Below are 230,686 nucleotides of genomic sequence, written 5' to 3'. Positions count from 1 at the left end.
GGCCTTTTTCAGCCGGACAGGAAAAGTTGGGCCGTCCGTATTCGGCTTCGACCTGGGCAAGAGGGGTTCCCGGCGGGGTATTGGCCATGTTCGCGCAGGCTCCCAGAAGGGCCAGTCCCGCGCCGGCGCCAATCCGCTTTGCGTAATGTATTGCAGTGATGATATTCATGGCTGGCCTGAATATGTGGATGCCGGTCGGCGATTGCCGCCGGCGGGTTGGGAGTGCCGGCAGCGGCGCCACCGGCCATGTGGTCTTTTTCCGGTATAATGCTGACTTCTTTGGGTTTGGCATGGAGACGCATCGTGTCGCAAGCAGGTACTGCGCCCAAAGTAAACGCTTTATTCGATTGTAATTTGTTAATCACTGCACGTCAGGGCACCTCGGCCCTGTCGCTTGTTAAAGAGGCTAAATAATGTCTGTTGCTGACATCAAAAAATCCGACATCGTTGCACAATATCAACGTGCGCAAGGCGATACCGGCTCTCCCGAAGTACAGGTGGCGTTGCTTACGGCACGCATCAACGAACTTACCGGTCACTTCAAAGCGCACATGAAAGACCACCACTCGCGTCGTGGCCTGCTGCGCATGGTAAGCCGTCGTCGCAAACTGCTAGATTACCTGAAGGGCCGCAATCCCGATTCGTATCGTTCGCTTATCGAAAAGCTCGGTCTGCGTAAGTGATACCCGGGGCTGGCTCCCCACGATGCAACCGTGGACACTGCGACCAGAATCGCGGTGTACACGGTTTTTTTTATTGTAAGGATATTCCGTAATGTTTAATAAAGTGAGCAAGTCGTTTCAGTACGGTCAGCACACGGTGGTTTTGGAAACCGGCGAGATTGCTCGTCAGGCCTCCGGCGCCGTACTGGTTTCGATTGACGATACCGTTGTCCTGGCGACCGTTGTGGGGGCCAAGACCGCCAAGTCCGGCCAGGATTTCTTCCCGCTGACCGTCGATTACGTAGAAAAGACCTACGCCGCCGGCCGTATTCCCGGCGGTTTCTTCAAGCGCGAAGGCCGTCCTTCCGAAAAGGAAATCCTTACCTCGCGCTTGATCGATCGCCCATTGCGTCCCTTGTTTCCCGAAGGCTTCTACAACGAAGTCCAGGTCATTCTGCACACTGTTTCGGTCAACCCCGAAATCGATCCCGATATCGCCGCCATGATCGGCGCTTCGGCCGCGCTGGCCATTTCGGGCATTCCCTTCGACGGCCCCATCGGCGCCGCGAGGGTCGGCTACGTCGATGGCCAGTACGTGCTTAACCCTACCTCCAGCCAGATCAAAGTGTCGCAGATGGACCTGGTTGTCGCCGGCACCGAAGCCGCCGTGCTGATGGTGGAATCCGAAGCGCAGAACCTGTCCGAAGAAATCATGCTGGGCGGCGTCATGTTCGGCCACGAGCAAATGCAGGCCGCCATCAACGCCATTCACGAGCTGGTTGCTGAAGCCGGCAAGCCGGAATGGGACTGGAAGCCCGCGCCGAAGAACGAAGCGCTGGCAACCGCCGTGGCATCCGCCGCCCAGGAAAACCTGCAGGCCGCCTATCAGATTCGCGAAAAGCAGGCCCGCACCGCCAAGCTGCGCGAAGTCTATGCCAGCGTCAAGGAAAAACTGGCCGAACACGCCGCCGCCAAGGGCGAAGCCGCCCCCGACAGCGTCGAAGTCGAAAACATGCTGTTCGACCTGGAAGCCAAGATTGTGCGCGGCCAGATACTGAATGGCGAGCCCCGCATCGACGGCCGCGACACGCGCACCGTTCGTCCCATCAGCGTCAGCCTGGGCGTGCTGCCCCGCGCTCACGGCAGCGCCTTGTTCACGCGCGGCGAAACCCAGGCGCTGGTTGTGGCGACGTTGGGCACCAAGCAAGACGAGCAGATCATCGACTCCATCATGGGCGAGCATCGCGACCGCTTCATGCTGCATTACAACTTCCCGCCGTTCGCCACCGGTGAAACCGGCCGCTTCGGCTCGCCCAAGCGGCGCGAAATCGGCCACGGCCGTCTTGCCAAGCGTTCGCTGATTTCGTCCTTGCCGGAAGCGCAGGACTTCCAGTACACCATTCGTGTCGTCTCGGAAATCACCGAGTCCAACGGCTCGTCCTCCATGGCGTCCGTATGCGGCGGCTCCCTGGCCATGATGGACGCCGGCGTGCCGGTCAAAGATCACGTCGCCGGCGTTGCCATGGGCCTGATCAAGGATGGCGGCAAGTTTGCTGTCCTTACCGACATCCTGGGCGACGAGGATCACCTTGGCGATATGGACTTCAAGGTGGCCGGCACCGTGCAGGGCATCACCGCCTTGCAAATGGACATCAAGATCCAGGGCATCACCCGCGAAATCATGCAGGTGGCTTTGGCTCAGGCCAAGGAAGGCCGCTTGCACATCCTGGGCAAGATGAAGGAAGCCATCGAAGGCTCGCGCACCGAATTGTCTGAATTCGCACCGCGCATGCTTAGCGTCAAGATCAATCCCGAAAAAATCCGCGATGTCATCGGCAAGGGCGGCGCCACCATCCGTGCGCTTACCGAAGAAACCGGCACGCAGATCGACATCGGCGACGATGGCACCATCACCATTTCCAGCGCCGACCTGGACAAGGCCCGCGAAGCCGAGCGCCGCATCAAGGAATTGACGGCCGACGTGGAAGTGGGCCAGGAATACGAAGGTCCCGTGCTGCGTTTGCTGGACTTCGGCGCCATCGTCCAGGTCCTGCCCGGCCGCGACGGTTTGCTGCATATTTCCGAGATCGCCAACTATCGCATCGCCAACATCAACGATGTGTTGAAGGTTGGCCAGATGGTTCGCATCAAGGTCATCGAAGCCGACGACAAGGGCCGTTTGCGCTTGTCCATGAAGGCCATCGGCGGCATTGAAGCCCAGGGCGGACCGCAGGCTCCCGTGGCGCAGCCAGAGGCATAACACGGCAAAGCGCGAGGCGGTCCTGATGGACTGCCTTTACGCCTAAGCAGTGCTGACACCGCCTCCAAGCTCGGGTATTCGCCCGGCTTGGGGGCGTTTTCAATGGTAAGGCCTGGTTGGCTTCAATAGATGTCCCGGCGGTAGCCCCGGCGTTCGATCAGGGCCGCATAGCGGCGGCCGCCGAGCGCCTGGCGCAAGACGCCGTCCACATCGGAGGCCATGCCATTCTTGCTGCCGCAAACATAGATGATGGCGTCCCTGGCGACCCATTCCCTTATTTCGGCCTGTGCTTCGGCCAGAACATGATGGACATAGCGCTTTGGCGTCTGGTCGCGTGAAAAGGCCAGGTCAAGCCGGGCCAGCCGTTTTTCAGCGAGCCACCGTTCCAGCTCATCCCGGTAATGGAGGTCGCAGGCGCTCTGCCGTTCGCCGAATATCAGCCAGTTTTCATGATTGCCCTGTTCCAGGCGACGCTTCAGGAGGCTGCGCAGGCCCGCAATGCCTGTACCGTTACCAATGAAAATGGCCGGCACCGCCTGGTCGGGGGCGTGGAACAAGGCGTTTTCGCGCAGGTGTATCCGGACGATGGCGCCGGTCTCCAATTCTTCAGTCAGCCAGCGGCTGCCTATGCCCAGGCGGCCATCGGTGTCGCGGCGCTGGCGCAGCAGCAGCTTCAGCATGCCTTCGCCTGGTGTGGAGGCAATGGAATATTCCCGGTGCAGGCCATATTGGTCGATGGCGACCTCGGCGATGTCGCCTGCCTGCCAGAACGGCAAGGTATCGATTGCGGCTTCGAAGCTCAATTCGTAGCAAGCCCCACCCACACTGCCTGGGTTCATGTGCCGCCGTCTGACCAAACGCCAATCCGTATAAGGCTTTTCTATCGCGGTTGTCGCCTGGAATTGCTGGCTCAAGGCATTGCTCCATGAGCGCAGCGCAGCCGGGTCGCATTTATCGGCCAGCACCGGCTGGAACAGCAGGGTTGCGCCCTGACGCGCCAGCCAGCTTGCCAAGGTCTGTCCAAAACCGCAATAGTGTCGGTAGCTGCTGTCTCCCAGGGCAAGCACCGCTGTTTCAAGATGGTTCAGGGCGGGTGCGTCAACGGCGCAGGCTTGTCGGTAGAATGCTTGTGCCGGATCCGGCGGATCGCCTTCGCCATATGTGCTGACCACGAACAGCACGCGGCGGTGGTTCAGCAATTGGCGGGGCGTAAGCTGCGACATGGGCAACAGTGCGGCGCGTTCGCGCCCCAGCGCCTCGACGCTGCGCTCCGCTATCTCCTTGGCCGTCCCGGTCTGGCTGGCATAGGCGACCATGATTCGGCTTGTGTTCGCCTCTGGCCGCCCGCTAGCGGACCGGGTTTGTCTTATGGTTTTGAAAACGAGTCCAAGCCAGGCGCAGATTGCGCCGGCCGCCAGCAAAACGTTCAAGTTCGATGAGGTCATGGCTTGCCCGGATTGCCGGCCAGCGCCGTGAACTCATCTGTCCATTCCAGCGCTATATCGTCGGGATGGCGGACCATGAAGAGAGCGGGGATGCGACGGCTGCGGGCATATTGCGGGCCATGATCCGGCCCCATGCTAAAGAGCGCGGTTGCAAGCGCGTCCGCCATCATGCATTGTTCATGCAGGACACTGACCGAGGCCAGGGCATGCGCCGCCGGATAGCCTGTGGCCGGATCGAGCGTATGGGCGTAGCGCCGGCCGTCGTGCTTGAAGTAGCGGCGATAGTCGCCCGATGTGGCAACGGATGCATCGACCAGGACAATCGGCAAGGCGGGGGACGGCGACCCGGAGCCGTCGCCGGATGCGGGTATCTCTATGGAAACCCGCCAAGGCTTGCGGTGCTCATTGCTTCCCCGCGCTTTAAGTTCTCCGCCAACTTCGACCAGATAGTGCTCGATCTTGTGCGTATCGAGCACGGCGGCGATTTGGTCCACGCCGTAGCCTTTGGCGATTGAGGACAGATCGAAGGACAGGCCGCCCGGCTGCCAGACGGCCAGATGCTGCTGGTTCAGCCCTGCATGATTCCAGCCGGCCTGCGCCAGCGCTGCGGCGATGTCGCCGGCGCCGGGCAAACTGCCGCATGGGCCGCTTGGACCGAAGCCCCACAGGTCGACCAATTTACCCAAGGTGGGGTCGTAAGCACCCGCGGTATCCCGTGCCAGGTCCAGCGCATGTTTGAGGACGTGGAATAATTCATCGGACACTTCATACCAGCCACGCTCCGCGCGATTCAAAAGACTGATGAAGCTGCTGGGATCCCAGTTGCTCATCTGTCGTGTAATGCGTTCGAGCGCGGCCTGGATGACGGCTTCCAGCGTTTCAAGCGCAATGGCGCGGCCCGGGTCGCAAAGCTTCACAGTCCAGGTCGTGCCCATGGTGGGGCCTTGTAGCGTTTTATAAGGCAGAGGTATTGGGGCCATGTATTGCGTGGACTGAAATACGTGCCGGCGTTGCCGGTTTTCGGATGTGCTCGTCCAGCCCTATTGAGGCAGGACTTCCAGGGTTGCCGAATAGGACATCAGGCGCTTGGTGGTCCCCGCAGGGGCTGTGCTGGTTGCCGGGGTGGACGTTTCCGCGGCCAGCCAGTAGCGGCCGGGGCGAGGCCAGGTGATTTCGATTTTTCCAGCGTCGTCGGCAGTCAGCTCGATGGCGTTCAGTTGGTCGCGATAGCGGCTGCCTTCAGGCACGACGTGCACTTTGATCTGTTTGGCCGGCTGTCCATCCATGGTCATGATGAATTGGGCGGCTTCGCCTGCGAACAGATCGTTGGGATGGGTGACGGGTTTCAGGCTGATGCCTTCCTTGACTTCCGCAATGGCACTGGGCTTGCCCTTGGTGACGAAGGTTTCTATCCGGCTGGAACGTTCTTGTACTTTAAGTTCGCTTGCATCCTGCGGCACTTGCTTGGCGAAGTCGCTTGAAGAGCCGAACCAGCGCTTGGGCTTGCCGTCTTGCCTCCATTGGGCCGAAAGGCCATTGCGCACCAAGGCGATGCGGTAAGAGCCGTCTTCAGTAAGCTGCAGATCGAAGCCGCTGCGCAGCTCACCGCTGAAGGCGTTCTCGGCCTTCAGGCTGGCGCCGCTTGGGCTGGTGATTTGCAGCCCGTTCAGATTCAGCGGGCGATGATTGAAATAGAACTTGTCGTTGCCCGCTGCGGCGTCTACCGTGACCCAGGCCTTTTCGCCCGACAGTGTAGTGGCGGAAGGCAGTATCCATGCGTCATGGGCGCTGGCGGTAGTGGCAAATAGCAGCGAGAAAGCCAGCAAAGGCAAGGCAAGTTTTTTCATCATCAGGTCTATGCTCCAAAGAAATGTTCGGGACTGTTCAGTATCGGGAAATGGATGGGGTCAAGGCTTCAGGCGCAGTTCGATTCTTCCCAGCTCATGCGCTCCGCTGGCTTCCTGCGTAGCGGCATGCGTGGGCGGCCATGCCAGCGGCAGGCGGACAAGTTCGCGTCCGCCTTTTTCACGAGCGGCCTCGACGACAAGCTGGTAATCGCCTGCAGGCAGCTTGGCCAGGCGTTCGTCCTGGCCGGCAAGCTTCAACGTCTGTACACCTACGGCGCGTGTTGCGCCGCTGACGCCATCGGCTGGCTGTTCCTGATTGCGGCCGCTTACACGCCACCATTGGCGCAGGTCCTTGAGCCATTTCCGGCCCTCGTTCTGGGGCTTGTCCTGTTCATACCAGACAGCGATGTCCCGGATGACTTTTCTTTGCCCGTCTTCCAGCCAGATCGCCACATAGGGACGATGGTATTCGGCCGTGTCCATGCGCGGAATGGTGACGGCCAGCGTTATGTCGGCGGCCTGGGCGCGAGTGCCCAGGCCGCTGATCAGAGCAAGTGCCAGCATGGGCTTCAGAAGATGTTTTGTGATGGTCATTAGTGGATGAACAGAAGGATTATTACGAAGGGCAGAACTGCGCCGAGGCTTAGCAGCGGCCAGGAGGCTGGGCGGTTGCCGGCATGAAGCTTGACCAGGAAGAGCCCGGTCAATGCGAAAATCAGGCATGCGCCGGCAAAGAAGTCGATGAACCAGCTCCAGGCCACGCCGGCATGGCGCCCCTTGTGCAAATCGTTGAAGTAGGCGATCCAGCCTCGGCTGCTGTGCTCGTATTCGATATCGCCGCTGGCGGTTTGTATGGAAAGCCATGAATCCGCGCCAGGCTCGGGCAGGGACAAATAGATTTCGTCGGCCGAGAACTCGGCGGGGCGTTCATTGATATGGATGCCCAGCTCGTGGTCCAGCCACGCTTCAATCGGCGCGGCCAGGGCATGTTTGTCCTGGCCGCCGCCCGCGGGGGGGCTAAGCAAGGCAAGCAAATCTTGCGGCAGTGTCAATGTTTTGTTGATGGTTTTTGGAGTGGCTTCGATCCAGGCGGCATTATTCAGGGTGATGCCGGTTGCGGAAAACAGCAGCAGACTTGCCAGACTTATCGCGGCGCTCATCCAATGCCATTGGTGCAGGGTTTTCAGCCAATAGGAACGGCGTTGAGAGGGGGGTGAAATAGCCATGGTTCCGACAAAAGGACATCTATCGCGAGTAATGCAAGAATTGTACATTAATGATGATAATTATTATCATTACGATTGTTGGTGCAAGCGGAGCGCTTTTGGCGCAATCGTGATTGCGCCTGGATCCATCATTTTTCAGCGACTATTTTCATGCTAATCGAGATACCCAACTTGTTTGACCCGCGGGAAGCCCAGGCGATACGGCAGCAACTGGAGCAGTCCAACTGGGTGGACGGCAAGGTGACGGCGGGTTATCAATCGGGGAAGGTCAAGAACAACAGGCAACTGCCTGAAGACCATCCTTTGGGGCGGGAGTTGGGAAATCGGATCATCGAGCGGCTTACTGCCAATAATGTCTTCATGTCGGCCGCCTTGCCGCGAAAGATATTTCCTCCTTTGTTCAATTTATATGAGGGCGGCGAATCGTTCGGGTTTCACATTGATAACGCCATACGCCCAATCAAGGGAACTCAGGAAAGAGTACGCACCGATCTGTCGATGACCCTGTTTTTTTCGGAGCCTGACACTTATACCGGAGGCGAACTGGTCGTCGAGGATACCTTCGGTAGCCATCAGGTCAAACTTCCGGCCGGCAGCGCCGTACTCTATCCCGGCACCAGCTTGCATAAAGTCAACCCGGTCACGGACGGCAGGCGCGTGTCGGCTTTTTTCTGGATACAGAGCCTGGTGCGCGAAGACAGCGAGCGGGCGCTGCTTCTGCAGATGGACGTGGCCATCCAGCGTGTGCTGAAAGACCATCCCCAGCACAAATCTGTCGACGAGCTTACCGGCATCTATCACAACTTGCTGCGCAAGTGGTCGGACGTTTAGCGTCGCGCGCCTGGCGCTCCAGGTCGGGCTTTCAGCCGCATGCGTCTTGCAAGGCATGCGGCTGATCGTTTATAGCCTTTAATAGCGCAGGTTGGCGCTAAGAATGACTTGCCGGCCGGGGCCGAAGTCGGCATGGTGCACGCCGTTCGTGCGTGAATAATATTTCTTGTCGGTCACATTGAGCGCATTCAACTGGAAGGCCAGGTTCTTGTTGACCTGATAGGCGGCCATTGCATCGAAGCGCCAGTAGGCCGGCATATAGACCGCGTTGGCCCCGCCGCCGGCGCCGCCTTGGTTGCCGCCAAACGTTTTGCCCACGTAATAAACGCCCGCGCCTACCGTCAGGGGCGGCAGCACCTTGTAGGTGGACCACAGGCTGAAACTATGCTTGGGCGTATTGGCCAAGGGGTCGCCTTCATTGACGCCGTCGTATGCGCCTTGCACCAGCTTGCTGGCCATATAGGTGTAGCCGCCGTATATATTCCAGCCGGGCAGCACCTCGCCCGATGCGCCTAGTTCCAGGCCTCGCACCCGGGTGTGTCCGGCTTGCGCGAACAAGTCCGGTTCGACCTCGATCTGCGCGTCTCGCCTGTCGTTCTGGAAGATCGCCGCCGTCAGGCTAAGGCGCTCGTCCAGCACATTCCACTTGGTGCCCAGTTCCAGCGTGGCGCTTTTTTCGGGCTTGAGATCGGCCATGCCCACGCTCAAGCCTTCCTGGTCTCCACCGCTGACGCTGGGCGGCGTGGACGCGGTCGCATACGACAGATACACGCTGCCGTTCTTGCTGGGCTTGTAGACCAAGCCCAACTGGTAGTTGAACATATTCCAACTGCCGCTTTCGGAAAGCATCCCGGTTGAGCCGCGCTGCGAGAAGTCGCCCGATATGCGGTAGTTGTCCAGGCGCACGCCGGCGTTGACCAGGAACCGCTCTGAAAGCTCGATCGTGTCGAACAGATAGGCCGCCCGGGTCGTGGAGGTCGAATCCAGGCTTAGCGGCTGACGTGTGATGGTGCCCGACCAGGGATCGCTGGGGTCGGGGCTTAGGTAAGGCGTGCAGTCCAGCTTCCCAGCGCCGAAGATGGCCGGGCATGCCGAGCCCCGATTGGTGCTTACGTCATAGCTGGCGTTCTTATTGGTTTCGCGCGAGAATTCCACGCCCAGATTGAAGCTGTGCTTGATGGCGCCGGTGTCAAGCTTCCCGTAAAGTTCGGTCACGTTGGTGATCATTGTGCTTTTCTGCCAGCGCGACTTGGTTCCGCGCTGCAGCCAGTACTGCTTGGTTCCCGCATCGAACTTGACGGTTCCATCGCCGGGATTCGTTACCACATAGTCGTTGAGTGTTTCGCCATAACGGGTGGCATTGCGCAAGGTAAGCCGGTCGGCCAGATCGTGTTCGATCTCTATTGTTCCTATATCGGCCCTGGTCTTCTGATAGTCGCGATCGTACAAGCCGTAGAAGGTATCGCGGCTGACGTCCACTATGCCGGTGCCGTTGGTATTCAGTTCGGGTGCCTTGCGCGTGGTCGGCACTCCATAGTCGGGCATGCCGTCAGTATCCAGATGGTAATAGCTGAACGTCAGCCGGGTAGGCGTCCCAAGGCCCAGCGACAGCGACGGGGCGATGCCGAATTTTTTGTAGTCGACTTGATTGCGGCCCGGCGTGTTGCCCCTCGCTTCCAGAACGTTCAAGCGGAAGGCCGAGTTGTCGTTGAATTGCCAGTTGCCGTCGGCCGTTCCTCTCAGGTAGCCATCGGTGCCGTAGCCCACGCTGCCTTCGGCAAAGTTGCCCAGCTTGGCGCGCTTGCTTGAAAGATTGATGCTGCCGCCGCCCGAGCCCCGTCCGCCGTATGCCGAATCGGCGCCCTTGATGACCTCGATGCTTTCCAGATTGAAGATTTCACGCGTCTGGCCGCCAGGGTCCCGCAAGCCGTCGACATAGACGTTATTGCCGGAGGCGCTGCCCCGGATGAAAGGACGGTCCGCCAGCGGCTGGCCGCCTTCGCCGGCGCCGAAGGTGATGCCTGGAACATTGCGCAGCACATCCTGCAAGGAAGTCGCCGCGCTGTCCTGGATGACAGCCTGGGGAATCACCTGCACGGTTTTTGGTGTGTCCACAAGGGGCGCGGTAAACTTGGCTTGAGCCGCTTCGGGCGCCTGGTAGCTGCTGTTTCCGGAGCCGGTGACTTTGACCGGCGATAGCATGGCCGCGGCTTCGGGGGTATTCTGGGCATATGCGGGCATGAAGGTGCCCGAGGACGCCAACGCGAGCGCCAGCGAGGATCCCAGCAAAGTGTGGGATGGTAGGTTCTTGATAACCACGGTGTTTCTTCCCTCTCTATGTAAATAATAATGATTATCATTATGATAATCGTAAAATATAGAGATTGGAAAGAAAAACTCGGAAGACGTGTCGTCAATGACTGATGGTGGCCAGCGATTCGAAGCGCTCAAGATAGCCGCTTTGCGCCTTTATGTGACTCCAGTCGTCCATGGCGAAATCGATAATCGCCAGGCCGGCTGTTGGAAATTCGCGTTGCAGCCGCGACAATGCCGCAGGACGGCCGGTGCCGGCCAGGCCTTTGGCAAGCTGTTCGAAGCCTGGATTGTGTCCGATAAGCAGCAAAGTACTCACGGCTGGCGGCGTTTCTCTGACCATTTCAACAAGGCTGTCCAGGGCGGCTTCATAAAGGCGTGGTTCATCGCGCTGGCTGATTTCATGTTGAGCGGCGGCAAGTACGAGCCTCCAGGTTTCCTGTGTGCGCCTTGCGGTTGAGATCAAGGCCAACTGGGGTGTCCATCCCTGCCTGGCCAGGTACTTTCCCATCTCGGCGCCTTGCTTGCGTCCATGAGGCGTAAGAGGCCGATCATGGTCATCGACACTTTCCGGCCTACCGGCCTCGGCATGACGCAGGAGCATGAGACGACGCATAGGGTGTTCCGAGAGAAATAAGGTATGAGTCAAGAAGGGCGATCCGTGTGCACGCTGGAGGCTGTCCCCTACGGTTGCCGAGTGGGTTTGGGCTATGATGACCTGACTATCTCGGTAGCTCCACAGCCATGAACATTCGATCATATCAAACTCAAGATGAATCCGACGTTATCGCACTTTGGGAGACATGCGGCCTGATCAGGCCATGGAATGACCCGCGCCGGGACATCGCTCGCAAGCTGACCGAGCAGCCCGAACTTTTTCTGGTCGGCACCGAAAGCGAAAAATTGATTGCCACCGCCATGGTCGGTTTCGATGGACACCGCGGATGGGTGTATTACCTGGCGGTCGATCCGGGGTTTCGCGGACGGTCTTATGGGAAGGCGCTGATGCGCGAGGCCGAGCGCCTGTTGATGGAGCGCGGCTGCCCCAAGGTGAATCTGCTGGTGCGCAATTCCAACAAGCAGGTCATCGAGTTTTATCGCAGCCTGGGCTATGTTCAGGACGAGGCGATCAGTCTTGGCCGCAGGTTGATTCCGGATCTGCCCGCGTAAATACTTGATGCACCCAGCCGGAATCGAACCGGCACGGCCAGTGGTCGAGAGATTTTGAGTCTGATATAAAAGTGTAGTTTTTATGCGGGTTTCGGGGCAAAACGTTCCGTATTTCATCTCGATTTCCTCGTAGGGAAAGAATGAAAAGCGGAACGTGTTTTACCTGACCGCTTCGATGATCGACGGCACGCCGATTCCCAAAGTTTACGCCGCGTGCGCGAGAGCAGGGCGGCGTATGCGCGGCCAGGCATCGGGAGACTGTCAGAACCTACGTGTCGTTGAGGTGATTCTCCGGCTGGAATGGTTCGAGGCGGCCCACTAGCTGAGTCGTGCGGCGCGAAACGTGCCGCAGTGACATAAGCACTGCTATTATGCGCCTACGTTGGGGAGATGCTAACCAGCCACGCCCCCCGCAACCGGAGAAGCGTCGATGCAAGCACTGTCCGTCCCCATCCCTACCTGCCCTGTGTCCTCCAGCCGGCGGCAATTCCTGGGTTACGGCGCTGCCGGCATGCTGGCAGCGGTCCTGCCTGGCGGCGACGCGGACGGCGGCGTGCGGCACGCCGCCTACTCGCAGACAATAGATTGGGGCCGCAACGAAATCGCGCGCGCCCTGGCCGGCGATCCCGACAACGTGGCCGCAGTCTCGATTGCCCTGCTCAAGAACGACACCGTGGTTTGGCAGCAGGCCTTCGGGCGCGCTTCGGTTCAGGACAACGTCGCTGCCACCATCCGGACGCGCTTCAACATCGGCTCGGTGAGTAAGGTGCTAGCGGCGTTGGCCGCCATGATCCTGCGGGACCGCGGACTGCTGGACCTGGATGTGCCGGTAGCGCGCTACCTGCCCGGCTTCACCATGCTGTCGCTCGAGTATGCGCGGATCACGACCAGGCATCTGCTTTCGCATTCCTCGGGCCTGCCCGGTACCAGCATGCGCAACGCCTTCACCTTCGAACCCATACCGGACTACGCGGTCAACGCCGAAGCGGCATTGGCCGACGAGCACCTGAAGCACCCACCCGGGATGCTGGCTGTCTATTGCAATGACGGCTTCACTATGATCGAACGGGTGGTGGCGACCCTGGCCAAGCAGGACTACGCCTCATTCATCCAGGCTAACGTGCTGGATCCCCTGGGCATGGCCGATTCTGGCTTTCTGACGAAGGAGCCAGCGGGCGGCTCGTTTGCGCTGCCTTATTCTGGCGGCCGGCAATACCCTCAGGAGTTCGTCAGTCCGTTGGCCACCGGAGGCCTGACCGCCACGCCGCGCGACATGATTAAACTGGCGCGTCTGTTCCTCGAGCAAGGCACCTACCAGTCGCGACGCATCGTGTCGGCCGACGGCATCGCGCAGATGGGCACCGACCAGACCACGAGCTTGATCATCAATCCTTCGCCGCAATGGGTGTGGGGGCTTGGCTGGGACAGCGTGCGGCATCCCGGCCTGGCAGCGGCCGGCGTTCAGGCCTGGCAGAAGAACGGCGGCACAGCGTTTTTTTCTAGCGACTTCTACGTACTGCCGGACCAGCGGCTGGCCCTGATGGTGACCGGCAACACGGGCGATTCGCAACGCTCCGACACCTACCGCGCCGGCGCGCTGGCCGAAGGCGTGCTGCTGCGCGCCCTGGTCGAGGAAGGCTCGATACGTACCCTGCCGCCGCTGGTCGCCCATACTGCGCCGCCTATGGCGGCATCACCCGACTTGGCTGACGCCGTGGGCGTTTATGCCAACTATAACCAGCCCATGCGCGTCACCGCCAACCAGGACGGCAGCTTCTCGCTCTCATCCTGGAACGGCTGCGCTTGGCGGCCGATGAACGGCGGCGCCAGTTACAGCTACCGCAGCGACGGCTGGTGGTGGAGCAACGATGCCCCCATCAGCTACCGCTTCGAGGTCGTGTCTGGCACCGACGCGAACGGACAACCCTACCGCTACCGCTACCTGATGCTGCGTGGCCCCCTGTTTGGTGCTGGCTACAACGAGACCGCCCTGCCTATGGGACAGCAACTGCTTTCGCTGGCCCCATTGAGCCCCGCCTGGCAGACACGGATGGGCAAGACCTGGACCGTCACCAACGAATCCCCGGCGACCGTTCCGTCCACCTTGAACGGCACACCCTACGCCACGCTGAGCAGCCTGCCCGAACTGCCCGGCTACATCCTGGTGCGTAACAGCAGCTACGACGACGGCTCGCCTGAGTACCAGCTGCTAGCCCCGCTGACCGACGACCGCGCCGGCATGACAGTCAAGATCCCCGCCAACGCCGGGCGCGACCTGTACGAACTGCACTTCACCATGGTCGGTGGCAAGCAGAGGCTGACCATAGGCAGCTGGGTCTACGAGGCGTCGGAGGGTTGAGGGCGGACAAATAGCCGGACGCGCCCCGCATGCGGAACGTCCCCGATTTTTGCTTTCGCATTGGGCTATAAGTCATTGATTTTATTGGTGCACCCAGCCGGAATCGAACCGGCACGACCAGTGGTCGAGAGATTTTAAGTCTCTTGCGTCTACCAATTCCGCCATGGGTGCGCGGGGCCGCGATATGCGTTCGGTGTGTGCCGATGCCCAGGTAGCTCTTGTAATCTGGCGGAAGCGGTGAGATTCGAACTCACGGATGGGTTGCCCCATCGCTGGTTTTCAAGACCAGTCCATTCAACCGCTCTGGCACGCTTCCGTTTCTGGGGCTTGCAAGGCCCGGATACCGAGAATCCGATTTTATCGTGGATTCGTCAGCCTTTCAGAAGGACGTGAGTTTAGCCCATGTGGGACGGCTTGTGGGCCGCATGGGCATGGCGATCTTAAAAAACCCGGATTAACAGGCGATAATGATTCTTTTGAATAGCTTGGAAGGAGCCGTTATGAAAGCCGTGGAGATATCGAAACCGGGAGGTCCGGAAGTGCTGGTGATGGTGGATCGTCCCATGCCGGAACCCAAGGCCGGGGAAGTGCTTATCAAGGTTTCCGCCGCCGGCATCAACCGGCCCGACGTCTTTCAGCGCAAGGGCAATTATCCGCCGCCTCCCGGCGCGTCCGATCTTCCCGGCCTGGAGGTCGTGGGCGAGATCGTGGCGGGCGATGCCGCCGCGGCGGGGCTGTCCGTGGGCGACAAGGTTTGCGCCTTGCTGGCCGGAGGCGGCTATGCCGAATATTGCACGGCGCCCGCCGCCCAGTGTTTGCCGATACCCAAGGGCCTGTCCGATGTGGAAGCGGCCGGCTTGCCCGAAACCTACTATACGGTATGGAGCAATGTGTTCGACCGCGGGCAGTTGTCGGCTGGCGAGTCCCTGCTGGTCCATGGCGGCGCCAGCGGGATAGGAACCACGGCGGTCCAGTTGGCCACCGCCATGGGGCACAAAGTCTATGCCACGGTGGGCAGCGACGAGCGCGCGCGCGCGGTGGAAGGCCTGGGGGCTGTCCTGGGCATCAACTACCGTACGCAGGATTACGTGGAAGAGGTCAAGAAGGCCACCGGCGGCAAGGGTGTCGACGTGGTGCTGGACATGGTGGCGGGCGAATACATCAATCGTAATATCAACTGCCTGGCCGACGACGGCCGTATCGTCATCATCGCGCTGCTGGGCGGCGCCAAGGCCGACATGGACTGCAGCCAGATCCTGCGCCGCCGATTGACGGTGACCGGTTCGACGCTGCGTCCGCGCCCCGTGGCATTCAAGGCGGAAATCGCCAGGTCGCTGAAGGAGCGTGTATGGCCACTGCTCGAGGCGGGCAAGATCCGTCCCATCGTGCATGCCACCTTTCCTCTGGAAAGGGCTTGCGATGCCCATGCCATGATGGATGCGGGCGAGCAGATCGGCAAGATCGTCCTGACGGTGTAGCGTTGGATCGGACAAGGGCGCTCCGTCCGGGGCATCCTTGTTCGCAGCGATGGATTATGCGGATCAGGCGGTAACACGCTACAATGCCGGGTTATCCAATTTTTTCAATTCAGGCCTTGGGCAGATAGCTAGATGGATACTCAAAGTCGCGAACATAGTCGCAAACGCCTTGTCATGGGCAACTGGAAAATGCATGGCAATCAGGCTGCCAATACCGTGCTGCTTGATGGCTTGTGCGCGGGCGTGACGGCCGTTCCGAACTGCGACGTGGCGGTTTGCGTTCCGTTTCCCTACTTGGGCCAGGCAAATGCCAGCCTGCAGGGCAGCGGCATTTCCTGGGGCGCGCAAGATGTCAGCAGGCATGAGCAAGGCGCCTATACCGGCGAAGTCGCTGCTGCGATGCTGGCCGATTTTGGGTGTGCATGGGTGCTGGCCGGGCATTCCGAGCGGCGGGCCATGCATGGCGAGACCGACCAGTTGGTGGCCGACAAGGCCGCCGCGGCCTTGAGTGCCGGATTGACGCCGGTGGTATGCGTGGGCGAAACGCTGGACGAGCAGGAAGCCGGCCGTACCAAAGATGTCATTTCCCGCCAGTTGGCGCCAGTGCTGGCCCTGGGCGCGTCGTCGCTTGCCCGCATCGTGCTTGCCTACGAACCGGTATGGGCGATTGGCACGGGCCTTACGGCTACGCCCGATCAGGCGCAGGAAGTGCATGCCTTCATTCGTGCGCGCCTGGCCGAGCTGGGTGTGCCCCAGGTCCGGATTCTGTATGGCGGCAGTGTGAAGGCCTCGAACGCCGCCAGTTTGTTTGCCATGCCCGATATCGACGGCGCCCTGGTTGGCGGCGCGTCGCTGGTGGCGGAAGAATTTTTACGTATAGCGGCCGCATAGGCCTCGGAGTTTTTTCATGCAATGGTTGTCACCTGTCCTCCTGGCAATTCAGGTTCTGTCCTCGTTGAGCATTATCGTCCTGGTCCTGCTGCAGCAAGGCAAGGGCGCAGACATGGGTTCGTCGTTCGGCGGCGGTTCCGCGGGTAGCCTTTTTGGCGCTACGGGCGCCGCCAATTTCCTGTCGCGCACCACCAAGTGGGCCGCCATCATCTTCTTCGTTTCGACCGCGGGTCTGGCCTATGTGGCCCATCACCCCAGCGGGAAATCGATTCTTGAAGGCGGTGTGATGCAGGGCTTCCAGGACAAGCCGGCTCCCGCCGCCGGCTCCGACGTGCCATCGGTGCCCGGCGCGCCAACCGGTTCGGCCGTTCCTTCCGCGCCCGCGCCTTCGGCGGCTCCGGCACAACCGGCTCCGGCGGCATCGTCCGATGTGCCGGCCGTTCCGGCCGCACCCGAAAAACCGGCTGAACCGGCTCCTGCCACCAGCAAATAAGGATAGCCCGCCATCCTTGCGGAGCGGGCCGTTGTGACCGGGAATTCGGCGAAATTTTCATGCTAGAATACCGGTCTTTGCAGGCCGACGTGGTGGAATTGGTAGACACGCTATCTTGAGGGGGTAGTGGCGAAAGCTGTACGAGTTCGAGTCTCGTCGTCGGCACCAAGATATTTTCGAAGCAGAAAAAATAGATTCCAAGCCCATGATTCTTAACGGAACATGGGCTTTTTGCTGTCTCGGCGATCTTGTCCTAATGTACTCGCTTCGAGTTCGCGTCGCTGCGGAATAGCAGTGGATGCTCGTAGGGTCGTACGGAATCATGGGCCGCCTGCGCTTGCAGGACAGCATCCCGGACCAGGCCGTGATGCGGCGATTTATCGCATACCGGGTCCGCATTGGCGGCATCGCCGGTCAAGGCGTAAGCCTGGCAGCGGCAGCCGCCGAAGTCTTTGGCTTTTTCGGGGCAATCGCGGCACGGCTCCTTCATCCAGGCATCGCCGCGGTATTGGTTGAATGCATCGCTGTCGTACCAGATATGTCGCAGGCTGTGGTCGAGCACATTGGGGAACTCGATGCCAGGCAGGGTCTTGGCGGCATGGCAGGGCAGGGCTGCGCCATCGGGCGATATTCCCAGAAAAACCGATCCCCAGCCATTCATGCATGCCTTGGGCCGGGTTTCGAAGTAATCGGGAACGACAAACAATATGCGCATGCTGTGACCGAATTCGCGCCGATAGGCGTTGACGGTGGCTTCGGCGCGAGTCAGCTGCTCGCGCGTGGGCATCAGGAGCGCGCGATTGGCCAGGCCCCAGCCGTAATACTGGGTATTGGCCAGCTCCAGGTACTCCACCTTCATGGCGGCGGCCATCTCGATGATGCGGCCGACATGGTCCAGGTTATAGCGGTGCAGCACCACATTCAGGACCATGGGGAAGTCGTATTGCTTGATCAGGCCGGCAACGCGCATCTTCAAGTCGAAGGTCTTGGTGCTGGACAGGAAATCGTTCATTTCCTTGGTCGAGTCCTGGAATGACAGTTGTATGTGATCCAGTCCGGCTTCTTTCATGCGGGCGATGCGCGGCTCGGTCAGTCCGACTCCTGAAGTGATAAGGTTGGTGTAGAAGCCCAGGCGGTGCCCTTCGGCAACCAGAACCTCCAGGTCTTCGCGCTGCAGCGGTTCGCCACCGGAAAATCCCAACTGGGCCGCGCCCAGCGCGCGGGCCTGCCGCAGGACGTCCAGCCATTGATCCGTGGTCAGTTCGCTTTGATTCTGCGCATAATTGGTGGGGTTGTAGCAGAAGGCGCAATGCAGGGGACATTTATAGGTCAGCTCAGCCAGCAGCCATAGCGGGGGCGAAATATTGGGCGGCGCGGAAAGGGCGTTCATGGCCATTGGACCGTTCAGCGTATCCAGCCCCGCGCCAAAGCGGCGAGCAGGAATTCCTCCACGTCGGGGCGCAGCCCGCTTGCCGAGAAGGCGCTTTCAAGATCGGCGACGATGGCGGCGACATCGCGCACCCCGTCGCAGCGCTTCAGGATTTCAGCCGCGCTGGTATTCAATTGCACCATGCCTTCGGGATAGAGCAGGACATAGCTGTCTTGCGCTACCTCCCATTGAAGCCGAAACAGCTTCGACAGTTGCGGGTTGTCTGGCAATTCCTTCATAGGGGCTCCGGCATGGCTAGGGATGGGCCTTTTCAATGGCATCCAGCATGGCCCACAGAATATCGAGCTTGAACTGCAGGATTTCCAGCGCACGCATCTGCTGCTGGCGAGTGGTGAAGTAATCCAGGGTTACATGCAAGCCGTGCTCCACATCGCGCTCGGCCAGGGATATCCGGCTGCGGAAATAATGCAGGCCTTCCGGCTGTATCCACGGGTAATGCTGCGGCCAGTTGGCCAGGCGATCCTTATGGATCTGCGGGGCGAACATCTCGGTCAGCGACGAGCAGACCGCTTCCTGCCACGGCGCCTGGCGCGCGAAGTTGACGTAGGCATCGACAGCGAAACGCACGCCCGGCACCAGAAGTTTCAGGGACAGCAGATCGTCGCGGGGTATGCCTGTGGCTTCGCCCAGCCGGATCCAGGCTTCTATTCCGCCTTCGTGGCCGTCGTACCCGTCGTGATCCAGAATGCGCAGCACCCATTTTCGGCGTGTCCCGCGGTCCGGACAGTTGGCAATGATGGCGGCGTCTTTTTGCGGTATCCGTATCTGATAATAAAAACGGTTGGCCACCCAGGCGCGTATCTGGTCAGGGCGCAACTGGCCTTCGTTCATTCTTACGTTGAAGGGATGATGGATATGGTAGCCAGCCCCTTTCGCGCGTAATTGCGCTTCGAATTCCTGGCGATTCCAGGCAGCGTCCAGGGGCGCTTGCAAGGGTTCAACGGGTTTGTTCACAGGCTTATCTCCATTCCGTCGAAGGCCAGTTCGATGCCGTGGCTTTCCAGTATCGCGGCTTCTTCCGATTTTTCATTGAGTATGGGGTTGCTGTTGTTGATGTGGATGAGGATCTTGCGTCGGGAACCCAAGGCATCCAGCGCGGCTATCATTCCATCGGGGCCCGATTGGGGCAGATGGCCCATCTGGGATGCCGTCTTCCCGGACAGTCCCAACCGTATCATTTCGTCGTCCGCCCAGAGGGTGCCGTCGACCATGACGCAATCGGCCATGCGCATGGCTTGATCGATGTGTGGTTCGATTTCCGCCAGGCCGGGCGCATAGAAGATTTTTTTTCCTGTGCTTCGGTCTTCGATCAACAACCCGATGTTGTCATCGGCCTGCGGCTGGTCGCGATGCGGAGAGTAGGGCGGCGCCTTGCTTTTCAGGCTAAGGGGCGTAAAGCCGATGTTGTCGAACCCGGGAATCCGCACACAAGGCGCATGCGCGTTGCCATGGGCAGGCAGGGGATGCCACAGCAGGCCGCAATAATGAGACAGGACTTTGGCCAGGGGCAGGCTGTGCGACAGATCGTTCCATACCGAGGCTGTGCAGTACAGGGGCAGGGGCTGGCCTTCGCGCAGCATCAGCAGGCCGGTGACATGATCGATTTGCGCATCCATGAGCATGACGGCGCGTATGCCCGTGTCGCGGACACTGCGCCCAGGCTGCAGCGCGGGGTTGGCGCGCAATTGGTACAGGATGTCGGGCGAGGCATTGATAAGCACCCAGTCAATGCCGTCGCTTGAAACGGCGATGGACGATTGGGTACGCGCCCGAGCCTGGATGCCGCCTTCGCGGATTCCGGCGCAGTTCGGGCAGTTGCAGTTCCATTGCGGAAATCCGCCGCCCGCCGCCGACCCGAGTACCAGGATCTTCATCATGAATTACGCGGCGGTAGCTTGCACTAGCGCCGCGTAGTTTGCGGTATGCGGATCACGTTAGCGGTTGGCAATGTACATGGTGATTTCAAAGCCGAAGCGCAGATCGCGAAACGCCGGTTTGGTCCATTTCATAGTATCTCCTGTATAAAAGTTAAATAATATGAACGCGACACCAACTGCGCGAGTTCATTGCACGCGATGCCATAAATCCGCAGTCGATTCATAGTAGCACCAGGCCATCGCAAGTCAAGGATATCCGGCCAAGAATCAATGGCTTGCGCCTGGCGTTGCGTAAGTTTTGTTTAGCAAGTGTTTCCGTCCTTCAGCCTTCCAGCGGATAAGGCCTGGCCCGACAATACGGCGGATCGCCGCGCTCCCGCGTTCAGCCGGCAATCTCCCATATTCTCTTCGGCGGGCAAGCCGTCGATGCCGGGCGTCTGCTGCGGGTCTACCCCGGGCATGGGATTGGGAATGCTGTCCGGCGGATACGGAGCCGGCCGCGCCGGATCGGCGGGCGGTGTTGCGGGCCGGCGCTCCTGCCCCGGATCCCGGTCCGGATCCGTATGGCCGGCCGGCTGTTTCGGCACTGTCGCGCTTCGTTCGGGCGAGACATGATCTTTGTGCATCTTTGTTCTCCTGGGGTGGGGCGTCCACTGAGGGCAGCGCGTCCTAGGGCCGCCGGCCGGACCGGGGCAAACAGCGCAGGGCCGCACATGCGGCAGCCACGCCAGCTCCCATCCAGAACAGGCCGCGCCAGCGCGTATTCAGTTCCGTGTACAAGCTGGACTGGTGCACATGGCGGTGTGCGGACGTGTGCGAATCCGCCATGTCGCCGGCATCCCACAGCGCATCATGGCGCGGCATGGCTGGCCTGGAACTTCGTTGGGCCTTTATCATGGAGCGCCCGAACAGCTTGTCGGCAAGGGACGGCATGCTATTGCCGAACACCGATACGGCTTTCGAGGCGCTGCCCACGAAGACATCCCGGATGGGATGTTCCGCCGCGTACAGGATGGCGTCCGCAACCGCTTTTGGGCTATAGAGCGGGGGTGGCAATCGCGGTTCCACATCCATGTAATTCTTGGCGTGCTCGACGTAGCCGCTATCGACGGAGGCCGGCTTGATCAGGGTTATGGAAACCGGAGCGTTCTCGGCTTCCAGCTCCATGCGCAAGGCGTCGGTATAGCCTTTCACCGCGTGCTTGGACGCCGAATAAGCGCCTTGCAACGGGATGGCGCGATCCGAGACTTCACTTCCCACATTGATGATGGCGCCTCCTGTTAGACGGAGCTGGCTTGCCGCCGTCAGTGAGCCGTAGACCACGCCCCAGAAATTCGTCTCGAACAACTGGCGCTGATCTTCGATTGCGACTTCTTCGAGCTTGCCGAAGATGGACACGCCGGCGTTATTGATCCAGGTCTCTATTCCGCCGAAAGTCGTCATGGCGGCATCAAGAATTTTCCGATGATTCTCGTACACACCCACATCGGCCGGCACCGCGATGGCTTCCGCGCCTCGTTCCTTCAGTTCTTCTATCAGTGTGTCCAGGGCCTGGCGATTCCGGCTTACCAGCACCAGGCGCGCGCCACGGCGCGCCGCTTCGCGGGCCGTGGCCTGCCCAATTCCGCTGCTGGCGCCGGTTATGACTATGACTTGTTCCTTTAGGGGTTTTAGCGATATCTTCACGTAATCTCTCCTTGGGGCGGCGCGGCACGATAAATGAATGGAATTCGTTGCCGATTCTTCCGGCAAGTTTCGGGCCTGGCTGAATTATTCTTCCGGCTTGAATTTCAGGATTTTCATGGCGGGACCCAGCGATCTGGAGGACTTGGCGTAAGCGGCCCATGGTGCATTTCCGGTATCCAGGCGTTCATGGATGTTCTGTACGGCCCATTGGGCGGACCCCTTCAGCTTTTCCACTTCTTCCCATCCGACGGGAACGGATACGCCCATGCCGGGACGAGCCCGTGCGGACCAGGCGCATACGGTGGTGGCGCCGAAGCCATTGCGCAGATAATCAATGAAGATTTTGCCCACCCGATTGCGTGGACCGCTTTTGGCTGCGAAGCGCCGCGGCAGGGTTGCGGCCATGTGCAGCACGACGGCGTGCGAAAAATCCTTGACCGTGTCCCAGCCGTGGCGCCGTTGTATGGGGACCACCACATGCAGGCCCTTGCCGCCGCTGGTTTTTACAAAGGGATGCAGCTCCAGTTCCTGCAGGAAGGCCCTTAGAAGCAGCGCCGCTTCCTGCATGGCGGGCCACTCCACGCCTTTGCCCGGGTCCAGATCGAAGGTCATGCGGTCCGGGCGGTCTATCAAGGTTTTGGTGGCGTTCCAGGTATGGAGTTCAATGACATTCATCTGGGCGGCGGACAATAGCCCTTGCGGCGATGCGATTTCCATAAGCGGGTCGTGGCCGGGATCGAGTTTTTTGGACAATTGCCTGATGCCGGCCATGCTCGCGGTTTCCAGATGCTTCTGAAAGAACAATTGTCCTTGCACGCCTTCAGGCGCGCGCACCAGCGACACGGGCCGGCCTTTGAGGTGTTCCATCATCAAGGGTCCCACCAGGTTGTAGTAGCGGACAAGATCAATTTTCCGGATGCCGGAGGACGATTCAATAATCCGCTCGGGATGGGTAACCTTCAGATTTCCCAGGCCGCCCGCGCTTTTTGGGGCGGCAGCCGCATCAGGCCTGCGGGACTGGCGAATGGCTTCAGAGGGCATGGTGGTCTCCCGGACGATTGCGCTGGCGGGCTTGTCGCTACGCAAGCCGCGAAAAACGGAATGGCGGATGCGGCCTGTCCTGGTCCATTGCCCGAACGATACTTCGGCGACCAGTTCCGGGCGGACCCAATGGGCATTCCGGTCTATGCCGGTGGTTGTGGAGAAGGGATTCCTGCTTGTGTGGAGCTTCTCCAGTTTCTGTTTGACGGCATCCAGCATTTTGCCGTTGAAGCCGCTGCCGACATTGCCTGCATACAGCAGGGCGCCGTCGGCATCATGGACGCCCAGAAGCAAAGATCCTATGCCCGAACGGGAACCCTTGGGATCGGTGTAGCCGCCAATGATGAACTCCTGGCGCTGGCCGCATTTAAGCTTGATCCAGTCGGTCGATCGCCTGGACGTGTAAGGCGAGGTTTTGCGCTTGCCTATGATGCCTTCCAGTCCCATCTTGCATGCCGATGCAACCATATCTTGCGCGTTCTCGTCGAAGCTTGCGCTGTAGCGGACGGCATCGTGCCCGGAGTCCCTGCCGGTTCCGCTCAACAGGGTTTCCAGGCGCTTGCGCCTTTCCAGCAGAGGAAGCTGACGCAGGTCCAGGCCGTCGCAAAATGGAAGATCGAACAAGTAGTACACGATTTTCTCGGTCCGGGCTGTGTCGAATGCGCCTTGCAGGGCCTGGAAGTCGGGCAGTCCGGCCTCATCGAGCACGACAATTTCCCCGTCATACCATCCATCAGGCAGCTTCATGGATCCCAACCGGCGCGCCAAGCCGGCCAGCTTGCCGGTCCAGTCGTTGCCATTGCGCGTAAACAGGCGAATCTTGCCGTCCTGTATTCTGGCAAGCAGCCGGTAGCCGTCGAACTTGATCTCATATATCCATTGGTCGGCATCGGGCGGAGCCGAGTCGACCAGCGTTGCCAACTCGGGCGTGAGGGCGGTCGGCAGCGTTGATTTTTTTCCAGCCCGGGAGGGGGCTGCCGGTGCGGCCGGATCGCCGGGCAGGCGGGAAACGCTGTCGGGCATTTCGTCCACTACGCTGAATTCGGTGGAAGGGCGCACGAACTCGTCCCTCTCTTTTATCAGCAGCCATGGGTCCTGTTTTTCCGACTTGCCTTTCATGCGCAGCAGCACCCATCGGCCTCTCAGTTTGTGGCCGTGCAGTTCGAATTCCAGTTTGCCCTGGCGATAGCCCTTGCGGGCGTCCCCCAGGGGATTCCAACTGCCCTTGTCCCAGACGATGACTTTGCCGGCGCCATACTGCCCGGCTGGAATCTCGCCTTCGAAGTCCTTGTACGAAATAGGGTGGTCTTCCACATGCATGGCCATGCGCTTGTCCGCGGGATCGAAGCTGGGCCCCTTGGGCACCGCCCAACTTTTCATGGAGCCGTCCAATTCCAGGCGGAAATCGTAGTGCAGGCGCGATGCCCAATGCTTCTGAATCACGAAGGAGGGAGCCGTGGCGTTGGCGGCCCCGCCTTCCCGCGGCTCGGCGCTGCGTGTGAAATCGCGTTTGGCCTTGTACCGGGCTAAAGGATCGGATTTAGCCATATATGCATCGGCCTAGGCTGCCTTGCGCCCGGACTTGGCCGTATTTTTTCGGTTGCCGTTCTTTGCGGCCGGTGTTTTCTTGGCGGTGCTCGTTTTGGAGGCGGTTTTCTTCGCGGCGGCAGTCTTCTTGGCGGGCGATTTTCTTGCGGGTGTTTTTCGTTCCGTCCGTGGGGCGTCGCCGGGCGTGTCCTTATTCAGGCTGCGCCGCAGCATTTCGGTCAAGTCCAGTATCTTGGCGCCGCCGCCTTGCTCCTCGGTTTCGGGCTCCATGACGGATTCGATTTCGCCGGCATCCGCCTTCTCTTTCACCAGGCGCAGAATCTGCTCTTTGAACGAATCGGTGAAGTCCTGGGGACGCCATTTCGCGCTCATGTCCTGTACAAGCTGCTCGCCCATGGCCATCTCCTTATCGGTCAGGCCGGTCGATTTAGTGCCTTGCGCCGGCAGATTCAAGTCGTCCCAGGAACGGATTTCGTCGCCCCAGCGCAGCAGGTTGAGAATCAGCGCGGGGCCGCAGGGCATGAGTATGGCCAGATGCTGCTTGGTCTGGATGACCACTTTGGCGATTCCCGCCTTTTTGGTCTTCAGCAGCACTTCGCGCAGCAGGGCGTAAACTTTGGCGCCTTTGTTGATGGGCGATATATAGTAGGGCCGCTCCAGATAAACGAAGGGGATTTCGCTGATGGAGACGAAGGCTTCTATTTCAACCGTCTGCGTCGTCTTGGGATAGGCGGCCGAGATTTCCTCTTGCGACAGGATGACATAGCGGCCATCTTCATACTCGATGCCCTTGACGATGTTTTCCTTGTCGATTTCCTTGCCGGTGGCCTTGTTGATCCGCTTGTAGCCGACCGGATCCATGCTGCGTTTGTCCAGCCAATCGAAATCCAGACCTTGGTCCTGGGTGGCCGAATGCAGGGCGATCGGTATATGCACCAGTCCGAAGGAAATGGCGCCTTTCCACAGCGCCCGCTTGCTTGATGTAGCCATGCCTTTCTCCACGTTCGGAAGAATGCCAGCAAGCGGCATGCCCGAGACGCGTGGGCTTGCGGCGCAAAAGATGCGCCGCGTCCCTGGCACGCAAGCCGGCCTGCGCCGGCCGTTTTGCTGATGGTCTGGCGCAGTTCTATTGCGGACCCAGTTTTTCGATCAATCCGCGCAGCGCTTCGATCTCTGCGTGTTTCAGCTCTGAAAGAGGCGCGCGGACCGGGCCGGCGCTATGTCCCACCAGGGTGGCGCCCGCCTTGACGATGCTGACCGCATATCCTGGTTCGCGATTGCGGATTTCCAGGTAAGGCATGAAGAACTCCTTCAGTATGCGATGCTGAAGGGCAGTGTCGTCCTTGGCCACCGCTTCATAAAAGGTCATGGCTGTCTTCGGAATGAAGTTGAATACGGCCGATGAATACACCGGCGTGCCCAGCGCCTTGTAGGCGGCGGCATAGACTTCGGCTGTCGGCAACCCGCCCAGGTAAGAAAAGCGATCGCCCATGCGCAGGTGGATGGCGGACATCAATTCGATATCGCCCACGCCGTCCTTGAAACCGATCAGGTTGGGGCAGCGCTCGGCCAGCTTTTCCAGGGTATCGGGCGTCAGGCGGCTATTGGCGCGGTTGTAGACGATTACGCCGAACTTCACGCTCTTGCACACTTGTTCGACATGAGCCGCCAGTCCGTCCTGTCCGGCCTCGGTCAGATAGTGCGGCAGGAGCAGCACGCCGTCGGCTCCGGCTTTTTCCGCTGCCTGGGCGCATTCAATGGCGAATCGCGTCGGACCGCCAGCGCCCGCGATGATGGGCACCTTTCCCTTGCAGGAATCGACGGCCGCCTTGATGATCTGCGGATACTCGTGTCCAGTCAGCGAAAAAAACTCGCCGGTTCCGCCGGCCGCGAACAGGGCGGTGGGGCCATAGGGCGTCAGCCATTCCAGCCGCTTGCGATAGCCGGCCTCATGAAAATCGCCGTTCAGGTCGAAATCGGTAAGAGGAAAGGATAACAGGCCCGAGCCCATGACGGCTTTGAGTTCTTGAGGATCCATCTGATGTTCTCCATGTGCGCTGATGCGCGTACGTAACTATGGGGGTTGAGGAAGGCTGAATAGATGTAAAGCATTGCGGTATTAGGTCCGATGCTTTCCAGCTTGTCAGTTATCATACAAGCTATCGGAAATAATTTCTCGCTTCTGATGCTGCGATCAAGGTATTCAAAGGCGATTTTCAAAAAATCCATGCCGCTTGTGCGTTTCGACCCTTCACAGGATCCTGCCGCTCTTTGGTCCAGGGATTTATCAGGAAAGAGAGGTCTGGCGGATTTTTGATTGGTAATGAAAATCGTTTACACTTACATTTCTCTGAAAATAAAATCGCGGGGTCTTGGGGGCGTCGCGGCCAAGGGAGTAATGAAATTATGCGCAAGTTGTTTTTTGGGGTGATCGTGGCGGCATCGATGATCACGGGCGCCCATGCGGCGGTGGAGCCCAAGGCAGTCGTCAAGACGTATGCCGATGTGGCGCAGGCTGGTTATGAGGATGCCTTGTCCACAGCCAGGAATATGCAGAAATCGATCAACGCCTTGTTGGCCCAGCCCTCCGCCCAGACCTTGGCTGCGGCGCGCGAGGCCTGGCTGAAGGCGCGGGTGCCTTATCAGCAGACCGAGGCTTTCCGCTTCGGCAATCCCATCGTCGACGACTGGGAGGGCAGGGTGAATGCCTGGCCGCTGGATGAAGGCATGATCGATTATGTCGATGCATCTTATGGCACCGATTCGGATGCCAACGCCTACTATGTCGTGAACGTCATTGCCAATAAAAAGCTAAGCGTCGGAGGCAAGGCCGTGGATGCGTCCACGATAACGCCGGAGCTCTTGCGCGACGTGTTGCACGAAGCCGACGGCAATGAAGCCAACGTTTCGACCGGCTACCACGCCATCGAGTTCCTGCTATGGGGCCAGGACCTCAACGGTACGGGGCCCGCGCCGGAGGGCCGGACCGGCACGCCCATGGAGCGCCATGCCGGCAATCGCCCGCACACCGATTTCGATCCGGCCAATTGCACCGGCGGCCATTGCGAGCGTCGCGGCCAGTACCTACAGGTCGTCACCGACCTGCTGGTGTCCGATCTGGAAGAGATGGTCGGGCACTGGCAGGCCGACGGCAAGGCGCGGCAGGCCGTGCAGGACGATCCGAAGGCGGGGCTGGTAGCCATGCTGACGGGTCTGGGCAGCCTTTCCTATGGCGAGCTGGCTGGCGAACGAATCAAGCTGGGCCTGATGCTGCACGATCCGGAAGAAGAGCATGATTGCTTTTCCGACAACACGCACAACTCCCATTTCTATAATCAAGTCGGCATGATGAACGTGTATCTGGGCCGGTACGAACGTGTGGGCGGTTCGACCATCAAGGGCGCCAGCCTGTCCGACCTGGTCAAGGAGCGCGACGCGGGACTGGACGCCGAAATGCGTGCCAAGCTGGACGCCACCTTCAAGGCCCTGCAGGCCATGAAAGACCGTGCCGAAAAAGTGGAAACCTACGATCAGATGATTGCGCAGGGCAATACGGCGGGCAACGCCGTGGTGCAGGCCGTCATTGACGGCCTGGTGGCACAGACCCGCAGCATAGAGCGCGTGATCGCAGCCCTGGAGTTGGGCGGCATTGAGCTGGAAGGGTCCGACAGCCTGGATAATCCCAACGCCGTATTCAAATAAGCCGGTGTGCAACCCAAAGTTCTTCTAGCGTGAAATACATAGCTGTATCAATACTTATGGCGGGCGTGCTGGCCATGCCCGCCAGCGCTTCCCCGCCGCGTTCCGACCTGAGCTCGAAAGATCGCAAGCGGGTCCAGGCCATTACCCAGGCGACAACGGATTTCAGCAAGCCCGAGCAGTTCGAAGTCATGCAGGGAGGGGCGGGGACGGTGCAGAAGCTGATCAATCCCGATATTTTTTCGCACCCCGCCGCCAATCTGGATTTTGAAGGGCGCCAGGAATTCATGGTGGGCAACGGCCTGTTCCGCAAGGACTGGGTCTCTTCTCCATCCTCCACCCAGGCATCCGACGGCCTGGGGCCGCTATTCAATGCGCGATCCTGCCAGGGTTGCCATGTGAAGGATGGGCGCGGCACGGTCCCGGGTTTCGACCCGCTGGAGCGCAGCGATGCCGTGGCCCTGCTTGTGCGCCTTTCGCTGCCGGAAAGCGCCGAAGATGCGCGCAGGCGTCTGGATCAGGGCGAGGTCGCCTCATTGCCTGACCCTGTTTACGGACATCAATTGCAGCCCTTCGCGGTGCCGGGCCTGCGGGCCGAAGGACAGATAAAAATCGATTACGCTCAGATTCCGGTTGCGCTGAACGGCGGGGAGACAGCCACTTTGATGGATCCCGTCTACAGCGTCGAGAACCTGGGCTATGGACCCTTGCATCCCGATGTGCGGCTTTCTCCGCGGCTGGCTCCCCCCATGCTGGGCTTGGGCCTGCTTGAGGCCATTCATCAGGACGATATTCTGGCCCATGCCGAACGCGATCATGGCGATGGAATCTCGGGCCGGCCCAACTGGATACGGGACGCCCGCAGCGGCGAGCTCGTATTGGGCCGCTTCAATTGGAAGGCCGGCCAACCCACGGTCGAGCATCAATCCGCCAATGCTTTTTCCGGCGATATGGGCTTGTCCACGCCCATGTTTCCCAGCCACTACGGCGACTGCACGCCGTCCCAGAAGGATTGCCACGCTATGCCGCATGGGGCGCAGCCGCATCTGGGCGAGCATGAAGTCCCTGCGCGCCTGATGGATTTCGTCACCGTCTACTCGCAGAACCTGGCGCTGCCGCAGCGGCGCGATGTCGGCGATGAGCGTGTGCTCGCGGGCAAGAAGCTGTTTTATGAATCCAATTGCATAGCTTGTCATGTACCCAAGTATGTGACTCGGCGCGATGCCGAGCGGCCTGAGCATCGTTTCCAGTTGATCTGGCCTTATACGGACCTGCTGCTGCACGATATGGGGCCCGGTCTGGCCGATGGGCAAGACGAAGGCGGCGCCGGCGGCCGTGAGTGGCGCACGCCGCCCTTGTGGGGCATAGGGCTGACCAAGACAGTGAACCCCAACGCCACCTGGCTGCATGACGGCCGGGCCCGGACCCTGTTGGAAGCCATACTGTGGCACGGCGGAGAAGCGCAGGCGGCCCGTGACCGGGTGGTGGCCATGACGCCGGAGCAGCGTGCCGACTTGATGCGCTTTCTGGAATCTCTATAAGGAGGACGCGATGATGCTCGCAAGAATGTGTGCCGGCAGGGCCGCCCGCGCCGTGGGCGGTGCGCTGGCTGCAATCGGCCTGATGTGCTGTGCCAATGCGGCTGCCGCGGGGCAATTGCCGCCCGACTTGGGCGGGAATCTGGCGCAAGGCTATATTGCGCCAGCGATGCTGCGGTTTCAGCAGTCGGCGGAACAACTGCGTGCGGACCTGGATGCCTGGTGCTCCGCTCCCGCGCCGGCCGGTGCGAAGAAGGCCGAGGCGGGTTTCGCCGACTTGGTTAAAGCGTGGTCGGGCATCGAGTTCCTGCGCTTTGGGCCGCTGGTGGCCGCCAACCGCTACGAACGCATTTACTTCTGGCCCGATCCGCGCGGCATCACTTTACGTCAGGTGCAGGGCATGCTTGGCCAATCGGACGCCATTCCCAATGCCGCCGGGCTGGCAAAGCAAAGCGTCGCCCTGCAGGGCCTGCCCGCTCTGGAATACGTGTTGTATCGGAAGGGTGGCCTGTTTGCAGGCTCCGATGCGCAAGCCGCCGGGGATGTTGAGGAAAAGAATATAAGGGCATGCGCCTATGCCATTGCCATTGCCGGAAACCTTGCGGCGGTGGGTGCCGAGCTTAGCCAGGCCTGGCAGGCCAACGGCGATTACGCCCGTCAATTTTCGGCGCCGTCGCCCACGAACGCCTTGTATCGCAATCAGCAGGAAGTGGCGGGCGAAGCCATCAAGGCCCTGTCCACGGGGCTGCAGTTCGCCCGGGATGTAAAGCTGATGCCCATGCTGGGCGTGGATATAAAGGCGGCCAGGCCCAACAAGGCGCCATTCTGGCGCAGCGGCTTGTCTGCGCAAGCCATGGCGGCCACGCTTGAAGGAATGCGGCGGTTTTATATGGCCGGCTCCTATATATATACCGAAGACGAGGACTGGATAGACACCAGCATTCAGCATGAACTGGCGCAGGCGCGCGATGGCCTTCAAGCGATGCGCGGCGACTTCAATGCCCTGGTGAAGACGGAAGACGGCTATCGACGCCTGGTTCTCGCCTCGCTCATCCTGAAGAATGCCAAAGGCGTAATAGATGAAAACATGGCGCCTGCTTTCGGCGTAAGGATAGGCTTCAATGCGCTCGACGGCGATTGATAGACGCCGTTTCATGGCCTGGGCGACCGCCAGCGCCGTGTCCGCCGCCGCTCCCGCCGCGGCCTCGGGTCTCGCCTCCGATGCCGCGCAGTCACGCTTGTCTGATCACCGTCCCGGCCTGGACGGCGGCGAATCTGCTTTATATATGGCGGCCCGCAAGAATGCCGGCCGCTTTGAAGCGGCGCTGTTCAACGCGCAAGGACGCGATCAGCGGGTGGTTCCCTTGCCGGGGCGCGGACACAGTTTCGCCATCGATGCCGCCCGCGGACGCGTTGTGGCATTCGGCAGGCAGCCAGGCTTCTTTGCCATCGCTTTCGACGTCGCGGGCGATCGTCCGCCTCAAATGCTGGATGTGGCGCCCGGCCGCCATTTTTTCGGCCATGGCGTGTTCTCGCCCGACGGGCGCCTGATGGCGGCCACGGAAAACGATTATGAGGCCGGCCGGGGGGTACTGGGCCTGTACGATGCGGCGGAAGGCGGCGGTTATCGGCGTCTGGGTGAAATATCCACGCAAGGGGTAGGTCCGCATGAAGTGGTGCTGATGCCCGATGGCCGCACGCTATGCGTAGCCAATGGCGGCATTCTTACCCATCCGGATTACGGCAAGCTGCAGCTCAATGCGGACGACATGCGGCCCTCGCTCGCCTATATAAATATGCATAGCGGCGACTTGCTGGAACAGGTGTTCCTGGATGGAGCGCTGAACCGACTGTCCATACGCCATCTTGTGGTCGATGCCGCGGGGGCGGTCTGGTTCGGCTGCCAGCACACCGGCCCGGCGGGCGAGCGCCCACCTTTGGTGGGACGGCATCGGCAAGGCGGCAGGGCGGAATTGTTCGCCGGGCCGGACAGTGTCTTGCGGGGCATGAAGAACTACGTAGGCTCCCTGGCCTGCGATGCGTCGGGGACGCGTATCGCCACGTCCAGTCCTGTGGGCGGGCAGATAATGTATTGGGACGCGGCCAGCGGACGCAATCTGGGTGTCACGCGCATGTTCGATGGCTGCGGCGTGGCCCCGCTGGCCGAAAAGGGCTTCCTGGCCAGCAGCGGCCAGGGCGAGCTGGCCCGATTGCTCCCCCAAAAGCGGGAACGCGAGACGCTGAGCCGGGTGTCCGATCTGGCCTGGGACAACCATCTAAGACGGCTGTGAACTCCCGGTTTTTGACCTGTCTTTGATAGTAAAGCTTTGAAAATAAAACAAAAAATTTCAACGCTTTGCTGACGTAAAACTACTAATAAAAACAAGCTACTGCGATCCTTAGCTAGAATTGATATCAATAAAAAACAGGCCTGAAAAGTGTGGCCGGAAGGCAACGGCAAAGTATCGGGTAATCCCTTGGTTTTTTGGCTGAAAAAGGGCGTTTTGTTGTTTTATGCCTACACCCCGTGCGAAAAACCTCACTTTTGCCAACACGGTCATAGCCATGAGCCCCGAATTTTGATGCAATAGCAGCAACTTCCCATCGCGGAGTTAGAAAGAGCAGCAGCACAGTTTGGTCGTCGCTGCTCTAGTTACTCAAATCTACGGAGATTTCTTACATGAAAAAGACTCTGCTCGCTGCTGCTCTAACCGTCGGTTTCTTCGGCGTTGCTCAAGCAGAAACGTCGGTTACCCTGTACGGTATCCTGGACGGTGGTATCGGTTACCAAAAAGTTAGCGGTAGCTCCAGCCGCACTGGCGCCGCCAATACTGATATTGATGGCAAGCGCGTTGGCATGATCAACGGCATTCAATCCGGCAACCGCTGGGGCCTGAAAGGCGCTGAAGATTTGGGCGACGGCCTGCGCGCCGTGTTCCAATTGGAAAGCGGCTTTGATCTTGGTCGTGGCACTCACGCCCAAAACGATCGCCTGTTTGGTCGTCAGGCCACTCTGGGTCTGGCCAGCGATGCATGGGGTCAATTGGATGTCGGTCGTCAGACCAACATCGGTTCCAAGTACTTCGGTGCCATCGATCCGTTCGCTCTGGGCTTTGATCAAGCCAACATGGGCGCAGCATTCACTGCTGTGAACACGGTTCGCTATGACAACATGGTCATGTATCAAACCCCGAATTTCTCGGGCTTCCAGTTCGGCGTTGGCTATTCGTTCAACGGCGACGGCAGCCAGAGCTGGGATCGTGATGTAGCTTACGTTGACCCAATTTCGGGTGCTTCGACCTACAACACCAAAGATGCCAACAAGAAGGCAATCACTACCGGTCTGCGTTACGCCAATGGTCCTATCGCTGCTGCTTTGAGCTATGACCAGATCAAGTCGGGCAGCGTCCTGACGGCAGGTGCTGGTGGTACTGCTACTGCTAGCAACAACGTAACCATCCGTTCGTGGAACCTGGGTGCTGCATACGACTTCGAAGTCGTCAAGGCTCACTTGGCTTTTGGTCAAACCCGCAATGGTCTTCTTCAAGCTGCCACGTTTGGCGATCGTAAAGACGTCGGCGCGTTCTCGGCTGCTGATGGCCTGAAGGTCAATTCCTACCTGGTTGGCTTGTCCGCTCCTATCGGTAACGGTAAAGTGATGGCATCGTGGACGATGGCTGATCCTACCAGCGAGCCCGACAACAACCCCGTCGGCGCCGAATGGAAGAAGCAGCACATTTACAGCCTGGGCTACACCTACAATCTGTCCAAGCGCACCAACGTGTACGCAATTGGCTCCTATGCCAAGAACGTTCACTTCTTGCCTGATGCCAAGTCGACCCTGGTCGGCCTGGGCCTGCGTCACCAGTTCTAATCGGATTGCATAGCTAGTCTATGCGCCGAGGCGGCCCGGCTTGCCGGGTTGCCGAATGAACTGAAGCAAGCAGTATTTGCTAGCAAAAACCACCCTTCGGGGTGGTTTTTGCGTTTGCGGACGACTGTCGATTACGATTAAGTTGATGGCTTATGGGACTGCGAATCGGTAAGCCTGCCGCCGCGGCGATATCAAGGCTTCAGCGGCTGCGCTGGGTGCATTCATTGCCTTTGCCGGCCAAGCCGCTCAAGCTTCGGGGGCCGCTGTGGGGAAGCAATAATTCACCGTGTTTGGGCGCTGTCGATGGCCTGGAATTTGACCAGGAGAGTGATCTCGATCAAGCCGGTTCACCAACATGTTTCCGAGCAGGGTCATTCAGCAGAATGACGCTCTCAAAATGCTACAATCCTAGAGTTTACTTATCGTGATTGGATGCGCTCGCATGAATCTGGAACAGTACTTCCCCGTTCTGCTGTTTATAGTCGTTGCAACCCTGATCGGTTTCGCGCTGCTATCGGCAGGCCGCCTGCTTGGGCCCCATCGCCCGTACGACGAAAAGCTGTCGCAATACGAGTGCGGTTTCGAGGCCTTTGGCGACTCGCGCATGAAATTCGACGTGCGCTACTACCTGGTTGCGATTCTGTTCATTATGTTCGACCTTGAAATCGCCTTCCTGTTCCCCTGGGCCATGGCCAATGGCACCATAGGCATGGTCGGATTCTGGACGGTTCTGGTGTTTCTGGCCATTCTTACCGTGGGTTTTATCTACGAGTGGAAGAAGGGCGCGCTCGATTGGGAATGATCGGCGCTTGTTGCGGGTTGGCCGGCTTGCGTCAACCTGTTGTTCAAAACTAAGCAGATGCGAATTCAAAGGGATGGGTCAGGCGAGGTTGCAGCCGCAACCCCATGTGCGATGCGCTTGATCGCTGATCCATTCCAGGGCTAAAGGTAAATTATGGCTATCGACGGCATTATGAAAGAAGGTTTTATAACCACCAGCGCGGACAAGTTCCTGAACTGGGCGAAGACGGGTTCCTTGTGGCCCATGACCTTCGGCCTGGCCTGTTGCGCGGTGGAAATGATGCATGCCGGGGCGGCGCGCTACGACCTGGACCAGTTCGGCATTATTTTCCGCCCCAGCCCGCGCCAGTCCGACCTGATGATCGTGGCGGGCACGCTGTGCAACAAGATGGCGCCCGCATTGCGCAAGGTGTACGACCAGATGCCCGAGCCGCGCTGGGTCCTGTCCATGGGTTCCTGTGCGAATGGCGGCGGCTATTACCACTATTCATATTCGGTGGTCCGGGGCTGCGATCGCATCGTGCCGGTCGACGTCTATGTGCCGGGCTGCCCGCCCACGGCGGAAGCCCTGGTCTACGGCCTTCTGCAAATGCAGAACAAGATCCGCCTGACCAACACCATTGCGCGCTAGGCCTCTTCGGCTTTCACCCTTAACGTTGAACTGCTTGAACTATGACTCGGCTCGAAACGCTACACACTAACTTGCTGGCCACGTTTGGCGAATCCGCTGCACTGAAGCTGGCCCTGAACGAGCTTACGCTCGAGATTCCGGCCAAGGACTGGGTCGATGCCTGTACCGCCCTGCGCGACAACGCAACGCTGGGCTTCGATACCTGCATCGACTTGTGCGGAATCGATTACTCCGGATGGGGCGCTCCCACCTACGTGGCCGAGCCCAGCCAGCACCCGCAACGTTTTGCGGTGGTGGTGCATTTGCTGTCGGTCAAGAACAACTGGCGGCTGAGAGTGCGGGCTTATGTGCCCAACGACGAATTCCCCGTGCTGCCCACCCTGGTCGATGTATGGCCCGCGGTCAACTGGTTCGAGCGCGAGGCATTCGACTTGTACGGCATCGTCTTCGAAGGGCACCCCGATCTACGCCGCATACTTACCGACTACGGTTTTATCGGCCATCCCTTCCGCAAAGACTTCCCCTTGTCGGGCAATGTGGAAATGCGCTACGACACTGAACAGAAACGGGTTATCTACCAGCCCGTAACCATAGAGCCGCGTGAAATCACTCCGCGTGTTGTGCGTGAAGAAGGCTACGGAGCAGGGCGCTAGAACATGGCTGAAATCAAAAACTACACACTTAACTTCGGGCCCCAGCATCCGGCCGCGCACGGCGTATTGCGCCTGGTGCTGGAACTGGACGGCGAGGTCATCCAGCGCGCCGATCCGCATATCGGCCTGCTGCACCGCGCCACTGAAAAATTGGCCGAGCACAAGACCTATCTTCAGGCATTGCCTTACATGGATCGCCTGGACTATGTGTCCATGATGTGCAACGAGCACGCCTATGTCATGGCGGTCGAAAATCTGATGGGCATCAAGGTGCCGTTGCGCGCGCAGTACATACGCGTCATGTTCGACGAGATCACGCGCCTGCTCAATCACCTTATGTCGCTGGGTTCGCACGCGCTGGACGTCGGCGCCATGGCGGTGTTCCTGTACGCCTTCCGCGAGCGCGAAGACCTTATGGATTGCTACGAGGCGGTGTCGGGCGCGCGCATGCACGCGGCCTACTATCGCCCGGGCGGCGTCTACCGCGACTTGCCCGATGCCATGCCCCAGTACGGACAGTCCAGCAAGTACCGCGGCGAAAAAGAAATGCGCGCCATGAATGAGGCGCGTTCGGGCTCGCTGCTGGATTTCATCGAGGACTTCACCAACCGCTTTCCCACCTGCGTCGACGAATACGAAACCCTGCTGACCGATAACCGCATCTGGAAGCAGCGGCTGGTGGACGTCGGCGTGGTCAGTCCCGATCGCGCCAAGGCCCTGGGCTTTACCGGCCCCATGCTGCGCGGTTCGGGCATCGAGTGGGACTTGCGACGCATGCAGCCCTACGAGGTCTACGACCGCCTGGAATTCGATATTCCCGTGGGGGTCAATGGCGACTGCTATGACCGCTATTTGGTGCGTATCGCCGAAATGCGCGAAAGCAACCGCATCATTCGCCAGTGCGTGGAATGGCTGCGCAACAACCCGGGTCCCGTCATCGTCGACAACCACAAGGTTGCCCCGCCCAGCCGCGAACGCATGAAAACGGGCATGGAAGACCTTATCCACCACTTCAAGCTCTTTACCGAAGGCATGCACGTGCCTGCCGGCGAAACCTATGCCGCGGTCGAGCATCCCAAGGGCGAGTTCGGCATCTACATGGTGTCGGACGGCGCCAACAAGCCCTATCGCATGAAGATACGCGCGCCGGGCTTTGCGCACCTGCAATCCCTTGATGAGATGTCGCGCGGGCACATGATTGCCGACGCCGTCACCATCATTGGGACGCAAGACATTGTGTTTGGCGAAATCGACCGTTAACCGGCGCTAGCCAAGGTAAAAACCGGATTCAAACTATGCTGCTTTCCGAACAAGCCTATCAGAAAATCGACCGGGAACTGACCAAGTTCCCCGGCGACCAGCAACAGTCCGCCATCATGGCGGCATTGACTATCGCCCAGGAAGAAAAGGGGTGGGTGTCCACCGAAGTCATCGACGACGTCGCCGCCTACCTGCATGTGCCGCCCATCGCCGTGCAGGAAGTCGCCACTTTCTACAACATGTTCAATACGCATCCGGTGGGCCGCTACAAGATCACCGTCTGCACGAACCTGCCCTGTGCCTTGCGCGACGGCGTCAAGGCGGCCGATTACCTTAAGCAGAAGCTGGGCGTCGATTTCCGCGAAACCACGCCCGACGGCCTGTTCACCCTGATGGAAGGCGAATGCATGGGCGCTTGCGGCGATTCGCCGGTCATGCTCATGAACAACAGGCATATGTGTGTACGCATGTCGTCCGAGAAAATCGACGCCATGATCCAGGAACTCAAACAGCACGGGGAATCGGCATGAACGCGCCGGGTCTATTGCATCAGTTTTCTCAAGGTCTTACGCCCAATCCCGGCCCGGATCTTGCCACCAGCATGGTTTTCCACGATCGCCACATCAACCCGCAGATCGTGGCGGGCCTGGACGGCACGAACTGGGGGTTGGAAGACTACGTCAAGCGCGGCGGCTACGAGGCCTTGCGCAAGATTCTGACCACCGGCATGAAGCCGGAGGACGTCATCGCCGAGGTCAAGGCGTCCAGCCTGCGCGGCCGGGGTGGCGCGGGCTTCCCCACCGGCCTGAAATGGAGCTTCATGCCGCGCACCCTGCCGGGGCAGAAGTACCTGGTGTGCAACTCCGACGAAGGCGAGCCGGGCACATTCAAGGATCGCGACATCCTGCGCTTCAATCCGCATATCGTGATCGAGGGCATGGCCATCGCGGCCTACGCCATGGGCATCACGGTAGGCTATAACTACATACACGGCGAGATCTTCGAAATCTACGAGCGCTTCGAAGAAGCGCTGGATCAGGCTCGCGCGGCCGGTTTCCTGGGCGACAAGATCCTGGGTTCCGACTTCAGCTTCCAGCTGCATGCCTTTCACGGCTACGGCGCCTACATCTGCGGCGAAGAAACCGCCTTGCTGGAATCGCTTGAAGGCAAGAAGGGGCAGCCGCGCTTCAAGCCGCCGTTCCCCGCCAGCTTCGGCCTGTACGGCAAGCCCACCACCATCAACAATACCGAGACGTTCGCCGCCGTACCCTGGATATTCCGCCACAGCGCGCAGGAATACCTGGATATCGGCGTGCCCAATGCCGGCGGAACCAAGCTGTTTTCCATTTCCGGCGACGTCGAGCTGCCCGGCAACTACGAGATTCCGCTGGGCACCCCGTTCAGCAAACTGCTGGAGCTGGCCGGCGGCATGCGCGGCGGCCGCAAGCTCAAGGCCGTGATTCCCGGCGGTTCCAGCGCGCCCGTGCTGCCCGCCGACATCATGATGCAGACCAATATGGACTACGATTCCATCGCCAAGGCCGGTTCCATGCTGGGTTCGGGCGCGGTGATCGTCATGGACGAGACCCGCTGCATGGTCAAGTCCCTGCTGCGCCTGTCCTATTTTTACTTCGAGGAAAGCTGCGGCCAGTGCACGCCATGCCGCGAAGGCACAGGCTGGCTTTACCGCATGCTGGCACGCATCGAAAACGGCCAGGGCCGTCCTGAAGACCTGGATGTCCTGGATTCCGTCGCCCACAACATCATGGGCCGCACCATTTGCGCCCTGGGCGACGCCGCCGCCATGCCGGTACGCAGCTTCATCAAGCACTTCCGCGACGAATTCGCACACCACATCGAGCATAAAAGCTGTGTGGTGCCTAAATATTTGTAGGGTCAGGACACGCTAATGGTTGAAATCACCATCGACGGTATCAAAGTAGAAGCTCCCGAAGGCAGCATGGTCATCCAGGCTGCCCACAAGCTGGGGGTCTACGTACCGCATTTCTGCTATCACAAGAAACTATCCGTGGCGGCCAATTGCCGCATGTGCCTGGTCGACGTGGAAAAGGCGCCCAAGGCGCTGCCGGCCTGCGCAACCCCGGTCACCAACGGCATGGTCGTCCATACCCGTTCGGAAAAAGCCATTGCCGCCCAAAAAAGCGTGATGGAATTCCTGCTGATCAACCACCCACTGGATTGTCCCGTGTGCGATCAGGGCGGCGAATGCCAATTGCAGGATCTAGCCGTGGGCTATGGCGCTTCCGCTTCGCGTTACCACGAGGAAAAACGCGTGGTCGCCGCCAAGGAAATGGGGCCTCTTATTTCCACTGAAGGCATGCAGCGCTGCATACACTGTACGCGCTGTGTCCGTTTCGGCCAGGAGATCGGCGGCATCATGGAAATCGGCATGGTCAACCGTGGCGAGCATTCCGAGATCACCACTTTCGTGGGCCAGGCGGTTGAATCCGAACTCTCCGGCAATATGATCGATATCTGCCCGGTGGGCGCGCTGCTGTCCAAGCCTTTCAAGTTCACCGCCCGTACGTGGGAAATGGCGCGGCGCCGGTCGGTCAGCCCCCACGACAGCCTGGGCTCCAACCTGGTCGTGCAGGCCAAGCTGGACCGCGTGCTGCGCGTGGTGCCCTTCGAAAACGAAGACGTCAACGAATGCTGGATCAGCGACCGCGATCGCTTCTCCTACGAAGGCCTGTATACCGAAGACCGGCTGGCGCATCCTATGGTCAAGGGCGAGGACGGCCAATGGCGCGAAGCCTCCTGGACCGACGCCTTGCAGGCCGTGGTGCACGGATTCAATACGGTGCGCGAGCAATTCGGCGCCGAGCAGATTGGCGGCATCGGCAGCCATACCGCCACGACCGAGGAACTGGCCTTGCTGGCCAAGCTGATGCGGGCGCTGGGTTCCGAGAACATCGATTTCCGTCTGCGCAACATCGATCCGGCCTTCGACGAGGCTGTGGCGGGCGTGCCCTGGCTGGGCATGCCGGTCGGCGAGTTCGCTCAGCTTGACCGCGTGCTGGTGGTGGGATCCTTCCTGCGCAAGGATCATCCCCTGATGGCGCAACGCCTGCGTCAGGCGGCCAAGCACGGGACGCAGATATCCTTTATCGATTCGGCCGCCGACGACCCCCTGTTCCCGGTGACCGCCCGCATGACGGTGGCGCCCAGCGCCTTGCCCAATGCCTTGGCGGAAGTGCTGGCGGCGGTGGCCAAGAGCGCCGGCCAAGCCGTGCCTGAGGCCTTTGCGGGAGTGGAACCTTCTGTAGTAGCCGAACAGATTGCCGCCAGCCTGCTGTCCGGTGAACGGGTGGCCGTGCTGTTGGGCAATATGGCGGTGGCATCGAACCAGGCGGCCCTGATTGCCGCCAACGCCTCGGCGCTGGCCCAGGCGGCCAAGGCCCGATTCGGCTTCCTGACACCGGGTGCCAATACGGTGGGCGGCTACCTGGCCGGCGCCACGCCGGGCCGCGGCGGCCTGACGGCCGAGCAGATGCTCGATCGTCCCCTGAAAGCCTACTTGGTGCTGCACGCCGAACCTACTCTGGACAGCGACAATGGCGCCCGCGCGCTCGAAGCGCTGAAATCAGCCGGCTTCGCGGTGGCGCTTACGTCTTTCCGGTCCGCCGCGCAGGACTGGGCGGATGTCATGCTGCCTATTTCGCCCTTTACCGAAACCTCCGGCACATTTGTGAATGCCGAAGGCCGCATCCAGAGCTTCAAGGGCGTGGCCGCGCCGTTTGCCGATACACGGCCAGCCTGGAAGGTCCTGCGTGTGCTGGGCAATTTATTCGAGCTGCAAGGCTTTGACTACGAGACCTCGGAAGCGGTGCGCGACACCGTCATGGCCGGCGGCCTGGACGGGCGCCTGTCCAACGAGATCAAGGCCCGGCCCGGCCTGCTCAAAACGACGGGCGGCCTGGAACGCGTGACCGACGTCCCCATCTATCGCAGCGATGCCCTGGTGCGCCGTTCCGGGCCTTTGCAGGAAACGGCGGATTCGCGGCCGCCCAAGGCGCGCATGGCGGCCGGCACGCTGGCCAAGCTGGGCGTCCAGTCGGGCGATGCGCTGCGTATAAGCAGCCAGCAGGGTCAGATCGTCCTGCCCGCGCTGGAAGACAATACCGTCGCACCCGATTGCGTGCGGATCGCCGCCGCCTTCAATGAAACGGCGGCGCTGGGTAGCGGCTTTGGCCAATTAACGGTGGAGCGTGCCTAAATGGAGTGGCTTACAGTTCTTCAAAACTACGGTACCGAACTCATCGGCCCGACCGCCTGGCTGGTCGCATGGTCGTTGGTGAAGATCGTCGTCATCGCTGTGCCCATCATTCTTTGCGTGGCCTACCTGACTTATTGGGAACGCAAGATGATAGGCGCCATGCACGTGCGCAAGGGGCCGAACCGCGTGGGTTATCGCGGGCTGCTGCAGCCTTTCGCCGACGTGTTCAAGCTGCTGACCAAGGAAATCATCGTTCCCAGCAAGGCCAACAAGGTGCTGTACATACTGGCGCCCGTGGTGACGCTGATGCCTGCGCTGGCGGCATGGGCCGTGATTCCCTTCGGTCCCGAAGTCGTGCTGTCCGACGTCAATGCCGGCCTGCTGTTCATCATGGCCATTACGTCCATAGGCGTTTATGGCGTGATCGTCGCGGGCTGGGCATCGAACTCCAAGTATGCCTTCCTGGGCGCGCTGCGCGCCGCCGCGCAGATGGTGTCCTACGAACTGGCCATCGGCTTCGTGCTGGTGACTGTGCTGCTGGTATCGGGCACGCTGAACCTCAGCGGCATCGTCAACGGCCAGGGCGCCGGCTGGTTCGCCGACAAGGGCATCAATTTCATGTCCTGGAACTGGCTGCCGCTGCTGCCGCTTTTCGTCATCTACGTGGTGTCGGCCGTGGCTGAAACCAACCGCCACCCCTTCGACGTGGTCGAAGGCGAATCGGAGATCGTGGCGGGGCACATGGTGGAATATTCCGGCATGGGCTTTGCGCTGTTCTTCCTGGGCGAATACGCCAACATGATTCTGTTGTCGGCGCTGGCGTCCATCATGTTCCTGGGCGGCTGGATGCCTCCCCTGGAAATCGCGCCGCTGACCTGGATTCCGGGCTGGCTGTGGCTGGGTATCAAGACATTTTTTGTGGTTTCGATGTTTGTGTGGTTCCGTGCGACGTTCCCGCGCTACCGCTACGACCAGATTATGCGCCTGGGCTGGAAGGTATTCATTCCGCTGACCGGCATCTGGTTGCTGGTGGTGGCGATCTGGATGCAAACGCCCTGGAATATTTGGCAATAGGACACAGGGGCTAGATTATGGAAGCTATTAAGGATTTCTTCGGCAGCTTGATGCTGTCCGAGATGTTGAAGGGCATGCGCCTGACCGGCAAGTACTTCTTCAAGCGCAAGGTCACCTTGCGCTACCCTCAGGAAAAAACCCCCGCCTCGCCGCGGTTCCGCGGCCTGCACGCGCTGCGCCGCTATCCCAATGGCGAAGAGCGCTGCATCGCCTGCAAATTGTGCGAGGCGGTTTGTCCCGCGCTGGCCATCAGCATCGAGTCCGAAGAGCGCGATGACGGCACACGCCGTACCACGCGCTACGACATCGACCTGGCCAAATGCATTTTCTGCGGCTTCTGTGAAGAAAGCTGCCCGGTGGACTCCATCGTCGAGACGCATATTTCCGAGTACCACGGAGAAAAGCGCGGCGACCTGTACTACACCAAAGACATGCTGCTTGCCATCGGCGATCGCTACGAGCCTGAAATCGCACGCCGTCGCGCCGAAGACGCCCCTTATCGTTGATGCCGGACCGACACCTATGATTTTTTCTACCGTCCTGTTTTATCTGCTGTCGCTGGTGCTGGTCGTGGCCGCGTTTCGCGTCATCACCGCCACCAGCCCCGTCACCGGTGTGCTGCATCTGATCCTGACCTTCTTTACCGCCTCCATGATATGGATGCTGCTGGGCGCCGAGTTCCTGTCCCTGCTGCTTGTGCTGGTGTATGTGGGCGCGGTCATGGTGCTGTTCCTGTTCGTGGTCATGATGCTGGATGTGCGCATGGAAACCCTGCGTTCGGGGCTCAAGACCTATCTGCCTCTGGGCATGGTCATCGGCTTGATCATGGTGCTGGAAATGGCCTTCGTGCTGGCCAAGACCTGGCTGGGCGCCGGTCCCGCGGCGCCGATCGCCGACGACTACGACAATACCCATGCCCTGGGCGTGGCGATGTACACAGATTACGTGTTCGCCGTGCAGGTGGGCGGAGTGATACTGCTGGTCGGCATGATCGCGGCCATCGCGCTTACCTTGCGCAAACGCAGCGACGTCAAGCGCAACCGGCCCTCCGACCAAGTCAAGGTTCAGGCCAAGGATCGCGTGCGCCTGGTCAGCATCGCCTCGCAGACTGAAGCGCCCACGGCGGCGCCCGATGCAGAACAAGCCCAAGGGGACTCCAAATGACACTGACTCTTGCTCATTACCTGATACTGGGCGCCATTCTGTTCGCCATCGGTATCTTCGGCTTCTTCCTGAACCGCCGCAACCTGATCATCTTGCTGATGTCCATCGAATTGATGCTGCTGGCGGCCAATATGAATTTCGTGGCGTTTTCAACATGGTTCGGCGATACCGCCGGACAGGTCTTCGTCTTTTTTATCTTGACGGTGGCCGCGGCTGAAGCCGCAATCGGCCTGGCGATTTTGGTGTTGCTGTTCCGCAACCTGAATACGATCAACGTTGAAGAACTTGACCAGCTTAAGGGTTGATGGGATTGCACATACTATGAATTCACCCAGTCTTTACCTATTGATTGCATTGGCGCCGCTGGCCGGGGCCATACTGGCCGGCCTGTTCGGCACCGGCTTCCTGGGCCGCTTCGTCGGCCGCCGCGGTTCGCACCTGGTGACCATCGCCTGCGTGCTGGTTTCCTTCATCGGCTCGGTCATGGTGCTGTTCCAGGTGCTGGACGGCCACACCTACGACGGCACGCTGTATACCTGGAGCGTCATCGGCACGACGCCGCTGGAACTGGGCTTCCTGATCGATCCGCTGTCGGCGCTGATGATGGTGGTGGTGACGTCGGTATCGCTGATGGTGCATATCTACACCATAGGCTATATGGCGGACGACCCCGGCTACCAGCGCTTCTTCGCCTACATTTCGCTGTTCACGTTCTCCATGCTGATGCTGGTCATGTCCAACAACATGGTGCAGCTGTTCTTCGGCTGGGAAGCGGTGGGCCTGGTGTCCTATCTGCTGATCGGTTTCTGGTATACGCGTCCGACCGCCATTTTCGCCAACATGAAGGCCTTCCTGGTCAATCGCGTGGGCGACTTCGGCTTCATCCTGGGCATAGGCCTGCTGTTCGCCTACACCGGCAGCATGCATTATGGCGACGTTTTCGCGCAAAGCGACAAGCTGGCCGCCACGGCTTTCCCGGGCACCGACTGGCAGTTGCTGACGGTGGCATGCATTTCGCTGTTCGTGGGCGCCATGGGTAAATCGGCGCAGGTTCCGCTGCATACCTGGCTGCCCGACTCCATGGAAGGCCCGACGCCCATTTCCGCCCTGATTCACGCGGCAACCATGGTGACCGCGGGCATCTTCATGGTGGCGCGCTTTTCGCCGGTGTTCGAACAATCGACCACGGCCCTGTCGGTCATGATCGTGATCGGCGCCATCGGCGCATTGTTCCTGGGCATACTGGGCATCGTCCAGAACGACATCAAGCGCGTCATTGCGTATTCCACGCTGTCGCAACTGGGCTATATGACGGTCGCGCTGGGGGCCTCGGCCTACTCGGCCGCCATTTTCCATCTGATGACGCACGCCTTCTTCAAGGCCCTGCTGTTCCTGGGCGCGGGCTCGGTCATCATCGGCATGCATCATGACCAGGACATCCGCAATATGGGTGGCTTGCGCAAGTACATGCCCATTACCTGGATCACCTTCCTGCTGGGCACCCTGGCCCTGGTCGGCACGCCATTCTTCGCGGGCTTCTATTCCAAGGAGCACATCATCGAAGCGGCGGGCGCGGCCACCGTCTGGGGCGCGGGCTTTGGCTACTACGCCACGCTGATCGGCGTGTTCGTGACCTCGCTGTATTCCTTCCGGGTGTATTTCCTGGTGTTCCATGGCAAAGAGCGTTTCAACACCGACGCGCATGCGGATCATGGGCACGGCCACGACGATCACAGCCATCACGGCGGCGCGCCGCATGAGTCGCCCTGGGTCGTCACCTTGCCGCTGGTCCTGCTGGCCATACCGTCTGTCATCGCCGGCGCCTGGTTTATCGACCCCCTGTTGTTCGACGGCTTCTTCGATGGCGTGATCGCGGTATTGCCGCAGCATCCGGCCATGGCCGAGCTGGCCGAGCATTGGCATGGCTGGGTGGCTTACGCCCTGCATGGTTTCGTCACGCTGCCTTTCTGGCTGATGATTGCCGGTTTTGTGGTGGCCTGGTACTGCTATCTGGTCAATCCCAGCCTGCCGGCCGCCATCCATGCGCGTCTTTCGTTCATCAATCGTGTGCTGGACAACAAGTACTACGCCGATTGGTTCAACGAGCAGATCGTCGCGCGCGGCGCCCGCTGCCTGGGCCACGGCTTCTGGAAAGCGGGTGACCGCGGCCTGATCGACGGCGTGCTGGTCAACGGCAGCGCCCGCCTAGTGGGCTGGGTGGCGGCTGTCAGCCGGCACTTGCAGTCGGGCTATATCTACCACTACGCCTTTGCGATGATCATCGGGATCATGGCTTTACTTTCCTTTTTTGTGCTGACGGTTAACTGATGGCTAGCGATATGGCGTCTTCTACTCTTCCCTGGTTAACGCTTTCGATCTTCGTCCCCATTGTGGCTGGGCTGATCGTGCTGCTGGTGGGCCGCGACGACAGGCCGGGCCTGACTCGCGCGTTGGCATTGGCGGGCTCGGTGGCCGGCTTCCTGGTGACCCTGCCCCTGTATACGGGCTTCAATCCCGATACCGCCGACATGCAGTTCGTCGAGAAAGCGTCCTGGATCGAAACCTTTGCCATCAACTACCATCTGGGCATCGACGGCATTTCCATCTGGTTCGTGCTGCTTACGGCTTTCATTACCGTGATCGTGGTGCTGGCCGGATGGGAAGTCATCACCAGCCGCGTGTCGCAGTACATGGCCTCCTTCCTGATCCTGTCGGGATTGATGGTGGGTGTGTTCGCCTCGCTGGACGGCATGCTGTTTTATGTTTTCTTCGAAGCCACCCTGATACCGATGTATCTGATCATCGGGGTATGGGGCGGCCCCAACCGCGTGTACGCCGCGTTCAAATTCTTCCTGTACACGTTGATGGGTTCCTTGCTGACCCTGATCGCCTTCATCTACCTGTGGCATGCCGCCGACGGTTCCTTCGACATCCTGACCTGGCATCAGCTCAAGCTGGACTACACGCCGCAGATCCTGATCTTTGTGGCCCTGCTGGCGGCGTTTGCCGTCAAGGTGCCCATGTGGCCGGTGCATACATGGTTGCCCGACGCCCACGTCGAAGCGCCCACGGGCGGCTCGGTGGTGCTGGCCGCCATCATGCTCAAGCTGGGCGCCTACGGCTTCCTGCGTTTTTCGCTGCCCATCGTGCCCGACGCCTCGCATAGCCTTGCGGGCATGATGATCGCGCTGTCCCTGATCGCCGTGATTTATATCGGCCTGGTCGCCATCGTTCAGGACGACATGAAGAAGCTGGTTGCCTATTCATCGGTCGCCCACATGGGTTTCGTCACCCTGGGCTTTTTCCTGTTCAACACGGCGGGCCTGGAAGGGGCCATCGTGCAGATGATTTCACACGGTTTCGTGTCAGGCGCCATGTTCTTGTGCATTGGGGTTCTGTACGACCGCCTGCATACGCGCCGCATCGCCGATTACGGCGGCGTGGTCAATGTCATGCCGCGTTTCGTCACGCTGTTCCTGCTGTTCTCCATGGCCAACTCCGGCCTGCCGGCAACCAGCGGTTTCGTGGGCGAATTCACTGTCATCATGGGCGCCGTCCAGTACAACTTCTGGGTCGGCCTGCTGACCGCCTCGGCGCTGATCTGGGGCGCGGCGTATTCCTTGTGGATGTTCAAGCGCGTCGCGCTTGGCGAAATCGCCAACGATCAGGTCCGGGGCATGGTCGACCTGACGCCGCGCGAATTCTTCGTTCTGGGAATCATGGCGATTGCCGTGCTGTACATGGGCATTTATCCGAAACCGTTTACAGATGTCATGCATGTGTCGGTGGAAGCCTTGCTGCAGCACGTCTCTATCTCGAAACTGTAGACCTGAAATATTATGCAAAATCCATTTGACTTCGCCTTGGCTACGCCCGAGATTGCGCTTCTGATTCTGGCTGCGGCGGTCCTGCTTATCGACGCCTTCAACAAGACCGAGTCCCGCCACACGACTTTCACGCTAAGCATAGGCACTTTGCTGCTGCTTACCGTCGTGTCGCTGTGGCAATGGAACGAGGGGGTTCAGGGCAACTCCTTCGGCGGCCTGTATGTGGTCGATTCCCTGTCTCACTTCCTGAAGGTGCTGTCCTATGTTGCGGTTGCCGCCACGCTGATCTACGGCCGCGGCTACGCTGAACAGCGCGACATGCTCAAGCACGGCGGCGAATTCTATTCCCTGACGCTGTTCGCCTTGCTGGGCCAGATGGTCATGATATCCGCCGGCAGCATGCTGACGGTGTACCTGGGCGTCGAGTTGATGTCTTTCGCCTTGTACGCCCTGGTCGCCCTGCGCCGCGACGACGTCAAGTCGACCGAGGCCGCCATGAAATATTTCGTGCTGGGCGCGCTGGCTTCGGGCGTGCTGCTGTATGGCATGTCCATGATCTACGGTGCCACCGGCCAGCTCGACCTGCGCCTGATCGCCCAGGTCATAGGCAGCGGCAATGCCGAGCGCCTGCCCTTGGTGTTCGGTGTGGTGTTCATAGTTGCGGGCCTGGCCTTCAAGCTGGCCGCCGCGCCGTTCCACATGTGGACGCCGGACGTCTATCAGGGCTCGCCCACATCGGTCACCCTGATTCTGAGCGCGGCGCCCAAGCTGGCGGCTTTTGCCATCACCCTGCGGCTGCTGGTCGAGGGCTTGCACGGCATAGCCGTCGATTGGCAGCCCATGCTGCTGATCCTTGCGGTGCTGTCGCTGGCCATCGGAAACATCGCTGCCATTGCGCAGACGAATTTCAAGCGCATGCTGGCCTATTCGACCATTTCACACATGGGTTTTGTTTTTCTGGGCCTGCTTTCGGGCGTTGTCCAGGACCAGACCCTGGCCGGCCAGGCCTACGGCTCGGCGCTGTTCTACGTCATCATCTATGTATTGACCACGCTGGTCACTTTCGGGCTTATTCTTCTGCTTAGCCGCAAGGGTTTCGAGTGCGAGGAAATCACCGACCTGAAGGGCCTGAACCGACGCAACCCCATTCTGGCGGCCATGCTGCTGCTGTCCATGTTCTCGTTGACCGGGATTCCTCCGATGGCGGGCTTCTATGCCAAGCTGGCCGTATTGCAGGCATTGGTCGGAGCGGGGCATGTGGCGATTGCCGTGGTCGCGGTCATTTTTTCCCTGATAGGCGCGTTCTACTATTTGCGCGTGGTCAAGATGGCTTATTTCGACGAACCCGAGGGCGAGCCGGTCGCGATCGACAATGGCGTGGTCACCAACGGCCTTATGTCCGTGAACGGCCTGCTTATTATCGTCCTGGGCATCTTGCCCGGTGGCCTGATGGCGCTTTGCGTGCGGGTCATAGAAGGCTCGCTGAAGTTCTGACGAATGAATCAAACGTTTGCGGTCTGGATCGTTATTGTCTTGTCTCTGGCGAGCGCCAATCTTCCCTTCCTGGCGCAGAGGCCTTTCCTGGCCCTGCCCTGGACCCAGCCTGGCGAAGCGGCGCGTCCCATCTGGCTTAAATGGCTGGAGGCGCTGGCGTTCTTCGCCTTGCTGTGGGGCGTGGGCTATCTGATTCTCGCCTTGATCGGCCAGGCTTTCTTCGTGGCGTCCGATCCCGCTTCGGCCGCGCTGTTCATGGGCAAGCTGCTGGCCGCCGTCGCGCTGGCGGCGCTGGTGCTGGCCTATCCCGGCTGGCGCAATCGCGGGCGCGCCATACATAAGCCGTTTTTCGTGCGACTGCTGGAGCTGTTGGTGTTCTACGGCTTGGTCGGCACGCTGGGATTCGCATTCGAGGCGAATATGGGCAATGTGTTTCCCCAGACCTGGGAGTTCTACGCCGTCACGCTAAGCCTGTTCCTGGTATTGGGCTATCCGGGCTTCGTGTACCGCTATCTGATGCGGCACCGGAAGCCATCGCAGAAGAAGCCGCGGGCTCCCTAAGCACCATCGTCGGCGGGTTGAGCAGGGACAGGTTCTGGTCCCGAAGCCGGCGCAGTATGTCGAACAGCAGCACGCTGCGCACCCGGTAGGCGGCGCGCGGCGAAATCACATGACCTGTGGCATTGAATATCAAGCCGCTGGCATCCACGCCATCCAGCATCACGTCGGCGGCGGGCTCGTCAAGGATGTCGGCATTGTCCCTGAACGCGGCCAGCATCAGGTCGTGGACCTGCTCCGCATTCGTATCCAGGGGCAGGGCCAGCTTGATCTGCACCCGGCCCAGCGGACTGGCGTGAGTGACATTGCGCACGACCTTGGTGATGAATTCCGAGTTCGGGACGATGACGGTGGAATGGTCGCCCATTTGAATTTCCGTGGCGCGCACATTGATGCGGCGGATGTCGCCTTCTATGCCGCCCAGCGATACCCAGTCGCCGACTTTCACAGGTCTTTCCGCCAGCAGGATAAGGCCGGATACGAAATTCTGCACCACGGCCTGCAAGCCGAAACCGATACCCACCGACAGGGCGCTGGCTATCCAGGCCACCCGCTCCAGGCCTATGCCCACAGCGGACAGGGATAGCGAAAAAGCCAGTACATAGCCCGCATAGCCGAACAGGGTCGCCGCCGACAGGCGCATGCCCGGATCCAGGCTGGTGGTGGGCAGGTACTGGCGGGTCAGCCATGCCTGGACCACCTTGACTATCCCAAAGCCCAGCACCAGAACCAACAGCGCCAGCATGACCGAGGCGGGGCGTATCTGGACTTCGCCGATGGCAATGCCGTTGTGCAGGTAGTCCAGGCGCTGCAGCCAGGCCGTGGGCCCGTCGCCGAAGGGCGCGGCCAGCAGCACCAGGGCGAACAGGACAACGGCAAGGCGTGCCAGGCCGGCCAGCAGGACGCTGGCTTGGCTGCGCACACGCGTCATGGGACGGCTGTAGTTTTCGTCGTTGGCATTGCGCCGGATGGCCGCCACGACGCTTTGGCAGGCATCGTCGATCAGGCCATTGAGCAAATAGGCGGCGCCCAGCACGATGGCAAGCCAGGCCGCCTGTCGGACGATGAAGCTGCCCAGCGCGATATAGCCCAGCAGCAGGCTGACCATGCTGGCGCTTACCGCCAGCCAGATCACACCTCGGGCAATGGCGTAGCCCATCGGCGCGGGCTCCGTGCGGCCTTTTTGCTGTTCGCCGCGGGCGTGCCGGCTAAGCCGGGTGGCCCGGCGCATGGCCAGCGCCATGATCGCGCCAAGAACCAGGGACAAGATGCAGTTCTGGGCCACCGTGGCGGTCAGGCTGGCGTTGACCAGGGCGGCCAGCTTTTGCGCGATCCAGCCCATGGTCAGGGCAAGGGCCAGCAGGACGGGAAACCAGCGCAGGCCGGTCGCGACCTCGTCGGGCAGGGAAGCCAGCCGCCAGGTGGGGCGATCGGCGGAAAGCAGCGCCCGGCCCAGGCCGGTGACGAAGCCGCCAAAATACGCCGCGCCCACGGCCAGGCTAAGCAGGGTATCCAGCTCGCTCGACAGCGCCGTGTTCCATTCCGCGCCCAGGCGCAGAATGGCGGCTATCACTCCGGGCGCGATAGTGGCCAGAACAACTTGCGCCGCGGCGTACAGCGAGCGCCGCAAGCGGCCCGGCGCGACGCGGGTGGTGGTCAGGCGCCATAGCAGGCGTCCGCCCAGCATGCGCAGGATAAGGACGGCCAGGACAGCCAGCAGGGCGGCGGCCCATACCGAAGCGCCGGCTTTCCGAACGGACTCCGCCAGTTCGTCCCATAGCGGCTGGATCCGGCGTAGATCCTGCGGCAGTTGGTTGCGCAGTTCCGTCCAAAAAGGGCGGGCCAGGATGGAATCCGTGCGTACCCCCAGCTCGGCCTGGAATTGGGTGCGCCGCAATTTCAGTATCTGGTCGACCGCCTGCTGGGCTTCGACCGCAATCAGGCGCGCCAGCTTGATTTGCGCATCCAGCATGCTGTTGTTCTTGTTCAGTTCCGCGCGTTGCGCGGCAACGTCCGGCGTCTCTTTGATGCCTTCGGCGGGCTGGCCCAGTTCGGCCATGCGGGCCTGCACACTGGTCAATTGGGGCTCCAGGACAGCGGCGGCCGCTTGAGCCTGCTCCTGCGCCTCCTGGGCGGTGTCGCGCAGATCGACCAGGTCGTGATCCTGCAAGGGCTTGTCCGGAGCCGCGCCCAACCTCTTTTGTACCCGGTCTATCTGCGTGCGCGCGGCGTCCAGGGTCTTGTCGATTTCGGCGGCGGCGCTCTTGTTCTGGGCATGGACGGGAGCGGCCGCGGCGGACAGAGCCAGGCAGATGGCCAGCAGGCAGCGGACCAGCAGGCCGCGCAGTGTTCCGGACCGGCGTGCGGCGGATGCGCTTGCGGCCGGGCGGACGGCGTCAGCCAATATGCCGCATGGGGAGCGTAGGCATGGTGTGGAGGTGAGTGCGGCCGGGAGTTCTGACAGTGGCATCGATTTCATTTTGGAAAGAAGGCAGATTACCACCAGGGAAACGGCAAGAAGGATTCCAAGAGTAACGTCGGCCCGGAAAACGATGCAAGAAATTTCAGGTGGCGCGCTTGCCATCATAGCGCCTGTGGCCCGGCCCGCCATTTGGAGCTCCTTCTTGCGGCCGTTCCGGGCGTTCCTTGTAAAATGGCCGCCGTATCTTGATTTCGCCAAGTTTCCTGCTGGCGCACCTTCTTCTTGAACAGGCTTATGACTCACCTAATTCTTCAGGCTCCCAATCTCGCGACGCCCAATATCGAAAAAATCGCCGCCATGGCCAGCGCCGGCGGCGTGCAGGAACTGGGCAGCACCGCCGTGCGCTTGCTGGATGTGGACGCCGGCACGCGCTCCGAGGTGATGGCGTGTTGCGAGGAATTCGGCATGGATTTCGCGTTTTTCGAGCAAATAACGCGCTTGCGCGATTGCCGGATACTGGCCATGGACATGGATTCCACTTTGGTCAATATCGAATGCATAGACGAAATCGCCGATATGGTCGGTCGCAAGGCGCAGGTTGCGGCCATCACCGAAGCCGCCATGCGCGGCGAAATCAAGGATTTCTCCGAAAGCCTGCTGCGTCGCGTCGCCTTGCTGGAAGGCGTGCCCGCCACCGCTTTGGAACAGGTTTACGAAGAGCGCCTGCGCCTCAATCCGGGGGCCGAAAAGCTGATTTCAACCGCCAGGAAAAACGGCCTGAAAACCCTGCTGGTATCGGGCGGATTCACCTTCTTTACCGAGAGGCTCAAGGAAAGGCTGGGCCTGGACGACTGCCATGCCAACGTGCTGGAGGTGGCCGACGGCAAGCTGACTGGCAAGGTGCTGGGCACTATCGTTGATGCCCAGGGGAAAGCGGATCACCTTCAGGCGCTGGCAGGTCGGCTGGGCGCCACAGCGCAGCAGATCATTGCCGTGGGCGATGGCGCCAACGATCTGAAGATGATGGGCCTGGCCCATTTTTCGGTGGCCTATCGCGCCAAGCCGGTGGTGCGCCAGCAAGCCAACTACGCCTTGAATGTCAGCCCGCTGGACGGCATCCTGAATTGGTTCCGTCTAAGTTACTAATTCCGTTTTTGGCGCATTTTCGGTTCAGGTGCTTACCGCTTTATGGCTTGTAAGCGTGTGGCTCTGCTCCAGCTTATGAAATCGGCGCAGCCGGTGGGCCGGGGCTGTGCTCGGATCGCTTCACCCCTTCGGGGTCCCCTTGCCGCCGCTTTGCGCCGGGGGTCGGGCGCGAACTCGCCGGCCATCAGCCGCCTGTGGGCTGATGGCCGGCTCAGACATGCGCGCCCTCTTGCGCCCCCGCCGCAAAGCGGCTGCGGCGGCTTGCTCAAACGTCGCCCATCCCCGGCCCACCGGCTGCGCCTTGACAGCATAGTTGGCGATGAACCCCCTTAGCGACGGACACAGTTGGCGATGGACACCGCTGGGGCGATGAGCACCGTTGACGATGGACCATCCGTCAAGCTCGGAATGTCCCGGCCTCGCGCGGCAGGCGCGCGAGGCCGGGACGGCGCAAGAGCCATTCCAGCAGCACAGAGCGCCGCATAAAAAGGCCAAGCACCCAAACCGCCCCTGCCACCCGGCACGCGTCAGAGCATACCTTGCTCGGATCTTGCACCAGAATTCGCAGCCCGCAGCGGCATCGCCCGCGCGCAAGCGCCCATCAGAGAACACCCCACACGGACATTGAATCACCACTGAATATCGCCCCGGCAGAACCAACAAGCACGTAAGCACCTGAACCGAAAATGCGCTAAATCGATCAAGCGTGAACGCGAAGGCGAAGCGCGAGAACCTGCTCTTGCAAGGGCGGCTAAGTCGACAAAATACACGTTTGATATGAAAAGGGAATCAGACCAGTGCCCTGAGCACGCCACGCACCGCATCGATGCGGGCCTGAACCTGCTGGCCCTGCTTGATTTCGATTTTCAGCTTGTCCTGGCCGGCCAGCCTGACGTCCCGGCGTTTTTGCACCAGTTCGATAATGCGCAAGGGGTCGATATTGGGCTTGGCCGAAAATTGAATCAGGGCCTGCGTATCGCTGGCGTCGATCTTGATGATGCCCAACGGTTCGGCGGCGAGCCGCAGGCGGTGCGTGGCCAGCAGCGTCTGCGCGGCTTCGGGCAATTTTCCGTATCGATCGATCAACTCTTCCTGGATGTGAATCAAGTCGTCCTCATGCCGGGCGTGGGACAGTTTTTTGTACAGTCCCAGGCGCGCGTGGACATCGGGGCAATAATCCGAAGGCAGCAGGGCCGAGGCGTGCAGGTTGACTTCGCATAGCGCCGAGAAGGGCGAATCCAGATCCGGTTCTTCGCCCGACTTCAGGGCGCGCACCGCGGCGTTCAGCATGTCGGAATACATTGAAAAGCCGATCTCATGAATATTGCCGGACTGCGATTCGCCCAGGACCTCGCCCGTGCCGCGGATTTCCAGGTCGTGCATGGCCAGGAAAAATCCCGCGCCCAGCTCTTCCATGGCCTGGATGGCTTCCAGCCGCTTCTTGGCATTGGAGGTCATGGCGTCCTCGCCCGGCGTCAGCAAGTAGGCATAGGCCTGGTGGTGCGATCGTCCGACGCGGCCGCGCAACTGGTGCAGTTGCGCCAGGCCCAGGCGGTCGGCGCGATGTATCACTATGGTATTTGCCGTGGGCACGTCGATGCCGGTTTCGATGATGGTGGTGCAAAGCAGGACGTTGTAGCGCTGCTGATAGAAGCCCTTCATGACTTCCTCAAGTTCGCGCTCCGGCATCTGGCCGTGGGCGACGGCGATACGCGCTTCCGGCACCAGTTCTTCCAGGCGGGCGCGCCGGTTCTGGATGGTGTCCACTTCGTTATGCAGGAAATACACCTGGCCGCCGCGCTTGAGCTCGCGCAGCAGCGCTTCGCGTATGGAGCTGCCGTCTTCGCGCCGCACAAAGGTCTTGATGGCCAGGCGCCTTTGGGGCGCCGTGGCGATCACCGAGAAATCGCGTATGCCTTCCAGCGACATGCCCAGGGTGCGCGGTATGGGAGTGGCGGTCAGCGTCAGCACATCCACTTCGGCGCGCAGGGTCTTCAGGGCCTCTTTCTGGCGAACGCCGAAGCGGTGTTCCTCGTCGATGATGACCAGGCCCAGGTCCTTGAACTTCACATCCTTGGAAAGAATTTTATGCGTGCCGATCACGATATCCACCCGGCCTTCATTCAGCCCTTCGACGGCGGCGGCGACTTCCTTGCCAGATCGGAAGCGCGATAGTTCGGCAACCTTGACCGGCCAGTCGGCGAATCGATCGGAAAAAGTCTGGGCGTGCTGTTCAGCCAGCAAGGTGGTGGGGCACAGCAGGGCAACCTGCTTGCCGTTCATGACCGCAAGGAAGGCGGCGCGCAACGCGACTTCGGTCTTGCCGAAGCCCACGTCGCCGCACACCAGCCTGTCCATGGGCCGGCCCGAAGTCATGTCGCCGATAACGGCTTCAATGGCGGCGGCCTGATCGGCGGTTTCTTCGAAACCGAAGCCCTCGGCGAAAGCCTGGTAGTCGCTGGCCGATAGCTTGTAGCGATAGCCTTCGCGCGCCGCGCGCTGGGCGTACAGGGCCAGGAGCTCGGCGGCGGCGTCGCGCACCTGCTTGGCCGCTTTGCGCCGCGCCTTGTCCCATTGTCCCGAGCCCAACTGGTGCAGGGGGGCATGCTCGGGGTCGGCGCCGCTGTAGCGGGCTATGACATGCAATTGGGCCACGGGCACATACAAGGTGCTGCCATTGGCATATTCCAGGTGCAGGAATTCCATCACCCCTTCGCCCAGATCCATTTCGATCAGGCCGCAGTAGCGGCCTATGCCATGCTGGGCATGCACCACCGGATCGCCCTCGCGCAGCTCCGACAGGTCGCGCACCATGGCTTCGACATCGCTGCCCGCTTCCTGTGCGCGCCGCCCGCGCCGGGTGGGCCTGGCCTGGCTGGGATACAGGTCGTTTTCGGTCAACAGGGTCAGGTTTTGAGCCGCGACACTGAAACCGCTGGACAGCGGGGCGACGGCCAGGGCGAACCGGCTTTCCGATTCCAGGAAATCCTGCAGCGTTTCGGTGCCTGACTCGGGCTCAATGCCGAACTCGGCCAGCATCTGCAGCAGGGTTTCCCGACGCCCCGCCGAGTCGGAGCACAGTACGACGCGGCCCTGGGCCCGACCGAGCAGGCCGCGCAGGTTGGCGACGGGATCCTGGGCCCGCCGAGCCACCGCCACGTTGGGCGCTGGGCGGAAATCCGGATGAGGCTCGGCCGCGTCCAGCACCAGGCGCGCGAACGCTTTCAGGCGGACGAACAGGGCTTCCTCGTCCAGGAAAAGCTGCTCGGGCGGCAAGACGGGCCGCTCGCGGTCGCTTTTTAGAAACTGATAGCGGCTGTGCGTATCCTGGGCGAAGCGCTGCACGGCCTGGTTGACATCGCCAAGCGTCACGGTGAACGACTGCTCCGGCAGATAGTCGAAGAGCGTGGCCGTTTGTTCGAAAAACAGCGGCAGGTAGTATTCGACCCCCGCGAAGGCGATGCCATTGCCGATGTCCTTGTAGGGCAAGGCGCGGGTGGGATCCCCCTCGAAGACTTCGCGGAAGCGCGCGCGGAACTGATTGCGCGCCGTTTCGTCCATGGGGAATTCGCGGCCGGGCAATAACTGCACCTCCCTGACCGGATACAGGCTGCGCTGGGTATCGATATCGAAGCTGCGTATGGATTCGATCTCATTGTCGAAAAGGTCCAGCCTGTACGGCAGGATGGAACCCATGGGGAAGAGATCGATCAGGCCGCCGCGAATGCTGAACTCGCCCGGCGCGGTCACCTGGGTGACGTGGGTGTAGTTGGCCAGCGTCAGTTGGCGGCGCAAGCCTTCCTCGTCCAGCTGCTCGCCCTGCCGGAATGAAAAGGTATAGGCGGCCAGGAACTCCGGCGGAGCAAGCCGGTAAAGCGCCGTGGTCACCGGCACGGTCAGGATGTCGACGCTTTCCTGCATCAAGGCGTGCAGGGTGCGCAGGCGCTCCGAAATCAGATCCTGATGCGGGGAGAAGCTGTCGTAGGGCAGGGTTTCCCAGTCGGGCAACTGCCGTACGCGCAGGTCGGGCGCGAACAGCAAGACCTCTTCGGCCAGGCGCTGCGCGGTCAGCGGGTCGGCGCACAGCACGACGATGGTCTGCCGCGATGCCCGCGCAAGGTCGGCCAGCAGCCACGCATCGCCGGAGCCCGGGGGCAAGGGCTGGACGTGCCGATGCCCCGGCTTCAGTGCCGCCAGGATATGCTGGATAGAGGGAAGAAGGGGGGGAGGGGTTGTTTCTGTAGCCATGTAGCGCATCATTATAAAATGCCTTTCTTATGCATACGAAACTGATTGCAATCATTCCCGCCGCCGGCATCGGCGCGCGCGCCCGGGAGCCTGGACTTTCCGGCGGCGGAGCCGCGCCCAAACAATATCGCTTGCTCAAGGGCGAGCCCATGCTGCGCTGGGCGGTCCGCGCCATGCTGGCCGATGAACGCATCGCGCAGGTCAGGGTGGCGGTGGCGGCGGACGATGCATGGGTCGAGTCCGCGCTGGCGGGGCTGCCACGCACGGTATGGCGCCCTTGCGGCGGCCCGTCGCGGGCGGAAACCGTGCTGGCGGCCCTGCGGGATGCCGCGCTGGATCGGGATGATTGGGTGCTGGTGCACGATGCGGCCCGCCCGGGCTTGCCGGCGCAGGCGCTCAAGAGGCTGATCGATTGCTGCCTGCGCTTACAGGCCGGCGGACTATTGGCGCAGCCGGTTGCCGATACGGTGAAGCTGGCGGATAGGGCGGACGTGAGCGGCGGGCACGCGCCGGATGACGGCAATGTGGATCAGCATGAGGCGCCCGCCCGGGTGGATCGATCGGTGCCCCGCCAGGGCCTGTGGCTGGCCCAGACGCCGCAGATGTTTCCCGCCGGCGGCCTGCAGGACGCTCTGCAACTCGCGGGCGCATCCAGCGCCGCGCTTACCGACGAGGCTTCAGCCATGGAGCTGGCGGGCCACTCGCCTTGCCTGGTGCCTGGGTCGGCACGGAATTTCAAGGTGACCTGGCCGGAGGATTTCGGCCTGATGGAAAAATGGCTATAGGTCGCCGTGAAAGGCCGCGGGCCATACGCGATCAGGCAGAGGCGGCGGGCAAAGTTTTAAGGAGCAGCAATGAGTTTTCCATTTCGAGTGGGACAGGGTTTTGATGTGCATGCGCTGGTGGAAGGCCGGCCGCTGATTATCGGCGGCGTGGCAATACCGCATACGCATGGCCTGTTGGGCCATTCCGATGCCGATGTGCTGTTGCATGCCGTGACCGACGCCCTATTGGGCGCCGCTGGCCTGGGCGACATCGGCCGGCATTTTCCAGACACCGACCCGGCCTACAAGGGCGCGGACAGCCGCGTGCTGTTGCGGGCCGCCGTACGGAAAGTGGCGGACGCCGGCTGGCGGGTGGTGAATGTGGATGCCACCGTGCATGCGCAGGCGCCGAAGATCGGCCCGCATGCCGCCGCCATGGCCGCCAACATAGCGGCCGACCTGGGGATTTTGCCGGCGGACATCAATATCAAGGCGAAAACCAACGAGGGCCTGGGCTATCTGGGACGCCGGGAGGGCATTGCAGCAACGGTCGTTGCGCTGCTGGCAAAATAGCGGCCGGCTATTTGCCCTGGGCGACCAAGGTCAGCGCGGCCGCGTTGACCACCGAAGCGATGCGGCCCACATCGCGCAACTGCTCGGACGTATAGCCCGCCTTTTTCAGGTTCTGATAGTGCGAGCCGACGCAAAAATGGCATTTGCCCACAATGGATGCGCTGAGCGCGAAGAGTTCGAAACGCTTCTGGTCGACGCCGCCGTGATTGGCGTAGGCGTTCATGCGCAATTGGGCCGGCAAGGTCTTCAATTGCTCGTCGCCCGACATCTCCACATAGGGATAATACGTGTTGTTCATGCCCATGAGGGCGGCGGCGGTCAGCACGCCGTTCACGTCTTCGGGCGACAGGCCGCTTTTGAAGGCGTCGATCAGCACAAGGCTGCGCGCCGCATAGGCGGCGGCCAGCGCCGCACCGACCGCGTCTTCGGGCTTGAGCGAGGAGCGCGCAATGGCGCCGTCCAGATTCAGGCGTATGTCTTTGGCCCAATCAGGAATCATTGCCTTGATGGATGCAAGAAATTCCATAGTTCCCGCCTATTGATTTGTGCCGATAAAGCCCGGTGAACCGGGCTGCATAAAGGGCGGTGCTGTCTTTTACAGCGTATCGCCGCCCAGCGAGCGATTGCAAGGGCAAAGCTCGTCGGTTTGCAGGCCGTCGAGCAGGCGCAGGATTTCTTCGGGATTTCGGCCCACGTTCAGATTGTTGACCGAGGCGTGCTGAATGACGTTGTCCGGGTCAACGATGAAAGTGGCGCGCAGGGCCACGCCTTCGGTTTTCTCGCGTATGCCCAACTGATCGATCAAGGCGCCGGTGGTATCGCCGAACTGATAATGCCCCAGCTTGTTCAGGTCGGAATGTTCGCGCCGCCAGGCCAGCTTGACGAACTCGTTGTCGACCGACCCGCCCATGAGCACCGCGTCGCGGTCTTCGAAATCCTGCACTAGGTTATTGAAGCCCACGATTTCGGTCGGGCATACGAAGGTGAAATCCTTGGGGTAGAAATAAATGACTTTCCATTTTCCGGGAAACGAGCTTTCGGTGATGTCTTCGAAGGCCGAGACACCGTTTTCTTCGGGTTGATTGAAGCCGGGCTTGACGCCGGCGACCTTGAAGGGTTCGAGTTTATCGCCTACTGTTTTCATCTGAGCTCCTAAGTCTGGTGTAAACACGTGCCGGGCGCATGCGCCCTTACCGTTAAATTCTACGCTATCAGGCCTGGGTATCGGCCTGGTAATTACGGATGCGGACCTTGGGTATTTCGATGCGCGCAACCAGACCCCCGGGAGGGTGGGAAATCAGTTCCAGCTGTCCGCCCACCTGGCCCAGCAGGCGCTCGACAATGGCCAGCCCCAAGCCCGCTCCGCTGACGCCGGTGCGCGCGGATTCCCCCCGCGAAAAAGGCCGCAGCAGCCTTTGCACGTCGGTGGGGGCAATTCCCGTGCCGCGGTCCCGCACTTCGATGGCCAGGATATTGCCTTGCTGCTTTCCCGACAGTTCGATATAAGCGCGTCCATCGGAAGGCGTGCGGCCGTAGCGGCGGGCGTTTTCGATCAGGTTGCCGACGATGCGTTTCAGGTCGTGCGCGCTGATCTTGGCATACAGGTTGGGTTCGATGTCGGCGGTCAGCACGCCGCCCAGGGATTCGGTATGTGTGCGTTCGCGTTCGAACAGGTCGCGCAGCACCGACGATACGTCTATGCCCTGTTCGGGCACGATGCCGGCGGGCCGGGCGTACTCCATGAGCTGGCCGATGCTGTGGTCGATCTGGCCCAGATCCTCGTCGATGGCCTGGCGCGCCTCGTCGGTGACGTTGCTCATTTCGATTTCCAGGCGCATGCGTGCCAAGGGTGTGCGCAGATCGTGCGAGATGCCCGCCAGCATGATCTCGCGGTCGGCCTCGGTCTGGCGCAGATCGCGCGCCATGCGGTTGAATGCGATGTTCATGTCGCGGATTTCAGCCGGCCCCTTTTCCGGCAGCGGCGAGGGGGTTTCGCCGCGCGCCAGCTGCTGCGCGACTTTGGCCAATTGGGCCAGGGGCCGGTTGACGAAGCGGACGCTGATCGCCGCGCCCACCAGGGCCAGCAGCAGCGCCGTGGCTCCCCAGCCGAACCATTCGACGCCGGCGGTCAGCCCCAGTTGCTCGCGATCGAAAACCAGCCAGTACTGATCATTGTTGATTTCAAAGCTGACCCAGATGCCGGGTGCCTGGTTCACCGTCCACATGACATGCGTGTCGGGCCCCAGGCGATCCTTGATTTCAGCGGCGACGTGATTCCAGTAGTTGGAGTTCGGCAGCGGCTCGAGCACGTCGGCCGCTTCGCGCGGCTGCACCCGCAGGCTTTCCTTGGTGGCCAGATCCAGGAGCAGCGCGGGACGCACGCTGGTGGGCGCATACACCAGCGCGGAACGCGTAATGCTGACCGCCGTGGTCACGCGCTGGGCCATCTGTGTGGCGCGCGGGCCTTCCTCCATGCTGAAGAAAACCTGCAGCCAGGCGCCCAGGCTCACCAGCATCAATCCGGCCAGAAGCAGGAAGGAGCGGCTGAACAGGCCTAGGCGGAAGCGCGACGGGGGTTTAGCTCTTGGCTTTTGCGAGGGCGGCATGACGGTGGCGCTGCATCACGCCCGCAAGAGCTCAATGGCCGCCATCGGGTACGAAAACGTAGCCCAGGCCCCAGACAGTTTGAATGAATACCGGCTTGGAGGGGTTGGGCTCGACCAGCTTGCGCAGCCGGGAAATTTGAACATCCAGGCTGCGGTCGAAGGCCTCGTATTCGCGGCCCCGGGCAAGTTCCATCAGCTTGTCCCGGGACAAGGGAATCTTGGGATGGCGCGCAAAAACCTTCAGCACCGAGAATTCACCCGTGGTGATCGGCACCTGTTCGTTGTTGCGCGTCAGAGTGCGCGTGGACAGGTTCAGGACGTAGGGGCCGAACTCGATGGATTCGTTTTCCTGGCTGGGCGCGCCCGGATGCTCTTCGGTTCCGCGGCGGCGCAGGATGGCGTTGACGCGGGCGAGCAGCTCGCGCGGATTGAACGGTTTGGACAAGTAGTCGTCCGCGCCCATTTCCAGGCCTACGATGCGGTCGATTTCTTCCGCTTTCGCCGTCAGGATGATGATCGGAGTGTTGTCATGTCCGCCACGCAGGCGGCGGCAAATGGATAGCCCGTCTTCGCCCGGAAGCATCAGGTCGAGGACCAGCAGATCGAAGTGCTCGCGCTGCCACAATTTGCCCATTTCTTTGGCGTCTTCGGCGACAAATACATTAAAACCTTGTTCCGATAGATAGCGGCGGAGCAAATCGCGTAAACGTGGATCGTCATCGACGATAAGAATTTTGCGAGATAAGGATTGGTTTTGTGTGTTCATGGGGGAAAATGTAACAGGGTAGAGTTAACCCGTATAGGGGACGTAGCAAGATATTACATATTAAGCGTCTGGTAGAACATGCATTACATTTCAGGTCCTGCCCATGCTATCCGGGCGATATCGAGCCCGCGCATGCGCATTTTTGGCTTGATTTGTAGGGCTGGACGGGCACGCCGTGTCGATCTGCTGCGAAGTGTGTATAGCCGTCTCCTGTTTTTTTATTGGAATCGTAAGCTAAGACAAGACATTTTAGCCTTTACGCCTGCAGAGCGGTACTAATTTTAAACGATGAGAAGTCGCTGGTCTGCCCGCCGAATGCCTTATGTCCCCGGCAAACGGAAATTCCGCCGGGCTGCGTTTAAAATGGCTTCATGACTGTATCTATTCTTGCTTTGGAAACGTCGTCCAGCCTCTGCGGCGTGGCGCTGCTGACGCAGGCGGACGAGGCTGTGCGCGTCCACGCCCTGGAGCATGACGCCACCGCGGAGCACGCCGAACGCCTGCTGCCCATGGTCGACCGGCTGCTGGCGCAGCAAGGCATAGGCCGTGGCCAGCTATCGGCGGTGGCATTCGGGCAGGGACCGGGCGGCTTCACCGGCTTGCGGGTGGCTTGCGGGGTGGCCCAAGGCATGGCTTTCGCCCTGGGCATACCGGTGATTCCGGTGCCTTCCTTGTTGGCGGTTGCGGCGCGGGATCCCGCGCCTGTGCGGCCAGGATTGTTACATGTTCTTGTGCAAGACGCTCGCATGGACGAGGTGTACCTGGCGGCCTATCGGGTGGTTGAAGGCGGGCAAGAGCCTGGATGGGAGCCCGTGCAGGCGCCCATCCTATTGGGCGCTGGCCAAGTGGGCCGCTGGCTGGAGCATGCCGCCATGGATTTGCGTTTGCCGCAACAGGACGGTCCCGTCATACGGGTGCTGGGCGATGCCTTGCTGGCGTACCCGCAACTGAGCCGGGATCTGGCCGGGGAAGCATGGCTGGAGATCGGCGAGCCGCTGCGCCCTGATGGTCCGGCCGTAGCCCGCCTGGCCTTGCAAGCCTGGCATGCCGGGCAGGCGATCGCGCCCGACCTGGCGGCTCCCCTGTATGTGCGCGACAAAGTCGCCTACACCACGCTGGAGCGCCTGAACGGAGCGGGCGGGAATCCCAGGGCGCCGGAAATCCAGGCCTTCCTTGAAACCATGCGGGTCGAGCACCTGGATGAGGTTGCCGCCATAGAGCAGCAGGTGCAGTCATTTCCATGGTCCAGGGGCAATTTCGCGGACGGCCTGCACGCCGGCTACGGCGCCTGGGTGGCCAGGCAGGCGGGCCGCACGGTGGGATTCTGCATGGTCATGTTTGCGCCCGATGTGGCGCATGTGCTGGTCATCGCCGTGGCGCCGGATGGCCAGAGGCAAGGCATTGGAACACTGTTGCTGCAGCGCTGTGAAAACGAGGCCCGCTTGCGCGGCCTGCCGGCTATGGTTCTGGAAGTCCGGCCTTCGAACGAAAAGGCGTTGGCGTTCTATAAAAAAAAGGGCTTTGAACTGCTGGCCATGCGCAAGGACTACTATCCCGCCGCTCAGGGCCGTCGGGAAGATGCTTGCGTGATGCAAAAGGCGCTTGCCGCCGCTCAGGCGGGAGAAAACCCATGAGTACGGCACCCGCCCTCAGCACCCTGCAAGTGGCCTGGCTGCAGGAAATCGGCCTGGACAAACACATGCTGGCCCGCTATGCGGCCGATTCCGAGCCTTTCGCGAGCGGCTCCGCCGCGGGAGGCGTCCCGGATAAAACGGCCCGGGCGCCGGCCGGCATGGTTTCACTACCGATGCGTACCGAAGCGGCAGCACCGGCCAAGGCGAAATCCGCCGCTCCCATGGTCAGAGCGGGCGACGCGCTGGCCGGCCGGGTCCCGGTCCGCGCAAGCGAGGCAAGCGCTCCGGCCGCGGCGGCGGAGCCGGTGCCCGCCGACTGGGAGGCGTTGAAGGCGCATATCGCCGAGTGCCGCGCCTGCGAGCTGCATGCCGGACGCAGCCAGACCGTATTCGGGTCCGGCGCGGCCAGTTCGCCGGAGTGGATGATCGTCGGCGAGGCGCCCGGCGATTTCGATGACCGCGCGGGCCTGCCCTTCCAGGGCAAGGCAGGTGCACTGTTGGGAGCGATGCTGGCGTCCATTGGGCTGCGGCCCGATTCTCCGGTGTTCTTCACCAATCTGATCAAGTGCAGGCCTTTGGGCAATCGCACGCCCAGGCCCGAAGAGATCGCCGCTTGCCGGCCTTATCTGGAACGGCAGATTGCGCTGCTGAAGCCGCGACGGATCTTGACCCTGGGACGGCTGGCGGCACAGGCCCTGCTGGGTTCGGAGGCCGACCTGGACGCCGTGCGCGGACAGGTGCACCGTGTGCGCAGCGAAACCGGACAAGAGATTCCGCTGGTGGCGACGCATCATCCGGCCTCGCTGCTGATGCGCCCTCAGCACAAGGCCGATGCGTGGCGCGATCTGAATCTTGCGCGCTCCATCGTTATCGAGGCGAGCGAAGCGGCGCAAACGGCTGGATAGACATCGGGTCAGTGCTGGCGCAGGGCCTGTCCGTGCCCATGCTGGCCTATGGTGTTTTCCAGGCCCGGATTAGCCCGGTGATTCAAGCGGTTCCAGTACATGAATACCAGCATCAATGCGGAAACCAGCAGGCCGAAGATGATGATGATGGCGTTGATGGGAAGATTCAGCCACAGCATCAAGCTGTAGATGGCCAGCATCAGCAGGATATTCAACTGCTCGTTGAAATTCTGCACGGCGATGGAATGGCCCGCCGACAGCAGCACGTGACCACGGTGTTGCAGCAGGGCGTTCATGGGCACGACGAAGAAGCCCGACAAGCCGCCTATCAGCAGCAAAACGCCATATACGGCCCATTGTTCATGCACGATGGGCATGAGCATGACGGCAAAACCCATGATCACGCCCACCGGCAATACCATCAGGGCGCGTTTCAGCGGCACCCGGCCCGCCAGTATGGAGCCGGCCACGGTACCCAGCGCCGCCACGCCCATCAGCACCGAGGCCTGGTCCAGGCGGTAGCCCAGATGCCGGGCGCCCCATTCGATGACGATGAATTGCAGTGTGGCGCCCGCGCCCCAGAACAGCGTGGTGACCGCCAGCGATATCTGGCCCAGCTTGTCATGCCACAGTATCCGTACATAGCCGTTGAATGCGCAAAGCAGCTTGAACGGATTGGTCTGCTGCTTGGGATAGCGCACATTGGTCAGCGGTATCAGGAGATTGGTCGCGGCGGCCAGCAGGTAGACTATCCCGATGATGAGTATGGCGCCTTCGGTGCGGGTCTGCACGAAGCCGGGCAGCCAGGAATGCGATAGCACCGCGTCCGAGACCGCGGGATTGATCAGCACGCCGCCCAGAACGGTTCCCACGATGATGGAAAGCACGGTCAAACCTTCTATCCAGCTATTGCCCTTGACCAGCAATTCCGGCGGAAGCATTTCGGTGACGATGCCATATTTGGCCGGCGAATAGGCTGCCGCTCCTATGCCCACCAGCGTATAGGCGCAAAATACCAGCAGCAGCTGATGGTTGTTCTCCAGACCGAAGCAGCCGTAGCTGAACATCAGCAAACAGCCGCATACCTTGATGGCGTTGGTAATGAACATGACCCGGCCTTTGGGGAAGGAGTCGGCAAAGGCTCCCACGAAGGCCGCCAGCACGACATAGGCCAGGGCAAACCACCATTTCATCATGGGCGCCATCCAGTCCGGCCCATGCAAATCGGCTATCAGCGCTATGGCGGCGATCAGTAATGCATTGTCTGCCACGGACGAGAGCGCCTGGGCTATCATGACCAGATAAAAGCCTTTTTTCAATGGGAATCTCGTAGCTGTTAGGGGTTAGCCATGCAAACAAATAGCAAAAAAATGTTAACGAGTATAGCGTCCGCCGACGGCGCAAACAGAAAATAATAGCGTAGTTTTCTTTTAGGGTATGGAAGCCGCCGCACGGTGCGTTATCATACGAGCCGGTCGCGCAAGGCGGTCGCCGACCCTGCCAGCCTGTTGTTTTCATCACCGTCCCGTATGAAATACGGAGTCTGCTGTCTTCTTTTAATTGTTCGCTTATTGTGCGTCTGACTCAGATAAAACTAGCCGGTTTCAAGTCTTTCGTCGAACCGACGGTTATCCCCACGCCCAGCCAATTGGTTGGCGTGGTGGGGCCCAACGGCTGCGGGAAGTCGAATATTATCGATGCGGTGCGATGGGTCCTGGGTGAAACCAAGGCTTCCGAATTGCGCGGCGAGTCCATGCAGGACGTCATTTTCAATGGCTCGGGCAATCGCAAGCCCGCCGCTCGCGCATCCGTCGAACTGGTTTTCGATAATTCCGAAGGCAGGGCGGCGGGGCAGTGGAGCACCTATTCCGAAATCGCCGTCAGGCGGGTATTGACCCGCGACGGCACCAGCAGCTACCTGGTCAATAACCAGCAGGTGCGCCGGCGCGATATCCACGACATTTTTCTGGGCACCGGCCTGGGATCGCGCGGCTACGCCATTATCGGCCAGGGCATGATCAATCGCCTGATCGAGGCCCGCCCCGAGGAATTGCGCGTGTTCCTGGAAGAAGCGGCCGGTGTTTCCCGCTATAAGGAAAGACGCCGCGAAACCGAGAATCGCCTGAGCGACACGCGCGAGAACCTGACGCGGGTCGAGGACATCTTGCGCGAACTCACCAGCCAGCTTGAAAAGCTGGAAGGGCAGGCCGAGGTGGCGCAGCAATACCGGGCCTTGCAGGAAGACGGCGAACAGAAACAGCATGCCTTGTGGCTGCTAAAGGAAAGCAACGCCCGGGAAGAGCAGCAGGCCAAATTCCTGGCGATAGAGCAGGCCCAAACCGAACTGGAAGCTGCCACAGCCGGCCTGCGGGCGGGCGAGTCCGCGCTTGAATCGCGCCGCCAGGCGCATTACGCCGCCGGCGATGCGGTGCATGCCGCGCAGGGCCTGCTTTTTGAAGCGGGGGCCCAGGTCAGCAGGCTGGAAGCCGAAATCCGGCATGTCGTCGATTCACGCAATCGTGTCCAGGCACGCCGCGGCCAGTTGCAGGAGCAGCTTCAGGAATGGGCCGATCAGCAAGCCCATTGCATCGAACAGATCGCTCAGGCCGAGTCCGACCTTGAAGCGGCCGCCGCGCGCACCGAGGAAGCCCGGGTCCAGGCCGACGATGCGCAGGCCAAGCTGCCCAGCATTGAAACCCAGCTTCGGTCCGCAGCGGCATCGCGCGACGAAATGCGCAGCGTGCTGGCGCGGGTAGAGCAGGATCTTGCGCTGGTGGCGCAGGCTCAGCGCGATGCCGATCGCCAGTTGCAGACCCTGGAACTGCGCAAGGAACGGCTGGAACAGGAGTTGCGCGACCTGAATGCGCCCGATCCGGCCAATATCGAGCGTCTGGCCGGCGATAGCGCGGCCATGCAGGAGCAACTGCACGAGGCGCAAGCCCAGCTCATGGAGCTGGAGGACCGCCTGCCCGAATTGGACGAACAACGCCGCAATGCCCAGGGCGCGGCGCATGAAGAGGCGCAGGCGCTGGCCCGGCTCGATGCGCGCCTGGCGGCACTGGGAAAACTGCAGGAAGATGTGCAGAAGCAGGGGGCGCTGGAGCCTTGGCTGGCGCATCACGAGCTGACCAGCCTGGGCCGCCTATGGCAAAAGCTGCATATCGAAACGGGCTGGGAAACGGCGCTTGAGGCGGTATTGCGCGAGCGCATGACCGGCCTGGAACTGCGTCAATTGGAGCATGCCAGCGCCTTCGTCGGCGATGCGCCGCCTGCCCGCCTGGCTTTCTATCAGTTGCCGGTGGCCGCTGCCGCCGCGCCGCCTGTTCAGGGCATGACGTCCCTGGCCAGCCTGCTGCGCATCAGCGACCCCGATCTGCGCACCTTGTTGAATGACTGGCTGGCCCAGGTGTATGTATGCGCCGATGTGGGCAAGGCGCTGGCCATGCGCAACGAACTGCCCGAGGGCGGCTTGTATGTGGTCAAGGAAGGCCATCTGGTCGACCGGCACAGCGTGCGTTTTTACGCGCCCGATTCGGAGCAGGCCGGCATGCTGGCCAGGCAGCAGGAAATCGAGAATCTGCGTCGCGACCTGAAAGCCCGCCAATTGATCGCCGACCAGGCCTTGGCCGCGGTTGCCGGCGCTGAAAGCGCCTGGCAGCAGGTGTCTCAGTCGCAGGGGCCGGCGCGCCAGCGGGTGGCCGAGCTGACCCGGCGCCTGCATGATGTACAACTGGAATATTCACGCCTGAAGCAACAGGCGGAACAATCCGGCGAGCGCGCGGCCCGCATCCGTTCGGATCTGGCCGAGATCGCCGTGCAAGCCGAAGATCTGCTGGCCAGCAAGGAAGAGGCCGAAGCCAGGTTCGAGGCGCTGGACATCCAGTTGGGCGAGCACCAGGAAAATTTTTCCCAGGCCGAGATGTCGGGTGAGGACCTGCACGCGCAGGCCGAGAAGGCGCGCCAGCACTTGCGCGATCTTGAGCGCGCGGTGCATGAATCCGAGTACGCGGAGCGCGCCCTGCAAACGCGTATCGCCGAATTGAAACGCAATCTCCAGCTGGCCGCCGATCAGGCGCAGCGCGCCAACGCCGAGCTGGAAGGCCTGCAGGGCGAACTGTTCGAGCTGGATGCATCGGCCTCGCAGGCCGGCCTGCAGGATGCGCTGGAACTGCGCGCCGAACGTGAAGAGGCGCTTAACCTGGCACGCATCGAACTGGACAATCTGGCTGCCATGCTGCGCAGCGCCGACGAAGAGCGCGTCACGCAGGAACGTTCCCTCGAACCTCGCCGCGCGCGCATCATGGAGCTGCAGCTGCAGGAGCAGGCCGCCCGCCTGGCGGTCGAGCAATTCGCCGAACAACTGGACACCCAGCAGGTCGATCGCCAGAAACTGCGCGAACTATTGGAGCAGCGGCCGGAGGAATGGCGCCGGCCGAATTGGCTGCAGTCCGAAGTGCAGAGGATTTCGCGCACGATAGAAAGCCTGGGATCGGTGAACCTGGCCGCGCTCGATGAATTGAACGCGGCGCGCGAGCGCAAAGGCTATCTGGATGCCCAGCATCAGGACTTGAGCACCGCCATCGAGACCCTTGAGGACGCCATACGCAAGATCGACCGCGAAACGCGCGAGCTGCTGCAAGATACCTTCGACACGGTCAACGGGCATTTCGGCGAGCTGTTTCCGCGCCTGTTCGGCGGCGGCGAAGCCAGGCTGGCCGTCACCGGCGACGAAATCCTGGATGCCGGCGTGCAGGTCATGGCTCAGCCGCCCGGCAAGCGCAACAGCACCATACACCTGCTGTCGGGCGGCGAGAAGGCACTGACGGCGACGGCGCTGGTGTTTGCGCTTTTCAAGCTGAATCCGGCGCCTTTCTGCCTGCTGGACGAAGTCGACGCCCCGCTGGACGACGCCAATACCGAGCGCTACGCGAAGCTGGTCGACAGCATGAGCGAGCAGACGCAATTCCTGTTCATTTCACACAATAAAATCGCCATGCAGATGGCCAGGCAGCTAGTGGGCGTTACCATGCAGGAACAAGGCGTGTCGCGCATTGTTGCTGTGGATATCGATTCCGCTCTGCAAATGGCCGAAGTCTGATGGTGCGCATGCATAAACGTTTGGCAATACGGCGAGGCTGACAATGAGTGACTTGCAAATCGGTTTGATTCTCCTTGGCGTACTCCTGATCCTGATCGTCCTTGTCTTCAATTGGTGGCAGGACAGGCGCATACGGCAAAAAATGCAGGAACACTTTCCTGAGCGCGAGCTCGATCCCTTGATGGGCAACAGCCCCATGGCGGCGGGGCGCCGGGAGCCGGCTTTCGGGACTATCGATGCGGCCGAGGAAACGGCAGCCGATGATACCGCCGAAGTCGATCCCTCCACCGAGGTCGTGATAGACATCAGCTTTGCGCAGGCGGTTTCCACCGATCAGTTGCTCAAGGCCATTCATTCCTTCCACAAAGCGGGCAGCAAACCGGTGCGCATATTCGCGGAACGCGAAGGAGGCGGGCATCGGGCCCGGCTGCGCCCCGCGGAAGACTACATATCCATGCAGCTTGCCGTATTGCTGGCCAATCGCAGCGGACCGCTTACCGACATCGAATGGTCGCAGCTATGGGGCATGGCGCAAGACCTGGCCGAGCGTTTCGATGGCGCCATCGAGGCGCCCGAACAGGATGAGGTCATGCAGCGCGCCCAGGAGCTGGATGGGCAATGTGCCAGCCTGGATGCCCAAGTCGCCCTGATATTGCAACTGCCCGGCACGGTGCCCGTCGCGGACATCACACGGGTGCTTCAAGAGGTCGGCTTCCTGCCTTACGGCAGGCAGCTAGCCTGGATGTCCGACACCGGCACGCCTCGCTTTACGGCCCTGTTCGATGGCGCGCGCCCGCAGGACGTGCAGTCGGCCGGCGTCGATCGCGTCGACCTGCTGCTGGATCTGCCGAACAGCCCGGCCGACGAACAGGCCTTCAGCCGCATGGCCAGCGTGGGCCGCGATCTGGCCAAGCGCCTGAAGGCGGAATTGCTGGACGACCAGGGCCGCCCGGTACGCGAAGGCGCCGATGACGCGATCGACAAGCAATTGCTGGATCTGTATACCCGGCTGGCGCAGGCGGGTTTTGAAGCCGGCGCCGAGCGCACCGTAAGGGTCTTTTCGTGACCCATGGCAGCGACGGGCGCACAGACGGTGCGCAAAGGCTCGCGGCCCTGCGCGCGCAGATCGCCGAGCACAATCGCCGTTATTATGTCCTGGACGCGCCCGTGGTCTCGGACGCCGAATATGACAGGCTGATGTCCGAACTGCTGGAACTGGAGCAGGCCCATCCCGATCTGATCACTCCCGAGTCGCCCACGCAGCGTGTCGGCGCCCAGCCTTTGGCGGCGTTCCAGAGCGTCAGGCACGCGGTGCCCATGCGTTCCCTGGGTAATGCCTTCCAGGCCGAGGACGTGCTGGCTTTCGACAAACGGGTGTCCGATACCTTGGCGGGCGCGGGCATGGCCGGCGCCGACGGCCTGGTCGAATATGTGGCGGAACTGAAGTTCGACGGCCTGGCTGTCAGCCTGCGCTACGAACAGGGCCGTCTGGTACAGGCGGCCACGCGCGGCGACGGGCAAACAGGAGAGGACATCACCAGCAATATCCGCACGCTGCGCTCCGTGCCCCTGATGCTGGCGGGCGATTTCCCGCAGGTGCTGGAAGTGCGCGGCGAGGTATTGATGAACCGCCGCGATTTCGAACGCCTGAACGAAGCCCAGCAGGCGCGCGGCGACAAGATCTTCGTCAACCCGCGCAATGCGGCGGCGGGCAGCTTGCGCCAGCTCGATCCCCGGATCACGGCGCAAAGGCCCTTGCGCTTCTTTGCGTACGGCTGGGGCGAAATACGTATCGTCCACGATGGACAGACTGAACTGTTCCGGCAAGAGGCGGGCGATGCCGGCATGCCGCGCGCCAGCCATTCCGCCATGCTGGACTGGTTTCAGGAACTGGGCCTACCGGTCAACGCATCGCGTTCCGTCGTCGCGGGCGCGGACGGCCTGCTGGAGTTCTATGCCCGTACCGGCTCCAGCCGCGGCGGACTTCCCTTCGATATCGACGGCGTCGTCTACAAGGTGAATTCGCTGGCGGCCCAGGAGGTTCTGGGCTATGTGGCCCGGGCGCCGCGCTACGCCATCGCGCACAAGTTTCCCGCGCAGGAGGAAACCACCGTGCTGCTGGGTATCGAAGTGCAGGTGGGACGCACGGGCGCCATCACCCCCGTGGCGCGGCTCAAGCCCGTATTCGTGGGCGGTGTGACGGTCACCAACGCCACCCTGCACAACGAAGACGAAATCCGCCGCAAGGACGTGCGCATAGGCGACACCGTCGTCGTGCGCCGCGCCGGCGATGTCATACCCGAGGTGGTCGGCCCGGTTCCGGAACTGCGGCCCGAGGGCGCGGGCCTTTTCGTCATGCCGGCAAGCTGCCCGGTTTGCGGTTCGGCCATAGAGCGTCCCGAAGGCGAAGCCATATCGCGCTGTACAGGCGGCCTGTTTTGCGCCGCCCAGCGCAAGCAAAGCCTTACCCACGCCGCGGGACGCAAGGCGCTGGACATCGAGGGCCTGGGTGAAAAGCTGGTCGACCAACTGGTGGAAAGCGGACGGGTCAAGTCCCTGGCTGATTTGTTCACATTGGATGCGGACGAACTGGCCGCCTACGAACGCATGGGGCGAAAGTCGGCTGAAAACCTGGTGGCCGCCCTGGATGCCGCGCGCAAGCCGCCGCTGGGCCGGCTGCTGTACGCGCTGGGAATCCGCCATGTCGGTGAAACCACTGCGCGCGACCTGGCCCGGCATTTCGGCTCGGTCGATGCCGTCATGGACGCGGACGAGGCGGCCTTGTTGCAGGTCAATGACGTGGGCCCCGCGGTATCCGGCTCCATCATCCGTTTTTTTGCGGAGCCCCATAATCGCCAGATCGTCGCCGCGCTGGCCGAAGCCGGCGTGCATCCGGTGCCCGAAGCCGTGCCCACGGGTAGCGGCCAGCGCCTGGCCGGCAAGACCCTGGTCCTGACAGGAACCATGCCAAGCTGGACCCGCGACGACGCCACCCGCCACATCCTTGCCGCCGGCGGCAAGGTCAGCGGCTCGGTATCAAAAAAAACCGCCTACGTGGTCGCGGGCGAAGAGGCGGGCAGCAAACTGGCCAAGGCCCGGGAACTGGGTGTGCCCGTGCTGGACGAGGCCGGGTTGAAGGCTTTGCTGGGCGTGAGCTAATAGCGGCGTTTCGGCAAGCCGCAGCGATGGGAGCCCCGGCCGCGCCGCTCAAGAAACCAATGGGTACCCAGGGTAAAGTCGCGCCGCTGACGAAAATCATCCCGCCCGATAAGCCGCCACCGCCACCATCGCCCACGCCGCCAAAAAAGCCGCCCCGCCTATCGGCGTAATCGCCCCCAGCCACTTGACATCCGTAAGCACCAGCACATACAGGCTGCCGCTGAAAATCAGGATGCCCAACAGCATCACGCTGCCCGCCAGGCCCAGCAGCGAAGGGCTGAAACGGGCGAACAGGATAGCGATAAGCAGCATCCCCAGGCCATGTACAAGCTGATACAGCACCGCCGTCTGCCACACCGCCAGCATATCGGGCGAAATCAGGCGTTTCAGGCCATGCGCCCCGAAAGCTCCGGCGCCCACGCCGATCAGCAGCATAAGGGCGCCCGCAATAACAAGTTGACGATCAGTCATTGAACCTTCCTTGACGGTGTGTGTTTAGATACTTGCGCCCTTGGCCAGTCCGCGCGCAATGATGATCTGCTGGATCTGCGATGTGCCCTCGTACAGGCGGAACAGGCGGACATCGCGATAAAAACGCTCGATCGCGTATTCGCTGACATAGCCGGCCCCGCCATGGATCTGCACCGCGCGATCCGCCACCCGTCCGCACATCTCCGTCGAAAAATATTTTGCGCAAGACGCTTCGATGGATACATCGCAGCCATCGTCGCGCTTGCGCGCGGCATCGATCACCATGCATTCGGCGGCATAGAGCTCGGTCTTGCAATCGGCCAGCATGCCTTGCACCAGTTGGAAATCGCTGATCGGGCTGCCGAACTGCTTGCGGTTCATGGCATAGTCCAGGGCATCGCGCAGCATGCGCTTGGCGGCCCCGATGGCCACGGCCGCAATATGCAGGCGGCCTTTGTCCAGCACCTTCATGGCCGTCCTGAAGCCCACGCCCTCGCGATTGCCGATCAAATTGGCGGCGGGGACCTTGCAATTCTCGAATATCACATCGCAGGTGTGCGCCCCTTTCTGCCCCATCTTTTTATCGGGCTTGCCCAGCGACAAACCGGGGGAGCCGGCCTCGACAATGAAGGCCGAAATACCGCCCGCGCCCTTGATGCTGGCGTCGGTGCGCGCCATCACGGTGAATATTCCGGCTTCAGGGGCGTTGGTGATAAAGCGCTTGGTTCCGTTCAGAACATAGAAATCGCCCTCGCGCACGGCTGCGGTGCGCAGGGAGGCCGCGTCCGAACCCGCTTCGGGTTCGGTCAGGGCGAAGGAACCTATCAATTCGCCGCTGGCCAGGCGCGGCAAATAGGCCTGTTTCTGCGCATCCGTGCCGTCCAGGTAAATGCCCATGGCGCCTATCCCGTTATTGGTGCCGATCAGGGAGCGGAATGCCGGAGACGTCTGGCCCAGTTCGAAGGCGATGCGCACTTCCTCTTCCATGGTCACGCCCAGGCCGCCGTATTCTTCGGGCAGCGACAGGCCGAACAGACCCAGCTCTTTCATTTGGGCGACGATGTCGGCCGGGATCAGGTCGGTTTCGGCGACTTCTTCTTCGCGCGGCACAAGCACTTCCCGCACGAAGCGGCGCACGCTGTCTTCCAGCAAGGTTTGGGTTTCGGGATCACGGATCATGGCTGGCTCTTTCGCTGCGTAAAAGATGGTCAAAACCGTACTTTAACAGCCCGCGGCGAGCCCGGTCGGCATGGTGCTATGATGATTTCAGGTGTTTTACACAAGGGTTCAGGCATGCTCGATAGCAGGAGTAAAGCATATGGCTGGCGATAGCGCGATTCTTGAATCCGTCGACAAGGCGGTCATTGCCTCCGTACTGTACCGCCCTGGCTGCGCGCCCGAAAAGGTGCCGCTGGACCGGGTGGATGCAAGCCTGGATACGTCCGGCGGTTTGCTCTGGGTGGGCTTGAAGGATCCCGAGCCCGCCTTGCTGGAGCAAATCGGCGGCCGCCTGGGTTTTTCGCGCAAGGCACTGGAAGAGATCATCTCCGCGCATCGCCGGCCCAAGGTCGTCGAGTACGAGGAGTTGACGCTGATTGTGGCCATTACGGTGGAGGTCGAAAACCTGAAGCCCAGTTTCGGCGACACCCAGATCCTGATCGGCAAGGGATATTTACTGACCGTAAGGCGCGGTGCGACGGCCACCCACCACGAGTTGCGGGAATTGCTGGAAAACTCGCCCGAATTCCTTGGGCGGGGCAGCGATTATGTGGCGTCCGCCCTGCTGGATCTGCTCGTTGACCGCTATGTGGGGGCGCTTTCCAAGCTCGAGGTGGCGGTGGAGGGTATCGAGCAGCAGTTTTTGTTGCGCGGGTTCCGTGAAAGCGACATCAGGCGGCTGTACCGGCAGCGCCGCGACTTGTTGCGCATCCATACGGCCATTGCGCCCATGGCGGAAATATGCCGGCGGCTGTCGCGGGTGGAGATGCGCTACATCGATGCCGATAGCCGGGGTTATTTTGGTGAAGTGGCCGACCGCGTGTTGCGCGCCAACGAGTTCATCAACAGCCTGCGCGAGGCATTGGCCTTCGCCTTTGAAGCCAGCTTGATGATAGGCCAGTCTCAGCAAACCGACACCACCCGCAAGCTGGCGGCATGGGCCGCGATACTGGCGGTCCCCACCGCCGTTGCCGGCGTATACGGCATGAACTTTACGCACATGCCCGAACTGAACTGGACCTACGGCTACCCCATGGTCATGGGGTTTACCTTCGCCGTATGCGGCGTGCTGTACTGGAAATTCAAGAAGTCCAAGTGGCTATAGGCCGCCGGAAGGCGGCAAGCGAGGTGCATCATGAGCTGGGTTACGCATGAAGTGACCAACCAGGTTCCCGATCTGGGCGACTACAACCTGTATGCCAGCGACACGGCGCTGCAAGAGGGCGTCATCCGAGAGGGAGCCCAGGCGCATTGCGAATCGCTCCTGCACTACGGGGAGCGCCTGGGCCTGAAGACAAGCTTTGCGCTGGCGCACGATGCCAATCGTTGCAAGCCCGAGCTGGAGACGCATGACCGGCAGGGCCATCGCGTGGACCAGGTTCGTTTCCATCGCGCCTGGCACCAGTTCGTGCGCATGGCTTTTCTGCAGGGCATGCATAGCGGGGCCTGGTCCTCGCCAGGCTCCGGCGCGCAGGTGGCCCGGGCGGCGGCCTATCTTATGCACGGGCAGGTCGAGGCGGGGTCGCTGTGCCCCGTCACCATGACCTCGGCGGCGATACCCCTGCTGCAGAAGGAGGATTGGTTCGATTCGGTTTCCGCGCTCCTGTATTCCCCGCGGTACGACGAGCATGATGCGCCGCTGTCGCGCAAGACGTCCATGATGGTGGGCATGGGCATGACCGAAAAGCAGGGCGGCTCCGATTTGCGCGGCATCACCACGCGGGCCGAGCCCTTGGGGCAGCCTGGACGCGGGCAGCCCTATCGCCTGATCGGGCACAAATGGTTTTTCTCGTCTCCCATGTCCGATGCGCATCTGGTGCTGGCCAGGCACGGCGAAGCCCATTCCTGTTTTTATGTGCCCCGCTGGCTGGACGACGGCAGCAAGAACCCGGTGCATATCCAGCGGCTGAAGAACAAGCTGGGCAATGCATCCAATGCCAGCGTCGAGGTCGAGTTCCATGACGCCACGGGCGTGATGGTCGGCGAAGAGGGACGCGGCATTTCCATCCTGGTCGAGATGGCGTCGTATACCCGGCTGGATTGCGTATTGGGAAGCGCGGCGCTGCTCCGGCAAGCTGTCGTGCAGGCTTTGCATCATGCGCGCCATCGGCTTGCCTTCGGCCACCCGCTGATACGGCAGCCGCTCATGCAAAGCGTGTTGATGGACCTGGTTCTGGAAAGCGAGGCGGCCACCGCCCTGGCCTTGCGTCTTGCCCGCGCCTTCGATCCGCCCGGCGATATGCTGGATCAAGCCTATCGCCGCATCCTCACCCCGGCGGCGAAATTCTGGGTGTGCAAGCGGGCGATAGAGGCGGCGGCTGAATGCATGGAGGTATGGGGCGGCAACGGTTATATCGAGGATGGCCCCATGGCAAGGCTGTATCGCGAGGCGCCGGTCAACTCCATATGGGAAGGGTCGGGCAACGTCATGTGCCTGGATGTGCTGCGGGGGCTGAAGCGGCATCCCGAGCTTGCGCAGGCCCTGTTCGCGTCCCTGGAGCAGGACAGCGCCGATGAGCCCCTTCTGAAGGAGCGCTTGCGGCATCTGCAGTCCGTGTTGGCCGCGAGCGGCCCCGATCTGGAAGCGGCGGCTCGTTATATCGCGCAGGAGCTGGTGCTGCTGGTCCAGGCCGGCCTGCTGCGCCGGCATGCGCCGCAGGGAGTGGCCGATTCCTTTGTGCAAAGCCGCTATGAGGGCCCCGGAGGGCGCGTCTACGGATCGGCCCCCTCGCCCCTGGCTCTGAACAGCGTGCTGGAGCGCGCCTGGCCGGTTTGATCAGGGCCTGTGATTCAGCGGCTGGGTTCAATCCGCCTTTCGCCATGCGGGATAGCCGCATACCGGGTCAACCCGCTATTACAGACCGCTTCCAGCCCCTATAATCGACCGGGCCGGGCCGGCTTGCAGCCTGCGCGCATGGGCTTGCATCGATACGGGGAATGAGTGAACAGTGTGATCAATTTAGTGCTGCGCAGGCTGACCGCCGCCCTGATGGCCAAGCGTTGGACCAGGGTGCTGGCGCTGGCCGTGGCGGCGGGGCTGGCGATGGCCGGCGTCATGGATTTTCACGAGCCGGCCGCCCAGGCCCGCTCCACGCCGGCGGGCGCTGCGGCCGAATCAGGCCGCTACGAACTGACCGGGCGCGTGGTCCGCGTCGCCGATGGCGATACTTTCAATCTATTGGTACAAGGCAAGCAGCAGCGCGTGCGGCTGGCCAGCATCGATGCGCCCGAGGTAAGCAAAGACCGCGAACGGCCCGGCCAGGCCTATGCGCAAGCGTCCAAAGAAGCGCTGGCCGCCTTGATCGCCGGCAAGACTCTTACCGTTTTGTGCTTTGAACGCGATCGCTACGAGCGGAATATCTGCGACGTGCCGCTGGAAGACGGAACGACGGCCAACCGGAAACAGGTTCAAGACGGCATGGCTTGGGCAAATATGGAGGGGCGCGGAAAATTCATGCGTGACGGCAAACTGCCCGAATTGGAACAGCAGGCCAAGCGCCAGCGCCAGGGGGTCTGGCAACAGCCCGATCCGGTTCCGCCATGGGTATGGCGCTATCAATGCTGGCAGAAGCAGCGGTGCTAGGCGCGGGAATTTTGTTGCGCGGCCTGGCGGCGATCTTGGTGGCTGTGGCGGCGGGTCTGCTGGCAGGCTGTTCGCCGCAACCGGTAAACAGCCCTTATGCCGTTGGGCAGGAGCAGGCCAACGTGCTGTATACGGCGTTTACCCAGCGTTCGCCCAAATACCTGGATCCGGCCAGTTCATATTCAACCGACGAGACCCCGTTCACTTATTCGATCTATGAGCCGCTGTACGGCTACGATTACCTGGCGCGGCCGTACGTCCTGGTGCCCCGGGCCGCGGCATCCATCGACCCGCCCGCCTATTTCGACAAGGACGGCCGGCCCCTGCCGGCCGATGCGCCCGGCCAGGATGTGGCTGTCAGCGTCTACGATATCCGCATCAAGCCGGGCATCCTATTCCAGCCGCATCCCGCCTTTGCCCGCAATGCGGCGGGCGGCTATGCCTACTGGCCCATAGCGCCCGGCCAGCTCGAGAACAAATTCGGCATGGACGATTTCGAGCAGACCGGAACGCGCGAACTGCTCGCCGATGATTATGTGTACGCGTTCAGGCGGCTGGCCAGCCCGCGTGTCGTTTCGCCCATATATGGCGTGATGGCCGAACACATCGTGGGCATGCGCGATTACGGCGATCGCCTGAAGCAAGCGGACCAGGCGCTGCGCGCGCAAGCCGACCCGGATCGCGCGCACGCGTGGCTGGACTTGCGCCAAGAAGGTTTCGAGGGCGTGCGGGCGATCGACGATCACACCTTGCGCATCAAGGTCATCGGCAAGTATCCCCAATTCAAGTATTGGCTGGCCATGACATTCACCGCGCCCATACCTTGGGAGGCCGACCGTTTTTACCATCAGCCCGGCATGGCCGAGCATAATCTGTCCTTGAACACCTGGCCCGTGGGCACGGGACCCTACATGCTGACGGAATCCATTGCGAACCGCCGCCACGTCCTGCAGCGCAACCCAAACTTCCGGGGCGAGCCCTATCCCTGCCGCGGCGAGCCCGGCGATCGGCAGGAAGGCCTGCTGGACGATTGCGGCAAGCTTACTCCCTTCATCGACCGCATCGTCTTTTCGCTGGAGAAGGAAAGCGTGCCGCTCATGGGCAAGTTTCTTCAAGGCTATTACGACATACCGCAGGTCGATCGGGGCGACTATGGCGTGGCCATGCGGGTGGCGGCGGGGGATTCCCGGGACAAGGCATCGCTGTACCGGGATCATGGCTTGCAACTGCGCAGTTCCACCGAAGCGCAGCTTTACTATCTGGGTTTCAATTGGCTGGACCCGGTCCTGGGGCAGGGCGATACGCCCGAGCAGCAGGAAAAGAACCGCAAGCTCAGGCAGGCGATCAGCATTGCCTTCGACTGGGAGCAGTTCGTGTCCATTTTCCAGAATGATGAGGCGCAAGTGGCATACGGGCCGGTGCCGCCCGGTGTACTGGGCTACCAGGATCTGCCCGAAGGGCTGAACCGCCAGGTATATACGCTGGAAAACGGCCGGGCGGTCAGAAGGCCGCTGGAGGATGCCAAGCGCCTGCTCAGCGAAGCCGGCTATCCGGACGGCCGCAGCGCCCAGACCGGCAAGCCCCTGATCCTGTATTTCGATTCGGCCGGCGGCATGGGCTCCAGTGCGATGCTGGACTGGATGCGCCGGCAACTGGCGGCGTTGAACGTGCAGCTTGAAGTGCGCGCCACCGATTACAACCGTTTCCAGGACAAGATGCGCAATGGCAGCGCGCAGATGTATATGTGGGGATGGGTGGCCGACTATCCGGATGCCGAGAATTTCCTGTTCTTGCTGTATGGCCCGAATTCCAAGGCCGCCAAAGGCGGCGAGAACGCCTCGAACTACAGCAACCCCGAATTCGACCGCCTGTTCGAACAGATGCGTTTCCTGGATGACGGCCCCGAGAAGGAAAAGCTGGTGCACAAGATGGTGGCCATCGTCCAGGCCGATGCGCCCTGGATGTTCGGCTATTTCCCCAAATCGGGCGGCGCCTATCAGGCCTGGGTGGGCAACGCCAAGCCCACGCAGATGGTGCGCAATACCTTGCAGTATTACCGTATCGATCCAGCCTTGCGCGCACAAAAGATAAAAGAATGGAATGCGCCCGTATGGTGGCCTTTGTGGCTGCTGGCCGCCCTGCTGGCGGCGGGCGGCGTGATGGCGTGGCAGGTGGCGCGCCGCCGGGACAAGGCGCCCGCCCTGGCGGCCACCGATTTTGCGGAGCGGCCATGATCCGATATATTGCGCGCCGGCTGGTGTACGGCATTTTCATTCTGATCGGCGTGAACCTGCTTACCTTCGTGCTGTTCTTCGCCGTCAATACGCCCGACGATATGGCGCGTCTTGCCATAGGCGGCCAGCGCGTCAGCCAGGGAGCCATCGAGCGCTGGAAAGCCGAGCGCGGCTACGACAAGCCGCTGTTTTTCAACGCCGAAGCCCAGGGGGCCGAACAATGGACGGATACGATATTCGCAGCGCGTTCCGTTCCCTTGCTGCGTTTCGATTTCGGCTTTTCAGACGAGGGCCGCGACATCGGACATGAAATCGGGGAACGCATGGGACCCAGCCTGGCGCTGGCCCTGCCCACTTTTGCGCTGGGCTTGTTCGTTTGCATCGCCTTCGCCTTGATGCTGGTGTTCTTCAAGGGCAGCCGGCTGGATTTCGCGGGCGTGGTCCTTTGCGTGGTCCTGCTGTCGATCTCGGGGCTGTTCTACATCATTGCCGGGCAATGGATGTTTGCCAAGATCCTGCGCTGGGTGCCGTACTCGGGCTATGTGGACGGCTGGGGCAGCTTGCGTTTCCTGGTCCTGCCGGTGCTGGTCGGCATCATTTCCAGTCTGGGCTCGCAAGCGCGTTTCTACCGAACCCTGTTCCTGGAAGAGGCGGGCAAGGATTATGTCCGCACGGCGCGCGCCAAGGGTTTGTCCGAAAGAGTGGTGCTATTCAGGCATATATTGCGCAACGCCATGCTGCCCATCCTGACCGGGACGGTTTCCGCCATTCCGCTGCTGTTCATGGGCAGCCTTATATCCGAATCGTTTTTCGGGATTCCGGGGCTGGGCAGCTACACCATAGACGCCATCAATGCGCAGGACTTCTCCATAGTCAGGGCCATGGTGTTCCTGGGCTCGGCCTTGTATATCGTCGGCCTGATACTGGCCGACATCTCGTACACGCTTGCCGACCCCCGGGTCCGTTTCGAGTAGCCGCCCATGCCCAAATTCATTTTCCTGTGGACCGATATCTTTATTTTTCTGCTGGTGGCGGCCATGCTTGCCTATGGCTGGCGCATACGGGGCAGCGCATCGCTGCGTTCCGCGTGGGGCAGCGTCGCCAGGACACCTTCCGCCATGTGCGCGGCGGTCGTGCTTTCGGGTTTCGCCGTGATCGGAGTGCTCGACTCGATACACTATCGGCCCTTGCTGCCGCCCGTGCAGGTGGACGGCCCGCAGGCGCGGGAGCCGGCGCCGATCTATTCCCCGGTGCTGCGTTCAGCGCTGGACGACCTGTTGTCGCTGACCCAACTGGCGCAGCGCGAGAAAACCTATTCGGCGCCGCTGGCGATACGGCAGTTCGTCAAGGAAACCGAAATCATCGATGGACGTCCCGTACGCGATTTCCCACGATTGAAGCATGCGGGGCTGTTGTTGGACGATCCCTCCGGCCATGCGGACGATATCACCGTCCGTCTGTTGCGTGGCGTTGCCGCGGGCCTGGCCGCCTCGGCGCTGGCGGCAGTCTTTCTGACCCTGGGCCACCTGGGAGGACAGCGCGGCCCGGCGCGCGCCGCGAAGGCATGGTGGCGCGGCGAGTCGGGCGTGCCATGGCGGGCCATGTGGATCACCTCCAGCATAATCCTGCTGCTGGCCTGCGTCGCGCTGGCATTGGGCGCCGACTACCATGTCCTGGGTACGGACAGGACCGGCAACGACGTATTGTGGCAATGCCTGAAAAGCATACGCACCGCGCTGGTCATCGGTACGCTGACCACGCTGGCCATGCTGCCGCCGGCGCTGGGCTTCGGCATTGCCGCCGGCTACTTCAAGGGCCGGGTCGATGATGTCATCCAGTACATCTACACCACGCTGACCTCCATTCCCGGCGTGCTTCTTATCGCGGCTTGCGTCCTCATGATGCAGGTCTACATCGACAACAATCCCGGCATGTTCGACACGGTCGCGTCGCGCGCCGATCTGCGCTTGTTCCTGCTGTGCATGATATTGGGCCTGACCGGATGGGCCGGCTTGTGCCGCATGCTGCGAGCGGAAACCCTGAAACTGCGCGAACTGGAGTACGTGCAGGCCGCAAGAGCCTTCGGCATAGGCCATTGGCGCATCATGCGGCGCCATCTGCTGCCCAATCTCATGCACATCGTGCTGATAACGATGGTGCTGGAGTTTTCCGGCCTGGTCCTGTACGAGGCGGTCCTGTCCTACCTGGGCATAGGGGTGGACCCCAGCACGCCTTCTTTTGGCACCATGATCGATGCGGCGCGGCTGGAAATGTCGCGGGATCCGATGATCTGGTGGAATTTGCTGGGCGCTTTCGTATTTCTGCTTGCGCTGGTGTTGTCGGCCAATATTTTCGCGGATGCGGTTCAGGATGCATTCGATCCGCGCATGCGCCGCTTCCGGCCCGCTCGCCTTGCGCCGGCGGCCCTGGCTGGCGCAGCGGCCGTCCCGCCCGCGCCGCGGGGTCCGGAAAGCAAAGGTAGCCGCTCATGAACGAATTCATACCCGCGTCAGCCGGCCCCGCCGATGTGGACACGGTCTTGTCGGTCGACGGCCTGTCTGTTCAGATAGCCGGCGATGGCGGCCTGACCCAAGCGGTGAAATCGCTGCAGTTGACCATAGACCGTGGGCAAACCTTTGCCTTGGTGGGCGAGTCGGGTTGCGGCAAGAGCATGACGGCCCTGGCCTTGCTGCGCTTGCTGCCCGATGCCGGAATGATTTCCGCCGGACGCGTGCATCTGGGGCCAGTTGAGCTGAACGGTCTTTCGGAGCGGGGCATGCGCCAGGTGCGCGGCGGCCAGATAGGCATTATTTTCCAGGAACCGTCCACCAGCCTGAACCCGGTCATGACGGTAAGGCAGCAGCTGTTCGAAACCTTGCGCGCGCATACCCGCTATCGCGGCAAGGCCCTGGCCGACAGGGCGGTCTGGTGGCTGCGCCGGGTAGGCATCCCCGAGGCGGACAAACGGCTGAACGATTATCCCTTCCAGTTTTCCGGTGGGCAGAAGCAGCGCATCATGATCGCCATTGCATTGGCGGCCGAACCCAGGCTCTTGATTGCCGATGAGCCCACCACCGCGCTGGACGTCACGGTGCAGGCGCAGATACTGGACCTGCTGGCCGACATCCAGAAAGAGATGGGCCTGGCTATCATGCTGATCACCCACGACCTGGCTGTGGTGAAGAACGTGGCCGACTACGTGGCCTTGATGCGCGCCGGCGAGATTGTGGAAACCGTGGATGCGGCCAGCTTTTTCGCCGCACCGCGCCATCCCTATGCGCGTCAGTTGCTTGCCGCCATTCCCACCTTCGCCAAGCGCGGAAAGCCCCTGTCGGCCCAGGAGGGCGGGTCGAAACCCCTACCCGCGCGTCCGGCCGCTCCTGTTCCTGCCGAACCCCTGCTCAGCGTCAGGAACCTGTCTGTGGCCTACAGTCGCAAACGCAGCTTGTGGACGCGGTCGCAGGGCGACATTGCCGTGGTGAACGATGTTTCGTTCGACCTGCATGCCGGCCAGACGCTGGCGCTGCTGGGCGAATCGGGCTGCGGCAAGACCACTACCGCGAAGGCCTTGCTGCGCCTGCTGGACAAACAGGCCGTGGTGGGCGGCGAGGCCATCCTGGATGGCGTAAACCTGCTTGCCGCCAGCGGGCAGGCCCTTCGCCGTTTGCGGCGGACCATGCAGATCGTTTTTCAGGATCCCTATGCCTCGCTGGACCCGCGCATGCTGGTGGGCGAGATACTGGATGAAGGCATTGCCGCCTTGCGGCCCGAACGCAGCCGGGCGCAGCGCCAGGCCCGGATCCGCGACTTGCTGGACAGGGTGGGCCTGCCCGCCAACACCGCCGAGCGTTATCCCCACGAATTTTCCGGCGGACAGCGCCAGCGCGTGGCCATTGCGCGTGCGCTGGCGGTCGAGCCGCGGGTGCTGATCTGCGATGAGCCCACTTCCGCGCTCGATGTATCGGTACAAGCGCAAATCCTTGATCTGCTCAAGGCCTTGCAGGCTGAATTCAATGTTGCCTATTTATTCATCACTCATAATTTTGGCGTCGTCGAATACCTGTCCGATCATATCGCCATCATGCACCAGGGGCGTATCATCGAGATGGGCCCGACCGAAACGGTGTTGCGGTCCCCTGAGCATTCCGAGACTCGCCGGCTGCTGGCCGCGGTGCCGCGCCTTTAGGGCGCGCCATCGCGCTACCCTATAATCCAGTCGCCGGCCGGTTTTTCGAGGCGCCGGCGACTTGAATTTGGGCTTGACGCCCGCATATGGGTGTTATGTCACTAAAAGTTTTCGATCTTCAATGCGAGCAGGGCCATGTCTTCGAGGGCTGGTTCGGCTCCGACGGCAGTTATGAAACCCAGCAGGCTCGGGGGCTGTTGAGCTGCCCGGTGTGCAATAGCGGCCGCGTCAGCAAGAAGCTCTCGGCGCCCAGGCTGAATGTAAGCCATATACGCAACCCAGCGGCGCCGGCGGCCCAATCTTCCGCGGACGGCAAGCCCGCCACGGCTGTGGCCGCGCCGGCGACGGAGCAACTGGTTCAACTACAGGCGGAAATCCTGCGTCACATACGCCACATGGTGCGCAATACCGAGAATGTCGGAGACCGTTTCGCCCAGGAGGCGCGGCTGATGCACGAGGGCGAGGCGCAGGAGCGCGCCATACGCGGCACGGCCACACCTGAAGAACGGGAGGAATTGATGCAGGAAGGCATTGCCGTCATGCCCATACCCGACTTCCTTGATGACGACCGCCTGCAATAGGCGGCGGGCAGCCGCTTATTGCGCTGGCGTATTTCGGTTTCAGATCAATTGTCAACGCGAAGGCTAAGCGCGGGCGGTGCATTTGCACGGCAAGCGCAGCCGACATAGTTCACGGTTGAATCGAAATTACATTACGCGGCTGCGGTATTCGCCCGTGCGGGTGTCGATTTCGATCTTGTCGCCGATATTGCAGAACAGCGGTACGGCCACTTCCATGCCGGTATTGGTCTTGGCGGGCTTGAGCACCTTGCCCGAAGTATCGCCCTTGACGGCCGGTTCGGTGTAAGTGATCTCGCGTACGACTATGGTCGGCAAGGCCACCGAGATGGCGCGTCCGTCGTAGAACACGACTTCGACCTTCATGCCTTCTTCCAGGTAGTCCAGTGCTTCGCCCATGCTTTCGGCTTCGACTTCGTACTGATTGTATTCTTCGTCCATGAAGACATACATGGGATCGGCGTAGTAGGAATAGGTGCATTCCCTGTTTTCGAGCACAACCAGTTCGAATTTTTCGTCGGCCTTGGAGACCGATTCGCTGCCCGAGCCGGTAAGCAGATTCTTGAACTTCAGCTTCACGACGGCCGAGTTGCGGCCCGATTTGTTGTATTCGGCCTTTTGGACGACGAGCGGCTCGCTGCCCACCATGACTACGTTTCCAACGCGCAATTCTTGTGCGGTTTTCATATTTTAAAAAAACTCCGGGGGTTTAATTGCTCCGCCAGATGCCTGCCGGGCCGGAGCATGACTTACAAAACCTGTTATTTTAACTCTTTCGTTGTTGCCGCGCGCAAAAGTCCGACAGCGAGTGGGCCAAATCCTTTCGTCCGGCCAATTCCGCGGCCCAGCTTGCCGCGGCGGCCTGCCAGCCGGTCCAGTCCGGCGGCTGTAGCGCTTGACTGAGCAGCCGCAAGCAATCCTCTGCATTCCCGTTATTCCAGCTTGTCATCAAGCGCCTGATTTCCGGCCCGAATTGCGACCGCGCCAGCCAGGCTTCAAGTTTGATCATGTGCGCATTGCCGTCCTGGGGATAAATTTGCCAGATCAGTGGCTTGCCCGCCCACAACGCCCGGACCAGGGAGTCCTCGCCCCGCACGCAATTCAGATCGCTGCTCCACAGCAGGCGGTCGAAGCCGTCCTGGTCGATGAAGGGCATTTCATGCACATGGACGGCGCCATGCTGCCCGCGCTCAAGGGCGGGGCAGACCCCCGACGGCACTAGAACCACCGCGCCCTGGTTCTGCATTTGCAGGGCCTCCAGAAGAGCCTGCGCGGGCGCGTCGGGATAGCTGAACAAAAGGACTTGGCGGGCGCCTTGATGCAAAACGTCTATTTGTGCTTGCGGCAGGCCGACAAGGCGCAGCAATTCTTCGCGCCGGGCCGGATCGGCTTGCCAACGGTCCCTTTGTGCAAGCAGGCCGGGCTCGCGCAGCAGGCCTCCGGTTCTCTCGGTAAAGCCCGGGAAGAAAAAGGCTTTGCGCAAGCCACTGGCTTGCACCGACGGCAAGGCATGGCAGGATTCCACCCATTTTTCCGCGCTCAGGTATTCCAGGTTGATCCACAGGCTGTTTTGCCCGATCATGCGTCCGACAAAATCCGCCGGCGGATCGCAGGCGAAGGCCTCGATCACCACATCCATGGGAGCCAGCGCGGGTGGCTGATCCGTCCAATGTACGATGTCCACGCCCTTTACGGTTTGTTGTTCCGCTTTGGGGTCGACCTCGGGCTCGATCCGCGCGAAACTGCGCAGATCGTCGACCCACAGGCGTACAGGGTATCGCCCCGGTGGAGCCGCCAGTTGCCTGGACAGGCGCCAGCACACGCCGATGTCGCCGAAGTTATCGACGACCCGGCAGAAAATATCGAACGAAAGGCTGGACATTCAGTGGAAATGAATGGGTCCGAGGTCGGTTTCTTCGGGCAGTTCGGGGTGCAGCATTTCACCCAGGGGATTGGGGAAGTGCGGCGCGCCGCAATCGTCGCAGAATTCCGCCGGATAGATGCCGGGCAGGCGGCGCACGTCGGCGACCCCCATTTCCTTGAGCAGCGCGGCGACCTCGTCGGGCACGTCTATGTGCCCCGCTTCCAAGCCGTCGGCCAAGGCCTCTTCCTTGCTTAGCACGGGCCAGATGCAGCCGTATACCACTTCATTGCTCAGCCGGGTCGAGAAGCCTATGCGGTATTCCTCGACGCTGGATTCCCCGCAGCCGGCGATCACCGCCCGCAGTTCGCCGCCCGACAGGTGCGCGGCGGTCTGCAGCCAGGTGACGGCCGCTTTCAGAGCCAGAGGGCGTATGCGGCGGTCGGCTTCGCGGCTGTTTACATAGTAGGCGTCGGGCTGCAGATATTCGACGTGGCAGCCGGTAAAAAGGGCGGCCAGGGCGTCCGCGCAGGCGGCGGACCAATCCTCATGGCATTGCTGGCGCGATGGAAAGCTGTTGTCTTCCTGGCGAACCTGCCAGCGGAACAGGGCTTGCCCCTTGGGAACCGCGATCACGCCCACCACGAAACGGGCATCGGCCAGCATGCCTTCGGAATCGGAAGGCTGCCCCAGCGGGCATGGCTCGTTGGCCAGGCTTAATGCCTGGAGGGCCAGGCGCTGTGTCCAGTTGCGGGTTTCCTGGAAGGACTGCGGCATCTGGTCGAAGTTGACCAGGCGGGGAATGAGGGCAAGGCGGGCGCCTGGAGCGGCGATATGCGCCGCCAACCGGGACGCCAGCGCGCCGGCCTGGTCCTGCGTCAGTTCGCCTTCGGGCAACTGGTAGCGCGTCCAGGCGACAATGGGCGCGGAGAACAGCAGAGCATCGTAATCGCCGCCGTCCAGAGCGACCGTGGTGGATTCGGACAGCGTCTCGGCTTGTTCGACCAGGATTTCATAGGCGTTGATATCACTGGCAAGCAGGTAGTCGAGCGTGGTCTCCACGGTCTTGTTTTTCTTGCCCAGCAGCAGTTTGTTCAATTGGTCGCCAAGCAGGTTTTCCCAATAAATGTCCTCGAGCCGGCTTCCGGATCGGGCAAGGGCTTCTGTAAGGGCAAGAAGGCGCTGGGCGTCTCGGCTCAGGCGGGATGGCGAAGTGACAGGCATACGAGGCATAAGGCAGGCTGATTTGGTGAAAATCCAGGGCCTGTTAACGTTAACAAGCCCTAGTGTAACGCCGTCCCCGTCCTGACGGGCAGGGCCATGCGTAAAGGAAATCCCTGGCGCGCCGTCGGGCGCGCCAGGGATTTGGAGAAACCGCGGATACGGGCGGGATCAGGCAGCCAACAGCTCGCGCAGAACGTAGGGCAGAATGCCGCCGTGCAGATAGTAGTCGACTTCCGTCGCCGTATCGATGCGCAGCAGCATGGAGACTTCCTGTTTGCTGCCGTCCTTGCGGTGTATGGTCAGCGTGACATCCTGTTGCGGACGGATGCTGGCTTCAATGCCGGAGACGTCATAGGTTTCCTCGCCCGTGATTCCCAGTGTATCCACGCTGTCGCTGCCCTTGAACTGAAGGGGCAGCACGCCCATGCCGACCAGGTTGCTGCGGTGGATGCGCTCGAAGCTGCGCGCCACCACGGCCTTGACGCCCAGAAGCTGCGTGCCTTTGGCCGCCCAGTCGCGCGATGAGCCGGTGCCGTATTCCTCGCCGGCGAACACAATGGTCGGCACGTCGGATGCCACGTATTTCATGGCCGCGTCGTAAATGGAGAGGCGTTCGCCGCTGGGCTGATACAAGGTTTCGCCGCCCTCGTAGCGGCTGCCGTCGGGCAGCGCCGGAATCATCAGGTTCTTGATGCGCACGTTGGCGAAGGTGCCGCGCATCATGATCTCGTGGTTGCCGCGGCGCGAGCCGTAGCTATTGAAGTCCTGTTTCATGACGCCGTGCGCCTTGAGCCATTCGCCGGCAGGCGAGGTTTCCTTGATGGAACCGGCCGGCGAAATGTGGTCGGTCGTGACCGAGTCGCCGAACACCGCTAGGGCGCGCGCGTCCTTGACGACGGGCATGGCCGCCGGCCGCATTTCAAAGTCCTGGAAGAAGGGCGGTTCGGCGATGTAGGTGGACTGTGGCCAATTGTAGACTTCGCCTTGCACGCCTGATATGTTTTTCCAGAGTTCGCCCGGGTTGGATTTGATCTCGGCGTAGTTGCTGCGGAAAACGGCGGGGTCCATTGCCTTGCCCATCAAGGCCTGGACTTCGGCGTTGGAGGGCCAGATGTCGCCCAGCCAGACGTCGCCGTTCTTGCCCTGGCCGACCGGCTCGGTCATGAGGTCGCGCAGCACCGTTCCGGCCAGCGCATAAGCGACGACCAGGGGCGGCGAAGCCAGGAAGTTGGCCTTGATGTTGGGGTGGATGCGCGCTTCGAAGTTGCGGTTGCCCGAGAGCACGGCGGAGCAGACCAGGCCGTTCTGGATGATGGCTTCGTTCAGGTCGGGTGTCAGGTCGCCGGCGTTGCCGATGCAGGTGGTACAGCCGTAGGCGGCCACGTCGAAGCCCAGCTTTTCCAGATAGGGCAGCAGCCCGGTCTTGGTCAGATAGTCGGTGACGACGCGCGAGCCGGGAGCCAGCGAGGTCTTGATGTGTTTGGGCACGGTCAGGCCCGCCTCGACCGCCTTCTTGGCCATCAGGCCGGCTGCCAGCAATACGCTGGGGTTGGATGTGTTGGTGCAGGATGTAATGGCGGCGATAAGAATGTCGCCGTTCTTGACCTTGGTGCCGGCGCTGGTCGTGAAGACCTGGTGCATTTTCTCGGGGGGCTGGTTGAAGCCGGCCGCAGACTGCTCGGAATACAGCCGGGTGTAGGTGTTCTTGACGTCGCCCAGCTCGATGCGGTCCTGGGGACGCTTGGGGCCGGCTAGCGAAGGGGTGACTGTGGAAAGATCCAGGGTGACCATCTGCGTATAGGCGATGTCCTTGGCGGCGGGCACTCCATACATGCCCTGAGCCTTGAAGTAAGCCTTCAGCGCCTCGATCTCGTCCTGGCTGCGGCCGGTGCCCTTGAAGTATTCGATGGTGCGGTCGTCGACCGGGAAGAAGCCCATGGTGGCGCCGTATTCGGGCGACATATTTCCAATGGTGGCCCGGTCGGTGACCGACAGGCTGGATGTGCCCGGGCCGCAGAACTCCACGAACTTGCCCACGACCTTCTGCTTGCGCAGCAGTTCGGTGATCGTCAGAACCAGGTCGGTGGCCGTTACACCGCCGCGCAGTTCGCCGGTAAGCTCGACCCCGACGACGTCCGGGGTAAGAATGTACACGGGCTGGCCCAGCATGCCGGCTTCGGCCTCGATGCCGCCCACGCCCCAGCCGACGACGCCGATGCCGTTGATCATGGTGGTATGGCTGTCGGTGCCCACCAGAGTGTCGGGGTAGTAGACGTTATTGGCGGCATCGTAATGTACGCCGCGCGCCAGGTGTTCCAGGTTGACCTGGTGGACGATGCCAAAGCCCGGGGGAACGACGCCGAAGGTGTCGAAGGCCTGCATGCCCCATTTCATGAACTGATAGCGTTCCTGGTTGCGCTTGAACTCCAGCTTCATGTTCAGGTCCAGCGCGTCCTTGGTGCCGAAGTAGTCGATCATCACCGAGTGGTCGACGACCAGGTCCACAGGAACCATGGGCTCGATGCGCTTGGGATCCTTGCCCATCTTGGCGGCGACCGAGCGCATGGCGGCGATGTCGGCCAGCAGCGGCACGCCGGTGAAATCCTGCAGGACGACACGGGCAACGACGAAGGGGATTTCGGTATTGCGCTGGGCGCGCGGCTTCCAGCCGGCCAATTGCTTGACGTGCTTTTCGGTGATTTTCTTGCCGTCGCAATTGCGCAGAACCGATTCCAGGACGATGCGTATCGATACCGGCAGGCGCTGGATGTCGATGCCCAGCGTTTTGCCTAGCGCCGGCAGAGAATAGAACTGGGCTGATTTCCGCCCGACCTTGAACTTTTGTAAGCTGTTGAACGTGTTATGCGACATAAGAGCTCCAGGATGGTTTAAGGGCTTGTCGGCCGGCGAGTGTGCAGCCAGTGTATTGCTAGCGGTATTTTAGGCCTGATTGAACAAGTTTTGGGACTCCAAAATAAAAGCCCCCGACATGCGGCGTCGGGGGCCTGGACTACAGGGGCTGACGCCGCCTTATACGCTGACCGAGTCGGCGATTTCCTTGAAATCCTCGATCTGGTCAAAGTTCATGTAGCGGTAGATCTCGCTGCTGTTTGCGTCCAGCACGCCCACGGCTTCCATATATTCGGCACGGGTCGGGATACGGCCCAGGCGCGAGCAGATGGCGGCCAGCTCGGCGGAACCCAGGAACACATTGGAGTTCTTGCCCAGGCGGTTCGGGAAGTTGCGTGTGCTGGTCGACATGACCGTCGCGCCTTCGCGCACCTGGGCCTGGTTGCCCATGCACAGCGAGCAGCCGGGCATTTCCATGCGCGCGCCCGCGCTGCCCAGCACACCGTAATGGCCTTCCTCGGTAAGCTGCTTCTGGTCCATCTTGGTAGGCGGAGCGACCCATAGCTTGGAGGGCATGTCGCGCTTGCCTTCCAGCAGCTTGGAGGCGGCGCGGAAGTGGCCGATATTGGTCATGCAGCTGCCGATGAACACTTCATCGATGACGGTGCCCGAAACATCGGACAGCGTTTTCACATCATCCGGATCGTTGGGGCAGGCGACGATGGGCTCATGGATATCGGCCAGGTCGATCTCGATGACCGCGGCGTATTCCGCATCGGCGTCGGGTTCGAGCAATTGCGGGTTGGCCAGCCAGGCCTCCATGGCCTTGATGCGGCGGCCCAGGGTGCGTTCGTCTTCGTAGCCGTTGGCGATCATCCACTTCAGCAAGGTGATGTTGCTGTTGATGTATTCGATGATGGGCTCTTTGTTCAGGCGCACGCTGCAGCCTGCGGCGGAGCGTTCGGCCGATGCGTCGGAGAGCTCGAACGCCTGTTCGACCTTCAGGTCGGGCAAGCCTTCGATTTCAAGGATGCGGCCCGAGAAAATATTTTTCTTGCCTTGCTTGGCCACGGTCAGCAGGCCCTGCTTGATGGCATAGAGCGGAATGGCGCTGACCAGGTCGCGCAGGGTGACGCCAGGCTGCATTTTGCCCTTGAAGCGCACCAGGACCGATTCGGGCATGTCCAGCGGCATGACGCCGGTCGCGGCCGCGAAGGCCACCAGTCCGGAGCCGGCGGGGAAGCTGATGCCGATGGGGAAGCGCGTGTGCGAGTCGCCGCCTGTGCCGACGGTGTCGGGCAGGAGCATGCGGTTCAACCACGAGTGGATGATGCCGTCGCCGGGGCGCAGCGATACGCCGCCGCGCGTGCTGATGAAGGCTGGCAGCTCGTGATGGGTCTTGACGTCGACGGGCTTGGGATAGGCGGCGGTATGGCAGAAGGACTGCATGACCAAGTCGGCCGAGAAGCCCAGGCAGGCCAGATCCTTGAGTTCGTCGCGGGTCATGGGGCCGGTGGTGTCCTGGCTGCCGACCGAGGTCATCCGGGGTTCGCAGTAGGTGCCGGCGCGCACGCCCTTGCCTTCGGGCAGGCCGCAGGCGCGGCCGACCATCTTCTGGGCCAGCGTGTAGCCCTTGCCGGTATCGGCCGGGTTTTGCGGCAGGCGGAACAAGGTCGAGGGCGCCAGGCCCAGGGCCTCGCGGGCTTTTGCCGTCAGGCCGCGGCCGATGATCAGAGGAATGCGGCCGCCGGCGCGCGCTTCGTCGAACAGCACGTCGGACTTGACCTTGAATTCGGCGATGACTTCGCCATTCTTCAAGGCCCGGCCCTCGTAGGGGCGCAGTTCGATGACATCGCCCATGTTCATCTTGGACACATCCAGTTCGATGGGCAGCGCGCCGGCATCTTCCATGGTGTTGTAGAAAATGGGGGCGATCTTGTTGCCCAGGCAAACGCCGCCGAAACGTTTGTTCGGCACGAAGGGGATGTCTTCGCCGGTATGCCAGAGCACCGAGTTGGTGGCGGACTTGCGCGAGGAGCCCGTGCCGACCACATCGCCCACATAGGCGACCAGATGGCCTTTTTGCTTCAGGCTTTCGATGAATTTGATGGGGCCGATCTTGCCGGCTTCATCGGGCTGTATGCCTTCGCGCGGGTTCTTGAGCATGGCCAGGGCATGCAGGGGGATATCGGGGCGGCTCCAGGCGTCGGGCGCCGGCGACAGATCGTCGGTATTGGTTTCGCCGGTGACCTTGAACACCGTCAGGGTCAGGCTTTCGGGCACTTCGGGACGGCTGGTGAACCATTCGGCGTCGGCCCAGCTTTGCAGGATGGCGCGCGCATTGGCGTTGCCCTTGTCGGCCTTGTCCTTGATGTCGTGGAAGGCGTCGAACACCAGCAGTGTTTTCTTGAGCGCTTCGGCGGCGACCGCGCCCAGTTCCGCGTTGTCCAGCAATTCGACCAGGGGGCTGATGTTGTAGCCGCCCAGCATGGTGCCCAGCAGTTCGGTGGCGCGCTTGCGGTCGATCAGGGCACAGGTTTCCTTGCCCAGGGCAACGGCGGCCAGGTAGGACGCTTTAACCTTGGCGGCGTCGTCCACGCCGGCCGGCACGCGGTGCGTGAGCAGGTCGAGCAGGAAGCTTTCTTCACCAGCGGGCGGGGCTTTGATCAGCTCGATCAGCTCGGCTGTCTGCTGCGCCGAAAGAGGAAGAGGAGGAATGCCCGACGCGGCGCGTTCGGCAACGTGTTGACGATATGATTCCAGCATGATGCATGCCCTTTGGGTCGAGGTTTGTAGGAATGGCTCTATGCCTTCGATTGTAGAAGGAAGCCGGTCCGGAGGCAAATGTCTTATATCTTATATAAGACATAAGAACGACATCTGTGGCTTTACGGTCAAAAAACTTTGGGGGCGCTTAAAAACGGCCCCCGGTTTTTCAGGCCACGAGGTCTTCGTATTGTTTATGGCGCCTTATATACGCCGCAACGTAGGAGCACAGGGGGCGAACGCTCCAGCCTTGTTCCCGGGCGGTGTCGAGCGCCGCTTTGGCCAGGTCGGCGGCAATGCCGCGCCCGCCCACGGCCTCGGGCACGCCGGTGTGCGTAATGGCCATGACGCCATTCTGGAGCTGGTAGTCCAGCACGCTCAGCATGCCGTCTTCGATCCATTCGAAACGCTGTTGGGCAAGATTGTGTTGGACTGCTCGGCTCATAAGCGGTAAAGCTCCTTTGGGTGCTGGAAGGTCGTCAGACCATTGTAAGCAGGATCAGCGCCCAGAGCACCAGCAAGGCGATCAGGCCCACAAGGCAGCCGCCCCAGAATCCGATCAGCGGCCACTTCAGGCGGGTGGAAAGCTCATCGGGCTGAACATGGGACAGCAGGCGGTTGGCCTGTCCGACGATCCAGAAATTGGATTTCGGAAAGCTGATGCGCAAAAAATAATCCAGCAAGATGGCGGCGCGTATGGACAAGGGATAGCGTTCCCACGATTGCTTGTCCAGGTAGGGATGGCGCAGAGCCTGATTGGTAACGCGAATGCGGAACAGGAAAAGAAACACGCCGCACACCACGCAGGTCAGCAGGCAGGCGACAAGCAGGGTGAAGGTGAAGGGCAGGGCATAGAACGCAAAGGTCTCGAACATATCAATGGGCCGGAACAGCCGGAATTAACTAAAAAAGCCCCTGGATGATGCGCAAGGGGCGCGTGGCGCAATGGAAGAGCGGATCCGTGCCATTTAATCATACTGGCACAATGATTTCCGTCAGATCGTATATAAGTCCACGTATTCGTGTACAGGCATGGCTTCCAGCGTTTTGCTGTCCAGCGAGGCATCAAGAATTTGCCGCTGCTGCCGGGGCGGGAAGCGGCGCGTCAGGTTTGTCTGGAATTTGTCCATCAGCAAAGGAATGCCTTCGTTGCGGCGCAGCCTGTGGCCGATGGGGAATTCGCACACGACCTCGTCCAGCGCGCTGCCGTCGTGGAATGTCACGGTCAGCGCGTTGGCGATAGAGCGCTTTTCGGGATCGTGGTAATCGGCCGTGAACCCGGGGTCTTCCACACAGGTGATCTTGTCGCGCAAGGCGTCGATACGCGGGTCCGAGGCCACGGCGTCTTCGTAGTCGGCGGCGGTGAGCCGTCCGAAGATAAGGGGCACGGCCACCATGTACTGAATGCAGTGATCGCGGTCCGCCGGGTTGTTCAGCGGACCCTTCTTGTCGATGATGCGTATGCAGGCTTCATGCGTGCGTATGGTGATGCTCTTGATGTCGCCTTCGGTCTTGTCCGCGGCCGCCAGCGCGCCGTGAATTTTCATCGCGCATTCCACCGCTGTCTGGGCATGGAATTCGGCCGGATACGATATCTTGAACAGTATGTTCTCCATGACGTAGCTGCCGTAGGGACGCTGGAACTTGAATTCCCGTCCCTTGAACAGCACGTCGTAAAAGCCCCAGGTCTTGGCGGTCAGCGCCGAGGGATAGCCCATCTCGCCGGTTCCGGCCATGAGCGCCAGCCGCAGGCCCCGGCTGGTCGCATCGCCCGCAGCCCAGCTCTTGCGGCTGCCTGTATTGGGCGCATGCCGATAGGTGCGCAGGCTTTGGCCGTCCACCCAGGCCAGCGACACCGCGTTTAGGGTCTCATCGCGGCTCAGTCCCAGCAGTTGGGAAATCACGGCGGTCGACGCAACCTTGACCAGCACGACGTGATCCAGTCCCACCTTGTTGAAGGAGTTTTCCAGCGCTATGCAGCCCTGGATCTCGTGTGCCTTGATCATGGCCGTCAGTACGGCGCGCATGGTAAGCGCGGGCTTGCCGGCCGCCACGGCGCTGCGCGAGAGCCAGTCGGCGCATGCCAGGATGCCGCCCAGGTTATCGGAGGGGTGGCCCCATTCCGCCGCCAGCCAGGTATCGTTGAAATCCAGCCAGCGGATCATGGCGCCGATATTGAAGGCGGCCTGGACGGGATCAAGCTGGAATTGCGTGCCCGGCACCCGGGCGCCATTGGGCACGATCGTGCCCGGCGCGATGGGACCCAGCAGCTTGGTGCAGGCCGGATATTCAAGGGCTTCCAGCCCGCAGCCCAGCGTGTCGAGCAGGCACAGGCGGGCGGTTTCATACGCAAGCTCGGAGTCGACAGGATAGTCGCGGACGTAGTCGACGATATCGGTCAGGACTTTGTCCCATTCGGGACGCTGGCTGGGTTTCATGCTGGGGTGGCCTCCGGTTGAGCGGCGCCTGCCCCTGGAACCTAGAGTGCGTCGCCGGGTACGCGGACCCAGCCTTCCATCAGGACCCTGGCGCTGCGGCTCATGATGGCCTTGGTCACCGTCCATTCCTGGCCTTTCCGGCTGGCTTCCGCTCCCACCCGCAAGGTGCCGGAGGGATGTCCAAAGCATACTGCGTTGCGTACGCCGCCGCCAGCCGCCAGGTTCACCAAGGTGCCCGGCACTGCCGCGGCCGTGGCGATGGCGACGGCCGCCGTACCCATCATGGCATGGTGCAGCTTGCCCATGGATACGGCCCGCACCAGCACGTCGATGTCGCCGGAGGCGATGGGCTTGCCGCTGGACGAGACGTAATCGGCGGGTTCAGCCACGAAAGCCACCTTGGGCGTGTGCTGGCGTTTGGCGGCTTCATCGATATGCTCGATCAGGCCCATGCGCAGGGCGCCGTGCGCGCGTATGGCTTCAAGCATCGCCAAAGCCTTGCTGTCGCCGTTGATGGCTTCCTGCAATTCGGTGCCGGTGTAGCCGATATCCCGGGCGTTGACGAAGATGGTGGGTATGCCAGCATTGATAAGAGTGGCTTTCAGCGTTCCGACGCCGGGCACGTCCAGGTCGTCGACCAGTGCGCCGGTCGGGAACATCGAGCCGCCCGCGCCGTCTTCCTCGGCGGCGGGGTCCATGAACTCAAGCCTTACCTCGGCGGCGGGGAAGGTAACGCCGTCCAGTTCGAAGTCGCCGGTTTCCTGCACCTGGCCCTGGGTGATGGGCACATGCGCGACGATGGTCTTGCCGATATTCGCCTGCCAGATGCGCACGACCGCCACGCCGTCCCGTGGAACTCGGTCGGCATCGACCAGTCCGTTGGCGATGGCGAAAGGCCCCACGGCGGCCGAGAGATTGCCGCAGTTGCCGCTCCAGTCGATAAACGGCTTGTCGATGGATACCTGGCCGAACAGATAGTCGACGTCGTGATCGGGCCTGCCGCTTTTGGACAGGATGACCGTCTTGCTGGTGCTGGAGGTGGCGCCGCCCATGCCGTCGGTGTGCTTGCCATAGGGATCGGGACTGCCTATCACCCGCAGCAGCAGGGCGTCGCGCGCCGCACCGGGCGCCTGCGCGGCCTGGGGAAGGTCTTGCAGGCGGAAGAACACGCCTTTACTGGTGCCGCCGCGCATATAGGTAGCCGGCACTTTGATCTGGGCTGCGTGTGTCATGGGGTGTCTCCTTGCTTAAACAGCCGCCGCCGATTCGATGAAGTCCTGGGCGAAGCGTTGCAGCACGCCGCCTGCCTCGTAGATCGATACTTCTTCCGCCGTATCCAGGCGGCAGGTAACCGGCACCTGGATGCGCTCGCCGTTCTTGCGGTGGATGACCAGCATCAGCGTGGCCAGCGGAGTGCATGCGCCCTGGACATCGAAGGTTTCGGTGCCGTCGATATTCAAGGTGTGCCGGTTCACGCCCGGCTTGAACTCCAGCGGCAGCACGCCCATGCCCACAAGATTGGTGCGGTGGATGCGTTCGAAGCCCTCGGCGACGATGGCTTCCACGCCGGCCAGGCGCACGCCCTTGGCGGCCCAATCGCGCGAGGAACCCTGGCCGTAGTCGGCGCCGGCCACGATGATCAGCGGCTGCTTGCGTTCCATATACGTTTCGATGGCCTCCCACATGCGAGTGACCTTGCCCTCGGGCTCCACGCGGGCCAGCGATCCCTGCTTGACCTGTCCGTTCTCCGTCACCATTTCGTTCAGCAGCTTGGGATTGGCGAAGGTGGCGCGCTGGGCTGTCAGGTGATCGCCGCGGTGCGTGGCGTAGGAATTGAAGTCTTCTTCGGGCAGGCCCATCTTGGCCAAGTACTCGCCGGCGGCGCTGTTGGCCATGATGGCGTTCGACGGCGACAGGTGGTCGGTGGTGATGTTGTCGCCCAGCACGGCCAGCGGGCGCATGCCTTTGAGCGTACGTTCGCCGGCCAGCGCGCCCTCCCAATAGGGCGGGCAGCGGATGTAGGTGCTTTGCGGGCGCCAGTCGTACAAGGGACTGAGCCGTTCGCCCGCATCGGCGCTGGCGGCGAACATGGGTTCGTAGACGACCCGGAATTGCTCGGGCTTTACGCTGGCGGCGACGATGGCGTCGATTTCCTGGTCGGTCGGCCAGATGTCCTTCAGAGTCACGGGATGGCCATCCTTGTCCACGCCCAGCACGTCTTTCTCGATATCGAAGCGGATGGTGCCGGCGATGGCGTAGGCGACCACCAGCGGGGGCGAGGCCAGGAAGGCCTGCTTGGCATAGGGGTGGATGCGGCCATCGAAATTGCGGTTGCCCGACAGCACCGCGGTGGCATACAGATCGCGGTCGACCACCTCTTTCTGGATGGCGGGATCCAGCGCGCCGCTCATGCCGTTACAGGTGGTGCAGGCAAAGCCGACAATGCCGAAGCCAAGCTGTTCCAGCTCGGACAGCAGCTTGGCGTCTTCCAGGTAGAGCTGCACCGCCTTGGAGCCCGGCGCCAGCGAGGTTTTGACCCAAGGCTTGCGGGTCAGGCCGCGCGCATTGGCGTTGCGTGCCAGCAAACCGGCGGCGATCACATTGCGCGGATTACTGGTGTTGGTGCAACTGGTGATGGCGGCAATGATCACCGCGCCGTCCGGCATCAGACCGGGCTCGTTCTCGACCTTGCCGGAGATTCCCCTTGCGGCCAGTTCCGACGTCGGCACCCGGCGATGGGGGTTGGACGGACCGGCGATGTTGCGCACCACGGTCGACAGGTCGAATTTCAGCACGCGTTCGTATTCGGCAGTCTTCAGGCTGTCGGCCCAAAGTCCGGTGTGCCGGGCATAGGTTTCCACCAGCTTGACCTGCTCGTCGTCGCGGCCGGTCAGTGTCAGGTAGTCGATGGTTTGCTGGTCGATATAGAACATGGCCGCCGTGGCGCCGTACTCGGGCGTCATGTTCGAGATGGTGGCGCGGTCGCCCAGCGTCAGGCGGGAGGCGCCTTCGCCGTAGAACTCCAGGTAGGACGACACCACCTTTTCCTTGCGCAGGAATTCGGTCATCGCCAGCACCAGATCGGTGGCGGTGGAACCCGGCCGCAACTGGCCGGTCAGTTCGACGCCGATGATGTCGGGCAGGCGCATCCATGATGCGCGGCCCAGCATCACGCTTTCCGCTTCCAGGCCGCCCACGCCGATGGCGATCACTCCCAGCGCGTCGACATGCGGCGTGTGGCTGTCGGTGCCCACCAGCGTATCGGGGAAGGCCACGCCGTCGCGGACATGCACCACCGGAGACATGCGCTCGAGGTTGATCTGGTGCATGATGCCGTTGCCGGGCGGGATCACGTCGATGTTCTTGAACGCCTTCTTGGTCCAGTTGATGAAATGGAAGCGGTCGTCGTTGCGGCGGTCCTCGATCGCGCGGTTCTTCTGGAACGCGTCCTTTTCGAAGCCCGCATGCTCGACGGCCAGCGAATGGTCGACGATCAATTGGGTCGGCACCACGGGATTGACCTGCGAAGGATCGCCTCCTTTTGCCGCGATCGCTTCGCGCAGTCCGGCCAGGTCGACCAGGGCGGTCTGGCCCAGAATGTCGTGACAGACGACGCGAGCCGGAAACCAGGGGAAGTCCAGGTCGCGCTTGCGTTCGATAAGCTGCTTGAGCGAGGCGGTCAAGGTGGCGGGATCGCAGCGGCGCACGAGATTCTCGGCGAATACGCGCGAGGTATAAGGCAGCGTGGCGTAAGCGCCGGGCTGGATGGCGTCGACCGCCGCGCGCGCGTCGAAGTAGTCCAGCCGGGTGCCGGGCAGGGGTTTGCGGTTTGCAGTGTTCATGGCGTCCGAAAAAGCGGGATGATGATCGGGAATGCGGCGGGCTGCGGAAAGCAGCGGGAGCAGGCAAGGGGCCGCCTTGGCGGCCCCTTGAGCGCCGGCTTAGCGTTTGCCGACGGGAACGAACTTCCGGTCTTCCGGGCCGACGTAGTTGGCGGTGGGACGGATGATCTTGTTGTCGACGCGCTGCTCGATGATGTGCGCCGACCAGCCCGCCGTGCGCGCAATGACGAACAGGGGCGTGAACATGGCGGTGGGCACGCCCATCATGTGGTAGGACACGGCGGAGAACCAGTCCAGGTTGGGGAACATTTTCTTGATGTCCCACATGGCGGTCTCCAGGCGCTCGGCGATGTCGAACATCTTGGTGTTGCCCTGTTTCTTGGACAGCTTGCGGGCGACTTCCTTGATGACCTGGTTGCGGGGATCGGAAACCGTGTAGACGGGGTGGCCGAAGCCGATGATGACTTCCTTGTTCTCGACGCGCCGGCGGATGTCGGCCTCGGCTTCATCGGGGGTTTCGTAGCGCTTCTGGACTTCGAAGGCCACCTCGTTGGCGCCGCCGTGCTTGGGCCCGCGCAGGGCGCCGATGCCGCCGGCTATCGCCGAATACATGTCCGATCCCGTACCCGCTATGACGCGGCTGGCGAAGGTGGAGGCATTGAATTCATGCTCGGCGTAAAGGATGAGCGAGGTGTGCATGGCGCGCACCCAATCGTCGCTGGGCTTCCTGCCGTGCAGCAGGTGCAGGAAGTGCCCGCCTATGCTGTCGTCGTCGGTCTGCACGTCGATGTAGTGCCCGTTATGGCTGAAGTGGTACCAGTACAGCAGGGCGGAACCCAGGTTGGCCATCAGGCGGTCCGCGATGTCGCGGGCGTCGGGCAGATTGTGATCGTCTTTTTCGGGCAGGATGCAGCCCAGCACGGAAACCGCGGTGCGCATCACATCCATGGGGTGGCTGGCCGCGGGCAGGGCTTCAAGGGCTGTCTGCAATTGCGCCGGCAGGCCGCGCAGGCTGCGCAGCTTTTCCTTGTAGGCGGCCAGTTCGGCCTTGTTGGGCAGCTTGCCGTGGACCAGCAGATGGGCGACTTCCTCGAATTCGCAGGTTTCGGCGATATCCAGGATGTCGTAGCCGCGGTAGTGCAGGTCATTGCCGCTGCGGCCCACCGTGCACAAGGCGGTGTTGCCCGCCACGACGCCGGACAAGGCAACGGATTTCTTGGGCTTGGGCGCGGCCGCTGGTTGTTTGGTCGCGGCTTGCTTATTTGCGGTTTGCTTGCTTTTTGATTGGGCTGTGGCCATGTCTCAATTCCTTGAAAGGTTATTTTGATTTGCCTTGTTGAAACAGCGCATCGAGGCGGGACTCGAATTCGTGATACCCGATGCGGTCATACAGTTCTTCGCGCGTCTGCATCAGGTCGATGACATTTTTCTGGTGGCCGTCGCGCCGTATGGCCGCGTAGACCGTCTCAGCGGCTTTGTTCATCGCCCGAAACGCGGATAACGGATACAGTACCATGCCGACGCCCACCGATTTCAGTTCATCCACGGTGAACAAAGGCGTCTGGCCGAACTCGGTAATGTTGGCCAGCACCGGCACATTCAATGCCTTGGTGAAGCGCTCGTAGGTGGCCAGGTCGTAGGAGGCCTCGGCGAAAATCGCATCGGCGCCGGATTCAACGCAGGCTTGCGCGCGCTCAAGCGCGGCATCCACGCCGTCCACGGCGATGGCGTCGGTGCGGGCAATGATGAAGAAATTGCTGTCGGTGCGCGCATCGACAGCGGCCTTGACGCGGTCGGCCATTTCCTGGGTGCCGACGATTTCCTTGCCGGGGCGATGACCGCAGCGCTTGGCTCCGACCTGGTCTTCGATGTGGCAGGCCGCCGCGCCGAACTTGATCAGGCTTTTCACCGTGCGCGCGATATTGAAGGCTGACGGTCCGAAGCCGGTATCGATGTCCACCAGCAATGGAACGTCGCATACGTCGGTGATCCGGCGGATATCGGTCAGGACGTCGTCCAGCGTGTTGATGCCCAGGTCCGGCAAACCCAGCGACCCGGCCGCGACGCCGCCGCCGGAAAGATAGATGGCCTTGTACCCCGCGCGTTTGGCAAGAAGGGCATGGTTGGCGTTGATGGCGCCTATGATCTGCAAGGGTTGTTCTTGTCGCAGGGCCTCGCGAAACCGCGCGCCGGCTGAAGTGGGTTGGGGGGTTGCGTTGGACATCGGCACCTCTCTGTGTGGTGAAAAACGATGGCTGGGCCATCGAAGAATACTTATCCGGCAATCATAAGCAATAGTTGTGCCAATTATTTTTAGCGCTTGCGGATTCCAGTTGCGGCCCCCCAAGCCCCGCCGGTGAAGCAATATTTATGTTTGCCTTGGCATTGTGGCAGGCCTGGCGCTTGGCGCGGTGTGTCATATGTGAAACAATAGTGTTTCATTTGTTCCGACCATTTTGAAACAATCTGCGCGATGGCACTTTTTACTCCTTTGACCGGCTCCCGGCTGCGCATTGTCGCCGTGGGATTTCATGGATTGCGCGCCCTTCTGGAAGAGCTGGCTCCCGTCTATAGTCCTTTGGCGGAAATCATCATACTGGACAAGGCCTATTCGCAGGCGGTTGAACGCATTGCCGCAATGCGCCAGTCGGGCGGCGTCGATGCCGTCGTATCGGCGGGATCCAACGGCGGCTTTCTGCGGGAGCATCTGGATCTTCCGGTCGTGATGGTCAAGCCCGGCGGTTTCGATGTCATGCGCGGTCTGGCCAGGGCATCGGGCAAGTCCCGCCGCATTGCGCTGGTTGCCTACGGAAGTGTTCCGGCCGAGCTGGCACAGTTCAACGAACGCTTTTCGCTGCGGGTGGAGCTGCGGTCATACTCCACCGAGGAAGAAGCCGAGGCCTGTGTGCAGGAACTGGTGGCGATGGGTGTCGAATCCATCATTGCGCCGGGCCTTGTGGTGGATCTGGCGCGATCCTATGGCGTGGAGGGCATTTTGCTGTATTCGCAGGGCGCTGTGCGCGAAGCCATGGAAGATGCCATCGAAGTGGCCCGCGTCGCCCGGCTGGAGGTCGCCAGGCGCGAAAAGCTCAATACCATACTTGGGCAGTTGAAGGACGGCGTGGTCGCCGTCGATCTGGACGAGCGCATTGAAATCCTTAATCCCTCCATGGAGGCCTTTATCGGCGTACCCGCGGAGCTCGCCCTGGGACGGCGCCTGAGTACGTTGCAAAGCGAGCTGAGCCTGGCCAATACCTTGCGCACCGGAGAGGCTGAGCTGGAGCAAGTCCAGCAAGTGAACGGCAAGACCGTCGTGGTGACGCGCATGGCGATCATGGAGCAGGGCAGGCATACGGGCGCGGTCCTTGTCTGCCAGGACCCCATAGCGATTCAACGGCTGGACCGCAGCTTGCGCTCCCGAAGCCAGCCTGTGGCGCGCAACGCCAAATATGGACTGGCCAATCTTATCGGCGAAAGCCGGGCGCTGCAGCAGGTCCGGGATCGCGCCCTGACTTGCGCGCAGAGCAGCGCCACAGTGCTTATCGTGGGCGAAAGCGGCACCGGAAAAGAATTGCTGGCGCAGGGCATACACAACGCCAGCCCGCGCCAGGCGCAGCCTTTCGTGGCCATCAACTGCGCGGCCTTTCCCGATACCCTGCTGGAAAGCGAGCTCTTCGGTTATGTGGAGGGCGCATTCACGGGTTCCAGCCGTGGAGGCAAGGTGGGCTTGTTCGAGGCGGCCCATACGGGAACGATCTTTCTGGACGAGATCGGAGAAATGCCGCTGTCGCTGCAGACGCGCCTGTTGCGCGTGCTTCAGGAAAAAGAGGTGTTGCGCATCGGCGCGACGCAACCCACACCGGTCGATCTGCGTGTCATTGCGGCAACCCATCGGGACCTGGGACAGCAGGTTCGCAGCGGCGAGTTTCGGCAAGACCTGTACTACAGGCTGAATATCCTGCTGGTGCACCTTCCGCCCCTTAGGGAGCGCGAGGGCGACCTGTCCTTGCTGGCCCGGCATCTGGCCGAGAAAATCGCCCTTCGCCTGAACAACAGAGCGCTTGCCGATGAGGGCTTGATCCGGGCGATTGTGGAGGCGTCGCGGGGTTATCGCTGGCCAGGCAATATCCGCGAGCTGGAGAACCTTATCGAGCGGACCATGGTGTTTCGCGGGCTGCGGAACGTGGGCGAGGGTATTGGGCGGGAAGCCTTGAAAGAAATTGCGCCCGAGCTTTTTGCGGAAGGCATCGAGACGGTCGCGGACTCGCTGCCCGCCAGCCGGCTATCCATCGAGCGCGAGCGTATACGCGCGGCACTGGAGCAATGCGCGGGCAATCGCGGCCTGGCGGCGGAAAAGCTGGGCATCAGCCGCAGCACGCTTTGGCGCAAGCTGAAAATCGCGGACCTGGAGGCATAAACAAAAAAGCGCCATGAAAAACACCCCAAAAAGCGGACTTTCGCTGTCCGGTCTTTGGGGCGCGGTTCAAAACGGCGCAGAGCTTATCCGGAGCGGCGGCGGGCATGCCGCCGGCCGCTGCCGCAAGGCTGCTTATTTCAGCAGGTCTTGCACACCGTCGCGCTCTTCAAGCAGTTCCTTCAAGGTGAAGTCCATGCGCTCGCGCGAGAAGGCGTCGATTTCCAGGCCTTCGACACGGGTGTATTCGCCATTGACCGTCGTGACGGGCACGCCGTAGATGATGTCCTTGGGAATGCCGTAGGAGCCGTCCGACGGGACGCCCATCGTGACCCATTTGCCGTTCGAGCCCAGCACCCAGTCGCGCACATGGTCGATGGCGGCGTTGGCGGCCGAGGCCGCGGACGACAGGCCGCGCGCTTCGATGATGGCTGCGCCGCGCTTGCCCACGGTGGGGATGAAGGTGTCGCGGTTCCAGGCCTGGTCGTTGATCAGGGTATCCAGGCTTTGGCCGCCAACGGTGGCAAAGCGGGTGTCGGGATACATGGTGGGCGAGTGATTGCCCCACACGATCAGCTTTTCGATATCGGCAACAGGCTTGCCCGATTTGGCGGACAGCTGCGACAAGGCGCGGTTGTGATCCAGGCGCAGCATGGCCGTGAAGTTCTTGGCGGGCAGATCGGGCGCCGACTTCATGGCGATGTAGGCGTTGGTGTTGGCGGGGTTGCCGACGACCAGCACTTTGACGTTGCGGCTGGCGACGTCGTTCAGGGCTTTGCCCTGGGCGGTGAAGATCTGGGCATTGACTTGCAGCAAGTCCTTGCGTTCCATGCCGGGGCCGCGGGGGCGCGCGCCCACCAGCAGGGCAACGTCGACATCCTTGAAGGCTTCGCGGGCATCGCTATGCGCGGTCATGCCGGCCAGCAGGGGGAAAGCGCAGTCGTCCAGTTCCATCATGACGCCTTTCAGCGCCTTTTGGGCTTTCTCGTCTGGGATTTCCAGCAGTTGCAGAATGACCGGCTGGTCTTTGCCGAGCATTTCGCCCGAGGCGATGCGAAACAGCAAGGCATAGCCGATCTGGCCGGCTGCGCCGGTGACGGCGACACGCATGGCGGGTTTGGACATGAACAATCTCCCGGTAGATGGTAGGAATGGGTAAGAAGAGACAACGGACAGTGTAATTCTTTTGGCGGCTTTCTTTAACCCGGCGCGGGTTGAAAAAGCGGCGCCTGATGCGGGCTGCGCGTCTTTGGCAAAATGGGAACCGCATGCGCGCGGACATGGCGCAATAGAGTAGCCAATTTTCAGCTCTTGGTCAATTGTCTTATATCTTATATAAGACAGAAGAGTGTTAGACAGAAAGCGCCAAGCATGCGAAAATGGCGGGCGTCGGAAATTCTTTTCCCATCCTTAATTCTGTCCGTCACGGTACTCCATCCTAAGCGTCATGTCTGATTCGCCCTTAACAGATCGCGGCAATGTGCCTGATCGCTCTGCCAGCAGCGCGGCGTTCAGTCCGTTGTATCAGCAGATCAAGGGCTTGCTGCTGCAAAGCCTTGATCGCGGCGAATGGAAGCCGGGCGAGGCCATTCCCAGCGAGCTGGAGCTGGCGGCGCGTTTTCAGGTCAGCCAGGGCACGGTGCGCAAGGCCATCGACGAGCTCGCGTCGGAAAACCTATTGCTTCGACGCCAGGGCAAGGGTACATTCGTGGCAACGCACCACGAGGCCAAAGTCCGCTTCAGGTTCTTGCGGCTGACTTCCGATGACGGCAAGCAGCCCGTGTCCGGAAGCCAGATTCTGGATTGCAGAAGGGTCAAGGCGCCCGCCGACATCTCTTCATTGCTCGATTTGCGCAGCGGCGAAATCGTGGTCAATATGCGCCGTCTGCTTTCGTTCGACCAGGCTCCCACCATTCTGGACGACATCTGGTTGCCTGGAGCTGTGTTTCGCGGCTTGACGGCCGAATCGCTGGCCCGTTACCGCGGCCCCCTGTATGCCTTGTTCGAGTCCGAGTTCGGCGTCAGCATGGTTCGGGCGGAAGAAAAAATCAAAGCCGTCTCGGCCACTGCGGATCAGGCGCGGTTGCTGCGGGTCGAGCCGGCCAGTTCCTTGCTTCAGGTGGAACGCGTGTCATATACCTACGGCGACCGGCCCATGGAAGTTCGCAGGGGTTTATATGTGACAGAGCGGTTCCACTATAAAAACAGTTTGAATTAGCAGGGGTTTTCCGCCGATTTGATACCTCTACCTTAAATCGGCGAAAATGCCTGTAGCGCTTTGCAATAAATTATTTTGTTTAACTCGAGGCCATCATGTCCGATTCAGCTTCAAAGCCGCGTCCGCAGTTTCGCAACCTTAGCGTACCGCAGATACTAAGCTACCGCCTGCCCCTGGCAGGGAAATCGTCAATCCTGCACCGCGTCAGCGGCGCTTTATTGTTTCTCTGTATCCCGATTGTCATCCTGCCGCTGTTCGCGCTTAGCGTCACATCGGCGGAAAGCTTTGCGAGCATACAGGCCTGGGTTGCGAATCCGCTGTGCAAGCTGGTTCTGCTGGCCCTCATATGGGGCTTCCTGCATCATTTCTGCGCAGGCATACGCTACCTGGTCCTGGACCTGCATATCGGCAACGACAAGCATACCGCCCAGAAGACGGCGGGCGTGGTGTTCGGCGTCAGCCTGGCGCTGACCCTGGTTTGCGGTCTTAAACTGTTTGGGGTGTGGTAATGGCTCAAGAACTTCTCGGTACAAAGCGCCTGGTCGTCGGCGCTCATTACGGCACCATCGATTTCATCGCGCAGCGTGTCACGGCCGTCATCATGGCGGTATACACCATCGTGCTTTTTCTCGGCATTCTTTTCACCCCCGAAATGAATTTCGAAAACTGGCGCAATCTGTTCACGTTCACCTTCATCGGCATCCCGGCGGGACAATTGCTGGCCACCCTGGCTTTTCTGTCGGTCGCCTGGCATGCCTGGATAGGCGTGCGCGATATCTGGATGGACTACGTCCGATCGGCCGGCCTGCGCTTGTTCCTGCAAGTGCTGACCATCTTGTGGCTGGTGGGCGCTATCGTCTTTTTTGCAAAAATTCTCTGGAGTTTATAAGCCGTGGCTGCTGTCAAAAATTCCTTACCGCGCCGCCAGTTTGATGTGGTGGTCGTAGGCGCCGGCGGGGCCGGCATGCGTTGCTCCTTGCAACTGGCTCAAGCTGGCTTATCGGTCGCAGTCTTGTCCAAAGTGTTTCCCACCCGTTCGCATACGGTAGCGGCCCAAGGGGGCGTCAGCGCGTCGCTGGGCAACATGAGCGAGGACAACTGGTACTGGCATATGTACGATACCGTCAAGGGTTCCGACTGGCTCGGCGACCAGGACGCCATCGAGTTCATGTGCCGCGAAGCGCCCAATGCCGTCTACGAGCTTGAGCACTTCGGCATGCCTTTCGACCGCAATCCCGACGGCACCATTTACCAGCGCCCGTTCGGCGGGCACACCGCCAACTTCGGCGAGAAGCCCGTGCAGCGCGCCTGTGCGGCGGCTGACCGCACCGGTCACGCCATGCTGCACACGCTGTACCAGCGCAATGTGGCCGCGCGCACCCAGTTCTTCGTCGAATGGATGGCCCTGGACCTGCTGCGCAACGAAGCCGGCGACGTGCTGGGCGTGACCGCGCTGGAAATGGAAACCGGCGAAATCTACGTGCTGGAAGCCAAGCAGACCGTGCTGGCCACCGGCGGCGCTGGCCGCATCTGGGCAGCCTCCACCAACGCCTTCATCAACACCGGCGACGGCCTGGGCATGGCTGCCCGCGCCGGCCTGCCGCTGCAGGATCTCGAATTCTGGCAGTTCCACCCCACCGGCGTGGCCGGCGCGGGCGTGCTGATCACCGAAGGCGTGCGCGGCGAAGGCGGCATCCTGCTGAATAAAGACGGCGAGCGCTTCATGGAGCGCTATGCGCCCACGCTCAAGGACCTGGCCCCGCGCGACTTCGTATCGCGTTCCATGGACCAGGAAATCAAGGAAGGCCGCGGTTGCGGCGACGGCAGCTACGTGGTGCTCAAGCTCGATCACCTGGGTGCGGAAACCATCCAGAAGCGCCTGCCTTCCATCCGCGAAATCGCCATCAAATTCGCCAACGTCGATCCCATCAAGGATCCGATCCCGGTCGTGCCGACCATCCACTACCAGATGGGCGGCATCCCCACCAACATCTATGGCCAGGTGGTCAGCGTAGCCAACGGCGCAACCACGCCCGTGAATGGCTTGTACGCCATCGGCGAATGCGCCGCCACCTCGGTGCACGGCGCCAACCGCCTGGGCACGAACTCGCTGCTGGACCTGATCGTGTTCGGCCGCTCGGCGGGCAATCACATCGTGCAGTCGCATCCCGAGCGCCAGCATGCCCATCAGGACATTCCGGAATCGGCCATCGACTATTCGCTGGATCGCGTCAACAAGATCGAATCGCGCACCTCGGGCGAAAAAGTCCAGGACGTCGCCAACTCCATGCGCGCTTCCATGCAGCATCATTGCGGCGTGTTCCGCACGCTCGACCTTTTGCAAAAGGGCGTGGAGTCCATCGAAGGCATTGCCCAGCAAGTGGACAATATCTACTTCAAGGACAAGTCCAAGGTCTTCAACACGGCCCGCATCGAAGCGCTGGAAGTGTCCAACATGATCGAAGTGGCCCGCGCAACGACCAAGTCGGCCGCCAATCGCACCGAAAGCCGCGGCGCGCATGCGCTTAGCGACCACCCCGAGCGCGACGACGAAAACTGGCTGCGTCATACATTGTGGTTCTCCGAAGGCAGCCGTCTCGAATACAAGCCGGTGACAATGAAGCCGCTTACCGTGGACAGCTTCCCGCCCAAGTCGCGGACCTTCTAAGCAGGATATCGAAATGAGCCAAAAACGTATCGTCAAATTTGAAATCTACCGCTACGATCCCGACAAGGACGAGCGTCCTTACATGCAGAAGCTCGAGGTCGAGCTGCAGCCCACCGACAAGATGCTGCTCGATGCCATCATCCGCATCAAGAACGACGTGGACGACAGCCTGGCATTGCGCCGCTCCTGCCGCGAGGGCGTCTGCGGCTCCGATGCCATGAACATCAACGGCAAGAACGGCCTGGCATGCACGACCAACCTGCTGGAGCTCAAAGAGCCCATCGTGCTCAAGCCGCTGCCCGGACTGCCCGTCGTGCGCGACCTTATCGTCGACATGACGCACTTCTTCAATCAGTATCATTCGATCAAGCCCTTCCTGATCAACGACCAGCCGCCGCCCGAGAAAGAACGCCTGCAAAGCCCGGAGGCGCGCGAAGAACTCGATGGTTTGTACGAGTGCATTCTTTGCGCATGCTGCTCAACGGCGTGTCCTTCGTTCTGGTGGAATCCCGACAAGTTCGTGGGCCCCGCCGGCCTGCTGCAAGCCTACCGCTTCATCGTCGATAGCCGCGACGAAGCCACCGGCGAGCGCCTGGACAACCTGGAAGATCCGTATCGCCTGTTCCGCTGCCATACCATCATGAACTGCGCCGACGTCTGTCCCAAGGGGCTCAATCCGTCGCATGCGATCGGCAAGATCAAGGAACTCCTGGTTCGCCGCACCATATAGGTTATGTGTCACCGATGAGAAAGTTGTCAGAACTGGAGCGTGCCCGCCTGCGATGGCGGGCGCGTCGGGGCCTGTTGGAAAATGACCTGATCATCACTCGATTTTTAGATCACTACGAAGCCGATTTAACCGACACCGATGTTTCCGCCTTGACCTTGCTGTTCGAGATGGGCGATAACGAATTGCTTGACGTACTGCTGGCCAGAACAGAGCTTTCGGGCGTATACGATACGTCCGATATCCGCAGACTGGTCGCGCAAATGCAAGAGCTGTAATTTTTAAGGAAGATTGTGATGCAATTGTCAGACAAGAAAGCTACGCTATCGTTTTCCGACGGCAGCGCTCCAATAGAATTTCCTGTGTACCAGGGAACTGTTGGCCCTGATGTCATCGATATTCGCAAACTGTACGGCCAAAGCGGCATGTTCACGTACGACCCCGGCTTCTTGTCGACGGCGTCGTGCGAATCGGGCATCACTTACATCGACGGCGACAAAGGCCAGTTGCTGTATCGCGGCTATCCTATCGACCAGCTTGCGCAAAACTGCGATTTCCTGGACATCTGCTATTTGATCCTGAATGGCGATTTGCCCGACAGCCCCCAGAAGGCGGAGTTCGATTCGCTCGTGACCAACCACACCATGGTTCATGAGCAAATGCGCATCTTCCTGCAAGGCTTTCGCCGCGATGCGCATCCCATGGCCGTGCTGACCGGATTGGTGGGCGCGCTGTCCGCTTTCTATCACGACTCCACCGACATCACCAATCCGCATCACCGCCACGTGTCGGCCATCCGCCTGATCGCCAAAATGCCTACGCTGGTGGCGATGGCATACAAGCATTCGCTGGGCCAGCCTTTCATTTATCCGCAGAACGACCTGTCTTACACCGGCAACTTCCTGCGCATGATGTTCGCCACGCCTTGCGAAGACTACAAGGTCAACGATGTGGTGGAACGCGCGCTGGACCGTATTTTCATCCTGCATGCCGATCACGAGCAAAATGCGTCGACGTCGACGGTTCGCCTTTGCGGTTCGTCGGGCACCAATCCTTTCGCGGCCATCGCCGCCGGCGTAGGCTGCCTGTGGGGTCCGGCGCACGGCGGCGCCAACGAGGCGTGCCTGCAAATGCTGGAAGAGCTGCAAGCCAATGGCGGCGTGGCCAAGGTCGGCGAGTTCATGGAAAAGGTCAAGGACAAGAATTCGGGCGTACGCCTGATGGGCTTCGGCCATCGCGTCTACAAGAACTACGATCCCCGCGCCAAACTGATGCAGGAAACCTGCAAGGAAGTCTTGTCGGCGCTGGGCCTGGAAAACGATCCGCTGTTCAAGCTGGCCATGGAATTGGAGCGCATTGCGCTTGAGGACCCGTACTTCGTCGAGCGCAAGCTGTACCCGAACGTGGACTTCTATTCGGGTATCGTCCAGCGCGCCATAGGCATCCCGACGTCGCTGTTCACGGCCATCTTCGCCTTGGCCCGCACGGTGGGCTGGATAGCGCAATGGAGCGAAATGCTGTCCGATCCTGATTACAAGATCGGTCGTCCGCGCCAGTTGTACACGGGTTCGCAAACCCGCGACGTGCCGGCCAAGCGTTAATGGCTGTTTGGCGGTAGAAAACGGGGCGCTCTTTAGCGTCCCGTTTTTTTTGGCCTGGCGATTTTTGACTGTCGATAGTTTTATCGACATTGAGGGCAGGCTTAAGATCGCGCTTGTTGAACTGGTGTCCTGGGTCGGATGCTTGATTGGTTCTTGAGCAGGCGGGATGGCGGGGGCCAGGGCCTGCTCCCCGTCCGCGGTCCCGTTCCGGGACTACTCGCGTTTCCAGCCGCTGGCGGGGCGGCCGTGAAACTCGCAACGTTGGCAGCCCCCCGGGCTGCCAACACCCTTGTTGCTCGGGCAGTCACGGCCTTGCCTCCCCGCCAGCGGACGGAAACGCGACGCTCCCGAATTCGCCAGCCCCGGCCCCCGCCATCCCGCCTTTGCGGCAGGTATTCATGGCGGCGCTATGATTTCTTATTTGCAGCTCTGCGGCTTGATGTGGGCGTAGGAGGCATGTAATGGTGTGAACACTTCCTCCCTGGAAAGGCAATCTTCACCTCTATGTCTACGGGCTTACATCGGAGAGGTGATGTGTTTCTTTTAAGATGATGCTGGACTGCGAAATATGTCTAGACCGCAGTTGCTACATTTCCATGTGGGTTGAGCCTCTCCCATAACGCAACCTCCCAAGGCCACCCGCCCTTCATTAACAGCCATTTTTAAACTCTCGTCCTCAAAATTGGGGAAGCCATATAGTATTTCAGCGACGGGTGAGTGGTTACATCTAGGGCATGCAGTTGGGTTTTGGCTGTACAGGGGATTGGCGGTAGTTTTCATACTGGTTGAAGAGGGGGCTTCATTCTGTGTTTGTTGGTTATGCGCATCTATTGCATCTCGAAAAATGGGATCGCCAATGTCCGCTGGTAGTGTTAAATCGTGTACAACATCAACGTTGTAAAGAGCATTAATCTCTTTTGCGTACGTATACAGAGCAGCTTGCTTAGCCGTCTTTACATCTGAGGCGCGAGTAAATTTAATAGTTTTAATGCTTTGATTTATCGCGCGCATAGCGGCATCGGCTTTATGCCTCAAGTTTGTGTCTTCATGGTTTGCAAACCAAGCCTTAATGTCATCCTTAAATCTCATGTAATCGGCACACGCGGCATCCTGCATTTCCTTTTTTTTACGAGTACCCGCGAGCAATCCTCGGGCAAGTAAGAGAATGAAGATCAAGCCGAAGAAGCTGAGCACGTACAACATGATGCCTCCTATGAATTTCTAACTCGTTCTGATGATGGGTTAGTTAGTCAGTATCTCTGTACCCATTTTTAACGGCACAGTGTTCACCTTAGTCGCTTGCGGAATGTTACTCCAACAGCAGCGCACTATGTGGCGTGCTTAAGGTTCGCCCCGAAACTGTTGCCCGAAGGATATCGAGAAATAGAAAGGCTCCTACCTGAGATCTGAGTCGGAAGTTGAGTTATTAATAGCTCCAAAACTCGTGCCCCAGTTTCGGGTTGCAACGTTCTCAGATTCGCCAGCCCGGTCCAGGCCAGCCCACCACGGCGTCAGAAGAAACAAGACCGACGGTGACGTTATGAGAGTCTCCATCACGCCCGACAGCAAGATCGCCGGCAAGAACTACAGGCAACTATTTCGCCGCCAGAATGAACGCCATCATCTGCCGCACATACACCGGCAGCTCATCCGCCGAACGCACGCAAAGCATCAGGTCCCGGGATGCCCAGGCATCCGCCAATGCAATGTGCTTGATGCGGGCCGGCTTCGCACAGCGCACAGCCGCCGCTCGGGGTACCACCGCGATGCCCACCCCCTGGCCCACCATCCGGCAGACCGCATCGATGCTGCGCAAGCGTATCCGGTAGCCCAGCTGTTTGCCCGAGCGGCGGGCATGGTGCGCGATGTGATCCTGCAGAGCGCTGCCTTCCGTCAGGCCCACGAAATCATAGCCGGCCAACTCGGCCAGGATTATGGACTTGCGTTGCGCCAGCTCATGGTCTCTGGCCACGATCAAGACTAGCGGGTCAGGGCGAAAAACATGCGTTTCCAGGCCTTGAAGATCCACCGAGTCCGCCACGATTCCCATATCTGCGATGCCCACGCGTATCGCATCCGCGATGTCATAGCTCATTTTCTCTTCGAGATCGATGGATATCTGCGGATTCTGGATCAGGAAATCGCTGAGTATGTCGGGCAGATATTCGCTTAGGGCCGCCGTATTGCACAGCAAGCGCACATGCCCCTTCAGGCCCTTGCCGTACTGGTCCAGCTCGTCGCGCATGCGGTCCATTTGCTGAAGCATGGCGCGGGCGTGGTGCAGCAAGGCGCGGCCTGCTGACGTCGGCTGTACGCCGCGCCGATCTCGGATCAGCAGGGCGACCCCCAGGCTCTCTTCCATGCCTTTGACGCGCTCACTGGCCGAAGCCAGCGTCATGTGCGAACGCTGGGCGCCTTTTGTGATGGTGCCGGTTTCATGGATGTTCAGAAACAGGCGCAGATCGGTCAGGTCGAAGCGCATGAAAAAATCATAGCATGCCGATGCAGCCAGGCTAAGGTTCAGCCTGAGCCTGGCTTAGACAAAGCCGCATTTTCCGCAAGTCGATTAGAGGTCAGAATAGCGCCTGTACTGGATATTGACTATTGCACGGAGCCTCGTTGATGTTGACTGAACTGCTTGCCGGCTACACGCCGGGTGTCTTCGGCCTGATTGTGGCGGTATTCGTGCTGGCAGGATTGGTCAAAGGCGTAGTGGGCCTGGGCCTGCCCACCATCTCGATGGCCTTGCTCTCGATCTTCATGCTTCCGGCGCAAGCGGCCGCCTTGCTGGTGATTCCCTCGCTGGTCACCAACGTCTGGCAGACGCGCCCCGTTCACAGCCTGCTGCCCATGCTGCGACGCATAGGCGGCATGCAGGCGGGCGTTGCCGCCGGGACGCTGGCGGGCGCCATGATACTGGGTGCCCCGGCTGGCGCCTGGGCCGCCGTATCGCTGGGGGTGGCGCTGGTCGCTTATTCCCTCTGGACGCTGTTCGGCCATCCGCTGACCATACCCGCGCGCACGGAAGGCTGGCTGGGTCCGGCGATCGGAGCCTTGACCGGTTTCATAACGGCGGCGACCGGCGTGTTCGTGGTGCCCGCCGTGCCCTACCTTCAGTCGCTGGGACTGGCCAGGGATGAGCTGATCCAGGCCATGGGCATATCCTTCACCGTTTCGACGGTGGCCCTGGCCGCCGGCTTGTGGCTGAACGACAGTTATACGCTGGGCGCTGTTGGGGCATCGCTGATCATGCTGGTGCCCGCCTTGATTGGAATGGGAGTTGGCCAGCGCCTGCGCCAGTCGCTCCCGCCCGCCACTTTTCGCCGCTGTTTTCTGGTCAGCCTGCTCATCGTGGGTGTCTACTTGGCGGCGAAGGGCCTGCTCTTCTGATTGCCGGGTGTCGGATGCCGGATTTCCTTGTCGGCTATTCCGCGCTTCCTAGGCGGTGATATTGAAGGCCTGCCCCAGCATTGCATGTCCGGCCGGGGTGAAGGCCACCGCCCGCGTGCCGTCCAGGCGGCGTATCCAGCCACGGTCCAAGCAGCATAGGCATAAGGCTTTTCCGACGGCGCCCGCGATATGAGGGCGCCGTTCGCTCCAGTCCAGGCAGGGGCGGCAGAACGTCCTGCCGCTGTCCCGGCCCCCTGTGCCGGCCAGTACGGCGTCCAAGTCTACGCCCAGGCCGTTCAGGAATCGGATGCCGTCGGCGGTCAGGACGCCGCCGTCCGCGGTGAATTCAATCTGGCCGCGTTCGGCCATCCGGTCCGTCATCGTCACCGCAATTTGGCCGGCCAGGTGGTCATAGCACGTGCGGGCGTACCGCAAGGCCTGGTCGCGTGGGCCGGTCACCACCGACTTCTTTCGTCCGGCCCGGCCGGGCCCATCAAGGTCGCCGGCCACCGACATGATGCTTTCTATCATCCTCGCGACGGCGGGTGAGGCCAGTCGGTGGTAACGGTGCCGGCCCTGTCGTTCCATAGCCAGCAGGCCGGCGTCGGTCAGCAGCGCCAGGTGTCCGCTTGCGGTTTGCGGTGTGATTCCGGCAACCCGCGCAAGTTCGGTCGCTGTCAGGGCGCGCCCATCCATAAGCGCGGCCATCATGTTCGCGCGTGCCAGGTCGCCCATCAGGGCGGCTGTTTCGGCAAATGATGAGGTGCTGAGCATGAGCGTTTCCTGTGCGAAGGCTTGGGTCATCGTAGCACCGGCATGCCCGGCGATGCTACGGCCCAGCCCGTAGCAATCGGGTGTTTATCAGATGCAGAATTTTCGGCATGGAAGTATCAATTTTTTATGCCGGAGTGTAGCGATGATGCAGCCCGATATCGGTTATGTGCTTTTACGCCCTTTCGTATGGAAGCGGAAATCTTTGTGGACGAGGTGCTTGCGGTGGCTGGATGAACGCAGGCAACAGGTTCAACTGGAAGAGATGGACGAGCGCATGCTGCGCGACATCGGGTTGACTCGCGGGGACGTCATTCGCCGCGTTCCGTTCAATAGGGCGCGTGAGTATCGTGTTTAGCCATGGGCTCATGGTTCTAGCTCATTTTTCTTGAGGCAGGCGTGCTGGCACAGGCCGGGACCTCCTCACCGTCCGCGGTCCCGTTCCGGGACTACTCGCGTTTCCGGCCGCTGGCGGGGCGGCCGTGAAACTCGCAACGTTGGCAGCCCCCCGGGCTGCCAACACCCGTGTTGCTCAAACAGTCACGGCCTTGCCTCCCCGCCAGCGGCCGGAAGCGCGACGCTCCCGAATTCGCCGGCCCCGGCCCGCGCCAGGACGCCTTTGCATCAAAGGCTGATGATGGGTGTCGACCCCGATCTCGGAACTGATTCTGTTTGGTGCCGTTTGTTTGATGATGCTGTATTTGAAGAGGAGCTCAATCGGATGTGCTTATTCGAAGGCCTTGCAATCATCTTCTGCAAAGGCGTGGTGGGCCGGCCTGGGCCGGGCCAAGCTTGAGCGCGCCGCGTGGGCGGGCTGGATCGGGGGCGTAAGAGGGCGCGCATGTTTGAGCACAAAATCAGTCCGGGGGACTGATTTTTGCGAGTTCGCGCCCGACCCCGAATCCAGACCGTTCAGGCGGGAAATCCCGGCGTAGCCGGGATCGCGGCGAGGCGCAGCCCGGTCCAGGCCGGCCCACCAGGCCGTTTTTAGAATCGGATAGGCCAGTCCATCACGTCCAATAGAACAGAGTCAAGGCAGCGATGCACATCAGTAAATCTCGACGCTATAGAACCAGCACGCCACCGCAAATGAAAACGGGCGCCCGTCATAAACAGGCACCCGTAAACAAAAAAAGCAGAGCCGGCGGGAGGGCAGACGCGCTTCACTCCGACATCGAAGAAGCGCGTCGAACGCCGCCGGATTACAACTGAACCTGCCCAGCCTCCTGCTGCGCATCCACAACGGCCAGCGCCGTCATGTTCACAATGCGCCGCACCGTCGAACTCGTCGTCAGGATATGCACCGGACGCGCCGCGCCCAGCAGCACAGGCCCCATCGCAACGCCATTGCTGCCCGTCATCTTCAGCATGTTGTAGGTAATGTTGCCCGTATCCAGATTAGGCGTGATCAGCAGATTTGCCGGACCCTTCAGGGTTGAATCCGGGAAGGACTTCAGGCGGATTTTTTCCGACAAGGCCGAATCAGCATGCATCTCGCCATCGACTTCCAGATTGGGCGCGCGCTCTGAAATCAAGCGACGGGCCTCGGCCATCTTGCGTGACGACGCCGAGGAACGGCTGCCGAAGTTCGAATGCGACAGCAGGGCCACCTTGGGCACCACGCCGAAACGCTGAACCTCTTGCGCCGCCTGTATCGTCATGTCTGCGATTTCCTCTGCCGTCGGGTCCTCGTTTACGTGCGTATCGCAGATAAACAAAGTTTGCGTCGGCAGCATCAGCACATTCATGGCCGCATACGTCTGCGCCCCGGACTTCAGGCCAATGACCTCTTGCACATACTTAAGCTGATTGTCGAAGCGGCTGGTGACCCCGCACAGCATCGCATCGGCATCGCCCCGTTGCAGCAGCATGACTCCGATCAGCGAATTATGCTTGCGCACCATCGCCTTGGCGATTTCCGGCGTGACCCCGTCGCGGCCCTTCAGCTTGTAATAGGCACCCCAGGTTTCGTTGAAGCGTGCATCGTCTTCAGGGTCGACGATATCTACGTCTTTTCCAACCACCAGACGCAAGCCGAACTTCTCGATACGCATCTGGATGACCGAAGGCCGGCCTATCAGTATGGGGTTTGCTATTTGCTCGTCGACCACCGTCTGGGCTGCGCGCAGCACGCGTTCGTCTTCGCCGTCGGCATAGATGACCCGCTTGGGCGCGCTCTTGGCCTGCATGAACAGTGGACGCATCAACTGGCCGGTGTGATAAACCAGGCTCATGAGCTTCTGGCGGTATGCCTCCAGGTCCTGGATGGGACGGCGGGCCACGCCGGAAAGGGCGGCCGCTTCGGCCACGGCCGGCGCAATCTTGACGATCAGGCGCGGGTCGAAAGGCTTGGGAATGATGTAGTCGGGGCCGAAGGCCAGTTCCTGGCCCGCATAGGCCAGCGCCACTTCGTCGTTCTGCTCGGCTTCGGCCAGCTCCGCAATGGCCTTGACGCAGGCCAGCTTCATTTCCTCATTGATCACCGTGGCGCCGACGTCCATGGCTCCCCGGAATATGAAGGGGAAGCACAGTACATTGTTGACCTGGTTGGGGTAGTCCGACCGGCCGGTCGCGATGATGCAGTCGGGCCTGGCCGCCTTGGCGACTTCAGGACGGATTTCCGGCTCGGGGTTGGCCAGGGCAAGAATCAAGGGGTTGGGGCCCATGGTTTTCACCATGTCGGCGGTCAACACGCCGGGCGCCGAGCAGCCTAGGAACACATCGGCGTCCTTGCAGACGTCGGCCAAGGTGCGGGCATCGGTTTCCTGGGCATAGCGCGCCTTGTTGGGCTCCATGTTCTCTTCGCGCCCCACGCGTATGACGCCGCGTGAATCCACCACGTACATATTCGAGCGCTTCAGGCCCAGGTGGACCAGCAGGTCCAGGCAGGCGATGGCCGCGGCGCCCGCGCCGGAGCACACCAGCTTCACATCGCCGATCTTCTTGTTGACGACCTTCAGGCCGTTCAGGATGGCGGCCGACGAGATAATGGCCGTGCCGTGCTGGTCGTCATGGAAAACCGGAATCTTCATGCGCTCGCGCAGCTTCTTCTCTATATAGAAGCACTCCGGTGCCTTGATGTCTTCCAGGTTGACGCCGCCCAGGGTGGGTTCCAGCGCAGCGATGATGTCCACCAGCTTGTCGGGGTCGGTTTCCGCCAATTCGATGTCGAAGACATCGATGCCGGCAAACTTCTTGAACAGGCAGCCTTTGCCTTCCATGACGGGCTTGGCCGCGAGCGGGCCGATATTGCCCAGGCCCAGGACGGCTGTGCCGTTGGTGATCACGCCGACCAGATTGGAGCGGGAGGTGTACATGGACGCGGCGTCTTCGCCCTCGGCGTGGATGGCCATGCAGGCCACGGCCACCCCGGGCGAGTAGGCCAGCGACAGGTCATCCTGGTTGGCCAGCGGTTTGGTCGGCATGACCGAAATCTTGCCCGGGGAAGGGTAGGCGTGATAGTCCAGGGCCAGTTTTGCAAGGTCGGCGTTGGCGTCCATGGGTGTAGCTCCTAAAAATGAAAAACGAAAAAGATAACCGTGCTTGAACGTTTACGCGACCGTTTTGATGCGGAAAAATGCAAGGTGTTTGTAAATGCCAACGCTTTCCCGGTTTTGGGATGCAATTCCCGTCTTTGGGTTTGTTGCCCTATGCTTCAAGGGTATACTAGTATGAATACGGCTTATTAAGGCGTCGTACTGTTGCCTTCTGCCCCGCTATCCGCTAACCGGTCTGGCCGTGTCGCGGAAGGTTTTTCCCTGCATCATAACGAGTGAGACACTCGGATAGGTGAAGCGCATATATGTCATCGGAAATAGAACTTTTATCCAATTCTTACCTGTTTGGTAGCAACGCTCCATATGTCGAGGAACTCTACGAGTCCTACCTCGATAATCCCGGTTCTGTTTCAGACCAGTGGCGTACTTATTTCGACCAGCTTCAGCATCAGCCTGCCACCGACGGCCGCGAAATCACCCGCGACCAGGCTCACGCCCCCGTGGTCGAGTCTTTCGCGCAGCGGGCCAAGGCCAACGCCTTTGTAGCCCGGGCTCAAGAGCCCGACCTGGCCATTGCCAGTAAGCAAGTATATGTTCAATCGATCATCGCCGCATACCGGTCGCTGGGTTCGCGTTTCGCCGAACTCGATCCGTTGAAGCGCCACGATCGTCCCGTCATTCCCGAACTCGACCCCAGTTTCTACGGCCTGGCCGAAGCCGATCTGGATCAGGTCTATTCCGCCACCAATACCTACTTCACCAAAGCCGACACCATGACCATGCGGGACATGCTCAAGGCTTTGCGCGATACGTATTGCCGCAGCGTGGGCGCCGAGTTCATGCATATCTCCGATCCGGCCGCCAAGCGCTGGATTCAAGAACGCCTTGAGTCCACCCTGGGCGTGCCCTCGTTCTCGGCCGATCGCAAACGGCACATTTTGCAGCAAGTCACCGAGGCCGAAGGCCTGGAACGCTTCCTGCATACCAAGTACGTGGGCCAGAAGCGCTTTTCGCTGGAAGGCGGCGAAAGCTTCATTGCCTCCATGGACGAAGTCGTCGGCCACGCCGGCGACAACGGTGTGCAGGAAATCGTCGTGGGCATGGCTCACCGCGGCCGCCTGAACATGCTGGTGAACATCATGGGCAAGATGCCCGGCGACCTGTTCGCCGAGTTCGAAGGCAAGCACGCCGAAGGCCTGACCGATGGCGACGTCAAGTACCACAACGGCTTCTCCAGCGACCTGTCCACGCGCGGCGGCCCCATCCATTTGTCGCTGGCATTCAATCCGTCCCACTTGGAAATCGTCAACCCCGTGGTCGAAGGCAGCGTGCGCGCCCGCCAGGACCGCCGCAATGACGAGGACGGCCTGCAAGTATTGCCCGTGCTGGTTCACGGCGATGCCGCTTTTGCTGGGCAGGGCGTGGTCATGGAAACCCTTAACATGGCGCAAACGCGCGGTTACGGCACCGGCGGCACGCTGCACATCGTCATCAACAACCAAATCGGCTTTACCACTTCCGATCCGCGCGATACCCGCTCCACGCTGTATTGCACCGACGTGGTCAAGATGATCGAAGCCCCGGTTTTCCACGTTAACGGCGACGATCCCGAAGCCGTCGTGTATGTCACTCAGCTGGCGCTCGACTACCGCATGAAGTTCCATCACGATGTCGTGGTCGACATTGTCTGCTTCCGCAAGCTGGGCCACAACGAGCAGGACACCCCCTCGCTGACCCAACCTCTTATGTACAAGAGCATCGGCAAGCACCCCGGCACGCGCAAGGTCTACGCCGACAAGCTGGTGGCGCAGGGCATCCTGGCCGAGGGCGAACCCGACCAGCTCGTCAAGGACTATCGTCAGCTCATGGAAGACGGGCAGCGCACCATCGAGCCCGTCCTCACCGACTACAAGAACAAGTATTCCACCGACTGGTCAGCCTTCCTGGGCGCCAAATGGACCGACCAGGCCGATACCGGCGTACCGCTGGCCGAACTGACCCGCATAGGCGAAAAGCTGACGACCGTGCCGGAAGGCTTCACGGTTCATTCGCTGGTCAACAAGCTGCTCAACGACCGTCGTAACATGGCGCGCGGTGAACAGAACCTGGACTGGGGCATGGGCGAGCATCTGGCGTTCGCCACGCTGGTGGCCAGCGGCTATGCCATCCGCATCACCGGACAGGATTCCGGCCGCGGTACCTTTACGCACCGCCATGCGGTATTGCACGACCAGAAGCGCGAGCGCTGGAACGACGGCACCTATATTCCCCTGCAAAACGTATCCGACAATCAGGCGCCGTTCACGGTGATTGATTCGGTATTGTCCGAAGAGGCCGTGCTGGCTTTTGAATACGGCTATGCCTCGGCCGAGCCCAACACGCTGACCATTTGGGAAGCCCAGTTCGGCGATTTCGTCAACGGCGCGCAAGTGGTGATCGACCAGTTCATCACGTCGGGCGAGGCCAAATGGGGCCGTCAGTGCGGCCTGACCATGATGTTGCCGCACGGCTACGAAGGCCAGGGCCCGGAACACTCTTCGGCACGCATCGAGCGCTTCCTGCAATTGTGCGCCGACAACAATATCCAGGTGGTGCAGCCGACCAATGGCGCGCAGATATTCCACGTCTTGCGCCGCCAGATGATCCGGCCTTTCCGCAAGCCGCTGGTCATCCTGACGCCCAAGTCGCTGTTGCGCAACAAGGACGCCACGTCGCCGCTGGCCGACCTGGCCAACAGCCAGTTCCTGCCGGTCATCGGCGAGCAGGACGAGTCCATCGATCCGGCGGGCGTCAAGCGCGTGCTGGTGTGTTCGGGCAAGGTCTATTACGACATCGTTCACGCCCGCAAGGAAGCCGGCCGCGACGATGTCGCCATCCTGCGCGTCGAGCAGCTGTATCCCTTTGCGCACAAGGCTTTCCAGGCCGAATTGCAAAAGTACGTCAATGCCAAGGAAGTGGTCTGGACTCAGGACGAGCCTCAGAATCAGGGCCCCTGGTTTTATATTCAGCATCATTTGTACGAGAATATGGCTGAAGGTCAGAAGCTGGGCTATGCAGGCCGCGCCGCTTCGGCTTCGCCGGCGGTGGGCTACCTGGCCAAGCACCAGGAACAGCAGCGCAATCTGCTTGAGCAAGCGCTGGCGCCCAAGTTCAAGAGCTTTATGCTGACCAAATAACGAATACCTTACACAACGGAATACATACTATGGCTATTACTGATGTTCTCGTGCCCCAGCTTTCCGAGTCGGTTTCCGAAGCGACTTTGCTCAACTGGAAGAAGCAGCCAGGTGAAGCGGTCGAAGCCGACGAAATCCTGATCGAGGTCGAGACCGACAAAGTCGTCCTGGAAGTCCCCGCTCCCTCGTCGGGCGTCCTGAAGGAAATCGTGAAGGGTGACGGCAGCATGGTCACTTCGGGCGAAGTCCTGGCGCGCATCGATTCCGAAGGCAAGGCCACTGCCGCCGCGGCGCCCGCCGCTGCCGCCGAAACCGCTCCGGCACCCGCCGCCGCAGCCGCCGGCGCGCCTGCCGCCTCGGCGGTCGCATCGCCCGCCGCCGGCAAGATCCTGGCTGAAAAGGGCGTCGATCCCGCTTCCGTCGAAGGCTCCGGCCGTGGTGGCCGCATCACCAAGGGCGATGCCCTGCAAGCCGGTTCAGCCGCTCCCGCCGCCAAAGCGGCCGCGCCGGTCGCGCCGCCCACCTTGTCGCTGGACGGCCGTCCCGAACAGCGCGTGCCCATGAGCCGCCTGCGTGCCCGTGTGGCCGAGCGTTTGCTGCAATCGCAGTCCGACAACGCCATCCTGACGACTTTCAACGAAGTCAATATGCAGGGCATCCTGGATCTACGTAAAAAATACAAGGATCAGTTCGAGAAAGAACACGGTGTCAAGCTGGGCTTTACGTCCTTCTTCGTCAAGGCCGCGGTTGCCGCGCTCAAGAAGTACCCGGTCGTCAATGCGTCGGTCGACGGCAAGGACATCATCTATCACGGCTACTTTGACATCGGCATTGCCGTAGGCAGCCCGCGCGGCCTGGTCGTACCCATCCTGCGCAATGCCGATCAGCTCTCCATCGCCGACATCGAAAAGCAGATCGCCGATTTCGGTACGCGTGCGCGTGACGGCAAGCTTACCCTTGAAGAGCTGACAGGCGGCACGTTCTCGATTTCCAACGGCGGCGTCTTCGGCTCCATGCTGTCCACGCCCATCATCAATCCTCCGCAGTCGGCCATCCTGGGCATACACGCCACCAAGGACCGCCCGGTTGCCGAGAATGGCCAGGTCGTGATTCGCCCCATGAATTACCTGGCCCTGTCCTACGACCATCGGATCATCGACGGCCGCGAAGCCGTATTGGCTCTGGTGGCCATGAAAGAAGCACTCGAAGATCCCCAACGCCTGCTGCTGGACGTCTAAGCATGCAGGAAAAAGCCTGAACAAGCCCCGGAAGCGATCCAGCCGCGCTGGAACCGCTGGCCGGGGTTTTTTAAGCGCTTTTCATCGTGGAAGCGGGCGCTAGATTGTGTCGCCTCCTTCCGGCTCGCGAGCTCTGCCGAGCTTGCTTCAACACTATCCAGATCGAGAAAGAACATGGCTAAACAATTCGACGTCGTCGTTATCGGTGCGGGCCCCGGCGGCTACATCGCCGCTATCCGCGCTGCGCAACTGGGCATGACCGTTGCCTGCATAGATGCCTGGTCCACCACTGACGGAAAGCCCGCGCCTGGCGGTACCTGCACCAATGTGGGCTGCATTCCGTCCAAGGCCTTGCTGCAGTCGTCCGAACATTTCGAGCAGGTCAACCATCACTTTGCCGAGCACGGCATCCAGGTCAAGGGCGTAGAGCTGAAGCTGGACACTCTGGTGGGCCGCAAGAACACCGTCGTCAAGCAGAACAACGAAGGCATTCTTTACCTTTTCAAGAAGAACAAGGTCACCTTCTTTCATGGCACCGGCTCGTTCGTGGCTCATGTGGACGGCGGCTGGTCGATCAAGGTGGCGGGCAAGGCCGAAGAAGACCTTGTCGCCAAGCATGTCGTCATCGCCACCGGTTCGTCGCCGCGCGCGCTTCCCGGCCTGCCGTTCGACGAAGACCAGATCCTGTCCAATGATGGCGCGCTGCGTATTCCCGCTGTGCCCAAGAAGCTGGGCGTCATCGGCGCCGGCGTCATCGGACTGGAGCTGGGCAGCGTATGGCGCCGCCTGGGCGCGGAAGTCACCATACTGGAAGCCATGCCCGATTTCCTGGCTGTCGCCGACCAGCAGGTTGCCAAAGAGGCCCAGAAAGCCTTCGCCAAGCAAGGCCTGGCGATTCATACGGGCGTCAAGATCGGCGAGGTGAAGTCCGCCGCCAAGTCGGTGACCGTGCCGTATACCGATGCATCGGGCGCCGAGCAAAAGCTGGTCGTCGACCGGCTTATCGTCTCCATCGGCCGCGTGCCGAATGTGGACGGCCTGGGCGTGGATACGGTCGGACTCAAGCGCGATGAACGCGGCTTCGTGGTGGTCGACGACGATTGCAAGACCAACCTGCCCAATGTTTGGGCGGTGGGCGACGTCGTTCGCGGCCCGATGCTGGCGCACAAGGCCGAAGAAGAAGGCGTGGCCGTGGCCGAACGCATCGCCGGGCAGCACGGCCATGTGAACTTCGGAACCATTCCTTCAGTCATCTACACTTCGCCCGAGATCGCCTGGGTGGGCAAGAACGAGCAGCAGCTCAAGACCGAAGGCCGCGAATACAAGGCCGGAAGCTTCCCGTTCATGGCCAATGGCCGTGCCCGGGCGCTGGGCGACACCACCGGTTTCGTCAAGGTCCTGGCCGATGCCAAGACCGATGAAGTCCTGGGCGTTCACATTATCGGACCCATGGCTTCCGAGCTGATCTCCGAAGCCGTCACCATCATGGAATTCCGCGGCGCCGCGGAAGACATCGCACGCATCTGCCATGCGCATCCGACTTTGTCGGAAGCCATGAAGGAAGCGGCGCTGGCGGTCGACAAACGCACGCTCAACTTCTGATCCCGGTCGGCATGCATTGACCTTGCAAGGGGCGGGCGGACGGCTCGCCTCTTTTTTGCCGCCGGGCCGCCCCAAGGCAAAAAGCGCCCCCTTGGGGGGCAGCAAGCCGAAGGCGCAGCGTGGGGGCCATTTTTTGTTGTGTTGTAGTGAAGAGTCTTGGTTTATGAATGTACGCGAGTATTACGAACATGCTTTGCAAGAGCGCGGCTATCGGTCCGATGAGGCCCAGTTGGCGGCCATCGACCGCTTGCAGGCGTATTTCGACGACTGGCTGGAATTCAAGCAAGCTCGTTCTTCCACCTTGCGAAAGATTTTCCGGCGGCCCGATGTTCCCCGGGGAATCTACATGTGGGGCGGGGTGGGGCGCGGCAAAAGCTTCCTGATGGATGCCTTCTATCTTACGGTTCCGGTCAAGCGCAAGACCCGCGTGCATTTTCATGAATTCATGCGCGGAGTGCATCGCGAACTGGGCAATGTGCGCGGCCAGCAGGATCCGCTGGACGAGGTGGCGCGGCGCATTGCCAAGCGCTATCGCCTGATCTGCTTCGACGAATTCCATGTGTCGGACGTGGCCGACGCGATGATACTGTATCGCCTGCTGTTGCGCTTGTTCGAGTACGGAACGTCTTTCGTCATGACGTCCAATTACGAACCGTCAACGCTGTATCCGGATGGCCTGCACCGGGATCGCATATTGCCGGCGATCAAGCTCATACAGGAAAGAATGGACATCGTGAACGTCGATGTGGGTACGGATTATCGCCGGCGCGCGCTGGAGCAGGTGCGCATGTACCTGACACCCATAAACGCGGAAACTCGCCAGGAACTTCAGGACAACTTTGATCGCCTGCTTGATACCGCGCCGATGAAGCCGGTGCTGGTGGTCGAGAATCGCGAGATCAAACCCATTGCACTGGGGGGCAGCATCGTATGGTTCGATTTCGCCACGCTGTGCGGCGGTCCCCGCTCGCAAAACGATTATCTGGATCTGGCCAGCCGTTTCCAGACGGTGATTCTGTCGGATGTGCCGCGCATGAGCCCGCGCCAAGCGTCCGAGGCGCGCCGCTTTACCTGGCTGATCGATGTGTTTTACGATCACAAGGTCAAGCTGATCATGTCGGCCGAATGCGAGGCGGAAGAGCTCTACACCGATGGCCCGATGTCCAACGAATTCCATCGCACCGTATCGCGCATCATGGAGATGCAGTCGCGCGAATACCTTGACGCCGAGCGGCGCGAGGCCGTGACCCTCTGATACCCATCGGTCCCGGCAGCATGGCGGGGCCGCGCTTATCCGTTTTTATTTGAAGCCATCTATGAATACTCGTGTATTGACCGGCATTACGACCTCCGGAACGCCGCACCTGGGCAATTATGCCGGGGCGATCCGTCCATCCATCCAGGCCAGCGTCCTGCCCGGCGTCGATGCCTTCTATTTCATGGCCGACTATCACGCGCTTATAAAATGCGACGACCCGCAACGCATTGCGCGGTCGCGGCTGGAGATCGCCGCAACCTGGATCGCCGCCGGCCTGGATCCCGAAAGAGTCACGTTTTATCGGCAGTCGGATATTCCCGAGATACCCGAGCTGTGCTGGATGTTGACCTGCGTGACGGCCAAGGGCCTGATGAACCGCGCACACGCCTACAAGGCTTCGGTCGACCAGAATGTGGCCCGGCAGGCCGAGCCCGACGACGGCATCACCATGGGCCTGTTTTCCTATCCCGTCCTGATGGCCGCCGACATCCTGATGTTCAATGCGAACAAGGTGCCGGTGGGGCGCGATCAAATACAGCATCTGGAAATGACGCGCGATATCGCGCAGCGATTCAACCACCTGTATGGCAACGGCACTGACTTCTTCGTCTTGCCCGAAGTCCAGATCGATGACGAAGTGGCCACCCTGCCGGGGCTGGACGGACGCAAGATGTCCAAGAGCTATGACAACACCATTCCCTTGTTCGAGGGCGGCACCAAAGGCTTGCGCTCGGCGGTGATGCGCATCGTTACCGATTCGCGCCAGCCCGGCGAAGCCAAGGATGCCGAAAACTCGCATCTCTATACCTTGTACCGTGCCTTTGCCTTGCCAGCCGAGTCCGCTGCTTTCCGGCAGGAGCTCGAAGGCGGCCTGGGCTGGGGCGATGCCAAGCAGCGTTTGTACGAACGTATCGAGCAGGACCTTGCACCCATGCGTGAAGTCTATGCGGAATTGATGTCCAGGCCCGATCGCATCGAAGATATTCTGCAAGCGGGGGCCGCCAAGGCGCGGCGTTTGTCGCAGCCTTTGATGGCGGCCTTGCGCGAGGCGGTCGGCTTGCGGGCATCGGCCACCGCCGCGCCCGCGTCGCCAGCGTCGGTGAAAAAGGCGGCCGGCAAGCGGGCCCGCTTCGTCAGTTTCCGCGACGAGGGCGGTCAATTCCGTTTCCGCCTGCTGGCAAGCGATGGCCAGGAGCTGTTCCTGTCCGACGGCTTCGACAATCCCAAGGCGGCCGGCGCCGTCATCAAGGGATTGCAGGATGCGCCGCTTGACAGCGTAATCGCCCAAGAGGGAAAAGAGGCGGCGATGTATTTGGACGGTGCAATCGTGGGGCGCTTCGACGCCGCACGCCTGGAGCAGGTCCGGGAAGCCCTGGCCGAACTGGCCCGGGACCGGGACTAGATCAAAGCGACTTTGTTTATTCGCAGAGCTCGGCCCGCAGGCCGAGCCCTTTGCATAGCGCCAGAATGTCTGCCGCCTGTTCGCGGTATACCAAAATGACCTGGAAGTCGTTGGTGTAGCTTTCGCCGAAACCGATCAAGCGGTACTTGCCGTGATGCTCCTGCAATTGCCGGTCGACCCATCGGTAGAAATCCGAGATCGTTTCGAAGTCATTGTCGTCGTAGGGATAGTCGGGCAGGGCGGGCTGTTCGAACGCGTCGACGATTTGTTCGTACAGCTCATCGACGGTGTCCGCCACGGCGAAATAGTCTTCAAGTTCCACGAAAATGATGAAGGCCATGACGCCGCCCGGATCGTATTCGGCGACTTTGGCGGCATCGGCCCCGTAGTTTTCGTGCAAGGTTTCGGCGGGCCGGTCTTTGGCCTGGACGCAGATATTGACGATGCGGCTGGTCTCGTGCTCGTCAAGATCGCCGCAGCTTAGCATGCCGATCAGCTCGCCAAGGCGCTCGGCAAGCTTGTCGTGGTCGATGATGGAAGTCATGGCCGTCCTATCTTTTCAACTTGGCGAATGCGGCGGCCATGGCCCCTTGGCCCGCGGGTTCGGGAGCGCGTGACGGCGGATGGCGCTTGGCGTTGCCGTTGCCGCCCGGCGCGCCTCGCCGTTCACCGCTGCCGCGCCGGTCGTCGCCGCCCCCGCGGCGCACAGGCGCGCCATCGTCATCCAGGCGCATGGTCAGGCCGATGCGTTTGCGCGCAACGTCCACTTCCTGGACCTTGACTTTTACCGTCTGGCCCACCCGTACGACGTCGCGGGGGTCCTTCACGAAGGTTTCCGACAAGGCGGATATGTGGACCAGCCCATCCTGATGCACGCCCACATCGACAAAGGCGCCGAAATTGGCCACATTGGTGACCACGCCTTCCAGTATCATGCCCGGATGCAGGTCATTGATGGTATTGATGCCTTCCTTGAATTGCGCCGTCTTGAATTCGGGGCGCGGGTCGCGGCCGGGCTTCTCGATTTCCTGGAAAATATCTTTTACCGTGGGCAAGCCGAAGCGTTCGTCCGTGAATTCGGACGGCGAGACGCCTTTCAGGGCGCCGGGCTGGCCCATGATGCTGTTGGCCTCCGTCTTGATTTTTTCCAGTATGCGCTTGACCACCGGGTAGGCTTCCGGGTGGACGGCCGAGGCGTCCAGCGGATTGTCACCGTTGGGAATGCGCAGGAAGCCGGCGGCTTGTTCGAACGCCTTGTCGCCGAAGCGCGGCACCTTCAGCAGGGTCTTCCGGTTGGGGAAGGCGCCGTTCTCGTTGCGCCAGGTGACGATATTCTTCGCCAGCAGCGAGTTCAGCCCCGAGACGCGGGTCAGCAGCGGCGCCGAGGCGGTGTTGACATCCACGCCCACGGCGTTCACGCAGTCTTCGATGACCGCATCCAGCGAACGGGCCAGCTCGCGCTGATTGACGTCATGCTGGTACTGGCCCACGCCTATGGCCTTGGGCTCAATCTTGACCAGTTCGGCCAGGGGGTCCTGCAAGCGGCGCGCAATGGAAACCGCCCCGCGCAGGCTGACGTCCAGGTCGGGGAATTCATGCGCGGCCAGTTCGGATGCGGAATAGACCGATGCGCCGGCTTCCGACACCATGACGCGCGTAAGCTTCAGATCTGGAAATTTCTCCAGCATGTCGATGACCAGCTTTTCGGTCTCACGCGAGGCGGTGCCGTTGCCGATGGCGACCAGCTCGATCTTGTGCTTGGCGACCAGCGCAGCCAGGGTGTTGATGCTGCCTTCACGGTCGCGGCGCGGCTCGAAAGGGTAGACCGTGGCGGTGCCCAGCACTTTGCCGGTGGCATCGATGGCGGCGACCTTGACGCCGGTGCGTATGCCGGGATCCAGGCCCAGCACCGATTTAGGGCCGGCGGGAGCCGCCAGCAGCAGGTCTTTAAGGTTGGCGGCGAAAACGCGTATGGCTTCTTGCTCGGCGGTTTCGCGCAGGCGGCCGATAAGTTCCGATTCGAAGGCGGTAAGCAGCTTCACGCGCCATGTCCAGCGGCACACTTCACCCAGCCAGCGTCCCCGGGGGGCGGCATCCATGCTGAAGTCGGCGCCCATACGCAGGAAGTCCGCAATCCGCAGCACGCAAGGATGTGGCGTCTGGGCTTCCAACTCGGCCTCCAGGCCCAGGCGGATATCCAGGGCGCCTTGCTGGCGGCCGCGCAGCAGGGCCAGCACACGGTGGGAAGGCAGCGAGCGCAGGGTTTCGCTGAAGTCGAACCAGTCGCGGAAATTGTCGCCTTCGTTCTCCTTGCCTTCGACGACCTTGGAATACAACAAACCGGTATTCCACAAGTGTTCACGCATATTCGCCAGCAGATCGGCATCTTCGGCGTAGCGCTCGGCCAGTATGTCGCGCGCGCCATCCAGCGCGGCTTTCGTGTCGTTGATCGAGGCTTCGGTATTCAGGTAGCCTTCGGCCAGCAAGACGGGATCGCAATTCTTGTCCGCCAGGATCGCATCGGCCAGCGGTTCCAGGCCCGCCTCGCGGGCGATCTGGGCGCGCGTGCGCCGCTTGGGCTTATAGGGCGCATACAAGTCTTCCAGCCGCTGCTTGGTATCGGCCGAGCTGATCTCCTGCTGCAGCTCGGGCGTCAGCTTGCCCTGCTGATGCACCGATTCCAGGATGGCCGCGCGGCGCGATTCCAGCTCGCGCACATAAAGCAGCCTGACCTCCAGATTGCGCAGCACCGTGTCGTCCAGGCCGCCGGTTGCTTCCTTCCTGTACCGGGCGATGAAGGGAACCGTGGCACCGCCGTCCAGCAATTCGACCGTGGCGGCGACCTGCGCGGCGCGTACGTTCAGCTCATTGGCGAGCAAAGCGACAATACGGGCGGGGTCCGCTGCGTCCTGAAAGGAATCGGATTTTGCGTGAACAGAGGTATCGGTCATTGGTCCATCTATAAATCGAGAATAACGCGGCGCATTTTGCCACAACGGCAGCCTCGCCGGAAAAATAGACGGGTATCATCACGTCTGGATTCTCCGGGGAGTGCATACTTTACCCTTTTTGCCGCGAACGATCCGCCGGCCATATTCCTAATTTACCTTTTGATGCTTTTGCAAGAACTTTCCGATATTTTTTCTTCCGACGGCCCGATAGCGAAGGCCGTGCCGGACTATCGCCCGCGCCAGGCGCAGCTGGAGCTTGCGCAAGCCATCGAGGAAGCCTTGCAGACCCATTCGACACTGATAGCCGAGGCCGGCACCGGCACCGGCAAGACCTGGGCCTATCTGGTGCCCGCTTTCCTCAGCGGGTGCAAGGTGCTGGTTTCTACAGGTACGCGCACGCTTCAGGACCAATTGTTCCGGCGCGATTTGCCCCGCCTGCGCCAGGCATTGGCGCTGCCGATTACCGTGGCGCTGCTCAAGGGCCGGGGCAATTATGTGTGCCACTATCATCTGGAGCGTCTGCAGGGCGACGACAGGGCATTGAAATCCCGCGCGGAAATCAGCCAGTTGCGCCATATACAGGTATTTGCGCAGCAGTCGCGCAGCGGCGATCGCAGCGACCTGGCCGAGGTCCCGGAAGACGCCGACATCTGGAACCGGGTTACCTCCACGCGCGAAAACTGCCTGGGCCAGGAATGCCCCCATGTGCGGGATTGTTTTGTCATGAAGGCCAGGCGCCAGGCGCAGGATGCCGACCTGGTGGTGGTCAATCATGCATTGTTCATGGCCGACCTGGCGTTGCGCGAAGAGGGCATCACCGATCTGCTGCCCACCGTCGAGCTGGTGGTTTTCGACGAGGCGCATCAACTGCCGGACATCGCCACGCGTTTTCTGGGCACCAGCGTGTCGTCGCACCAGTTGCTCGACCTGGCGCGTACGGCCGAAGCGGCCGGCCTGGCGTATGCGCGCGAATCCACCAACTGGAGCGAAGCGGGCAAGAAGATCGAGCATGCGGCGCGCCAGTTGCGCCTTGCCGCGGCGCCCATCGAGAAAATGCCCGGGCGCAAAGCCACCTTCCAGGCCATCCCCAACCCCGAAGAGTTCGACGCGGCCCTGTCCGAGCTGCTGGACGTGCTGGACAAAAGCTCGCAACTGCTGTCGGTGGTCAGCGAGAAGCACCCCGATCTGGCGGCTGTCTCCAAGACCTGCCTCGATTTGCGCGCCCGCCTGTATCAATGGAGCCAGCCCGACCGCCAGGGCGGGAACACGCTCAAGCCGCCTCCAAAGGAAGGCGGACAGGCCGCAGGCGAAGACAATGCCGCCGTGCGCTGGGTGGAGCACAGCCTGCACCATATGCGGCTGCACAGCGCGCCCTTGTCGGTGGCGCAGATCTTTTCCCGCTATCGCGGCAAGGAGCAGGCTTGGGTGCTGACGTCCGCCACGCTGTCCGTGCATGGCGATTTCGGCCATTTCCTGCGCCAGCTCGGCCTGTGGGATGCCAAGACATTGCGCTGGGATTCTCCTTTCGATTATCCCGCCCAGGGCGTTCTGTATGTGCCCAAGGCGCTGCCCCTGCCCAGCGACCGCTATTTCAACGAGCGCTTCGTCGATGTGCTGCTGCCGCTGATCCGCGCATCGTCGGGCGGTGTGCTGATTCTTTGCACGACATTGCGCGCGGTGGACCGTATCGCCGAGTTGCTGGAAGAGCGTTTCGAGGACGAGGGCATCGATCGGGTTCTGTTGCGGCAGGGCGAAAGCTCGCGCCGTGCGCTGCTCGAGCGTTTCCGGGCGGCGAGCAATGCCGTGCTGGTCGGCAGCGCCAGCTTTTGGGAAGGCATAGATGTGCCGGGCAATGCCCTGACGCTGGTCGCCATCGACAAGCTGCCTTTTGCTCCGCCCGACGACCCGGTCCTGGAGGCCCGCCTTAATCTATGCCGCAACCAGGGCGGCAACCCTTTCATGGAATATCAACTGCCCGAAGCCGCCATTGCCCTGAAGCAGGGCGCGGGCCGCCTGATACGGTCGGAACAGGATTGGGGCGTGCTGGTGGTGGGCGATACCCGCATCGTGGAAAAGCCCTATGGGAAGCTGCTATGGCGCGGATTGCCGCCATTCTCCCGCACCCGCGAGCCCGAGCAGGTGGTGGCGTTCTTCGAAAAGAAACAGGCGTCCTGAAACGGATCGCCCCGCGCAAACCGGCCAGACAGGCGGCATGCGCGGGGCGATGGGACGGGCGGCGCCCGGTCAGAACCAGTTGATGGGATTCCAGTAGCTGCCGCCCGGCTCATCCAGGCCTTGCTCGTAATATTTGCTGTTGGGGAAGTTTTGATCGAGAACGCGCTTTGCGTCGTCGCGCAGCTCCGTCAGGCCCAGCTTATCGTAGGACAGGTAAATAATGTACAAGGCCTTTTCGGCAATGGGCACGCCCTGAAAGTCGGTGATGACGGTTTGCGCCCGATTGACGGCGGCGACATAGGCGCCGCGTTCATAGTAATACTGGGCAACATGCACTTCGTTCTGGGCAATCGTGCTGACCAGCCAGGTGACGCGTTTCTTGGCGTCGGCGGTATAGCGGCTGTCGGGGTAGCGCTTGATAAGCTCATTGAACGATTCGTACGATTCACGCAAGCCTTTGGGATCGCGTTCGCTGGGGTCCTGGCGCGTAAACTTGGTGAACGAGGCGCTGGGAGGCGTGAACGTGATCAACCCCTTCAGGTACAGCATGTAGTCGGTGCCGGGATGGTTGGGGTACTGCTGCTGGAAACGATCGATGGCGGCAAGGGCCTGCTCGGGCTCGTCGTCTTTCCAGTTTACGTATGCCTGATCGATGAGCGATTGCTGCGCATAGCCGCCGAAGGGGTAGCGCGCCTCGACGGCTTCCAGGCGGGTGCGCGCGTCTTTCCAGTTGCCGGCGCTTATTTCCGTGCGGGCATCCTGGTACAGGCGCTCGGCGCTCCATCCCGCCGTGGGGTCCGTCTCGCCCTTGATGGATCCGCATCCGGCGATCAGCACAACGGCAATGAGGGCGAGGGCGGCGTGACTTAACCGCGCGAAGCCGGAAAATCGAGATTGATTGAGGTCGATACGAGTCACAAAAGCATCCTTGGTGTTAGCATTGCACGCTGATTATATGATTTGTCGCCATGCCTGACACAGATATCGCCAAAGAAAGTTTTTCTTCGGCCGCGCCGCTTGAGTTCCATATTCCCTTTACGGCGCTGCCGGAGCGCCTGGACAAAGTCCTGGCCCGGCTGGTGCCGGATCATTCCCGCAGTCGGCTGCAAGGCTGGATAGAGGCCGGACATGTGCTGGTGAATGGCCAGCCTGGGCGCATAAAGCAGATGGCCAACCCGGGCGACACGCTGCTGGTCTATGAGCAGGCGGCTCCCGAGTCGCAGGCCTTTACGCCCCAGGATGTCGACTTCACGGTGGTTGATGAAAGTCCCGACTGGATCGTCGTCTACAAGCCCGCCGGTCTGGTGACCCATCCGGGGGCGGGCAACTGGCAGGGCACCTTGCTGAACGGGCTGCTTTACCGCTATCCGGAACTGGCCCGCGTGGCGCGCGCGGGCATCGTCCATAGGCTGGACAAGGATACTTCCGGCTTGCTGGTGGTGGCCCGGCACGAAAAGTCCCAGACGCACTTGATCCGCCAATTGCAGGCGCGCAGCGTCAGCCGCGAATACATTGCGCTGGTTCATGGCCGCCTGACCCGGCCGGGCGCCGTCAAGCTGAGTATCGGCCGGGACCCGCGCGTACCGGTGCGCATGGCCGTCGACAACCCCATTGCCCCCAAGCCGGCCATCACGCATTACGCGCCGCTGCGCGTGGGCCAGGCCGCTGCGGGCGAGGGCGCCACAGTGACCGAGGTCGCCTGCAAGCTGGAGACCGGCCGCACGCATCAGATCCGGGTGCACATGATGAGCTTGCGCCATCCGCTGGTGGGCGATGTGCTGTATGGCGGCAAGCCCGTTGGCAGCGCCCAGCGGCAACTCTTGCATGCGCAAGCCCTTGCCTTCGATGATATTTCCAGCGGCGAACGCCTGTCTTTCCAGGCGCCCCTGGCCGAGGATTTTCAGCGCGTGCTGGATGAAATCGATTGGGAGGAATGAACATGGACAGCGCGTTGCCGACCGTCACCGGCTTGCCATGGAAGGGCGTTAAGTACTTCAGCACGACACGCCAAGGCGGCGTCAGTGCCGGCCCATGGTCTTCCTTGAATCTTGGCCTGCACACCGATGACGACGGCGCGCATGTGGCGGCGAACCGGCAGCGGCTCGGCGCCATGGCGCCGTCGGAGCCCTTGTGGCTGAAACAGGTGCATGGGGCGGATGTGTTCGATGCGGACGGGATGCCGGAAACCGTGCAGGGCCGGGCGATGCCAGGGCCTCCGCCCGCCGCCGATGCCGCCGTCACGGCCACCGCGGGCAGGGTGCTGGCCATCATGACGGCCGATTGCCTGCCGGTGGTGTTGGCAAGCGCCGATGCCTGCGTCCTTGGCGTGGCGCACGCGGGCTGGCGAGGCCTGGCCAATGGCGTGCTGGAGAACACCCTGGGAGCCATGCGCCGGCGGGCGCCCGAGGGTGCCCGGTGGCGGGCCTGGATAGGCCCCGCCATCAGCCAGCGCCATTTTGAAGTGGGCCGCGACGTATATGAAGCGTTTGCCGGCGCCGACCCTGGGGCCGCTGTCTTTTTCGCTGAAAAAGGAGACGGGAAATGGCTGGCCGATTTGCCCGGGATCGCACGGTATCGGCTGCATAATGCCGGCGTGGCCAATATAGAGCTAAGCGGGCAATGTACATTCGGTCAGGCCGATATGTATTATTCCTTTCGCCGCGCATCGACCACCGGCCGTTTGGCCACCTTGGCCTGGCTGGAGCCCGCCGACCCTCCCGGACAGGTGGGTAGCGACTTACCCTGATTGACACGCTTTTAAATGACATCCAACATGGGGTCAAAGCGTCGATAAGTGTAAGGTGTCTTAAAGTGAGAGCTCCGTCGTCATCCTCATGGCCAGTTCCGGTCAGCATTGCTCCGGATAAGATCGGAGCAATTCAGGCAGAGTTCTCCCGCGAATGGCTGCGCATTGCGGCCAGTGCCCAGCAGGGATCGCTTGAACCGCCGGCCGATCGCCGCTTCAGCAAACCGGCCTGGGCGTCCAGTCCCGCGTCCCTGTTTTCCGCGCACGCCTACTTGCTGTCGGCCAAAGCCATGAACCAGATGGTCGAGGCCGCCGAAGTTCCCGAAGCCGTGCGCAGCCGATTGCGGTTTTCGCTCATGCAATGGCTCGAGGCCGCATCGCCTTCCAATTTTCTGGCCAGCAATCCTGACGCGCAGCAAATGCTCCTTCAAACCCAGGGCCAGTCCTTGGGCAATGGCGTGCGCAACCTGCTTGGCGATCTGCGGAAAGGGCGTCTTACCCAATCCGACGAATCGCGCTTCGAATTGGGCCGGGACCTGGGTGTCACGCCGGGCGAGGTCGTTTTCCAGAATTCGCTCATGCAGGTGATCCAGTATGCGCCGCAAACCGCGAAGGTCCACAAAAGGCCCTTGCTGATGGTGCCGCCGTGCATCAACAAATTCTACATACTCGACCTGCAACCCGAAAACTCCTTTGTCAGGCATGCCGTCCAGGAAGGCTTTACGGTTTTTCTGGTGTCCTGGCGCAATCCCCTGGACTCCGATGCCGACGGTATCGATACCGCCACGTGGGGCGACTACCTTCGTCATGGCGTGCTCCAGGCCATCGATGTCGCGCGTGCCGTTTCCGGACAAGATCAAATCAACACGCTGGGTTTTTGCGTGGGCGGCACTTTATTGGCCTCGGCGCTTGCGCTGGCGCGGGCGCAGGGAGATGATCCGGCCGCCAGCCTGACCTTGCTCACCACCTTGCTCGACTTCGATGAAACCGGCGTGCTTGATGTCTTCGTCGATGAAGCCCATGCCCAGGCGCGCGAACACCAACTGGGCAACCGCGGGCTGATGACCGCCCGCGAACTGGGTACGACGTTTTCCTTTCTGCGCCCCGGCGAACTCGTCTGGCACTACGTCGTAAGCAACTACCTCAAGGGCGAGGCGCCTCCCGCGTTTGACCTGCTGTACTGGAATGCCGACGGCACCAACCTTCCAGGACCGTTTTTCGCCTGGTATTTCCGCAATACCTATCTCGAGAATAATCTGAAGACGCCAGGGCGCATACAGGTCGACGGCCATGGCCTGGACCTGGGCACGCTCGGCATGCCAGCGTATATATACGGTTCCCGCGACGATCATATCGTTCCCTGGCATGCGGCTTACGCCACAACCCGATTGCTGCGCGGACCCATGCGCTTCGTGCTCGGCGCTTCAGGGCATATTGCCGGTGTCATCAATCCGCCACCCAAAAAACGCCGCAGCTACTGGAACCATCAGGATGACTATCCGCCTTCCGGCATGCCCGGCGATCCGGCAAGCTGGCTCGATGCGGCTACCGAGCATCCGGGCAGTTGGTGGAATGACTGGACGAAATGGCTTGCCTCGCATTCAGGAGCCCAGGTTCGCGCGCGCCCAGAGTTGGGCAATGCGAAGTACCGGCCCCTGGAACCGGCGCCCGGAAGCTATGTAAAGGTGCGCGCGTTTTGACCGTCGTCGCGGCGACGGCTGGCGCGCCCCGATGGCGGTCCGCGATAAAACGCTATTCGGTTGTGGTGCCGCGGGGGCATCTGGAATTAAGAGGAGATCGTCATGAGTGAAAAACTGGCTTACGTAACAGGCGGCATGGGCGGCATAGGAACGTCCATATGCCAGCGCCTGGCAAAAGAAGGCTATACCGTCGTGGCCGGCTGCGGCCCCAGCCGCAACTTCAAGCAATGGCTCGACGAGCAGTCGGCGCTCGGCTATTCCTTTCATGCGTCGGTCGGAAATGTCTCCGACTGGGACTCAACGGTGGACGCGTTCCGCGTGGTTCGCGAGAAGCTGGGCCCTGTCGATGTGCTGGTCAACAATGCAGGCATTACCCGCGACGGCCTGTTCCGTAAAATGAGCCAGGAAGATTGGCGGGCGGTCATCGATACCAACCTGAACAGCCTGTTCAACGTGACCAAGCAAGTCATCGAGGGCATGGTCGACAGGCAATGGGGCCGCATCATCAACATCAGTTCGGTCAACGGCCAAAAGGGCCAGTTCGGCCAAACCAACTACTCCACCGCGAAGGCGGGCATACACGGCTTCACCATGGCGCTGGCGCAGGAAGTGGCCAGCAAGGGCGTCACGGTCAACACGATCTCGCCCGGTTATATAGGCACCGACATGGTGCGCGCCATACGTCCCGACGTGCTCGAGAAAATCGTGGCGACCATTCCTGTCAAGCGTCTGGGAACGCCTGAAGAAATAGGATCAATCGTGGCCTGGCTGGCGTCGGATGAATCAGGGTTTGCCACCGGCGCCGATTTCTCACTGAATGGCGGGCTGCATATGGGCTAAGTCCCATGCCGGCCAGGTCCGGCCCCATTCGATCCCTTTCGCTCCATCACGTATTCGGTCAATGACATGTCGCAATCCCAAGCCAGCAGCCCAGTCCGCCTGATCAAGAAATACCCCAACAGGCGTTTGTATGACACGCAGACCAGCACTTACATTACCTTGGCCGATGTCAAGCAGTTGGTGCTGGACAGCGAGAACTTCCAGGTCGTCGACGCCAAGTCGGGCGAAGACCTGACCCGCAGCATTCTTCTGCAGATCATCCTGGAAGAAGAAAGCGGCGGGATGCCCATGTTCTCGCCCACGGCCTTGTCGCAGATCATCCGTTTCTACGGCCATGCCATGCAGGGCGTCATGGGCTCCTTCCTGGAAAAAAACATACAGGCCTTCATGGACATCCAGGATCGCATGGCAGAGCAATCGAAGGGACTGTACGGACCTCAGTTCGGCCCCGAGGCCTGGGCGCAATTCATGAATGTGGAGACGCCGGTACTGCAGAACATGATGAACAACTACGTCGATCAAAGCAAAAACCTGTTCGTGCAGATGCAGGATCAAATGCAGGATCAAACGCGCAGCATGTTTTCGGCATTTCCCTTCACCCCTGTCCCGCCCAAAGACAACAAAAAATAAACCCGGCATGGCGCCGGCCCGCCGACAAGTCCGGATTTGCATCATGGTTTTCAGATGGCTGTAAGAACACTTGCTTCATAATAATGAGAATGAATCTTGTTTATGGAGCATGCAGGCATGAGAAAGCAATGGTTGGGCGTATTGGTCGGAGCGGCGTTGACCATGCCCGCGATGGCGGCCGAGTATCCTATCGGCGAACCCTCCGAGCAGAACGGGCTGGAAGTCGCGGCCGTTTACTTGCAGCCGGTCCAGATGGAACCGGCCGGCATGATGCGCGAAGCCAAGGACTCCGACATCCACCTGGAGGCCGACATCCATGCCACTGCCGACAACAAGAACGGATTGCCTGAGGGCGCCTGGGCGCCTTACCTGAACATTGGCTATGTGCTGCGGAAGGCGGGCGGCAATGTCCAGAAGGGCGAACTGATGCCCATGGTAGCCAATGACGGTCCGCACTATGGCGACAACGTCAAGCTTGACGGTCCCGGCAAGTACAAGCTGACCTTCATCATCGGGTCGCCCGACACGGCCAAGGTGAACCATTTCGGGCGCCACGTCGATAAGGAAACGGGGGTGGCTCCCTGGTTCAAGACATTTGAAGTGCATTACGACTTCGTGTACGCCGGCACCGGCAAGAAGGGCGGGTATTGATGTCTATTCTTGGACGCCTCCTGCTTGCTTTGTGTCTGGCGGCGGGCGCGGGCCCGGCCCTGGCGGCCGAGATGCCGACCTTTACGCTGACCTTCAAGCCGGACGGCACCTTCGAGCCGGCCAGGCTGGAAGTGCCTGCCGGCCGCTTCAAGCTGTTGCTGGTCAACGAAAGCAAGGAACCCGTCGAATTCGAAAGCCTGCCCTTGCGCAAGGAAAAAGTCATGGGGCCGGGGGTCAAGTCCTTTGTCGTCATTACCATTTCGCGCCCTGGGGAATATCCCTTTTTCGACGACTTTCATCCCGATGTAAAGGGCGTGCTGGTCGTCGTGCCCAAGCCTTAGCGCCGGCGCGGCTTTTTTTTCAGCATTAATGGACCGGGTCCGAATCGGCAAAAAATGGAACAAGTAGCATTCATCGTATGGCGCGAAAGCGTCGAAGCCCTGCTCGTCGTGGGCATACTTTTTACCTGGTTGCGCGCCAGCCCCGAAGGCCGCAAGGGCCTGCCCTGGCTGTGGGGCGGCGTGGCCGCAGGGCTGGGGCTGGCGGTAATGCTGGCCCTGGTCTTGCTGGGCGTCTCTTCCTGGCTGTCCAGCGAAGGGCAGGAGTGGTTCCAGGCGATCATGGCGCTGGCGGCCTGCGCGCTGGTGGTGCAAATGGTGTACTGGATGAGGCGCCACGGGCGCACGCTGAAAAGGGAATTGGAAACGGGTGCGACCCGCGAACTGGCCGAGTCCAACTGGTGGGGCTTGCTGGCGCTGGTCATGATCGCCGTCGCCAGGGAAGGCAGCGAAACCGTGGTGTTTTTATACGGCACTGTGGCCGCCGGCGCGGCCAGCGGCTCTGGATGGAGCCTGGCTCTGGCGGGCGTGCTGGGTTTTCTGGCGGCGCTGGCTTCGTTCTGGATACTGCAATTGGGCGGCAAGCTGATTACCTGGCGGCGTTTTTTCAAGCTGACCGAGATCCTGTTGCTGCTGTTGGCCAGTTCCCTGCTGGTCAGCGGGCTGGATCACTTGATATCGCTTGATGTCCTGCCCACCCTGATCGATCCGGTATGGGACAGCTCCTGGCTCCTGAGCGCGGACGGCGGCCCGGGCAAGGTCCTGGCTGATTTCGCCGGCTATCGCGCCTATCCCGCCCTGTCGCAGGTGTTGATCTGGATGGCGTACTGGGTGGCGGCCTGGGCGGTGCTTCGGCATGCAAGCGCCATGGCCGGGCAGGCCCGGCCGCTGTCCGCCGCATCGGCATAGACGGGCACGCCATGGCTTTGGCTTTACGGACGGCAACGGGAAAGTTCGCCGATTTCCTGCGCGATCACGCGGCCTGCTTGCGCATCATGCAGTGGGTCATCGTGGCGTTCTATCTGACATTGCTGGTGGTGCCGGCCGTGCTGCCTCTGCCGGACCGCACGGCGTCGGTGTTCAATAACCTGACCGTTTTCGCTCAGTTCGCTTTCTGGGGCATATGGTGGCCTTTTGTGCTGCTGTCCATGCCGTTGTTCGGGCGCGCCTGGTGCGGGTGGTTCTGTCCGGAAGGCATGCTGTCCGAATGGGCCAGCGAACATGGGCGGGGCGGAGCCATACCCAAATGGATGCGCTGGGGCGGATGGCCTTTTGTCGCGTTCTCGCTGACGACGATCTATGGCCAATTGGTCAGCGTCTATCAATACCCATGGGCCGTTCTGGCGGTGCTGGGCGGCTCCACGGCCGCCGCCATGGTGGTGGGCTGGCTGTACGGGCGCAACAAGCGGGTGTGGTGCAAGTATTTGTGTCCGGTCAATGGCGTGTTCAATCTTCTGGCCAAGCTTGCTCCCTGGCATTACAAAGTGGATGAAGAGGCCTGGCGCCGCCCGGAGCGGCGCACCGAGGCCATCAATTGCGCGCCTCTGGTGCCGCTGCGCCATATGCAGGGCGCTTCGGATTGCCATATGTGCGGGCGCTGCAGCGATTATCGTGGAGCCATACACCTGACGCCGCGCTCGCCGGAGGCGGAAATCGTTCACGTCGCCAGCGGCGATGGATGGCAGACCGCCTTGATTGCGTTCGGCTTGATGGGCCTGGCCGTCGGCGCATTTCTATGGAGCTCCAGCCCCTGGTTCGTGTTCCTGAAGCAGGCGGAGGCCACCTGGCTGGTCAATCACGATATCTATTGGCCGCTGGCCCAGAATGCGCCCTGGTTTATCCTGACGCATTATCCGGAGGTGAACGACAGCTTCAGCTGGCTGGACGCCAACGTCATTCTTACCTTTATTTTCGGCAGTGCGCTATGCGTGGGCGGCCCGGTCTATCTGGGGTTGTGGGCGGCCGATCGCTATTTGCCGGCCATGGATAAGCCTGGCGTCCGTCATCCCTGCGGAGCCCGGGTCGCGACCCGCGGCGGCTTGCACAAGCTGGCGCAGGGGCTGATCCCGGCGGCCGGCGTGGGTGTATTCCTGGGCTTGTCGGCCACCACGCTGACGCTGTTGCAGCACGAGGGCGTGTCGACCGGATGGGCGACAGGGTTGCGCTTTGGCTTTCTTGGACTGGCTTTGTTGTGGAGCTTTCGGCTGGTATGGCGCTTGACGGGCCTGCGTACGGAATCGCCTTGGCGCCGGGGGCTGGCGCTGTCCATGGTGGCATTGGGCGTGGTTCCCTTTTGTACTGCCTGGGTCCTGTTTTTCGTGGTCTGGTAAGAGTCTGGCCCCATCAAGCCCGCTGTGCCGGGATCAGCCTGGTTCGGGCTTCTTTTTGAACGGGCTGTGCTCGGCAAGCTCGTCGATGTAGGCATCGATGGCGGGACTTTCGCGCGCCAGGAAATCGGCGATGGCGTCGGCGTAGCGGCGATCCGAGATCCAGTGCGCGGAACATGTTTTTACGGGCAGCATGCCGCGCGACAGCTTGTGCTCGCCTTGCGCGCCGCCTTCGAATACAGACAGGCCCTTGTCGATGCAATAGGCGATGCCCTGCATGTAGCAGGTTTCGAAATGCAGGCCCGGAATATAGCGCATGCTGCCCCAGTACCTTCCATAAAGCGTACGGCCGCTGCACAGGTTCAGGGCCGACGCCACGGGGTTTCCGTCTTGTTCGGCAAGCACGAGCACCATGTTTTCCGCCATGGCGCTACGCAGCCGACTGAAGAATTCGCGCGTCAGGTAGGGCGCATTGCCGTGTTCCAGATAGGTCTGTGTATAGCAGCGATAGAAGAACTCCAGTGCGCCATCGTCGATGTCCCGGCCTTGCAGCCACTGAAAGCTTACGCCGGCCTGTTGGACCTTCTTGCCATCCTGCCTTAGCTTCTTTCTTTTTTGCTGGTTCAGGCTTCCCAGGAAATCATCCAGGCTGCCGTAGTCCTGGTTGAACCAGTGGAACTGTACGTTCTCGCGAAACAGGAAGCCCGCTGCCTCCAGGGCCTTGCGGTCGTCGTCGCAGGGAAACAGAATGTGCAACGAGGACACGCCGTTCTGCTGCCCGATTTCGATCGCCTTGCGCGCCAACAGCACGCGGTCCGCATGGCTGGCCGCCAGCAAGCGCGGCCCGGGGACGGGGGTGAAGGGAATCGCGCTCAGCAGCTTGGGGTAATAGTTCAGTCCCTGTTGTTCGAAGGCTTGCGCCCACGAATAGTCGAACACATACTCGCCGCGGGAATGGAACTTAAGGTACAGGGGCATGGCGCCGGCCAGTTTTTCGCCCCGGTGCATCAGCAGGAAGTGGGGCGCCCAGCCGGTGCGCGGGCTTGCACAGCCTGTTTCATCCAGCGCCAGCAGGAACTCGTGGCGGACGAGCGGATGGTCCCCCGCCAGCCGATTCCATTGCGCGGCGTTAATATCATGCAGGCGGCGGGTCAGGGTGAAGCTTACTGGCAAGGCTTTCGGTATCGTTTATGGCTGTGGAGTGTGGCGGATCGCCAAGTCAACACGATGCAAGTGTAGTCCATGGACCGACGCGCGCGGCGCACGAGATGCGTTTTTGTGTTGTATTGAACGGAGCCGGAAGGCCAGCCATGAGCGGCAAGATACCTGTGACAGTCATTTCCGGATTCCTGGGCAGCGGCAAGACAACGCTGCTCAACCGCATCTTGCGGCCGGAAGCCGGCGCCGCGGGGTTGGCGCAAGGGGCCATGGTGTTGATCAACGAGCTGGGCGACATAGGCCTGGACCATGCGCGTGTACAGCAGTTGAGCGATACGGTCGTGCTGCTCGATTCGGGCTGCCTGTGCTGCGCGCTGCAGGGTGAACTGGTCGAAACGCTACGCCGGCTTTTCATGGATGCCTTGCACAAGAAGATCCCGCCATTTTCCCGCGTCATCATAGAAACGACAGGCATCGCCGATCCCGCTCCCATCATCTATACGCTGCGCTACGAACGCTTTCTGGCGGAGCGCTACCGCTATGCCGGTTGCCTGTCGGTCATTGACGGCCTGAATGGCCTGTCGCAGTTGGAACGGCATCCAGAGGCCGCGCAGCAAGCCGTGTTGGCCGATGTCCTGCTCATAGGCAAGACCGATCTAGCCGAGCCCGGCCAAATAGCGGACTTGGGGCAGGCCTTGAGCGGTATCAATCCCGACGCGCCGCAATACGACGTTCGGTCCTTGCCCCGGTCAGAGCAATTGCTATCGATGGCGGACCGGGGAGCCGGCAGGGCGGGACAGGGGCACGGATTATGGTCGGGGCGGTCCATGGCTTCGGCGGGAGCCAGGCATGTGGGCGTGGACACACTGACCTTGGAGTGGACCGAGCCGCTGACCCGGTCCAGCGTCGTGCGGACGCTGGAGTCGCTCTTGTCGGATGAGCGCCTGGCGCTCCTGCGGGTCAAGGGCAGGCTGCGGTTTCGGGGCCAGGCGCAATCGTATGCGGTGCATGCGGTGCATAGGCAGCTTTACCCCATGGAGCCCATGGACGGCACCGAAGCGGATACCTTGTCGGTGCTGGTGTTTATTTTCCAGGAGACGGACAAGGCTGCATTGAGTGCGCAAGTGCTGGCCGGACTGCCCGGGGGCGCAGCGCCCGTTCCAATGTCGCCTGTCCACAACTTTGTTAAGTGAATTCTTGCATTGCGTGCCCGCAAATGGTGTAATGGAACTGTTACCGCCACAGGTCGGACACGTTGCCATCGAACATCGTCGTCCTGCTGTCTGCCCAGTTTTTAATTAAACAACACGCATTCCAAGCACCTGCTGGTCATGGCTCGCGATGATTCCAATTCTCCGGCCAATCGCAATATAAATTGAATAATCTTTAAACAGGCGTCTATCGCATATGTCGGGCTTTGCTCATTTCATGGGCACGCCCCTGGCGGATCGGAAGCGCTTGAATTGCAATATTTCACAGTAGTCGGCTGCTTTTTCGTAGACGGATTCGTGTTCGGGTTTCAGAGCCGCCGCGAATGTTCCGGCCTAGCTGCCTGCTGAAACAGGAATAATGACTGATACCCCGTCTGAGTCCGGCTTGCCGGGAATTTATGCAATCGACAAACGCAGCGCGCCTTTATGGCTGGCGATGCTTTGCCGCGCCATTTTTCTGTTTGCGCGACAAGTCATGAGCCGGACGGCGGCAGGTCGTGTTAGCGCGGCATGCACTGGGCATTCCGCCCGGACGGCCGCCGGAAACGGGACCCATTCCTTGGTGCAAGCGATATTGGCGACAGGGGTTGCCGGTCCGCTGGTCAGGCTGTTTGCTGGTTCGCTGGCGGGTGCGCTTGTTGCCGCGCCTGGCGGTCTGGGCAATGCCGTCAGATTCAAAATTGCCGGCCTTGATTTTTCCGGCCCAAACGAAAATGGGTCGATTGCTTGTAGCAATCGACCCATTCCTGAAACTGGTTGCGGGGACAGGATTTGAACCTGTGACCTTCGGGTTATGAGCCCGACGAGCTGCCAGACTGCTCCACCCCGCGTCTGAAGAAAAAGATATTAACCCATCCATTAATTTTATGCAAATCAGGCGGTCTTTTGCCCCATTTCACCGATGACTGAAACCGAGATCATCCGCGTGCTGGAAACGGCGCTTTTATGCGCCGACCAGCCCATGCCCATAGCCGAGTTACGCAAGCTGTTCGCAGCAGAAGACTTTTCCAGCGATGATCTGCACCGCTACCTGTCCGCCCTTCAGGCGGACTGGAGCGAAAAAGGCCTTGAGCTGGTCGGTCTCGCTTCGGGCTGGCGCTTTCAGAGCCGCCCGGAGATGCAGCGCTTTCTGGCCCGGCTGAATCCCGAGAAGCCTCCCAAGTACTCGCGGGCGGTGCTTGAAACCCTGGCCATCATTGCCTGGCGCCAGCCGGTCACCCGCGGAGACATCGAAGATATTCGCGGTGTAACGGTTTCGTCGCAGATCGTCCGCACACTAGAGGATCGCGGCTGGATCGAAGTGCTGGGCCATCGCGACGCGCCTGGCCGGCCGGCCCTGCTGGGCACCACACGCCAGTTCCTGGACGACCTGGGCTTGAAGGCGCTGGATGAATTGCCGGAACTCGAATCGCACGAAGCGGTCGTTGCCTTGGCCGGGCTGGAGCTTGAAGAAACAGGCGGTAGCGCGGCAATCGCCGGCGCCTCAGAGGAGCCCGGCGTTTCCGCCGACGATCCGCGGCAGGACGGCGGCATTATCGCCAATGGCATCCCAAACGAAAGCGAAGCAGGGACCGGCCAGGAGCCGGAAGACGATCCCGCGCTGGCGACCACAGAACATGAAAGCGGCAATTCCTTGCCGCTGAACGAACAGATAAAAACGGAGTACCCGAACGAAAATGACTGAAGCAAACGAAGAATACAGACTGCCGGCGGGCGAAGCCGCCTCTCACGGAAACACGGATGCCGCTGCGGATGAGTCCAAGCCGGCGGCGCCTCGCGGCCGCGGCCGCAAGCTTCGGACTCCGTTCCGCCGGCGGCGCGGCGATGCCGAGGCCGTCCCGGCAGGCGATGTCGACCAGGCCGCGGGGCATGCCTCGGGCGAAAGCCCCGACAGCCCGGCCGTGGCTGTGAAGCCGGCCCGCAGCCCGCGGCGGCGCAAGCCGGCCGCGGCCAATGCCGCGGAGGGCGCAAATGATGCCGCCGCCACGGTTGCCGGCGCCTCCGATGGCACGGGCGGCCGCCGCAACAGCCGCGGTGCGCGGCGCCCGGATACGGTCGAGAACGAGCAGGAAACCGAACAGGCGCTGGCCTATCTGGAGAGCGCCGCCCCCATAGCCCAGCGACTGGGCAAGTATCTTGGCAGCGACGCCTTGATGCCCAAGCTGCACAAGGTGCTGGCCGATGCGGGCATCGGTTCGCGCCGCGAGATGGAAGAGTTGATCGTTGCCGGGCGCGTGTCCGTCAACGGCGAGCCCGCCCATATCGGCCAGCGTGTAGGCGCCAACGATCAAGTCCGGGTCAACGGTCGGGCCATAACCCGCCCCAACGCCAAGAAGCCGCCCCGCATCATCCTTTATCACAAGCCGGCCGGCGAAATCGTCAGTCACGACGACCCGGAAGGGCGTGCCACCGTCTTTGCCCGTTTGCCCAAGATGCGCGTGGGCAAGTGGCTTTCGGTCGGCAGGCTCGATCTGAATACCGAAGGCCTGCTTATTCTTACCACCTCGGGCGATCTGGCCAACCGGCTGATGCATCCTCGCTATGGCGCCGAGCGCGAGTATGCCGTACGCGTGCTGGGCGAATTGGGCGACGAGCAGCAGGCCAGCCTGCTGAAAGGCATACAGCTGGACGATGGCATGGCTCAGTTCGGCTCCCTGGAATACCTGGGCGGGGAAGGCAGCAACCGTTGGTATAGGGTCACCCTGAAAGAAGGGCGCAACCGCGAAGTGCGGCGGATGTTCGAAGCGGCGGGCGTGACCGTCAGCCGGCTGATCCGCACTCGTTTCGGCGAAGTGGTTCTGCCGCGCAACCTGCGCCGGGGCCGTTGGGAAGAGCTCGACAGCTCCATCGTTACCGCGCTGATGCTCCAGCTGGGGCTTTTGCAAGAGGACGATTCCGAGGGGTTCGAAGGCCGGGGTGGGCGCCGCGAGCGGCAGCCCGCTTCGCACGACAGCGCCTTGCCTCCCGGGTTCGGCACGATGGAACGCAATGGCATGAACGGCGCGAAGGTCAGTCGCCGCGGCAAGTTGTCGGGCGGCCGTCCGATTCGCGGAGCGACAGGCGAAGCCTACCCGTCCGACCCCTACGGTACCGGCTTGATGTTCAGCGGCGGCCTGGCGAACGGCCACCCGAATGGAAATGTTTCAGCGGGGGCGCGTAAAACAGGCGGTCGCGGCAAGAGGCCGGCGGGCGCTCCGCGTGGACCGCAAGCCGAGGGCTCCCCGGCCGACGCAAGGCGCCGCGGTCCTGGGGCGCGCACGCCCAAGGCTGGCGGGAAAGCAGCCCCTCGTGCCGGCCAGGCCGAGGGCAAGTCCAAAGCCAAAACCGGCAAGGCCGGTGCGCCCAGAGCCCGATCCACCACCGCCCGTGGCGACGATTGGCAGCCTCGCGGCGCTTCGGCCCATGAATCCCATTTGGGCAAGCTGGGTGGCGGGCGCGGCCGCTAGTCTGCGGTTTGCCGGGCTGGTGTATTCAAAGTAGCCAAAGGGCACATTGGGCATCGACTGGCGACCCGGCGACCGGATCGCCGGCCACCGGGTGCCGCATGTGTTGCTTTTTATGTGTAAGGCCCAGACATAACAGGAAATTTTCTGATTTTCTGTTAGAATGTAGGGCTTTACAGCTATATTGTTTTGTCCTAGAGGCTTTGCGGTTGCTGGCTGCAAGCCACGACTGCAATGGCAGCAGTTCCTGGCCGGCAACAATCATAGCGGCACATTTTCGAATGCGTCACGCGACGTGCCGGCTTGGATACATGCCAGGGACGCGCCGCAGATGCGATAACAGTGGGCTGGGGCATACAGCCCATTTTTTTTGGATTTTATGGCAGATATATTCGCTTTAACTCAAGAGGCTCTGGCCGGTATGGATATCGAGCTTGTCGATGTGGAACGCGCCCCGCTAGGGCTTTTGCGTGTCACGATCGACCGCCCCGAAGGTGTGCGAATCGAAGACTGCGAACAGGTTTCAAAACAGTTGTCGCGCGTATTCGAAGTGGAAAACATCGATTACAGCCGTCTCGAGGTTGGTTCGCCAGGCATAGACCGCCCATTAAAGCAGCCTGCCGACTTCATCCGGTTCGCCGGCGAGCGGGTCGAGATCAAGCTGCGCGAGGCCGTCGATAACCGCAAGGTATATGCAGGGCTGCTTCGTGTAAACGAGGGTGCTGCCGATGCGTCTGCCGGCCCGGTGTTCGGTCTTGAACTCGAATCTCCGTCAGGTGAAGGCCAGGTATTGAACTTCTCCTTCGATGATGTCGATCGTGCCAAATTGGATCCCATTCTTGATTTCAAGGGTAAAAAGCGATGAGTCGCGAAATTCTTTTATTGGTTGACGCCCTAGCGCGTGAGAAAAACGTAGAACGTGAAGTCGTTTTCGGCGCGCTCGAAAATGCCTTGGCGTCCGCGATGAAAAAGCGCTTCAAGGAAGACGCCGATATCCGGGTCACCATCGACCGGACCACGGGCGAGCACGAAGGCTTCCGCCGCTGGCTGGTGGTGCCCGACGATGCCGGCCTGCAGGAGCCCGATCAGCAGGAAATGTATTCGGATGCCCAGGAAATCGTTCCCGGCATCGAGGTGGGCGATTACATCGAAGAGCCGCTGGAACCCGAAGAGTTCGGCCGCATCGGCGCCCAGGCCGCCAAGCAGGCCATTTTGCAGAAGATCCGGGACGCCGAGCGCGAGCAGGTGCTGAACGACTTCCTTGAGCGTGGTGAAAACATTGTTTCCGGCACGGTCAAGCGCATGGACAAGGGCGACGCCATTATTGAAACCGGCAAGATTGAAGCCCGGCTGCCGCGCAGCGAAATGATCCCCAAGGAAAATATCCGCGTGGGCGACCGCATCCGCGCCTGGGTGCACAAGGTCGATCACACCGCCCGCGGCCAGCAAGTGATTCTGTCGCGCACCGCGCCGGAATTCATTCGCCAGCTGTTCGAGAATGAAGTGCCCGAAATCGAACAGGGCCTGCTTGAAATCAAGGCGGCCGCCCGCGATGCCGGCGTACGCGCCAAGATCGCCGTCGTCGCTTACGACAAGCGCATCGATCCCATCGGCACCTGCGTGGGCATGCGCGGTTCGCGCGTGACGGCGGTGCGCAACGAATTGGGCGGCGAGCAGGTCGATATCGTTTTGTGGGCCGAAGATCCCGCCGAGTTCGTCATTGGCGCCCTGGCCCCGGCTCACGTCGAATCCATCGTGGTTGACGAAGACAAGCACGCCATGGATGTCGTGGTCGATGCCGAGAACCTGCCCAAGGCCATCGGCGCGCGCGGGCAGAACGTTCGCCTCGCTTCCGAGCTCACCGGCTGGCAGATCAACATCATGACGCCGGAAGAAAGCCAGAACCGCCAGGAAGAAGAGCGCACCGAATTGCGTCAGACCTTCATCAGCAAACTGGATGTCGACGAAGAGGTGGCCGACATCCTGATCGACGAAGGTTTCACCGGACTGGAAGAGATCGCCTACGTTCCTTTGCAGGAATTGCTCGAGATCGAAGCCTTCGACGAAGACACGATCAACGAGTTGCGCACCCGTGCGCGCAACGCGCTGCTTACCGAAGCCATTGCCCAGGAAGAGCGTGTACAGACCGTTGCGCAGGATTTGCTTGAAATCGAAGGGATCACTCCCGAGTTGATCTCCAAGCTGGCCGACAACAAGGTCCTTACCCTGGACGATCTGGCCGAGCTTTCAACCGATGAGCTGTCCGAAATTACCGGCCTGTCCGAAGACGACGCCAGTCAGATGATTATGCGCGCCAGGGCACATTGGTTTAATGACGATGCCTGACACTCGTGATGCATGAGCCAAGGTGTGTTTATTGAAAAATAGTTGTAGTAAGCAAGAGAGAGTCGAATGCCGAGTAACACCGTCGCCCAGTTCGCTGTTGAACTGAAAATGCCTGCGAACGTACTGCTGGAGCAGTTACGTTCCGCCGGCGTTGAACTCAAGTCGGTTGACGAAGCCGTCACCGACGCGGACAAGGCGAAACTCCTTGAGTCGTTGCGCCGCGCCCATGGCGGGAGCGAGGGCAAGAAAATTACCCTGACTCGCCGTCAAACCTCCGAAATCCGGCAGGCCGACGGCTCTGGTCGATCGCGTACGATTCAGGTCGAAGTGCGAAAGAAGCGCGTGTTCGTCAAACGTGATCCTGCTGAATTGGTTGCCGAAGCCAAGGCCGATGTGGTGGAGCCCGCGGTAGAAGCCCCGCAAGTGGAAGCGCCGGCGCCCGTTGCCGCGCCCGAAAGCGCTCCGCGCATCGAGTCCGACCACACTCCTGACCGCGATGCCGTCCAGGCTCAAGAGCCCGTTGAGGCGTCGGAACCGCCAGCCGCGGCCGAGCCCGCATCCGAAGGCGCTGCCGAGCCGCAGGCCCAGGAAAAGGCCGACGTGCCCGCCGTCTCGCCGGTTGCCGACCAGGCGCCGCAAGCTCCGGCGCAGCCCGAGGCTCCCGAGCCCGCCGTCCAAGACGAGCCGGCGCCTGCTCAGGCCGCCGCTGACGCTGACGACTCTGCGCAAGCCCCGAAAAGTGCCGAGGCCGCATCCGGATCAACCCAGGATGCCGCCGCCGAAAGCGGCAAGCAGGCCGCCAAGGGTGTCGCGCGTCCGGCCAAGAGCGCCGCCAAGCGCGTGGTCGCCGAGCCCGCCGTCGACGAAGAGCGCGAGCGCGCCCGTCGCGCCGCCGAAGCCGAAGCCGCCGCCTTGCGTGAAATGCTCAACCGTCCGCGCAAGGTTCTGAAGGCTCCCGAGCCCGAAGCCGGCGGTATTTCCGGTACCTTGCACAAACCCGCCGGCGCCAAGGGCGCCAAAAAGGACGGCAAGGTTGCCGCAGGCGACAAGAAAGTCATCAAGGCATCCGAAGTCTCGTCCTCCTGGACCGACGACAGCGGCCGCAAGAAACCGGCCGCCAAGGCCGATGCGCCTCCGGCAAGTCCCAGCCGCGACGGCTGGCGCGCCGGTGGCAAAGCCGGCAAGGGCGCAAAGGGCGGCAATGCCCGAGGCCGTGGCCGCAATGCCCAGCCAGAGCGCAAAGAGCAGCAGCCGGCGGAGTTCATCGCACGTGAAGTCCATGTGCCTGAAACCATTTCGGTGGCTGATCTGGCTCACAAGATGTCGGTCAAGGCGGCCGAGGTCATCAAGCACCTGATGAAGCTAGGACAAATGGTTACCATCAACCAGGTGCTCGATCAGGAAACGGCCATGATTGTGGTCGAGGAGCTGGGCCATACCGCCATCGCCGCCAAGCTGGACGATCCCGAGGCTTTCCTGGAAATCGCCGAAGGCCCCGAGGCCGAAGCGCTGCCGCGTGCTCCGGTCGTTACCGTGATGGGCCACGTGGACCACGGCAAGACTTCGCTGCTGGACTATATTCGCCGCACCAAGGTTGCATCCGGCGAAGCCGGCGGCATTACCCAGCATATCGGCGCCTACAACGTCAAGACCGATCGCGGCATGGTGACTTTCCTGGATACCCCGGGCCACGAGGCGTTTACCGCCATGCGTGCCCGCGGCGCCCAGGCCACCGATATCGTCATTCTGGTGGTGGCTTCCGACGACGGCGTGATGCCGCAAACCAAGGAAGCCATACACCACGCCAAGGCGGCCGGCGTGCCGCTGGTCGTGGCCATCACCAAGATCGACAAGCCCGATGGCAATCCCGAGCGCGTCAAGCAGGAATTGGTGGCTGAAGAGGTCGTGCCCGAAGAATACGGCGGCGACGTCCCCTTCGTGGGCGTGTCCGCCAAGACGGGCGAAGGCATCGACGCCTTGCTGGAAAACGTTCTGTTGCAGGCCGAGATCCTCGAACTGACGTCTCCGGTCGATGCGCCTGCCAAGGGTCTCGTCATCGAAGCGCGCCTGGACAAGGGCCGAGGCCCCGTGGCCACCATCCTGGTCCAGAGCGGCACGCTCAATCGCGGCGACGCGGTGCTGGCGGGCGCAAGCTTCGGCCGCGTCCGAGCCATGCTGAACGAAAACGGCAAGCCGGTCGCCAGTGCCGGTCCTTCGACGCCGGTCGAAATCCAGGGCCTTACCGAGGTCCCGGCGGCGGGCGACGAGGTCATCGCCATGGTCGACGAGCGCAAGGCGCGTGAAATCGCCTTGTTCCGCCAGGGCAAGTTCCGCGACGTCAAGTTGGCGCGCCAGCAGGCGGCCAAGCTCGAGTCCATGTTCGACAACATTGGCGAAGGCACGCAGACTCTGGCGCTCATCGTCAAGACCGATGTGCAGGGTTCGCAGGAAGCATTGGTGTCTTCCTTGACCAAGCTGTCCACCGACGAAGTCCGCGTACAGGTCGTGCATGCGGCCGTGGGCGGTATCTCCGAAAGCGACGTCAACCTGGCGATTGCATCGCATGCCGTGGTGATCGGCTTCAACGTGCGCGCCGAGCAAAGCGCCAAGAAGCTGGCCGAACACAATGGCATCGACCTGCGCTACTACAACATCATTTACGATGCGGTGGACGACGTGCGCAACGCCATGTCCGGCATGCTGGCTCCCGAGAAGCGCGAAGAGGTCATCGGCATGGTCGAGATCCGCGAAGTCTACAGCCTGTCGCGAGTGGGCAATATCGCCGGCTGCATGGTGCTGGACGGCGTGGTGCGGCGCGATTCGCAGGTTCGCCTGCTGCGCAACCATGTGGTTCACTGGAGCGGCTGGATCGACTCGCTGCGCCGCTTCAAGGACGACGTCAAGGAAGTCAAGGCCGGTTTTGATTGCGGCATTACCCTGAAAGGCAATAACGACATCGAAGTCGGCGACCAGCTTGAAATCTTTGAAATCAAAGAAATCGCCCGGACACTGTAATCATGGGCCGTCATAAATCCAAGCCCAATCCGGGTCGCAATACCCGGCTGGCCGACCAGATACAAAAAGATCTGGCCGGCCTGATACAGCGCGAGCTCGATGTTTTCCGCGCGGGCCTGATCACGCTTACCGGCGTCGAGCTGTCGGCCGATTACGCCCATGCCAAGGTGTATTTCACCGTCATGGGCGCCGAACCCGAAGCGGCGACCGCGGCGCTGGCCGAGAAAGCGGGCTGGCTGCACTCCCTGTTGTTCAAGCTGCTGCATATTCATACCGTACCGACCCTGCGCTTCATCCACGACGACCAGGTCGTGCGTGGCATCGAACTGTCGCAACTCATCGACCGGGCCAATCGCCCCCAGGCCGAACCCTTCAAGCCCTCGGAGCCCGAGGACCCCGACGAGCAGCCCTAAGAGGCTGTCGTTTTTGCATGGAACTTTAAACGATGGCTTCCCGACGCGGGCAGATGCTCGATGGTGTCCTGTTGCTGGACAAACCAGAAGGTTTGTCCAGCAATCACGCCCTGCAGCGAGCCAAGCGCACGCTGGATGCGCGCAAGGCCGGACATACCGGCACGCTGGATCCATTCGCGACCGGCCTGCTGGTCTGTTGCCTTGGCCGGGCAACTAAAATATCCAGTTATATGCTGGAGGCGGACAAGGGCTATATAGCCACCTTGCGCTTCGGCGAGGAAACAGATTCGGGCGATCTGACCGGGAATATCGTCACGCAGGCAGCCGAGGGGTTCGGCGGCGTCGAGCGCGACGAACTGGACAAGGCGCTGGAGGAATTCCGTGGCGAGATCGAACAGATACCGCCGATGTATTCGGCCCTGAAACGCGATGGCAAGCCGCTCTATGAGTACGCGCGTCAGGGAATAGAGTTGGACAGGCCTGCCAGGAAGATCACTATTTACAAACTGGAACTCTTGAGCCTTGACGGGCTTGAGGCGGAAATTGCGGTTCAGTGCAGCAAGGGTACGTATATACGCACCCTTGCTCAGGACATTGGCCGCCGGTTGGGTTGCGGCGCTCACTTGAAGGCTTTGCGGCGCACCAGCGTCGGGCCGTTCAAGCTGGACGACGCCATCGGACTGGATGCGTTGCAAGCCATGCCCGCGCCTCAAACCACTTTAATCGCACTCGATGCCTTGCCCGCCGGCCTATTGCCAGCAACCACCAAACAAAAGGATGAAGAATTATGAATCGCGCTCTGCGCAATGTGGCAATTATTGCCCACGTCGATCACGGTAAAACCACACTCGTCGATCAGTTGCTGCGCCAGTCCGGAACCTTCCGCGACAACCAGCACATTTCCGAGCGGGTCATGGACTCCGGCGATATCGAGAAGGAACGCGGGATCACCATTCTGGCCAAGAACTGCTCGGTGCAGTACGAAGGCACGCACATCAACATCATCGATACCCCGGGACACGCCGACTTCGGCGGCGAGGTGGAACGGGTGCTGTCCATGGTCGATGGCGTGGTGCTGCTGGTCGATGCGGTCGAAGGCCCCATGCCCCAGACCCGCTTCGTGACCCGCAAGGCCCTGGCGCTGGGCCTGAAGCCCATCGTCGTGGTCAACAAGATCGACCGTCCCGGCGCGCGTCCCGATTTCGTCATCAACGCCACGTTCGACCTGTTCGACAAGCTGGGCGCGACCGAAGAGCAGCTTGATTTCCCGGTGATCTACGCATCCGGCCTGGCGGGCTATTCGGGCTTGACCGAGGACGTGCGCGAAGGCGATATGCGGCCCTTGTTCGACGCCATACTCAAGCACGTGCCGCAGCGCGAGGATGATCCCGACGGTCCCTTGCAGATGCAGGTGATTTCCTTGGACTACAACACCTACGTCGGCAAGATAGGCGTGGGCCGCATCAACCGCGGGCGCTTGCGCGCGGCACAGGATGTCGTGGTCAAGTTCGGTCCGGACGGTCAGCCCATCAAGGGCCGCATCAATCAGGTTCTGAAGTTCAAGGGACTGGAGCGCGAACAGGTCGAGGAAGCACAGGCCGGCGATATCGTGCTGATCAACGGTATCGAGGATATCGGCATTGGCTGCACCATCGTCGATCCGGCCAATCCGGAAGCGCTGCCCATGCTGCGCATCGACGAGCCCACCCTGACCATGAATTTCATGGTGAACACATCGCCTCTGGCCGGCCGCGAAGGCAAGTTCGTGACCAGCCGCCAATTGCGCGATCGCCTGGACCGCGAGCTGAAGTCCAATGTGGCCTTGCGCGTGAACGACACTGATGACGATACGGTCTTCGAAGTGTGCGGGCGCGGCGAGCTGCACCTGACCATATTGCTGGAAAACATGCGCCGCGAAGGTTACGAACTGGCCGTATCGCGTCCGCGCGTGGTGTACAAGGAAGAGAACGGCGTCCGGCTGGAGCCCTACGAATTGCTGACTGTCGACCTTGAGGACGCCCATCAGGGCGGCGTCATGGAAGAGCTGGGACGCCGCAAGGGCGACCTGCAGGACATGCAGGCCGACGGCCGCGGCCGTACGCGCCTTGAATACCGTATTCCCGCTCGCGGCCTGATCGGATTCCAGGGCGAGTTCATGACGCTGACGCGCGGCACGGGTTTGATGAGCCACATTTTCGACGACTACGCGCCGATGCGCGAAGGCGGTGTGGGCGAGCGCCGCAACGGCGTGCTCATCAGCCAGGACGAAGGCGCCGCCGTGGCCTACGCCTTGTGGAAGCTGCAGGATCGCGGCCGCATGTTCGTATCCCCGCAGGAGCCTTTGTATGAGGGCATGATCATCGGCATCCATAGCCGCGACAACGACCTGGTGGTCAATCCCATCAAGGAAAAGAAGCTGACCAACGTCCGCTCCTCAGGGAAAGACGAGCATATCGACCTGGTTCCGCCCATCCAGTTGACGCTGGAATACGCGGTCGAGTTCATCAGCGATGATGAATTGGTCGAGGTGACGCCCAAGTCCATACGCCTGCGCAAGCGCTATCTGCAAGAGCACGAGCGTCGCCGCGCATCCAGGGATGCTGCTTGATTTTTTGATGTAAAGAAAAGCAGTTTGCAAGGCGCCTTCGGGCGCCTTTGCTTTTTCTAGCGCATTTCCTGGTTCAGGTGTGGAGTTAGCTTATACAACCGCTTATACAACCGGCGCAGCCGGTGGGCAGGGGCCGGGCTTGGATCGCTGCGCCCCTTCTGGGTTCCCTTGCAGCGGCTTGCTCAAACCTCGCCCATCCCCTGCCCACCGGCTGCGCCTTGGCAGCATAGTTAGCGATGAACCCCCTTAGCGATGGACACTGTTGGCGATGGACACTGTTGACGATGGATCATCCGTCAAGCTCGAATGTCCTGGCCCGCGCGGCGGGCGCGCGAGGCCGGGACGGCGCGAGACCCCTTCCAGCGGCACCGAGCGCCACATAAAAAGGCCAAGCACAAAAACCGCCCCAGCGGCGCCTCAAACGCAAAACACCGCAGCGGGTCGGGTGGCGGGGGCCGGACGCGGCGACTTTCGGGGCCGAGCGAGCCGTCGGCGAACGCAGCCCGAACGGGCGCAGGAGCCAGGCGCAGCGGCGTTCGGCGCGCAGGGCGCCGAACCGGGCACGAGGAGCAAGGCCGGCTCCCGCCACCCGGCACGCGTCAGAGCATACCTTGCACGGAATTCGCCCCGCAGTCCATAGTGGCACCACCGCGCACGAACTCCCGTCAGAAAACACTCCACACGGATTCCGAATTACCACTGGATATTGCACCGGCAGAACCAACAAGCACGTAAGCACTTGAACCGAAAATGCTCTAGATCAAACGTGAACGCGAAGGCGAAGGCGAAGCGCGAGAACCTACTTGTAAGGCAAGCGAAGCCGACAAAGTGCACGTTTGATATGGGAATGGGCTTACATCCCGCCCAGGCAAACGTACTTGAGCTCCATGAAGTCGTCCATGCCGTAAACCGAGCCCTCGCGGCCCAGACCCGATTGCTTGACTCCGCCGAAGGGTGCGACCTCGTTCGATATCAGGCCTGTATTGACCCCTACCATGCCATATTCCAGCGCCTCGGCGACGCGGAAGATGCGCGTCACGTCACGGCTGTAGAAATAGGAGGCCAGGCCGTACTCGGTGTTGTTGGCAAGCGCGATGACATGGTCTTCGTCCGAAAACTTTACAACCGGCGCAAGAGGGCCGAAGGTTTCCTCTTTCATGCACAGCATGTCCTCGCTTATGTTGGACAGCACGGTCGGCTGGAAGAAGCGTCCGCCCAAGGCATGGGCCTGCCCGCCGACCGTAACCTTGGCGCCCTTGTCGATGGCGTCCTTCACGTGCTCTTTTACCTTTACGATCGCCGCGTCGTCGATAAGCGGGCCCTGCGCGACTTTGTCGGTGAAACCATCGCCCACCGTAAGCGCGCCCACCTTGGCGGCGAACTTTTCGATGAAGCTGTCGTACACGGCTTCATGCACGTAGATGCGATTGGTGCAGACGCAGGTCTGGCCGGCGTTGCGGTACTTTGCGGTCATGGCGCCGTCGACCGCCGCATCCAGATCGGCGTCATCGAATACGATGAAGGGCGCGTGCCCGCCCAGCTCCAGCGACAGTTTCTTGATGGTTGGGGCGCTTTGCTGCATCAGTATGCGGCCGACCGCGGTCGAACCCGTAAAGGTCACCTTCTTGACGATGGGGCTGGCGCACAGGACTTTGCCGATGGCGATCGAGCGGTCGCTGTCTGCCGTAATGATATTGAGCACCCCGGCCGGAATGCCCGCCCGCTGGGCCAGCTCGGCCAGCGCCAAGGCCGAAAGAGGCGTTTGTTCCGCGGGTTTCAGCACGACCGTGCAGCCGGCGGCCAGCGCCGGCGCCACCTTGCGGGTGATCATGGCGTTGGGGAAATTCCAGGGCGTTATGGCGGCGCAGACGCCTATGGGCTCGCGCATGACCAGCATCCGGTTGGCGCGATTGGGCGAAGCCATGATGTCGCCGCTGACGCGCTTGGCCTGCTCGGCAAACCATTCCACGAAGGAGCCGCCGTAGGCGATCTCGCCGCGCGATTCGGCAATGGGCTTGCCCTGTTCCAGGGTCATCAACTGGGCCAGATCCTCGGTGTTGGCAATGATCAGGTCGAACCATTTGCGCAGGATGTTGGCCCGATCCTTGCCGGTACGCGCCCGCCATTCCTTGTAGGCCCGGTCGGCGGCGGCGATGGCGTCTTGCGCTTCGTCCGCGCCCAGATTGGCGACCTGCGCGATGATGCGTCCGGTGGCCGGGTTATCCACCGCAAATGTGGCGCCGTCCCGGGCGTCCATCCATGTTCCGTTGATGTAGGAGCTGGTTTTGTACAGGCTGGGATCGTTCAAGTTCAAAGGAAGCTGCTGTGCGGTCATGTCATTCTTCCGGGTAAAAGGGTTGATGGAACGGAATAATCAATTGTATGCCCGCACTGGAGGCAGGGATGCGTCGGGATTATTCCGGAAGGGCGGGCGCCGCATCGCGTTCTTCGGCATAGTCTTGGCAGAACTCTTCGATTTGCCGCATGACGAGATCCAGATCGTCGGTCAGCGTCAGCAGATCCAGGTCATGCGGCCCGATCAATTGGTTGGCCAGCAAATGGCTTTTTATCCAATCTATAAGGCCGGACCAGAATTCGGTGCCGATCAGCATGATGGGTGCCGGCGGCACTTTATGCGTCTGGACCAGGGTGAGGACTTCGAAAAGCTCGTCAAGCGTGCCGAAGCCGCCCGGCAAGGCGATGTAGGCGGCGCTATGCATGAAAAACGTGGCTTTTCGTGAATAAAAGTAATCGAACGTAAGGCTGTGAGTTTGATAACGATTGTTGCTGGCTTCGCGCGGCAGCTTGATGTTGAGCCCCACGCTATTGCCGCCCGCTTCGAAAGCGCCTTTATTGGCGGCCTCCATGATGCCCGGTCCGCCGCCGGCAATGACGGTCAGGCCGGCTTTGGCCAACCGGGCGCCGACGTCCTCGCTTAATGCATAGTAGGGTGAATCGGGACGGATGCGGGCGCTGCCGAAAACACTGACGCCCCAACCGATTTCCTGCAAAGTCTCGGCAGCGACCTGCATCTCTGACATAATCCCAGGAATCTGCTGCGCTGCCGGCATACGGACTATTTTATTGTTTGACATGAAAAAAACCTTGTTACTTGTTGATGGGTCGAGCTATCTGTATCGCGCCTATCACGCCATGCCCGACCTGCGAAACGCCAAGGGAGAGCCAACCGGCGCCCTCTATGGTGTCATCTCCATGTTAAGGAGACTCCTGCAGGATTACAAGGCGGACTATGCGGCCTGCGTGTTCGATGCCCGAGGCAAGACATTCCGCGACGATATCTATCCTTTATACAAAGGAAACCGTCCGTCCATGCCTGAAGAGTTATCAGCACAGATCGAGCCCATCCATCGGGCCGTTCGGGCGCTGGGCTGGCCCGTGCTGGCGGTGCCGGGCGTCGAGGCCGACGACATCATCGGCACGCTGGCTTGCCGCGCGGCGCGCGAAAATGTGCATACGATAGTGTCCACGGGCGACAAGGATCTGGCCCAATTGGTGAACGAGCATGTCGAACTGGTCAACACCATGAGCGGAGAGCGGCAGGATGTGGACGGCGTGATAAAAAAATTCGGGGTCAGTCCTGCACAGATTGTAGACTTTTTAATGCTGACGGGCGATGCGGTGGACAATGTGCCGGGCGTGCCCAAGGTGGGCCCCAAGACCGCCGCCAAATGGCTGGGCGAGTTCGGTTCGATAGAGGCTCTGGTCAAGAACGCCGCAAGCATCAAGGGCGTGGCGGGCGAGAACCTGCGCGGCGCCATACCCAATTTCGAATTGACCCGTCAATTGCTGACGGTCAAGACAGATTGCGATATTCCCGATCTGGCCCTGGACCTTGCCGATCTGGCGCCTAAACCCCTGGATCGCGAAACCCTGATCGCGCTATACGACGAGTACGGCTTTCGTTCATGGCTGCGCGAGCTTAGCGGAGAGCCCGAACGCATCCCCGCGCAGGACAGCCGCCAGGCCGTCGAAACACCCGCGCCGGTGGTCGATCTTCAGTATGAGACCATCCTGGACTGGGACGCGCTGGAGCGCTGGCTGGCCAAGCTCCAGGCCGCCGAGCTGGTTGCGCTGGACACCGAAACCACTTCGATCGATCCCATGGCCGCGCGCATGGTGGGCATGTCGCTGTCCGTCGGCCCGGGCGTGGCGTGCTATATACCGGTGGCTCATCGTGGGCCTGACAATGTGCGCCAGTTGCCCAAGGACGAGGTGCTGGCGCGCTTGCGCCCATGGCTTGAGGACTCTTCGGCCCGCAAGCTGCTGCACAACGCCAAGTACGATGCGCATGTGTTCTTGAACGAGGGCGTGGCATTGGCGGGCATAGCCGAGGATTCCATGCTTCAGGCCTATGTGCTGGAATCCCATCGGCGTGTCAATATGCAGGAACTGGGCCAGCGCTGGCTGGGCCGCACGGGCACGACGTTCGAGGATTTATGCGGCAAGGGCGCCAAGCAATTGTGCTTCGACGAAGTCGAGGTCGAAAAGGCATCCCACTATGCCTGCGAGGATGCCGACTTCACTTTCCAACTGCATCAGGCGCTGCGTCCGCAGCTTGCTGTGGATCCGGGGCTCGATGCCATCTATCTTCTGGAAATCCAGGTGTCGCGGGTGCTGACCACCATAGAACGCAACGGGGTGCGCATCGATGCCGATCTGTTGGCGATGCAAAGCCACGAGCTCGGCCAGCAATTGCTGGCGCTCGAAAAAAAGGCGTTCGAGCTGGCCGGCCAGCCGTTCAATCTGAATTCGCCCAAGCAACTGGGCGAGATCCTTTTTCAGCGCATGCAGTTGCCGGTGGTCCGCAAGACCGCCAGCGGCGCGCCGTCGACCGATGAAGACGTGTTGAGCAAGCTGGCGCGCGACTATCCCTTGCCCGCGCTGTTGCTGGAATACCGGGGCTTGGCCAAGCTCAAGTCCACCTATACCGACAAGCTGCCCAAAATGATCAATCCCGCCACGGGGCGCGTCCATACGCGTTACGCGCAGGCCGCGGTGATCACCGGCCGGCTGGCCTCGTCGGATCCGAACCTGCAGAACATTCCGGTGCGCACCCCCGAGGGCCGGCGCGTGCGCACGGCCTTCATCTCCGATAAAGGACAGATCCTTTCCGCTGACTATTCGCAGATCGAGCTGCGCGTCATGGCCCATGTTTCCGACGACGACAACTTGCGCAGCGCGTTTGAGCGAGGCGATGACATCCACCGTGCAACCGCTTCCGAAGTGTTTGGCGTTGCACTGGACGAGGTCTCGGGCGAGCAGCGCAGGGCGGCCAAGGCCATCAATTTCGGCTTGATCTATGGCATGGGCGAATTCGGCCTGGCCTCCAATCTGGGCATCACGCGCGACGCGGCCAGGGCTTATATAGATCGCTACTTTGCCCGCTATCCCGGTGTGGCAAACTATATGGCGCAAACCAAGCAGATGGCGCGCGAACTGGGTTATGTGGAAACCGTGTTCGGCCGGCGGCTTTGGCTGCCCGAGCTGCGCGGCGCCAAGGGACCCCGGCAGGCGGCCGCCGAGCGGGCGGCAATCAATGCGCCCATGCAGGGCACGGCCGCCGACCTGATCAAGATGGCCATGGTGGCCGTCCAGGACTGGCTCGAGGCCGAAGGCCTGGAAAGCCTCGTGGTCATGCAGGTGCACGACGAACTGGTGCTCGACGTTCCCGCGGGCGAAGTCGATATTGTGGCCCGGCATTTGCCGGGGCTTATGTGCAACGTGGCCAGTCTTAGCGTGCCGCTGGTGGCCGAAGTGGGCATAGGGCCGAATTGGGAACAAGCCCATTGACCGCTCGCGATCGCGAGTACTGGCAAGGACAAGGAGTCAAAAATGTCGTTTTCACCTATTACCGGGGCAGCCGGAACCACCATCCATACCAGCGTCGACGGCTTGCGCCACGGACAGGTGGACATGCCCACTTTCGACGGAACGATACCGGCTTATTTCGCCGTTCCCGCCGATAGCGAGCAGGCGCCCGTCGTTCTCGTCATCCAGGAAATTTTCGGCCTGCACGAGCATATCCGGGACGTATGCCGGCGTTTCGCCCATCAGGGCTATATGGCGGTAGGCGTCGAGCTGTACCAGCGCCAGGGCGATGCCAGCCAGTATTCCGACATGGGCGCCCTGATCAAGGACATTGTGTCGCGGGTGCCCGACGAGCAGGTGCTGGCCGACCTGGACGCCGCCGTCAAATGGGCGGCAAGCCAGGGCGCCGACACGGCCCGTTTGGGAGTGACCGGATTTTGCTGGGGCGGCCGCCTTACCTGGATGTATGCGGCCCACAACCCGCGCTGCAAGGCCGGCGTGGCCTGGTACGGGAAGCTGACGACGGGTCACGGCCCGCTGCAACGGCGCAATCCCATCGACGTGGCGGCTGAACTGCACGCGCCGGTGCTGGGTTTGTATGGCGGGCGCGACACCAGCATTCCGGTTGAGGATGTGCGGCGCATGGAAGCCGCGCTGGCGCAGGGCAATGCCGCGGCGCAAAGCTCGGAAATCGTTGTGTATCCGGATTCGGGGCACGCCTTCTATGCCGACTATCGGCCCAGCTATCATGCGCAGGACGCGCAGGATGCCTGGGACAAGGCGTTGGCCTGGTTCGGCCGGTATCTGGGCTGAGGGCGCAGGCCTCTACTCGGGAGAGCCGCCATTGTCGCGCAAGCGATTGGGCAGCAGTTCGCCGTGCTTGGCCAGTATGGGGTAGGCGGCCGCTTCAACCAAAAATGAATTGATGGTTTTGGCATCGCGCAGTATGTCCAGGTAGAAGGACCCCAGTTCGGCCTGGTCCAACCTGCCGGCCTGAATGTTCTGCAGATTGCGCTCCGCCGCCGTGGCTTCCAGTTCGCGGAAGTGGTCTTTTTCGAACGCCAGATAGCGTGCGCTCCGGATGTCTTCAGCGACGAACAGCGCGGCGGTCTGGCGCTGGTTGCGCATCAGCCTGTCCAATATTGTGGTCAGCTCATCGCGTTGCGCGGCGGTGAAGGCCCAGCCTTTCTTGCGCAAGGTGGCCGTGTGGCCCAGCAGGCCGCCGGTGGCGATATTTCCGGCATGGGCCATGTTCGACGAGAAGGCCAGTATTTCGTCCAGCCGCCGATGGTCTTCCTTGTTCATGGCGTCCTGGTCCAGCGTGGCCAGGTAAGTGGTGATGGCGCCGTCCAGGCGGTTGATGGCATTGTTGATGTAACGTGCGTGCGCGATCCGGTGCCGGTTGTCCCGCAGAAAGCCGGCGCGCGCCATGCCCAGCAGGCTTTGCGCCATGTCGGCCACCCGCAAGGCTTCGCGCGCGGCATTGCCCAGCGCGATGGCGGGGACTTCGTGGGCGGATTCGTCCAGATATTGCGGACGGGACGGGTCGTTCGGGTCGCTGCGCTTGGGCAGCAAACGCACGAGCATGCGCGAATAAGGGGTCAACAAAGGCAGGAACAGCAGCGCGACGGCTACGTTGAACAGGGTATGGAAGTTCGCCACAGCCCTTGCGGAATCGGTCGTCAGGGCGTTCATCAAGGCGGGCAGCCAGGGCAGCAGCGCCAGCGCCAGCAGGCAGCCGGCCAAGCGCGTGCCCAAGTTGCCCAGCGGCAGGCGCCGGGCGGCCGGATCTTCGTCGCTGGCGCCCTCCAGCAGGGGATTCACGGCGGTGCCCAGGTTGGCCCCCAGCACCAAGGCATAGGCCAGCGAGGGTTCGATCAGGCCATGGCTGGCCAGGGACATGATCAATACGACCACGGCAACGCTGGAGTGCGACGCCCAGGCCAGAATGGCCGACAATAGCAGGGCGATGACCGGCTGATCGGCCAAGGCGTCCAGCAGTATCTCCAGCAGCCGCGCATCCTGCAGCGGGGCGAACAGCAGCACGAGTTCGTGCAGCGACAGCAATAACAGCCCCAGCCCTATGAACACGCGGCCCAGGTCGCGCCGCCTGCTGGGCTGGTTGCGCCGGAACAGCCAGACGCCCGCCAATATAAAGGTGGGTGCCAGGACGGTAAGGTTGAACGAAAGCAGTTGGACGATGATGGTCGTCCCGACATTGGCGCCCAACATCGCCGCCAGTCCGGGAGACAGGGCAACCAGGCCTCCCGCGGCGAAGCTGGTGATCATCAGTCCGGTTGCCGTGCTGCTTTGTATGGCCGAGGTAATGGCCAGCCCGGTGAAGAAGGCCCGTATGCGGGTGCCTAAAGCCCGGCCCATCCAGACCCGGAGAGCCGCGCCGAAGGCGCGCTGCACCCCGCTCTGAACCATATGGACGCCCCAAAGCAGCAGCGCGATGTAGCCGCCAAAGTTCAGCAGGGCAAATAATTCCGTCATGTCCGCATGATAAACCAGGCGTTCGGCTTATGTTGCGGAAAACTGGTGGCTGCAGGCGCCTGGAAGAGAAGGGATCTTCCAGGCGCCGTAGTGGTCAGATGCGTTGCGCGGCTTGCAAGGCATGGATGCGCGCGGCAATGGGCGGGTGCGAGGCGAACATGGCGCTGATGGAACGCGTGCCCGAAATACCCGACGCCTTGAAGGCCTTGGGCAATTCGCCGGCCTCGAGCCCGCCCAGGCGGGCCAGGGCGCGAAGCATGGGTTCGCGCGAACCCAGCAGGCTGGCCGAGCCGGCATCGGCGCGGTATTCGCGTTGGCGCGAGAACCACGCGACGATGACCGACGCCAATATGCCGAAGACGATTTCGCACACAACGACGGTAATGTAATAGCCCGCCCCGATGCCGCGATCGTTCTTCAGTACGACGCGGTCCACGAAGTAACCGACGATGCGCGCAAAGAATATGACGAAGGTATTGACCACGCCCTGGATCAGGGTCAGTGTGATCATGTCGCCGTTGGCAACGTGGGCGACCTCGTGGCCCAGCACGCCGGCCACTTCCTCTTCGGTCATGCTGTCCAGCAGGCCGGTCGACACCGCGACCAGGGCGTCGTTCTTGAAGGCGCCTGTCGCGAAGGCATTGGGTGCGCCGTCATAGATGGCGACCTCGGGCCGGCCGATGCCGGCCCGGTCGGCAAGTTGGTGCACGGTATCCAGCAGCCAGGCTTCCTTGGCGTTGGCGGGCGCCTGTGGATCGATGACGCGGGCCCCGGTGGACTGCTTGGCCATCCATTTGCTGATCAGCAGGGAAATAATGGAGCCGGTGAAGCCGACCAAAGCTGAAAAAATCAGCAATTGGGTCAGGTCCAGGCCGTTGGCGGTAAGAAAGCGCCCCACGCCCAATACGTTCATGGAAGCGCTGAGCACGACCATGACAGCAATGTTGGTCAACAGGAATAAGAAGATTCGTTTCATGTTTTAAGTTTTCCGAATAACGCGAGCAAAGCCTTGGACTACATATATGGAGGGCGGTTCCTCTAATTTAAAGTCGGGGCGCCATAATTTTTTCAGCATCAGAGTATAGTAGCGACTTGGCGGTTTTAATCAGATTTTCGGTTGAGTACATGCAGTCTCTGTGGATGTTACTGGCGAGTGTGATGTTTGCTGGCATGGGGGCCTGCGTGAAGGTTGCCTCGGATTATGGCGCAACCCTGCCGCATGTGGTTCTTTTTCGCGGCATTCCTTCGGTTCTGCTGCTCTATTTCTGGACCCGTTACACTCACCGCAGCCTGGTCCCGTCCAGCTGGAAGCTGCATGTCTGGCGCAATGTCTCGGGCATCGGGTCCATGTGGCTGGGCTTCTTCGCAATTTCCCACCTGCCTTTATCCACCGCCATCAGCCTTAACTACACCGCCCCCTTGTTCATTGCGGGCTGGATGCTGGGCTGGGGCGGAAGCCAGCGCGACCCGGTACGCATACTGGCGGTCTTGCTGGGGTTTTTCGGCGTCATCGCCGTGCTGCGTCCAAGCATCGCGCAGGACCAGTTTCTTCCCGCCGCGCTGGGCCTGGGCGCCGGCGCCTTGTCCGCGGTGGCCATGATGCAGATTCGTCAATTGGGCCGGGTGGGCGAGCCCGAGTGGCGCACCGTGTTCATTTTTTCATGTTGCGTATGCCTGACCAGCCTGGTGGGGCTGGCGCTGGAAGGCTGGAAGGACATAGGTCTTGCCGCCTGGTTCGCGTTGACCGGCGTGGGCGTGCTGGGATTGGTGGGCCAACTGGCGATGACCCGCGCTTTCGGCCTGGGCTCGGCGCTATTGACGGCGGCGCTGCAATATACAACCATTATCTTTGCAACCTTGCTGGGCATTGTTTTCTGGGGCGATCTGCCCGATGCGGTGGCTTGGGCCGGAATGGCCCTTATCATTGCTTCCGGCCTGCTCTCGATCTGGCGCACGTATAGCGAAGATCGCATCATGCGCGGCCAAACGGTGCTGAGCAAGCAGACTGTCCAGGATGATGACAAGGAGACACGAAATGTATAAGTTACTGATAAGCGCGGACGAACTTCGCGGAAAGCTGCCTGCGCGTGATTGGCTTGTTTTCGATGTCCGCCACGACCTTGCCGACCACCGGGCCGGCAGGAAGGCCTACGAGCAAGGGCATATCCCCGGCGCCTTGTTTCTGGATCACGAAACCCAGTTGTCCGCCCCGAAAACCGGCAGCAACGGGCGCCACCCTTTACCCGACCGCGACGATTTCGCGGTGCTGATGCGTTTGCATGGCTTGACCGGGCAGTCTCAGGTGGTGGTCTACGATGGGGGCAACGGCATGTATGCTTCGCATTTGTGGTGGATGCTGCGCTGGCTGGGCCACGAAAATGTCGCCGTCCTGGATGGCGGTTGGCCGGCCTGGCTGCAGGCGGGCGGCGCCAGCGAAACCGGCGTGCGCAGCGCTTCGGTGACGGAAGCGCAGGCGCTGCAAAGCCTGGAGCCGCCGGCGGCGGCCGCGATGCCCACGGTCGATGCGCAGACCGTGCTGGAAAACCTGGAAAACCCGTCTTTTACCGTGGTCGATGCCCGTGCCGCGAATCGCTATCGCGGCGAAACCGAGCCCATGGATCCGGTGGCCGGCCATATTCCGGGCGCCCTGAACCGTCCAAGCTCCCTGAATGTACGCGATGATGGCCGATTCAAGGCGCCCGATGAGTTGCGGAGCGAGTTCGATGCCTTGCTGGATGGGCGTCCCGCCGCGCAGATCGTGCATCAATGCGGATCGGGCATCACCGCCTGCCATAACCTTTTTTCCATGGAATTGGCCGGCCTGAAGGGCTCGGCGCTGTATCCGGGCTCCTGGAGCGAGTGGTGCAGCGATCCCGCCCGTCCGGTGGCGCGTTCCGCGCCGTAACGGATTCGGCCCAGCCGCTCGGCGGCAAAAAAAAAACCGGCGCTTAGGCGCCGGCTCCGGTCATCATGCGGCGATACCATTCGTGGAAGTGCCGCATGCCGTCTTCCATGGGCGACTGATAGGGGCCGGCTTCGTCGGCGCCGCGCCGCATCAGGGCCTTGCGGCCCGCGTCCATGCGTTCGGCGATTTCATCGTCCTCGATCGCCGTTTCCATGTAGGCCGCCCGCTGTGCCAGCACGAACTCGCGCTCGAAGGCAACGATGTCTTCCGGATAATAGAACTCGACGATATTCATCGTTTCCTGGGGACTGACCGGATGCAGCGTCGATAGCACGACCACATGGGGGTAGAGCTCTATCATGTGCGTGGGGAAATAAGTGACCCACACCGCCCCGAAATCGGGCTCCTGGCCCGCGCGGTAATCCATCAGCCTGTCGTGCCATTGCGCATACACGTCGCTGCCCGGCTGGCTGAGCGATTTGTGCACGCCCACGCGCTGCGAGCTGTACCAGTCGGAGAACTCCCAGCTAAGGTCGTCGCAGGTCACGAACTTGCCCAGGCCGGGATGGAAGGGGCCGACGTGGTAGTCTTCCAGGTATACCTCGATGAAGGTTTTCCAGTTGTAGCGGCATGAATGCACTTCGACGTGATCCAGCACGTAATCCGAGAAGTCGAATTCGGGCCGGTCGAACAGGGCCGCCAAGTCTTGCGCCGGATTGCGCGGTCCTTCGAACAGCAGCCCATGACAGTTCTTAAGCGTGTAGCGCTGCAGATCCATGCAGGGTGTCTTGGGAAACTGCGGAGCGCCCAGCAGCTTGCCCTGTTTGCTGTAGGTCCAGCGGTGCACCGGACATACGATGTTTCCGCCGGTGCTGCGCAGATTGCCGTGCTCGCTTCGCGTGCCGCCCAGGTTTCCGCCCTCGCCGCCCAGCATGATGGCTTGCCTGTGGCGGCAGACGTTCGACATCAATTCCACGCCATCGGCGTTGCGCACGAGAACGCGCCCAGCCTGTTCTTGCGGCAGGGTACGCCAGTCTCCCGGTTCGGGCACGACTTTTTCGTGTCCAACGTAAAGTGCGGAATTCTTGAAAATGCGTTCTTGCTCTTGGGCAAAAACGGCTTCGTCAAAATAGCTGCTGACTGAAAGTTGCGTTTGCGCCAGCGCGAAATGCGCTTCCCGACCGATGTCGGTCATGATTCCCCCCGCTGTGATGAAACCAGGAAAAAACGCGGCAATCCATCGAGGTCATTTCCTTGCGGTCATTTCCTGCGGTTATCCCTGCTTTGATGTCCTGGTGCGAAGAAAAAACGGACTGGCCGATGAAATTTTTAGGAGCTAGGATTGTACCCCAGTTTTTCCGCTCTAAAGTCGGGCCCGGATGCGGGGTTTGGGCAGGCATGCCCGGCTTCTCGTACAATTTGGGCAGGATGCAAAACAAGCGCGGCCTTGGCTGCGCTGATTTTCTGGAATACGCTCATGAACGACGCAAAACCCGGCTCCACGCCCGCCGCCGCCGATCAAGCCGACGGCAAGGCCGCCTTGCCGCAGGATTTTGAAACGGCCTTGGCCCAACTCGAATCGCTGGTCTCCCAGATGGAGACCGGCGCGCTGCCGCTTGATCAGTCGCTGGCCGCCTACGAGCAGGGCGTCGAGCTTGCCAAGATATGCCAGCGCCGCCTGGACCAGGCCGAGCAGCAGGTCAAAGTATTGCAAGGCAATTTGCTCAAGCCCCTGGCCGATGCCGACAGCGGCGAGGAATAGGCATGGCGCACAGAAAGCAAGATTTCCCGGCATGGCTGACCGAGCGCGTGCAGCATGTCGAAGGCGTGCTGGACCAACTGCTGCCGCCGGCCGCGGCAGCGCCTGAAACCCTGCACGAAGCCATGCGCTATGCGGTGCTGGGCCCGGGCAAGCGCGTACGCGCCGCCCTGGTCTATGCCGCCGGCGAAGCATCGCTGCAAGCGGGGACAGCGGCGGCGGCGCAGGAAATCGCCCTTGATCACGCCGCGGCGGCTGTCGAGCTGATACACGCCTATTCCCTGGTCCACGACGATTTGCCTTGCATGGACGATGATGCGCTGCGGCGCGGCCGTCCCACGGTTCATGTGCGCTTTGACGAGGCCACCGCGATGCTGGCCGGCGATGCCTTGCAGCCTTTGGCGTTCGAGTTGCTGGCCTTGATGCCGATTGCGCCGGCCCTGGTCGTGCAGGCCTGCCAATTGCTGGCGCGTTCAGCCGGCAGCATGGGAATGGTCGGAGGCCAGGCCATCGATTGCGGCAGCGTCGGCGTGGCATTGAACGATGCGCAATTGCAGCAGATGCACAGCATGAAAACCGGCGCGCTGCTCGAGGCCAGCGTTCTGCTTGGCGGCATTGTCGCCGGAGCCGGCTCTTCCGCTCGGCAGGGTCTGGAAAGCTACGCGTCCGCGGTGGGCCTGGCCTTCCAGGTCGTCGATGATATCCTGGATGTAACCTCGGATACCGCCACACTGGGCAAGACGGCCGGCAAGGATGCCGCCGGCAACAAGCCCACCTATGTGTCCATCATGGGCCTGGACGGATCCCGCGAGCTTTTGGAATCGCTGCATGCCCAGGCCCGCGCCGCGCTTTTGCCCTTGGGGCCCGCCGCGGGCCGCCTGGCGGATATCGCCGATTACATCGTCGGGCGCGATCGCTGAGCTCTGTTTCGCTCCGTTTGAGCGCCGACGCCATTGACGGCCTAAAATGCAGTTTGTACCCAATCCCTTGACTTGTATGCCTACCGTAATCCTCGAAGATATCAATACGCCAGCCGATTTGCGCTCGCTGGATCGCGCCGAGCTCAAAGAGGTCGCCAGCCAGTTGCGCGAGTTCGTCCTGCAATCCGTATCTAGAACCGGCGGTCATTTGTCGTCCAACCTGGGTACGGTCGAGCTGACTATCGCCCTGCATCACGTATTCAACACGCCCGACGACCGCGTGGTGTGGGATGTGGGCCATCAATCGTATCCGCACAAAATCCTTACCGGCCGGCGCGCCGGCATGGCCCGCTTGCGCCAGCAGGGCGGCATCTCGGGCTTTCCCAAGCGCAGCGAATCCGAGTACGACGCGTTCGGCACCGCGCATTCATCGACGTCGATTTCCGCCGTGCTGGGCATGGCGGTGGCATCGCGCAACGCGGGGCTTGACCAGCGGCAGCACATCGCCGTCATAGGCGATGGGGCCATGACGGCGGGCATGGCCTTCGAGGCCTTGAACAACGCGGGCGTGACGCCCGGCGTCAATGTGCTGGTGGTGCTCAACGATAACGATATGTCTATTTCGCCGCCGGTGGGGGCGCTGAATCGCTATCTGGCGCGCCTGTTGTCTGGCGGGTTCTATGCTGCCGCCAAGAACGTGGGCCGCGCGGTCCTGCAGCATGTGCCGCCCGTGCTCGAACTGGCGCGCCGCTTCGAAGGGCATGCCAAAGGCATGGTGTCTCCTGCAACCCTGTTTGAAGAGCTTGGCTTCAATTACGTGGGACCCATCGACGGCCACGACCTGGATGCGCTTGTCCCTACGCTGGAAAACCTCAAGGCGCTGGGCGGCCTGCAATTCCTTCATGTGGTCACCAAGAAAGGGCAGGGATACAAACTGGCCGAAGCCGATCCCGTGCTTTATCATGGGCCGGGCAAGTTCGACCCCAGCGTGGGCATCCAGAAGTCCAAGGTGCCCGCCAAGCAGACGTTTACCCAGGTGTTCGGACATTGGCTGTGCGATATGGCCCAGGCCGACAGCCGCCTGGTCGGCATCACGCCGGCCATGCGCGAAGGCAGCGGCATGGTCGAATTCGAACAGCGCTTTCCCGCGCGCTATTTCGATGTCGGCATCGCCGAACAGCACGCCGTCACTTTTGCGGCCGGCCTGGCCTGCGAGGGCCAGAAGCCGGTGCTTGCCATCTACTCCACCTTCCTGCAGCGCGGCTACGATCAGTTCATACACGACGTGGCACTGCAAAATCTGGATGTGACCTTTGCCCTGGATCGGGCGGGCATCGTCGGCGCCGATGGCGCCACGCACGCCGGCAATTACGACATCGCCTTCTTGCGCTGCATTCCCAATATGGTGGTGGCCACGCCGTCCGACGAGAACGAGGCGCGCTTGCTGCTGAGCACCTGTTACCGTCATCCCGGTCCCGCGTCGGTACGTTATCCGCGCGGCGCCGGCCGCGGCGCCCCGGTGCACGAAGGGCTGGACGAAGTCGAGCTGGGCAAGGGCGTCATTCGCCGCCAGGGCGAGCATATCGCCATCCTGGCTTTCGGCACCCTGGCCGGCGCGGCGCTGCAGGCCGCGGAGGCGCTTGGCGCCACCGTGGCCGACATGCGTTTCGTGAAGCCGCTGGATGAGGCCCTGCTGCAAAGCCTGGCCGATACGCACCAGGCTTTCGTGACTGTCGAGGATGCCTCCATCATGGGCGGAGCCGGCAGCGCCGTGCTGGAGTTTTTCAGCCGGCAGAATATCGCCCGGCCGGTGCTGCAACTGGGCCTGCCCGACCGCTTTATCGATCATGGCGAACAGGCGGCCATTCTTTCCGAATTGGGCCTGGACGGCGCAGGCATAGAACGCTCCATTCGGGAACGTTTCTCTTCCCTGGTGCATCCAATGGATGTGTCCGTAGCGGGACTTGCGGTAAAGTAACAGTGAAAGGCCCCTATCCCGTCAGGGTTATGGGGTTGATCGCGGCGGGCTTCCCGCATCATATTTTGAGTAACCGGCGTACCGCCGTGGCGGGCGTCCACCAGGTCTATATTTCATGAATATACTGATTGATTCTGCTGTTGCCATGCCTGACGTGCAGAGCAGCGTCGATACCCGTCACATCGCCATACAGCGCGTCGGCGTCCGGGGCGTGCGTCATCCCATGGCCATTGCGCAGGCCGATGGTTCGGCGCAGGCCACCGTGGCCAACTGGGAACTGACCGTGGCCTTGCCGGGGCACGAAAAAGGAACGCATATGTCGCGTTTCGTGGCGCTGCTCGAGCAATACCGCCAGACGCCGATGACGCCGTCCCTGTTTTGCGCAATGGCGCAAGACATGCTGCCTTTGCTGCACGCCCAGAAGGGCGATATTGCCGCGACCTTTCCTTATTTCCTTTCCAAGACCGCGCCGGTTTCGGGCGTTTCCAGCCTGATGGACTACGAGGTCAAGTGGTCGGCCCAGGCCCAGGCCCAGGCCGGCGTTGCGCAATTCACGCTTTCCGTGTTGGTCCCCGTGACCAGCCTGTGCCCCTGCTCCAAAGCCATTTCGCAATACGGCGCCCATAACCAGCGTTCGCACGTCACGGTCGAGATTGCCTATCAGGACCCTTCGCAGGCCGATGTGGACGCCCTGATCCGCAACATCGAGCAGCAGGCATCATGCGAGCTGTGGGGCCTGCTCAAGCGCAGCGATGAAAAATTCGTGACCGAGCGCGCTTACGAAAACCCCAAGTTCGTCGAGGACCTTGTTCGCGATGTGGCCGAGCATCTCCAGGGGCTGGCCGGTGTACGCAGTTTCCGCGTCACCGCCGAGAATTTCGAGTCCATACATAATCATTCCGCCTACGCTGTCATCGAAGGCTGATTTGCCTTTGGGTGCTGTGGTGGCTTGGGCTGGTCTTTCTTCGGGTTCTTGAGCGCCACGGTGGACGGACCGTGGCCGTGCTCCCGATCGCTGCGGCCCTTCGGGCTTCCCTTGTCCCGGCTTTCCAGCGGGGGACGTGCGCGAACTCACAAATGATCAGTCCCCCGGACTGATCATTTGTGAGTTCGCGCACTCTTACGCCCCCGCTTCCAAGCCGGGCCTGCGGCTTGCTCAATGGTCGCCCGTCCCCGGCCCGTCCACCTCGACGGCGTCACCGAAAACCATCGGCGTCACCGAAAACAACATGCATCAGCTGTACCAGCGACAACGAGACACACCGACTTCGATATGTTGGGAGATGGCTTCATCTCCAGGCCAGTCCCAGATTCCAGCAGGCCAGCCATTGCCGGCAAGCCCCGAAAATGCTATTATGGTTGGTTTCTTGCTCGACCAGCATCTATTTTTTGATGCTGGCGGGCTGCCCCTTTTGGCGCGTGGCCGTGTTTTTGCATCATGTTTGCATGGCCGGGGACGCCGAAAGATATCCACAAGGAGTTGTTTATGCGTCACTACGAAGTAGTGTTTATTGTGCATCCCGATCAAAGCGAGCAAGTGCCCGCCATGATCGAACGCTATCAGGCTGTCGTTACCAGCAATGGCGGCCAGGTTCATCGCCTGGAAGATTGGGGCCGCCGTCAGTTGGCTTACCCGATCCAGAAGCTGGTAAAGGCCCATTACGTTTGCTTCAACATCGAGTGCGGTCAGACCGTGCTGGACGAGCTGGAGCATTCCTTCCGTTACAACGACGCCATCTTGCGCCACCTGGTCATCAAGACCAAGAAAGCCCAGACCGCCGCATCCATCATGATGAAGTCGGTCGAGCGCGAAGAGGCCCGCAAGGCCAGCGCCGAAGCGGTTACCGCCACACCGTCGGAATAAGGGCCTGTGTCCCGGGCAGCAACGTGAATCAACTGATCCTTACGGCGACGACCCTCGAGGTGCAGCCTTTAAGGTATACCCCGGCGGGATTGCCGGCAGTCGAAATGGTCTTGAATCACGAATCGGAAGTCCAGGAAGCCGGCCATAACCGCCGGATCGAAATGGTTCTTTCCGCTGTAGCTTTGGGAGACATCGCCTTGTTGCTGGCAGACACCCCTTTGGGTGCGCTTTTGTCGATACAGGGGTTTCTGGCCCCCGCGCGCAAAGGCTCGAACAAACTGGTGCTGCACATACAACAGGCGAAACGGGTTTTTGCCGGCGGCGCGACAGCTGTTGTATAGCAGAAATTCATGGCAAATCGTAGCGCGGACGCATTGAGCGCCAGGCGCATGGAATATACAGTTCGGGTTCATCCCGGGCATTAAAGAGGCACATCATGGCTTACTTCAAAAAAAGCAAGGAAAAACGCAAATTCACGCAACAAAATCCGCTGTTCAAACGCCGCAAATTCTGCCGTTTCACAGCCGCCAATGTTGACGAGATCGATTACAAAGACCTGGACACACTGCGTGACTTCATCCAGGAAAACGGCAAGATCATTCCTGCCCGCCTAACCGGTACCAAGGCGCATTACCAACGCCAGCTGGACACCGCCATCAAGCGTGCCCGCTTCCTGGCCTTGTTGCCTTACACCGATAACCACAACTAATCCGGGGCCTATCGTCATGCAAGTTATTCTGCTCGAAAAAGTCGTCAATCTGGGTAACCTCGGTGAAGTCGTTCGTGTCCGCGACGGCTATGCCCGCAATTACCTGATTCCTCAAAAGATCGCCCGCCGCGCCACGGAAGCCGCCTTGAAAGAATTCGAAGCGCGCCGCGCCGAACTCGAAAAGGTTCAGGCCGAAAAACTGGCCGCCGCGCAAGCCACCGGCGAGAAGCTGGCCGGCCAGACCATTACCATTCTGCAAAAAGCCGGCGTCGACGGCCGCTTGTTCGGTTCGGTCACCAGCATGGATATCGCCGCTGCCATGGTCAAGGCCGGCTTTGCCACCATCGAAAAATCGCAAGTCCGCTTGCCCGATGGCGCATTGAAGGCTGTCGGCGAGTACCCCGTGCAAGTGGGTCTGCACGCCGACGTGGTGGTCGACATCACTGTGGTCGTGCAAGGCGAAATGGCCTAAGCCATCTTGCCGCGCATGGTACATTCCTTCTCCAGGAAGGTGCCGCGCCAGCGCTAGTAAGAAAGCCGGCACACGCCGGCTTTTTCCTTTTTTCACCCCGATTGTTCGGAGCCCGATTTGGACAGCAAGAAAACAAGCAGCGACCCGCAACTGGATTATTTGCGCGTGCCTCCCCATTCGGTGGAGGCCGAGCAATCCGTGCTGGGCGGCCTGCTGCTGGACAATGCCGCCTTCGACCGGGTTACAGACGTCCTGAACGAAGACGATTTCTATCGCTTCGACCACAAGATCATCTGGCAGCACATCACCCGTCTCATCAGCCTGGCCCGGCCGGCCGACGTCGTTACGGTCAACGAATCGCTGGCCAGCGCCGGCAAGTCCGACGACGTGGGCGGCCTGTCCTATCTGAATGCCCTGGCGCACAATACGCCATCGGCCGCCAATATCCGCCGCTACGCCGAGATCGTGCGCGAGCGCTCGATGCTGCGCAAGCTGGTGTCGGTGGCCGACGAGATTTCCGCCGCCGCTTTCCAGCCGCAGGGCAAGGAAGCCCGGCAACTGCTGGACGAAGCCGAATCGCGCGTATTCCAGATTGCACAGGAAGGCGCGCGCGGCGCCACGGGATTCCAGGAAATCCAGCCGCTGCTGACTCAGGTGGTCGAACGCATCGACGAGCTTTATCACCGCGAGGGCGATTCCGACATCACCGGAGTGCCTACCGGCTTTACCGACCTGGACCGCATGACCTCGGGCCTGCAGGCCGGCGACCTGGTCATCGTTGCCGGCCGTCCCTCGATGGGCAAGACCTCGTTCTCCATGAATATCGGCGAGCATGTGGCCATCGAGCAAGGCCTGCCCGTCGCGGTGTTTTCCATGGAAATGGGCGCCGTGCAGCTGGCCATGCGCATGGTCGGCTCCGTCGGCATGCTGGACCAGCACCGCATGCGTACCGGCAAGCTGACCGCCGATGACTGGCCGCGCCTGACGCACGCCGTGCAGCAGGTCCAGGAAGCGCAAATCTATATCGATGAAACGCCGGCGCTGACCTCGATGGAAGTGCGCGCCCGTTCGCGGCGCCTGGCGCGCCAGTGCGGCCAGTTGGGCCTGATCATCATCGACTATATGCAGTTGATGTCGGCCAATTCTTCCGGCGAGAACCGGGCAACTGAAATCTCGGAAATCAGCCGTTCGCTGAAAGGCTTGGCCAAGGAATTGAATTGCCCCCTGATTGCCTTGTCGCAGCTTAACCGCAGCCTGGAGCAGCGTCCCAACAAACGGCCGGTTATGAGCGATCTGCGCGAGTCCGGCGCCATCGAGCAGGACGCCGACCTGATCCTGTTCATTTATCGCGACGAAGTCTACAACCCCGATTCGCCCGACAAGGGCACGGCCGAGATCATCGTGGGCAAGCAGCGTAACGGCCCCATCGGCAGCGTGCGCCTGACCTTCCAGGGCGCCAGCACGCGCTTCCTGAACTTCACGACGGGAATGGGCTGACGTAAAGGGCGCGCCTGCCGTGGCAGGCGCCGCTTACGCCGGAGCGTGCTCCGGCGTCATCGCCAGCGCGAGATCGTAGGCGGCGCGCAACGAGCTTGGGTCGGCGACGCCTTGTCCCGCGATGTCGAAGGCCGTGCCGTGGTCCACGCTGGTGCGTACGAAGGGCAGGCCCACCGTCACGTTGACCCCCTGGTCCACACCCAGGTATTTGACGGGAATGAGGCCTTGGTCATGGTATTGCGCCACCACAATGTCGAATTCGCCGCGGCGCGCGCGCATGAATATCGTGTCGCCCGGCCAGGGACCGCTGGCGTCTATGCCTTCGGCTCTGGCCTGCCGGATGGCTGGCGAAATCACCTGGATCTCTTCCTGCCCGAATCGTCCGTCCTCGCCTGCGTGGGGGTTGAGCCCTGCAACGGCGACGCGCGGCCGTCGGACGCCCGCCTGCAGGCAGGCGCGCTGCGCCAGGCGTATGGTTTCAAGCTCGGTATCGAAGGTGATAAGCGGGCTGACCTGGGCCAGGGCCACATGGATGGTCGCCAGAATGACGCGCAGTTCGTCGTTGGCCAGCATCATGGCGTAGCGGCGCGTGCCGGTCCGCTCGGCCAGGATTTCGGTATGCCCGGGGTAGTCGATGCCGCCCGCCTGCATGGCTTTCTTGTTCAGCGGCGCGGTGACGATGGCGCGCAGCTTTCCCGCCTGTGCGTCATCGATGGCGTGGCAGAGGTACTCGTAAGCGCCGCGGCCCGCCTGAGCATTCAGTTGGCCTGCAGGCAGATCGTTCGGCAGGGCCTGCCAGCGGTTCAAGACGGGCAGGGCGCCCGGCCGCCCGGTGGCTTGTTCAGGCGAGGCTATCAATTCCACGGACAGCGCACCCGACAGCCCCAGGCGCCGCAAGGTGCCATCCAGGATGCCCGCGTCGCCGTAGACCAGCGAGGGATACGGCAGGCCGCCGGCAAACAGCTTGACGATGATCTCAGGACCGATGCCGGCCGCATCGCCCATGGTGAAGCCTATGGGGAAGGATAACGATGCGGAGGCATTCATGGAGCGGCCCTTACAGCGCCTCGCTGGCGTAATCGGCCAGGCGCGAACGTTCGCCGCGCTGCAAGGTGATGTGTCCGGCATGCGGCCAGCCCTTGAAGCGGTCCACGACGTAGGTCAGGCCGGAACTGCCTTCGGTCAGGTAGGGCGTGTCGATCTGCGCGATGTTGCCCAGGCAGACGATTTTGGTGCCCGGGCCGGCGCGCGTCACCAGTGTCTTCATTTGCTTGGGCGTCAGGTTCTGCGCCTCGTCGATGATCAGGAACTTGTTCAGGAAGGTGCGTCCGCGCATGAAGTTCAGCGATTTCACCTTGATGCGCGAGCGGATGAGTTCCATGGTGGAGTTCTTGGACCAGTCCTGGCCGCCGCCGGCGATTTCATTGTTGCCCGCGCCCAGGTGCAGCACTTCAAGATTGTCTTCCAGCGCGCCCATCCAGGGCAGCATTTTTTCTTCTTCTGTCCCGGGCAGGAAACCGATGTCGTCGCCCACCGGAACGGTTGCGCGGGTGATGATGATTTCGTTGTAGCGCTTGGTCTCCAGGGTTTGCGTCAAGGCGCTGGCCAGAGCCAGCAGCGTCTTGCCGGTTCCCGCCTGGCCCAGCAGCGACACGAAATCGCAGTCCGGGTTCATGAGCAGGTTGAGCGCGAAGTTCTGTTCGCGGTTCCTGGCCGTAATGCCCCATACGTTGTTCTTGCCGTGGCTGTAGTCGCGCAAGGTGGCCAGCACGGCGCTGCGGCCGCTGACTTCCTTGACTTGCGCCTGCAGCGGCAGGTCGCCGTCGAAATACACGAACTCATTGACGATGAATTCCGAGCACAGGGGGCCTTTGATGCGATAGTAGGTCGTACCGCCTTGCTGCCACGATTCGACGTCCTTGCCGTGCTTGGTCCAGAAGTTCTCGGGCAGCGGCATGACCCCGTCGTACAGCAGGTCGGAGTCGTCGAGCACATGATCGTTCAGGTAGTCTTCGGCCGGCAAGCCAAGGGAGCGCGCCTTGAGCCGCATATTGATATCTTTGGATACCAGTATGACCTCGCGCTTGGCGTGCGCCAGTTGCAGTGCATGGACGACATTCAGTATGGCGTTGTCGGCCTTGCCCAGCGGAAGCTCGATAGGCAGCTTGGAATGCAGGGCCGAGGTCTGGAAATGCAATTTGCCCAGCGCTTCCTGGTTGCCCAATGCATCCAGCTCCACGCCTTTTTCCAGTTCTTTGGCGCCGGCCACCAGGCCGTCCAGGAAGCGGCTGACCTGGCGGGCGTTGCGCGCCACCTCGGACATGCCTTTTTTCTGGTGGTCCAGTTCTTCGAGCACCATCATGGGCAGGAAAATATCGTGCTCCTCGAACTTGAACAGCGAGTTCGAATCGTGCAGCAGCACGTTGGTGTCCAGCACGAACAGCTTGCGCTTTGCGACGGCCAGCCGCGTTTTCTTGCCTGGGCGCGACGTGACGACGGTCAAGGCGGGTACCTCGGGCGCCGGCGGGATCAAGGCTGCCTGGCCGGGCTGCGGCCCGGTTTGCTCGCGTTTTGCCATGGGCTTGCTGGCGGCTGCCGCTGGGGTGGGCGCGACGGATGTCTTGGTCGGTGCATCGGCGGGGACCATGGCGCCCATACGGGTCGGCAACTGGGGTAGCGGCATAAAGTATTTGCTCCTGAGCGTTCTGGAATAACGGCGTGATGGATGCCGACAGCAGCCGTTCTAGGCGTCGCCGCGCACCGCTTGCAAGACTTCGTCGACGTGGCCTGCTACGCGCAGGCCGCGCCACTCGCGCAGCAACGTGCCGTCGGCGTCGATCAGAAAGGTACTGCGTTCGACTCCTCGTACCTGTTTACCGTACATGTTTTTCATTTTGATGACGCCGAACATCTGGCAGAGCGTTTCGTCGTCATCGGAAATAAGGGGAAAGGGCAGGTCCTGCTTTTCGGTGAAGTTGGCATGCGATTTAAGCGAATCGCGCGAGATGCCGATGATTTGACAGCCAGCGTCGACGAACTTCTGGTAGGCGTCGCGGAAGTCCTGGGCTTCGGTCGTGCAGCCGGGCGTGCTGTCCTTGGGATAAAAATACAGCACGGCGCGGTGCCCCCGCAAGCTGTCCAGGCTGACCTGGCCTTGGGTGCTCTGGGCGGCGAACTCCGGAATGGACTTGCCGACGGCTATCGGATTCATGCGACCTCCTTGTTGGGCAGCAGGGCAACGACGACGCGCCGGCCTTCGGACATCAGGATGTTGTAGGTGCGGGCGGCGGCTTCCGTGCTCATGGCTTCTATGCCTATGCCCATCCCCAGCAGGGGTTGGGTTACGTGGGACGCCAGCAGGTGCTGTTTCAGGCCTGTGCCCACCAGCAGCACTTCCGGTGCATCCGCGGGCTTCTGCTCTGTTGCTCCCCCATCCAGGAAGGCCATGGGGTCGGGCTTGCTGTCGCCCAGGCCAGCCACCTGGCGCAGAACGCCGGCGTCGATGTCGCCGATGCGTTGAACCATCCACTGGTGTACCTCGCCCTCTGGGGCGAAGTAGACGGCGTGCCCGTAGGACACCTCGTTGATTTCGATATAGTCGGGCCCGTATGCGGTGACCGTATTGAGCGCCGGATTGGATTCGCTTTGTAATTGCACAAGTAACTCCCTGGGTCATCTCGATCATAGCGCAAAGCAAAGTTTCCGATAACGCGGCATCCGCTTTTTTTTGAATGGATTAAACTAAGTGGTTATTTGCTCCAGGCGCCGGCTTGGGCTAGATTACTGCTTTTGCTGCACCGCACCCATCGATAGAAAACTCCCCCCTTTGTGACCCAAGGATAATCATGACGAATTTTCCGCGCATAGAGCGTTTACCGCCTTACGTTTTCAACATTACCGGCGAATTGAAAATGGCGGCGCGACGGCGTGGCGAGGACATCATCGATATGTCCATGGGTAATCCCGATGGGCCGACCCCCAAGCATATCGTCGACAAGCTGGTCGAGGCCGCCAGCCGGCCCGATACGCACGGGTATTCGGTCTCCAAGGGCATCCCGCGCCTGCGCAGGGCGATATCAGGGTGGTACGAGCGCCGCTACGGGGTGCAGATCGATCCCGATTCCGAGGCCATTGTCACCATAGGCTCCAAGGAAGGCCTGGCGCACTTGATGCTGGCGACGCTGGATCGGGGCGACACGGTTCTGGTGCCCAATCCCAGCTATCCCATTCATATCTACGGCGCCGTCATCGCCGGCGCGAATATCCGGTCGGTCCCCATGACGCCCGGCCTGGATTTCTTCGAGGAGATCGAGCGCGCGGTCAGGGAAAGCATACCCAAGCCCAAGATGATGATCCTGGGTTTTCCCAGCAATCCCACGGCGCAATGCGTCGATCTTACGTTCTTCGAACGTATCATCGCCCTGGCCAAGGAACACAATATCCTGGTGGTTCACGACCTGGCTTACGCCGACATCACCTTCGACGGTTATGTGGCGCCGTCCATCATGCAGGTGGAAGGCGCGCGCGATGTCGCGGTCGAGTTCTTCACCATGAGCAAAAGCTACAACATGGCGGGCTGGCGGGTGGGGTTCATGGTCGGCAACCAGGAACTGGTCAATGCCCTGGCCCGCATCAAAAGCTATCACGACTATGGCACGTTCACGCCCATACAGGTTGCGTCCATCGCCGCGCTCGAAGGCCCGCAAGAATGCGTCTCGCAAGTGGTCGAGCAGTACCGTAACCGTCGCGACGTTTTGGCCAAGGGCCTGCACGAGGCGGGCTGGATGGTCGATATTCCCAAGGCATCCATGTATATATGGGCGAAGATCCCGGAAGCCTACCAAAGCCTGGGGTCGCTGGAGTTTTCCAAGCGTGTGCTGGCCGATGCCAAGGTGGCGGTTTCGCCGGGTATCGGGTTCGGCGAGTATGGCGATGAGTACGTGCGCTTCGCACTGATAGAAAACGAGCAGCGCACTCGCCAGGCGGTGCGCGGCATCAAGGAAATGTTTCGCAAGGACGGGTTGGCGTCGGTCAGCGCAAAAAAAGAGATCCTAGAGAAATGAGTCCTATAAAAGTTGGTTTGCTGGGCCTGGGCGTGGTGGGTGGCGGCACCTGGAAAGTATTGACGCGTAACGCCGAAGAGATCGCGCGTCGGGCGGGCCGGCGCATCGAGGTCGCGGCAGTGGCCGTGCGCGATATGGACAAGGCCAGGCGCCTGGTCGGCGATCAGGTTCTGGTCACGCAGGATGGCATGGAAGTCGTACGCCACCCCGATATCGACATCGTGGTCGAACTCATAGGCGGCGATACGCTGGCGCGCGAATTGATCATGGAAGCCATCGCGCAAGGCAAGCATGTCGTTACCGCCAACAAGGCCCTGCTGGCCAAGCATGGCAACGAGATCTTTGCCGCCGCCCACGAAAAGGGCGTCATGGTGGCATTCGAGGCGGCGGTGGCCGGTGGGATTCCCATCATCAAGGCCATACGCGAAGGCTTGACCGCCAATCGCATACAGTGGCTGGCCGGCATCATCAACGGCACCACTAATTTCATCCTGTCCGAAATGCGTTCGCGCGGCCTGCCTTTCGGCGACGTGCTGGCCGAAGCGCAGCGCCTGGGCTATGCCGAAGCTGACCCTACCTTCGATATCGAAGGCGTCGATGCCGCACATAAACTGACGCTGCTCGCATCCTTGGCCTTCGGCATACCTGTGCAGTTCGACAAGGCCCATATCGAAGGCATTTCGTCGCTGGCTCAGGAAGACATCGCGCACGCCGAACGTCTGGGTTATCGCATCAAGCTGCTGGGCATTACCCGGCGCCGCGCCGACGGCATCGAATTGCGCGTGCATCCCACGCTGGTACCCATGGAGTGTCTGCTGGCCAATGTCGAAGGCGCGATGAACGCCGTGCTGGTTAGCGGCGACATGGTCGGACCGACCTTGTATTACGGCCAGGGCGCAGGCGAATTGCCCACGGCATCGGCTGTCGTGGCCGACCTGGTTGACGTTACACGCCTGCAGGCCGCCGACCCAGAGCACCGTGTGCCGCATCTGGCCTTTCAGCCCGACGCCATGGACGATACCCCCGTCTTGCCCATCTCCGAGGTCCATTCCTCGTACTACCTGCGCATGCGCGTGCAGGACCGTCCCGGCGTGCTGGCCGATATTTCGCGCATTCTTTCCGAGGTCGGCATTTCCATCGGCTCGATGTTCCAGCAGCCCAGCGGCGATGCGCAAGCCGACATCATCTTCCTGACCCACGAGGCGCGCGAAGGTTCGATCGATGCCGCCCTGCTGCGCATACGCACGCTAGCCTTCGTCCATTCCGATGTCACGCGCCTGCGTGTCGAGAGCCTGATATGAAATACCGTTCCACGCGCGGCGGCATGGCGCCGCAATCCTTTTCCGACATTCTGCTGGAAGGGCTTGCGCCCGATGGCGGACTGACCCTGCCCGAACACTTGCCCCAGATCGACGCCGACACGCTGGAATCCTGGCGCCGCCTGGGTTACGCGGATCTGGCCGCCGAGATTCTCGGCCTGTTCATCGACGATATTTCCAAGGCCGATCTGTCGCGCCTGACGCACGCCGCCTATACGCCGTCGGCGTTCGGCAGCGATGGTATCGTGCCGCTCAAGCCGCTGGATCGCGGCATGAGCCTGCTGGGCTTGTCGGAAGGGCCGACACTGGCGTTCAAAGACATGGCCATGCAGTTTCTAGGCCAGGTGTTCGAGTACGTGCTGGACAAGCGGCAGGGCAGCCTGAATATCCTGGGCGCGACATCGGGCGATACCGGCTCGGCGGCCGAGTACGCCCTGCGCGGCAAGCGCGGCGTATCGGTCTTCATGCTTTCGCCGCAGGGCCGCATGAGCGAATTCCAGCGGGCCCAGATGTATTCGCTGCAGGACGCCAACATCCACAATATTGCGCTGAACGGCGTGTTCGACGAATGCCAGGACATCGTCAAGGCGCTGGCGGGCGACTTGCAATTCAAGTCGGAATACCGCCTGGGCGCGGTCAATTCCATCAACTGGGCGCGCATTGCCGCACAGGTCGTTTATTACTTCTGGGGCTGGCTGCGCGCCACGTCCGGGCCGGGGCAGCAGGTTTCATTTGCCGTGCCCTCGGGTAATTTCGGCAACATACTGGCAGGCCATATCGCCCGCCGCATGGGCCTGCCCGTGCGCCGCCTGGTCTTGGCCACGAACGAGAACAATGTGCTGGAAGAATTCTTCCGCAGCGGCATCTATCGGCCCCGCGCCGCCGAGCAGACGCATGCAACGTCCAGTCCCTCGATGGACATCTCCCGGGCGTCGAACTTCGAGCGCTTCGTTTTCGACCTGCTCGATCAGGACGCCGGCCGTGTGCGCGCCTGCTGGGAAGAACTGTCCCGGACCGGCCAATTCGATCTCAGTGCGCTCCAGCCCTTGTTCGAATCGCGCTATGGCTTCGTGGCGGGCGTCAGCACGCATGCCGATAGGCTGGCGACCATCAAGTCGCTGCATGAGCGCACAGGCGTGCTGATCGATCCGCATACGGCCGACGGCGTCAAGGTGGCGGCCGAATATGTCGAGGAAGGGATTCCCATGCTGGTGCTTGAAACCGCCTTGCCTGCCAAGTTCAGCGAAACCATCCAGGAAGCCATCGGCAGGCCGGCGCCGGTGCCCGCACACTTGCAGGATCTGGCCGATTTGCCGCAGCGCGTCCACGTCATGGATTGCAAGGCCGAGCTGGTCCGCGAATACATAAAGCAGCACGCGGTGGCGTGACACCCGGAGGCGGGCGTGGGCCCGCCATCGCGGCAATGTTCGGTTGCAATGGCCCGAATTCGTTTTGCTACACTGGATTGACCTTCTAAGGAGCCTGATATGCCAAACGAAAATCATGCAGAAACAGAAGTCGTCGAAATTCATCCGGATGGCCGCCGCGCCGTGGTATGCATCAGGGCAAACGGCAGATCGTATTACCAGGCCTTCGGGCAGGACGGATTCGGCGTGGGGGTATATGATCTTCGCGACGAAGCGTCGGCCGCCGCTCAATGGGCCTGGGACTTTCTCCAGGAAGAGCCGGCCCTGCGCCGTCTTGCGCTGATGCAGCTTATCATCGATAAACTCAAGCTTCAGTTTCCCCTGGAATCCCCCGAGGTCGTGCTCGGACTCAAGGAGTAGCCGCTAGAAAATGCTGACATTCAGCCATTGTCTTGCCGTCGCGATCGGCGCCGCCGTCGGCGCCATCAGCCGCTGGCTTTTGGGACTATGGCTGAATCACGCGCATGCGGCCTTGCCCTGGGGCACGCTGGTGGCCAATCTGGCCGGCGGCTATCTTATCGGCCTCATTCTGGGCGTGGTGTCCCTGTATCCGGAAGTGCCCGTCTGGCTGCGGCTTATGCTGGTCACCGGCTTCCTGGGCGGCCTGACCACCTTCTCCACCTTTTCGGCCGAGACGTTCGGCTTGCTGGAGCGCGGCGCCTACCTGCATGCCCTCGGGTACAGCGGCATAAGCCTGCTGGGCAGCCTGGCTCTGACAGCCTTGGGCTATGCGACAGTGCATGGCCTGCGTCCCGGCCTGTAGGATCGGCTGGCGCTTCACCCCAAGCCGCTACGGCAAAGCCAGGGCCCGATGCAGCAGGTCGGCCGCCCGGCGGCCGCTGCGCACGGCGCCTTCCAGCACGGCGGGGTAGCCGGTATCGGTCCAGTCTCCCGCCGTCCATATGTTCGGCCATGGCGTGGCGTTGCCCGGCCGGACCAGGCCAGGCACGGCGGCAAAGGTTGCACGCTTCTCCACAATGAGGCTATGGCCGATGACGGCCGGCATGGGGCCGAAGCGCCCGGTTTGTTCCCGTATTTGTTCAATGACCGCCGTTACCATGAGTTCCCGGTCATGCTCCTGCATGGCGCCGGCATCGCTGACCACGACATGCAGCAAGCATGCGTCCGCATAGCCCGCGGTCGGCGTTTGGGTAGAGTGCTTGTATACGCTATGCCTGTTGAACAGCCATTGTCCGAAGTGCAGGCGCGCGGGCTCGTCATGCAGCAGCAGCATGGCTGGCGGCGGTGCCCAGGGGCTGGCCAGTTGCAGGGTGATGGTGGCTATCGGTATGTAGGCGAAGGCCGACAGCGCGGCCAGATACTGCTTGCCTTCGGCTGAAGGATCGAGCCGCTCCAGCAGCTTGTGGGCGGCTGGCGCGTTGGCGGCCAGTACGGCGGCGTCGAACATCATATCGTCCACTTTCACACCGGCGGCCGCGCACGCCAGTTTCCTGACGCTGCGGCCCCGATGCAGGCGGGATGGACCTGGGTCGCCTTCCATCAGATAGGCTTCCAACCGGTCGGGCCACAAGCGCGACAGATCGACATTGGGAATCAGCACGTCCGAGGCGTGGCGCGTACCGCCCAGGCTATCGCGCAGGACATGGGCGAACAATTGGGCGCAGGCTTGTTCCAGTGACGTGTTCAGTGCGGCCAAACATAGCGGTTGCCAAAAGTTGCGCATGGCTTGCGGCGATTGTCCGCCGCGATACAGCCAGCTTGCAACCGTCAGGCCTTTCTCGACCCGCCACCCGCTGCCTTGCAATTTGGACGTAATGGCAATCAGCCTCCATTTATCGCGCAGGCCCAGTCCGCGAGCGCCGGCAATGGCGGCGAGCAGATGCAGCGGAGCGGGCAGGGCGGCGGCTCGCAGCTTGAACCGGCCATCGGCGGATTCCAGCGACAGCCGTTCGCGATGGAACAGCGTGGCCGGATCCAGGTCGAGTTCCCGCATCAAGTCCAGGGTCTCGGTGTAGGCGCCCAGCAAAATATGCTGGCCGTTGTCGATGTGGATATTCAGGGCGGGCGAATGGACGCGGCGCGCCCGGCCGCCGACCGTATGAGCCGCCTCGAATACGGTCACCGCATGCCCATGGCGTTTCAGGCGCTGGGCGGCGGCCAGGCCCGCCCACCCCGCGCCGACGACAGCGACTTTCATCGGCCAGGGCCTTAATCGGCCCGAAGGCGCTTGACCAGGCCGCGTCCCCCGCCAACCCATATCTTCCAGGCCAGCCAGAATTTGCGTATGGGAGTCAAGGAAATTCGCTGGTCGAGCACTTGCCAGTTATCGCGTTCGATCTCGCGCAGCAGGGCATGATAGATGGCGGCCATCATCAAGCCGGGGCGCTGCGCGCGGCGGTCGGCTTCAGGCAGCGCCAGCATGGCTTCGCGGTAGCATTGCCTGGCGCGCTCGGTCTGGAAGCGCATCAGTTCGACGAAGCGCTCGGAGTGTTTGCGATCGATGATTTCCGCCGCCGTCACATTGAAGCGCTGCATATCATCGACGGGTAGGTAGATCCGGCCGCGCCGGGCGTCGTCGCCGACATCGCGGATGATGTTGGTCAACTGAAATGCCAGTCCCAGCTTTTCGGCGTAGACCAGGGTTTCGGCTTGGGTATAGCCGAAAATGCCGGCCGAAAGCTCGCCGACCACGCCGGCGGCGTGCCAGCAGTATTTGCGCAGGCCCGGCCAGTCGGCATAGCGGGTCTGGTCCAGATCCATCTCCATGCCCTCAACGATGGCGTACAGCCGGTCTGCGTCAAGATCGAAGGCTTGCACATGCGGCGCCAGCGCCTGCATGACGGGATGGTCGCCACGGCCGTCCTTATACAGCTGTTCGATCTGGCTGCGCCACCATGCCAGCTTCATGCGGGCCACGGAAGGCTCGTTGGATTCATCGACGATATCATCGACCTCGCGGCAGAATGCATACAGGGCGGTGATGGCCTTGCGGCGTTCGGGCGGCAGGAACAGGAAGGCGTAATAAAAGCTGGAGCCGCTCTGGGCGGCCTTGTTCTGGCAGTATTCGTCTGGACTCATAGGGTGGTCGTGCGCTCTGGGGGCTATGCTCTGCGGATGTCGTCGGCGCCGGCCTCAGCCCAGCGCGCGCCACAAAAGCAGTATCCAATCGCGTTTTGCAAGCGTTGGCCGGTGAAAGAATATGTCGTAGTGTAATTGTTCCAGGCGTTCAAGGATACGCAATCCCCCGTGCACGACCAGCTTGAGCTCGTAGCCTATCCGTCCCGGCAACTGGCGCGTCAATGGCATGCCGGAGCAAAGCAAATGCCGGGCATGCCGCAATTGTTCCTCCATCAAGGCTTGCCAGGCGTGCGTGCGTGCGTCGGCCGTATAGGCCTGGGCGTTCCCGGCGATCGCCGCCTTGCCGGCCAGTTCGCTGTAATGCGCGATGTAGGATTCGTCGACGTTGTGGCGTCGCAGGGCGTCTTGCGGCAGGTAGACACGGTTCTTTTGCCAGTCTATGGCCACGTCCTGCCAGAAGTTGGTCAGTTGCAGGCCGGTGCAGATGGCGTCCGACCAGGCCAGGTTGGCATTGCCGGATTTCCCGTACAGATGCAGCATGATCCTGCCTACCGGATTGGCTGAGCGCCGGCAGTAATCCAGCAACAGGCTGTCGTTGTCGTAGCGGGTGGTGCCTATGTCCTGTTCGAAGGCGGACAGCAGGTCGAAGAAAGGTTCCAGCGGCAGCGCATGCCGCCCGATGGTGTCGGCCAGGGGTTCGAACACCGGCTTGCGGGGATCGCCGTCGGCCAGGTTCAGCGTATGGCCGGCGATGTCGCGCAGCGCGGCGCGGTAGCCCTCCAACTGGGCCAGGCGTTCGCCGGCTGGCGCATCGCCTTCGTCGGCAATGTCGTCCGCGCTGCGCGCATAGCGGTAGATATCCCGCACGGGGATGCGCAGGCGGCGCGGCAGCAGCACGGATGCGACGGGAAAATTTTCATAATGATCGACGGCCATAGGCGCTGAGTATAAGACACGCCTTAACGAATCGGCGGCACTGGTTTAGACTTCGGTATCGATAGGGAGTAGCAATGCCACGTCCAATTTCGGCGACCATTTCGTTGTCGTCGCTAAGCCATAATCTGCATACCGTGGTCCAGCAACTGGGTTCGGCCGCAGACAGGTCCGCGCCCAGCATCTGGGCTGTCATCAAGGCCGATGCCTACGGGCATGGCATCGCCAACGCCGTCCAGGCTTTCCATCAGGCGCAGGGGCTGGCCATGCTCGATCTGGACGAGGCAGTACGCTGTCGCGAGCTGGGCTGGGACAAACCCATCCTGCTGCTCGAAGGTTTTTTCGAGCCCCGCGATATCGCCGTGCTGGACCAGTACCGCCTGACGACGGCCGTGCATTGTCAGGAGCAGCTCGATATGCTGCTTGGGGCCAGCGTGGCCAATCCCATAGACGCTTTCATAAAGCTCAATACCGGCATGAACCGCCTGGGCTTCTCCGTCGAAGAATACGCCGCCGCGTATCGGCAAGCCCAGGCGGCGCAAGAGCGCGGCATCCTGGGTTCGTTGGGCAAGATGACGCATTTTGCCCGTGCCGACGACGATCCCGTCGTCACCCGGCGGCAACTCGATATCTTCACGCAGGCCACGCAAGGCCTGCCCGGCCATGCCAGTGTTTGCAATTCGGCCGCCACGCTTACATCGGGCTTGTGGGCCGACATCCCCGTGTCGGATGGCCGTAAGCAATGGCTGCGTCCGGGAATCTGCCTGTATGGCGCTTCGCCATTCGCCGACAAGACGGCCGCGCAGTTGGGCCTGCTGCCGGCCATGACGCTGTCGGCGCAATTGATCAGCGTGCGTGGCATAGCGGGCGGAGCCGCGGTCGGCTATGGACACTCCTTTGTGTCTCCGGGGCCCATGCGTGTGGGTATTGTGGCCTGCGGCTACGCCGACGGCTATCCGCGCCACGCGGGCACCGGTACGCCCATTAGCGTCGATGGCGTCCGTACCCAGGTGCTGGGGCGGGTGTCCATGGACATGCTGGCGGTCGACCTGACGCCGGTGCCTCAGGCCCGGGTCGGAACGCCCGTGGTCCTGTGGGGCCAGGGCGGCCCGTCCGTGGACGAAGTCGCCCAGGCGGCGGGCACCATAGGCTACGAGCTGCTGTGCGCCGTGGCGCCCCGTGTGCCAAAAATTATTGCCTAGCCCGCGCCGGCATTGAGTACACTGTCGCGTCGTCTTTCCGTGTTTCGACGGACCTTGAAAAGGAAATCGCGTGAAGAACAAATGTGTATTGGTAACGGGCGCAACCAAAGGAATAGGGTGGGCGATCAGCCAGCGCCTGGCGGACCTGGGATGCCATGTGGTGGGCCTGGCGCGCAATACGCAGGACATTGACTTCCCTGGCTATCTGTATTCCTGCGACCTCGCCAATGCCGGCGAAACCGAAGACATGCTGCGCGTGATCCGCGAAAAATACCCCGTCGATGCCGTGGTGAATAATGTCGGGATGGTCCTGCCCGAACCTTTGGGCGAAGTCGATCTGGCCTCGCTCTATCATGTGTTCGATCTGAATGTGCGCGTGGCCGTCCAGGTAACGCAAACCTTCATCCCGTCCATGAAAGCCAGGAAGGAAGGGCGCATTGTCAATATCTGCAGCCGGGTCACGCATGGGGCGGTCAACCGCACCAGCTATTCAGCCGCCAAGAGCGCGCTGGTGGGCTGTACCCGGACATGGGCGCTGGAGCTGGCGCCTTACGGCATCACCGTCAATGCCGTGTCGCCGGGTCCCATCGAAACCGAGCTGTTCCGGGCCGGCCATCCCGAAGGCAGCGACACCGAGAAAAAAGCGTTGTCGTCCATCCCCATGGGGCGCTTCGGCGCGCCGGCCGATGTGGCGGCGGCGGTCACGTTTCTGCTCAGCGACGAGGCCGGCTTCATTACCGGGCAGGACCTGGGCGTGGATGGCGGAGGCAGCATTGCCGGCAGATAGTTCCATGCTTGCCGGTTAAACTTGCCCGATGGCCAAAGCAAAAACCTTATTCACTTGTAGCGAATGCGGCGGGACCTGTCCCAAATGGGAAGGCAAATGTCCGCATTGCGGCGCCTGGAATACCTTGCAGGAAACCCGCGATCCCGGCGTGGCCGCGCATCGCTACGCGCCGCTGGCCGGCGCCAGCCCGGTGCGCAGCCTGGCCGAAATCGAGGCCCGCGAACTGCCGCGCCAGCCCACGGGCATTTCCGAATTCGATCGCGTTCTGGGCGGGGGCCTGGTGTCCGGGGCCGTGGTGCTGATCGGCGGCGATCCCGGCATAGGCAAATCCACACTGCTCCTGCAAGCCCTGGTATCCCTGTCCAAAGCCGTCAAGGTTCTGTATGTGACCGGGGAAGAGTCGGCCGAGCAGGTCGCCTTGCGGGCCCGGCGCCTGGAGCTGGTTACCGGCGAAGTCGATCTCCTTGCTGAAATCCGCCTGGAGTCCATCATGGCGGCCTTGTCCGAGCAGAAGCCCAGCGTTGCCGTCATCGATTCCATCCAGACTCTGTATTCGGGCGAACTCAGCGCGGCACCGGGTTCGGTTTCCCAGGTGCGCGAGTGCGCCGCCCAACTGACGCGGCTGGCCAAGCAGACCGGCATCACCATAGTCCTGATCGGGCATGTCACCAAGGACGGCAGCCTGGCCGGCCCCCGTGTGCTGGAACACATCGTCGACACGGTGTTGTACTTCGAGGGTGATACGCATTCCTCTTTCCGGCTGGTGCGGGCGTTCAAGAACCGTTTCGGGGCGGTCAATGAACTGGGCGTCTTCGCCATGACCGACCGCGGCTTGCGCGGCGTCACGAATCCCTCGGCTTTGTTCTTGTCCCAGCACGAGCAGAACGTGCCGGGCTCCTGCGTCATGGCCACTCAAGAAGGGACGCGCCCCTTGCTGGTCGAAATCCAGGCCCTGGTCGATACGGCCCACGTCCCGAATCCGCGCCGCCTCTCGGTCGGACTGGAAGGCACCCGCCTGGCCATGCTGCTGGCGGTGCTGCACCGGCACGCCGGCATCGTCACCTTCGATCAGGATGTCTTCGTCAATGCCGTGGGCGGGGTCAAGATCACCGAGCCGGCGGCCGATCTGGCGGTGCTGCTGGCCATTACGTCTTCCTTGGGCAACAAGCCGCTGCCCAAGGGTTTGGTCGTATTCGGCGAAGTCGGGCTTGCCGGCGAAATCCGGCCCGCGCCGCGCGGCCAGGAGCGCTTGCGGGAAGCCGCCAAGCTGGGATTCAGCGTGGCGCTGATCCCAAAGGCCAACGCGCCGAAGCAGCCCATCGAAGGGCTGGAAATATGGGCGGTCGATCGCGTCGATGCCGCCATGGCTCGCTTGCGCGACCGTGCTTGAGGGGTAGCGATTGGAGTGGTACATCATTGCCCTGGGCTGTTTGCTGTCGGGCGCCCTGATCGGCTTCACCGGCGGCGTACTGGGCATAGGGGGCGGCTTGCTGGCCATCCCTTTATTGGGCCTGGTCATGGGGCTGGACCAGCAGGCCGCGCAAGGGACGGCGCTGATCATGGTGCTGCCCGCCGTGCTGATTTCGGTGCGCAAGTACAACCAGCATGACAAGATCGATGTGCCCGCAGCGGTCGCCGGGGCGCTGGGCTCCATTGTGTTCACTTGGGTGGGCGCCAAGATAGCCCTGGGCATAGACCCTATCCTGCTGCGCCGCATCTACGCGATGTTCGTCCTGTGCGTCGCCTTGTTCTATTTTTACCAGAGCCGGCGCGCGCCGCGCGCCGGCAAGCCGTCCGCTCCCCGTGGCAGGCCGCAGGACTTTCACAAGGGCTGGTTTGCGTTGCTGGGTGTCTTCGCGGGCCTGGCCAGCGGAATATTCGGCGTGGGCGGGTCGGTGCTGGCGGTTCCCGTGTTGACTACGGTTTTCCGTCTTAGTCAGACTGGCGCCCAGGCGCTGGCGCTGTCCATGATCATTCCCAGCATTTTCGTGGCGCTGTTCACCTACGCCTCGCACGGTCAGGTCGATTGGCTGGCGGGGCTGTTCATGGCGCTGGGCAGCATCTTTCTCGTTCCGTACGGCGTCCGGCTGGCCTACGCCTTGCCGGAGCCCAGGTTGAAGCTCACCTTTGCGTGCATGCTTCTTGTTATCATGGTTTTATTGCTTTTGAAGGCCTGATTTCATGCGTGCCGGCTTGTTGTCCAATATTCGACTCGGGGTAAGAGCCCTGCGGCGCGACTGGCGTTCGGGTGAATTGCGCCTGCTGCTGCTTGCCTTGCTGATTGCGGTGGCGGCGGTGACCAGCGTGGGCTTCCTGGCCGACAGGGTGGGGGGCGCCCTGGAACGCGATGCGGCGCAGATGCTGGGCGGCGATCTGGCCCTGCAAGCCGACGAGCCCATACCGGCGGAATTTCTGGCGCAGGCTTCGGCGCGCCGCCTGAATACCGCCCAGACCCTGCAATTTCCGTCCATGGTCGGCAGCGGCCAGGCCAGCCAGCTCGTTTCGCTGAAGGCGGTGTCCGACGCCTATCCCTTGCGCGGCGAACTGCGATTGTCGGATTCCGTTGCCGACCCGGTATTTTCGGCGAGCGGACCGCCCGCCGCCGGAACGGTATGGGTCGATGCCCAGGTGCTGGGTCTGCTGGGCGTCAAAGTCGGCGATGCGATCGATGTGGGCGACGCCAGCATGACGATATCGCACATCATTGCCTACGAGCCCGATCGGGGCATGCAATTCGTCAATGTGGCGCCGCGCGTCATGATGAATCTTGCCGACCTGCCGGCCGCGGGCCTGCTGGGGCCGGGTAGCCGGATCAGCTACTCCTTGCTGCTGGCCGGGCCCGAGGCGGCGGTGCAAGGCTATGAAAGCTGGCTCAAGCAAAATATGCGGCGCGGCCAGAAGCTGAGCACCGTCGAGACGAATCGTCCGGAAGTCCAGCGCGCCCTGACGCGGGCGCATCAATTTCTGGTCCTGGTCGCCCTGCTGACCGTCATGATCGCCGCGGTCGCCATTGCCTTGGGGGCGCGGCGCTTCAGCCTGCGCCACCGCGATGGAATCGCCGTCATGCGCTGCCTGGGCGCGGGCAAGGCGCAATTGGGCCACATGCTATGGTCGGAATTCCTGTTGCTGGGCATTGCCGCATCGCTGGCGGGCTCGCTGATCGGCTATGCCGTGCATGAAGGCCTGGTGGCCGTCGTATCGAACTGGCTGGACACCCGCCTGCCCAGCGCCACATTCCAGCCGGCCTTGCAGGGGGTGGCCGCCGGTCTGCTGCTGTTGTTGGGCTTTGCCCTGCCGCCGCTGGCCGCCTTGCGCCAAGTGGCGCCTGCGCGGGTCCTGCGGCGCGACATGGCCATGGCCGCGACCGCGCGCTGGCCTGCGTACATCCTGGGAGCCGGCGCTTTCTTCCTGCTGATGCTCTGGATAGCCGAAGATTTAAGGCTAAGCATCATCATGGCCGGCGGCTTTCTGGCCGCCCTGGCGATCTTCGCCATGCTGGCCTTTGCCTTGGTGGCGGCCCTGGGGCTGTTGCGCTATCGCGCGACAGGGCATCCGGCCCTGCGTTTCGCGCTGGCCGGTATGGCGCGCCGCCGGGGCCATACCGTTACGCAGCTTTGCGCCTTGTCGGTCGGCCTGATGATCATGCTGTTGCTGGCCATCACGCGCAACGATTTGCTGCAGGGTTGGCAAAGCACTTTGCCGCCCGATGCGCCCAACACCTTCCTGATCAATATCCAGCCGGATCAACGCCAGCCGGTGGCGCAGCGGCTGGAGCAATCCGGCATGGGGCCGATCAGCTTGTCGCCCATGGTGCGCGGCCGGCTGCTGGCCATCAATGAGCGGCCCGTCAACGCGGACAGCTACGAGGACGAGCGTGCACGCCGCATGGTGGACAGGGAGTTCAACCTGTCGTATGCCAGCTCGCTTCCCGCCAGCAACGATATTGTCCAAGGCCGTTGGCTGAACCCCGATCGGCACGAGGTTTCCCTGGAAAGCGGTTTGGCCAAAACGCTGGGCATCCAGGTAAACGACACCTTGACCTTCGACGTGGCGGGCCGCTCCGTCCAAGTGACCGTCAGCGGCTTGCGCAAGGTCGACTGGGATTCCTTCCAGGCAAACTTCTTCGCCATTGTCAGCCCCGCCGCCTTGGCCGATGCGCCGGCCAGCTTCATCACTTCCATCCATGTCGCGGGCGACGGCGGGCCGGCCATCCGGGATCTGCTGCGCGAGTTTCCCAACCTGACCGTCTTCGATGTCGGGGCGATCCTGGGGCAGTTGCAGCATGTGCTGGATCAGGTGGTGCAGGCTGTCCAGCTGCTTTTCCTGTTTACCGTGCTGGCCGGCATACTGGTGCTGGGCGCCGCCCTGTATTCGACGCGGGATGAGCGCATGCACGAAGTGGCCATTCTTCGCGCCCTGGGCGCGAGCGGCCGGCAACTTTCCGCGGCGCTGCGTGTGGAGCTGCTGTTGCTGGGCGGCCTGGCCGGACTGCTTGCGGCGTCCGCCGCCGTGGCGGTGGCCTGGCTGCTGGCGCGCGAGGTGTTCGAGTTTTCGCTGAGCCTGTCATGGTGGCCCTGGGCTACAGGCATCGGCGCCGGCATGCTCGCCTCCCTGGCGGGCGGCAGCGTTGCGCTGGCCGGCGTACTGAAGACGCCGCCGCTTGTGTCCCTCAGGGAGGCGGCATGAACGTCCCTGTGGAACCTCGAGTTTTGGATTTTCCGGATGGCGCCATGCGCTACGATGCCGTGAGCCTCCAGGATCCGGGACCGTTTCTGTTCGATCCGGCCTCGGCGGGGCTGGCTGCGGTTCCCGTCTCGCAAGGCGGCCGCCAGGCAGCCTGGTTCGTACAGGGCGAATTCGGCCAGGGCGTGCTGCGCCGCTACCGGCGCGGCGGCCTGATCGCCAAGGTCAGTGTCGACCGCTATGTCTGGCGCGGCGCCGACAGTACGCGTTCCTTCGCCGAATTCGAGCTGCTGCGTTTTATGTACGATAGCGGCCTGCCGGTGCCCAGGCCTCTGGCCGCGGCCTATTGGCGCCAGGGCCTGACTTATCGCGCCGCCATCCTGGTGCAGCGGATTGCCGGCGTGCAGCCTTTGGCCAGCATGCTTGACACGGGCCGCACGGCGGTGGTGGCCATGGCGATCTTCGCCATGCACGAGGCCGGTGTCTGGCATGCCGACCTGAATGCCTATAACATCCTGCTTGATGGGCAGGGCAAGACCTGGCTCATCGACTTCGACAAAGGCTATAGGCAAGTGCTTTCGGCAGAGCGCAGGCACGTCAATCTTTTGCGCCTGCGCCGTTCGCTGCTCAAGGTGGCCGGCGGCCGCGGTCTGGAGTGGTGGGAGCAACTGGCCCGCGACTACCGCTTGCTTGCAGAGGCAAAAGCACACATTTAGCGGGAAAAGCTTTATCATCACGCCTTTTGACGTTTTTACAAGTGTCGGGGGGGCTCGCAATGAAATTCAGCACGGTAAAAGGACTGCTTCTAACGGCGGCCCTGGCTGCTTCACCCTTGGCCTGGACGCAGGACAAGGTCGTGAACGTCTATAACTGGGCCGAATACACAGCCCCCGACACGATATCCGGCTTCGAGAAGGCCACCGGCATCAAGGCGCGCTACGACGTCTACGACAGCAACGACACCTTGCAGGCCAAATTGCTGACCGGAAAGTCGGGCTACGACGTGGTCGTACCGTCCACGCACTACGCCGCGCGCCAGATCGAGGGCGGCCTGTTTCAGAAGCTGGACAAATCCAAGATCCCCAATTGGAAGTACCTGGACCAGGACATCATGGATATCGTCGCGACAGTCGATCCGGGCAACCAGTATCTGGTGCCGTGGGGCTACGGCACCAACGGCCTGGGCTATAACGTGACCAAGGTCCGCGAAATCATGGGCAACGATGCGCCGCTGGGCAGTTGGGACATGCTTTTCAAGCCCGAGAACGCCGAAAAGCTGAAAGCCTGCGGCATCTCGGTGCTTGATGAGGCCGCCCAGGTGTTTCCCGCCGTCCTGCATTATCTGGGCAAAGATCCCAACAGCAGCAATGCCGACGACTACAAGCAGGCGCTGCAACTGCTTAAAACCATACGCCCGTATATCCGGCAGTTCAGCTCCTCGGGTTATATCGACGAACTGGCGGCCGGCGACTTGTGCATGGTGTACGGCTATTCGGGCGACGTCATGATTGCCGCCAATCGCGCCCGCGAGGCGGGCAAGCACTACAAGATCGATTACTACATACCTCAGGGTGGAGCGCCGGCCTGGTTCGATACCATGGCCATACCCAAGGATGCCGCGCACGTCGATGAGGCCCTGGCCTTCATCAACTACATCGAGACGCCCGAAGTGCATGCCGCCATCACCAACGTCATGTTCTATCCCAACGCCAACAAAGAGGCGCGCAAGCATGTCGTCAAGGAAGTGGCCGACAATCCCATGATTTATCCGCCGGCGGACGTGGCCAAGACCCTGTTCGTGATCAAGCCGCAGCCCCTGGCCGCGCAACGCCTGCAGACGCGGATGTGGGCTGAACTCAAATCGGGACGATAGCCGCCATGCTGGACAACCGATCCGCTGCGCCATCCTGGTCCGGCGATGCCGAAGAATTCGTGCGTGTCGAGGAAGTCGTCAAGATCTTCGGCGATACGGTCGCCGTGCAGTCCGTCAATCTGTCGGTGCGCCGCCACGAGGTCTTCGCCCTGCTGGGCAGCTCGGGCTGCGGCAAGTCGACCTTGCTGCGCATGCTGGCGGGCTTCGAGGAAGTAACCTCGGGCCGCATCTATCTGGATAACGAGGACATCACCGCCTTGCCGCCGTACCGTCGGCCGGTGAACATGATGTTCCAATCGTATGCCCTGTTTCCGCACATGACGGTCGAGGCCAATGTGGCCTTCGGCCTCAAGCAAGAGGGCGTGCCGCGCAACGAAATCCACGAGCGCGTATTCGAAGCGCTGGACCTGGTGCAGATGGCGGGCTTTGCCCGCCGCAAGCCGCATCAATTGTCGGGCGGGCAGCAGCAGCGCGTCGCCCTGGCGCGCAGCCTGGTCAAGCGCCCCAAGCTGCTCCTGCTGGACGAGCCTATGTCGGCCCTGGACAAGCAGATACGCCAGAAAACCCAGATCGAACTGGCCAAAATACTGGAGCAGGTCGGCGTGACCTGCATCATGGTCACACATGATCAGGAAGAGGCCATGACCATGGCCCACAGGCTGGCCGTCATGACGGAAGGGCAGATCGTCCAGTGCGGCACGCCGCACGATGTCTACGCCTTTCCCAATTCGCGCTTCGTGGCTGGCTTCATCGGTTCGACCAACCTGTTCACGGGCACCATCGTGGTCGACGAGCCCGATCACGTGCTGATCGAAAGCGGGGACCTGACACGCCCCCTGTACGTCAATCACGGCGTCAGCGAGCCGCTGGGCATGGAAGTGCATGTTTCCATACGGCCCGAGAACATCCGTGTGCTGCGCGAACAGCCCGAGGCGGAATCGAACTGGGGCCATGGCATGGTCAGCCACGTGGCCTGGATGGGCAGCTATGCGCGCTACCAGGTCAGGCTGGATGCGGGGCAAGTCATCGAGGCCAATGTGCCCAGCATGATGCTGGCGCAAGCCGATGCGCCCGGCCTGGACGACGAGGTGTATGTCGCCTGGTCCAACGACAGCGCCACCGTACTGCCATCATGAAGAAGATCCTGTGGAGCGGCCTGCCGGTTCGGCGATGGTTGTCGATCGGGCCCCCGTTCTTGTGGCTGGCCCTTTTTCTGCTGCTGCCTTTTCTGCTGGTCCTGAAAATCAGCTTCGCCGACTTGAAGTTCGGCGTTCCGCCGTACACGCCGCTGGCCGAGCTGAAAGACCAGACCGTGACGCTGGCCCTCAGCCTGCGGGGCTACGCGCTTTTATTCACCGACAGCCTGTACATCGCCACCTATCTGAATTCGATCAAGATGGCGGCCGTGACCACCTTGTGCTGCGGACTGATCGGCTATCCCATGGCGTATTACATCGCGCGTTCGCACCCTTCGGTGCGCAACCTGCTGCTGCTGGGCGTGATACTGCCTTTCTGGACCTCGCTGCTGCTGCGCGTCTATGCCTGGGTCGGAATCTTGCGCAACGATGGCCTGCTGAACAACCTGTTGCAATGGCTGGGGCTGATTTCCGAACCGCTGGAAATCTATCGCACCGATCTGGCGGTGTATATCGGCCTGATCTATGCCTACTTGCCGTTTTTCGTACTGCCGCTGTATGCCACTTTGGTCAAGTTCGACCTGCGTCTTCTGGAGGCCGCCTACGACCTGGGCGCCCGTCCATGGCGCGCCTTCCTCAGCGTGACCCTGCCTCTGTCCATGCCGGGCGTTATCGCCGGCGCCATGCTGGTGTTCATTCCCTCGGTGGGGGAGTACGTGATTCCGGAGATGCTGGGCGGCGCGAACACGCTGATGATGGGACGCGTGATGTGGACGGAGTTCTTCAATAATGCCGACTGGCCGATGGCGGCGGCGGTCACCTGCGTCATGGTCCTGATGCTGCTGGTTCCACTGGTCATCTTCCAGTACAACCAGGTCAGGCAACTGGAGCGGCAACAAGGAAAAACGCAATGACCCGGCCCAATCCCGTGCTGCGCGCCATCGTCCTGACATTGGGGTATGCCTTTCTGTACATACCCATCCTGTGCCTCATGGCGTTCTCTTTCAACGACTCTTCCATGATGACTTCATGGACCGGCTTTTCGTTCAAGTGGTATGTCGAGCTTTTCAATGACCAGGCCTTGCTCGGCGCGGCTCGCCTGTCGCTGCTGATTGCCGCGCTGACCGCCACGGCGGCGGTGGCTATCGGTACCTGGGCCGGCTATGTGCTGGCCCGCATGGGGCGCTTTCGCGGATTCGCCCTGTATATAGGCATGGTCAGCGCGCCGCTGGTCATGCCCGAGGTTGTGCTGGGGATTTCGCTGCTGCTGATGTTCGTCGAGGTAAGCCAGTTGTTCGGATGGCCGGCAGGCAACGGCATATTCACGATATGGGTGGGTCATGTGACGCTGTGCATGGCCTATGTGGCGGTCATCATCCAGTCCCGCATACGGGAACTCGACCGGTCCCTGGAAGAGGCCGCCCTTGACCTGGGCGCGACGCCGCTCAAGGTGTTTTTCGTCATTACCCTGCCGCTTATCCTGCCGGCCCTTATGGCTGCCTGGCTATTGGCGTTCACCTTATCGCTGGACGATGTCGTGATTGCCTCTTTCCTGTCGGGACCGGGCTACACTACCTTGCCGCTGGAAGTCTTTTCGCGTGTTCGGCTGGGGCTGAAGCCGGAGATCAATGCGCTGGCCACCCTGTTCATGCTGATCGTCGGCATTTTCGTGGTGGTTGCCAACCGCATGCAGTGGCGCAAGGAAACCTCGTAAAGGATGGAAATGAATACCGTGCAGCTTTATGGCTTGAAAAATTGCAGCACTTGCGTCAAGGCCATGCGCTGGCTGGAACAGCGCGGCATCGCTTTCGATTTCACCGACTACCGCGACAAACCGGTGCCCCCGGCCGTGCTTGGCGCATGGGCGGCCGAACTGGGCGGCTGGGAAAAACTGGTGAATCGCGCATCCATGACCTGGCGCAATCTGGGCCAGGAGCGCAAGTCGCCCGCATCCGACCATGAATGGCTTGCACTGATTGCCGAATACCCGGCGCTGGTCAGGCGTCCGGTTGCTATAGATACCGGCGGCCGCGCGAGCGTCGGTTTTTCAGAAAAAAAATACGGCGAAATTTTCGCCTGATAAAAATTGGAGCCTATTATGTTTACCCAAGACGAGCTCAAGCAGAATGTTGCGCGAGCCGCCGTGCAGTACGTTCTGCCTTTCCTGAAGCCCGATACCATTCTGGGGGTGGGCACGGGCTCCACCGTGGATATGTTCATCGATGCGCTGGCAGTCCACAAAGATCGCTTCCAGGGCGCGGTATCCAGTTCCGAGCGCAGTTCGGCCCGCATGAAAGCCCTGGGCATAAGCGTTTTCGACCTCAATCAGGTCGAGTCCATGCCCTTGTACGTGGATGGCGCCGACGAAGTGGATCACGACTTGTGCATGATCAAGGGCGGCGGCGGCGCTCTCACGCGCGAGAAAATCGTGGCGTCGGTGGCTGACCGCTTCATCTGCATCGCCGATGAGTCCAAGCTGGTGAACACGCTGGGGCGCTTTCCCTTGCCTGTCGAGGTCGTGCCCATGGCCCGCGAAGCCGTGGCCCGCCGCCTGATACGCCTGGACGGCAGGCCCGGCCTGCGCGAGGGCTTCATCACCGACAACGGCTGCGAGATTCTTGACGTGTCCGGCTTGATCATCGACGCGCCCGCCGAACTGGAGCAAACCATCAACAATATCCCTGGCGTGGTCAGCTGCGGCTTGTTCGCGCTGTCGGGGGCCGATATCGTGCTGTTGTCCACACAGAAGGGCGTACGCCAGATCGACAGGCTCCAGGTCGGCGACCTGGAGTCATGATTTCGTCATAATTGAACGGTAAGCTTGCCGGGCTAGCGGCCGCCATGGTCCGCGGCCTTGTGCCGCCCCGCACGCTCTACACAAGCGGCGGCGATAGTGCTACGCTATTTATTCGTTACCCATCCCCGCGATAATCAAAGGCCGATATGTCCGAGCATACCAACAAGCAATTCCACGCCGACCTGGAAACCACCCGTTCGCTGTTCCTGCAAATGGGCGGTCTGGTCGAGTCCATGGTCAGAGACGGCATGGAGGCCCTGGCCACGGGCGATCTCAGCCTGGTGGACCAGGTGCGGGAACGCGAAAAAGAAGTCAATCGCCTCGAGGTGGATATCGACGAACGCATCAGCCTGCTGATTGCGCGCAACCAGCCCACGGCGGTCGACCTGCGCCTGCTGCTATCCATCTCCAAGATGCTGACCGATATGGAGCGTTGCGGCGACGAGGCCGAGAAAATCGCCAAGATGGCGCGCCGCCTGCATGAGTCGGTCAGCCGCTATGAACCCGTCGTCGAACTGCGCCACATGGCCAATTTCGTTACGGCTATGATCCGCGACTCGCTGGATGCCTTTGCCCGCCTGGATCCCATCCATGCGGCGCAAGTCGTGCGCAACGACAAGGAAGTCGATAAGGAATGGAAGGGCTCGCTGCGCCATATCATCACTTACATGATTGAAGATCCGCGCACGATCTCGCACTCCATCGACTTGATCTTCATTGCCCGTGCGCTGGAACGCATCGGCGACCATGCCAAGAACATGTCGGAGCGCGTCATCTACATGGTTCGCGGCGACGACGTCCGCCACACCGGGATCAAGAACACCGAGCGCATGGCGCGCGGCGAACCAACCGAAGAAGAAAACAATATCTGATCCCGAACTCGCTTGAATAATATAAAGGGCGGCTCTGAAGGAGCCGCCCTTGGTGTTTTTGGCGATAAGCGCTTAAGCCGACGGCGGCACGTAGCCCTGCGCTTCGACATCGGCGTCTTCGAACAGGAAGCTTTCCATTTGTTGCGCCAGATATTTCCTGGCGCGCGCATCGGCCAGGTTCAGGCGGTTCTCGTTGACCAGGCGGGTTTGCGTATCCATCCATTGGGCCCAGGCCTCTTTGGAAATGCTTTGCCAGATGCGCACGCCCAGGTCGCCGGGGTAGGGCGGATAATCCAGGCCTTCGGCTTCGCGCTTGAGTTTCACACATTGAACCATACGTGCCATGACGGTATTACCTTTAAAACAAGTTAGCTGACGATGCCATTGTACCCAGCGCGCCCGGCGCCGGCATCAAAGCCTTTTAATGAAAACCAGGCTGTTGCGCGAGCGGTTGTAGTGAGCCTGGCGCTCTTTGGGCAAATCGGATATGCCGCCCTGGACGAAACCGCGCTTGATGAACCAATGCGAGGTGCGGGTCGTCAGCACGAACAGGCGCTTCGCGCCCATGGCGCGCGCGCGCAGCTCGGCATGGCGCAGCAGCATTTCCCCTTCGCCGGCTCCCTGCCATTCCTGCTGCACGATCAGGCAGGCCATTTCGGCCATGCCTTCGCCGATGTAGGGAATCACCGCCACGCACCCATAGATGACGCCGTCGTGTTCCAGCACCGTGAATTTTTCCACGTCGCGCTCGATCACCGAGCGGCCGCGCGGCACCAGCGTTCCGTCCGCTTCCAGCGGTTCGATCAGTTGCACGATGGCCCCCACATCGTCGACCGATGCCGGACGCAAGTCGTCCAAGGTGTCTTCCACCACCATGGTGCCCACGCCGTCGTGAGTGAAGATCTCAAGCAATACGCTGCCATCCAGCGTGTAAGGCACAAGGTGGGCTCGCGCCACGCCGCGCTTCACGGCGCGCGAGGCGTGCCCCAGGAACGACGCGGTGTCCTCGTCCAGCGTGCCGGCGGCCAGCAGCTTGTCGGCGTCCTCGCGGGCCAGCTCGGTATCCACCGCGCCGTCCTCATCCAGGACGGTGCGGTCCTGAGTCAGAAAAATTAGCTTCTCGGCGCGCAGGGCGGTGGCGGCGCTGGTGGCCAGGTCTTCCATGGCCAGATTGAAGGCTTCCCCGGTGGGCGAGAAGCCCAAGGGGGAAAGCAGAACGATGGCGCCCTGGTTGATGACGTTCTTGATCGCGTCCAGGTCCATCTTGCGGACGGCGCCCGTATGCCGGTAGTCGATGCCGTCGATCACGCCCACAGGCCGCGCGGTAACGAAGTTGCCCGATATGACCCGGATCTGGGCATGCGACATGGGCGTATTGGGCAGCCCCTGGCTGAATGCGGCCTCGATATCCAGCCGGATCTCGCCGGCGGCCTCTTTGGCGCACTCCAGCGCCTCCGGGCTGGTGGGCTCGGTGCCGCGGCCGAACTGCGTCTGGTAACCTTTGAGCTTCAGCTGTTCGTTGACCTGGGGCCGCGAGCCGTGCACCAGCACCAGCTTCACGCCCAGCGCCGACAGCAGCGATAAATCCTGTATAAGGGTGTTGAGCGCACCGTCGCTGACCAGTTCGCCGCCGAAGGCGACCACGAAAGTCTTGCCCCGAAAGTCGTGGACATACGGGGCCACTTCGCGAAACCATCGCACGAACTGGGCCGGAGCGAATTCGGGGGCGTCCTGCGCAGAGAGCGTGGTGTCAATTTCAATCGAAGTCATGGCGTCGTTAAATGCCTCGGTAAGGGGTTGTGTCCATCCAAAATTATAATAAGGGACTGCCTGTTCAAAAGAAGTTTTATGCAAGAGCCTGTTAGTTTGTCGGAAAACACACACAAACGCCCCGCGCAAGCCGCTGGCCGCGGCCCCAAGGCCGGGCCGCGGATCCAGCGCGCCTTGCCGCCGCTGATCTATCCGGAAGATCTGCCGGTCAGTGCGCGGCGCGCCGATATCGCGGCCGCCATACGTGCGAACCAGGTCGTGATCGTGAGCGGTGAGACCGGTTCGGGGAAAACCACCCAGTTGCCTAAAATCTGCCTCGAACTGGGGCGCGGACAGCAAAAAATCATCGGTCATACGCAGCCTCGCCGGCTGGCCGCCACCTCGGTGGCCAAACGCATCGCCCAGGAGCTGCAAACCGAATTGGGCGATTGGGTAGGGTACCAGATACGCTTCAACGACCGGACCGGCCCCAACGCCGCCATCAAGCTGATGACCGACGGCATCCTGCTGGCCGAATCGCAGCGCGATCCGCTGCTGCGGCGCTACGACACCATCATCATCGACGAGGCGCACGAACGCAGCCTGAACATCGATTTCCTGTTGGGTTTCCTGCTGCAGCTGCTTCCCAAACGGCCCGACCTGAAATTGATCATCACGTCGGCAACCATCGATGCCGACCGCTTCGCGCGCCATTTCGCCGGCAAGGGCGGGCCGGCGCCGGTCATCGAGGTCTCGGGCCGGCTGTATCCGGTCGACATCCTGTATCGTCCGGTTCGGCAGGAGACCGATTCCGACGCCGCGGCAAGCGACAGCCGGCGCTCCACCGCCGACGAGGAGCGCGACCTGATTGATGCCGTGGTCGACGCAGTGGCCGAGTGTTCGCGCCATGGGCCTGGCGATGTGCTGGTCTTTCTGCCCGGCGAGCGCGAAATCCGCGAAACCGTGGAGGCCCTGCGCAAGAACCATCCGCCCGCCATCGAGGTCCTGCCCTTGTATGCCCGCCTATCGCAGGCCGAACAGGAGCGTATCTTCAGGCCTCAGGGCAATGCGCGGCGCATCGTGCTGGCCACCAACGTGGCCGAGACCTCGCTGACCGTGCCGGGCATACGCTATGTCGTGGACAGCGGCCTGGCGCGCATCAAACGCTATTCCTGGCGCAACAAGGTCGAGCAGCTGCGCATTGAGCCCATCAGCCAGGCCTCGGCCAATCAGCGCGCCGGGCGCTGCGGCCGTATCGGGCCCGGCGTCTGCGTGCGCCTGTATGCGGAAGACGATTTCAAGGGCCGGGTTCAGTTCACCGATCCGGAAGTACTGCGCTCGTCCCTGGCTTCGGTCATTCTGCGCATGAAGGCTTTGCGGCTGGACGATATCGAGTCCTTTCCCTTTGTCGACCCGCCGCCCGGCCGGGCGATTGCGGACGGCTATCATCTGCTGCAGGAGCTGGGCGCCATCGATGACGGCAACCTGCTGACCGATACCGGGCGCGAATTGGCGCGGCTGCCGGTGGACCCCCGCCTGGCCCGCATGATACTGGCTGCCAAGGACCAGCAATGCCTGACCGAGATCCTGATCATCGCCTCGGCGCTGTCGGTGCAGGATCCGCGCGATCGGCCCATGCAGGAGCGCGAGGCTTCGGAAGCGGCGCACGCGAAGTTCGGCGACGACAAATCGGAGTTCATCTCCTATCTGAAACTATGGCGCTGGTACGGCGAGCAGGTCGAGCACAAGGCATCGCAGCGCAAGCTGGTGACCTTGTTGCGGCAGAATTTTCTGTCGCCGCTGCGCCTGCGGGAATGGCGCGACGTGCACAGCCAACTGGCGGCGCTGGTGGGGGAACAGGGCTGGCGCATGAATGCCGTGGACGCCACCTACGAACAGACGCATATGGCTTTGCTGGCCGGCCTGTTGGGCAACATAGGACTTAAAAGCGAGGATTCGTCGGCCTATCAGGGCGCGCGCGACATCCGTTTCCAGATACACCCGGGTTCGCGTCTGGTCAAGAAGGCAGGGCGGTGGATCGTGGCGGCCGAACTGGTCGAAACCACGCGTTTATATGCCCGCTGCGTGGCCCGGATAGATCCCGTCTGGTTGGAAAAGGCCGGGGCGCATCTGATACGGCGCACGTGGTCCGACCCTCGTTGGGAAAAGAAAGCCGGCCAGGTGGTGGCCAACGAGCGCGCCACGCTATACGGGCTGCCCGTCTATACGGGGCGCCGGATTCATTTCGGCAAGGTCGACCCGGCCCAGGCGCGCGAACTGTTCATCCGGCAAGCTTTGGTGCCCGGGGAAATCGACTCGAATCTGCCTTTCCTTAGGCACAACCGGCAATTGATCGCTTCCATTGAGAAGCTGGAACATCAGACGCGCCGCCCCGACATCCTGGTCGATGACGCCCTGATTTTCGCTTTCTACGATCAGCAGATTCCCGCCGATGTGTTCCAGACGGCCACCCTGGAAAAATGGCACAAGGCCTTGTCGAAGGAACAGGCCGCGTCGCTGATGCTGACGCGCGACGCCCTGATGCGCCATGACGCGGCCGGGATCACCACCGAGGTCTTTCCCAAGAAAGTCGAATGGCAGGGTGTGCAGATGGCGCTGGACTACCATTTCGAGCCCGGTTCGGTGCGCGACGGCGTGACGCTGACCGTGCCTTTGTTCGCCTTGAACCAGATCGATCCGATGCGCTGCGAATGGCTGGTGCCCGGCATGCTGAAAGAGAAGGTGCATCTCTTGCTGAAGTCGCTGCCGCAAAAGATTCGGCGCCACTGCGTGCCTCTGCCCGATTACGCGGCCGGCTTCGCCGGCCGCTGGTTCGAGCGCGCCGCCGATCCGGGCCAGGGCCTGCCGGAGGCCATAGGCGCCGATATGTGGGAACAAGTCAAGGTGCGTCCGCAACGCAGCGACTTCAAGCCTGAAACCCTGCCCGCGCATTTATTCATGAATTTCAAGGTTGTCGACGAGCATGGACGGATGCTGTCCGGCGGGCGGAACCTGGACCAGTTGAAGGCCGAGCATGGCAAGCAGGCGCAGGCCTCTTTCCAGAAGTTCGCCGCAAGCGACGAACAGGTCGCGCAGGCGCTGGCGCACGAGCAACTGACGGATTGGACCTTCGGACCCTTGCCTGAGATCATGGAGATCAAGCGCAAGGGGCAATCGTTCGTGGGTTATCCGGCCCTGGTCGACCGGCGGACGTACTGCGACCTGGACGTGTTCGACGATCCGGCCCAGGCGCGCCAGCAGCATCACGCCGGCATGCTGCGGCTGTTTCGCCTGGCATTGCGCGAACAGGTCAAATTCCTGGAGAAAAACCTGCCCGACCTGACTCATATGAGCATGCTGTACATGAGCCTGGGCACGCAGGAAGAACTGCGTCAGCAGATCGTTGATGCCGCCCTGGATCAGGCCTGCCTGGCCGAGCCATGGCCGACGGACCAGCAGGCCTTCGAGCAGCGGCGCAACGAAGGCAAGGCGCGGCTGGGTCTGCTGGCTCAGGAAGTAGGGCGCCAGGCAAAACTGATACTGACGGAGTGGTCCGCCTTGCAGAAAAAACTTCCGCAAGCCAAACCGCATGCGGCCGCCTATGCGGACCTGCAGAAGCAGCAGGGGGCGTTGATGGGAAAATGGTTTTTGCGCGATACCCCGTACCGCCAACTGACGCATTATCCGCGCTACCTGAAGGCGGCCCAGGTGCGCATCGAAAAACTGCGGGCCGATCCGGCCCGGGACGGCAGGTTGATGGCTGAAATGGCACCGTTGCTGATGCAGTATCAGCGTGCGGCGTCGGCGCTGAAGGGCGCCAGGGATGCCCAGTTGGATGAGTTCCGCTGGCTGCTGGAAGAACTGCGTGTAGCGCTTTTTGCGCAAGAGTTGCGCACGCCGATGCCGGTTTCCGTCAAGCGCCTGCAAAAGGCCTGGTCGGCCATGCAGCGTTAAAGGGTTTGCGGCTTAGGTGCTTACGTAGCTGTTGGTTCTGCCGGGGCGATATGCAGTGGCGACTCAAGCTCCGTGTGGTATGGGACAAGCTCTGTGCAAGGTATTCTCTGCAGCGGGTCGGGTGGCGGGAGCCGGCCTTGCTCCTCGTGGCCGGTTCGGCGCCCTGCGCGCCGAACGCCGCTGCGCCTGGCTCGTCCACCCCTTCGGGCTTCCTTCGCTTACGGCTCGCTCGGCCCCGAAAGTCGCTGCGTCCGGCCCCCGCCACCCGTCCCGCTGCAGTGTTTTGCGTTAGAGGCGTCGCTGGGGCGGTTTGGGTGCTTGGCCTTTTTATGTGGCGCTTGGTGCCGCTGGAATAGCTCTTGCGCCGTCCCGGCCTCGCGCGCCTGCCGCGCGGGCCGGGACGTTCCGAGCTTGACGGATGATCCATCGTCAACGGTGCTCATCGTCCCCGCGGTGTCCATCGCCAACGTGCCCATAGCCCCAACGGAGTCCTCCACCGCCAACTATGCTGCCAAGGCGCAGCCGGTGGGCTGGGGCCGGGCGAGGTTTGAGCAAGCCGCGGCAGCCGTTTTGCGGCGGGGGCGTAAGAGGGCGCGCATGTTTGAGCCAGCCATCAGCCCACAGGCGGCTGATGGCTGGCGAGTTCGCGCCCGACCCCCGGCGCAAAGCGGCTGCAAGGGAACCCCGAAGGGGCGCAGCGATCCGAGCACGGCCCCGGCCCACCGGCTGCGTCGGTTGTATAAGCGGTTGTACAGGCTGAGCCCACACGCTTACAGATCATGGCCACACGCTTGCAAGCCATATGGCGGCAAACGCCCGAACCGAAAATACCTTAGTGTCTGGTCAAGCCTTGACCAGCCTTGCCGACATGCCCATTTTGCCCGCGGTCAGCAGCGCGTTCTTCATGGCGCCCGGCGTGGCGATGCCTTGCTGCACGATATCGTAGGCGGTTCCGTGCGCCGGTGTGGTCACCGGCATGGGCAAACCGTAGTGCACGGTGATGCCCTGCCCGAAGCTCATGAGCTTCATGGCGATCTGCCCCTGATCGTGGTACATGGTCAACACCCCGTCGTAGCCGCCGCCGTTGGCCTTGTTGACGGCGCGCACAAAGGTGGTGTCGGCGGGAAACGGACCCTGCGCGTGAAAACCTCGGCTTGCGGCCAGCTTCACGCCTGGCTCGATCACGTCGATTTCATCCCGGCCGAAGGCGCCGCCGTCTCCGTTGTGGGGATTCAGGCCGCAGACGGCGATTTTGGGCTGTTCGTAGCCGGCCGACTGCAAACCCTGCCACAATAATTCGATGCCGGTGGCGATACGTTCGGCGTTTAACAGGCCGCTGACATCCTTGTGAGGAACATGCGAGGTGACCCGCGATGTCCAAAGCTTGTCGTTCACATTGAACTCAACCGTCTTGCCTTTGAAGTCCAGCACTTCGCAAAAATAATGCATTTCGTCCGGGTGCTTCATGCCGCCGGCGCGCAGCGCCGCCTTGTTCAAGGGCGCGACGCACATGGCATCGGCGATACCCTGTTGGCAAAGCCGCAAGCCGAAGGCCAGGCCGTCCAGCATGAACCGGCCGTTTTTGGGCGTGACCTGCCCCAGCTCGAAGCCGTCGGCGTTTTCATGCTCCCAATGCATCAGTAGCGGGGCATGGTCGCCGTCGGGCAAGTCGGCGGGGGCATAAGCCAGTTCTGTGACCGCGCCCGCCGCGCGCATTCCCGCCTCCAGCACAGGGCGGCTGCCGATGATCAGCAAGTTCGCGGCATCGAGCGCTTCCTTGTCGGCCAGGACTTTGGCCACGATTTCGGGGCCGATGCCGGCAGGGTCGCCGGCGAACAATGCAATGGTGGGCTTCATAGAGATTACCTTTTTGAAATTAGGCTGGTGAATGAAATAATTTTATGCGTATTGTCGACAATCGTCAATGTAAGTATAATAAATCCACCCTATACTAAAATCCAGGAGACAACATGAATAAAGCCCGTCGCATCCTTTTCACGGCCTGCGCCGCCTTGTTTGGCACCGCGCTGCTGGGCCCCGCCGCCGCCCAGGCCTTTCCCGACAAGCCCGTCAAGATGCTGGTGGGCACGGCGCCCGGCGGGGGCACCGATTTTGTCGCCCGGCTTGTGGCGCAAGAGCTGTCCAAGCTATGGGGACAGCCCGTTGTCGTCGAAAACCGTACGGGCGCAAGCGGGACGATAGCCGGCGGCGAACTCAAGAACGCCAAGCCGGACGGATATACCTTATGGATTTCGCCTCAGACGGCGGTCGCCGTCGCTCCGCAACTGTTGGCCAAGACCCCGTACGATTCGCTCAAGGACTTCACACCCATAACGGTCATCGCCTCTTCGCCGCTGGTGCTGATTGCCAATCCGTCTTTTCCCGCCTCGAACTTCAAGGAATACATCGACTACGTCAAGAAGAACCCGGGCAGCATCAGTTTTGCGTCCGGCGGCGTCGGCTCGTCGCCGCACATGACGCAGGAACTCTTGAACAAAGAGCTCGGCCTGAAAATGATCCACGTGCCGTATCGCGGCGAGGCGCCGGCCATCGCCGACGTCCTCGGCGGGCAGGTGCCGGTGCTGTTCGCCAATATCCCGTCGGGCATGCCCCATGTCAATTCGGGCAAGCTGAAAGCGCTGGTGACTACGGGCGCAACACGTTCCCCCGAGGCCAAGGATGTCCCCACCATGATCGAGTCGGGCGTGGTCAATGTGCAAACGGCAACCTGGAATGCCCTGTACGCGCCTGCGGGGATGCCGCCGGAGCTTACCCAGAAGATCTATGCGGACGTCGCCAAGGTGCTCAAGCAGGGCGCGGCCAGGGATCGCCTGCTGGCGTCCGGAAATGAGCCCGTCTTGAATACGCCCGAGAAGTTCAAGGCATTTCTGGCCGAGGAATACAAGCGCTGGGGCGATGTCATCAAGGCGGGAAATCTGCGTACCGAATAAGCGCCGCCAAAGCGGGGGGGCTGTATCGCAAACACCATAAGGAGAGCCAGTGTTGGACTACAAGCGAATTCTCATTACCGGGGCCGCCGGGCAAGTGGGGCGCTTGGCCCGCAAGGCCTTGCGCGGCCGCGTGCCGCATCTGCGCTTGAGCGATATTGCGGCGATGTCCCCCGCCGGCGACAACGAAGAGTTGTGGAACTGCGATCTTGCGGACGGGCCGGCGGTCGCCGCCCTGCTACAGGGCGTGGATGCGGTCGTCCACCTGGGCGCGAGCCTGAATGTCGACGATTGGCAGGACACCCTGCGGGTCAATATCGCGGGAAGCTACAACATCTATGAGTCGGCCCGCCAGGCCGGCGTGAAACGAATCGTTTATGCCAGCTCGCATCATGCCGTCGGCATGTATCCGGTCGGCGAGCGCATTCAGGCCGATGCGCCCGCCAGGCCCGACAGCCTGTACGGCCTTAGCAAATGCTTTGGCGAAGATCTGGCCCGTTATTACTGGGACAAGTTCGGAATTGAATCCGTATGCCTGCGCATCGGATCGACCCGGCCGCAGCCCAATGAGTCCAGGGAACTGGCCACCTGGCTCAGCGAACCCGACTTCGAGCGCCTGTTGCTGGCCAGCCTGAGCGCGTCCTCCGTGGAGCACACCGTGGTTTTTGGCGTGTCCGGCAATCGGGACTCATGGTGGGACAATGAAAAAAGCGCGGCCCGCTTGGGCTATGCGCCGCAAGACGATGCAAGCGTCCATGCCGACAGGGTCGATCAGCAGGTGGAGCGCGGGGAATCGCCCGGACCTTATCCTCTGCAGGGCGGCAAGCGCGCCGAGTACGGGCTGGTTCGGGACGGGAAGGACACATAGGCCAGCCATGACTCAGACGAACGAACTCTTGCGCCTTCCCGAGGGCGCATGCGATACGCACTCTCATATTTATGGCGATGCGGCGCGCTATCCTTTATGCCCGGGGCAGCAGCCGGAAAGCAATGCCGCCATCGACGACTACATCGGGCATGCGCAAGGCTTAGGAATACAGCGGCATGTGTTTGTACAGGCCAAGGCATACGGGCTCGATCCGCAATGCATGCTGGACGGAATCGCCAGGCTGGGCCGGCATCGGGCGCGCGGCATCGTCATGGCCGGCACCCTGCCGGGCCAGGCCGATATGGCAGGTCTGGATGAGGCAGGCATACGGGGCATTCGTTTCTTGTTTCCCGAAGGTTCACCCATAGACCTGGGGGCGATCAGGCTTGCGGCGGAACGAGCCGCCGATTTCGGCTGGAGCCTGCTGGTGCAGGCCCAGGGACCTGCGCTGGGCGAAGTCTGCGCCGACCTGGAGTACATGCCCTGTCCCATCGTCATTGATCATCTTGGGCGCTTTCCGGCGGGCATAGGCGCCGATGCCAAGGCGTTCCGGACGCTGGTCGAGTTCGTCGCAAACGGCGGATGGATTAAGCTTGCCGCTCCCTATTATGGGACGCCCGATGGCGCATCGGACTTCAATGCGCTAAGCTCGCGTGTGCATGCGTTTCTGGATGCCGGTGCGGAGCGCGTCATTTGGGGCATGAATTGGCCGCATCCCAACCTTCCCGCCGGGCGCAAGCCCGACGATGCGGCGACGCTGACTTCCCTGCTGGCAATCTTGCGATCGGATGCCGAGAAACGCGCCGTCCTGGTCGATAATCCGGCCAGGCTTTACGGATTCACCCCCGCTACCTAGGACTTTAGCGATACAGGCCCTGGCGTCCTGTCCAATGTTTGATCTATATGGCTTCCAACATTTCCACCCTGACTGCGAAAGAGCCGCCTTCGGCGGCGCCCGACGAGGCCGTGCAAAACGAATCCTCGGCGCTCGCCTTTCTTCGATCGGAATCGCTCACCACCGTCCTCCAGGAAAGAATTGAGCGGATGATATTGGGCGGCGAGCTGAAAGCGGGCGAGCGCATCAACGAACTCGCCCTGGCCCAGGCTTTCGGTGTAAGCCGAAGTCCCATTCGCGAAGCCTGCCGCAAGCTGGAACAGGCGGGCATGGTCGAAATCATCAAGAATCGCGGCATGTTCGTGTGCAGCATTGACTTGCAGCGCGCCATGGATATTTACGAAATCCGGGGCGCCTTGGCCGGGCTGGCCGGAAAGCTGATCGTCCAAAGGGCATCGGACGACGACATCGCCGCCTTGCGCCTGATGGTTCAAAGCATGGAGGATACGGTCCAATCGGGGGTCGTGGCCGAATATTATCGGCAAAATATCGCTTTCCACAGCGCGCTCATACGATGCACGGGCAACCAGCGGCTGGTCGACATGTTCCTGGGCACGGATAAAGAGCTGCACCTATACCGGCACCGCAGCCTGGTCCAGCCTTCGGGCATCGCCATTTCCAACCGCGAACACAAGGAAATCGTCGAAGCCATCGCGGCGCGCGACGCAACGCGGGCCAGTCGGGCATTCAAACGGCACGTGCTGAATGGAAAAGCTCGGGCCGTGGCAGCGGCAACTGCCGCCGATGCCGAACAGGGCGGTATATCCGCCACATAAAACGGCCGTTCATATGGCCCACGTTCGGGCGTCAGGTGGGTACAATCCGACCATGACCGAAGCGAATTTCCCCACCCCATTTGTGCATTTACGCGTCCACTCCGAGTTTTCGGTGGTGGACGGCCTGGCCCGCATTCCCGATCTGGTGAAGAAGGCGGCTGAATACGGGCAGCCAGCCATGGCGCTGACCGATCTTTCCAATCTGTTCGGTTTCATCAAGTTCTACAAATCGGCGCGCAATGCCGGCATCAAGCCGATAGCCGGCTGCGACGTCTGGCTTGAAAATGAACAAGACCGCGAAAAACCGTCCCGCCTGCTTCTGCTGGCGTGCAATCAGCAAGGCTATTTGGCTTTGTGCGACATCCTGACACGCGCCTGGCTGGACAATCAGTACAAGGCCCGGGCGGAAGTGCGCCGCGAATGGCTGCTGGGCCGGGAAGGACTGATTGTGATTTCCGGCGGCAGGGCGGGTGACGTCGGCCAGATGCTGGAAGCCGGCAAGCCGGACGAGGCCGCCATCGTGGCGGCAAGCTGGGCCAGGGCTTTTCCGGACCGCTACTATATCGAATTGCAGCGCAGCGGGCATGATGGCGACGAGATCTACGTGCAGGCCGCCATGCGCCTGGCCGGCAAGCTGAACCTTCCTGTCGTCGCGACCCATCCGGTGCAATTCCTGCAGTCCAGCGATTTTCGCGCCCACGAGGCGCGTGTCTGCATTGCCGAAGGCGAACAACTGGGCAACGCCCGCCGGGTACGCCGCTTTACCGAAGAGCAGTACTTGCTCAGCTCCCAGGAAATGGCGGAGCGCTTTGCCGATGTACCCTCGGCTTTGGCCAACTCGGTGGAAATCGCCAAGCGCTGCAACCTGACTCTGGAACTGGGCAAGCCGCGCCTGCCCGACTTTCCCACGCCGGACGGCATTACGCTGGACGACTACCTGGTGCATCTGGCCGAAGAAGGGCTGGAAAAGCGCATGGTCCAGCTCTTTCCGGACCTGGCCGAGCGGCAGGCGAACTATCCCCAATACCAGGAACGGCTGCGCTGGGAGTGCAAGACCATTATCGGCATGGGTTTCCCGGGCTACTTCCTGATCGTTGCCGATTTCATCAACTGGGGCAAGAACAATGGAGTGCCGGTGGGGCCGGGCCGCGGATCGGGCGCGGGCTCCTTGGTGGCTTACTCCCTGGGCATTACCGATCTGGATCCCATACGCTACGACTTGCTGTTCGAGCGCTTCCTGAATCCCGAGCGGGTATCCATGCCCGACTTCGATATCGACTTTTGCCAGGATAATCGCGAACGCGTCATCGACTACGTCAAGCAAAAGTACGGCAAGGAAGCGGTCAGCCAGATCGCCACTTTCGGCACCCTGGGCGCAAAGGCGGTGGTGCGCGACGTGGGCCGGGTGCTGGAGATGCCATACTCTTTGTGCGACGGCCTGTCCAAGCTGATCCCGTTCAGTCCGGCCGACCCCTGGACCCTGGGGCGCGCGCTGGAAGAAGAACCCACATTCAAAGAGCGCTACGAACAAGAAGAGGAAGTGCGGGCGCTGATCGACCTGGCCCGACCGCTCGAAGGGTTGACTCGCAATATCGGCATGCACGCCGGAGGCGTTCTGATCGCCCCGGGCAAGCTGACCGATTTTTGCCCCTTGTATTGCCAGCCCGGCACGGACAGCAACGCGGTGTCGCAGTTCGACAAGGACGATGTCGAGGCGGCGGGGCTGGTCAAGTTCGACTTCCTGGGCCTGCGCAACCTGACCATTCTGGATTGGGCCGTGCGCTATGTGCGCCAGTTCAACGAAGACAAGCGCGACTTCGACGTCATGGCGCTGCCGCTGAACGATGCGCATGCCTATAAGCTGCTCAGCGAAGGCAACACCACGGCGGTGTTCCAGCTTGAGTCGCGCGGCATGAAGGAGCTGCTCAAGAACCTGCGGCCCAACACGTTCGAAGACGTCATCGCCATGCTGGCCCTGTACCGTCCGGGCCCGCTTGAATCGGGCATGGTGGTCGATTTCGTGAATCGCAAGCACGGCCGCGCCGAAGTCGATTATTTCCACAAGGACCTCGAGCCGGTGCTGAAAAGCACCTACGGCGTGATCGTGTATCAAGAGCAGGTGATGCTCATTTCGCAGATCGTCGGCGGATACACACTGGGCGGCGCCGATTTGCTGCGCCGGGCCATGGGCAAGAAGAAAGCCGAGGAGATGGCCAAGCATCGCGCCATCTTCGAGAAGGGCGCGGTCGAGAAGGGCTACGATGCCAAGCTGGCCGTCAAGCTGTTCGACTTGATGGAAAAGTTTGCGGGCTACGGCTTCAATAAAAGTCACTCCGCCGCCTATGCCTTGATCGCCTATCAAACGGCCTGGCTCAAGCACTACCACCCCGCCGAGTTCCTTGCCGCCACCTTGTCGTCCGATATGGACGATACCGACAAGGTGCAGATTTTCTGGAAAGACGCGCTGGCCAACGGCGTAGAGGTCTTGCCGCCCGACGTCAATGCCTCGGCCTACCGCTTCGAACCGGTGCCCGATGCCTATTCCGCCAAGGGTCAGCCGCCCCGCACCATGCGTTACGGCCTGGGCGCCGTCAAAGGCACGGGCCAGGGCGCGGTCGAAGAGATCATCCGCATCAGGAACGAAGGCGGTCCGTTTTCCAGCCTGTTCGATTTTTGCCGCCGCGTGGACCGGCATACCGTCAATCGCCGCTGCATCGAGGCGCTGATACGCGCCGGCGCCTTCGACACGATCGAAGAAAACCGGGCGGCCCTGCTGGCGACGGTGGGCAATGCCATCGAGGCGGCCGAGCAGGCCGAGCGCAGCGCCAACCAGGTATCGCTTTTTGCCGACAACGCGAACGATATCGTCGAGGGCGAGCTTGCGAAGGTGGCTCCCTGGGATCTGCAAACGCGCTTGACCCAGGAAAAGGCCGCCTTGGGCTTCTATTTCAGCGGCCACCTGTTCGATGCCTGGCGCGACGAAGTACGCCGTTTCGCGCCCAAGCCGCTGGCGCGCCTGGAAGCGTCGCGCAGTCCGCAATGGTTCGCCGGGGTATTGTCGTCGGTGCGCCCCAAGATGACCCGCCGCGGGAAAATGCTGTATGCCGTTCTGGACGACGGTTCGGCGCAGGTCGAGGTCGCGATTTTCAATGAGTTGTACGAGCAGCATCGCAATCGCCTGAAGGAAGACCGCCTCGTCATCATCCATGGCAAAGTCAGCAACGACGATTATTCGGGCGGCTTGCGCGTATCGGCCGAATCGGTGTTTGACCTTCAGCTTGCCAGGGAGGCGCGGGCCCGCAGCCTGCGCATCACGCTCAACGGCAATGCCGATGCCGCCCGCTTGCGGCAAATGCTCAATCCCTTCCGCGCCGAGCCCGAGAACGGCGTACCCGGTGTGCCGGTCGAGGTCCGCCTGCACCGCGATGAATTCCAGTGCATGATCCGTCTGGGCGAGGACTGGCGCGTCCGCATGGCCGATGCCATGCTGGATCAATTGGGCGACTGGACCGTGCCGGATGGTGTGGAGATCACGTATTCATGACGCCTTTGCGCATCCTCCATTCAGAAGCCGCCACCAGCTTCGGCGGGCAAGAGCAGTATATCTATCGCATGATGCTGGCCATGCGCGACCGTGGCCATCACCTGGAGGCGGTGTGCCAACCGCATGCCGTATTGACGCAGCGCTTGCGTGAACAGGGTTTCACCGTGCACACCACTTATATGGACGGCCCGGTCAATTTCGTGAAAAGCGTCGCCTTCATTCGCAAGGTATTGCGTACCGGCCGTTTCGATGTGCTGAACACACATAGCCGCCGGGATACCATCGTCGCTGGTTGCGCCGGGCGGCTGGCCGGCACGCCGCTGATTGTGCGTACGCGCCATCTGGCCAACCGCGTGGGATCCTTGCTGTCCTACACGGTGATTCCCCATCGGGTGACGACAGCCAGCGATTTCGTGCGCGATCATCTGATTGCGCGCGGCGTGCCGCCGGCCCATGTAGCCACTGTCTATCCCGCCGTGGAGCTGCCGCCCATACCCGAACGATCCACCTTGCGCCAGGAGTTAGGCCTGGCAAAGGATGACATCGTGGTCGGTTGCGTGGCCGTCATGCGCGCACAGAAGGGACATAAAGACCTGATCGACGCCATGGAGCCCTTGTTCAAGGAAAGGCCCGGGCTGCATCTGGTGTTCGTCGGCGGCGGTTCGCCGGTCTTCGAGGATGTGCAGGCCTATATTGCCGAAAGAAGCCTGGAGCAACGCATACACTTGCTTGGCGTTCGCAGCGATGTGCCCAATTTGCTGGCTGGCTTCGACCTTTTTGCGCTGGCCACGCGCAAGGAAGCGTCCGGCACCGTTTTTGTCGAGGCGGGCGCGGCGGGCTTGCCCGTCGTGGGAACCCGCGTGGATGGCGTCCCGGAAATGATGCGGGACGGCATCAGCGGCATACTTGTGCCGCTGGATGACCGGGCGGCGTTGACGGAGGCCATAAAGCGCCTGGTCGACGACCCGGATCTGCGCAGCCGGATGGGCGGGGCCGGTCTGGATTTCTGCCGCGAACAGGGTCGGTTCAGCCTGGGCGCCATGGTCGAACGCATTGAATCCTGCTATACCCGTTGGCTTACGGAGCGAAAGCAATGAAGCATACCCAGACCGTGCCGGTATTGATGTACCACCATGTTTCTCCCGTCGAGGGCATGATCAATGTTACGCCGTCCAACTTCGAAGACCAGTTGCAGTGGTTGAAACGCCACGGCTACCGATCGCTGGGCAGCGACGAGTTCGCCGCGCATTTGGGCGGCAAGCCCGCGCCTGCCCGATCCGTGCTGATTACCTTCGATGACGGCTATCTGGACAACTGGGTCTACGCCTACCCCCTTCTGAAGAAATACGGCTATACCGCCTTGATTTTCCTGGTCACTGGCTGGGTGGGCGATGGCCCCTTGCGGCATTGCCTGGGCCAGGGCGAGCTGCCCGAAACGCCTTCCCACCACGATTGCGAAACGCGTATCGCGCAGGGGCGCGGCGACGAGGTCGTATTGCGCTGGAGTGAAATCAAGGCCATGAGGGATGACGGTGTCATCCAGTTCCATAGCCATACCCATACCCATACGCGTTGGGATCTGATTGCGCCGCAGGAAAAAAATACGCGCCTCGCCGAAGAGCTGGCACTGTCGCGGGCAGCCCTGAACGCTCATCTGGGCAACGTTTCGGAGCATTTCTGCTGGCCGCAGGGCTACTTCGATGCCGACTACACCCGCCTGGCCAAAGAGGCTGGCTTTCGCTACTTGTACACCACGCAGGCGTTCGGCCAAAACCGCCCGGGCACCGATCCCGCGCACATCTTTCGTTTCGCGGTCCGCAATACGTCCGGCAATTCCGTGGGGCGGCGCATCCAGGTGGCCGCGCATCCGCTTATCGGGCCTTTGTTCAACAAGTGGAAGCTCTGGAAGCGCAGCCTCAGGAAGCGCGCATGAAGCTTTCGGTCATCATCATCACCAAGAACGAAGCCCGGCATATCGGCGATTGCATCGATTCGGTCGGCTTTGCCGATGAGATCATCGTGCTGGATTCCGGCAGCACGGATGGAACCCGTGAGATCGCCGAAGGCAAGGGCGCCAAGGTCAGCCTGACGGCGGATTGGCCTGGATTCGGCCCGCAAAAGAATCGGGCGCTTGATCTGGCCGGCGGCGAATGGGTGCTTTCCATCGATGCCGACGAGCGCGTTACGCCGGAACTGGCGCGGGCCATCCTGCGCGAGCTGGAGCAGCCGCGCGGCGAGGCTTACAAGATAGCGCGTCTGTCGAATTTCGGCGGGCGCTGGATACGCCATAGCGGATGGTGGCCCGACCACGTGTTGCGCCTGTTCAAGCGGGGCACGGCCCGATTCAAGGACGTGGCGGTGCACGAAAGCGTGTTGCCGCGTACCCAGCCCCTGGTTCTGGACGGGCATTTTCTGCACTATCCCTATGCCGACCTGGAAACCTTTATCGCAAAGATAAACCTTTACTCCTCCGAGGCGGCCGCCATGATGCATGCCCGGGGCAAGAAAACCAGCGTGCTGGGCGCCACGGGCCATGCAATATGGACCTTCGTGCGTATGTACCTGATACGTCGGGGGTTTCTGGACGGAAAAGAAGGTTTCATTCTTGCAACAATGGGTGCCGCGGGCAGTTTTTTTCGTTACAATAAATTGCTATTATTAAACAAACAAAATAAATAAACGGTGGAGCCGACGACGCGGGGGCGTCCAAGGATATCGCCGGCCCGCAATGAAAATCCTTATTACCGACATCCACCATGGAAATGGCGGCGGCTATGTTACGTATGTGCTCAGCCTGCTGAAGGGGCTGAAAGGCCAATACGACCTGACCGTGGCTGCTCCACCGACTGGCCGCCTGTATCGGGCCGCATCGGCCGAGCAGGGCGTGCGCGTCCTGCCGGGCCTGTATACCTCGCGGCCGCTGACTCTTCTGAAGGAAGTCTGGCGTTTACGCAAGTTCCTTCGGCAAGAGCGCTTCGATGTCGTCCATGTCAATGGCGGCGCCGATCATCGGCACGTCATGCTGGCCAGCATCGGGCTGCGGCATCGGCCGGCCATCGTATGGACCAAGCACAATACCAATCCCGTGTGCAGCTTCGGCCATCGCATGCGGGCCCGGTTCGGCACGCATGCGTCGATTGCCGTATGCGAATACGTTGCCCGCATCCTGGGTCAATCGGGCTATAGCCGCCATCCCATCAGCGTGGTCAGGAACGGAATCGATCACAACTATCTGCAACCCGTCGATCCGGCCGACAGGCAGGCATTCAGGAATCGGCTGTTCGGCCCGCTGGACGATGATGTGCTGGTATTGGGCAGCATAGGCGGGACCGATTACAACAAAGGCTGGCTGGACCTGGTTCAGGCTGTTTCCCGGCTGGCGCCGGACCAGCAAAGGCGTTTGCGCATCGTGGTCGCCGGCGACCCTCCCACGCCCTGTATGCAGGCCAAGGTCGACTTGCTTGCCATGCGCAAGCTCGTGATTTTTCCCGGACTGGTCAAGGATGTCCGCACGGTGCTGGGCGCTTGCGATATCGGTTTCGTCCTGTCCTATCGTGAAGCCGCCTCGTATGCCAGCTGCGAAACCATGGCCATGGGCCTGCCTGCGCTGGTGTCCAATGCCGGCGGCCTGCCGGAGAACGTTCGCGACGGCCTGGACGGTTGGGTGGTGCCTGCCGGAGACATCGACGCAATGACCGATGCATTGCGCCGCATACTGGAGAATCCCCAGGCCCTGGCTGCATTGGGCAGGTCCGCGCGCGAACGGGTCGAGCACATGTTCTCGACGCCGGGCTTTATCGAAGACACCAAAAAAGTGTATGCGCAGGCAAACCGCCTGGTACGGGATCTGACTGCGCCGATATAATCAGCCATATGATTCCGATTCTCATGTATCACCAGATAGGCCGGCCCGCAGTCAAAGGGTCGCCGTATCGCAGCCTTATCGTGCACCCCACGGATTTCCGGCGGCAAATGACGTGGCTGCGCCGTTTCGGCTATCGCGGCCTTTCCATGCGCGATTTGCTGCCCTATGTGCGTGGCGAGCGGCATGGAAAGGTGGTCGGCATTACCTTCGACGACGGCTATCGCAATGTGTACCAGCACGCCTTGCCCATCCTTCGCGAACAGGATTTCACCGCCACCAACTATTTCGTGGCCCGCCAATTGGACGGCGGCAATGTCTGGGACTACGAAAAAGGCATCGCGCATGCCGACCTGATGTCCATTGACGAAATGCGGAACTGGGCGCTCGCCGGCATGGAGGTCGGCTCGCACACACTGGATCATCCCTTTCTGCCCAAGCTGTCCCCCGAAGTCGCCGATTACCAGATCCGGCAATCCAAGCAAGAACTGGAGGCTGTTCTGGACAGCGAAGTTACCGCTTTTTGCTACCCCTACGGGGGCGAATCGCCCGATGTGCGGGCCATGGTGCGCAGTGCCGGCTATACCAACGCCACGACTACTCAAGGCGGCCTGGCCAAGGAAAGCGACGACCTGTTCGGCCTGCCCCGGGTCACAGTCGCCCGATCAACCAATATCTTCCGCTTTTTGCAAAAATGCATGACACGGCTGGAAGAGAAGCGGCGCAAGGAATAAGGGATAACGCATGCCCATGCCCAGCCTGAAAATCGCCTTCGTCGTAGATCGATTTGGAAACCGTTACGGCGGAGCCGAGGCTTACGGGGTCGAGCTCATGCGCGAACTTTCCGCCGCCCACGACATTACCGTGTTCGCCCGGGACTACGATCCGGAATGCGGCCTGAAGCTGCATTTTGTTCCCTTGCGGTCCTGGCCTTTCCTGCCCAGCTGGGTGCGTGTGCTGCTGTTTGCGTGGCGCGCGCGCCGGGCTACGCGCAAGGGCTACGACATCGTCCACTCTCACATGAATGGCTGGTGCGGCGACGTGGAGGTCGTGCATGTCACGCCCGTGCGCTACAACTGGCGAGTGCGGGCGCTGCCCGGGATCAAACGGCTGCTGTCTTACGCCAGCTTGCGTGTCCAGGCCTATCTAAGGCTGGAAGCGCGGCGCGTGGCCGCCAGGCCGGGCCACCGGACGGTCGCTGTATCCGGTTTGATTGCCGAACAGCTGAAGCAGGCTTACGGGCAGAGCTTATCCTTTCCCATTATTCCGCCAGGCGTATCCCGATCCGCGCCTTCGGACCGGGCCGCCAGGCCGCAGGCGCGCAGCGCATTGGGTTTTTCGGCTGACGATTGCGTATGCCTGCTGGTGGCGCGCAATCCCATGCGCAAAGGCCTGCCAACGGTGCTGAAGGCCTTGGCGCGGTTGCCGGCCCGATACAAGCTGCTGATTGTGGGCAGCAATGCCGCTACGCGCGATTTCATACACAAGCCTCCCGAAAACCAGGGCCTGTCCGAACGCATAAAGCTGGTCGAGGAAACCGCCGACGTGGCGCCGTACTACCAGGTCGCCGACATTTACGTGCATCCCACGCTGAACGACAGTTTTGGCATGGCGCCGCTGGAGGCCATGTCCTTCGATCTTCCGGTCATTCTCAGCCCGGCACCGTGGTGCGGGTTTGCGCAGTATGTGCAGGACGGGCAGGACGCCATGGTGCTGGATCATCCCGAAAACGACGAGCAACTGGCACAGTTCATTGCACGCATCGACGGCGACGAGGCCTGGCGCCAACGCCTGGTGCAGGGCGGCAGCGATGTCGTGGACAGGCATACCTGGAGCGAAGTAGCCGGCGAGTATCTGGGGCTATATCAAGAGATACTCAAAGAGCGCGAGGCCGACAAGCAAAACCGCCCTGTAGGGCGGCGATAAGATTCGCGGTGCTATCCGCGCAAGCCGGGTTCCCGCTTGCTTGAACCTCGTGGCGGATGAACCGGCTATGAGCTGCGATCAGGCCTGCAGGGAAGCGTTGTCCCGCTGCGTGGCCTGCGCCGCCAGGAAGATCGCCGTTCCGATCGCCAGCAAAATCCAGGATCCGGTAGCCATGGTGCCGGCCCCCAGCGCAATCGCGGCAAGAGAACCAATGAAAAGGGATTTGTTGCGCGGCACAAGCAAGGCGCCGATGGCAGTGCCCATGAGCATGGCGGCGAGAATAAGGATGATGTAGTGCATGGAAGCCCCCGTTTTTTGATTTAATCCGCGGGCGGCACGAATACAACCCGCGTCGTCGTCCATACAGGACCGCCCGAGTGTAGCATCGATCAAGTGCGGGATTGCTGCTACGGGGCAGTAGCGTCTTCCAGGCGGGCTATCCAGCGGATCGCCTCTTCGCGGCTCGATCCGCACATTTCCTGCGTGGCTTGCAGTCCCGCGCAGACAGCGGGTCTTTCCGGCCGCCCGAAGATCCGGCAGCGGTTGTCGTCCGCCAGTTGTACGCAGCGGATTCCCGCCGGCTTCCCGAAAGGCATGCCCGGAATGGGGCTTGATATGGATGGCGCAATGCAGCACGCGCCGCAGCCTGCACGGCATTGCATGATCTAGATCCAGCCCCGAATCCAATACACCAGCAGTCCCACGTATTCCTTCACGATGGAGCGGCTGGCGGAGAGGGCGCGCATATTGGGTTGCCAGAATGAAAATCTGGAATCGTCGGGAACCACGATTTGCGGCGGCGATGGAGAGGCGACGGCGCTGATGCCCTGCTTCCTGAACACAGCCATGGCGCGCGGCATGTGCAGGGCCGATGTCACCAGCAGGACTTGGCCGATGTGGCGTTCTTTCAGTTTCTGTGCGGTGTAAAGGGCGTTTTCGTGCGTGGTGAAGCTTCGGTTTTCCAACACCATCGCATCGTCGGGTATGCCTTCTTCCTTCAATGCGTTGGCCATCATTTGGGCCTCGCTGGTGTTGCCTTCAAGGGCCGCGCCCGAAAGAATGATCAACGGAGCTCGACGGGCTTTGTACAGGACGGCAGCCGTATCGACGCGCGCGGATGCCGTGGCGCTGTCGTAGGGTTCGAACCAGTTCTGCCGGCCATTGGCGGTGCTGCCGCCCAGGACGACAATGGCCTGCGCGGTGGGCAGCGCCATGACGGGCCTGTGCGGGTACAACTGCTCCAGGCGGCCTCCCGCCCATAGCGACGAGGCGGGCAGGGACCAGAACAGCGCCCATCCCAATCCGGAGGCGGCGATAAAAAAAGCCGTCTTGCGCCAGCGCACCATGAACAATACCGCCGCCATCAGCAACAGGGTTATGCACAGGTTCAGCGGTATTACCAGATTGGTAAGGAAGCTCGAAATCGTCATGCGTTACCGTTCAATTTTTTCGGGCAAAAGATCAAGTATCTGTTGTTCGGCTTGCTCCAGCGTGGGCCAGGCATGCATTGAGCCCAGGCAAGCGGCCAAGTCGGACCAGGGGCCCGTGCGTTCGCGCTGGGTGACGCCGAACAACGTCAGTTGCTTGGCATGGGCGGCGGCGGCCAGGTGCGAAACCCCGGAGTCGTTGCATACAACCAGCGCGGCAAGTTGGGTGAGTGTAGCAAACGCGCCCAGCTTCAAGGGCGGCAGGCAAACAGCGGTCGGCGCATTGCGCCTGGCCGCTTCGGCCTCGGCGGGAGGCGGACACATGGCGACGACATGGCCGAGCTCCTGCAGGCGGCGCGTCAGGGCGTCGAAGTGCGGCCAGACCTTGATTTTTCCGCGATGCAGCCCCGTCGCCGTGGGAGCGATCAGTATGAATTGGCCCGGCTCCAGTCCGGCGGCATCCACGGCATGCATGGCTTCGGCGCCGTGCCTGCCGGCAAGGCGCAATCCCAGCTTTCTTTTTGATGGCAAGGAATGTACGGGAAGGTTCCAGCGCCTGAGCGCCTGGCTGGTCACGTAATACCAGGATTCCACTGCGTGCAGGTGCTCCGGCGGCTTGACTATGGGCCAGCGCAAGATCAGGCTGCGGCCGTCGTCGCGGTAGCCGGCGCTGGGAACGCCCGCAAACTTGAATACCATGGCGCTGGACAGGGAATCTGGCAGCAGCAGGCCGCGCGGGTGTGCATGCTGCGCTTTCTTCTTGTGCTGCTGGACGGCGGCCCGGTCTTCCCGCCAGCGGCCTTTCATCTCCACGAATCCATCCAGTTTGTAGCCCGCCAAGAGATCCCTGGCCCAGGGGCGCGCGCAGACCACAACGGGAACTTGGGTATCCAGCAGCGCATGCAAGCTGGGAAGACTCATGCAGACATCGCCGATCCAGTTGGGAAGACGTACGTAGATGGCGGAAGGCATAGTCATGAGAGGAAGGGTGGGTTTGGGGCGGTATGATGGTTGATGTTTGCAATCGGCGTTCAGCGAAGGAACGTTAAAATGATTCACCCAATAGTATATAAGCGAGTTTATTGTTGAAGTCAGCCACTGAAGCCGCATCGTCTCGTTCGGACCCCGTCAAGCTCGACCTGTGGCGCCGTATCTACAGCCGCCTGGGCGTCTACTGGAAGGCGGTCATCGTGGCCGTTCTTCTGGTCAGCGTCGCCGCCGCCACGCAGCCCACGCTGGCCATCATCATGAAGCCCTTGCTGGACGATGGCTTTTCGGGGGCGAAGCCTTCGTACATGTGGTCGATTCCCCTGGCGGTCGTGGGCCTGATGCTTCTTCGCGGCATATGCAGCTATGCCAGCACCTATCTGCTGGCCTGGGTGGCCAACAACATGCTGCTGGGCCTGCGCAAGGAGATGTTCTCGCGTTTGCTGGGCTTGTCCGACGAGGACTTCAAGCGCGGCGATTCCGGGCGGCTGCTCAATCGCTTCACCATCGACGCCGGCACGGTCACAGGCCTGGCCACCGAGGTCATAACCGTTGTCGTGCGCGAATCGCTGGTAGTCGTGGCGCTATTGTGCGTGCTGCTGTATATGTCCTGGCAACTGACACTGATCGTACTGGTCATGCTGCCTGTTTCGACCATTATTGCGCGCATCTTCATCAAGCGGCTGCGCCGCATCAATCGCGACACCATAGGCATGAACGCCGAGCTTACGCGCGTCGTGCGCGAGGGCATCGACGGCCAGCGGGTCATCAAGCTGTTCGACGGCTACGAGCGTGAATCGGGCCGCTTCGAATACGTAAACAGCCGGCTCCGGCGCTTTGCCATGCGGGCGGCCAGCGCCGATGCGGCCATGTCGCCTCTGTCGCAGTTCTCCATTGCCTTGTCGGTGGCGGCCGTCATCGCGGTCGCCTTGTATCAGGCCAATAATCAGGGCCTTACCGTAGGCAGCTTCGCCGCCTTCATGGCGGCGCTCGGCCAGATATTCGACCCCATGAAGCGGTTGACCAATATCGCCAGCGCCATGCAAAGAATGCTGATCTCCGCCGAAAGCGTGTTTACGCTGATAGATCAAAAACCCGAGGAAGATGGCGGGACTGAAGTGCTATCGCTGCCGGTCAAGGGCCGGGTCGAGTTCAGCGGCATCTATCATCGTTTTCCCAATGCCCAGACCGATACGCTTTCCAACGTGTCCTTTGTGGCCGAGCCGGGACAGACGGTTGCGCTGGTCGGCCGATCGGGCAGTGGCAAGACGACGCTGGTGAACATGTTGCCGCGCTTCGTCAATCCCGGTAGCGGCCAGGTGTCCATCGATGGTCAGAACATCAAGGATCTCAGTCTGCGCGGCCTGCGCGCCCACCTTTCCCTGGTCAGCCAGGACGTCGTGCTTTTCGATGGAACCATTGCCGACAATGTGGGCTACGGCGCCTTGCACGAAGCCAGCCACGACGAGATCCGCAAAGCGCTGGATGCCGCCAATTTGCTGGACTTCGTCGAAAGCCTGCCGCAGGGGCTCGATACGCCGGTAGGCGAGAACGCCAGCCAGCTGTCGGGAGGCCAGCGCCAGCGCCTGGCGATTGCGCGGGCGCTGATCAAGAATGCACCCATACTCATCCTGGACGAGGCTACGTCCGCGCTCGATAACGAGTCGGAGCGGCAAGTGCAGGCGTCGCTGGAGCTGCTCATGGCGGGGCGCACCACGCTGGTGATCGCCCACCGCTTGTCGACCGTGCAAAAGGCCGACCGTATAGTCGTGCTGGATGCGGGGAAAATCGTGGAGCAGGGCCGGCACGAAGAGCTGCTGGAACTGAATGGGCTGTATGCTTCGCTTTACCGCATGCAGTTCCGTGAAGAAGATTAAGCAATCGGCATGACGCCAAGCAAGGAAAATCACACGATATGAAGATAATGGCAATGCTCGCCGCAGCGGCGATACTGGCCGGCTGCGCCGCCACTCCACAGGGACTGCGCATTGGCGATGTGCGCGATCCCGCCTATTTTCGCGGCGAACGCGTCATACCGCTGACTTTTCCCAAAATCCAGATGGCCTTGTTCAAGCACGAGGCGGCCTGCGGCGCCTCGGCAAAATTCACTCTGGACCCACGCCAGACCAGCTACGCCACCATCACGCAAATGCCGGAACCCTCCGCTTCCTATGAACGAGCCATCGTCGTCGACCTGACTCAGTATCAAAGCACCATGATGGAAGACGACCGGGCCAAGGCGCAGGTGTACTCCTATTATGCGGACAGCGGCACCAAGGCGCGGATCGAACAATTGTTCGATTCGATCAGCCACCCAGAAGTTTGCCCGCAACCAGGGGGCTGAAACCGGCGGAGCCGCATGGCTCCGCAGCCTGAATCGATTTATGGGTCAGTTCCAGTAAAGGCCTACCAAGGACGCGGCCAGGATGATCGCCAATACCGAGCCCGAAATGACCGCATACGTATAGTCCCGTTCGCGCAGGAACATGGCCAGCATCAGGCCCACGCGAAGTATGGGAAGGAGGATGAAAAGGGCAATGCCGAAGCCCGCCACCCGCTTCCAGTCGAGGCCGGGCGGCGAGTCCAGGAAAGCGGCGAAGCCGATGATCATCCCGATAGCGATGATCGACGAGGCGAGCCACGTTCCCCATCTCAGCAACCCGGCGATTGCCTGATCCTTCCGCTCGCGAACGCCCGCATCCGGCTTCATGATGTTGCTCCCGAAAAATCTATCCCCAGGCTGCTCATCAGCATCTGGATGGCCAGCAGCGACAGCACCAGTACGAAAAAGACGCGGAGCCGATCAGCGGGGATGCGCAGCAAGAGGCGGGCTCCGGCGAATGCGCCCAGGACGGAACCCAGGGCCACGGGCGCGGCGACGGCCACATCGATATCGCCGCTTATAAAGTAAGCGACGGCGCTGGCCGAGGCGGTCACCCCGATCATGAAGTTCGACGTGGCCGATGACACTTTGATCGGCAAGCGCAGCGCCGCATCCATTGCGGGAATTTTCAATACGCCGGAACCAATGCCAAGCAAGGCGGACAGCACGCCCGCTCCGTACATCAGGAACAGTCCCAGGGGCACATGGCCCACTTGGTAGGCGATGGAATGGCCCGCTTTCCCCGCTGGAAACTCCGAGTGCAGCCTTAGCCATGTGGCCCAGCTGCCCGGATCGGGCGTGTCCGTGATCACCCTCTCGCGCCGCCGGGCCAGCATCTGCCTGGCCGATATGGCCAGAATGGCGGCGAACAGGCCATAGAGGTAGGGCTCGGGGATCAGTCCGATAAAAAACACGCCGGTGAGCGCGCCCAATGCGGTTGCCGTTTCCAGAACAATGGCAAGGCGGATATTCGTCAGCCCCGCTTTCAAGAACGGCTGGGCGCTTGCGCAGGAGCAGGCGATGACCGACACGATGCTCGCTCCGATGGCGATCCGGATATCCAGGCCAAAGAACAGCGTGAGTATCGGCACGATGAAGATGCCGCTCGCCATGCCGAGTACGCCGCCCAGCGCGCTGGCCCCGAAAGCCGATGCAAACAACAACAAGATAACTGTCCCTGACATGCGCTTGTCTTCAAGCCTCCCTATCGGTCACAAAAAAACAGTGAGTGTACCGGGACGGTCAGATCAGGACGATATCGTATTGTTCCTGCGAATACTGGCTTTCCACTTCCAGCGAGACAGGCTTGCCGATGAAGTCGCCCAGCATGGCCAGATGGGCGCTTTCTTCTTCCAGGAACAGATCCACGATGGCCTGCGAGGCCAGGATGCGGAACTCCTTGGGGTTGAACTGGCGCGATTCGCGCAGTATTTCCCGCAGGATCTCGTAGCACAAGGTGCGCGGTGTGCGGACATTGCCGCGCGACTGGCAGGTGGGGCAGGGCTCGCATAATTGATGCGCCAGCGAGTCGCGCGTGCGCTTGCGGGTCATCTCGACCAGACCCAATTGGCTGAATCCGCTGACCGTCATGCGGGTGCGGTCTTTGCTTAGCGCCTTGTTCAACTCGGTCAGCACGGAATTGCGGTGCTCCGCATCGTCCATATCGATGAAATCAAGAATGATGATGCCGCCCAGGTTGCGCAGGCGCAACTGGCGCGCCAGCGCCACGGCGGCTTCCAGGTTGGTCTTGAAGATGGTGTCGTCGAAATTGCGCCCGCCCACGAAGCCGCCTGTATTCACGTCCACTGTGGTCAGCGCCTCGGTCTGGTCGATGATCAGGTAGCCGCCCGACTTCAGATCGACCCGGCGCGACAGCGCACGTGCGATTTCCTCGTCGACGTTGGCTGTATCGAACAATGGGCGTTCGCCGCTGTAGTGCTTGATGCGGTCCAGCACCGACGGCGTGTATGTCTTCGCCCATTCCAGCAATTGCTGCGTGGTGCTGCGCGAATCCACCAATATCGTTCCGGTATTGGGTCCAACCATGTCGCGCAAGACGCGTTGACCCAGGGTCAGGTCGGTATAGAGCACCGATGGCGTGGGCTGGCTCTTGGCCTTCTCCTGGATGCTGTTCCACAAAGTGCGAAGATAGGTGTGATCCGCCTGCAGTTCCTCATCGGTGGCGCCCTCGGCCTGGGTGCGGACGATGAACCCGCCCTTGTCGTCCCCCCTGAACTGCAGCACCCGTTCCCGCAGCGCGATCCGGTCTTCCTCCGATTCGATCTTCTGCGAGATGCCGACATGGGGATCGTAGGGCAGGTAGACCAGCATGCGTCCGGCAATGCTGATCTGCGTGGAAAGCCGCGCTCCTTTGGTGCCCAGCGGATCCTTGATCACCTGCACCATAAGGGACTGGCCTTCGAACAGCAGTTTTTCGATGGGTGTCACCGCCGCGCCGGTGCTGCGCTCCGTCCGGTTCTGCCTAAGGTCGGCCACATGGATGAATGCGGCGCGGTCCAGCCCTATATCGACAAAAGCGCTTTGCATGCCCGGCAATACGCGCACCACCTTGCCCAGATATAGATTGCCCACGTGGCCCCGCTGGATGCTGCGTTCCATATGCAGCTCTTGTACCGCTCCTTGCTCTACCAGTGCGACGCGTGTTTCAAAGGGAGTGACGTTTATCAGTATGTCTTCAGTCATGATGCTCGTGGGCGGGTTGTCTATATAGAGAGTATGGCGGATTCGACGCATGCTGTGTTCGATTCCAAAGATAAAGGAAGTATTGCGTTTGGTCATAGGCGGCCGCATGCCATCCCACCCATGAAGAAGAACTGGGACATGGCCCCTTTTTAACTATGCGATAGGGCCCATCCCGACCTTTTCGGCCGGATTCAGCGGTTCGGCCGTCAACTATTTCATTTTTCTTAAAAAAATATTTCAGTGGGATTTCAAGGCCTTGCGCGCCGGGCGGGGCGGGCGGGGGGCACGGCCGGGCATTTTGGGCCGATTTCGATTTGCACGGCCTAAAAAGCGGTGCTATAGTTCTGTTCTTCGCAGCACACGGCACTAGGGTTTTCCCTAGCGGCGCACCCGATTCAAGTCCTTGATTTCATGGGCGTTTAGGCGGGTAAGGTGGGGCGAAGCGCAGCAAGGCGGTGCGCCAAACTGTGGTAAGCTTACGGGCTTGGCCGCAGGACTTCGAAAGGGGTTGGGCGCCACGGCGAGGAAGGTGGCAGCGGCGGTTCGGTGGGGGTTTGGCGGTTTAGGTCTTGAGGCCAGCGCGACACACCCCAACTTGACAAGCTTAAAAAACTGCTTCATAATCTCGTTT

193 protein-coding genes, 4 tRNA genes and 1 pseudogene (1 of these 198 cut by a window edge) are annotated in these 230,686 nt (G+C 61.5%); 124 read left to right on the top strand and 74 right to left on the bottom strand.

What is annotated here, in order from left to right; genetic code table 11:
• Positions 1–169: the start of a hypothetical protein gene (locus V0R37_RS00990; RefSeq protein WP_420372703.1), read on the bottom strand. It extends 350 nt beyond the left edge of the window; 169 of the gene's 519 nt are visible here — the first part of the coding sequence; its start codon is at positions 167–169; the stop codon falls past the left edge of the window.
• A 244-nt stretch (positions 170–413) separates the two neighbouring features.
• Between V0R37_RS00990 and rpsO the strand changes: the two genes are divergently transcribed.
• Together rpsO and pnp are read left to right on the top strand one after the other, a co-directional pair.
• Positions 414–683: a 30S ribosomal protein S15 gene (rpsO, locus tag V0R37_RS00985; protein ID WP_073105838.1), complete on the top strand. Its 270-nt coding sequence runs from the start codon at positions 414–416 to the stop codon at positions 681–683.
• Between the two features lie 91 nt (positions 684–774).
• A complete protein-coding gene (pnp, locus tag V0R37_RS00980) occupies positions 775–2,922 on the top strand; it encodes a polyribonucleotide nucleotidyltransferase (protein ID WP_420372702.1) in 2,148 nt (715 codons plus the stop codon).
• Positions 2,923–3,044: 122 nt separating this feature from the next.
• On the opposite strand, the gene V0R37_RS00975 is transcribed toward pnp, so the two are convergent.
• From V0R37_RS00975 to V0R37_RS00955, 5 genes are all read right to left on the bottom strand, one after another.
• Positions 3,045–4,238, bottom strand: coding sequence for a sulfite reductase subunit alpha (locus V0R37_RS00975; RefSeq protein ID WP_420372701.1), 1,194 nt, complete (start codon positions 4,236–4,238; stop codon positions 3,045–3,047).
• 125 nt (positions 4,239–4,363) lie between these two features.
• Complete coding sequence (locus tag V0R37_RS00970; protein ID WP_420372700.1) at positions 4,364–5,347, bottom strand: FAD:protein FMN transferase; 984 nt, start codon at positions 5,345–5,347, stop codon at positions 4,364–4,366.
• Positions 5,348–5,407: 60 nt separating this feature from the next.
• On the bottom strand, positions 5,408–6,214 hold the full coding sequence (locus V0R37_RS00965; protein WP_420373118.1) for a DUF4198 domain-containing protein: 807 nt from the start codon (positions 6,212–6,214) through the stop codon (positions 5,408–5,410).
• Between the two features lie 60 nt (positions 6,215–6,274).
• Entirely contained in the window at positions 6,275–6,787 is a 513-nt protein-coding gene (locus tag V0R37_RS00960; RefSeq protein WP_420373117.1) for a DUF2271 domain-containing protein, read from the bottom strand.
• 20 nt (positions 6,788–6,807) lie between these two features.
• On the bottom strand, positions 6,808–7,440 hold the full coding sequence (locus V0R37_RS00955; RefSeq protein ID WP_420372699.1) for a PepSY-associated TM helix domain-containing protein: 633 nt from the start codon (positions 7,438–7,440) through the stop codon (positions 6,808–6,810).
• Positions 7,441–7,590: 150 nt separating this feature from the next.
• On the opposite strand from V0R37_RS00955, the gene V0R37_RS00950 reads away from it, so the two are divergent.
• Positions 7,591–8,271: a Fe2+-dependent dioxygenase gene (locus tag V0R37_RS00950; protein WP_420372698.1), complete on the top strand. Its 681-nt coding sequence runs from the start codon at positions 7,591–7,593 to the stop codon at positions 8,269–8,271.
• Between the two features lie 78 nt (positions 8,272–8,349).
• On the opposite strand, the gene V0R37_RS00945 is transcribed toward V0R37_RS00950, so the two are convergent.
• Together V0R37_RS00945 and V0R37_RS00940 are read right to left on the bottom strand one after the other, a co-directional pair.
• Entirely contained in the window at positions 8,350–10,590 is a 2,241-nt protein-coding gene (locus V0R37_RS00945; protein ID WP_420372697.1) for a TonB-dependent receptor, read from the bottom strand.
• 94 nt (positions 10,591–10,684) lie between these two features.
• A complete protein-coding gene (locus V0R37_RS00940; RefSeq protein WP_420372696.1) occupies positions 10,685–11,200 on the bottom strand; it encodes a SixA phosphatase family protein in 516 nt (171 codons plus the stop codon).
• Between the two features lie 128 nt (positions 11,201–11,328).
• Between V0R37_RS00940 and V0R37_RS00935 the strand changes: the two genes are divergently transcribed.
• Positions 11,329–11,754 (top strand): GNAT family acetyltransferase, encoded by a 426-nt coding sequence (locus V0R37_RS00935; protein ID WP_420372695.1) that lies wholly within the window; start codon positions 11,329–11,331, stop codon positions 11,752–11,754.
• A gap of 430 nt (positions 11,755–12,184) precedes the next feature.
• Positions 12,185–14,113 (top strand): serine hydrolase domain-containing protein, encoded by a 1,929-nt coding sequence (locus V0R37_RS00930; RefSeq protein WP_420372694.1) that lies wholly within the window; start codon positions 12,185–12,187, stop codon positions 14,111–14,113.
• An 85-nt stretch (positions 14,114–14,198) separates the two neighbouring features.
• Here the strand turns inward: V0R37_RS00930 and V0R37_RS00925 are convergent.
• Positions 14,199–14,284, bottom strand: a tRNA-Leu gene (locus V0R37_RS00925).
• Between the two features lie 55 nt (positions 14,285–14,339).
• Positions 14,340–14,429: transfer RNA gene (locus tag V0R37_RS00920), tRNA-Ser, on the bottom strand.
• A 184-nt stretch (positions 14,430–14,613) separates the two neighbouring features.
• Here V0R37_RS00920 and V0R37_RS00915 point away from each other — a divergent pair.
• The 4 genes from V0R37_RS00915 to V0R37_RS00900 all read left to right on the top strand — a co-directional run bounded on the left by V0R37_RS00915 (position 14,614) and on the right by V0R37_RS00900 (position 17,143).
• Positions 14,614–15,591 carry an NAD(P)H-quinone oxidoreductase gene (locus V0R37_RS00915; protein ID WP_420372693.1) on the top strand — a complete coding sequence of 326 codons (978 nt, stop codon included), beginning with the start codon at positions 14,614–14,616 and terminating at the stop codon, positions 15,589–15,591.
• Positions 15,592–15,723: 132 nt separating this feature from the next.
• Complete coding sequence (gene tpiA, locus V0R37_RS00910; protein WP_420372692.1) at positions 15,724–16,482, top strand: triose-phosphate isomerase; 759 nt, start codon at positions 15,724–15,726, stop codon at positions 16,480–16,482.
• Between the two features lie 16 nt (positions 16,483–16,498).
• Positions 16,499–16,975, top strand: coding sequence for a preprotein translocase subunit SecG (secG, locus tag V0R37_RS00905; RefSeq protein ID WP_420372691.1), 477 nt, complete (start codon positions 16,499–16,501; stop codon positions 16,973–16,975).
• Between the two features lie 83 nt (positions 16,976–17,058).
• Positions 17,059–17,143: transfer RNA gene (locus V0R37_RS00900), tRNA-Leu, on the top strand.
• An 85-nt stretch (positions 17,144–17,228) separates the two neighbouring features.
• Here the strand turns inward: V0R37_RS00900 and pqqE are convergent.
• The 10 genes from pqqE to kdgD form a co-directional block, all read right to left on the bottom strand.
• Positions 17,229–18,365 (bottom strand): pyrroloquinoline quinone biosynthesis protein PqqE, encoded by a 1,137-nt coding sequence (gene pqqE / locus V0R37_RS00895; protein WP_420372690.1) that lies wholly within the window; start codon positions 18,363–18,365, stop codon positions 17,229–17,231.
• Between the two features lie 14 nt (positions 18,366–18,379).
• Positions 18,380–18,643: a pyrroloquinoline quinone biosynthesis peptide chaperone PqqD gene (gene pqqD / locus V0R37_RS00890; protein WP_420372689.1), complete on the bottom strand. Its 264-nt coding sequence runs from the start codon at positions 18,641–18,643 to the stop codon at positions 18,380–18,382.
• A gap of 16 nt (positions 18,644–18,659) precedes the next feature.
• Positions 18,660–19,379 carry a pyrroloquinoline-quinone synthase PqqC gene (gene pqqC, locus V0R37_RS00885; RefSeq protein ID WP_420372688.1) on the bottom strand — a complete coding sequence of 240 codons (720 nt, stop codon included), beginning with the start codon at positions 19,377–19,379 and terminating at the stop codon, positions 18,660–18,662.
• On the bottom strand, positions 19,376–20,302 hold the full coding sequence (pqqB, locus tag V0R37_RS00880; RefSeq protein WP_420372687.1) for a pyrroloquinoline quinone biosynthesis protein PqqB: 927 nt from the start codon (positions 20,300–20,302) through the stop codon (positions 19,376–19,378). Before pqqB ends, pqqC begins: the two co-directional genes overlap by 4 nt.
• A 57-nt stretch (positions 20,303–20,359) precedes the next feature.
• Complete coding sequence (gene pqqA, locus V0R37_RS00875) at positions 20,360–20,434, bottom strand: pyrroloquinoline quinone precursor peptide PqqA (RefSeq protein WP_264132587.1); 75 nt, start codon at positions 20,432–20,434, stop codon at positions 20,360–20,362.
• A 170-nt stretch (positions 20,435–20,604) separates the two neighbouring features.
• A complete protein-coding gene (locus V0R37_RS00870) occupies positions 20,605–20,928 on the bottom strand; it encodes a hypothetical protein (RefSeq protein WP_420372686.1) in 324 nt (107 codons plus the stop codon).
• A 43-nt stretch (positions 20,929–20,971) separates the two neighbouring features.
• The gene (locus tag V0R37_RS00865) at positions 20,972–21,988 is read right to left on the bottom strand and encodes an SDR family oxidoreductase (RefSeq protein WP_420372685.1); all 1,017 of its coding nucleotides are present in this window, start codon (positions 21,986–21,988) and stop codon (positions 20,972–20,974) included.
• 84 nt (positions 21,989–22,072) lie between these two features.
• Entirely contained in the window at positions 22,073–24,577 is a 2,505-nt protein-coding gene (gene ligD, locus V0R37_RS00860; protein ID WP_420372684.1) for a DNA ligase D, read from the bottom strand.
• A 12-nt stretch (positions 24,578–24,589) separates the two neighbouring features.
• Entirely contained in the window at positions 24,590–25,567 is a 978-nt protein-coding gene (ku, locus tag V0R37_RS00855) for a non-homologous end joining protein Ku (RefSeq protein WP_420372683.1), read from the bottom strand.
• Between the two features lie 136 nt (positions 25,568–25,703).
• Positions 25,704–26,615: a 5-dehydro-4-deoxyglucarate dehydratase gene (gene kdgD, locus V0R37_RS00850; protein ID WP_420372682.1), complete on the bottom strand. Its 912-nt coding sequence runs from the start codon at positions 26,613–26,615 to the stop codon at positions 25,704–25,706.
• A gap of 368 nt (positions 26,616–26,983) precedes the next feature.
• Between kdgD and V0R37_RS00845 the strand changes: the two genes are divergently transcribed.
• From V0R37_RS00845 to V0R37_RS00750, 20 genes are all read left to right on the top strand, one after another.
• Complete coding sequence (locus V0R37_RS00845) at positions 26,984–28,279, top strand: imelysin family protein (protein WP_420372681.1); 1,296 nt, start codon at positions 26,984–26,986, stop codon at positions 28,277–28,279.
• 56 nt (positions 28,280–28,335) lie between these two features.
• Positions 28,336–29,817, top strand: coding sequence for a di-heme oxidoreductase family protein (locus V0R37_RS00840; RefSeq protein ID WP_420373116.1), 1,482 nt, complete (start codon positions 28,336–28,338; stop codon positions 29,815–29,817).
• Between the two features lie 10 nt (positions 29,818–29,827).
• Positions 29,828–30,955 carry an imelysin family protein gene (locus tag V0R37_RS00835; protein ID WP_420372680.1) on the top strand — a complete coding sequence of 376 codons (1,128 nt, stop codon included), beginning with the start codon at positions 29,828–29,830 and terminating at the stop codon, positions 30,953–30,955.
• Positions 30,936–32,105 (top strand): DUF1513 domain-containing protein, encoded by a 1,170-nt coding sequence (locus tag V0R37_RS00830; RefSeq protein WP_420372679.1) that lies wholly within the window; start codon positions 30,936–30,938, stop codon positions 32,103–32,105. Before V0R37_RS00835 ends, V0R37_RS00830 begins: the two co-directional genes overlap by 20 nt.
• Before the next feature lie 389 nt (positions 32,106–32,494).
• Entirely contained in the window at positions 32,495–33,688 is a 1,194-nt protein-coding gene (locus tag V0R37_RS00825; protein ID WP_420372678.1) for a porin, read from the top strand.
• A 442-nt stretch (positions 33,689–34,130) separates the two neighbouring features.
• Entirely contained in the window at positions 34,131–34,490 is a 360-nt protein-coding gene (locus V0R37_RS00820; RefSeq protein ID WP_420372677.1) for an NADH-quinone oxidoreductase subunit A, read from the top strand.
• A 153-nt stretch (positions 34,491–34,643) separates the two neighbouring features.
• Positions 34,644–35,120 carry a NuoB/complex I 20 kDa subunit family protein gene (locus tag V0R37_RS00815; RefSeq protein ID WP_264129579.1) on the top strand — a complete coding sequence of 159 codons (477 nt, stop codon included), beginning with the start codon at positions 34,644–34,646 and terminating at the stop codon, positions 35,118–35,120.
• Positions 35,121–35,161: 41 nt separating this feature from the next.
• Complete coding sequence (locus V0R37_RS00810) at positions 35,162–35,773, top strand: NADH-quinone oxidoreductase subunit C (RefSeq protein WP_420372676.1); 612 nt, start codon at positions 35,162–35,164, stop codon at positions 35,771–35,773.
• A gap of 3 nt (positions 35,774–35,776) precedes the next feature.
• Positions 35,777–37,033: an NADH-quinone oxidoreductase subunit D gene (locus V0R37_RS00805; protein WP_420372675.1), complete on the top strand. Its 1,257-nt coding sequence runs from the start codon at positions 35,777–35,779 to the stop codon at positions 37,031–37,033.
• A gap of 35 nt (positions 37,034–37,068) precedes the next feature.
• The gene (gene nuoE / locus V0R37_RS00800) at positions 37,069–37,563 is read left to right on the top strand and encodes an NADH-quinone oxidoreductase subunit NuoE (RefSeq protein ID WP_420372674.1); all 495 of its coding nucleotides are present in this window, start codon (positions 37,069–37,071) and stop codon (positions 37,561–37,563) included.
• A complete protein-coding gene (gene nuoF, locus V0R37_RS00795) occupies positions 37,560–38,927 on the top strand; it encodes an NADH-quinone oxidoreductase subunit NuoF (RefSeq protein WP_420372673.1) in 1,368 nt (455 codons plus the stop codon). The genes nuoE and nuoF overlap by 4 nt, the downstream gene beginning before the upstream one ends.
• Positions 38,928–38,942: 15 nt before the next feature.
• Positions 38,943–41,270 carry an NADH-quinone oxidoreductase subunit NuoG gene (gene nuoG / locus V0R37_RS00790; protein ID WP_420372672.1) on the top strand — a complete coding sequence of 776 codons (2,328 nt, stop codon included), beginning with the start codon at positions 38,943–38,945 and terminating at the stop codon, positions 41,268–41,270.
• A complete protein-coding gene (gene nuoH / locus V0R37_RS00785; protein WP_420372671.1) occupies positions 41,271–42,344 on the top strand; it encodes an NADH-quinone oxidoreductase subunit NuoH in 1,074 nt (357 codons plus the stop codon). It abuts the gene before it with no gap.
• A gap of 17 nt (positions 42,345–42,361) precedes the next feature.
• A complete protein-coding gene (nuoI, locus tag V0R37_RS00780) occupies positions 42,362–42,850 on the top strand; it encodes an NADH-quinone oxidoreductase subunit NuoI (RefSeq protein WP_264129571.1) in 489 nt (162 codons plus the stop codon).
• Between the two features lie 16 nt (positions 42,851–42,866).
• The gene (locus V0R37_RS00775) at positions 42,867–43,508 is read left to right on the top strand and encodes an NADH-quinone oxidoreductase subunit J (RefSeq protein WP_420372670.1); all 642 of its coding nucleotides are present in this window, start codon (positions 42,867–42,869) and stop codon (positions 43,506–43,508) included.
• Complete coding sequence (nuoK, locus tag V0R37_RS00770; RefSeq protein WP_165026998.1) at positions 43,505–43,813, top strand: NADH-quinone oxidoreductase subunit NuoK; 309 nt, start codon at positions 43,505–43,507, stop codon at positions 43,811–43,813. Before V0R37_RS00775 ends, nuoK begins: the two co-directional genes overlap by 4 nt.
• 16 nt (positions 43,814–43,829) lie before the next feature.
• Positions 43,830–45,836: an NADH-quinone oxidoreductase subunit L gene (gene nuoL, locus V0R37_RS00765; protein WP_420372669.1), complete on the top strand. Its 2,007-nt coding sequence runs from the start codon at positions 43,830–43,832 to the stop codon at positions 45,834–45,836.
• Entirely contained in the window at positions 45,833–47,335 is a 1,503-nt protein-coding gene (locus tag V0R37_RS00760; RefSeq protein ID WP_420373115.1) for an NADH-quinone oxidoreductase subunit M, read from the top strand. The genes nuoL and V0R37_RS00760 overlap by 4 nt, the downstream gene beginning before the upstream one ends.
• 9 nt (positions 47,336–47,344) lie before the next feature.
• Positions 47,345–48,829: an NADH-quinone oxidoreductase subunit NuoN gene (gene nuoN / locus V0R37_RS00755; RefSeq protein WP_420373114.1), complete on the top strand. Its 1,485-nt coding sequence runs from the start codon at positions 47,345–47,347 to the stop codon at positions 48,827–48,829.
• Between the two features lie 3 nt (positions 48,830–48,832).
• A complete protein-coding gene (locus tag V0R37_RS00750; RefSeq protein ID WP_420372668.1) occupies positions 48,833–49,390 on the top strand; it encodes a DUF2818 family protein in 558 nt (185 codons plus the stop codon).
• Here the strand turns inward: V0R37_RS00750 and V0R37_RS00745 are convergent.
• Positions 49,290–51,791: a DUF3772 domain-containing protein gene (locus V0R37_RS00745; protein WP_420372667.1), complete on the bottom strand. Its 2,502-nt coding sequence runs from the start codon at positions 51,789–51,791 to the stop codon at positions 49,290–49,292. The genes V0R37_RS00750 and V0R37_RS00745 overlap by 101 nt on opposite strands.
• Before the next feature lie 312 nt (positions 51,792–52,103).
• Here V0R37_RS00745 and serB point away from each other — a divergent pair, with 312 nt between their 5' ends.
• Positions 52,104–52,955 (top strand): phosphoserine phosphatase SerB, encoded by an 852-nt coding sequence (gene serB / locus V0R37_RS00740; protein ID WP_420372666.1) that lies wholly within the window; start codon positions 52,104–52,106, stop codon positions 52,953–52,955.
• Positions 52,956–53,744: 789 nt separating this feature from the next.
• Here serB and mfd read toward each other — a convergent pair.
• Positions 53,745–57,203, bottom strand: coding sequence for a transcription-repair coupling factor (gene mfd, locus V0R37_RS00735; RefSeq protein WP_420372665.1), 3,459 nt, complete (start codon positions 57,201–57,203; stop codon positions 53,745–53,747).
• A gap of 29 nt (positions 57,204–57,232) precedes the next feature.
• Between mfd and V0R37_RS00730 the strand changes: the two genes are divergently transcribed.
• Together V0R37_RS00730 and ispF are read left to right on the top strand one after the other, a co-directional pair.
• On the top strand, positions 57,233–57,988 hold the full coding sequence (locus tag V0R37_RS00730) for an IspD/TarI family cytidylyltransferase (protein WP_420372664.1): 756 nt from the start codon (positions 57,233–57,235) through the stop codon (positions 57,986–57,988).
• 69 nt (positions 57,989–58,057) lie between these two features.
• Positions 58,058–58,540, top strand: coding sequence for a 2-C-methyl-D-erythritol 2,4-cyclodiphosphate synthase (ispF, locus tag V0R37_RS00725; protein ID WP_420372663.1), 483 nt, complete (start codon positions 58,058–58,060; stop codon positions 58,538–58,540).
• A gap of 7 nt (positions 58,541–58,547) precedes the next feature.
• Here ispF and V0R37_RS00720 read toward each other — a convergent pair whose 3' ends face one another.
• The 4 genes from V0R37_RS00720 to ompR form a co-directional block, all read right to left on the bottom strand.
• Positions 58,548–59,066: a carboxymuconolactone decarboxylase family protein gene (locus V0R37_RS00720; RefSeq protein WP_420372662.1), complete on the bottom strand. Its 519-nt coding sequence runs from the start codon at positions 59,064–59,066 to the stop codon at positions 58,548–58,550.
• Positions 59,067–59,135: 69 nt separating this feature from the next.
• On the bottom strand, positions 59,136–59,684 hold the full coding sequence (locus V0R37_RS00715) for a peroxiredoxin (protein ID WP_420372661.1): 549 nt from the start codon (positions 59,682–59,684) through the stop codon (positions 59,136–59,138).
• Positions 59,685–59,751: 67 nt separating this feature from the next.
• Complete coding sequence (locus V0R37_RS00710) at positions 59,752–61,146, bottom strand: sensor histidine kinase (protein WP_420372660.1); 1,395 nt, start codon at positions 61,144–61,146, stop codon at positions 59,752–59,754.
• A gap of 31 nt (positions 61,147–61,177) precedes the next feature.
• Positions 61,178–61,912 carry an osmolarity response regulator transcription factor OmpR gene (ompR, locus tag V0R37_RS00705; protein ID WP_264129559.1) on the bottom strand — a complete coding sequence of 245 codons (735 nt, stop codon included), beginning with the start codon at positions 61,910–61,912 and terminating at the stop codon, positions 61,178–61,180.
• A gap of 371 nt (positions 61,913–62,283) precedes the next feature.
• On the opposite strand from ompR, the gene tsaB reads away from it, so the two are divergent.
• Together tsaB and V0R37_RS00695 are read left to right on the top strand one after the other, a co-directional pair.
• A complete protein-coding gene (gene tsaB, locus V0R37_RS00700; RefSeq protein ID WP_420372659.1) occupies positions 62,284–63,546 on the top strand; it encodes a tRNA (adenosine(37)-N6)-threonylcarbamoyltransferase complex dimerization subunit type 1 TsaB in 1,263 nt (420 codons plus the stop codon).
• Entirely contained in the window at positions 63,543–64,451 is a 909-nt protein-coding gene (locus V0R37_RS00695; protein WP_420372658.1) for a uracil-DNA glycosylase, read from the top strand. The genes tsaB and V0R37_RS00695 overlap by 4 nt, the downstream gene beginning before the upstream one ends.
• 8 nt (positions 64,452–64,459) lie before the next feature.
• Here V0R37_RS00695 and lplT read toward each other — a convergent pair whose 3' ends face one another.
• Complete coding sequence (gene lplT, locus V0R37_RS00690) at positions 64,460–65,770, bottom strand: lysophospholipid transporter LplT (RefSeq protein ID WP_420372657.1); 1,311 nt, start codon at positions 65,768–65,770, stop codon at positions 64,460–64,462.
• Between the two features lie 254 nt (positions 65,771–66,024).
• Between lplT and smc the strand changes: the two genes are divergently transcribed.
• Genes smc through ligA form a run of 3 tightly spaced genes read left to right on the top strand, consistent with a single transcriptional unit; the run spans position 66,025 to position 72,708 of the window.
• Positions 66,025–69,549, top strand: coding sequence for a chromosome segregation protein SMC (gene smc, locus V0R37_RS00685; RefSeq protein ID WP_420372656.1), 3,525 nt, complete (start codon positions 66,025–66,027; stop codon positions 69,547–69,549).
• A gap of 43 nt (positions 69,550–69,592) precedes the next feature.
• Positions 69,593–70,615 carry a cell division protein ZipA C-terminal FtsZ-binding domain-containing protein gene (locus V0R37_RS00680; RefSeq protein WP_420372655.1) on the top strand — a complete coding sequence of 341 codons (1,023 nt, stop codon included), beginning with the start codon at positions 69,593–69,595 and terminating at the stop codon, positions 70,613–70,615.
• On the top strand, positions 70,612–72,708 hold the full coding sequence (gene ligA, locus V0R37_RS00675; protein ID WP_420372654.1) for an NAD-dependent DNA ligase LigA: 2,097 nt from the start codon (positions 70,612–70,614) through the stop codon (positions 72,706–72,708). Before V0R37_RS00680 ends, ligA begins: the two co-directional genes overlap by 4 nt.
• A 96-nt stretch (positions 72,709–72,804) precedes the next feature.
• On the opposite strand, the gene V0R37_RS00670 is transcribed toward ligA, so the two are convergent.
• Entirely contained in the window at positions 72,805–73,179 is a 375-nt protein-coding gene (locus V0R37_RS00670) for a DUF423 domain-containing protein (RefSeq protein WP_420372653.1), read from the bottom strand.
• A gap of 24 nt (positions 73,180–73,203) precedes the next feature.
• Entirely contained in the window at positions 73,204–74,358 is a 1,155-nt protein-coding gene (locus V0R37_RS00665) for an acyl-CoA dehydrogenase family protein (RefSeq protein WP_420372652.1), read from the bottom strand.
• Positions 74,359–74,497: 139 nt separating this feature from the next.
• Between V0R37_RS00665 and V0R37_RS00660 the strand changes: the two genes are divergently transcribed.
• The 8 genes from V0R37_RS00660 (at position 74,498) to V0R37_RS00625 (ending at position 84,981) form a co-directional block, all read left to right on the top strand.
• Entirely contained in the window at positions 74,498–75,502 is a 1,005-nt protein-coding gene (locus V0R37_RS00660; protein WP_420372651.1) for a magnesium and cobalt transport protein CorA, read from the top strand.
• Positions 75,503–75,532: 30 nt separating this feature from the next.
• Positions 75,533–77,173: an isovaleryl-CoA dehydrogenase gene (locus tag V0R37_RS00655; protein WP_420372650.1), complete on the top strand. Its 1,641-nt coding sequence runs from the start codon at positions 75,533–75,535 to the stop codon at positions 77,171–77,173.
• Positions 77,174–77,347: 174 nt separating this feature from the next.
• Positions 77,348–77,980, top strand: coding sequence for a thermonuclease family protein (locus tag V0R37_RS00650; protein WP_420372649.1), 633 nt, complete (start codon positions 77,348–77,350; stop codon positions 77,978–77,980).
• Positions 77,974–80,214 (top strand): ABC transporter substrate-binding protein, encoded by a 2,241-nt coding sequence (locus V0R37_RS00645; RefSeq protein WP_420373113.1) that lies wholly within the window; start codon positions 77,974–77,976, stop codon positions 80,212–80,214. The genes V0R37_RS00650 and V0R37_RS00645 overlap by 7 nt, the downstream gene beginning before the upstream one ends.
• Positions 80,211–81,188 (top strand): ABC transporter permease, encoded by a 978-nt coding sequence (locus tag V0R37_RS00640; RefSeq protein WP_420372648.1) that lies wholly within the window; start codon positions 80,211–80,213, stop codon positions 81,186–81,188. Before V0R37_RS00645 ends, V0R37_RS00640 begins: the two co-directional genes overlap by 4 nt.
• A gap of 6 nt (positions 81,189–81,194) precedes the next feature.
• Positions 81,195–82,706 carry an ABC transporter permease gene (locus tag V0R37_RS00635; protein ID WP_420372647.1) on the top strand — a complete coding sequence of 504 codons (1,512 nt, stop codon included), beginning with the start codon at positions 81,195–81,197 and terminating at the stop codon, positions 82,704–82,706.
• A complete protein-coding gene (locus V0R37_RS00630; protein ID WP_420372646.1) occupies positions 82,703–84,400 on the top strand; it encodes an ABC transporter ATP-binding protein in 1,698 nt (565 codons plus the stop codon). Before V0R37_RS00635 ends, V0R37_RS00630 begins: the two co-directional genes overlap by 4 nt.
• Before the next feature lie 95 nt (positions 84,401–84,495).
• A complete protein-coding gene (locus V0R37_RS00625; protein ID WP_420372645.1) occupies positions 84,496–84,981 on the top strand; it encodes a DUF1178 family protein in 486 nt (161 codons plus the stop codon).
• Positions 84,982–85,107: 126 nt separating this feature from the next.
• Here V0R37_RS00625 and efp read toward each other — a convergent pair whose 3' ends face one another.
• From efp to prpB, 12 genes are all read right to left on the bottom strand, one after another.
• A complete protein-coding gene (gene efp / locus V0R37_RS00620) occupies positions 85,108–85,665 on the bottom strand; it encodes an elongation factor P (protein WP_420372644.1) in 558 nt (185 codons plus the stop codon).
• A gap of 79 nt (positions 85,666–85,744) precedes the next feature.
• The gene (gene earP, locus V0R37_RS00615; RefSeq protein ID WP_420372643.1) at positions 85,745–86,860 is read right to left on the bottom strand and encodes an elongation factor P maturation arginine rhamnosyltransferase EarP; all 1,116 of its coding nucleotides are present in this window, start codon (positions 86,858–86,860) and stop codon (positions 85,745–85,747) included.
• Positions 86,861–88,072 carry a DUF2863 family protein gene (locus V0R37_RS00610; RefSeq protein ID WP_420372642.1) on the bottom strand — a complete coding sequence of 404 codons (1,212 nt, stop codon included), beginning with the start codon at positions 88,070–88,072 and terminating at the stop codon, positions 86,861–86,863.
• A 159-nt stretch (positions 88,073–88,231) separates the two neighbouring features.
• Positions 88,232–90,934 (bottom strand): aconitate hydratase AcnA, encoded by a 2,703-nt coding sequence (gene acnA / locus V0R37_RS00605; RefSeq protein ID WP_420372641.1) that lies wholly within the window; start codon positions 90,932–90,934, stop codon positions 88,232–88,234.
• Between the two features lie 159 nt (positions 90,935–91,093).
• Positions 91,094–93,679, bottom strand: coding sequence for a bifunctional aconitate hydratase 2/2-methylisocitrate dehydratase (acnB, locus tag V0R37_RS00600; protein ID WP_420372640.1), 2,586 nt, complete (start codon positions 93,677–93,679; stop codon positions 91,094–91,096).
• Positions 93,680–93,848: 169 nt separating this feature from the next.
• A complete protein-coding gene (locus tag V0R37_RS00595; protein WP_420372639.1) occupies positions 93,849–94,124 on the bottom strand; it encodes a GNAT family N-acetyltransferase in 276 nt (91 codons plus the stop codon).
• Between the two features lie 34 nt (positions 94,125–94,158).
• Positions 94,159–94,554, bottom strand: coding sequence for a hypothetical protein (locus V0R37_RS00590; RefSeq protein WP_420372638.1), 396 nt, complete (start codon positions 94,552–94,554; stop codon positions 94,159–94,161).
• A gap of 120 nt (positions 94,555–94,674) precedes the next feature.
• Entirely contained in the window at positions 94,675–96,117 is a 1,443-nt protein-coding gene (locus V0R37_RS00585; RefSeq protein ID WP_420372637.1) for a bifunctional 2-methylcitrate dehydratase/aconitate hydratase, read from the bottom strand.
• A gap of 41 nt (positions 96,118–96,158) precedes the next feature.
• Entirely contained in the window at positions 96,159–97,349 is a 1,191-nt protein-coding gene (gene prpF, locus V0R37_RS00580) for a 2-methylaconitate cis-trans isomerase PrpF (protein ID WP_420372636.1), read from the bottom strand.
• A 15-nt stretch (positions 97,350–97,364) separates the two neighbouring features.
• Positions 97,365–99,959, bottom strand: a complete 2,595-nt coding sequence (acnD, locus tag V0R37_RS00575) for a Fe/S-dependent 2-methylisocitrate dehydratase AcnD (RefSeq protein ID WP_420372635.1) — start codon at positions 99,957–99,959, stop codon at positions 97,365–97,367.
• A 99-nt stretch (positions 99,960–100,058) separates the two neighbouring features.
• On the bottom strand, positions 100,059–101,258 hold the full coding sequence (gene prpC, locus V0R37_RS00570; RefSeq protein WP_420372634.1) for a bifunctional 2-methylcitrate synthase/citrate synthase: 1,200 nt from the start codon (positions 101,256–101,258) through the stop codon (positions 100,059–100,061).
• A 19-nt stretch (positions 101,259–101,277) separates the two neighbouring features.
• On the bottom strand, positions 101,278–102,183 hold the full coding sequence (gene prpB, locus V0R37_RS00565; RefSeq protein WP_420372633.1) for a methylisocitrate lyase: 906 nt from the start codon (positions 102,181–102,183) through the stop codon (positions 101,278–101,280).
• Positions 102,184–102,432: 249 nt separating this feature from the next.
• Here prpB and prpR point away from each other — a divergent pair, with 249 nt between their 5' ends.
• Positions 102,433–104,376 carry a propionate catabolism operon regulatory protein PrpR gene (gene prpR, locus V0R37_RS00560; protein WP_420372632.1) on the top strand — a complete coding sequence of 648 codons (1,944 nt, stop codon included), beginning with the start codon at positions 102,433–102,435 and terminating at the stop codon, positions 104,374–104,376.
• Positions 104,377–104,508: 132 nt separating this feature from the next.
• On the opposite strand, the gene V0R37_RS00555 is transcribed toward prpR, so the two are convergent.
• A complete protein-coding gene (locus tag V0R37_RS00555; protein ID WP_420372631.1) occupies positions 104,509–105,498 on the bottom strand; it encodes a malate dehydrogenase in 990 nt (329 codons plus the stop codon).
• Positions 105,499–105,820: 322 nt separating this feature from the next.
• Here V0R37_RS00555 and V0R37_RS00550 point away from each other — a divergent pair, with 322 nt between their 5' ends.
• The 7 genes from V0R37_RS00550 (at position 105,821) to gltA (ending at position 111,587) form a co-directional block, all read left to right on the top strand.
• On the top strand, positions 105,821–106,591 hold the full coding sequence (locus V0R37_RS00550; RefSeq protein WP_420372630.1) for a GntR family transcriptional regulator: 771 nt from the start codon (positions 105,821–105,823) through the stop codon (positions 106,589–106,591).
• A 95-nt stretch (positions 106,592–106,686) separates the two neighbouring features.
• A complete protein-coding gene (gene sdhC, locus V0R37_RS00545) occupies positions 106,687–107,100 on the top strand; it encodes a succinate dehydrogenase, cytochrome b556 subunit (RefSeq protein ID WP_420372629.1) in 414 nt (137 codons plus the stop codon).
• A complete protein-coding gene (sdhD, locus tag V0R37_RS00540; RefSeq protein WP_420372628.1) occupies positions 107,100–107,480 on the top strand; it encodes a succinate dehydrogenase, hydrophobic membrane anchor protein in 381 nt (126 codons plus the stop codon). The genes sdhC and sdhD overlap by 1 nt, the downstream gene beginning before the upstream one ends.
• 3 nt (positions 107,481–107,483) lie before the next feature.
• The gene (gene sdhA, locus V0R37_RS00535) at positions 107,484–109,259 is read left to right on the top strand and encodes a succinate dehydrogenase flavoprotein subunit (protein WP_420372627.1); all 1,776 of its coding nucleotides are present in this window, start codon (positions 107,484–107,486) and stop codon (positions 109,257–109,259) included.
• 13 nt (positions 109,260–109,272) lie between these two features.
• The gene (locus tag V0R37_RS00530) at positions 109,273–109,989 is read left to right on the top strand and encodes a succinate dehydrogenase iron-sulfur subunit (protein WP_420372626.1); all 717 of its coding nucleotides are present in this window, start codon (positions 109,273–109,275) and stop codon (positions 109,987–109,989) included.
• 14 nt (positions 109,990–110,003) lie between these two features.
• On the top strand, positions 110,004–110,264 hold the full coding sequence (locus V0R37_RS00525; protein WP_420372625.1) for an FAD assembly factor SdhE: 261 nt from the start codon (positions 110,004–110,006) through the stop codon (positions 110,262–110,264).
• 18 nt (positions 110,265–110,282) lie between these two features.
• Positions 110,283–111,587: a citrate synthase gene (gene gltA / locus V0R37_RS00520; RefSeq protein ID WP_420372624.1), complete on the top strand. Its 1,305-nt coding sequence runs from the start codon at positions 110,283–110,285 to the stop codon at positions 111,585–111,587.
• Between the two features lie 543 nt (positions 111,588–112,130).
• On the opposite strand, the gene V0R37_RS00515 is transcribed toward gltA, so the two are convergent.
• Positions 112,131–112,790, bottom strand: coding sequence for a hypothetical protein (locus V0R37_RS00515; RefSeq protein ID WP_420372623.1), 660 nt, complete (start codon positions 112,788–112,790; stop codon positions 112,131–112,133).
• Positions 112,791–113,181: 391 nt separating this feature from the next.
• Positions 113,182–114,069: a LysR family transcriptional regulator gene (locus V0R37_RS00510; RefSeq protein WP_420372622.1), complete on the bottom strand. Its 888-nt coding sequence runs from the start codon at positions 114,067–114,069 to the stop codon at positions 113,182–113,184.
• Positions 114,070–114,209: 140 nt separating this feature from the next.
• On the opposite strand from V0R37_RS00510, the gene V0R37_RS00505 reads away from it, so the two are divergent.
• The gene (locus V0R37_RS00505; protein ID WP_420372621.1) at positions 114,210–114,977 is read left to right on the top strand and encodes a sulfite exporter TauE/SafE family protein; all 768 of its coding nucleotides are present in this window, start codon (positions 114,210–114,212) and stop codon (positions 114,975–114,977) included.
• A gap of 48 nt (positions 114,978–115,025) precedes the next feature.
• Here V0R37_RS00505 and V0R37_RS00500 read toward each other — a convergent pair whose 3' ends face one another.
• A complete protein-coding gene (locus tag V0R37_RS00500; protein ID WP_420372620.1) occupies positions 115,026–115,751 on the bottom strand; it encodes an ArsR/SmtB family transcription factor in 726 nt (241 codons plus the stop codon).
• Positions 115,752–115,893: 142 nt separating this feature from the next.
• Here V0R37_RS00500 and V0R37_RS00495 point away from each other — a divergent pair, with 142 nt between their 5' ends.
• The gene (locus tag V0R37_RS00495; protein WP_420372619.1) at positions 115,894–116,106 is read left to right on the top strand and encodes a DUF1127 domain-containing protein; all 213 of its coding nucleotides are present in this window, start codon (positions 115,894–115,896) and stop codon (positions 116,104–116,106) included.
• An 844-nt stretch (positions 116,107–116,950) separates the two neighbouring features.
• On the opposite strand, the gene V0R37_RS00490 is transcribed toward V0R37_RS00495, so the two are convergent.
• A complete protein-coding gene (locus tag V0R37_RS00490) occupies positions 116,951–119,248 on the bottom strand; it encodes an NADP-dependent malic enzyme (RefSeq protein ID WP_420372618.1) in 2,298 nt (765 codons plus the stop codon).
• A 302-nt stretch (positions 119,249–119,550) separates the two neighbouring features.
• On the opposite strand from V0R37_RS00490, the gene V0R37_RS00485 reads away from it, so the two are divergent.
• Positions 119,551–122,421: a 2-oxoglutarate dehydrogenase E1 component gene (locus V0R37_RS00485; protein ID WP_420372617.1), complete on the top strand. Its 2,871-nt coding sequence runs from the start codon at positions 119,551–119,553 to the stop codon at positions 122,419–122,421.
• A 29-nt stretch (positions 122,422–122,450) separates the two neighbouring features.
• Entirely contained in the window at positions 122,451–123,659 is a 1,209-nt protein-coding gene (gene odhB, locus V0R37_RS00480; protein WP_420372616.1) for a 2-oxoglutarate dehydrogenase complex dihydrolipoyllysine-residue succinyltransferase, read from the top strand.
• Here the strand turns inward: odhB and V0R37_RS00475 are convergent.
• A complete protein-coding gene (locus V0R37_RS00475; RefSeq protein WP_420372615.1) occupies positions 123,656–123,835 on the bottom strand; it encodes a hypothetical protein in 180 nt (59 codons plus the stop codon). The two genes, odhB and V0R37_RS00475, sit on opposite strands and share 4 nt — an antisense overlap.
• Here V0R37_RS00475 and lpdA point away from each other — a divergent pair.
• The 3 genes from lpdA to V0R37_RS00460 all read left to right on the top strand — a co-directional run bounded on the left by lpdA (position 123,834) and on the right by V0R37_RS00460 (position 127,921).
• Positions 123,834–125,261, top strand: a complete 1,428-nt coding sequence (lpdA, locus tag V0R37_RS00470; protein ID WP_420372614.1) for a dihydrolipoyl dehydrogenase — start codon at positions 123,834–123,836, stop codon at positions 125,259–125,261. The genes V0R37_RS00475 and lpdA overlap by 2 nt on opposite strands.
• Before the next feature lie 163 nt (positions 125,262–125,424).
• Entirely contained in the window at positions 125,425–126,516 is a 1,092-nt protein-coding gene (gene zapE, locus V0R37_RS00465) for a cell division protein ZapE (RefSeq protein WP_420372613.1), read from the top strand.
• A 61-nt stretch (positions 126,517–126,577) separates the two neighbouring features.
• Complete coding sequence (locus V0R37_RS00460) at positions 126,578–127,921, top strand: tryptophan--tRNA ligase (protein WP_420372612.1); 1,344 nt, start codon at positions 126,578–126,580, stop codon at positions 127,919–127,921.
• 16 nt (positions 127,922–127,937) lie between these two features.
• On the opposite strand, the gene V0R37_RS00455 is transcribed toward V0R37_RS00460, so the two are convergent.
• Positions 127,938–128,465 carry a hypothetical protein gene (locus V0R37_RS00455; RefSeq protein WP_420372611.1) on the bottom strand — a complete coding sequence of 176 codons (528 nt, stop codon included), beginning with the start codon at positions 128,463–128,465 and terminating at the stop codon, positions 127,938–127,940.
• Between the two features lie 7 nt (positions 128,466–128,472).
• A complete protein-coding gene (locus V0R37_RS00450; RefSeq protein WP_420372610.1) occupies positions 128,473–130,872 on the bottom strand; it encodes a Tex family protein in 2,400 nt (799 codons plus the stop codon).
• Positions 130,873–131,034: 162 nt separating this feature from the next.
• Here V0R37_RS00450 and yoaA point away from each other — a divergent pair, with 162 nt between their 5' ends.
• Positions 131,035–133,047 (top strand): DNA repair helicase YoaA, encoded by a 2,013-nt coding sequence (gene yoaA / locus V0R37_RS00445; RefSeq protein ID WP_420373112.1) that lies wholly within the window; start codon positions 131,035–131,037, stop codon positions 133,045–133,047.
• A 69-nt stretch (positions 133,048–133,116) separates the two neighbouring features.
• Here the strand turns inward: yoaA and V0R37_RS00440 are convergent, their stop codons facing one another.
• Positions 133,117–133,956, bottom strand: a complete 840-nt coding sequence (locus V0R37_RS00440) for an outer membrane protein assembly factor BamD (RefSeq protein WP_420373111.1) — start codon at positions 133,954–133,956, stop codon at positions 133,117–133,119.
• Between the two features lie 59 nt (positions 133,957–134,015).
• Between V0R37_RS00440 and V0R37_RS00435 the strand changes: the two genes are divergently transcribed.
• From V0R37_RS00435 to V0R37_RS00395, 9 genes are all read left to right on the top strand, one after another.
• Positions 134,016–134,984, top strand: coding sequence for an RluA family pseudouridine synthase (locus tag V0R37_RS00435; RefSeq protein WP_420372609.1), 969 nt, complete (start codon positions 134,016–134,018; stop codon positions 134,982–134,984).
• A 2-nt stretch (positions 134,985–134,986) separates the two neighbouring features.
• Positions 134,987–135,793, top strand: a complete 807-nt coding sequence (pgeF, locus tag V0R37_RS00430; RefSeq protein ID WP_420372608.1) for a peptidoglycan editing factor PgeF — start codon at positions 134,987–134,989, stop codon at positions 135,791–135,793.
• A 65-nt stretch (positions 135,794–135,858) separates the two neighbouring features.
• Positions 135,859–137,493: a class I poly(R)-hydroxyalkanoic acid synthase gene (gene phaC, locus V0R37_RS00425; RefSeq protein ID WP_420372607.1), complete on the top strand. Its 1,635-nt coding sequence runs from the start codon at positions 135,859–135,861 to the stop codon at positions 137,491–137,493.
• 102 nt (positions 137,494–137,595) lie between these two features.
• Positions 137,596–138,333 carry an acetoacetyl-CoA reductase gene (gene phbB / locus V0R37_RS00420; protein ID WP_420372606.1) on the top strand — a complete coding sequence of 246 codons (738 nt, stop codon included), beginning with the start codon at positions 137,596–137,598 and terminating at the stop codon, positions 138,331–138,333.
• A gap of 66 nt (positions 138,334–138,399) precedes the next feature.
• The gene (gene phaR / locus V0R37_RS00415; protein WP_420372605.1) at positions 138,400–138,963 is read left to right on the top strand and encodes a polyhydroxyalkanoate synthesis repressor PhaR; all 564 of its coding nucleotides are present in this window, start codon (positions 138,400–138,402) and stop codon (positions 138,961–138,963) included.
• 117 nt (positions 138,964–139,080) lie between these two features.
• Positions 139,081–139,614 carry an iron transporter gene (locus tag V0R37_RS00410; RefSeq protein WP_420372604.1) on the top strand — a complete coding sequence of 178 codons (534 nt, stop codon included), beginning with the start codon at positions 139,081–139,083 and terminating at the stop codon, positions 139,612–139,614.
• Entirely contained in the window at positions 139,614–139,955 is a 342-nt protein-coding gene (locus tag V0R37_RS00405; RefSeq protein ID WP_420372603.1) for a cupredoxin domain-containing protein, read from the top strand. Before V0R37_RS00410 ends, V0R37_RS00405 begins: the two co-directional genes overlap by 1 nt.
• A 54-nt stretch (positions 139,956–140,009) precedes the next feature.
• Positions 140,010–140,861 (top strand): FTR1 family iron permease, encoded by an 852-nt coding sequence (locus V0R37_RS00400; RefSeq protein WP_420372602.1) that lies wholly within the window; start codon positions 140,010–140,012, stop codon positions 140,859–140,861.
• A gap of 11 nt (positions 140,862–140,872) precedes the next feature.
• Positions 140,873–142,282 (top strand): 4Fe-4S binding protein, encoded by a 1,410-nt coding sequence (locus V0R37_RS00395; protein ID WP_420372601.1) that lies wholly within the window; start codon positions 140,873–140,875, stop codon positions 142,280–142,282.
• Between the two features lie 33 nt (positions 142,283–142,315).
• Here V0R37_RS00395 and V0R37_RS00390 read toward each other — a convergent pair whose 3' ends face one another.
• A complete protein-coding gene (locus V0R37_RS00390; protein WP_420372600.1) occupies positions 142,316–143,452 on the bottom strand; it encodes a GNAT family N-acetyltransferase in 1,137 nt (378 codons plus the stop codon).
• Positions 143,453–143,589: 137 nt separating this feature from the next.
• Here V0R37_RS00390 and V0R37_RS00385 point away from each other — a divergent pair, with 137 nt between their 5' ends.
• Positions 143,590–144,630: a CobW family GTP-binding protein gene (locus V0R37_RS00385; protein ID WP_420372599.1), complete on the top strand. Its 1,041-nt coding sequence runs from the start codon at positions 143,590–143,592 to the stop codon at positions 144,628–144,630.
• 771 nt (positions 144,631–145,401) lie between these two features.
• Here the strand turns inward: V0R37_RS00385 and V0R37_RS00380 are convergent.
• Positions 145,402–145,478: transfer RNA gene (locus V0R37_RS00380), tRNA-Met, on the bottom strand.
• Positions 145,479–145,549: 71 nt separating this feature from the next.
• On the opposite strand from V0R37_RS00380, the pseudogene scpB reads away from it, so the two are divergent.
• From scpB to typA, 8 genes and pseudogenes are all read left to right on the top strand, one after another.
• A pseudogene (gene scpB / locus V0R37_RS00375) lies at positions 145,550–146,111 on the top strand (SMC-Scp complex subunit ScpB); the annotation flags it as partial.
• A 213-nt stretch (positions 146,112–146,324) separates the two neighbouring features.
• Positions 146,325–148,094: a 23S rRNA pseudouridine(2605) synthase RluB gene (rluB, locus tag V0R37_RS00370; RefSeq protein WP_420372598.1), complete on the top strand. Its 1,770-nt coding sequence runs from the start codon at positions 146,325–146,327 to the stop codon at positions 148,092–148,094.
• Positions 148,095–148,470: 376 nt separating this feature from the next.
• On the top strand, positions 148,471–148,956 hold the full coding sequence (gene rimP, locus V0R37_RS00365) for a ribosome maturation factor RimP (RefSeq protein WP_420372597.1): 486 nt from the start codon (positions 148,471–148,473) through the stop codon (positions 148,954–148,956).
• A complete protein-coding gene (nusA, locus tag V0R37_RS00360; RefSeq protein ID WP_420372596.1) occupies positions 148,953–150,437 on the top strand; it encodes a transcription termination factor NusA in 1,485 nt (494 codons plus the stop codon). The genes rimP and nusA overlap by 4 nt, the downstream gene beginning before the upstream one ends.
• Positions 150,438–150,503: 66 nt before the next feature.
• Complete coding sequence (infB, locus tag V0R37_RS00355) at positions 150,504–153,452, top strand: translation initiation factor IF-2 (RefSeq protein ID WP_420372595.1); 2,949 nt, start codon at positions 150,504–150,506, stop codon at positions 153,450–153,452.
• A 2-nt stretch (positions 153,453–153,454) separates the two neighbouring features.
• Positions 153,455–153,865 (top strand): 30S ribosome-binding factor RbfA, encoded by a 411-nt coding sequence (gene rbfA, locus V0R37_RS00350; RefSeq protein ID WP_420372594.1) that lies wholly within the window; start codon positions 153,455–153,457, stop codon positions 153,863–153,865.
• Between the two features lie 32 nt (positions 153,866–153,897).
• The gene (gene truB / locus V0R37_RS00345; RefSeq protein WP_420372593.1) at positions 153,898–154,656 is read left to right on the top strand and encodes a tRNA pseudouridine(55) synthase TruB; all 759 of its coding nucleotides are present in this window, start codon (positions 153,898–153,900) and stop codon (positions 154,654–154,656) included.
• Positions 154,653–156,473, top strand: coding sequence for a translational GTPase TypA (gene typA / locus V0R37_RS00340; protein WP_420372592.1), 1,821 nt, complete (start codon positions 154,653–154,655; stop codon positions 156,471–156,473). Before truB ends, typA begins: the two co-directional genes overlap by 4 nt.
• 853 nt (positions 156,474–157,326) lie before the next feature.
• Here typA and V0R37_RS00335 read toward each other — a convergent pair.
• The gene (locus V0R37_RS00335; RefSeq protein WP_420372591.1) at positions 157,327–158,808 is read right to left on the bottom strand and encodes an NAD-dependent succinate-semialdehyde dehydrogenase; all 1,482 of its coding nucleotides are present in this window, start codon (positions 158,806–158,808) and stop codon (positions 157,327–157,329) included.
• Positions 158,809–158,887: 79 nt separating this feature from the next.
• Positions 158,888–159,568 carry an LOG family protein gene (locus tag V0R37_RS00330; protein WP_489685790.1) on the bottom strand — a complete coding sequence of 227 codons (681 nt, stop codon included), beginning with the start codon at positions 159,566–159,568 and terminating at the stop codon, positions 158,888–158,890.
• On the opposite strand from V0R37_RS00330, the gene polA reads away from it, so the two are divergent.
• Entirely contained in the window at positions 159,567–162,284 is a 2,718-nt protein-coding gene (gene polA / locus V0R37_RS00325) for a DNA polymerase I (protein WP_420373110.1), read from the top strand. The two genes, V0R37_RS00330 and polA, sit on opposite strands and share 2 nt — an antisense overlap.
• 42 nt (positions 162,285–162,326) lie before the next feature.
• The gene (locus tag V0R37_RS00320; protein ID WP_420372589.1) at positions 162,327–163,115 is read left to right on the top strand and encodes a dienelactone hydrolase family protein; all 789 of its coding nucleotides are present in this window, start codon (positions 162,327–162,329) and stop codon (positions 163,113–163,115) included.
• 12 nt (positions 163,116–163,127) lie between these two features.
• Here the strand turns inward: V0R37_RS00320 and V0R37_RS00315 are convergent, their stop codons facing one another.
• Entirely contained in the window at positions 163,128–164,798 is a 1,671-nt protein-coding gene (locus tag V0R37_RS00315) for a Na/Pi cotransporter family protein (protein WP_420372588.1), read from the bottom strand.
• 94 nt (positions 164,799–164,892) lie between these two features.
• Positions 164,893–165,774: a protease HtpX gene (gene htpX / locus V0R37_RS00310; RefSeq protein ID WP_420372587.1), complete on the bottom strand. Its 882-nt coding sequence runs from the start codon at positions 165,772–165,774 to the stop codon at positions 164,893–164,895.
• Between the two features lie 149 nt (positions 165,775–165,923).
• Here htpX and V0R37_RS00305 point away from each other — a divergent pair, with 149 nt between their 5' ends.
• Complete coding sequence (locus V0R37_RS00305) at positions 165,924–166,841, top strand: DMT family transporter (RefSeq protein ID WP_420372586.1); 918 nt, start codon at positions 165,924–165,926, stop codon at positions 166,839–166,841.
• The gene (locus V0R37_RS00300; protein WP_420372585.1) at positions 166,834–167,703 is read left to right on the top strand and encodes a sulfurtransferase; all 870 of its coding nucleotides are present in this window, start codon (positions 166,834–166,836) and stop codon (positions 167,701–167,703) included. Before V0R37_RS00305 ends, V0R37_RS00300 begins: the two co-directional genes overlap by 8 nt.
• 43 nt (positions 167,704–167,746) lie before the next feature.
• Here the strand turns inward: V0R37_RS00300 and V0R37_RS00295 are convergent, their stop codons facing one another.
• Positions 167,747–168,898, bottom strand: coding sequence for an aromatic ring-hydroxylating oxygenase subunit alpha (locus tag V0R37_RS00295; protein ID WP_420372584.1), 1,152 nt, complete (start codon positions 168,896–168,898; stop codon positions 167,747–167,749).
• A 282-nt stretch (positions 168,899–169,180) separates the two neighbouring features.
• On the opposite strand from V0R37_RS00295, the gene V0R37_RS00290 reads away from it, so the two are divergent.
• The 9 genes from V0R37_RS00290 (at position 169,181) to V0R37_RS00250 (ending at position 176,902) form a co-directional block, all read left to right on the top strand.
• Entirely contained in the window at positions 169,181–169,465 is a 285-nt protein-coding gene (locus V0R37_RS00290; RefSeq protein ID WP_420372583.1) for an exodeoxyribonuclease VII small subunit, read from the top strand.
• A gap of 2 nt (positions 169,466–169,467) precedes the next feature.
• The gene (locus tag V0R37_RS00285) at positions 169,468–170,382 is read left to right on the top strand and encodes a polyprenyl synthetase family protein (RefSeq protein WP_420372582.1); all 915 of its coding nucleotides are present in this window, start codon (positions 169,468–169,470) and stop codon (positions 170,380–170,382) included.
• Between the two features lie 76 nt (positions 170,383–170,458).
• Positions 170,459–172,360 (top strand): 1-deoxy-D-xylulose-5-phosphate synthase, encoded by a 1,902-nt coding sequence (gene dxs / locus V0R37_RS00280; RefSeq protein WP_420372581.1) that lies wholly within the window; start codon positions 170,459–170,461, stop codon positions 172,358–172,360.
• Between the two features lie 115 nt (positions 172,361–172,475).
• On the top strand, positions 172,476–173,285 hold the full coding sequence (gene folE2, locus V0R37_RS00275) for a GTP cyclohydrolase FolE2 (RefSeq protein ID WP_420372580.1): 810 nt from the start codon (positions 172,476–172,478) through the stop codon (positions 173,283–173,285).
• Between the two features lie 561 nt (positions 173,286–173,846).
• Complete coding sequence (rpsF, locus tag V0R37_RS00270) at positions 173,847–174,224, top strand: 30S ribosomal protein S6 (protein WP_420372579.1); 378 nt, start codon at positions 173,847–173,849, stop codon at positions 174,222–174,224.
• A gap of 23 nt (positions 174,225–174,247) precedes the next feature.
• The gene (gene priB / locus V0R37_RS00265) at positions 174,248–174,565 is read left to right on the top strand and encodes a primosomal replication protein N (protein ID WP_420372578.1); all 318 of its coding nucleotides are present in this window, start codon (positions 174,248–174,250) and stop codon (positions 174,563–174,565) included.
• A 95-nt stretch (positions 174,566–174,660) separates the two neighbouring features.
• Positions 174,661–174,933, top strand: a complete 273-nt coding sequence (gene rpsR / locus V0R37_RS00260) for a 30S ribosomal protein S18 (RefSeq protein ID WP_013741556.1) — start codon at positions 174,661–174,663, stop codon at positions 174,931–174,933.
• A 16-nt stretch (positions 174,934–174,949) separates the two neighbouring features.
• Complete coding sequence (rplI, locus tag V0R37_RS00255) at positions 174,950–175,405, top strand: 50S ribosomal protein L9 (protein WP_420372577.1); 456 nt, start codon at positions 174,950–174,952, stop codon at positions 175,403–175,405.
• A gap of 117 nt (positions 175,406–175,522) precedes the next feature.
• Entirely contained in the window at positions 175,523–176,902 is a 1,380-nt protein-coding gene (locus V0R37_RS00250; protein WP_420372576.1) for a replicative DNA helicase, read from the top strand.
• 33 nt (positions 176,903–176,935) lie between these two features.
• On the opposite strand, the gene pdxA is transcribed toward V0R37_RS00250, so the two are convergent.
• From pdxA to V0R37_RS00230, 4 genes are read right to left on the bottom strand one after another with little or no spacing between them, the layout of a single operon-like run.
• Complete coding sequence (gene pdxA / locus V0R37_RS00245) at positions 176,936–177,949, bottom strand: 4-hydroxythreonine-4-phosphate dehydrogenase PdxA (RefSeq protein ID WP_420372575.1); 1,014 nt, start codon at positions 177,947–177,949, stop codon at positions 176,936–176,938.
• A gap of 10 nt (positions 177,950–177,959) precedes the next feature.
• Complete coding sequence (locus V0R37_RS00240; protein ID WP_420372574.1) at positions 177,960–179,585, bottom strand: PhoH family protein; 1,626 nt, start codon at positions 179,583–179,585, stop codon at positions 177,960–177,962.
• A gap of 60 nt (positions 179,586–179,645) precedes the next feature.
• Complete coding sequence (locus V0R37_RS00235) at positions 179,646–180,113, bottom strand: peroxiredoxin (protein WP_420372573.1); 468 nt, start codon at positions 180,111–180,113, stop codon at positions 179,646–179,648.
• The gene (locus V0R37_RS00230) at positions 180,110–180,559 is read right to left on the bottom strand and encodes an Mth938-like domain-containing protein (RefSeq protein ID WP_420372572.1); all 450 of its coding nucleotides are present in this window, start codon (positions 180,557–180,559) and stop codon (positions 180,110–180,112) included. Before V0R37_RS00230 ends, V0R37_RS00235 begins: the two co-directional genes overlap by 4 nt.
• A 188-nt stretch (positions 180,560–180,747) precedes the next feature.
• Here V0R37_RS00230 and alaC point away from each other — a divergent pair, with 188 nt between their 5' ends.
• The 5 genes from alaC (at position 180,748) to crcB (ending at position 185,474) form a co-directional block, all read left to right on the top strand.
• Complete coding sequence (alaC, locus tag V0R37_RS00225; RefSeq protein WP_420372571.1) at positions 180,748–181,965, top strand: alanine transaminase; 1,218 nt, start codon at positions 180,748–180,750, stop codon at positions 181,963–181,965.
• The gene (locus V0R37_RS00220; protein ID WP_420372570.1) at positions 181,962–183,266 is read left to right on the top strand and encodes a homoserine dehydrogenase; all 1,305 of its coding nucleotides are present in this window, start codon (positions 181,962–181,964) and stop codon (positions 183,264–183,266) included. Before alaC ends, V0R37_RS00220 begins: the two co-directional genes overlap by 4 nt.
• Positions 183,263–184,672, top strand: a complete 1,410-nt coding sequence (gene thrC, locus V0R37_RS00215) for a threonine synthase (RefSeq protein ID WP_420372569.1) — start codon at positions 183,263–183,265, stop codon at positions 184,670–184,672. Before V0R37_RS00220 ends, thrC begins: the two co-directional genes overlap by 4 nt.
• A 99-nt stretch (positions 184,673–184,771) precedes the next feature.
• Entirely contained in the window at positions 184,772–185,071 is a 300-nt protein-coding gene (locus V0R37_RS00210; RefSeq protein ID WP_264129460.1) for a hypothetical protein, read from the top strand.
• Positions 185,072–185,081: 10 nt separating this feature from the next.
• The gene (crcB, locus tag V0R37_RS00205) at positions 185,082–185,474 is read left to right on the top strand and encodes a fluoride efflux transporter CrcB (protein WP_420372568.1); all 393 of its coding nucleotides are present in this window, start codon (positions 185,082–185,084) and stop codon (positions 185,472–185,474) included.
• Positions 185,475–185,501: 27 nt separating this feature from the next.
• On the opposite strand, the gene hpnE is transcribed toward crcB, so the two are convergent.
• Genes hpnE through hpnC form a run of 3 tightly spaced genes read right to left on the bottom strand, consistent with a single transcriptional unit; the run spans position 185,502 to position 188,686 of the window.
• A complete protein-coding gene (hpnE, locus tag V0R37_RS00200) occupies positions 185,502–186,869 on the bottom strand; it encodes a hydroxysqualene dehydroxylase HpnE (RefSeq protein WP_420372567.1) in 1,368 nt (455 codons plus the stop codon).
• A gap of 11 nt (positions 186,870–186,880) precedes the next feature.
• A complete protein-coding gene (gene hpnD, locus V0R37_RS00195; protein WP_420372566.1) occupies positions 186,881–187,750 on the bottom strand; it encodes a presqualene diphosphate synthase HpnD in 870 nt (289 codons plus the stop codon).
• 54 nt (positions 187,751–187,804) lie between these two features.
• Positions 187,805–188,686 (bottom strand): squalene synthase HpnC, encoded by an 882-nt coding sequence (hpnC, locus tag V0R37_RS00190; RefSeq protein WP_420372565.1) that lies wholly within the window; start codon positions 188,684–188,686, stop codon positions 187,805–187,807.
• A 74-nt stretch (positions 188,687–188,760) separates the two neighbouring features.
• On the opposite strand from hpnC, the gene alr reads away from it, so the two are divergent.
• The 13 genes from alr (at position 188,761) to phoU (ending at position 202,033) form a co-directional block, all read left to right on the top strand.
• Entirely contained in the window at positions 188,761–189,885 is a 1,125-nt protein-coding gene (alr, locus tag V0R37_RS00185) for an alanine racemase (RefSeq protein WP_420372564.1), read from the top strand.
• Between the two features lie 70 nt (positions 189,886–189,955).
• Positions 189,956–190,672 carry an SDR family oxidoreductase gene (locus V0R37_RS00180; protein WP_420372563.1) on the top strand — a complete coding sequence of 239 codons (717 nt, stop codon included), beginning with the start codon at positions 189,956–189,958 and terminating at the stop codon, positions 190,670–190,672.
• A gap of 28 nt (positions 190,673–190,700) precedes the next feature.
• Positions 190,701–192,062, top strand: a complete 1,362-nt coding sequence (gene radA / locus V0R37_RS00175; RefSeq protein ID WP_420372562.1) for a DNA repair protein RadA — start codon at positions 190,701–190,703, stop codon at positions 192,060–192,062.
• A 10-nt stretch (positions 192,063–192,072) separates the two neighbouring features.
• Complete coding sequence (locus V0R37_RS00170) at positions 192,073–192,849, top strand: sulfite exporter TauE/SafE family protein (RefSeq protein ID WP_420372561.1); 777 nt, start codon at positions 192,073–192,075, stop codon at positions 192,847–192,849.
• Between the two features lie 4 nt (positions 192,850–192,853).
• The gene (locus V0R37_RS00165; protein WP_420372560.1) at positions 192,854–195,358 is read left to right on the top strand and encodes an ABC transporter permease; all 2,505 of its coding nucleotides are present in this window, start codon (positions 192,854–192,856) and stop codon (positions 195,356–195,358) included.
• Positions 195,355–196,071 carry a 3-deoxy-D-manno-octulosonic acid kinase gene (locus tag V0R37_RS00160; protein WP_420372559.1) on the top strand — a complete coding sequence of 239 codons (717 nt, stop codon included), beginning with the start codon at positions 195,355–195,357 and terminating at the stop codon, positions 196,069–196,071. Before V0R37_RS00165 ends, V0R37_RS00160 begins: the two co-directional genes overlap by 4 nt.
• A 59-nt stretch (positions 196,072–196,130) precedes the next feature.
• The gene (locus V0R37_RS00155; RefSeq protein ID WP_420372558.1) at positions 196,131–197,228 is read left to right on the top strand and encodes a polyamine ABC transporter substrate-binding protein; all 1,098 of its coding nucleotides are present in this window, start codon (positions 196,131–196,133) and stop codon (positions 197,226–197,228) included.
• A 5-nt stretch (positions 197,229–197,233) separates the two neighbouring features.
• Complete coding sequence (locus V0R37_RS00150) at positions 197,234–198,364, top strand: ABC transporter ATP-binding protein (protein WP_420372557.1); 1,131 nt, start codon at positions 197,234–197,236, stop codon at positions 198,362–198,364.
• Positions 198,361–199,278: an ABC transporter permease subunit gene (locus V0R37_RS00145; protein WP_420372556.1), complete on the top strand. Its 918-nt coding sequence runs from the start codon at positions 198,361–198,363 to the stop codon at positions 199,276–199,278. Before V0R37_RS00150 ends, V0R37_RS00145 begins: the two co-directional genes overlap by 4 nt.
• Positions 199,275–200,078, top strand: coding sequence for an ABC transporter permease subunit (locus V0R37_RS00140; protein WP_420372555.1), 804 nt, complete (start codon positions 199,275–199,277; stop codon positions 200,076–200,078). The genes V0R37_RS00145 and V0R37_RS00140 overlap by 4 nt, the downstream gene beginning before the upstream one ends.
• A 9-nt stretch (positions 200,079–200,087) precedes the next feature.
• Positions 200,088–200,444, top strand: coding sequence for a Spx/MgsR family RNA polymerase-binding regulatory protein (locus V0R37_RS00135; RefSeq protein ID WP_420372554.1), 357 nt, complete (start codon positions 200,088–200,090; stop codon positions 200,442–200,444).
• A gap of 18 nt (positions 200,445–200,462) precedes the next feature.
• The gene (gene rpiA / locus V0R37_RS00130; RefSeq protein WP_420372553.1) at positions 200,463–201,161 is read left to right on the top strand and encodes a ribose-5-phosphate isomerase RpiA; all 699 of its coding nucleotides are present in this window, start codon (positions 200,463–200,465) and stop codon (positions 201,159–201,161) included.
• Between the two features lie 146 nt (positions 201,162–201,307).
• On the top strand, positions 201,308–202,033 hold the full coding sequence (phoU, locus tag V0R37_RS00125) for a phosphate signaling complex protein PhoU (protein ID WP_420372552.1): 726 nt from the start codon (positions 201,308–201,310) through the stop codon (positions 202,031–202,033).
• A 72-nt stretch (positions 202,034–202,105) separates the two neighbouring features.
• Here the strand turns inward: phoU and V0R37_RS00120 are convergent, their stop codons facing one another.
• Together V0R37_RS00120 and argA are read right to left on the bottom strand one after the other, a co-directional pair.
• Entirely contained in the window at positions 202,106–202,378 is a 273-nt protein-coding gene (locus tag V0R37_RS00120) for an oxidative damage protection protein (RefSeq protein ID WP_420372551.1), read from the bottom strand.
• Between the two features lie 66 nt (positions 202,379–202,444).
• Entirely contained in the window at positions 202,445–203,803 is a 1,359-nt protein-coding gene (gene argA, locus V0R37_RS00115; RefSeq protein WP_420372550.1) for an amino-acid N-acetyltransferase, read from the bottom strand.
• Positions 203,804–203,881: 78 nt separating this feature from the next.
• Between argA and hrpA the strand changes: the two genes are divergently transcribed.
• Positions 203,882–207,736 (top strand): ATP-dependent RNA helicase HrpA, encoded by a 3,855-nt coding sequence (hrpA, locus tag V0R37_RS00110; RefSeq protein WP_420372549.1) that lies wholly within the window; start codon positions 203,882–203,884, stop codon positions 207,734–207,736.
• Between the two features lie 843 nt (positions 207,737–208,579).
• Here the strand turns inward: hrpA and V0R37_RS00105 are convergent.
• Entirely contained in the window at positions 208,580–209,593 is a 1,014-nt protein-coding gene (locus V0R37_RS00105) for a 4-hydroxythreonine-4-phosphate dehydrogenase PdxA (protein WP_420372548.1), read from the bottom strand.
• A 113-nt stretch (positions 209,594–209,706) separates the two neighbouring features.
• On the opposite strand from V0R37_RS00105, the gene V0R37_RS00100 reads away from it, so the two are divergent.
• Genes V0R37_RS00100 through V0R37_RS00050 form a run of 11 tightly spaced genes read left to right on the top strand, consistent with a single transcriptional unit; the run spans position 209,707 to position 222,555 of the window.
• Complete coding sequence (locus V0R37_RS00100; protein ID WP_420372547.1) at positions 209,707–210,687, top strand: Bug family tripartite tricarboxylate transporter substrate binding protein; 981 nt, start codon at positions 209,707–209,709, stop codon at positions 210,685–210,687.
• Between the two features lie 49 nt (positions 210,688–210,736).
• Complete coding sequence (locus V0R37_RS00095; RefSeq protein WP_420372546.1) at positions 210,737–211,552, top strand: NAD-dependent epimerase/dehydratase family protein; 816 nt, start codon at positions 210,737–210,739, stop codon at positions 211,550–211,552.
• Positions 211,553–211,559: 7 nt separating this feature from the next.
• Positions 211,560–212,408 carry an amidohydrolase family protein gene (locus tag V0R37_RS00090; protein ID WP_420372545.1) on the top strand — a complete coding sequence of 283 codons (849 nt, stop codon included), beginning with the start codon at positions 211,560–211,562 and terminating at the stop codon, positions 212,406–212,408.
• Between the two features lie 47 nt (positions 212,409–212,455).
• A complete protein-coding gene (locus V0R37_RS00085; RefSeq protein WP_420372544.1) occupies positions 212,456–213,223 on the top strand; it encodes a GntR family transcriptional regulator in 768 nt (255 codons plus the stop codon).
• 52 nt (positions 213,224–213,275) lie between these two features.
• Positions 213,276–216,767: a DNA polymerase III subunit alpha gene (dnaE, locus tag V0R37_RS00080; RefSeq protein WP_420372543.1), complete on the top strand. Its 3,492-nt coding sequence runs from the start codon at positions 213,276–213,278 to the stop codon at positions 216,765–216,767.
• The gene (locus V0R37_RS00075; protein WP_420372542.1) at positions 216,764–217,864 is read left to right on the top strand and encodes a glycosyltransferase family 4 protein; all 1,101 of its coding nucleotides are present in this window, start codon (positions 216,764–216,766) and stop codon (positions 217,862–217,864) included. The genes dnaE and V0R37_RS00075 overlap by 4 nt, the downstream gene beginning before the upstream one ends.
• Entirely contained in the window at positions 217,861–218,700 is an 840-nt protein-coding gene (locus V0R37_RS00070; protein ID WP_420372541.1) for a polysaccharide deacetylase family protein, read from the top strand. Before V0R37_RS00075 ends, V0R37_RS00070 begins: the two co-directional genes overlap by 4 nt.
• Positions 218,697–219,446: a glycosyltransferase family 2 protein gene (locus V0R37_RS00065; RefSeq protein WP_420372540.1), complete on the top strand. Its 750-nt coding sequence runs from the start codon at positions 218,697–218,699 to the stop codon at positions 219,444–219,446. Before V0R37_RS00070 ends, V0R37_RS00065 begins: the two co-directional genes overlap by 4 nt.
• Before the next feature lie 49 nt (positions 219,447–219,495).
• A complete protein-coding gene (locus V0R37_RS00060; protein WP_420372539.1) occupies positions 219,496–220,632 on the top strand; it encodes a glycosyltransferase family 4 protein in 1,137 nt (378 codons plus the stop codon).
• An 8-nt stretch (positions 220,633–220,640) separates the two neighbouring features.
• Entirely contained in the window at positions 220,641–221,363 is a 723-nt protein-coding gene (locus tag V0R37_RS00055; RefSeq protein ID WP_420372538.1) for a polysaccharide deacetylase family protein, read from the top strand.
• Between the two features lie 10 nt (positions 221,364–221,373).
• Positions 221,374–222,555 carry a glycosyltransferase family 4 protein gene (locus tag V0R37_RS00050; RefSeq protein WP_420372537.1) on the top strand — a complete coding sequence of 394 codons (1,182 nt, stop codon included), beginning with the start codon at positions 221,374–221,376 and terminating at the stop codon, positions 222,553–222,555.
• A 78-nt stretch (positions 222,556–222,633) separates the two neighbouring features.
• Here V0R37_RS00050 and V0R37_RS00045 read toward each other — a convergent pair whose 3' ends face one another.
• Genes V0R37_RS00045 through V0R37_RS00030 form a run of 4 tightly spaced genes read right to left on the bottom strand, consistent with a single transcriptional unit; the run spans position 222,634 to position 224,960 of the window.
• The gene (locus tag V0R37_RS00045; RefSeq protein ID WP_420372536.1) at positions 222,634–222,918 is read right to left on the bottom strand and encodes a hypothetical protein; all 285 of its coding nucleotides are present in this window, start codon (positions 222,916–222,918) and stop codon (positions 222,634–222,636) included.
• Positions 222,919–222,962: 44 nt separating this feature from the next.
• Entirely contained in the window at positions 222,963–223,217 is a 255-nt protein-coding gene (locus V0R37_RS00040) for a YkgJ family cysteine cluster protein (RefSeq protein WP_420372535.1), read from the bottom strand.
• Between the two features lie 3 nt (positions 223,218–223,220).
• A complete protein-coding gene (locus V0R37_RS00035; RefSeq protein WP_420372534.1) occupies positions 223,221–223,985 on the bottom strand; it encodes a YdcF family protein in 765 nt (254 codons plus the stop codon).
• Positions 223,986–223,988: 3 nt separating this feature from the next.
• Complete coding sequence (locus tag V0R37_RS00030; protein WP_420372533.1) at positions 223,989–224,960, bottom strand: glycosyltransferase family 9 protein; 972 nt, start codon at positions 224,958–224,960, stop codon at positions 223,989–223,991.
• Between the two features lie 107 nt (positions 224,961–225,067).
• Between V0R37_RS00030 and msbA the strand changes: the two genes are divergently transcribed.
• Both msbA and V0R37_RS00020 read left to right on the top strand, forming a co-directional pair.
• A complete protein-coding gene (gene msbA / locus V0R37_RS00025) occupies positions 225,068–226,846 on the top strand; it encodes a lipid A export permease/ATP-binding protein MsbA (protein WP_420372532.1) in 1,779 nt (592 codons plus the stop codon).
• Positions 226,847–226,884: 38 nt separating this feature from the next.
• Positions 226,885–227,313 carry a hypothetical protein gene (locus tag V0R37_RS00020; RefSeq protein ID WP_420372531.1) on the top strand — a complete coding sequence of 143 codons (429 nt, stop codon included), beginning with the start codon at positions 226,885–226,887 and terminating at the stop codon, positions 227,311–227,313.
• A 45-nt stretch (positions 227,314–227,358) separates the two neighbouring features.
• On the opposite strand, the gene V0R37_RS00015 is transcribed toward V0R37_RS00020, so the two are convergent.
• The 3 genes from V0R37_RS00015 to rng are packed head-to-tail and all read right to left on the bottom strand — an operon-like array spanning position 227,359 to position 230,055.
• Entirely contained in the window at positions 227,359–227,679 is a 321-nt protein-coding gene (locus V0R37_RS00015; RefSeq protein WP_420372530.1) for a DUF1634 domain-containing protein, read from the bottom strand.
• Positions 227,676–228,536: a sulfite exporter TauE/SafE family protein gene (locus V0R37_RS00010; RefSeq protein ID WP_420372529.1), complete on the bottom strand. Its 861-nt coding sequence runs from the start codon at positions 228,534–228,536 to the stop codon at positions 227,676–227,678. Before V0R37_RS00010 ends, V0R37_RS00015 begins: the two co-directional genes overlap by 4 nt.
• Positions 228,537–228,594: 58 nt before the next feature.
• Positions 228,595–230,055: a ribonuclease G gene (rng, locus tag V0R37_RS00005; RefSeq protein WP_420372528.1), complete on the bottom strand. Its 1,461-nt coding sequence runs from the start codon at positions 230,053–230,055 to the stop codon at positions 228,595–228,597.
• Positions 230,056–230,686: the final 631 nt, after the last annotated feature.

It is taken from the genome of Pollutimonas rozaliensis, from assembly GCF_048751585.1.
Classification (GTDB): domain Bacteria; phylum Pseudomonadota; class Gammaproteobacteria; order Burkholderiales; family Burkholderiaceae_B.
The sequence above is the reverse complement of the archived record's forward strand: the minus strand, read 5'-3'. Positions and strand labels throughout refer to the sequence as shown.

Coding starts and splice junctions, on each gene's coding strand:
- rluB (WP_420372598.1), top strand. CDS start 146,325: ATGACTGAAGCAAACGAAGAATACAGACTGCCGGCGGGCGAAGCCGCC.
- gltA (WP_420372624.1), top strand. CDS start 110,283: ATGCAATTGTCAGACAAGAAAGCTACGCTATCGTTTTCCGACGGCAGC.
- V0R37_RS00525 (WP_420372625.1), top strand. CDS start 110,004: ATGAGAAAGTTGTCAGAACTGGAGCGTGCCCGCCTGCGATGGCGGGCG.
- nuoG (WP_420372672.1), top strand. CDS start 38,943: ATGGTTGAAATCACCATCGACGGTATCAAAGTAGAAGCTCCCGAAGGC.
- nuoK (WP_165026998.1), top strand. CDS start 43,505: ATGACACTGACTCTTGCTCATTACCTGATACTGGGCGCCATTCTGTTC.
- V0R37_RS00490 (WP_420372618.1), bottom strand. CDS start 119,248: ATGGACGCCAACGCCGACCTTGCAAAACTGGCCCTGGACTATCACGCC.
- V0R37_RS00830 (WP_420372679.1), top strand. CDS start 30,936: ATGCGCTCGACGGCGATTGATAGACGCCGTTTCATGGCCTGGGCGACC.
- V0R37_RS00305 (WP_420372586.1), top strand. CDS start 165,924: ATGCAGTCTCTGTGGATGTTACTGGCGAGTGTGATGTTTGCTGGCATG.
- pgeF (WP_420372608.1), top strand. CDS start 134,987: ATGGACAGCGCGTTGCCGACCGTCACCGGCTTGCCATGGAAGGGCGTT.
- prpR (WP_420372632.1), top strand. CDS start 102,433: ATGGCACTTTTTACTCCTTTGACCGGCTCCCGGCTGCGCATTGTCGCC.
- prpB (WP_420372633.1), bottom strand. CDS start 102,183: ATGTCCAACGCAACCCCCCAACCCACTTCAGCCGGCGCGCGGTTTCGC.
- tpiA (WP_420372692.1), top strand. CDS start 15,724: ATGGATACTCAAAGTCGCGAACATAGTCGCAAACGCCTTGTCATGGGC.
- crcB (WP_420372568.1), top strand. CDS start 185,082: ATGCTGACATTCAGCCATTGTCTTGCCGTCGCGATCGGCGCCGCCGTC.
- V0R37_RS00385 (WP_420372599.1), top strand. CDS start 143,590: ATGAGCGGCAAGATACCTGTGACAGTCATTTCCGGATTCCTGGGCAGC.
- ispF (WP_420372663.1), top strand. CDS start 58,058: ATGAGTTTTCCATTTCGAGTGGGACAGGGTTTTGATGTGCATGCGCTG.
- V0R37_RS00720 (WP_420372662.1), bottom strand. CDS start 59,066: ATGGAATTTCTTGCATCCATCAAGGCAATGATTCCTGATTGGGCCAAA.
- V0R37_RS00695 (WP_420372658.1), top strand. CDS start 63,543: ATGAGTACGGCACCCGCCCTCAGCACCCTGCAAGTGGCCTGGCTGCAG.
- V0R37_RS00550 (WP_420372630.1), top strand. CDS start 105,821: ATGTCTGATTCGCCCTTAACAGATCGCGGCAATGTGCCTGATCGCTCT.
- sdhD (WP_420372628.1), top strand. CDS start 107,100: ATGGCTCAAGAACTTCTCGGTACAAAGCGCCTGGTCGTCGGCGCTCAT.
- pnp (WP_420372702.1), top strand. CDS start 775: ATGTTTAATAAAGTGAGCAAGTCGTTTCAGTACGGTCAGCACACGGTG.
- V0R37_RS00530 (WP_420372626.1), top strand. CDS start 109,273: ATGAGCCAAAAACGTATCGTCAAATTTGAAATCTACCGCTACGATCCC.
- kdgD (WP_420372682.1), bottom strand. CDS start 26,615: ATGGATCCTCAAGAACTCAAAGCCGTCATGGGCTCGGGCCTGTTATCC.
- V0R37_RS00135 (WP_420372554.1), top strand. CDS start 200,088: ATGAATACCGTGCAGCTTTATGGCTTGAAAAATTGCAGCACTTGCGTC.
- V0R37_RS00240 (WP_420372574.1), bottom strand. CDS start 179,585: ATGCCGCTACCCCAGTTGCCGACCCGTATGGGCGCCATGGTCCCCGCC.
- V0R37_RS00500 (WP_420372620.1), bottom strand. CDS start 115,751: ATGCTCAGCACCTCATCATTTGCCGAAACAGCCGCCCTGATGGGCGAC.
- V0R37_RS00655 (WP_420372650.1), top strand. CDS start 75,533: ATGAGCTGGGTTACGCATGAAGTGACCAACCAGGTTCCCGATCTGGGC.
- V0R37_RS00460 (WP_420372612.1), top strand. CDS start 126,578: ATGAATACTCGTGTATTGACCGGCATTACGACCTCCGGAACGCCGCAC.
- V0R37_RS00810 (WP_420372676.1), top strand. CDS start 35,162: ATGACTCGGCTCGAAACGCTACACACTAACTTGCTGGCCACGTTTGGC.
- V0R37_RS00475 (WP_420372615.1), bottom strand. CDS start 123,835: ATGTTCTTTCTCGATCTGGATAGTGTTGAAGCAAGCTCGGCAGAGCTC.
- sdhC (WP_420372629.1), top strand. CDS start 106,687: ATGTCCGATTCAGCTTCAAAGCCGCGTCCGCAGTTTCGCAACCTTAGC.
- V0R37_RS00750 (WP_420372668.1), top strand. CDS start 48,833: ATGAATCAAACGTTTGCGGTCTGGATCGTTATTGTCTTGTCTCTGGCG.
- V0R37_RS00485 (WP_420372617.1), top strand. CDS start 119,551: ATGTCATCGGAAATAGAACTTTTATCCAATTCTTACCTGTTTGGTAGC.
- acnD (WP_420372635.1), bottom strand. CDS start 99,959: ATGAACACTGCAAACCGCAAACCCCTGCCCGGCACCCGGCTGGACTAC.
- V0R37_RS00955 (WP_420372699.1), bottom strand. CDS start 7,440: ATGGCTATTTCACCCCCCTCTCAACGCCGTTCCTATTGGCTGAAAACC.
- dnaE (WP_420372543.1), top strand. CDS start 213,276: ATGACCGAAGCGAATTTCCCCACCCCATTTGTGCATTTACGCGTCCAC.
- dxs (WP_420372581.1), top strand. CDS start 170,459: ATGCCTACCGTAATCCTCGAAGATATCAATACGCCAGCCGATTTGCGC.
- nuoF (WP_420372673.1), top strand. CDS start 37,560: ATGAACGCGCCGGGTCTATTGCATCAGTTTTCTCAAGGTCTTACGCCC.
- V0R37_RS00825 (WP_420372678.1), top strand. CDS start 32,495: ATGAAAAAGACTCTGCTCGCTGCTGCTCTAACCGTCGGTTTCTTCGGC.
- V0R37_RS00235 (WP_420372573.1), bottom strand. CDS start 180,113: ATGAATCCGATAGCCGTCGGCAAGTCCATTCCGGAGTTCGCCGCCCAG.
- acnB (WP_420372640.1), bottom strand. CDS start 93,679: ATGCTGGAATCATATCGTCAACACGTTGCCGAACGCGCCGCGTCGGGC.
- V0R37_RS00165 (WP_420372560.1), top strand. CDS start 192,854: ATGCGTGCCGGCTTGTTGTCCAATATTCGACTCGGGGTAAGAGCCCTG.
- V0R37_RS00040 (WP_420372535.1), bottom strand. CDS start 223,217: ATGCAATGCCGTGCAGGCTGCGGCGCGTGCTGCATTGCGCCATCCATA.
- V0R37_RS00935 (WP_420372695.1), top strand. CDS start 11,329: ATGAACATTCGATCATATCAAACTCAAGATGAATCCGACGTTATCGCA.
- polA (WP_420373110.1), top strand. CDS start 159,567: ATGAAAAAAACCTTGTTACTTGTTGATGGGTCGAGCTATCTGTATCGC.
- V0R37_RS00940 (WP_420372696.1), bottom strand. CDS start 11,200: ATGCGTCGTCTCATGCTCCTGCGTCATGCCGAGGCCGGTAGGCCGGAA.
- rpsF (WP_420372579.1), top strand. CDS start 173,847: ATGCGTCACTACGAAGTAGTGTTTATTGTGCATCCCGATCAAAGCGAG.
- zapE (WP_420372613.1), top strand. CDS start 125,425: ATGAATGTACGCGAGTATTACGAACATGCTTTGCAAGAGCGCGGCTAT.
- V0R37_RS00010 (WP_420372529.1), bottom strand. CDS start 228,536: ATGTCAGGGACAGTTATCTTGTTGTTGTTTGCATCGGCTTTCGGGGCC.
- V0R37_RS00140 (WP_420372555.1), top strand. CDS start 199,275: ATGACCCGGCCCAATCCCGTGCTGCGCGCCATCGTCCTGACATTGGGG.
- alr (WP_420372564.1), top strand. CDS start 188,761: ATGCCACGTCCAATTTCGGCGACCATTTCGTTGTCGTCGCTAAGCCAT.
- pqqD (WP_420372689.1), bottom strand. CDS start 18,643: ATGAAGGAATTGCCAGACAACCCGCAACTGTCGAAGCTGTTTCGGCTT.
- V0R37_RS00930 (WP_420372694.1), top strand. CDS start 12,185: ATGCAAGCACTGTCCGTCCCCATCCCTACCTGCCCTGTGTCCTCCAGC.
- V0R37_RS00220 (WP_420372570.1), top strand. CDS start 181,962: ATGAGTCCTATAAAAGTTGGTTTGCTGGGCCTGGGCGTGGTGGGTGGC.
- V0R37_RS00950 (WP_420372698.1), top strand. CDS start 7,591: ATGCTAATCGAGATACCCAACTTGTTTGACCCGCGGGAAGCCCAGGCG.
- V0R37_RS00055 (WP_420372538.1), top strand. CDS start 220,641: ATGATTCCGATTCTCATGTATCACCAGATAGGCCGGCCCGCAGTCAAA.
- V0R37_RS00585 (WP_420372637.1), bottom strand. CDS start 96,117: ATGAAACCCAGCCAGCGTCCCGAATGGGACAAAGTCCTGACCGATATC.
- V0R37_RS00285 (WP_420372582.1), top strand. CDS start 169,468: ATGGCGCACAGAAAGCAAGATTTCCCGGCATGGCTGACCGAGCGCGTG.
- V0R37_RS00715 (WP_420372661.1), bottom strand. CDS start 59,684: ATGAAAACAGTAGGCGATAAACTCGAACCCTTCAAGGTCGCCGGCGTC.
- V0R37_RS00640 (WP_420372648.1), top strand. CDS start 80,211: ATGATCCGATATATTGCGCGCCGGCTGGTGTACGGCATTTTCATTCTG.
- V0R37_RS00145 (WP_420372556.1), top strand. CDS start 198,361: ATGAAGAAGATCCTGTGGAGCGGCCTGCCGGTTCGGCGATGGTTGTCG.
- ompR (WP_264129559.1), bottom strand. CDS start 61,912: ATGAACACACAAAACCAATCCTTATCTCGCAAAATTCTTATCGTCGAT.
- efp (WP_420372644.1), bottom strand. CDS start 85,665: ATGAAAACCGCACAAGAATTGCGCGTTGGAAACGTAGTCATGGTGGGC.
- rpsO (WP_073105838.1), top strand. CDS start 414: ATGTCTGTTGCTGACATCAAAAAATCCGACATCGTTGCACAATATCAA.
- V0R37_RS00035 (WP_420372534.1), bottom strand. CDS start 223,985: ATGACGATTTCGAGCTTCCTTACCAATCTGGTAATACCGCTGAACCTG.
- V0R37_RS00015 (WP_420372530.1), bottom strand. CDS start 227,679: ATGAAGCCGGATGCGGGCGTTCGCGAGCGGAAGGATCAGGCAATCGCC.
- V0R37_RS00805 (WP_420372675.1), top strand. CDS start 35,777: ATGGCTGAAATCAAAAACTACACACTTAACTTCGGGCCCCAGCATCCG.
- nusA (WP_420372596.1), top strand. CDS start 148,953: ATGAGTCGCGAAATTCTTTTATTGGTTGACGCCCTAGCGCGTGAGAAA.
- V0R37_RS00590 (WP_420372638.1), bottom strand. CDS start 94,554: ATGTTCGAGACCTTTGCGTTCTATGCCCTGCCCTTCACCTTCACCCTG.
- V0R37_RS00515 (WP_420372623.1), bottom strand. CDS start 112,790: ATGTTGTACGTGCTCAGCTTCTTCGGCTTGATCTTCATTCTCTTACTT.
- rbfA (WP_420372594.1), top strand. CDS start 153,455: ATGGGCCGTCATAAATCCAAGCCCAATCCGGGTCGCAATACCCGGCTG.
- V0R37_RS00965 (WP_420373118.1), bottom strand. CDS start 6,214: ATGAAAAAACTTGCCTTGCCTTTGCTGGCTTTCTCGCTGCTATTTGCC.
- V0R37_RS00330 (WP_489685790.1), bottom strand. CDS start 159,568: ATGTCAAACAATAAAATAGTCCGTATGCCGGCAGCGCAGCAGATTCCT.
- V0R37_RS00155 (WP_420372558.1), top strand. CDS start 196,131: ATGAAATTCAGCACGGTAAAAGGACTGCTTCTAACGGCGGCCCTGGCT.
- nuoL (WP_420372669.1), top strand. CDS start 43,830: ATGAATTCACCCAGTCTTTACCTATTGATTGCATTGGCGCCGCTGGCC.
- V0R37_RS00495 (WP_420372619.1), top strand. CDS start 115,894: ATGATGCAGCCCGATATCGGTTATGTGCTTTTACGCCCTTTCGTATGG.
- V0R37_RS00435 (WP_420372609.1), top strand. CDS start 134,016: ATGCCTGACACAGATATCGCCAAAGAAAGTTTTTCTTCGGCCGCGCCG.
- yoaA (WP_420373112.1), top strand. CDS start 131,035: ATGCTTTTGCAAGAACTTTCCGATATTTTTTCTTCCGACGGCCCGATA.
- nuoE (WP_420372674.1), top strand. CDS start 37,069: ATGCTGCTTTCCGAACAAGCCTATCAGAAAATCGACCGGGAACTGACC.
- hpnE (WP_420372567.1), bottom strand. CDS start 186,869: ATGAAAGTCGCTGTCGTCGGCGCGGGGTGGGCGGGCCTGGCCGCCGCC.
- rimP (WP_420372597.1), top strand. CDS start 148,471: ATGGCAGATATATTCGCTTTAACTCAAGAGGCTCTGGCCGGTATGGAT.
- V0R37_RS00630 (WP_420372646.1), top strand. CDS start 82,703: ATGAACGAATTCATACCCGCGTCAGCCGGCCCCGCCGATGTGGACACG.
- nuoI (WP_264129571.1), top strand. CDS start 42,362: ATGGAAGCTATTAAGGATTTCTTCGGCAGCTTGATGCTGTCCGAGATG.
- V0R37_RS00455 (WP_420372611.1), bottom strand. CDS start 128,465: ATGACTTCCATCATCGACCACGACAAGCTTGCCGAGCGCCTTGGCGAG.
- phbB (WP_420372606.1), top strand. CDS start 137,596: ATGAGTGAAAAACTGGCTTACGTAACAGGCGGCATGGGCGGCATAGGA.
- V0R37_RS00320 (WP_420372589.1), top strand. CDS start 162,327: ATGTCGTTTTCACCTATTACCGGGGCAGCCGGAACCACCATCCATACC.
- rpiA (WP_420372553.1), top strand. CDS start 200,463: ATGTTTACCCAAGACGAGCTCAAGCAGAATGTTGCGCGAGCCGCCGTG.
- V0R37_RS00595 (WP_420372639.1), bottom strand. CDS start 94,124: ATGAGCCGAGCAGTCCAACACAATCTTGCCCAACAGCGTTTCGAATGG.
- V0R37_RS00870 (WP_420372686.1), bottom strand. CDS start 20,928: ATGCACAAAGATCATGTCTCGCCCGAACGAAGCGCGACAGTGCCGAAA.
- V0R37_RS00835 (WP_420372680.1), top strand. CDS start 29,828: ATGATGCTCGCAAGAATGTGTGCCGGCAGGGCCGCCCGCGCCGTGGGC.
- V0R37_RS00815 (WP_264129579.1), top strand. CDS start 34,644: ATGGCTATCGACGGCATTATGAAAGAAGGTTTTATAACCACCAGCGCG.
- V0R37_RS00625 (WP_420372645.1), top strand. CDS start 84,496: ATGTCACTAAAAGTTTTCGATCTTCAATGCGAGCAGGGCCATGTCTTC.
- V0R37_RS00680 (WP_420372655.1), top strand. CDS start 69,593: ATGAGTGACTTGCAAATCGGTTTGATTCTCCTTGGCGTACTCCTGATC.
- thrC (WP_420372569.1), top strand. CDS start 183,263: ATGAAATACCGTTCCACGCGCGGCGGCATGGCGCCGCAATCCTTTTCC.
- V0R37_RS00065 (WP_420372540.1), top strand. CDS start 218,697: ATGAAGCTTTCGGTCATCATCATCACCAAGAACGAAGCCCGGCATATC.
- earP (WP_420372643.1), bottom strand. CDS start 86,860: ATGTCCAGCCTTTCGTTCGATATTTTCTGCCGGGTCGTCGATAACTTC.
- serB (WP_420372666.1), top strand. CDS start 52,104: ATGACTCACCTAATTCTTCAGGCTCCCAATCTCGCGACGCCCAATATC.
- V0R37_RS00975 (WP_420372701.1), bottom strand. CDS start 4,238: ATGGTCGCCTATGCCAGCCAGACCGGGACGGCCAAGGAGATAGCGGAG.
- V0R37_RS00410 (WP_420372604.1), top strand. CDS start 139,081: ATGAGAAAGCAATGGTTGGGCGTATTGGTCGGAGCGGCGTTGACCATG.
- V0R37_RS00090 (WP_420372545.1), top strand. CDS start 211,560: ATGACTCAGACGAACGAACTCTTGCGCCTTCCCGAGGGCGCATGCGAT.
- V0R37_RS00915 (WP_420372693.1), top strand. CDS start 14,614: ATGAAAGCCGTGGAGATATCGAAACCGGGAGGTCCGGAAGTGCTGGTG.
- ku (WP_420372683.1), bottom strand. CDS start 25,567: ATGGCTACATCAAGCAAGCGGGCGCTGTGGAAAGGCGCCATTTCCTTC.
- V0R37_RS00160 (WP_420372559.1), top strand. CDS start 195,355: ATGAACGTCCCTGTGGAACCTCGAGTTTTGGATTTTCCGGATGGCGCC.
- V0R37_RS00045 (WP_420372536.1), bottom strand. CDS start 222,918: ATGGACGACGACGCGGGTTGTATTCGTGCCGCCCGCGGATTAAATCAA.
- V0R37_RS00555 (WP_420372631.1), bottom strand. CDS start 105,498: ATGTCCAAACCCGCCATGCGTGTCGCCGTCACCGGCGCAGCCGGCCAG.
- hrpA (WP_420372549.1), top strand. CDS start 203,882: ATGCAAGAGCCTGTTAGTTTGTCGGAAAACACACACAAACGCCCCGCG.
- pdxA (WP_420372575.1), bottom strand. CDS start 177,949: ATGAATGCCTCCGCATCGTTATCCTTCCCCATAGGCTTCACCATGGGC.
- V0R37_RS00030 (WP_420372533.1), bottom strand. CDS start 224,960: ATGACTATGCCTTCCGCCATCTACGTACGTCTTCCCAACTGGATCGGC.
- V0R37_RS00060 (WP_420372539.1), top strand. CDS start 219,496: ATGAAAATCCTTATTACCGACATCCACCATGGAAATGGCGGCGGCTAT.
- V0R37_RS00775 (WP_420372670.1), top strand. CDS start 42,867: ATGATTTTTTCTACCGTCCTGTTTTATCTGCTGTCGCTGGTGCTGGTC.
- hpnD (WP_420372566.1), bottom strand. CDS start 187,750: ATGAGTCCAGACGAATACTGCCAGAACAAGGCCGCCCAGAGCGGCTCC.
- acnA (WP_420372641.1), bottom strand. CDS start 90,934: ATGTCGCATAACACGTTCAACAGCTTACAAAAGTTCAAGGTCGGGCGG.
- V0R37_RS00840 (WP_420373116.1), top strand. CDS start 28,336: ATGGCGGGCGTGCTGGCCATGCCCGCCAGCGCTTCCCCGCCGCGTTCC.
- V0R37_RS00105 (WP_420372548.1), bottom strand. CDS start 209,593: ATGAAGCCCACCATTGCATTGTTCGCCGGCGACCCTGCCGGCATCGGC.
- odhB (WP_420372616.1), top strand. CDS start 122,451: ATGGCTATTACTGATGTTCTCGTGCCCCAGCTTTCCGAGTCGGTTTCC.
- secG (WP_420372691.1), top strand. CDS start 16,499: ATGCAATGGTTGTCACCTGTCCTCCTGGCAATTCAGGTTCTGTCCTCG.
- pqqE (WP_420372690.1), bottom strand. CDS start 18,365: ATGAACGCCCTTTCCGCGCCGCCCAATATTTCGCCCCCGCTATGGCTG.
- V0R37_RS00710 (WP_420372660.1), bottom strand. CDS start 61,146: ATGCCGCCCTCGCAAAAGCCAAGAGCTAAACCCCCGTCGCGCTTCCGC.
- folE2 (WP_420372580.1), top strand. CDS start 172,476: ATGAATATACTGATTGATTCTGCTGTTGCCATGCCTGACGTGCAGAGC.
- prpF (WP_420372636.1), bottom strand. CDS start 97,349: ATGACACACGCAGCCCAGATCAAAGTGCCGGCTACCTATATGCGCGGC.
- V0R37_RS00070 (WP_420372541.1), top strand. CDS start 217,861: ATGAAGCATACCCAGACCGTGCCGGTATTGATGTACCACCATGTTTCT.
- V0R37_RS00075 (WP_420372542.1), top strand. CDS start 216,764: ATGACGCCTTTGCGCATCCTCCATTCAGAAGCCGCCACCAGCTTCGGC.
- V0R37_RS00050 (WP_420372537.1), top strand. CDS start 221,374: ATGCCCATGCCCAGCCTGAAAATCGCCTTCGTCGTAGATCGATTTGGA.
- phaR (WP_420372605.1), top strand. CDS start 138,400: ATGTCGCAATCCCAAGCCAGCAGCCCAGTCCGCCTGATCAAGAAATAC.
- phoU (WP_420372552.1), top strand. CDS start 201,308: ATGTCCGAGCATACCAACAAGCAATTCCACGCCGACCTGGAAACCACC.
- V0R37_RS00510 (WP_420372622.1), bottom strand. CDS start 114,069: ATGCGCTTCGACCTGACCGATCTGCGCCTGTTTCTGAACATCCATGAA.
- V0R37_RS00085 (WP_420372544.1), top strand. CDS start 212,456: ATGGCTTCCAACATTTCCACCCTGACTGCGAAAGAGCCGCCTTCGGCG.
- V0R37_RS00395 (WP_420372601.1), top strand. CDS start 140,873: ATGGCTTTGGCTTTACGGACGGCAACGGGAAAGTTCGCCGATTTCCTG.
- V0R37_RS00400 (WP_420372602.1), top strand. CDS start 140,010: ATGGAACAAGTAGCATTCATCGTATGGCGCGAAAGCGTCGAAGCCCTG.
- radA (WP_420372562.1), top strand. CDS start 190,701: ATGGCCAAAGCAAAAACCTTATTCACTTGTAGCGAATGCGGCGGGACC.
- V0R37_RS00670 (WP_420372653.1), bottom strand. CDS start 73,179: ATGACTGATCGTCAACTTGTTATTGCGGGCGCCCTTATGCTGCTGATC.
- V0R37_RS00660 (WP_420372651.1), top strand. CDS start 74,498: ATGGCTGGCGATAGCGCGATTCTTGAATCCGTCGACAAGGCGGTCATT.
- V0R37_RS00020 (WP_420372531.1), top strand. CDS start 226,885: ATGAAGATAATGGCAATGCTCGCCGCAGCGGCGATACTGGCCGGCTGC.
- V0R37_RS00150 (WP_420372557.1), top strand. CDS start 197,234: ATGCTGGACAACCGATCCGCTGCGCCATCCTGGTCCGGCGATGCCGAA.
- V0R37_RS00665 (WP_420372652.1), bottom strand. CDS start 74,358: ATGATCCGTGATCCCGAAACCCAAACCTTGCTGGAAGACAGCGTGCGC.
- V0R37_RS00100 (WP_420372547.1), top strand. CDS start 209,707: ATGAATAAAGCCCGTCGCATCCTTTTCACGGCCTGCGCCGCCTTGTTT.
- infB (WP_420372595.1), top strand. CDS start 150,504: ATGCCGAGTAACACCGTCGCCCAGTTCGCTGTTGAACTGAAAATGCCT.
- V0R37_RS00820 (WP_420372677.1), top strand. CDS start 34,131: ATGAATCTGGAACAGTACTTCCCCGTTCTGCTGTTTATAGTCGTTGCA.
- V0R37_RS00405 (WP_420372603.1), top strand. CDS start 139,614: ATGTCTATTCTTGGACGCCTCCTGCTTGCTTTGTGTCTGGCGGCGGGC.
- htpX (WP_420372587.1), bottom strand. CDS start 165,774: ATGAAACGAATCTTCTTATTCCTGTTGACCAACATTGCTGTCATGGTC.
- V0R37_RS00335 (WP_420372591.1), bottom strand. CDS start 158,808: ATGACCGCACAGCAGCTTCCTTTGAACTTGAACGATCCCAGCCTGTAC.
- rng (WP_420372528.1), bottom strand. CDS start 230,055: ATGACTGAAGACATACTGATAAACGTCACTCCCTTTGAAACACGCGTC.
- V0R37_RS00730 (WP_420372664.1), top strand. CDS start 57,233: ATGCATACGAAACTGATTGCAATCATTCCCGCCGCCGGCATCGGCGCG.
- alaC (WP_420372571.1), top strand. CDS start 180,748: ATGACGAATTTTCCGCGCATAGAGCGTTTACCGCCTTACGTTTTCAAC.
- lpdA (WP_420372614.1), top strand. CDS start 123,834: ATGGCTAAACAATTCGACGTCGTCGTTATCGGTGCGGGCCCCGGCGGC.
- rplI (WP_420372577.1), top strand. CDS start 174,950: ATGCAAGTTATTCTGCTCGAAAAAGTCGTCAATCTGGGTAACCTCGGT.
- prpC (WP_420372634.1), bottom strand. CDS start 101,258: ATGGCCACAGCCCAATCAAAAAGCAAGCAAACCGCAAATAAGCAAGCC.
- rpsR (WP_013741556.1), top strand. CDS start 174,661: ATGGCTTACTTCAAAAAAAGCAAGGAAAAACGCAAATTCACGCAACAA.
- V0R37_RS00315 (WP_420372588.1), bottom strand. CDS start 164,798: ATGACGGAATTATTTGCCCTGCTGAACTTTGGCGGCTACATCGCGCTG.
- ligD (WP_420372684.1), bottom strand. CDS start 24,577: ATGGCTAAATCCGATCCTTTAGCCCGGTACAAGGCCAAACGCGATTTC.
- V0R37_RS00210 (WP_264129460.1), top strand. CDS start 184,772: ATGCCAAACGAAAATCATGCAGAAACAGAAGTCGTCGAAATTCATCCG.
- V0R37_RS00845 (WP_420372681.1), top strand. CDS start 26,984: ATGCGCAAGTTGTTTTTTGGGGTGATCGTGGCGGCATCGATGATCACG.
- V0R37_RS00970 (WP_420372700.1), bottom strand. CDS start 5,347: ATGGCCCCAATACCTCTGCCTTATAAAACGCTACAAGGCCCCACCATG.
- V0R37_RS00120 (WP_420372551.1), bottom strand. CDS start 202,378: ATGGCACGTATGGTTCAATGTGTGAAACTCAAGCGCGAAGCCGAAGGC.
- V0R37_RS00295 (WP_420372584.1), bottom strand. CDS start 168,898: ATGACCGACATCGGTCGGGAAGCGCATTTCGCGCTGGCGCAAACGCAA.
- V0R37_RS00505 (WP_420372621.1), top strand. CDS start 114,210: ATGTTGACTGAACTGCTTGCCGGCTACACGCCGGGTGTCTTCGGCCTG.
- typA (WP_420372592.1), top strand. CDS start 154,653: ATGAATCGCGCTCTGCGCAATGTGGCAATTATTGCCCACGTCGATCAC.
- mfd (WP_420372665.1), bottom strand. CDS start 57,203: ATGGCTACAGAAACAACCCCTCCCCCCCTTCTTCCCTCTATCCAGCAT.
- truB (WP_420372593.1), top strand. CDS start 153,898: ATGGCTTCCCGACGCGGGCAGATGCTCGATGGTGTCCTGTTGCTGGAC.
- V0R37_RS00300 (WP_420372585.1), top strand. CDS start 166,834: ATGTATAAGTTACTGATAAGCGCGGACGAACTTCGCGGAAAGCTGCCT.
- nuoH (WP_420372671.1), top strand. CDS start 41,271: ATGGAGTGGCTTACAGTTCTTCAAAACTACGGTACCGAACTCATCGGC.
- pqqB (WP_420372687.1), bottom strand. CDS start 20,302: ATGATGAAGATCCTGGTACTCGGGTCGGCGGCGGGCGGCGGATTTCCG.
- tsaB (WP_420372659.1), top strand. CDS start 62,284: ATGACTGTATCTATTCTTGCTTTGGAAACGTCGTCCAGCCTCTGCGGC.
- V0R37_RS00610 (WP_420372642.1), bottom strand. CDS start 88,072: ATGCCTCGTATGCCTGTCACTTCGCCATCCCGCCTGAGCCGAGACGCC.
- hpnC (WP_420372565.1), bottom strand. CDS start 188,686: ATGGCCGTCGATCATTATGAAAATTTTCCCGTCGCATCCGTGCTGCTG.
- argA (WP_420372550.1), bottom strand. CDS start 203,803: ATGACTTCGATTGAAATTGACACCACGCTCTCTGCGCAGGACGCCCCC.
- V0R37_RS00290 (WP_420372583.1), top strand. CDS start 169,181: ATGAACGACGCAAAACCCGGCTCCACGCCCGCCGCCGCCGATCAAGCC.
- V0R37_RS00450 (WP_420372610.1), bottom strand. CDS start 130,872: ATGACCGATACCTCTGTTCACGCAAAATCCGATTCCTTTCAGGACGCA.
- V0R37_RS00635 (WP_420372647.1), top strand. CDS start 81,195: ATGCCCAAATTCATTTTCCTGTGGACCGATATCTTTATTTTTCTGCTG.